General features: G+C 61.5%; 199 protein-coding genes, 2 tRNA genes, 1 pseudogene and 2 riboswitches (2 of these 204 cut by a window edge). Of the genes and pseudogenes, 119 read left to right on the top strand and 83 right to left on the bottom strand.

The window, feature by feature from the left end; genetic code table 11:
- From BWP39_RS03850 to uvrA, 19 genes are all read left to right on the top strand, one after another.
- Positions 1 to 866: the final stretch of a TonB-dependent receptor gene (locus BWP39_RS03850; RefSeq protein WP_096717040.1), read on the top strand. The gene continues 1897 nt to the left of window position 1, outside the view; 866 of the gene's 2763 nt are visible here — the last part of the coding sequence; its start codon lies off the left edge, out of view; it ends in the stop codon at positions 864 to 866.
- Positions 867 to 1246: 380 nt separating this feature from the next.
- Positions 1247 to 3961 carry a TonB-dependent receptor gene (locus BWP39_RS03845; RefSeq protein WP_096717038.1) on the top strand — a complete coding sequence of 905 codons (2715 nt, stop codon included), beginning with the start codon at positions 1247 to 1249 and terminating at the stop codon, positions 3959 to 3961.
- 232 nt (positions 3962 to 4193) lie between these two features.
- Positions 4194 to 6125 (top strand): extracellular solute-binding protein, encoded by a 1932-nt coding sequence (locus BWP39_RS03840; RefSeq protein ID WP_096718527.1) that lies wholly within the window; start codon positions 4194 to 4196, stop codon positions 6123 to 6125.
- A gap of 8 nt (positions 6126 to 6133) precedes the next feature.
- Positions 6134 to 7186: a microcin C ABC transporter permease YejB gene (locus tag BWP39_RS03835; protein ID WP_096717036.1), complete on the top strand. Its 1053-nt coding sequence runs from the start codon at positions 6134 to 6136 to the stop codon at positions 7184 to 7186.
- A complete protein-coding gene (locus tag BWP39_RS03830; RefSeq protein WP_096717034.1) occupies positions 7140 to 8252 on the top strand; it encodes an ABC transporter permease in 1113 nt (370 codons plus the stop codon). Before BWP39_RS03835 ends, BWP39_RS03830 begins: the two co-directional genes overlap by 47 nt.
- A complete protein-coding gene (locus BWP39_RS03825) occupies positions 8252 to 9880 on the top strand; it encodes an ABC transporter ATP-binding protein (protein ID WP_096717032.1) in 1629 nt (542 codons plus the stop codon). The genes BWP39_RS03830 and BWP39_RS03825 overlap by 1 nt, the downstream gene beginning before the upstream one ends.
- Positions 9877 to 11310, top strand: a complete 1434-nt coding sequence (locus BWP39_RS03820) for a TldD/PmbA family protein (RefSeq protein WP_096717030.1) — start codon at positions 9877 to 9879, stop codon at positions 11308 to 11310. Before BWP39_RS03825 ends, BWP39_RS03820 begins: the two co-directional genes overlap by 4 nt.
- Positions 11310 to 12644 (top strand): TldD/PmbA family protein, encoded by a 1335-nt coding sequence (locus BWP39_RS03815; RefSeq protein ID WP_207556582.1) that lies wholly within the window; start codon positions 11310 to 11312, stop codon positions 12642 to 12644. Before BWP39_RS03820 ends, BWP39_RS03815 begins: the two co-directional genes overlap by 1 nt.
- Before the next feature lie 4 nt (positions 12645 to 12648).
- Positions 12649 to 13197: a GNAT family N-acetyltransferase gene (locus BWP39_RS03810; protein ID WP_096717026.1), complete on the top strand. Its 549-nt coding sequence runs from the start codon at positions 12649 to 12651 to the stop codon at positions 13195 to 13197.
- A 4-nt stretch (positions 13198 to 13201) separates the two neighbouring features.
- Positions 13202 to 13753, top strand: a complete 552-nt coding sequence (locus tag BWP39_RS03805; RefSeq protein WP_096717024.1) for a GNAT family N-acetyltransferase — start codon at positions 13202 to 13204, stop codon at positions 13751 to 13753.
- A gap of 155 nt (positions 13754 to 13908) precedes the next feature.
- Positions 13909 to 14391, top strand: a complete 483-nt coding sequence (locus BWP39_RS03800) for a MarR family winged helix-turn-helix transcriptional regulator (RefSeq protein ID WP_096717022.1) — start codon at positions 13909 to 13911, stop codon at positions 14389 to 14391.
- Between the two features lie 350 nt (positions 14392 to 14741).
- Entirely contained in the window at positions 14742 to 15737 is a 996-nt protein-coding gene (locus BWP39_RS03795) for an ABC transporter substrate-binding protein (RefSeq protein WP_096717020.1), read from the top strand.
- Entirely contained in the window at positions 15734 to 16591 is an 858-nt protein-coding gene (locus BWP39_RS03790; protein ID WP_096717018.1) for an ABC transporter ATP-binding protein, read from the top strand. The genes BWP39_RS03795 and BWP39_RS03790 overlap by 4 nt, the downstream gene beginning before the upstream one ends.
- A gap of 19 nt (positions 16592 to 16610) precedes the next feature.
- Positions 16611 to 17360: an ABC transporter permease gene (locus BWP39_RS03785; protein WP_096717016.1), complete on the top strand. Its 750-nt coding sequence runs from the start codon at positions 16611 to 16613 to the stop codon at positions 17358 to 17360.
- Positions 17361 to 17389: 29 nt separating this feature from the next.
- Positions 17390 to 18121 (top strand): ABC transporter permease, encoded by a 732-nt coding sequence (locus BWP39_RS03780; RefSeq protein WP_096718525.1) that lies wholly within the window; start codon positions 17390 to 17392, stop codon positions 18119 to 18121.
- Between the two features lie 49 nt (positions 18122 to 18170).
- Entirely contained in the window at positions 18171 to 19007 is an 837-nt protein-coding gene (gene nadC, locus BWP39_RS03775) for a carboxylating nicotinate-nucleotide diphosphorylase (RefSeq protein WP_096717014.1), read from the top strand.
- A 5-nt stretch (positions 19008 to 19012) separates the two neighbouring features.
- The gene (gene phnN / locus BWP39_RS03770) at positions 19013 to 20785 is read left to right on the top strand and encodes a phosphonate metabolism protein/1,5-bisphosphokinase (PRPP-forming) PhnN (protein ID WP_096717012.1); all 1773 of its coding nucleotides are present in this window, start codon (positions 19013 to 19015) and stop codon (positions 20783 to 20785) included.
- Positions 20786 to 20814: 29 nt separating this feature from the next.
- Positions 20815 to 21618 carry an FRG domain-containing protein gene (locus tag BWP39_RS03765; RefSeq protein WP_096717010.1) on the top strand — a complete coding sequence of 268 codons (804 nt, stop codon included), beginning with the start codon at positions 20815 to 20817 and terminating at the stop codon, positions 21616 to 21618.
- Between the two features lie 219 nt (positions 21619 to 21837).
- A complete protein-coding gene (gene uvrA / locus BWP39_RS03760) occupies positions 21838 to 27717 on the top strand; it encodes an excinuclease ABC subunit UvrA (RefSeq protein ID WP_096717009.1) in 5880 nt (1959 codons plus the stop codon).
- A gap of 70 nt (positions 27718 to 27787) precedes the next feature.
- Here uvrA and BWP39_RS03755 read toward each other — a convergent pair whose 3' ends face one another.
- Together BWP39_RS03755 and BWP39_RS03750 are read right to left on the bottom strand one after the other, a co-directional pair.
- Positions 27788 to 28561 (bottom strand): SDR family oxidoreductase, encoded by a 774-nt coding sequence (locus tag BWP39_RS03755; protein ID WP_096717008.1) that lies wholly within the window; start codon positions 28559 to 28561, stop codon positions 27788 to 27790.
- Between the two features lie 245 nt (positions 28562 to 28806).
- Complete coding sequence (locus BWP39_RS03750; RefSeq protein ID WP_096717007.1) at positions 28807 to 29661, bottom strand: SDR family NAD(P)-dependent oxidoreductase; 855 nt, start codon at positions 29659 to 29661, stop codon at positions 28807 to 28809.
- Between the two features lie 89 nt (positions 29662 to 29750).
- Between BWP39_RS03750 and BWP39_RS03745 the strand changes: the two genes are divergently transcribed.
- The 6 genes from BWP39_RS03745 to BWP39_RS03720 all read left to right on the top strand — a co-directional run bounded on the left by BWP39_RS03745 (position 29751) and on the right by BWP39_RS03720 (position 37973).
- Positions 29751 to 30182 (top strand): winged helix-turn-helix transcriptional regulator, encoded by a 432-nt coding sequence (locus tag BWP39_RS03745; RefSeq protein WP_096717006.1) that lies wholly within the window; start codon positions 29751 to 29753, stop codon positions 30180 to 30182.
- A 62-nt stretch (positions 30183 to 30244) separates the two neighbouring features.
- Positions 30245 to 31159, top strand: a complete 915-nt coding sequence (locus BWP39_RS03740) for a LysR family transcriptional regulator (protein WP_096717005.1) — start codon at positions 30245 to 30247, stop codon at positions 31157 to 31159.
- Between the two features lie 68 nt (positions 31160 to 31227).
- Positions 31228 to 31608 (top strand): DUF4180 domain-containing protein, encoded by a 381-nt coding sequence (locus tag BWP39_RS03735; protein WP_096717004.1) that lies wholly within the window; start codon positions 31228 to 31230, stop codon positions 31606 to 31608.
- A 518-nt stretch (positions 31609 to 32126) separates the two neighbouring features.
- Complete coding sequence (locus tag BWP39_RS03730) at positions 32127 to 34958, top strand: TonB-dependent receptor plug domain-containing protein (protein WP_096717003.1); 2832 nt, start codon at positions 32127 to 32129, stop codon at positions 34956 to 34958.
- Between the two features lie 21 nt (positions 34959 to 34979).
- Entirely contained in the window at positions 34980 to 36569 is a 1590-nt protein-coding gene (locus BWP39_RS03725) for a thioredoxin family protein (RefSeq protein ID WP_096717002.1), read from the top strand.
- Positions 36570 to 36776: 207 nt separating this feature from the next.
- On the top strand, positions 36777 to 37973 hold the full coding sequence (locus tag BWP39_RS03720) for a DUF418 domain-containing protein (RefSeq protein WP_207556581.1): 1197 nt from the start codon (positions 36777 to 36779) through the stop codon (positions 37971 to 37973).
- Between the two features lie 51 nt (positions 37974 to 38024).
- On the opposite strand, the gene BWP39_RS03715 is transcribed toward BWP39_RS03720, so the two are convergent.
- From BWP39_RS03715 to BWP39_RS03695, 6 genes are all read right to left on the bottom strand, one after another.
- The gene (locus tag BWP39_RS03715) at positions 38025 to 39092 is read right to left on the bottom strand and encodes an SGNH/GDSL hydrolase family protein (protein WP_096717000.1); all 1068 of its coding nucleotides are present in this window, start codon (positions 39090 to 39092) and stop codon (positions 38025 to 38027) included.
- Between the two features lie 162 nt (positions 39093 to 39254).
- Positions 39255 to 41369 (bottom strand): phosphocholine-specific phospholipase C, encoded by a 2115-nt coding sequence (locus BWP39_RS03710; protein WP_096716999.1) that lies wholly within the window; start codon positions 41367 to 41369, stop codon positions 39255 to 39257.
- Between the two features lie 79 nt (positions 41370 to 41448).
- The gene (locus BWP39_RS31405) at positions 41449 to 41790 is read right to left on the bottom strand and encodes a hypothetical protein (protein ID WP_133116822.1); all 342 of its coding nucleotides are present in this window, start codon (positions 41788 to 41790) and stop codon (positions 41449 to 41451) included.
- Between the two features lie 175 nt (positions 41791 to 41965).
- Positions 41966 to 42820, bottom strand: a complete 855-nt coding sequence (locus tag BWP39_RS03705; protein ID WP_096716998.1) for an alpha/beta fold hydrolase — start codon at positions 42818 to 42820, stop codon at positions 41966 to 41968.
- An 8-nt stretch (positions 42821 to 42828) separates the two neighbouring features.
- Positions 42829 to 44424 (bottom strand): benzoate-CoA ligase family protein, encoded by a 1596-nt coding sequence (locus BWP39_RS03700; RefSeq protein ID WP_096716997.1) that lies wholly within the window; start codon positions 44422 to 44424, stop codon positions 42829 to 42831.
- Between the two features lie 65 nt (positions 44425 to 44489).
- On the bottom strand, positions 44490 to 44957 hold the full coding sequence (locus BWP39_RS03695) for a DUF4863 family protein (protein ID WP_096716996.1): 468 nt from the start codon (positions 44955 to 44957) through the stop codon (positions 44490 to 44492).
- Positions 44958 to 45148: 191 nt separating this feature from the next.
- Here BWP39_RS03695 and BWP39_RS03690 point away from each other — a divergent pair, with 191 nt between their 5' ends.
- The 7 genes from BWP39_RS03690 (at position 45149) to BWP39_RS03660 (ending at position 53073) form a co-directional block, all read left to right on the top strand.
- The gene (locus tag BWP39_RS03690) at positions 45149 to 46099 is read left to right on the top strand and encodes a helix-turn-helix transcriptional regulator (RefSeq protein WP_096716995.1); all 951 of its coding nucleotides are present in this window, start codon (positions 45149 to 45151) and stop codon (positions 46097 to 46099) included.
- Positions 46100 to 46188: 89 nt separating this feature from the next.
- Complete coding sequence (boxC, locus tag BWP39_RS03685) at positions 46189 to 47871, top strand: 2,3-epoxybenzoyl-CoA dihydrolase (RefSeq protein WP_096716994.1); 1683 nt, start codon at positions 46189 to 46191, stop codon at positions 47869 to 47871.
- Between the two features lie 27 nt (positions 47872 to 47898).
- Positions 47899 to 49326: a benzoyl-CoA 2,3-epoxidase subunit BoxB gene (gene boxB, locus BWP39_RS03680; protein WP_096716993.1), complete on the top strand. Its 1428-nt coding sequence runs from the start codon at positions 47899 to 47901 to the stop codon at positions 49324 to 49326.
- A 32-nt stretch (positions 49327 to 49358) separates the two neighbouring features.
- Positions 49359 to 50591 carry a benzoyl-CoA 2,3-epoxidase subunit BoxA gene (boxA, locus tag BWP39_RS03675; RefSeq protein ID WP_096716992.1) on the top strand — a complete coding sequence of 411 codons (1233 nt, stop codon included), beginning with the start codon at positions 49359 to 49361 and terminating at the stop codon, positions 50589 to 50591.
- Between the two features lie 235 nt (positions 50592 to 50826).
- The gene (locus tag BWP39_RS03670; RefSeq protein WP_096716991.1) at positions 50827 to 51606 is read left to right on the top strand and encodes an amino acid ABC transporter substrate-binding protein; all 780 of its coding nucleotides are present in this window, start codon (positions 50827 to 50829) and stop codon (positions 51604 to 51606) included.
- A 22-nt stretch (positions 51607 to 51628) separates the two neighbouring features.
- On the top strand, positions 51629 to 52306 hold the full coding sequence (locus BWP39_RS03665) for an amino acid ABC transporter permease (protein WP_091020436.1): 678 nt from the start codon (positions 51629 to 51631) through the stop codon (positions 52304 to 52306).
- The gene (locus BWP39_RS03660) at positions 52306 to 53073 is read left to right on the top strand and encodes an amino acid ABC transporter ATP-binding protein (RefSeq protein WP_096716990.1); all 768 of its coding nucleotides are present in this window, start codon (positions 52306 to 52308) and stop codon (positions 53071 to 53073) included. The genes BWP39_RS03665 and BWP39_RS03660 overlap by 1 nt, the downstream gene beginning before the upstream one ends.
- A gap of 2 nt (positions 53074 to 53075) precedes the next feature.
- Here BWP39_RS03660 and BWP39_RS03655 read toward each other — a convergent pair whose 3' ends face one another.
- Both BWP39_RS03655 and BWP39_RS03650 read right to left on the bottom strand, forming a co-directional pair.
- Positions 53076 to 53921 (bottom strand): class I SAM-dependent methyltransferase, encoded by an 846-nt coding sequence (locus BWP39_RS03655; protein WP_207556580.1) that lies wholly within the window; start codon positions 53919 to 53921, stop codon positions 53076 to 53078.
- 98 nt (positions 53922 to 54019) lie between these two features.
- The gene (locus tag BWP39_RS03650) at positions 54020 to 54616 is read right to left on the bottom strand and encodes a cadmium resistance transporter (protein WP_096716989.1); all 597 of its coding nucleotides are present in this window, start codon (positions 54614 to 54616) and stop codon (positions 54020 to 54022) included.
- Between the two features lie 204 nt (positions 54617 to 54820).
- Here BWP39_RS03650 and BWP39_RS31695 point away from each other — a divergent pair, with 204 nt between their 5' ends.
- Together BWP39_RS31695 and bamC are read left to right on the top strand one after the other, a co-directional pair.
- Positions 54821 to 55357, top strand: a complete 537-nt coding sequence (locus BWP39_RS31695) for a hypothetical protein (RefSeq protein WP_096718521.1) — start codon at positions 54821 to 54823, stop codon at positions 55355 to 55357.
- A 125-nt stretch (positions 55358 to 55482) separates the two neighbouring features.
- Positions 55483 to 56712 carry an outer membrane protein assembly factor BamC gene (gene bamC / locus BWP39_RS03640; RefSeq protein ID WP_096716988.1) on the top strand — a complete coding sequence of 410 codons (1230 nt, stop codon included), beginning with the start codon at positions 55483 to 55485 and terminating at the stop codon, positions 56710 to 56712.
- A gap of 531 nt (positions 56713 to 57243) precedes the next feature.
- On the opposite strand, the gene BWP39_RS03635 is transcribed toward bamC, so the two are convergent.
- From BWP39_RS03635 to thiC, 5 genes are all read right to left on the bottom strand, one after another.
- Positions 57244 to 58179 (bottom strand): DMT family transporter, encoded by a 936-nt coding sequence (locus BWP39_RS03635; RefSeq protein WP_096716987.1) that lies wholly within the window; start codon positions 58177 to 58179, stop codon positions 57244 to 57246.
- Positions 58180 to 58448: 269 nt separating this feature from the next.
- Positions 58449 to 60047, bottom strand: a complete 1599-nt coding sequence (locus BWP39_RS03630; RefSeq protein WP_096716986.1) for an L-lactate permease — start codon at positions 60045 to 60047, stop codon at positions 58449 to 58451.
- 275 nt (positions 60048 to 60322) lie between these two features.
- A complete protein-coding gene (locus BWP39_RS03625) occupies positions 60323 to 60886 on the bottom strand; it encodes a dihydrofolate reductase family protein (protein ID WP_096716985.1) in 564 nt (187 codons plus the stop codon).
- Between the two features lie 16 nt (positions 60887 to 60902).
- Positions 60903 to 61388 carry a hypothetical protein gene (locus tag BWP39_RS03620; RefSeq protein ID WP_207556579.1) on the bottom strand — a complete coding sequence of 162 codons (486 nt, stop codon included), beginning with the start codon at positions 61386 to 61388 and terminating at the stop codon, positions 60903 to 60905.
- 179 nt (positions 61389 to 61567) lie between these two features.
- Positions 61568 to 63499: a phosphomethylpyrimidine synthase ThiC gene (gene thiC, locus BWP39_RS03615; protein ID WP_096716984.1), complete on the bottom strand. Its 1932-nt coding sequence runs from the start codon at positions 63497 to 63499 to the stop codon at positions 61568 to 61570.
- An 80-nt stretch (positions 63500 to 63579) separates the two neighbouring features.
- Positions 63580 to 63699, bottom strand: a riboswitch (TPP riboswitch).
- 245 nt (positions 63700 to 63944) lie between these two features.
- On the opposite strand from thiC, the gene BWP39_RS03610 reads away from it, so the two are divergent.
- The 5 genes from BWP39_RS03610 (at position 63945) to BWP39_RS03590 (ending at position 67914) form a co-directional block, all read left to right on the top strand.
- The gene (locus BWP39_RS03610) at positions 63945 to 64793 is read left to right on the top strand and encodes a DUF1223 domain-containing protein (protein WP_096718517.1); all 849 of its coding nucleotides are present in this window, start codon (positions 63945 to 63947) and stop codon (positions 64791 to 64793) included.
- Positions 64794 to 64861: 68 nt separating this feature from the next.
- Positions 64862 to 65479, top strand: a complete 618-nt coding sequence (locus tag BWP39_RS03605; RefSeq protein ID WP_096718515.1) for a cytochrome b/b6 domain-containing protein — start codon at positions 64862 to 64864, stop codon at positions 65477 to 65479.
- Positions 65480 to 65501: 22 nt separating this feature from the next.
- Complete coding sequence (locus BWP39_RS03600; RefSeq protein ID WP_096716983.1) at positions 65502 to 66278, top strand: molybdopterin-dependent oxidoreductase; 777 nt, start codon at positions 65502 to 65504, stop codon at positions 66276 to 66278.
- A 129-nt stretch (positions 66279 to 66407) separates the two neighbouring features.
- Complete coding sequence (locus BWP39_RS03595) at positions 66408 to 66659, top strand: pentapeptide MXKDX repeat protein (protein ID WP_096716982.1); 252 nt, start codon at positions 66408 to 66410, stop codon at positions 66657 to 66659.
- Between the two features lie 340 nt (positions 66660 to 66999).
- Complete coding sequence (locus BWP39_RS03590; protein ID WP_096716981.1) at positions 67000 to 67914, top strand: EamA family transporter; 915 nt, start codon at positions 67000 to 67002, stop codon at positions 67912 to 67914.
- 106 nt (positions 67915 to 68020) lie between these two features.
- On the opposite strand, the gene ppk1 is transcribed toward BWP39_RS03590, so the two are convergent.
- Entirely contained in the window at positions 68021 to 70084 is a 2064-nt protein-coding gene (ppk1, locus tag BWP39_RS03585; RefSeq protein WP_096716980.1) for a polyphosphate kinase 1, read from the bottom strand.
- Between the two features lie 202 nt (positions 70085 to 70286).
- On the opposite strand from ppk1, the gene ppx reads away from it, so the two are divergent.
- Positions 70287 to 71876: an exopolyphosphatase gene (gene ppx, locus BWP39_RS03580; RefSeq protein ID WP_091020404.1), complete on the top strand. Its 1590-nt coding sequence runs from the start codon at positions 70287 to 70289 to the stop codon at positions 71874 to 71876.
- A 139-nt stretch (positions 71877 to 72015) separates the two neighbouring features.
- Here ppx and BWP39_RS03575 read toward each other — a convergent pair whose 3' ends face one another.
- Positions 72016 to 72837 (bottom strand): GNAT family N-acetyltransferase, encoded by an 822-nt coding sequence (locus tag BWP39_RS03575; RefSeq protein WP_096716979.1) that lies wholly within the window; start codon positions 72835 to 72837, stop codon positions 72016 to 72018.
- A 213-nt stretch (positions 72838 to 73050) separates the two neighbouring features.
- Positions 73051 to 73524, bottom strand: a complete 474-nt coding sequence (gene sixA / locus BWP39_RS03570; RefSeq protein ID WP_096716978.1) for a phosphohistidine phosphatase SixA — start codon at positions 73522 to 73524, stop codon at positions 73051 to 73053.
- Between the two features lie 172 nt (positions 73525 to 73696).
- Between sixA and BWP39_RS03565 the strand changes: the two genes are divergently transcribed.
- Positions 73697 to 73773, top strand: a tRNA-Pro gene (locus BWP39_RS03565).
- 334 nt (positions 73774 to 74107) lie between these two features.
- Positions 74108 to 75253 (top strand): protein adenylyltransferase Fic, encoded by a 1146-nt coding sequence (gene fic, locus BWP39_RS03560; RefSeq protein WP_096716977.1) that lies wholly within the window; start codon positions 74108 to 74110, stop codon positions 75251 to 75253.
- A gap of 87 nt (positions 75254 to 75340) precedes the next feature.
- Here fic and BWP39_RS32670 read toward each other — a convergent pair whose 3' ends face one another.
- On the bottom strand, positions 75341 to 79108 hold the full coding sequence (locus BWP39_RS32670; RefSeq protein ID WP_133116820.1) for an ESPR-type extended signal peptide-containing protein: 3768 nt from the start codon (positions 79106 to 79108) through the stop codon (positions 75341 to 75343).
- Between the two features lie 743 nt (positions 79109 to 79851).
- Between BWP39_RS32670 and BWP39_RS03540 the strand changes: the two genes are divergently transcribed.
- A complete protein-coding gene (locus BWP39_RS03540; protein ID WP_096716976.1) occupies positions 79852 to 80253 on the top strand; it encodes a hypothetical protein in 402 nt (133 codons plus the stop codon).
- A 56-nt stretch (positions 80254 to 80309) separates the two neighbouring features.
- On the opposite strand, the gene BWP39_RS03535 is transcribed toward BWP39_RS03540, so the two are convergent.
- Positions 80310 to 80960, bottom strand: coding sequence for a glutathione S-transferase family protein (locus tag BWP39_RS03535; RefSeq protein WP_096716975.1), 651 nt, complete (start codon positions 80958 to 80960; stop codon positions 80310 to 80312).
- 30 nt (positions 80961 to 80990) lie between these two features.
- Positions 80991 to 81392 (bottom strand): nuclear transport factor 2 family protein, encoded by a 402-nt coding sequence (locus BWP39_RS03530; protein WP_096716974.1) that lies wholly within the window; start codon positions 81390 to 81392, stop codon positions 80991 to 80993.
- Between the two features lie 277 nt (positions 81393 to 81669).
- On the opposite strand from BWP39_RS03530, the gene BWP39_RS03525 reads away from it, so the two are divergent.
- Complete coding sequence (locus tag BWP39_RS03525; RefSeq protein WP_096716973.1) at positions 81670 to 82263, top strand: TetR/AcrR family transcriptional regulator; 594 nt, start codon at positions 81670 to 81672, stop codon at positions 82261 to 82263.
- Between the two features lie 23 nt (positions 82264 to 82286).
- Here the strand turns inward: BWP39_RS03525 and BWP39_RS03520 are convergent, their stop codons facing one another.
- Both BWP39_RS03520 and BWP39_RS03515 read right to left on the bottom strand, forming a co-directional pair.
- Positions 82287 to 83390 (bottom strand): S-adenosylmethionine:tRNA ribosyltransferase-isomerase, encoded by a 1104-nt coding sequence (locus BWP39_RS03520; protein WP_096718509.1) that lies wholly within the window; start codon positions 83388 to 83390, stop codon positions 82287 to 82289.
- Between the two features lie 2 nt (positions 83391 to 83392).
- Entirely contained in the window at positions 83393 to 84163 is a 771-nt protein-coding gene (locus BWP39_RS03515) for an SDR family oxidoreductase (RefSeq protein WP_096716972.1), read from the bottom strand.
- 121 nt (positions 84164 to 84284) lie between these two features.
- Here BWP39_RS03515 and BWP39_RS03510 point away from each other — a divergent pair, with 121 nt between their 5' ends.
- Positions 84285 to 84902 (top strand): helix-turn-helix domain-containing protein, encoded by a 618-nt coding sequence (locus tag BWP39_RS03510; protein WP_096716971.1) that lies wholly within the window; start codon positions 84285 to 84287, stop codon positions 84900 to 84902.
- Between the two features lie 158 nt (positions 84903 to 85060).
- Here BWP39_RS03510 and BWP39_RS31910 read toward each other — a convergent pair whose 3' ends face one another.
- A complete protein-coding gene (locus BWP39_RS31910; protein WP_170043828.1) occupies positions 85061 to 85234 on the bottom strand; it encodes a hypothetical protein in 174 nt (57 codons plus the stop codon).
- Positions 85235 to 85396: 162 nt separating this feature from the next.
- On the opposite strand from BWP39_RS31910, the gene BWP39_RS03500 reads away from it, so the two are divergent.
- Complete coding sequence (locus BWP39_RS03500) at positions 85397 to 85582, top strand: YajG family lipoprotein (protein ID WP_096716969.1); 186 nt, start codon at positions 85397 to 85399, stop codon at positions 85580 to 85582.
- A gap of 218 nt (positions 85583 to 85800) precedes the next feature.
- On the opposite strand, the gene BWP39_RS03495 is transcribed toward BWP39_RS03500, so the two are convergent.
- The 4 genes from BWP39_RS03495 to BWP39_RS03480 all read right to left on the bottom strand — a co-directional run bounded on the left by BWP39_RS03495 (position 85801) and on the right by BWP39_RS03480 (position 88971).
- Positions 85801 to 86109, bottom strand: a complete 309-nt coding sequence (locus BWP39_RS03495; RefSeq protein WP_096716968.1) for a DUF2288 domain-containing protein — start codon at positions 86107 to 86109, stop codon at positions 85801 to 85803.
- Positions 86110 to 86743: 634 nt separating this feature from the next.
- Positions 86744 to 87052 (bottom strand): hypothetical protein, encoded by a 309-nt coding sequence (locus BWP39_RS03490; RefSeq protein WP_096716967.1) that lies wholly within the window; start codon positions 87050 to 87052, stop codon positions 86744 to 86746.
- Positions 87053 to 87200: 148 nt separating this feature from the next.
- Positions 87201 to 87929 carry a peptidoglycan DD-metalloendopeptidase family protein gene (locus BWP39_RS03485; protein WP_096716966.1) on the bottom strand — a complete coding sequence of 243 codons (729 nt, stop codon included), beginning with the start codon at positions 87927 to 87929 and terminating at the stop codon, positions 87201 to 87203.
- A gap of 133 nt (positions 87930 to 88062) precedes the next feature.
- A complete protein-coding gene (locus BWP39_RS03480) occupies positions 88063 to 88971 on the bottom strand; it encodes an aldose epimerase family protein (protein ID WP_096716965.1) in 909 nt (302 codons plus the stop codon).
- A gap of 596 nt (positions 88972 to 89567) precedes the next feature.
- On the opposite strand from BWP39_RS03480, the gene BWP39_RS03475 reads away from it, so the two are divergent.
- The 4 genes from BWP39_RS03475 to BWP39_RS03460 all read left to right on the top strand — a co-directional run bounded on the left by BWP39_RS03475 (position 89568) and on the right by BWP39_RS03460 (position 91917).
- Positions 89568 to 90398: an undecaprenyl-diphosphate phosphatase gene (locus BWP39_RS03475; protein WP_096716964.1), complete on the top strand. Its 831-nt coding sequence runs from the start codon at positions 89568 to 89570 to the stop codon at positions 90396 to 90398.
- Positions 90399 to 90477: 79 nt separating this feature from the next.
- Positions 90478 to 90552, top strand: a tRNA-Arg gene (locus BWP39_RS03470).
- Positions 90553 to 90596: 44 nt separating this feature from the next.
- Complete coding sequence (locus BWP39_RS03465) at positions 90597 to 91502, top strand: alpha/beta fold hydrolase (protein ID WP_096716963.1); 906 nt, start codon at positions 90597 to 90599, stop codon at positions 91500 to 91502.
- Between the two features lie 139 nt (positions 91503 to 91641).
- The gene (locus BWP39_RS03460) at positions 91642 to 91917 is read left to right on the top strand and encodes a hypothetical protein (protein ID WP_091014693.1); all 276 of its coding nucleotides are present in this window, start codon (positions 91642 to 91644) and stop codon (positions 91915 to 91917) included.
- Positions 91918 to 92036: 119 nt separating this feature from the next.
- On the opposite strand, the gene BWP39_RS03455 is transcribed toward BWP39_RS03460, so the two are convergent.
- Positions 92037 to 93617, bottom strand: coding sequence for an acid phosphatase (locus BWP39_RS03455; protein WP_096716962.1), 1581 nt, complete (start codon positions 93615 to 93617; stop codon positions 92037 to 92039).
- Positions 93618 to 93907: 290 nt separating this feature from the next.
- On the opposite strand from BWP39_RS03455, the gene BWP39_RS03450 reads away from it, so the two are divergent.
- Positions 93908 to 95242, top strand: coding sequence for a cytochrome-c peroxidase (locus BWP39_RS03450; RefSeq protein ID WP_096716961.1), 1335 nt, complete (start codon positions 93908 to 93910; stop codon positions 95240 to 95242).
- Positions 95243 to 95476: 234 nt separating this feature from the next.
- Positions 95477 to 95926, top strand: coding sequence for an NUDIX hydrolase (locus BWP39_RS03445; protein WP_096718507.1), 450 nt, complete (start codon positions 95477 to 95479; stop codon positions 95924 to 95926).
- Positions 95927 to 96036: 110 nt separating this feature from the next.
- On the opposite strand, the gene BWP39_RS03440 is transcribed toward BWP39_RS03445, so the two are convergent.
- Entirely contained in the window at positions 96037 to 97761 is a 1725-nt protein-coding gene (locus BWP39_RS03440; RefSeq protein WP_096716960.1) for a glutamine--tRNA ligase/YqeY domain fusion protein, read from the bottom strand.
- A 299-nt stretch (positions 97762 to 98060) separates the two neighbouring features.
- Between BWP39_RS03440 and BWP39_RS03435 the strand changes: the two genes are divergently transcribed.
- The gene (locus tag BWP39_RS03435; protein WP_091014689.1) at positions 98061 to 98270 is read left to right on the top strand and encodes an ornithine carbamoyltransferase; all 210 of its coding nucleotides are present in this window, start codon (positions 98061 to 98063) and stop codon (positions 98268 to 98270) included.
- A 143-nt stretch (positions 98271 to 98413) separates the two neighbouring features.
- Here BWP39_RS03435 and BWP39_RS03430 read toward each other — a convergent pair whose 3' ends face one another.
- Complete coding sequence (locus BWP39_RS03430) at positions 98414 to 99634, bottom strand: CaiB/BaiF CoA transferase family protein (protein ID WP_096716959.1); 1221 nt, start codon at positions 99632 to 99634, stop codon at positions 98414 to 98416.
- 400 nt (positions 99635 to 100034) lie between these two features.
- Between BWP39_RS03430 and alaS the strand changes: the two genes are divergently transcribed.
- Positions 100035 to 102659 carry an alanine--tRNA ligase gene (gene alaS / locus BWP39_RS03425; protein WP_096716958.1) on the top strand — a complete coding sequence of 875 codons (2625 nt, stop codon included), beginning with the start codon at positions 100035 to 100037 and terminating at the stop codon, positions 102657 to 102659.
- A 114-nt stretch (positions 102660 to 102773) separates the two neighbouring features.
- On the opposite strand, the gene BWP39_RS03420 is transcribed toward alaS, so the two are convergent.
- Both BWP39_RS03420 and BWP39_RS03415 read right to left on the bottom strand, forming a co-directional pair.
- Positions 102774 to 103874, bottom strand: a complete 1101-nt coding sequence (locus BWP39_RS03420; protein WP_096716957.1) for a porin — start codon at positions 103872 to 103874, stop codon at positions 102774 to 102776.
- A 216-nt stretch (positions 103875 to 104090) separates the two neighbouring features.
- Complete coding sequence (locus tag BWP39_RS03415) at positions 104091 to 105011, bottom strand: LysR substrate-binding domain-containing protein (protein WP_096716956.1); 921 nt, start codon at positions 105009 to 105011, stop codon at positions 104091 to 104093.
- A 151-nt stretch (positions 105012 to 105162) separates the two neighbouring features.
- Here BWP39_RS03415 and BWP39_RS03410 point away from each other — a divergent pair, with 151 nt between their 5' ends.
- The 9 genes from BWP39_RS03410 to BWP39_RS03365 all read left to right on the top strand — a co-directional run bounded on the left by BWP39_RS03410 (position 105163) and on the right by BWP39_RS03365 (position 115678).
- Positions 105163 to 106533, top strand: coding sequence for a YbfB/YjiJ family MFS transporter (locus BWP39_RS03410; protein ID WP_096716955.1), 1371 nt, complete (start codon positions 105163 to 105165; stop codon positions 106531 to 106533).
- A gap of 543 nt (positions 106534 to 107076) precedes the next feature.
- Positions 107077 to 107607, top strand: coding sequence for an NUDIX domain-containing protein (locus BWP39_RS03400; RefSeq protein ID WP_091014676.1), 531 nt, complete (start codon positions 107077 to 107079; stop codon positions 107605 to 107607).
- Positions 107608 to 107664: 57 nt separating this feature from the next.
- Positions 107665 to 108813, top strand: coding sequence for an iron-containing alcohol dehydrogenase (locus BWP39_RS03395; RefSeq protein ID WP_096716953.1), 1149 nt, complete (start codon positions 107665 to 107667; stop codon positions 108811 to 108813).
- A 52-nt stretch (positions 108814 to 108865) separates the two neighbouring features.
- Entirely contained in the window at positions 108866 to 109306 is a 441-nt protein-coding gene (locus tag BWP39_RS03390) for an acyl-CoA thioesterase (RefSeq protein WP_096716952.1), read from the top strand.
- A gap of 7 nt (positions 109307 to 109313) precedes the next feature.
- Complete coding sequence (locus tag BWP39_RS03385) at positions 109314 to 110252, top strand: branched-chain amino acid ABC transporter permease (RefSeq protein WP_096716951.1); 939 nt, start codon at positions 109314 to 109316, stop codon at positions 110250 to 110252.
- Positions 110245 to 111561, top strand: coding sequence for a branched-chain amino acid ABC transporter permease (locus BWP39_RS03380; RefSeq protein WP_096716950.1), 1317 nt, complete (start codon positions 110245 to 110247; stop codon positions 111559 to 111561). The genes BWP39_RS03385 and BWP39_RS03380 overlap by 8 nt, the downstream gene beginning before the upstream one ends.
- Positions 111558 to 112310 carry an ABC transporter ATP-binding protein gene (locus tag BWP39_RS03375; RefSeq protein ID WP_096718505.1) on the top strand — a complete coding sequence of 251 codons (753 nt, stop codon included), beginning with the start codon at positions 111558 to 111560 and terminating at the stop codon, positions 112308 to 112310. The genes BWP39_RS03380 and BWP39_RS03375 overlap by 4 nt, the downstream gene beginning before the upstream one ends.
- Entirely contained in the window at positions 112307 to 113020 is a 714-nt protein-coding gene (locus BWP39_RS03370; protein ID WP_096716949.1) for an ABC transporter ATP-binding protein, read from the top strand. Before BWP39_RS03375 ends, BWP39_RS03370 begins: the two co-directional genes overlap by 4 nt.
- Before the next feature lie 429 nt (positions 113021 to 113449).
- Positions 113450 to 115678 carry a hypothetical protein gene (locus tag BWP39_RS03365; protein WP_096716948.1) on the top strand — a complete coding sequence of 743 codons (2229 nt, stop codon included), beginning with the start codon at positions 113450 to 113452 and terminating at the stop codon, positions 115676 to 115678.
- Positions 115679 to 115755: 77 nt separating this feature from the next.
- Here BWP39_RS03365 and iolB read toward each other — a convergent pair whose 3' ends face one another.
- The 7 genes from iolB to BWP39_RS03330 form a co-directional block, all read right to left on the bottom strand.
- On the bottom strand, positions 115756 to 116562 hold the full coding sequence (gene iolB / locus BWP39_RS03360; RefSeq protein WP_096716947.1) for a 5-deoxy-glucuronate isomerase: 807 nt from the start codon (positions 116560 to 116562) through the stop codon (positions 115756 to 115758).
- On the bottom strand, positions 116559 to 117473 hold the full coding sequence (gene iolE, locus BWP39_RS03355) for a myo-inosose-2 dehydratase (RefSeq protein WP_096716946.1): 915 nt from the start codon (positions 117471 to 117473) through the stop codon (positions 116559 to 116561). Before iolE ends, iolB begins: the two co-directional genes overlap by 4 nt.
- A gap of 10 nt (positions 117474 to 117483) precedes the next feature.
- Complete coding sequence (gene iolD / locus BWP39_RS03350; protein WP_096718503.1) at positions 117484 to 119466, bottom strand: 3D-(3,5/4)-trihydroxycyclohexane-1,2-dione acylhydrolase (decyclizing); 1983 nt, start codon at positions 119464 to 119466, stop codon at positions 117484 to 117486.
- A complete protein-coding gene (locus BWP39_RS03345) occupies positions 119463 to 121481 on the bottom strand; it encodes a bifunctional 5-dehydro-2-deoxygluconokinase/5-dehydro-2-deoxyphosphogluconate aldolase (protein WP_096716945.1) in 2019 nt (672 codons plus the stop codon). Before BWP39_RS03345 ends, iolD begins: the two co-directional genes overlap by 4 nt.
- Before the next feature lie 75 nt (positions 121482 to 121556).
- Positions 121557 to 122393, bottom strand: coding sequence for an ATP-binding cassette domain-containing protein (locus BWP39_RS03340; RefSeq protein WP_207556574.1), 837 nt, complete (start codon positions 122391 to 122393; stop codon positions 121557 to 121559).
- 19 nt (positions 122394 to 122412) lie between these two features.
- Positions 122413 to 123579: an ABC transporter permease gene (locus tag BWP39_RS03335; RefSeq protein WP_096716944.1), complete on the bottom strand. Its 1167-nt coding sequence runs from the start codon at positions 123577 to 123579 to the stop codon at positions 122413 to 122415.
- Positions 123580 to 123783: 204 nt separating this feature from the next.
- Positions 123784 to 124839 (bottom strand): sugar ABC transporter substrate-binding protein, encoded by a 1056-nt coding sequence (locus BWP39_RS03330; RefSeq protein ID WP_096716943.1) that lies wholly within the window; start codon positions 124837 to 124839, stop codon positions 123784 to 123786.
- Between the two features lie 252 nt (positions 124840 to 125091).
- Between BWP39_RS03330 and BWP39_RS03325 the strand changes: the two genes are divergently transcribed.
- The 4 genes from BWP39_RS03325 to BWP39_RS03310 all read left to right on the top strand — a co-directional run bounded on the left by BWP39_RS03325 (position 125092) and on the right by BWP39_RS03310 (position 128371).
- Positions 125092 to 125976, top strand: coding sequence for a MurR/RpiR family transcriptional regulator (locus tag BWP39_RS03325; protein ID WP_096716942.1), 885 nt, complete (start codon positions 125092 to 125094; stop codon positions 125974 to 125976).
- Complete coding sequence (iolG, locus tag BWP39_RS03320; protein WP_096716941.1) at positions 125969 to 126994, top strand: inositol 2-dehydrogenase; 1026 nt, start codon at positions 125969 to 125971, stop codon at positions 126992 to 126994. The genes BWP39_RS03325 and iolG overlap by 8 nt, the downstream gene beginning before the upstream one ends.
- Positions 126991 to 128052, top strand: coding sequence for a Gfo/Idh/MocA family oxidoreductase (locus BWP39_RS03315; protein WP_096716940.1), 1062 nt, complete (start codon positions 126991 to 126993; stop codon positions 128050 to 128052). The genes iolG and BWP39_RS03315 overlap by 4 nt, the downstream gene beginning before the upstream one ends.
- Before the next feature lie 91 nt (positions 128053 to 128143).
- On the top strand, positions 128144 to 128371 hold the full coding sequence (locus BWP39_RS03310) for a sulfurtransferase TusA family protein (protein WP_091014813.1): 228 nt from the start codon (positions 128144 to 128146) through the stop codon (positions 128369 to 128371).
- Positions 128372 to 128399: 28 nt separating this feature from the next.
- On the opposite strand, the gene BWP39_RS03305 is transcribed toward BWP39_RS03310, so the two are convergent.
- From BWP39_RS03305 to BWP39_RS03265, 9 genes are all read right to left on the bottom strand, one after another.
- A complete protein-coding gene (locus BWP39_RS03305; RefSeq protein WP_207556572.1) occupies positions 128400 to 129365 on the bottom strand; it encodes a glycosyltransferase family 9 protein in 966 nt (321 codons plus the stop codon).
- Complete coding sequence (locus BWP39_RS03300) at positions 129362 to 130240, bottom strand: glycosyltransferase family 9 protein (RefSeq protein WP_207556571.1); 879 nt, start codon at positions 130238 to 130240, stop codon at positions 129362 to 129364. The genes BWP39_RS03305 and BWP39_RS03300 overlap by 4 nt, the downstream gene beginning before the upstream one ends.
- Before the next feature lie 277 nt (positions 130241 to 130517).
- Positions 130518 to 131723: an MFS transporter gene (locus BWP39_RS03295; protein WP_096716938.1), complete on the bottom strand. Its 1206-nt coding sequence runs from the start codon at positions 131721 to 131723 to the stop codon at positions 130518 to 130520.
- 134 nt (positions 131724 to 131857) lie between these two features.
- Complete coding sequence (locus BWP39_RS03290) at positions 131858 to 132685, bottom strand: phosphodiesterase (RefSeq protein WP_096716937.1); 828 nt, start codon at positions 132683 to 132685, stop codon at positions 131858 to 131860.
- A 60-nt stretch (positions 132686 to 132745) separates the two neighbouring features.
- Positions 132746 to 133804, bottom strand: coding sequence for an ABC transporter ATP-binding protein (locus tag BWP39_RS32605; RefSeq protein ID WP_096716936.1), 1059 nt, complete (start codon positions 133802 to 133804; stop codon positions 132746 to 132748).
- A complete protein-coding gene (locus BWP39_RS03280) occupies positions 133801 to 134730 on the bottom strand; it encodes an ABC transporter permease (RefSeq protein ID WP_096716935.1) in 930 nt (309 codons plus the stop codon). Before BWP39_RS03280 ends, BWP39_RS32605 begins: the two co-directional genes overlap by 4 nt.
- Before the next feature lie 45 nt (positions 134731 to 134775).
- Positions 134776 to 135600, bottom strand: coding sequence for an ABC transporter permease (locus BWP39_RS03275; protein ID WP_096716934.1), 825 nt, complete (start codon positions 135598 to 135600; stop codon positions 134776 to 134778).
- Positions 135597 to 136685: an ABC transporter substrate-binding protein gene (locus tag BWP39_RS03270; protein ID WP_407944774.1), complete on the bottom strand. Its 1089-nt coding sequence runs from the start codon at positions 136683 to 136685 to the stop codon at positions 135597 to 135599. Before BWP39_RS03270 ends, BWP39_RS03275 begins: the two co-directional genes overlap by 4 nt.
- Positions 136686 to 136758: 73 nt before the next feature.
- Positions 136759 to 137781 carry a LacI family DNA-binding transcriptional regulator gene (locus tag BWP39_RS03265; RefSeq protein ID WP_096718497.1) on the bottom strand — a complete coding sequence of 341 codons (1023 nt, stop codon included), beginning with the start codon at positions 137779 to 137781 and terminating at the stop codon, positions 136759 to 136761.
- 689 nt (positions 137782 to 138470) lie between these two features.
- Here BWP39_RS03265 and BWP39_RS03260 point away from each other — a divergent pair.
- From BWP39_RS03260 to BWP39_RS03230, 4 genes are all read left to right on the top strand, one after another.
- A complete protein-coding gene (locus BWP39_RS03260) occupies positions 138471 to 139469 on the top strand; it encodes a tyrosine-type recombinase/integrase (RefSeq protein ID WP_096716932.1) in 999 nt (332 codons plus the stop codon).
- A 1420-nt stretch (positions 139470 to 140889) separates the two neighbouring features.
- The gene (locus BWP39_RS03245) at positions 140890 to 143697 is read left to right on the top strand and encodes a phage tail length tape measure family protein (protein WP_096716929.1); all 2808 of its coding nucleotides are present in this window, start codon (positions 140890 to 140892) and stop codon (positions 143695 to 143697) included.
- Positions 143698 to 144448: 751 nt separating this feature from the next.
- Positions 144449 to 145405 carry a hypothetical protein gene (locus tag BWP39_RS03235; RefSeq protein ID WP_133116819.1) on the top strand — a complete coding sequence of 319 codons (957 nt, stop codon included), beginning with the start codon at positions 144449 to 144451 and terminating at the stop codon, positions 145403 to 145405.
- 55 nt (positions 145406 to 145460) lie between these two features.
- The gene (locus tag BWP39_RS03230) at positions 145461 to 146036 is read left to right on the top strand and encodes an HK97 family phage prohead protease (protein ID WP_096716926.1); all 576 of its coding nucleotides are present in this window, start codon (positions 145461 to 145463) and stop codon (positions 146034 to 146036) included.
- Positions 146037 to 148342: 2306 nt separating this feature from the next.
- Here the strand turns inward: BWP39_RS03230 and BWP39_RS31385 are convergent.
- Together BWP39_RS31385 and BWP39_RS03220 are read right to left on the bottom strand one after the other, a co-directional pair.
- On the bottom strand, positions 148343 to 149065 hold the full coding sequence (locus tag BWP39_RS31385) for a hypothetical protein (RefSeq protein WP_133116818.1): 723 nt from the start codon (positions 149063 to 149065) through the stop codon (positions 148343 to 148345).
- Between the two features lie 39 nt (positions 149066 to 149104).
- A complete protein-coding gene (locus BWP39_RS03220; protein ID WP_096716924.1) occupies positions 149105 to 150076 on the bottom strand; it encodes a DUF4062 domain-containing protein in 972 nt (323 codons plus the stop codon).
- Between the two features lie 208 nt (positions 150077 to 150284).
- Here BWP39_RS03220 and BWP39_RS03215 point away from each other — a divergent pair, with 208 nt between their 5' ends.
- Positions 150285 to 150764 (top strand): DUF2778 domain-containing protein, encoded by a 480-nt coding sequence (locus tag BWP39_RS03215; RefSeq protein ID WP_096716923.1) that lies wholly within the window; start codon positions 150285 to 150287, stop codon positions 150762 to 150764.
- A gap of 319 nt (positions 150765 to 151083) precedes the next feature.
- Positions 151084 to 151737: a hypothetical protein gene (locus tag BWP39_RS03205; protein ID WP_133116817.1), complete on the top strand. Its 654-nt coding sequence runs from the start codon at positions 151084 to 151086 to the stop codon at positions 151735 to 151737.
- Between the two features lie 266 nt (positions 151738 to 152003).
- On the opposite strand, the gene BWP39_RS03200 is transcribed toward BWP39_RS03205, so the two are convergent.
- The 4 genes and pseudogenes from BWP39_RS03200 to BWP39_RS03190 form a co-directional block, all read right to left on the bottom strand.
- A complete protein-coding gene (locus BWP39_RS03200; protein WP_096716920.1) occupies positions 152004 to 152474 on the bottom strand; it encodes a DUF3828 domain-containing protein in 471 nt (156 codons plus the stop codon).
- A gap of 8 nt (positions 152475 to 152482) precedes the next feature.
- The gene (locus BWP39_RS03195) at positions 152483 to 152851 is read right to left on the bottom strand and encodes a CHAP domain-containing protein (RefSeq protein ID WP_096716919.1); all 369 of its coding nucleotides are present in this window, start codon (positions 152849 to 152851) and stop codon (positions 152483 to 152485) included.
- A 107-nt stretch (positions 152852 to 152958) separates the two neighbouring features.
- Positions 152959 to 153132: pseudogene (locus BWP39_RS32600) on the bottom strand (glycoside hydrolase family protein); the annotation flags it as partial.
- A gap of 36 nt (positions 153133 to 153168) precedes the next feature.
- On the bottom strand, positions 153169 to 154044 hold the full coding sequence (locus BWP39_RS03190) for a hypothetical protein (RefSeq protein WP_096716918.1): 876 nt from the start codon (positions 154042 to 154044) through the stop codon (positions 153169 to 153171).
- A 372-nt stretch (positions 154045 to 154416) separates the two neighbouring features.
- Between BWP39_RS03190 and BWP39_RS03185 the strand changes: the two genes are divergently transcribed.
- The 3 genes from BWP39_RS03185 to BWP39_RS03170 all read left to right on the top strand — a co-directional run bounded on the left by BWP39_RS03185 (position 154417) and on the right by BWP39_RS03170 (position 157625).
- The gene (locus BWP39_RS03185; protein WP_096716917.1) at positions 154417 to 154683 is read left to right on the top strand and encodes a pyocin activator PrtN family protein; all 267 of its coding nucleotides are present in this window, start codon (positions 154417 to 154419) and stop codon (positions 154681 to 154683) included.
- Between the two features lie 26 nt (positions 154684 to 154709).
- Positions 154710 to 155579: a hypothetical protein gene (locus BWP39_RS03180; RefSeq protein ID WP_096716916.1), complete on the top strand. Its 870-nt coding sequence runs from the start codon at positions 154710 to 154712 to the stop codon at positions 155577 to 155579.
- A gap of 1053 nt (positions 155580 to 156632) precedes the next feature.
- Positions 156633 to 157625: a glycosyl hydrolase gene (locus BWP39_RS03170; RefSeq protein ID WP_157915120.1), complete on the top strand. Its 993-nt coding sequence runs from the start codon at positions 156633 to 156635 to the stop codon at positions 157623 to 157625.
- A gap of 22 nt (positions 157626 to 157647) precedes the next feature.
- On the opposite strand, the gene BWP39_RS32665 is transcribed toward BWP39_RS03170, so the two are convergent.
- Both BWP39_RS32665 and BWP39_RS03165 read right to left on the bottom strand, forming a co-directional pair.
- Complete coding sequence (locus tag BWP39_RS32665; protein ID WP_456238521.1) at positions 157648 to 157842, bottom strand: PaaD-like zinc ribbon domain-containing protein; 195 nt, start codon at positions 157840 to 157842, stop codon at positions 157648 to 157650.
- Between the two features lie 53 nt (positions 157843 to 157895).
- On the bottom strand, positions 157896 to 158903 hold the full coding sequence (locus BWP39_RS03165) for a saccharopine dehydrogenase (RefSeq protein WP_096716913.1): 1008 nt from the start codon (positions 158901 to 158903) through the stop codon (positions 157896 to 157898).
- Positions 158904 to 159031: 128 nt separating this feature from the next.
- Between BWP39_RS03165 and BWP39_RS03160 the strand changes: the two genes are divergently transcribed.
- The 5 genes from BWP39_RS03160 to BWP39_RS03140 all read left to right on the top strand — a co-directional run bounded on the left by BWP39_RS03160 (position 159032) and on the right by BWP39_RS03140 (position 163331).
- A complete protein-coding gene (locus tag BWP39_RS03160; RefSeq protein WP_207556569.1) occupies positions 159032 to 159667 on the top strand; it encodes a TetR/AcrR family transcriptional regulator in 636 nt (211 codons plus the stop codon).
- A 224-nt stretch (positions 159668 to 159891) separates the two neighbouring features.
- Positions 159892 to 161280: a phospholipase D-like domain-containing protein gene (locus BWP39_RS03155; protein WP_207556568.1), complete on the top strand. Its 1389-nt coding sequence runs from the start codon at positions 159892 to 159894 to the stop codon at positions 161278 to 161280.
- 93 nt (positions 161281 to 161373) lie between these two features.
- Positions 161374 to 161760, top strand: coding sequence for a VOC family protein (locus BWP39_RS03150; RefSeq protein ID WP_096718493.1), 387 nt, complete (start codon positions 161374 to 161376; stop codon positions 161758 to 161760).
- Between the two features lie 190 nt (positions 161761 to 161950).
- Positions 161951 to 162649: a hypothetical protein gene (locus tag BWP39_RS03145; RefSeq protein ID WP_133116816.1), complete on the top strand. Its 699-nt coding sequence runs from the start codon at positions 161951 to 161953 to the stop codon at positions 162647 to 162649.
- A gap of 256 nt (positions 162650 to 162905) precedes the next feature.
- Positions 162906 to 163331, top strand: coding sequence for a lipocalin-like domain-containing protein (locus tag BWP39_RS03140; protein WP_096716910.1), 426 nt, complete (start codon positions 162906 to 162908; stop codon positions 163329 to 163331).
- A gap of 78 nt (positions 163332 to 163409) precedes the next feature.
- Here BWP39_RS03140 and BWP39_RS03135 read toward each other — a convergent pair whose 3' ends face one another.
- Positions 163410 to 163955 carry a GNAT family N-acetyltransferase gene (locus BWP39_RS03135; protein WP_207556567.1) on the bottom strand — a complete coding sequence of 182 codons (546 nt, stop codon included), beginning with the start codon at positions 163953 to 163955 and terminating at the stop codon, positions 163410 to 163412.
- Positions 163956 to 164022: 67 nt separating this feature from the next.
- On the opposite strand from BWP39_RS03135, the gene BWP39_RS03130 reads away from it, so the two are divergent.
- Positions 164023 to 164499, top strand: a complete 477-nt coding sequence (locus BWP39_RS03130) for a VOC family protein (RefSeq protein WP_096716908.1) — start codon at positions 164023 to 164025, stop codon at positions 164497 to 164499.
- 16 nt (positions 164500 to 164515) lie between these two features.
- On the opposite strand, the gene BWP39_RS03125 is transcribed toward BWP39_RS03130, so the two are convergent.
- Positions 164516 to 166306, bottom strand: a complete 1791-nt coding sequence (locus BWP39_RS03125; protein WP_096716907.1) for a chloride channel protein — start codon at positions 166304 to 166306, stop codon at positions 164516 to 164518.
- A 348-nt stretch (positions 166307 to 166654) separates the two neighbouring features.
- Between BWP39_RS03125 and BWP39_RS03120 the strand changes: the two genes are divergently transcribed.
- The gene (locus BWP39_RS03120) at positions 166655 to 167071 is read left to right on the top strand and encodes a MarR family winged helix-turn-helix transcriptional regulator (RefSeq protein ID WP_091014541.1); all 417 of its coding nucleotides are present in this window, start codon (positions 166655 to 166657) and stop codon (positions 167069 to 167071) included.
- 16 nt (positions 167072 to 167087) lie between these two features.
- Here the strand turns inward: BWP39_RS03120 and BWP39_RS03115 are convergent, their stop codons facing one another.
- On the bottom strand, positions 167088 to 167522 hold the full coding sequence (locus BWP39_RS03115; RefSeq protein ID WP_096716906.1) for a MarR family winged helix-turn-helix transcriptional regulator: 435 nt from the start codon (positions 167520 to 167522) through the stop codon (positions 167088 to 167090).
- Between the two features lie 221 nt (positions 167523 to 167743).
- Here BWP39_RS03115 and BWP39_RS03110 point away from each other — a divergent pair, with 221 nt between their 5' ends.
- The 7 genes from BWP39_RS03110 to BWP39_RS03080 all read left to right on the top strand — a co-directional run bounded on the left by BWP39_RS03110 (position 167744) and on the right by BWP39_RS03080 (position 175279).
- On the top strand, positions 167744 to 168850 hold the full coding sequence (locus BWP39_RS03110) for a substrate-binding domain-containing protein (protein WP_207556566.1): 1107 nt from the start codon (positions 167744 to 167746) through the stop codon (positions 168848 to 168850).
- A 183-nt stretch (positions 168851 to 169033) separates the two neighbouring features.
- Positions 169034 to 170551, top strand: coding sequence for an amidase (locus tag BWP39_RS03105; RefSeq protein ID WP_096716905.1), 1518 nt, complete (start codon positions 169034 to 169036; stop codon positions 170549 to 170551).
- A gap of 54 nt (positions 170552 to 170605) precedes the next feature.
- Complete coding sequence (locus BWP39_RS03100) at positions 170606 to 171832, top strand: urea ABC transporter substrate-binding protein (protein ID WP_096716904.1); 1227 nt, start codon at positions 170606 to 170608, stop codon at positions 171830 to 171832.
- Between the two features lie 48 nt (positions 171833 to 171880).
- Entirely contained in the window at positions 171881 to 172747 is an 867-nt protein-coding gene (locus tag BWP39_RS03095; RefSeq protein ID WP_096716903.1) for an ABC transporter permease subunit, read from the top strand.
- Positions 172748 to 172827: 80 nt separating this feature from the next.
- Positions 172828 to 173844, top strand: coding sequence for a branched-chain amino acid ABC transporter permease (locus BWP39_RS03090; protein WP_235851368.1), 1017 nt, complete (start codon positions 172828 to 172830; stop codon positions 173842 to 173844).
- Complete coding sequence (locus BWP39_RS03085; RefSeq protein ID WP_096716901.1) at positions 173841 to 174560, top strand: ABC transporter ATP-binding protein; 720 nt, start codon at positions 173841 to 173843, stop codon at positions 174558 to 174560. The genes BWP39_RS03090 and BWP39_RS03085 overlap by 4 nt, the downstream gene beginning before the upstream one ends.
- A gap of 14 nt (positions 174561 to 174574) precedes the next feature.
- Entirely contained in the window at positions 174575 to 175279 is a 705-nt protein-coding gene (locus BWP39_RS03080; protein WP_096718489.1) for an ABC transporter ATP-binding protein, read from the top strand.
- A gap of 111 nt (positions 175280 to 175390) precedes the next feature.
- Here BWP39_RS03080 and BWP39_RS03075 read toward each other — a convergent pair whose 3' ends face one another.
- Both BWP39_RS03075 and BWP39_RS03070 read right to left on the bottom strand, forming a co-directional pair.
- Positions 175391 to 176674, bottom strand: a complete 1284-nt coding sequence (locus BWP39_RS03075; protein ID WP_207556565.1) for a carbohydrate-binding protein — start codon at positions 176672 to 176674, stop codon at positions 175391 to 175393.
- Between the two features lie 189 nt (positions 176675 to 176863).
- Entirely contained in the window at positions 176864 to 177577 is a 714-nt protein-coding gene (locus BWP39_RS03070) for an autoinducer binding domain-containing protein (RefSeq protein ID WP_096716900.1), read from the bottom strand.
- A 267-nt stretch (positions 177578 to 177844) separates the two neighbouring features.
- Here BWP39_RS03070 and BWP39_RS03065 point away from each other — a divergent pair, with 267 nt between their 5' ends.
- Positions 177845 to 179236 (top strand): amidase, encoded by a 1392-nt coding sequence (locus tag BWP39_RS03065; protein WP_096716899.1) that lies wholly within the window; start codon positions 177845 to 177847, stop codon positions 179234 to 179236.
- Positions 179237 to 179308: 72 nt separating this feature from the next.
- Positions 179309 to 180625 carry an MFS transporter gene (locus BWP39_RS03060; protein WP_096716898.1) on the top strand — a complete coding sequence of 439 codons (1317 nt, stop codon included), beginning with the start codon at positions 179309 to 179311 and terminating at the stop codon, positions 180623 to 180625.
- A 35-nt stretch (positions 180626 to 180660) separates the two neighbouring features.
- Here BWP39_RS03060 and BWP39_RS03055 read toward each other — a convergent pair whose 3' ends face one another.
- Positions 180661 to 181284, bottom strand: coding sequence for a LysE/ArgO family amino acid transporter (locus BWP39_RS03055; protein WP_096716897.1), 624 nt, complete (start codon positions 181282 to 181284; stop codon positions 180661 to 180663).
- A gap of 231 nt (positions 181285 to 181515) precedes the next feature.
- Between BWP39_RS03055 and BWP39_RS03050 the strand changes: the two genes are divergently transcribed.
- From BWP39_RS03050 to BWP39_RS03040, 3 genes are all read left to right on the top strand, one after another.
- Positions 181516 to 181899, top strand: a complete 384-nt coding sequence (locus BWP39_RS03050; protein WP_096716896.1) for a DUF488 domain-containing protein — start codon at positions 181516 to 181518, stop codon at positions 181897 to 181899.
- Positions 181900 to 181948: 49 nt separating this feature from the next.
- On the top strand, positions 181949 to 182575 hold the full coding sequence (locus tag BWP39_RS03045; protein ID WP_096716895.1) for a TetR/AcrR family transcriptional regulator: 627 nt from the start codon (positions 181949 to 181951) through the stop codon (positions 182573 to 182575).
- A 122-nt stretch (positions 182576 to 182697) separates the two neighbouring features.
- Positions 182698 to 184284, top strand: a complete 1587-nt coding sequence (locus BWP39_RS03040; protein ID WP_096716894.1) for a Na+/H+ antiporter — start codon at positions 182698 to 182700, stop codon at positions 184282 to 184284.
- A 13-nt stretch (positions 184285 to 184297) separates the two neighbouring features.
- Here BWP39_RS03040 and BWP39_RS03035 read toward each other — a convergent pair whose 3' ends face one another.
- On the bottom strand, positions 184298 to 185005 hold the full coding sequence (locus tag BWP39_RS03035) for a TetR/AcrR family transcriptional regulator (protein WP_096716893.1): 708 nt from the start codon (positions 185003 to 185005) through the stop codon (positions 184298 to 184300).
- A gap of 430 nt (positions 185006 to 185435) precedes the next feature.
- Here BWP39_RS03035 and BWP39_RS03030 point away from each other — a divergent pair, with 430 nt between their 5' ends.
- The 5 genes from BWP39_RS03030 (at position 185436) to hydA (ending at position 192800) form a co-directional block, all read left to right on the top strand.
- Positions 185436 to 186704: a Zn-dependent hydrolase gene (locus tag BWP39_RS03030; protein WP_096718485.1), complete on the top strand. Its 1269-nt coding sequence runs from the start codon at positions 185436 to 185438 to the stop codon at positions 186702 to 186704.
- Between the two features lie 146 nt (positions 186705 to 186850).
- A complete protein-coding gene (locus BWP39_RS03025; RefSeq protein ID WP_096716892.1) occupies positions 186851 to 188218 on the top strand; it encodes an NAD(P)-dependent oxidoreductase in 1368 nt (455 codons plus the stop codon).
- A 93-nt stretch (positions 188219 to 188311) separates the two neighbouring features.
- Positions 188312 to 189622 carry an NAD-dependent dihydropyrimidine dehydrogenase subunit PreA gene (preA, locus tag BWP39_RS03020; protein ID WP_096716891.1) on the top strand — a complete coding sequence of 437 codons (1311 nt, stop codon included), beginning with the start codon at positions 188312 to 188314 and terminating at the stop codon, positions 189620 to 189622.
- Positions 189623 to 189794: 172 nt separating this feature from the next.
- Entirely contained in the window at positions 189795 to 191306 is a 1512-nt protein-coding gene (locus BWP39_RS03015; protein WP_096716890.1) for an NCS1 family nucleobase:cation symporter-1, read from the top strand.
- A gap of 27 nt (positions 191307 to 191333) precedes the next feature.
- Complete coding sequence (hydA, locus tag BWP39_RS03010) at positions 191334 to 192800, top strand: dihydropyrimidinase (protein WP_096716889.1); 1467 nt, start codon at positions 191334 to 191336, stop codon at positions 192798 to 192800.
- 28 nt (positions 192801 to 192828) lie between these two features.
- Here hydA and BWP39_RS03005 read toward each other — a convergent pair whose 3' ends face one another.
- Entirely contained in the window at positions 192829 to 193356 is a 528-nt protein-coding gene (locus tag BWP39_RS03005) for a GNAT family N-acetyltransferase (protein WP_096716888.1), read from the bottom strand.
- 257 nt (positions 193357 to 193613) lie between these two features.
- On the opposite strand from BWP39_RS03005, the gene BWP39_RS03000 reads away from it, so the two are divergent.
- Complete coding sequence (locus tag BWP39_RS03000; RefSeq protein ID WP_096716887.1) at positions 193614 to 194846, top strand: Rieske 2Fe-2S domain-containing protein; 1233 nt, start codon at positions 193614 to 193616, stop codon at positions 194844 to 194846.
- 129 nt (positions 194847 to 194975) lie between these two features.
- Here the strand turns inward: BWP39_RS03000 and BWP39_RS02995 are convergent, their stop codons facing one another.
- The 6 genes from BWP39_RS02995 to BWP39_RS02970 form a co-directional block, all read right to left on the bottom strand.
- Positions 194976 to 196079, bottom strand: coding sequence for a porin (locus tag BWP39_RS02995; RefSeq protein WP_096716886.1), 1104 nt, complete (start codon positions 196077 to 196079; stop codon positions 194976 to 194978).
- Positions 196080 to 196211: 132 nt separating this feature from the next.
- Positions 196212 to 197321 carry a hypothetical protein gene (locus tag BWP39_RS02990; RefSeq protein ID WP_096718483.1) on the bottom strand — a complete coding sequence of 370 codons (1110 nt, stop codon included), beginning with the start codon at positions 197319 to 197321 and terminating at the stop codon, positions 196212 to 196214.
- Between the two features lie 4 nt (positions 197322 to 197325).
- Entirely contained in the window at positions 197326 to 198660 is a 1335-nt protein-coding gene (locus BWP39_RS02985; protein ID WP_096716885.1) for an MFS transporter, read from the bottom strand.
- A gap of 91 nt (positions 198661 to 198751) precedes the next feature.
- Positions 198752 to 199930: a DUF5624 domain-containing protein gene (locus BWP39_RS02980; protein WP_096716884.1), complete on the bottom strand. Its 1179-nt coding sequence runs from the start codon at positions 199928 to 199930 to the stop codon at positions 198752 to 198754.
- A 52-nt stretch (positions 199931 to 199982) separates the two neighbouring features.
- Positions 199983 to 200861, bottom strand: coding sequence for an amidohydrolase family protein (locus BWP39_RS02975; protein WP_170043827.1), 879 nt, complete (start codon positions 200859 to 200861; stop codon positions 199983 to 199985).
- A 68-nt stretch (positions 200862 to 200929) separates the two neighbouring features.
- On the bottom strand, positions 200930 to 201712 hold the full coding sequence (locus tag BWP39_RS02970) for an HpcH/HpaI aldolase family protein (protein ID WP_096716883.1): 783 nt from the start codon (positions 201710 to 201712) through the stop codon (positions 200930 to 200932).
- Positions 201713 to 201816: 104 nt separating this feature from the next.
- Between BWP39_RS02970 and BWP39_RS02965 the strand changes: the two genes are divergently transcribed.
- The 4 genes from BWP39_RS02965 to BWP39_RS02950 all read left to right on the top strand — a co-directional run bounded on the left by BWP39_RS02965 (position 201817) and on the right by BWP39_RS02950 (position 205607).
- Complete coding sequence (locus tag BWP39_RS02965; RefSeq protein ID WP_096716882.1) at positions 201817 to 202710, top strand: LysR family transcriptional regulator; 894 nt, start codon at positions 201817 to 201819, stop codon at positions 202708 to 202710.
- A gap of 282 nt (positions 202711 to 202992) precedes the next feature.
- Entirely contained in the window at positions 202993 to 203460 is a 468-nt protein-coding gene (locus BWP39_RS02960; RefSeq protein ID WP_096716881.1) for a FecR family protein, read from the top strand.
- Entirely contained in the window at positions 203457 to 204071 is a 615-nt protein-coding gene (locus tag BWP39_RS02955) for an OmpA family protein (RefSeq protein ID WP_096716880.1), read from the top strand. Before BWP39_RS02960 ends, BWP39_RS02955 begins: the two co-directional genes overlap by 4 nt.
- 54 nt (positions 204072 to 204125) lie before the next feature.
- Positions 204126 to 205607, top strand: a complete 1482-nt coding sequence (locus tag BWP39_RS02950) for a CHASE2 domain-containing protein (RefSeq protein ID WP_096716879.1) — start codon at positions 204126 to 204128, stop codon at positions 205605 to 205607.
- A gap of 47 nt (positions 205608 to 205654) precedes the next feature.
- Here BWP39_RS02950 and BWP39_RS31380 read toward each other — a convergent pair whose 3' ends face one another.
- Complete coding sequence (locus BWP39_RS31380; RefSeq protein ID WP_170043826.1) at positions 205655 to 206689, bottom strand: AraC family transcriptional regulator; 1035 nt, start codon at positions 206687 to 206689, stop codon at positions 205655 to 205657.
- Between the two features lie 112 nt (positions 206690 to 206801).
- On the opposite strand from BWP39_RS31380, the gene BWP39_RS02940 reads away from it, so the two are divergent.
- Together BWP39_RS02940 and BWP39_RS02935 are read left to right on the top strand one after the other, a co-directional pair.
- Complete coding sequence (locus BWP39_RS02940) at positions 206802 to 207740, top strand: oxidoreductase (protein WP_096716878.1); 939 nt, start codon at positions 206802 to 206804, stop codon at positions 207738 to 207740.
- A 48-nt stretch (positions 207741 to 207788) separates the two neighbouring features.
- A complete protein-coding gene (locus tag BWP39_RS02935; protein ID WP_096716877.1) occupies positions 207789 to 208682 on the top strand; it encodes a metal-dependent hydrolase in 894 nt (297 codons plus the stop codon).
- Between the two features lie 42 nt (positions 208683 to 208724).
- On the opposite strand, the gene BWP39_RS02930 is transcribed toward BWP39_RS02935, so the two are convergent.
- Positions 208725 to 209216 carry a MerR family transcriptional regulator gene (locus BWP39_RS02930; RefSeq protein ID WP_096716876.1) on the bottom strand — a complete coding sequence of 164 codons (492 nt, stop codon included), beginning with the start codon at positions 209214 to 209216 and terminating at the stop codon, positions 208725 to 208727.
- Positions 209217 to 209284: 68 nt separating this feature from the next.
- On the opposite strand from BWP39_RS02930, the gene BWP39_RS02925 reads away from it, so the two are divergent.
- Positions 209285 to 210520, top strand: coding sequence for an NADH:flavin oxidoreductase/NADH oxidase family protein (locus BWP39_RS02925; protein ID WP_096716875.1), 1236 nt, complete (start codon positions 209285 to 209287; stop codon positions 210518 to 210520).
- A gap of 34 nt (positions 210521 to 210554) precedes the next feature.
- Here the strand turns inward: BWP39_RS02925 and BWP39_RS02920 are convergent, their stop codons facing one another.
- A complete protein-coding gene (locus BWP39_RS02920) occupies positions 210555 to 211889 on the bottom strand; it encodes an APC family permease (protein ID WP_096716874.1) in 1335 nt (444 codons plus the stop codon).
- 158 nt (positions 211890 to 212047) lie between these two features.
- Positions 212048 to 212890: a carbon-nitrogen hydrolase family protein gene (locus tag BWP39_RS02915; protein WP_096716873.1), complete on the bottom strand. Its 843-nt coding sequence runs from the start codon at positions 212888 to 212890 to the stop codon at positions 212048 to 212050.
- 127 nt (positions 212891 to 213017) lie between these two features.
- Here BWP39_RS02915 and BWP39_RS02910 point away from each other — a divergent pair, with 127 nt between their 5' ends.
- Positions 213018 to 213845 carry a response regulator transcription factor gene (locus tag BWP39_RS02910; RefSeq protein WP_096716872.1) on the top strand — a complete coding sequence of 276 codons (828 nt, stop codon included), beginning with the start codon at positions 213018 to 213020 and terminating at the stop codon, positions 213843 to 213845.
- A gap of 20 nt (positions 213846 to 213865) precedes the next feature.
- Here BWP39_RS02910 and BWP39_RS02905 read toward each other — a convergent pair whose 3' ends face one another.
- Positions 213866 to 215779, bottom strand: a complete 1914-nt coding sequence (locus tag BWP39_RS02905) for an SMP-30/gluconolactonase/LRE family protein (protein WP_096716871.1) — start codon at positions 215777 to 215779, stop codon at positions 213866 to 213868.
- Positions 215780 to 215971: 192 nt separating this feature from the next.
- Positions 215972 to 216541: a histidine phosphatase family protein gene (locus tag BWP39_RS02900; RefSeq protein WP_096716870.1), complete on the bottom strand. Its 570-nt coding sequence runs from the start codon at positions 216539 to 216541 to the stop codon at positions 215972 to 215974.
- A 54-nt stretch (positions 216542 to 216595) separates the two neighbouring features.
- A riboswitch (cobalamin riboswitch) is annotated at positions 216596 to 216733 on the top strand.
- A 39-nt stretch (positions 216734 to 216772) separates the two neighbouring features.
- On the opposite strand from BWP39_RS02900, the gene BWP39_RS02895 reads away from it, so the two are divergent.
- Both BWP39_RS02895 and BWP39_RS02890 read left to right on the top strand, forming a co-directional pair.
- On the top strand, positions 216773 to 216982 hold the full coding sequence (locus tag BWP39_RS02895) for a CbtB domain-containing protein (protein ID WP_096716869.1): 210 nt from the start codon (positions 216773 to 216775) through the stop codon (positions 216980 to 216982).
- A gap of 12 nt (positions 216983 to 216994) precedes the next feature.
- Positions 216995 to 217729 carry a CbtA family protein gene (locus BWP39_RS02890; protein WP_096716868.1) on the top strand — a complete coding sequence of 245 codons (735 nt, stop codon included), beginning with the start codon at positions 216995 to 216997 and terminating at the stop codon, positions 217727 to 217729.
- Positions 217730 to 217780: 51 nt separating this feature from the next.
- Here the strand turns inward: BWP39_RS02890 and BWP39_RS02885 are convergent, their stop codons facing one another.
- Complete coding sequence (locus BWP39_RS02885) at positions 217781 to 218656, bottom strand: LysR family transcriptional regulator (protein WP_096716867.1); 876 nt, start codon at positions 218654 to 218656, stop codon at positions 217781 to 217783.
- Positions 218657 to 218752: 96 nt separating this feature from the next.
- Between BWP39_RS02885 and BWP39_RS02880 the strand changes: the two genes are divergently transcribed.
- The 8 genes from BWP39_RS02880 (at position 218753) to BWP39_RS02845 (ending at position 224256) form a co-directional block, all read left to right on the top strand.
- The gene (locus tag BWP39_RS02880) at positions 218753 to 219364 is read left to right on the top strand and encodes a LysE family translocator (RefSeq protein WP_096716866.1); all 612 of its coding nucleotides are present in this window, start codon (positions 218753 to 218755) and stop codon (positions 219362 to 219364) included.
- Positions 219365 to 219366: 2 nt separating this feature from the next.
- Positions 219367 to 219750, top strand: coding sequence for a cupin domain-containing protein (locus tag BWP39_RS02875; protein WP_096716865.1), 384 nt, complete (start codon positions 219367 to 219369; stop codon positions 219748 to 219750).
- Between the two features lie 103 nt (positions 219751 to 219853).
- Positions 219854 to 220480 carry a LysE family translocator gene (locus BWP39_RS02870; protein WP_096716864.1) on the top strand — a complete coding sequence of 209 codons (627 nt, stop codon included), beginning with the start codon at positions 219854 to 219856 and terminating at the stop codon, positions 220478 to 220480.
- A gap of 47 nt (positions 220481 to 220527) precedes the next feature.
- Positions 220528 to 221142: a glutathione S-transferase family protein gene (locus tag BWP39_RS02865; protein WP_096716863.1), complete on the top strand. Its 615-nt coding sequence runs from the start codon at positions 220528 to 220530 to the stop codon at positions 221140 to 221142.
- A gap of 185 nt (positions 221143 to 221327) precedes the next feature.
- On the top strand, positions 221328 to 221516 hold the full coding sequence (locus BWP39_RS02860; protein ID WP_096718479.1) for a hypothetical protein: 189 nt from the start codon (positions 221328 to 221330) through the stop codon (positions 221514 to 221516).
- A 108-nt stretch (positions 221517 to 221624) separates the two neighbouring features.
- Positions 221625 to 223025, top strand: coding sequence for an FAD-containing oxidoreductase (locus BWP39_RS02855; RefSeq protein WP_096716862.1), 1401 nt, complete (start codon positions 221625 to 221627; stop codon positions 223023 to 223025).
- 144 nt (positions 223026 to 223169) lie between these two features.
- Entirely contained in the window at positions 223170 to 223745 is a 576-nt protein-coding gene (locus tag BWP39_RS02850; protein WP_096716861.1) for a TMEM175 family protein, read from the top strand.
- A 28-nt stretch (positions 223746 to 223773) separates the two neighbouring features.
- A complete protein-coding gene (locus BWP39_RS02845; RefSeq protein WP_096716860.1) occupies positions 223774 to 224256 on the top strand; it encodes a metallophosphoesterase family protein in 483 nt (160 codons plus the stop codon).
- 85 nt (positions 224257 to 224341) lie between these two features.
- On the opposite strand, the gene proP is transcribed toward BWP39_RS02845, so the two are convergent.
- From proP to BWP39_RS02820, 5 genes are all read right to left on the bottom strand, one after another.
- Complete coding sequence (gene proP, locus BWP39_RS02840; protein ID WP_096716859.1) at positions 224342 to 225805, bottom strand: glycine betaine/L-proline transporter ProP; 1464 nt, start codon at positions 225803 to 225805, stop codon at positions 224342 to 224344.
- Between the two features lie 503 nt (positions 225806 to 226308).
- Positions 226309 to 226629: a DUF962 domain-containing protein gene (locus BWP39_RS02835; RefSeq protein WP_096716858.1), complete on the bottom strand. Its 321-nt coding sequence runs from the start codon at positions 226627 to 226629 to the stop codon at positions 226309 to 226311.
- Between the two features lie 51 nt (positions 226630 to 226680).
- Positions 226681 to 228129, bottom strand: a complete 1449-nt coding sequence (locus BWP39_RS02830) for a coniferyl aldehyde dehydrogenase (protein ID WP_235851366.1) — start codon at positions 228127 to 228129, stop codon at positions 226681 to 226683.
- A gap of 30 nt (positions 228130 to 228159) precedes the next feature.
- Positions 228160 to 230085, bottom strand: coding sequence for an acyl-CoA synthetase (locus BWP39_RS02825; protein WP_096716857.1), 1926 nt, complete (start codon positions 230083 to 230085; stop codon positions 228160 to 228162).
- Between the two features lie 66 nt (positions 230086 to 230151).
- Positions 230152 to 230686, bottom strand: partial view of a GMC family oxidoreductase gene (locus BWP39_RS02820; protein ID WP_096716856.1) — the 3' end only. The gene runs 1055 nt beyond the window's last position; the window shows 535 of its 1590 coding nt (coding positions 1056–1590); its start codon lies off the right edge, out of view; its stop codon occupies positions 230152 to 230154.

The raw sequence follows: 230686 nt of genomic DNA, 5'->3' as shown, positions 1-230686 counted from the left end.
CCTTGCGCTATCAGCCGGTTCAGGCGCTGACGATGTTCGCTTCGTATAACCGCGGTTTCCGCGCGCCGACGTTCGTTGAAAACGCGACGTCGCGGTCGCTGGGTATCCAGGAGCTCACGAATGGTCCGGTCACCACGATTACGTCGGGCAATCCGGACCTGCAGCCTGAGCGCACGCGCAACATCAACCTCGGCTTCCAGATTTCGCCGACCCGTACGACCGACCTCGGTCTCGAGTGGTACAAGATCCGCGTCGACCACGTGATCGGCGAAGCACTGACGCCGCAGCAGATCGTCACGAATCCGGCTAACGGCCAGATTCTCTACGAAGTGTTCCCGTATGAGAACCTCGGCTACCTCGACACCAACGGTTTCGACGCCACCTTCCGTCAGGCACTGCCGACGCAGGTCGGTACGTTCACGCTGTCGGGCGACTGGGCCTACGTCAACCAGTTCAAGCTCGGCACACCTTCGGGCCCGGTCAACGGCGCCGGCAACAACTTCACGATCACGCAACCGTTCGGCGGCAGCTTCCCGCGCTGGAGAGGCAACACGACACTGGACTGGGAATATCGCAAGTTCGATACGGCGTTGACCTGGCAATTCACAGGACCGTACGCGCAGAACGCGCAGCCGGACCCGGTGTTGCCGAGCCGGGTCGGCTCGTACAGCCAGTTCAATCTCACGATGTCCTACACCGGCTTCAAGCACTGGACGATCTACGGCGGCATCAACAACATCTTCAATCGCACGCCTCCGTACGATCCGCTGTTTGCCAACTCGACGCTGGATCAGAACGGGTATGACCAGTCGCTGTACACGTACATCGGGCGCTTTGCACAGGTTGGGGCTACGTACAAGTTCTGATGTGGAGTAGCCAGGTTTAGGGTCGATCGTTCCGGTTTCGTAGTCTTTGGCCTGCGGTGCTGGAGCGATCTTTTTTTTGACCCGACGATAACCAGAGTCTGCAGATTCGATGCGACGCATCGAGTGATGCGACCGATAGCGACAGACGTCGTCGCCACGTGCCCTGATGAGAGCAACGATAAGAACGATGAAGTTCCAGTGATCGCGCTGCAGGAACGAGCATCGTCGCACTGATGGCGTTCAGGCATGTGGTGTCTGGCAGGTAAGCAGGATGCTGTAGATGGGTGTAGTGCGAGACCGCAATAATCGATGGGAAAGATCCACGAGACCTTTCCTCACATATATGAGCAGTGGCCCTACTGACAAGCAAGAGGGGAAAAATGAAACAGCGTGCATTGGCGTTAGCCGTTAAGCGAATAATCTGGGCTGAGCTGGCGTTATCGGCTGCAGTCGCCGGACCTGTGTTTGCGCAGAGTCAACCGGCAGCGTCGACGGGGACTGCGGCTGCAGCACCGTCTGTCCCATCCGGGACGGCGACGGCGGCACCGACACCGACCACCGATACCACGACGAGCACTGCGACCGGCACGGGCAAGGTCCAGCAGTTGAAGACATTCGAAGTGACGGGCTCGCTGATTCGACAGGCGGACAAGACGGGGTTCCAGCAGGTCCAGGTCGTCACACCGAAGCAGATCCAGGATTCCGGCGCACAGAGCGTCTCTGACTATCTGCGCACCATCTCGGCCAACTCGGCCAACAGCTGGGGTGAATCCACCGCGGACAGCTTCGCTGCGGGCGGTTCCGGCATCGCACTGCGCGGACTCAGCGAAAAGTACACGCTGGTGCTCGTCGACGGTCAGCGGGTCGCGCCGTTCGCATTCGCCGTTAACGGCTCGGACCAGTTCTTCGATCTGAACACGCTTCCGCTGAACATCGTCGATCGCATCGAAGTCGTGAAGACCGGTGCAGTTTCGCAGTACGGCTCGGACGCTATCGGTGGTGTGGTCAACATCATTACCAAGCACAATTTCCAGGGCTTGCAGCTTGACGGCAGCTACGGTGGTGCAACACAAGGCGGTGCGGGTACAACCAAGTTCGGTATTCTCGGTGGCTTCGGTAACTTGGCGTCGGACGGTTTTAACGTCACGGCAACGGCCAGCTATTACAAATCGAACGGCTATACGCTCGCCGATCGCGACACGACGAAAGACGGCGACTTTACCAACAAGCCGTTTGGCGGCAGCGTCCAGTACCCGACGTATTTCCTGAACCCCGCCAATGGTGTCGCCTCCGTACCGTTTGGTTGCGCCGGCGGCACGGTTACGCCTTTCAGCACCAGCATCATCGCGTCGCAAAGAGGGTCGATCAATTCCGGCAACGTCTGCCTGAGGAATACGTCTGAAGACGCGTCGATCGAGCCGATGACCGAGCGTTTCAACACGAAGATCCACGCCGACTTCAAGATCAACGACCAGACCACCGCGTACGCCGATTTGTGGGAAAGCTACAACACGACGACCACGAACAACGGCAACGCAGCGATCGGCAATGGACTCACGTACAACCCGGCCACGAAGACGGTCAGTCCGTTTTCGTCGATTGTTCCGGCCACCAATCCGTACAACACGACTGGCATCGCTCAGGAGATCTTTGCTGCCCTGCCGACCACGATTCCCGTCAGGACGAATTCGAACTTCTGGCGCGCAGGAACAGGCGTGAAGGGCACCTTCTCGCTGTACCAGGATGACTGGGACTGGAACTTGGGGTACACCCATTCGCAGAGCAGCGTCAGCAATGTGGAAGGAGGCCGGATCAATCCCGCCGGTCTGACCGCGGCGCTGCAGAACGGGACGTACGACTTTGCGAACCCGTCGCTAACGCCGAACGGCCTGAACGGTGTCGTGACTCAGTCGAGCAACCTGGGGATCTCGAAACTCGATGCGTTCGATGCAACCCTGTCGACGCCGGCCCTGTTCCACATCCCGACCGGTGACGTTGGCCTGGGGTTGGGTGCGCAGTTCCTGCACGAGAGCGAACTGATCGAGGAAGACGGCGCCACGATGAACGGCGGGATACTGAACCCGAACCTTCAGACGGTGAACGGCGAACGCAACATCGCCGCCGCCTACTACCAGATCGATATCCCGCTGATCAACAAGATGCTGACGTTCAGCCAGGCGGGCCGCTACGATCATTACAGCGACTTCGGCGGCGCGTTCTCGCCGCGCTTCGCCTTGCGGTTCCAGCCGATCCAGCAGTTCACCACGTACGCGTCGTATAACCGTGGCTTCCGTGCACCGGAGTTCCTCGAGAATACCAATTCGTCCAACATCGGCATCCAGCCGGTTGGTCCGAATGGCCAGAACGAAAACGTCGTGACCCGCGGTAACCCCGCACTGCAGCCGGAAAAGACGAAGAACTACAACATCGGCTTCGAACTGTCGCCGACGCGTACGACCGACGTCGGCTTCGACTGGTACAAGATTCACGTCGACAAGGCGATCGGCACCACGATCGATCCGACCGGTACCGTTCTCAACCCGGATGGTTCGATCGCGTACATGCTCAACACGTACGAAAACCTCGGTTCGTTCGATACGGACGGCTTCGAAACGACGTTCTCGCAGTCGTTGCCGACTCAGGTCGGTACGTTCAAGCTGTCGGCCGACTGGACGTATGTGTGGCACTTCAAGATGAACGGGATTGGCGGTCTGTCCTCGACGGTGGACGGAGCGGGTAACGATCAGACGCTCGCGCAGCCGTTCGGCGGTTCGTTCCCGCGCTGGAAGGGCAATACGGATCTGTCGTGGGCGTACCACCAGTTCACGGCCGATCTGCAATGGCAATATACGGGGCCGTACTCGAACGCACTGGGTCTGAACTACTCCACTGCGTCGTTTAGCCAGTTCAACCTGAACGTGGCCTATACGGGCTTCAAGCACTGGACAATCTACGGCGGTATCAACAATATTTTCGACAGGGCGCCCCCGTATGATCCGCTGTGGCTCAACTCCACCGACCAAACCGGTTACGACCAGTCGCTGTACACGTACATGGGTCGTTACCTGCAGATCGGCGCAACCTACAAGTTCTAGGCCTTTGAGCCTGTAGTGCATTGGTGTAGTGAACAGATCGCTCCGGTCTCGCGCCTTGAGACCTGGAGCGGTCGTCTTGTTTCAACAGCATGGCGCGCAGACTAAGGCGCCGTAGTAAGGTGTCGCACTCAGGCACCTAAGTGACTCAAGCGACAACCCTCGGGTTGCCGTCGCGTCGTTGACGAACCGCACTTCGGCCACAAGCCGCTGTGCGTCTTCAAGCAGGCAGATGATGAAATTCGTGAAGTTCCGGCCGTCACGCACGCGGCCTGCAACCACAGCACGTGGGCGTCGAGCCCCGGCGCTGGTTGCTGCTCTGACGGCGCTGGCCCTACTTGGCGTCGCGCCGGTCCCGGTTCAGGCGAGCGCCGGCATCTCGCAGTACGACCAGCCCAAATACCCCGCCAGCTTCACCCACTTCGACTACGCGGATCCGGATGTGCCGATCCACGGCACCCTGAATTTCCAGAACTACGACGAAGCGCAAAGCTACGACTCGACGAATCCCTACATCGTTCGCGGCTCGCCTGCGCCGTACATCAAGACCCTGATGTTCGATACGCTGATGCAGCGTAGCTGGGATGAACTCGCCTCCGAATACGCGTTGATCGCAGACGACGTCCAGGTCGCTCCCGATCTAACCTCGGCGACATTCCACATCAATCCGGCCGCACGTTTTTCGAACGGCGATCCGATTACCGCGGCCGACGTCAAATACTCCTTCGATACGCTGGAAAGCCCGCAGGCTTCGCCGCTTTTTAGCGCGCAGTTCTCGGTGATCAAGCGCGCAGTAGTAATCGACAGGAACACAATTCGTTTCGACTTCAAGCAGGCCGAGCGTGACGCACCGTTGATTGCCGGTGACCTGCCGGTCTTCTCGCCGAAGTGGGGCATGCGCCCGGACGGCACGCGTCCACCGTTCGACCAGATTGCGACGTCGCCGCCGATCGCAAGCAGCGCCTATCTGATCGAATCGCGCAAGAACGACAAGGCGATCACCTATCGTCGCAACCCGAATTACTGGGCATCGGATCTGCCGACGAGGCGCGGCATGTTCCGCTTCGAGCGGATCAATTTCAGGCTGTATCTCGACCAGTACACGAAACTCGAAGCCTTCAAGGCAGGCAACGACGACGTGGATGTCGAATACAGCGCGACGCAGTGGGCGCGCAAGTACGTCGGCAAGAACTTCAAGAACGGCTTGCTGAAGAAGGGTGAATTCGACGACGGCCCGGCCCAGATGCAGGGCTTCCTGTTCAACCTGCGTAAGCCGATGTTCAAGGACCCACGCGTGCGTCGTGCGCTGGGTCTCGCATTCGACTACGACTGGATGAACCGGATGATGTTCTACGGTCAGTACCGTCGGACCAACAGCTACTGGGAGGCGAGCCCGTTCGGCGCAACCGGTATGCCGGGGCCGAAGGAACTGGCGCTGCTTGAACCGCTGCGCGGCAGCATCCCGCCGGAAGCCTTCGGCCCGATGCTTAAACAGCCCGACACTATTCCACCGCACACGCTGCGCGACAACCTGAAGCAGGCTCGTGATCTGCTCTCGCAGGCCGGCTGGCACTATCGCGACGGCGCACTGCGCGATGCGAACGGCACGCCGATGTCGATCGAGTTCATGGACGACCAACCTGGTATGGACCGCCTGACGCTGCCGTACATGCAGGCGCTCGGCAATCTCGGCATCCAGACGAACTTCCGCGAAATCGACAGTGCGCTTTATCAGAAGCGGCTCGACAATTTCGAGTACGACATGACCACGTTTATCTACCCACCGGTGACGATTCCCGGTATCGAGCTGACGCGTCGCTTCGGCAGCGCGGCGGCTTCCGAGGTGGGATCGGAGAACTATCCTGGCATCCGTTCGAAAGCCGTCGATTCATTGATCAAGTCCGCACTGAGCGCCACCACGCTCGACGATCTGGAAGCGGCGACGCGCGCGCTGGATCGCGTGATGATCTACTCGTATTACCTTGTGCCGCAGTACTACTCGCCAGGTGCGCGGATCGGCTACAAGAATACGTTGGGCCATCCGAAGATCGTGCCCAATTCGTACCAGTATGAAGACTGGGTGATCAACTACTGGTACCTGAAGCCGGCACAGACGCCGGGCGCTGCGGCCACGGCCGTCGGCGCTTCCGGACCTGCAGCTAACTGAGGAACAGCATGCTCACCTACATACTCAGACGTTTGTTGTTAATGGTGCCCACGCTGCTAGGCGTCGTCACGCTGACCTTTGTCGTCACGCAGTTCGTGCCGGGTGGGCCGGTCGAACAGGTGATGATGCAACTCCGCCACGGCACCAGCCGTGGCGGAGAGGCGGGGTCGGGCGGTGGCGGCTATCACGGTAGCCAGGGCGTCGATCCGCAACAGATCGAACAGATCAAGAAAGAGTTCGGCTTCGACAAGCCGCCGCTCACGCGTTATGTGCTGATGCTCAAGAACTACGCGACCTTCAACCTCGGCCAGTCCTACTACCAGCACGACAGCGTCTGGGACGTGATCCGCTCGAAGCTGCCCGTGTCGATCACGCTAGGTTTATGGACGGTGATGCTCACGTACCTGATATCGGTGCCACTGGGGATCGCGAAGGCGGTACGCAACGGCTCGCGCTTCGACACGGTGACGAGCGTACTGGTACTCGCCGGTTACGCGATACCGGGCTTCGTGCTCGGCGTGCTGCTGATCATGCTGTTCGGTGGCGGCACGTTCTGGCAGGTATTCCCGATGCGCGGCATCACCTCCGACAACTTCAGCGACCTGAGCGTCGCGGGCAAGATCCTCGACTATCTGTGGCACATCGCATTGCCGGTTACTGCCTCGGTGGTCGGCAACTTCGCGATCGTCACGATCCTCACCAAGAACACCTTCCTCGAGGAGATCGGCCGGCAATATGTGCTGACCGCGCGTGCCAAGGGGGCCGCCGAGCGTGACGTGCTGTGGAAGCACGTGCTGCGCAACGCGGCCATTCCGCTGCTGACGGGTCTGCCCGCCGCCTTCGTCGGTGCCTTCCTGAACGGCAACCTGCTCATCGAAACGCTCTTCTCGCTCAACGGTATGGGTCAGCTGTCCTACGACTCGGTGATCCGCCGCGACTATCCCGTGGTGCTCGGCTCGCTGTTTCTGTTCACGCTGATCGGCCTCGTAACCAAACTTATTGCTGACGTCTGCTATGTCCTCGTCGACCCCCGCATCCAGTTCAACCGCATGGACCACTGAGTCCGCGGTCGTCACCCAGGCGCCGTCACCTTCTCCGTGGCGGCGCACATGGTGGCGCTTCAGACAGCAGCGGCTCGGTTACTGGAGCCTCATCATCTTCGGTGCGCTGTTTGTCATCAGCCTCTTTGGCGAGCTGCTGGCGAACGACCGTCCGCTCGTCGTGCGCTATGAAGGCCATTACTACTTTCCGATCGTGAAGGACTATTCGGAGCTGGTGTTCGGCGGCGACTTCCCGGCGCGCGCGAATTACCTCGATCCGTACATCCGCTCGCGGCTGGAATCGAAGGGTAACTTCGCGATCTATCCGCCGAACCACTACCACTACGACACCATCGATTACTTCGCCGCGCACCCGTTTCCGGCACCGCCGTCGGCGACTAACTGGCTCGGTACGGACCAGTTCGGGCGGGACGTACTGTCGCGCCTGCTGTACGGGTTCCGGCTGTCGGTGCTGATGGCGCTTGCGCTGACGGTATCGGGTGTCCTGCTCGGGGTGCTGACAGGGGCCGTGCAGGGCTTCTACGGAGGACGCACCGACCTGATCGGCCAGCGCCTGATCGAGATCTGGAGTTCGATGCCAGACCTCTACCTGCTGATCATCTTCGCCTCGATCTTCGAACCGACGCTGTGGCTGCTGTTTATCCTGCTGTCGATGTTCGGCTGGCTGGTCCTCTCCGACTATGTACGTGCCGAATTCCTGCGCAACCGCTCGCTCGACTATGTGAAGGCAGCCCGCACCATGGGCCTGACCAACTGGCAGATCATGTGGCGCCACGTGCTACCTAACAGCCTGACACCGGTCATCACGTTCCTGCCGTTCCGCATGAGCGCGGCCATCCTGTCGCTGACCAGTCTCGACTTCCTGGGTCTCGGCGTGCCACCGCCCACACCCAGCCTCGGTGAGCTGCTGCAGGAGGGCAAGAACAACCTCGATGCGTGGTGGATCTCGATCTCGGCGTTCTCGGCGCTGGTGATCACGCTGCTGCTGCTGACCTTCATGGGCGATGCGCTGCGTAATGCGCTCGACACGCGCATGCGTGGTTCGGCATTCGGCGGAGGCAAGTGATGGCTCAATCTCTACTGGAAATCGACCACTTCTCGGTGCGCTTTGGCGACAAGGTTGCGGTGCAGGAACTAAGCCTCTCCATCGCACGTGGCGAGCGTGTCGCGCTGGTCGGTGAGTCGGGCTCGGGCAAGAGCGTGACTGCGCTGTCCATCCTGCGGCTTGTCGCGCAGGCGGAACTGAGCGGGCGCATCCTGCTCGACGGTGATGACCTGCTGCAGAAGACCGAGCAGCAGATGCGGGGTATCCGCGGTGCCGATGTGGCGATGGTGTTTCAGGAGCCGATGACTGCGCTCAACCCGCTCTATACGATCGGCAAGCAGATTGCGGAGAGCCTGCGGTTGCACGAAGGTTTAAGACCCAATGCGGCCCGCCAGCGCGGCATCGAACTGCTGAAACGCACCGGTATCCCCGAGCCGGAACGGCGGATCGACAGCTTTCCGCACCAGTTGTCGGGCGGCCAGCGCCAGCGCGCGATGATCGCGATGGCGCTCGCGTGCCGGCCACGCCTGCTGCTGGCCGACGAGCCGACCACCGCGCTCGACGTGACCGTGCGCCAGCAGATCGTCGACCTGCTGATCGACCTGCAGGAGCAGGAAGCGGCCGACCGCGGCATGGCCGTGCTGCTGATCACGCATGACCTGAACCTGGTCAAACGCTTCGCCCAGCGCGTAGCGGTAATGGAAAAGGGTGTGCTGGTGGAAACCAACACGACCGAAGAACTGTTCTCGAACCCGCAGCATCCGTACACGAAGCGGCTGCTCGACAGCGAGCCGCAGCGCGCAATCGATGCCATCGAACCTGACGCGCGCACGCTGCTCGATGTGGAAGGACTCGCGATCGATTATCGGATTCCCGCCAAAGGCTGGCGTTCGATGTTCGGCCGCGCGACGTTCCGCGCCGTGCATGAACTCGATCTGAACCTCAAACGTGGAGAAACGCTGGGTATCGTTGGCGAGTCGGGCTCCGGGAAATCGACGCTGGCGGCGACCGTGCTGGGGCTGCAGCGGCCTGCGACCGGTGAGATCCGCATCGACGGCATACCGTTGCCGAAGTCAGGACAGAGCCGCGAGCGCCGGGAACTGTGCGCGCGCATGCAGGTAGTGTTTCAGGACCCGTTCGGCTCGCTTTCACCGCGCATGACCGTCGAACAGATCATCGGCGAGGGGCTGGCCGTACACCATGCGCATATCGATCCGAAGGACCGGCGCGGACGGGTTGCTGCGCTACTCGAGGAAGTCGGCATGCCGGCCGAATCGATGGTGCGCTATCCGCATGAGTTCTCGGGCGGCCAGCGGCAGCGGATCGCGATTGCACGGGCGCTGGCCGTGGAACCGGAACTGCTCGTGCTCGACGAACCGACCAGTGCGCTCGACGTGTCGATCCAGAAGCAGGTGCTGAACCTGCTGACGAAACTGCAGAAGAAGTACCAGCTGAGCTATCTGTTCATCACACACGATCTGGCGGTGATGCGCGCGATGGCGCATCGGGTGATCGTGATGAAGTCAGGGCGCATTGTTGAGGCAGGTGATACGCTCGATGTGCTGCGCACGCCGTCGCATCCCTATACCCAGTCGCTGCTGGCGTCGTCACTGATCAACCAGCCGGCTTCTTCCAGGACCACCGCATGATTGACGAACGTTGGGCGCAGGCCGCCCGCGCGCTACATAGCGAGGCCAACTTCTGGTCGCTGCGGGTCGTCGATGAACAGATCGAAGATCACGAAGTGCGCAACGATGTCGCACAGCCGCTCAGCACGAACCGCGATCGTGGCGCGATGCTGACTGCCTGGGTCGGCGCGGGTGCCGGTTACGCGGCGACAGCGAACCTGTCGGCAGCGGGATTGCAGGCCGCGCTCGATATTGCGACCGCACGGGCACACGCAAGCGCGGCGTTATCGTTGATCGATCATCGCGAGGTGGCGCGGCCCGCGGCGAGCGGCCACTACGCATCGCCGAATCTGCAGCAGGCGTTGCCGTCCCGCGCCGAATGGCTGGACCTCCTTCGTCACGAATGCGCAAGCGCGAATCTCGATGCGCGCATCGTCGAGCGCATCGCGGGTGTGCAGATCACGCATACCGATCAGCTCTATATCACCAGCGAAGGCGTGCGGATCGATCAGCAGTTCCGCTTCCTGCTGCCGGCCATGAGCGCCGCTGCGCACGCGGACGGCGATACGCAGGTGCGTACGCTCGGCAGCTACGGCACGCTTTCCCAAGGCGGCCTCGAGGTACTGGCGCGTTTCGGTTTCGACGGTGCCGGTGCGCGCGTCGCCGACGAAGCATTGCAACTGCTGGCCGCGCCGAACTGTCCTTCCGGTCCGCGCGACCTGTTGCTGATGCCCGACCAGATGATGCTGCAGATCCACGAGTCGATCGGTCATCCGCTCGAGCTGGACCGCATCCTCGGCGACGAGCGCAACTTCGCGGGCTGGAGCTTCGTGAAGCAGGAGATGTTCGGCTCGTATCGCTACGGTTCCGATCTGCTGAACGTGACGTTCGATCCGGAGCTGCGCGAAGAAGCAGCGTCCTATGGTTTCGACGATGACGGCACTGAAGCGCGCAAGCAGTATCTGATCCGCGGCGGCGTGCTCGAGCGGCCGCTGGGCGGGGCGTTGTCGCAACAGCGTGCACAGATGCCAGGTGTCGCGAATTCGCGTGCGTCCAACTGGAACCGTCCGCCCATCGATCGCATGGCGAACCTGAACATCGAACCGGGCACCAGTTCGCTCGACGAGATGATCGGCAACATCGAGCACGGCATCATGATGCGCACGAATACGTCGTGGTCGATCGACGACCATCGCAACAAATTCCAGTTCGGCTGTGAGTTTGGTCAGTTGATCGAAAACGGCAAGCTCACGCAGGTGGTGAAGCAGCCGAACTATCGCGGCATTTCGGCGAACTTCTGGCGCAGTCTGAGCGCAGTGGGCAATGCGCAAACGCGTGGCGTGTACGGCACACCATACTGCGGCAAGGGTGAACCGATGCAGATCATACGTGTGGGTCACGCGTCGCCGGCCTGCGTCTTCAGCAACGTCGACGTATTCGGAGGCGCATGATGAGCGAGCGCGACTGGCAGGCTCATTTCACGCGGCTCGCCGATGAAATCGAAGGTTTGCAGCAAGGAGCGGAAACGACGCTGAGTTCGTTCGTCGCCGAGCAGTCTGACTTTGTTCGTTTCAATGCGGGCAAGGTGCGGCAGATCGGCAGCGTGTCGCAGGGCAAGCTGACGCTGCGGTTGATCGACGGAGCGCGCCAGGCGTATTCGACGTTCACGGTATGCGGCGACGTGCAGCAGGATCTCGAGGCGATTGGCAGCGCGCTGGCCGCGTTGCGCGACAGCCTCCGCGATGCTGCGGACGATCCGCATCTGCTGTTCGATACGACGCAATGGCAGCGCGTGACGCGCCGCTCGGGTCATCTGCCTGATCCGCAGGCGCTCATCCGTACTGTGGCCGAATGTGCGAAGGGGCTCGATTTCGTAGGGTTCTACGCGGGTGGGACGATCGTGCGCGGTTTTGCATCCACAGGTGGTAGCCGTGGATGGTACGAAGTCGATAGCTTCAATTTCAGCTGGTCGCTGTACGACCCGAGCGGTCGCGCGATCAAGACGACTTACACCGGCGACGACTGGAGCGATGCGGTATTCGCACAGAAAGTCGAACAGGCTGCGGCCCGGTTGCCGGTGCTCGCGTTGACGCCGCATGCGTTGTCGCCTGGCGGCTATCGAGCGTGGCTTGCACCGGCGGCGCTCGAAGAGTTGCTGGGCGTGGCCTCGTGGAGCGGTTTCTCCGCGCGTGCGCACGCAACCTCGCGCAGTGTGTTGCGCAAGCTGCATGCGGGCGAAGCGGCACTCGATCCACGCGTCACGCTCAGCGAAGACCTGGACCTTGGCATTACGCCGGCCTTCAACGAAGACGGCTACGTGCGCGAAAGCGTGCCGCTGATCGACGCGGGACGCAGTGCTGGTCGCCTGACCAACGCACGCAGCGCGCGCGAATACAGCCTGCAACCGAACGGCGCACTCGCATCCGAAGCACCGGTTACGCTGTCGATGCTGCCAGGCGACCTGCCCGACGACGATGTGCTGGCGACGCTCGACACGGGCCTGTATGTCGGCAATCTCTGGTACGTCAACGTGTCCGATCCGATGAACTGTCGTCTGACCGGTATGACGCGTTTCGCGACCTTCTGGGTCGAACACGGCAAGATCGTCGCGCCGCTCGATGCAATGCGTTTCGACGACAGCCTGTACCACGTACTCGGCGATCAGCTCGAAGCACTTGGCGCGCAGCCAGAACTGCTGCTGAGCGACTCGACCTACGGCGAACGCGCGACCGGTGGCATGCAGTTGCCTGGCGCGCTGGTGCGTTCGTTCGAACTGACTTTGTGAGCCTATGAATCAACCGGTCGACACGACATCCACACCACTGCCCGAAGGTTTGACGCTGCGCGCACTGCGCCCGGCGGATGCAGAACAGCTTCATGCGTTGCTGCAGTTGCCGGCGTCAATGCGCGGCAATCCGCTCCAACCTTTCGCGACGCTCGCCAGCAGACGTGAACACATCGAGAAGACCGATGCGTCGCAGATCGCAATTGCAGCAACGATCGGTGACACGCTGGTTGGCGAAGCGGGACTGACACCTAACAAGGGGCGTCGCGCGCATTCTGGATCGATCAGCATCGGTGTGCACGATGCCTGGCATCGGCGCGGCATTGGCCGTGTGCTGATGACCGAACTGCTCGATATCGCCGACAACTGGCTGGGTCTGCGCCGCGTTGAATTGCACGTGTTCGCGGACAATCACGCGGCGATCGCGTTGTATCGCGGGTTCGGTTTCGAGATCGAAGCCCGGCACCGCGGTGCGGTGCTGCGCGATGGCGTGCTGATCGATAACTGTTTCATGGCCCGGTTGCGTGAACCGGCGCCGTTTGCCGCGGGTTAGCACGATGAACGAAGACACGGTGCAAAACGAAGCGGCAACAAGCAGCCGCGTGACAGTGCGAGCCTGCGAGCCGGAAGACATGGCAGCGGTCGCCGCGATTCTCAGTCAACCTGGCGTGCGACATGGCACGCTATCAACCGGCTATCGCAGTGCCGAAGTGATGAGTGCCTGGCTGGAGCGCTGGCCGCGCGGGAGCACCTCGATCTGCGCCGTGCTCGACGGTCGGGTGGTCGGGCATGGCGGGTTGCGCGCATATCGACCGACGCGCGCGCATGGGGCGGGGTTGAGTATCGCGGTGGACGACGCGTACTGCGGGCGCGGTGTCGGTACGGCGCTGATGCAGGCGCTGATCGACTGCGCGGACCACTCGCTCGGTTTGCGCCGGCTCGAACTGATGGTGTTCGCCGACAATGCGGCCGCGATTGCGTTGTATCGCAAGTTCGACTTTGTCGAGGAAGGCCGTTCGCGCGGTTATGCGATGCAGGACGGCGTGCTTGCCGATGCATTGCATATGGCGCGTTTCGTCGATGCACCGCCCCTCGTCGCGGTAGTCTGATTGCCCCATTGCCGGGCGAGTCCCCCGCATTCCTGACACGCACCTCTGCAAATGCGGCACAGGCCCCACGCGGAAAGTTTGTAGAATGGCGCGGACGTTGCGGGCATCGATTGCCGCTGCGTCCTTCATCTACTTCCGCGAGATCACGACCGATCATGGCGCCGCCCAAGTCTCTTCCCGACCCGATCGCACCGGCGCAGTTCGACGCTTCCGGCTATGAATTCTCGGAGCAGATCGGGCATCTGCTGCGCCGCGCCTATCAGCGGCACCTCGCCATTTTCAGCCAGACCATCGACGACCCGCAGCTTACCGCGGTGCAATTCGCCGTGCTCAGCGCAAACCGCCGGCTCGGGCCATCGTCGATGAGCGATCTCGGCAAGGCGACTGCGATCGATGGGGCAACCGTGCGCGGCATCATCGAGCGTCTGCAGGCGCGTGGGCTCGTGGAGTTGCAGAGTAGCCCCGACGACCGTCGCAAGAGCATCGTCGAACTGACCACACGTGGGCACGCGCTGCTCGAACAGACCACACCGACGGCCGCGCGCATCAGCGAACTGACGATGAGCGACCTCAATGCCGTCGAGCGCGTCGCGGTGCTGCATCTGCTGCGCAAGCTATGTGGTCCCGACGGCGAGTAGATACCTGGCGCAAGATGCGCTGCACCAACCTCGGGACGATTTGCAATGGTGCGCTTTTATAGTGTGTACATGTTTTTCAGTGGTGCGTCGCGGTACCGATGGAAAGCGCGATGTCAGCCTCGATGCACTTTCTGAATGTTTTTAATATGCTGAATTTAAAAGATTTTTTATCCGAGTTCGACGTTACTTCGGACACGGGTAAACACCTCTAACCATGGCATGCTCATTGCAACTAATCTTGCAATTACCGTGTGTACGCTCATTTCACTACCAGATCGAGCGCGTCGGCGGTGCAGAGCTTCTATAGCCATCGGAGTCCCCATCCGGTTCCCTCGCCTGGAGTGCTATACATGAAGTGTTTCCTCAAACGGGTCTGCGCGACGTTCGGTGCATCGTTGGTGATGGCAGCGGCCGCTCTGCATGGGGCCGTCGCACACGCCGACGAGATCTCGGTGACGCAGTGGGGCAGCAGTCTCTACGGGCTGCCCTATGCGGTGGCGATGGACAAGGGGCTCTTCAAGAAAGCCGGCGTCGATATCACGGGCATTCTCACGTCGGGCGGCGGCGGTACGACGGTGCGCAATATCCTCGCGAGCAAGACGCCGTACGGCGAAGTCGCGGTGGCCGCGGCGCTTGCCGCGCAACGTCAGGGTCTCGATCTGGTGATCGTCAACGTCGGCACGCGCAGCGTCGCGGAAGCATCGATGGTGACGATGCCGAACACGAACGTACGCAGCGTTGCCGATCTCGTTGGCAAGAAAGTCGCGATCACGTCGCCGAAAGGCGTCTCCGAAATGCTGCTGCTGATGGTGCTGAAAGCCAAAGGCGTCGATGCGGACAAGGTGCAGCGCGTCGCGTCCGGCGGTTACGTGAACGGCCTGACGATGCTCGAGCAGGGCGCCGTAGCGGGTGCCGTGCTGATCGAGCCGCTGTCGATCATTCGCAAGGACAAGTACCGTACCGTCTATCGCGCCGGCGACATCCTGCAGCCGATGACCACCTCCGTCGGCATCACCACACGCGAATTCGCGAAGAGCCATCCCGACGAACTGCGCGCGATCATCGCTGGGCGCCGCGCGGGCGTCGATGCCACGTATGCCGATCCGGCCGGCGCCGCGAAACTGCTCGAAACGAGTTTCAAGCTCACGCCTGACGTCGCGCGCGAAGCGGTCGACAATATGGTCAAGTCGCACATGTGGAGCACCGGCGAATTCGATCGCGTCGAGCTCGACCGCATGACGGACGGTCTCAAGTTGATCGGTGAACTGAACGGCGACGTGGACTGGTCGAAACTCGTCGACACGAGCTTCCTGCCCGCCGACCTCAAAGCGAGGAGCAAGCTATGAAAGCGTGGAATGCGACGCCCGCGTTGCAGATTGTCGAGACATCGACAGCGCGGGCGGCCGTGCCGCAAGAAGCGCATGTCGAGCTGACCGGCGTCACACGCTACTTCAACAAGAACGGCTCGAAAGAGCTCTTTCATGCATTGGGGCCGATCGATCTCACGCTGACGAAGGGCGAATTCTTCTCGGTGGTTGGGCCATCGGGCTGCGGCAAGTCGACCTTGCTCGATGCGCTCGCCGGTCTCGCGAAGCCGAGTTCCGGCACCGTCACATTCGAGGGGCAACCGGTAAAGGGTGTGCCCGACGGCGTCGGCGTCGTGTTCCAGGAAGACGCGTCGTTCCCGTGGCTGACGGTGCGCGACAACATTTCGTTTGGTCTGCGCATGGCGGGTGTCGACGGTGCGGAGATCGCGCGACGGGTCGATTACGCGCTCGGTTTCATGGGTCTGAAAGATTTTGCGGGCGCGTATCCGGCGCAACTGTCGGGCGGTATGCGGCAGCGTGTGTGCATTGCGCGCACACTGGTGATCCAGCCGCGTTTGATCCTGCTCGACGAGCCCTTTGGCGCACTCGATCAGCAGACGCGTCTCTTGATGGGCGACGAACTGCTGCGCCTGTGGCGCGAAACGTCGGCGACCGTGCTGCTGATCACCCACGCGCTCGACGAAGCCGCGATGCTGTCCGACCGGGTCGGTGTGATGTCGGCGCGGCCGGGCCTGTTCATCGATATCGTCGAAACCGGTTGGGAGCGCTCGCGCGACAGTCGCGTTGTATCGACACCGCGCTTCGGCGAAGTGAACGCGCGCCTGTGGGAAAAGTTGCGGGTCGAATCGCTGAAGGTCATGGGCATGCACTGACCGGACGAAGGAGTTCGAAGTGAAAACCGAAACTGTCGTACGGTTTGTCGTCGTTGCCGGGTTTGTCGCGCTGGTCGAGTTGCTGTGCCGCACCGGCGTGATCCCCGCTGCGGTGCTGGTGCCACCGTCGGCGATGGTGACGCACGGCATCGAGATGTTGCGCGGCGGCAAGTTCGATCGCGATATCGTGACGAGCCTGCTCGACATCGTGGCCGCATCTGTCGTGTCGGTGCTGCTCGGTTTCGCGCTCGGGCTCGTGCTGCACGCACTGCCATCGGTGCGTCGGCCGCTCGAACCGCTGCTGGCGAGTTACTACGCGGTACCGACGTTTATCTTCTATCCGGTCTTTATCGTGCTGCTCGGCGTCGGCTCGCTGCCGATCATCGCGATTGCCGTGATGCTCGCCGTCGTTACGATGATCACCGCGACGCTCAACGGGCTCGACCGGATTCCACGCGCGCTGCACAAGAGCGCCCAGGTGATGCGATTGTCGCCATGGCGCTCGGCGATCCATATCAAGCTGCCCGCGACGCTGCCGTACCTGTTCACCGGTGTGAAACTGTCGGTTGCGTATGCGTTCATCGGCGTGATCGCATCGGAGTTCATCCTGTCCGGATCGGGTATCGGCTACGCGATCGGTTATGCGTACAACAACTTCCAGAACGACGACATGTACTCGCTGATGCTGTTCGTTCTGGTGCTCGTCACACTGGTCAACGTCGTGCTGAACCGGATCGATCACCGGTTCCAGGCGCGGCGGCAGCAGTGAAGTCACAGATCATCATGGGAGCAACCGTCATGAGGCGCTTCACCGATGCGCTGCTGGTCTTCGTGGCGATCGTCGCGTGCTGGCAATGTCTGCACTGGGCGGTCGGCGACAGTTCGATGGGTTCGCCGTGGAGCACCGTGCAGGCGCTGTTCGGCATGCTCGGTACGGCGACTTTCTGGAGCAATGTCGGTGAAACGGCACGCGCGCTCGCCTATGCGCTCGTCATCGCGCTCGCGGGCGGCGTCGCACTCGGTGTGCTGCTCGGCGTGAACCGTTTATCGGGCCTCGTCGCCGAACCGATCCTGCTGAACCTGTACTCGTTGCCGAAGGTGACGCTGTATCCGCTGGTGCTGCTGGTGTTCGGGCTCGGCCTGTCGGCAAAGGTCGCGTTCGGCGTCATGCACGGCCTGATTCCGATCCTGATGTTCACGATGAACGCGATCCGTCAGATGCGACCGGTGTACCTGCGCGCGTCGAAAACGATGCGACTGTCGGCATGGCGCACGATCGTCCATGTCGTGCTGCCGGCCATCTTCCCCGAAATCGTCTCGGGCCTGCGGCTCGGTTTTTCGTTGACATTGCTGGGCGTGCTGATCGGCGAGATGTTTGCGTCACAGCGCGGCCTCGGCTATCTGCTGACGAGCGCGATGAATCTCGGTGATATCCGCACGATCATGGCCGTCGCGCTGTTTCTGACCGTATTCGCGCTGTCGTGCAACGGTCTGTTGATGATGGCCGACCGGCGCCTGAAACACCGCTGAGTGGCTATGTACGATCGAATCCATTTCCGTCAAGAGAGGTAGGGACACCATGTACGACGTATTCCAGACTGACCGCCTGATCGACCTGTGGTTGACCGAGGACATCGGCTATTGCGACCTCACCGCGCAACTGATGATCGAAGCGCACGAGACCGGTGCGTTCTACATGAATGCACGCGAACCGCTGATCGTCGCCGGCATCGATGTTGCCGCGCGCGTGTTCCGGCGCTACGACTCGACGCTCGACGTCGTCGTGCGCGTGAAGGACGGCGACAAGGTCGATCCGGGGACGGTACTGCTCGACGTGCGCGGCAATGCGCGCAGCGTGCTCACCGCCGAGCGCACGGCATTGAACATCGTGCAGCGGCTCTCCGGCATCGCCAATCTGACGGCGCAGTACGTGGCGGCCATCGCGGGCACCCGGGCGCGTCTGATCGATACGCGCAAGACGACGCCAGGTCTGCGGATGCTCGAAAAGCATGCGGTGACGTGCGGCGGCGGATTGAATCACCGGCTCGGTCTCGACACAGGCGTGATGATCAAGGACAACCATATCGCCGTGTGCGGTGGCATCGCAAAGGCCGTGCAGCGCGCCCGCCGGCAACTGCCGGTGTTGACGAAGCTGGAAGTCGAGTGCGATCGTCTCGAGCAGGTCAGCGAAGCGCTCGAAGCGGGCGTCGACGTGATCATGCTCGACAACATGTCGGTCGCAGAGATGACGCGTGCGGTCGAGATGGTCGGTGGGCGTGTACAGATCGAAGCCTCGGGAGGGATCAACCTCACGACCATCGGTGCCATCGCGAAGACCGGCGTCGATTACATCTCTACGAGCAAGATCAACCAGGCGGCGGTGTGCGTCGACATCGGTCTGGATGATGCGGAGTAGCCGTCGTGACGACGGGCATCTTCTTCTTCGTGGTCGGTCCGAGCGGTGCCGGTAAGGACTCGCTGATCGAAGGCGCGCGGCGTCTGGACAGCCGGTTCTATTTCGCGCGGCGCGCGATTACCCGGCCGGCCGGATCACCCGGCGAAGATCACGAAGCGCTCGATGAAGCCACGTTCGCCGAGTTGGAGCAACGCGGCGAATTTCTGATTACGTGGTCCGCGCATGGTTTGCGTTATGGCTTGCGAAGCGACTTGCTAACGTTGCTCGCAGAAGGTCGTCATGTGATCGCCAATGGCTCGCGCAGCATGATCGCCGAGCTGGCGACACGCGTGCCACGGCTGGTCGTAATCGAAGTGAGCGCGCCGGCCGACGTGCTGGCGGCGCGCATTCTCGCGCGTGGCCGCGAAACGCCCGAGCAGGTGCGGCTCAGGGTGCAGCGCGAAGTCGCGCCGCACGCGGCCGATGTCGAGACCTGGCGCGTCATCAACGACGGCACGCTGGAGCAGGGCATCGAGCGCTTCATTGCAGCGCTCGAACATGCCGCGAATCCTCCGGCCAGTGAACCGCTGCTGCGCGCGAAGCTCGCCTGCGAGGCGCTCGATGAAACGCAATACGAGGCGCTGCTGCACGACATTCTCGAGTTGCGTTATCCCGACCGCGAGATCGACCGGTTTTTGCTGCACGCATGCAGTCATCTCACCGATGCCGAAGTGCTCGGGCTCGCACGCGTACGGGCGCGACTGATGCCGCGCATTGAATGGCACGAGCCGATCGTCGTCGACAAGCATTCGATGGGCGGTATTCCCGGTAGCCGTATCACGCTGATCGTCGTGCCGATCGTCGCAGCATATGGTCTCGCGATGCCTAAGACATCGTCGCGAGCGATCACATCCGCAGCCGGCACCGCCGACGCGATGGAAACCGTCGCGCGTGTCGATCTCACCGCGCAGCAAGTGCGTCGCTGCGTCGAAGAGGCGCGCGCCTGCATCGCGTGGAATGGCCGGCTCAATCATTCGCTGATCGACGATCGTATCAATGCGTTCACGCGACCGCTCGGGCTCGACACGAACCGCTGGTCGGTGGCGTCGATTCTGTCGAAGAAAGTGTCGGCGGGATCGACGCATGTGATCGTCGACCTGCCGTACGGGCCGCGCGCCAAGCTGCATACCGCCGACGAAGCGCGCGCGCTCGGCGATCTATTCGAATACGTCGGCACAGGCGTAGGCTTGCAGGTGAGGGCGCTCGTCACCGATGGCAGCGGACCGATCGGCCGTGGCATCGGCCCGGCGCTGGAAGTGCGCGACGTCGGTCTCGTGCTCGACAACGACGACAATGCGCCCGCCGATCTGCGCGACAAGGCACTGACATTTGCGGCGCATATCCTTGCATGGGCGCCAGGCGTCGGCGACGTGAGCGAGGGCCGGCGCATCGCTGCCGGATTGCTGGCGAGCGGCGCGGCGCGCGCGGCGTTCGAGCGCATCGTCGATGCACAGGGGCGGCATGCGCAGCCTGTCCTGCCCGGCGCGCGCGCGCAGGCGGTGCGGGCTGCGCACGGCGGCACGGTGACATCGATCGACGGCTGGTCGATTGCGGGCATTGCACGCGAGGCCGGCGCGCCCGCCGATGCCGGCGCGGGCATCGACCTGCTGTGCCGCGTCGGCCAGACGGTGGCTGCCGGCGACACGCTGTATCTGATTCACGCGAACGACGCAGCCGCACTCGATCGGGCCGCGACGCTGGCCGCGGCCACGCTGCAGACGGGATATCGAATAGAGTGAAGCATGAATGACCGGATGAGGAAATCGAAGTGAAAACGACCGTGGTGTCGAGCTGGCAGCAGTTCATGAATCTGACAGCCGAACTGGACGGATGGGCGTTTCGCGGCCAGCAGGACGCGAACTGGCTGCTGCAGAGTTCGCTGTCGCGCTACCTCGCGGCCTTCGTGCCGGATCGCTCGACGTGGCGCATCCAGGAGCAGCGCGCCATCCGCATCTTTCGTCGCAAGGCGCACAACTATCTGTCCGACGTGCGTGCGCTGTCCGACGATCTGCGTTGTCTCGGGTTGATGCAGCATCATGGCGCACCGACCCGATTGCTCGATTTCACGAAATCGCCCTACGTCGCCGCGTTCTTCGCGCTAGAACGAGCGGTCTCCGATGCGGCGATTTTCGCGGTCAACACGCCCGCGCTATGGACCAACCGCGCTTACCCGACCACGACTCCGCATCTCACGCGCGACATGATCGATCCGCGCCGCAAAGGCAACTTCGAGAAGTTCTTCCTGACCGACAAGAACCCGGTGATCTGGTTCGGCGAGCCGTCGGAGATGGACCAGCGCCTGATCGCGCAGGCCGGTACGTTCGTGCTGCCGGGGCTGCTGCAAAAACCGCTCGACGAGATCGTCAACAACTACTCGAGCGACGATGAACTGCTGCGCAAGATCGTGCTGCCGTCGTCGGTGCGCGAGGACGCGATGCGGTCGCTGTACCGGATGAACATTACGAACGCTTCACTGTTTCCGGATATGGAAGGGCTCGCGCGGTCGATTGCGCTCGAACTGGAGATGGTCTGGCCGGGCGGCCCGGCGAAGGGTTTGCCGGACGTGGCCTGAGCGACCGGTTTTCAGCCTGGCAGGGCGGTTTCCCCCTGTTTCGAATACCCCCATCTCGCGCAGGGTAGAAAACTGTATAAACATACAGTATAGTGTTCCCGTCAATCCCGCCTTCGCCGGTGCCCGTTGCCGGAGGTTGACGCCGCGCCATACGTCGTATGCGTCTGGGCCGGCGCCGGGCCACGAAGCCGGACCCACCCCTTCAGACGGTCAGCCAAATTGTCCTCTCACGGAACCATCCGCATCCGCGGAGCACGCCAGCACAATCTCAAGAACCTCGATCTCGATCTGCACACCGGCGAAATGACGGTGGTGACCGGACCGTCCGGGTCCGGCAAGTCGAGCCTCGTGTTCGACACGCTGTATGCCGAGGGGCAGCGGCGCTATGTCGAGACGTTCAGCGCCTACGCGCGGCAGTTTCTCGACCGGATGGACCGGCCGCAGGTGGATCGGGTCGACGGTGTACCGCCCGCCATTGCCATCGACCAGACCAACCCGGTGCGCAGTTCGCGCTCCACGGTCGGCACGATGACCGAGCTGAACGATCATCTGAAGCTGTTGTACGCCCGCGCGGCCGAGCTGTTCGACCGGAACAACGCGCAGGCCGTACGGCACGACACGCCCGAAACGATCTATGCCGAGCTGGTGGCACGCACGGCGGCGGACGATTCGCGGCTCGTAGTCACGTTTCCGGTCGAGTTGCCCGAAACGGCGTCCGATGCGGAGATCGAGCAGTGGCTGTCGGCGAGCGGCTACACGCGCGTGCAGGCGCAGCGCGAGGTTGCTTCGCCCACCGGAACGCGCAAGGTGCTCGACGTGGTCGCCGACCGCTTCCGGCTTAGCAACACGGACAAGGTGCGCGCGGTCGAGGCGATCGAAGCATCGCTGAAGCGCGGCGCGGGACGCGTGAGCGTCTACGTGCTACCGGCCGACTCCGCGACAAACGCCACTGCAGACGCCGAGCCGCAAATCTGGCGCTTCTCGACCGGCCTGCACAACCCCGATAGCGACCTGCGTTACGCGGACCCGCAGCCGGCGCTGTTCTCGTTCAATTCGGCGTACGGTGCGTGCGAAACCTGCCGCGGCTTCGGTCGCGTGATCGGCGTCGATCTCGGTCTCGTCATTCCGGACGCGCGCAAGACGCTGCGCGGCGGTGCGGTCAAGCCGATGCAGACACCGGCCTGGAAGGAATGCCAGGACGATCTGATGCGCTACGCGGCGAAAGCTGATATCCGCCGCGACACGCCATGGGCGGAGTTGAGCGATGCGGAGCGTCATTGGGTGATCAATGGTTCGCCGGACTGGAACGGCAAGTGGCAAAGCCATTGGTACGGGGTGAAACGCTTCTTCGAGTATCTGGAATCGAAGGCGTACAAGATGCACATTCGCGTGCTGCTGTCGAAGTACCGCAGCTATACGCCGTGCGAAACCTGCGGCGGTGCGCGACTCAAGACTGAGTCGCTGCTGTGGCGGCTCGGTACGAAGCCGAACGCGGATGCGGTGCTCGAACCTACGCACCGGTTTTTGCCGCGCGGCGTCGAGTGGTCGCGCAAACAACTCGAAGCGCTGCCCGGTCTGACGGTGCACGACGTGATGCTGCTGCCCATTGAGCGGATTCGCCGGTTCTTCGACGACATCGCACTGCCCAGCGCGTTACTCGACGATGCGCTGAAGCTGCTGCTCGCCGAGGTGCGCACACGGCTCAAGTACCTGTGCGACGTCGGGCTCGGTTATCTGACGCTCGACCGGCAAAGCCGCACGCTGTCGGGTGGTGAAGTGCAGCGGATCAACCTGACCACGGCGCTCGGTACGTCGCTGACCAAAACGCTGTTCGTCCTCGACGAGCCGAGCATCGGTCTGCATCCACGCGACCTGAACCGCATCGTCGAAGCGATGCACCGGCTGCGCGACGCGGGCAATACGCTGGTCGTGGTCGAGCACGATCCATCGGTGATGCTGGCTGCCGATCGTCTGATCGACATGGGGCCGGGCCCTGGCGAGCGCGGCGGCACGATCATCTACGACGGCACACCGACCGGTATCCGCAGCGTCACCACATTGACCGGTGACTATCTAAGTGGCCGCCGTCATGTCGCCGATGCCGCGCACTGGTCGCGGCGCGAAGTCACGGCGGACACACCGCGCATCGTGCTCGAAGGCGCGAGCGAACATAATCTGCGCGACGTAACGGTCGAGATTCCGCTGCAACGACTCGTCTGCGTGACCGGCGTATCGGGTTCGGGCAAATCGACGCTGCTACAGGACGTGCTGCATCCGGCGCTTGCGCGCCACTTCGGCAATCCGACGGAATCGCCGGGCGCGTACCGCAACCTGTCGGGCGCCGAATACCTGAGCGATGTTGTGTTCGTCGACCAGTCGCCGATCGGCAAGACTGCGCGTTCGAATCCGGCCAGCTACGTCGGCGCATTCGACGAAATCCGCAAGCTCTTCACGAAGGCGCCGCTCGCGCAGCAGCGCGGCTACGGCGCGGGCATGTTCAGTTTCAATTCCGGCGATGGCCGTTGCCCGACATGCGGCGGCTCGGGCTTTGAACACATCGAGATGCAGTTCCTGAGCGACGTGTACCTGCGTTGCCCCGATTGCGACGGACGGCGTTATCGCGCCGAAGTGCTCGAGGTGAAGATCGAGCGCGGTGCGCCGGCGCGCTCGCTTAGCGTCGCGGATGTGCTGGAGCTGACGGTCAGCGAAGCGATCGCATTTTTTGCCAACGATGTGGAAGTGCTGCGCGTGTTGCAGCCGATCGTCGACGTGGGGCTCGAATATGTGAAGCTCGGGCAGCCGGTGCCGACCTTGTCGGGCGGTGAAGCGCAGCGTCTGAAGCTGGCGGGTTTTCTCGCCGAGACGGCGCAGCCGCGTACTACGCGTGCCGTAAAACCGGCGGTGGCGGGGCGGCTCGTCATGTTCGACGAACCGACTACCGGGCTGCACTTCGACGACATCGCAAAGCTGATGCGCGCGTTCGGCAAGCTGCTTGCGGGCGGTCATTCGCTGATCGTGATCGAGCACAATCTCGACGTGATTCGCGCCGCCGACTGGCTGATCGATCTCGGGCCCGAAGGCGGTGACGGCGGTGGCCTCGTGCTGTGCGCAGGCACACCCGACGACGTCAAGCAATGCGCGGCGTCGCATACCGGCGCGGCGCTGATCCAGTACGACCGCGCGGTGGGCGCTGCAGTCGAGGCTACCGATGGCGTGCCGTTGCAAACCTCGCTCGCCGCGGCACGCGCGCGCCGGGCGATCGAAGGCGATGACGTCGTGCGTATCGTCAATGCGCGCGAGCACAATCTGAAGTCGCTCGACGTCGATATTCCACACGGCAAGTTTAACGTGATCACTGGTGTGTCCGGTTCGGGCAAGTCGACGCTTGCGTTCGACATCCTGTTTCACGAAGGGCAGCGCCGTTACCTTGAGTCACTGAACGCCTATGCACGCTCAATCGTGCAACCGGCCGGGCGACCCGAAGTCGATGCGGTGTACGGCATTCCACCAACGGTTGCGATCGAACAGCGGCTCTCGCGCGGTGGTCGCAAGAGTACCGTCGCGACCACCTCCGAGGTCTGGCACTTCCTGCGGCTGCTGTACGTAAAGCTCGGCATCCAGCACTGCATCCACGACGGCACGCCGGTGACGGCGCAAAGCGTCGAGTCGATCGCGGCGCAACTGTTGCGCGATCATCGCGGCCAGCATGTGGGCCTGCTTGCGCCGCTCGTCGTCAATCGTAAGGGCGTGTACACCGATCTCGCGAAGTGGGCGAAGGCGCGCGGCAATACGCATCTGCGCGTCGATGGCGAATTCGTGCCGGTGGATCCGTGGCCGAAGCTCGATCGTTTCCGCGAACACACAATCGAACTGCCGGTCGCCGATCTCGTCGTATCGGCGGACGATGAAGCGGAATTGCGTCGTCGGCTCGACGAAACACTGGAAATCGGCAAGGGCGTGATGCATCTGCTGGCGCCACTCGATGGTTTGCAGGATGCGTTAAGCAAAGGGCGTGTGACTGCGCGTGTCGGCGACGTGAAGGTGCTGTCCACCAAACGCGCCTGCCCGGTGTGCGGTACCAGTTATCCGGAACTCGATCCACGGATGTTTTCGTACAACAGCAAGCACGGCTGGTGTACGACCTGCGTCGGCACGGGCCTCAAACTCACGCGCGAGCAACGCGCCGCTTACGACGACACCGTACTGATCGAAGACGGTCGCGGTCGCGAGCAGAGCCTGCCGTCGGAGGAACAGGAACCCGAAGGTGTAGTCGACGAGCCGTGTCCGGACTGCCATGGCACGCGGTTGAACCCGGTTGCTGGCGCGGTCACGTTCAGCTCGAAGGCGATCGTCGATGTCGCGCGCTGGACGGTTAGCGATACGCGTCGCTGGATCGACGGTCTCAAGCTGACGGGGCGCGACGCGGGTATTGCACGCGATGTCGTCAGTGAGATCGGTAGCCGGTTGCAGTTTCTCGAAGAGGTCGGGCTCGGCTATCTGAGCCTCGATCGTGCCGCGCCGAGTCTGTCAGGTGGCGAAGCGCAGCGCATCCGGCTCGCCGCGCAGCTCGGCAGCAATCTGCAGGGCGTCTGCTATGTGCTCGATGAACCAACTATCGGTCTGCATCCGCGCGACAACCAGATTCTGCTGAACGCGCTGCGCAAGCTCGGTGACAAGGGCAACACGCTCGTCGTCGTCGAACACGACGAAGACACGATCCGCCGCGCCGATCACATCATCGACATCGGTCCGGGCGCGGGCAAGCGCGGCGGCACGCTGGTCGCGCAGGGCAGTGTGGCCGACCTGGCCAAACAGCCCACGTCGCTGACCGGACAGTTTCTCGCCCGGCCGATTGCGCATCCGTTGCAGCCGCGGCGTACCGTCGAGCTGGCGCGCAAGAACAAGCCCGCGGTGCCGGAGCAGTGGCTGACCGTACACGGCGCGAAGCTGCACAACCTGCGCAATGTCACGGTCGGCATTCCGCTCGCGCGGCTCGTCGCCGTAACGGGCGTGAGCGGTTCAGGCAAATCGACGCTCGCGCGCGACGTGCTGATGACCAACCTGCTCGATGCGGTCGGCCGCTCGGTGTTGTCGTCGCCGGCCACGCGGCGTGCGCGTAACGCGGTTCAGAGCGCGCCCGCGGCGAACCGTCGTTCGAGCGTGCTCGCGCGCAGTGCACCGCGTCCTGCGTACACGGTGAACCACGTATGGCAGGGCTGCGAATCGATCACCGGCTGGGAAGCGATCGACCGGGTGCTCGAAGTCGATCAGACGCCGATCGGCAAGACGCCGCGTTCGTGCCCGGCGACGTATATCGGCGTGTGGGACACGATCCGCAAACTGTTTGCCGATACGCTCGAAGCGCGGGCGCGAGGTTATACCGCGTCGCGCTTCTCGTTCAACACCGGCGACGGCCGCTGTCCCGCGTGCGAAGGCCAGGGCGTCCGTACGATCGGCATGAGCTTCCTGCCTGACGTGAAAGTGCCGTGCGATGTCTGTCACGGGCAGCGCTTCAATCCGGAAACGCTCGCCGTGAGCTGGCGCGGCAAGAACATCGGCGACGTGCTGACGATGGAAATCGACGAAGCCGTCGAGTTCTTCGCACCGATGTCGAACATCGCGCATCCGTTGCAATTGATGAAGGACGTCGGGCTTGGTTATCTGACGCTGGGCCAGCCTTCGCCGACGCTATCAGGCGGCGAGGCGCAGCGTATCAAGCTGGTCACCGAGCTGAGCAAGGTCCGCGACGACATCACGCGACGCGGACAGAAGGCGCCGCACACGCTGTACGTGCTCGACGAACCGACGGTCGGGCTGCACATGGCCGATGTCGCGAAGCTGATCCGCGTGCTGCACCGGCTCGCCGATGCGGGGCACAGCGTCGTGGTGATCGAGCACGATCTCGACGTGATCGCCGAAGCAGACTGGATCATCGATCTCGGCCCCGAAGGCGGTGCGAGCGGCGGCACGATCGTCGCAGCGGCCGCGCCGGAGCAACTGGTGCGTGTGGCGCGCAGTCACACGGGCGAGGCGTTGGCGCCGGTACTGGCGCGCAGTGGCGATCAGCCTGCGGTGGAAGCGCAGGTTAGTGTGGGGTGAGGGTTAGAAGATGCGTTCGCCGTGCCTGCGGAGTAGTGGCACGGCGAACGCCAGCGCGAGTGGCCTGCGCTCATTTGGTCGTGTAGCCACCATTGATCAACAACGTCTGACCAGTGATCCACCAGCCGTCCGTCACGAGATGGCGGATCAGCGGCACGACATCCTGAATGTCGGTTAGCCCCGTCTTGCTGAACCCCGACAGCGATGCAGCGGTCTTGTGATACGCAACAGCATCTGCGCCTTCGGCGGGGTAGAAGAACGGCGTATCCATCGGACCGGGTCCGACAGCGGTCACCGAAATACCGCGTGCACCGAATTCCTTCGACGCCGCGCGCGTGAAATGCTCAACCGGCGCCTTGCTGCCCGCATAGCTCGCGTAGAAAGGCGTGAACGCGCCGAGCAACGACGTGACGAGCGTCACGAGTTTGCCGTTGTCCTCGAGATGCTTGCCCGCCTCCTTGATGAAAAAGAACGCGCTCTTCGAGTTGACCGCGAACATGTCGTCGTACTCCGCTTCGGTGATCTCGACGAACGGCTTTTTCAGGACCTTGCCGACGGTGTTGATCGCGATATCGATCCGGCCGAACGCGCTCTTCGCATCGGTGAACAGTTTCTCGACTGCGGTCGCCGTCGTTAGATCGGCCTGAAATGCACGCGCGTCGGCACCGGTTTGCTTGATGGCCGCGACGGTTTGTTCCGCCGCGTCCGCCGTCGCTGCGCTGTTGTAGTGAACCGCCACCGCTTTTACGCCGTGCGCCGCGAGATCGCGGGCGATCAGGCCGCCCAGATTCTTGGCGCCGCCCGCGATGAGTGCGACCTTGCCGTTGAGCGAATGATCTGCCATGAAAACCTCCTCGTTACGATGGGACGTTCCAGTCTAGACAAAACATTGTTAAAGATAATCTAGTGAATACTGGATTAATTATCCTGATTCCTGAACAATCATCGAGATTCAGTCCACGCGGTGAGTCAGTTTTCGACGGGAATTAGCAATCGTCCGGGGCTTACTTCAACACGATCGACCGGATCTCCAGTTCGGAAGGAAACGCCGGGCCTCTGTACTTGATCATGACGATGTCATTCACCGCTTCATGAATCTGGCAGAAGCGACGGGTGGAGTTCCGGCGGTCCTCCTTTGACGTATCGCTGCGAAAGGGGACGTGACCCATCGATGTCCGTCACATCCAGAAGCGCACCCAGTTCCGCGCCGATCAATGCACGGCCCGACAGTGCCATCCTGTGTCCGGATCGATAGAGGGCTGCGATGACTCTGCCGGTGAATTGCGGCGACTCGCGACGCGTGGCCGGCATCGACTCCGGCGCGAACGACGCCAGGTACGCTCGGGCACGCTCCGTATCGAGGCCGCCCATCCAGATCGAGATCGCCGCGACATTGTGTTCGCGCAGTTCCCTTGCCATGTCGGCGGCCATCTTGTCGGCTCCGGCTTTTTGCGCGCCATACGCCGGACCGTGGTGATAGCAAACGGACCCGTAATGGCCGGTGTTCACGATCAATCCCTCGCCGTTGCGGATCAGCAAAGGTGCCGCGTAGTAACTCGCGACGAAGTGTGACCGCAGACCCACCGTGATCAGGTCTGCCGCATTCAGCGATTTCTGCCAGAAGCCACCAGGCGACGGCAACTCACCGACGTGCGCCGCGTTGTTGACGAGAATATCGAGCCGCCCGTGCTCGTTTCGAATGCGCTCGAAAAACGCTGCGACAGCCTGATCGTCCGCATGATCGACGACAACGGGGATTCCTTCACCGCCTGCTTCATCGATAAGTTTCGCGGTTGTGGCCACGGTTCCGCCGAATGGCGAATCATCTTCGGTCACGCTGCGACCCGTCACATAGACGGTCATGCCGGCCTGCCCCAGCGCAAGCGCGATCCCCTTTCCTGCTCCGCGGCTTGCGCCCGTGACGACTGCAATGGTTTTCTTCATGGATAACCTGTCCGTTCCCGATCTGTGATGTCATATCAATCTTGTGTCGCCTGGACCAGGCGGCTGAATCGCAGTGTAGGAGTTACGTCATGGAAACAGAAACGCACATTTCGGCGTCATGGTCACACCTGGATGACCGTGCTGTCCTTCGGGACTCCCGTCGAGTGGGCAGGGTCCTCGCGCGTGTCGGCGACAAGTGGAGCGTGCTGATCATCGTGTTGCTCCATCGTGGGCCGAACCGTTTCAACGTGATCAAGCGCTGCCTTGAAGGCGTCTCCCAGCAGATGCTGGCTCGCACGTTGCGAGCGCTGGAGCGCGATGGCATCGTCTCGCGGTCGATATTGCCCACCCGACCGCCACAGGTCGAATATGCACTGACGGCGCTTGGGCAGTCGCTGAGCCATCCTGTTCTGGTGCTGGGCAGTTGGGCGTGCGAGCACATAGACGAGATCGACGCCGCACAGCGTCGGTTCGACAGGGAGGAGAGACAGGCGAGTAGAGGGTTTGAAGCGGTTCCTTGAACCGCTCCACACGTCTCCTGCCTTATTGATGTCCACCCAGAATTGACCCGGCCGAAAAGGATATGGACCGACTCGATCAACTGAAGGTGTTCGTGCAGATCGCCGAGATGGGCAGTTTTATCAAGGCCGCGAACCGGCTCGAACTACCGCGCGCGACGGTGTCCGCGGCGATCCAGCAACTGGAAGCTGCGATGGGCACGCGTTTATTGCACCGGACGACGCGCACGGTGCAGCCAACCGCCGATGGCCTACTGTTGATCGAACGCGCGCGTGAACTGCTTGCGCATGCGGACGAACTCGATGGACTGTTTCATGCGCGGCTCGATGTGACCGGTCGCCTGACCGTCGATGTGCCGAGCCGGATCGCGCGTCGGCTGATCGCACCGATGTTGCCCGCATTGCTGCGGCGTCATCCGAAGCTGCAACTGGCGCTGCGTTCCACCGATCGTTCGATCGACCTGATCCAGGAGGGCGTCGACTGCGTGATACGCGTGGGTGAGCTGACGGATAGCAGTCTCGTCGTCAGGCCGCTTGGCCGTATCGCGCTGATCAATTGCGCGAGCCCCGGTTACCTGAACGAACATGGGGTGCCGGTCGATCCGCGGCAACTGGAGAGCGGACACTGGATGGTTGGCTATGCATCGCCGACGACCGGGCGCGAACTGCCATGGGAGTATCTGGCTGAAGGCGAAGGACACGTGTCGCATGTGGCGGTGCCGAGTCGCGTGATCGTTAACAACGCAGAGAACTATATTGCGTGTTGCCTCGCGGGTGTCGGCCTGATCCAGATTCCGCGCTTCGACGTGCAGTATCTGATCGATCAGGGGCGGCTCGTGGAAGTGATGCCGGAGTGGCGCGCGGCGTCGATGGATGTGTCCGCGCTGTATCCGCATCGGCGGCAGCGATCGCGAAGGCTCAATGTGTTTATCGACTGGTTTGAGGAATTGATGCAGCCGTATCTTGAGCGTTCGCGTTAGGCGCGTAACGATTGTCCTGTTTGCCGTTCGATGTACCGCAGGCGTTATTTCAGAGGAGCTTATAGCCTATGCCCGATGTCATCAAAACACTTAACGGTGTGCAGGTACTTGTCTTTTCCGCCGATGCTGCATCGATCACTAGCGAACCGGATGCCAATGCTTTGCTCGAGCAGATATGGGCACACGATGCGAGCTGGATCGCGATACCTGTTGAACGGTTGAGCGACGATTTCTTCGCGCTGCATACACGGCTTGCAGGAACCGTGTTGCAGAAGTTCGTGAATTACCGGGTGCAGGTGGCGATTGTCGGGGATCTGTCGCGGCATCTGGCGCGTAGTACCGCGTTGAACGACTTCGTGCGTGAGTCGAATCGCGGCGCGGCGGTGTGGTTCGTGCCGGACCTCGATGCGCTTGCTCTTCGACTCGCCGGAGCACCGGCTTCGCGTTGATCGAGTATTCGCACTACGGAATACAGTAAAGCGCACCGTTCGACACACGTCGCTTAATCTTCAATTTTTCTCAATGAGAATTAGCGCATCCGCTATCGCTTCAATGCGAATGCGCTAGCGAATCTTGTCCTGCTAAAGCGGCGCGGCCTTTGGCAAGGCGCCTGCCGGGATCGGTACACGATACGACGGCAACATATCGCCATCGCCGCAACCCAAGTCAACACACAAATTCGCACTTCGATAGAAGTAAATATCGGTGGACAGGTTTTATTTCAGCCCATTACATTCTGGTTTCCTTATAAAAAAGAGATACCACGATGCAGCGGACAATCGACAAGAAATGACGATCTGATTTCGTAGTCAGGTTGTTGCGACCAGAGCTTCGTCGCACGGAGAAACCTGCTTCCAGATCGCTCGTAATCCCTCCCTCGTACATTTCCATCGCTGGCTTCTCGCAGTAGAGGCCGGATGGGTCACGTCGTGCCTAAGCATCGGCGAGATCTCTTATATAAACAATAATGGGTACTTCCAAAGGCATTCGGAATTCCGTCGGAATCCAGATCATCTGCGCCGGCCTGGCGAGTCTGTCTGGCGTGATCGCCTGTTCCGCCAACGCGCAGGAAGCCACGCCGGCAGTTGCTGCAAGTGCCGCGAGCGCGGCAAGTGCAGCGACTACCGCAAGCGCTCCCGTAGCCGCCAGTGCACCGCAAGACGCAGTCAAGGGCGATGCAGTGAGTCTCAAACCGGTCGTCGTCACGGGATCGCGGATTCCCCGTTCGCAAAAGGAAGGACCGACGAGCGTCACGGTTATCACCAGCAAGGACCTTGAGACCAAAGGCTACCGGAATGTCTACGATGCGCTGGCCCAGCAAACCCAGAATACGGGATTTACTCAGGGCGCCGACTATGGAAATACCAACACGCCTGCAGCGAATGCAATCAACCTGCGCGGATTAGGTGCGAACCACACGCTGGTCCTGGTCGACGGGCGCCGGGTAGCCGACTATCCGGTCGCCTACGATGGCAGCGTCAACTTCGTGAACATGGCGAATATCCCGTCGGAGATGATCGACCGCATCGAAATCCTGAATGGCGCGGCGTCGGCAGTCTACGGTTCCGATGCGATCGCGGGCGTCGTGAACATCATCATGAAGAAGCATATCGATGGCGTGGAAGTGAACGTGAAAGGCGGCACGACACAGGATGGAGGCGGTACCAACGGACGGGTGCAGATATCCGGTGGCAAGGACTTCGGTGCGCTAAGCACGGTCTTCGGCATCGAGGTGAGCAGGACCAATCCGATCTGGTCGGCGCAGCGCGACTTCATGTCGTCAGCGACGCTTGAGGGAGAAACACCGATGTCGATCTGGTCGCGCCAGAATCTCGATACCGGGCAGTACCTCGGCGGGCCTGCTTCTTGTGGCGCGCTCAGCGGTATCCATGCGTTCGGCGGCAGCGTGTCGACCGTCAATGGAAAGAGCGGTGCGTATTGCGGCAGCGGCAAGGCGCAGCCGGACTTCTGGACAACCCAGACGGGCAACACCAGCGAGAACATCTATGGCGGGTTCGAGTACCGTCTGAACGACAAGACGACGCTGTTCGGTACGGCTTCCGGCGCGTGGGATCAGACCAGCAACAATACGCGGGGACCGCGCTGGACGTCGGCCGCTGCGAGCACCGGTTACTTCTTCAACCAGACAACCGGCGCCGACGAAGTGTGGAGCAAACGCTTTGCGCCGGAGGAGATCGGTGGTGCGTCGGTGTGGGACAAGCACTGGAACGACGCGTCGGGCAATCTTGCACTCGGTGTGCGCGGCGCGATCGGCGACAGCAGCTGGAACTACGAAGCGGCCTACAGTGCGTCTGGTTATCAGAGCCGCGAGACGATACCGATTCTGAAATCATCCATCGATACGTACTATCTGGGTCCGCAGTTAGGAACCACCGCGGGCGGTGTGCCGATCTACGCACCCAATGCCAGCCGCTTTGCGACACCGCTCACGCCGTCACAGTTCGGCTCGCTCTTTAGCGAATCCGCAAGCCAGGACAATTCGTGGACGCAGACCTTCAGCCTGAGTGCCAACGGCAATCTGTTCAAGCTCCCGGCCGGCATGGTCAAGGCGGCCGGGGTGCTCGAATACGGTACGCAGGGGTTCAGCAATACGACCGATCCGCTGATCTACCAGGGCGCGTATTACAACCCCAACGATACGGGGACGTTTAGCGGCAATCGCCAGCGTTATGCGGCCGCCGTCGAGTTCAACATTCCGCTCATCTATCAGCTCGATGCGACCGTCGCGGGCCGCTACGATGACTACTTTTATGGCGGCCACAGCGCCGGAAAACTGACCTATCAACTGGGCCTCGAATATCGACCCATCAACACATTTCTCGCACGAGGCAACTACGGGACGAGCTTCAGGGCGCCCGATATGAATTACCTCTTTCAGGGCAAGCAGAAGGGCTACTACCCGAGTACCACCGACTACTATCTCTGCAACCAGTCGGGCCAACCCCTGAACAACTGCGAATTTGCGAATATGTCGCCGGGCGCCAACAGTGTCCAGTCGGGCAACAGCAACCTCCAGCCGGAAAACGGTACCTCGTGGGGCTATGGATTTGTGTTTTCGCCGACCGCGGATGTCGATTTTTCGGCCGACTACTACAACATCCGCATCGACAATCTCGTGACGGTGATCAACTCGGACAACCTGTTGCGTACCGAGGCCAAATGTCGCGAGGGACAACTCAACATCAACTCGCCGGATTGTCAGGACGCGCTGGCGCGCGTGGTGCGCAATCCGCTGACGGCGGTGCTGAATCCGGGCGCGATCAACGAGATACTCGTGAATCCGATCAATGCGGCCATGGAGCGCACCAGTGGTTTCGATCTGACCGGCAAGTGGCGCTTCAGGACACGCGGGCATGGCAATTTTCTCTGGACCGCCAGTTTCACGAAGGTGCTGTCGCACAAGTTCCAGCAGTACGCGAACGGCCCGGTGCAGGACTTGCTGCATTCGCTGCAGGATCCCACTAACACCCCGGAGTGGCCGGACAAGCTGACGGTCAGCGTGACGTGGTCGTTTGCGAAATGGATTTCGACCTTGCAGGTCGAGCGTTACGGCAAGGTACCGAATGCGGAGCAGACGGGCTATCTGACACCGACGGCACTCGCCAACCTGAGCATCGCGCATGAATTCAGCAAGGACACGTCGGTGACGCTCGTCGTCAACAACCTCATGAACACCATCAAGCACGACGATTCCGGCGGATGGCCGTACTATACCGTTGGCTACTACATGCCTTACGGGCGGACTTTCTGGCTGGAATTCGATCACCGCTTCAACTGAGCACTACTGGAGAACCAGAACATGAACATTCGACTTCATCATCTGGCGGCATCGATCATGCTGATTGCATCGAGTGCGGGCTTTGCCGCTACCGCACCGTCCACCGCGACCACTGCTAACGCTACGCCGGTGCATTTACCGCCTGGCATCGCGTGGCAACAAGGCGATGTGGATGCGGCCTTTGCGCTGGCTAAAACGTCCGGCAAACCGCTGCTGCTCTATTGGGGCGCTGTCTGGTGTCCGCCGTGCAACCAGGTCAAGGCCACCATTTTCAGTCAGCAGGCATTCAAGGACCGCTCGTCGTTTTTCGTTCCGGTCTATCTCGACGGCGATAGTGCGAATGCGCAGAAGGTCGGCGAGCGATATAAAGTGCGCGGCTATCCGACGATGATCCTGTTCAAGCCCGATGGAACGGAGATTACCCGGCTGCCTGGTGAAGCCGATCCCGATCGCTATATGCAGGCGTTATCGGCGGGCTTGAATGCAGCGCATCCGGTCAAGCAGACCTTTGCCATCGCATTGAAAGACGGTGCGAAACTGACCCGCGATGACTGGCGCATGCTGGCCAACTATTCGTGGGACACGGATGGCGACTTGCCGGTGCCGGCGGACCGCATCGGCACGACGTTGCAAACGCTGGCCCGGCATGCAAAGGCCGATCACGCACCGGCCGAGTCGCAGCGGCTCGAATTGACGGCGGTGAACATTGCGGCATCGGGCGATCCGAAGCAAAGCGGCACGCTAGACAAGACCACTGCGCTGGCAGCGTTGCATCAGGTGTTGCAAGACCCGAAACTTAGCCGCGACGACTTCGATGCTCTGATCGAGAGCCCCGCGGACGACACGACCTATCTCGTCGGCAAGGGCACGCCCGCGCAACGCGATCTGGCGAAGCAATGGGACGCGGTACTCATGCGTCTCGCCGCCGATACTTCGTTGTCGACGACTGACCGGTTGTCGGCGCTCGATGGCCGCGTGAACCTCGCGCGACTCGACATGCCGAAACCGGCGCCGCTCGCTAAACCGCTACTCGATGTGGTGCGCGAACAGGTTGCTGCCGCGGACAAGGCAACGACTAGCGCATGGGAACGGCAGTCGGTGATCAGCGAAGGCGCCGAGACGCTGACCGATGCGGGGTTGATCGACGAATCGGATACGTTGCTGAAGTCGTCGATGGGACGTTCGCCCGCGCCGTACTATTTCATGTCGGAACTCGCAGCGAATGCGAAGGCGCGCGGCGACAAGGCCGCTGCGCTCGACTGGTACCAGCGTGCCTACGATGCATCGAGCGGACCGGCAACCCGTCTGCGCTGGGGCGCAAGCTATTTCGCTGGAGCCGTCACACTCGCACCTGACGACGCTGCGCGCATCCAGCGCGTTGCCTCCGATCTGCTCGTTCAGGCGGGCCAGACGCCCGGCGCGTTCTATGGCACCAACCGGCGCGCACTGAGCAAGGTCGTCACGCAACTCGAACAGTGGAACAAGGGCGGGGCACACGATTCGACGGTGAAGGTGATCGTCAAACAGTTCGAAGGCGTGTGCAGCAAGCTGCCCGCCGGCGATGCAGCGCTAGCGACGTGTGAGAGTCTGATCCGGCCGGTTAAGGCTTGAGATTGAGGCAGGGCCAGGAAAGAGACAAGCGAGTGAGAGCGGTCCGCGTTGCGGCGGTAGCGCGGACCTTGCGGCAACGCGGTATAGCGTGTCTTGCGCAGTCAGGCAAACGTGAGTTCGCCTGGTGTGTGCGCGGCTAATATCGCGGCCTGACTGGGGAAGACAATGTCGTCATCGGCTCTCGAACTGGACAGGATAATCGCGCCCGTGAAAGCGAAAGCGCGCATTCAAGCACTCGACGTGATTCGAGGGCTGTCCATCCTGGGGATTCTCGCGGTCAATGCCGATGGGTTTGCGTCGACCATGTTGTCCGCACTCAATCCACCCACCTGGCTGTTTCCCAATCAAGGCTGGACGGCAATCCTGTTCTGGATCATGGATGCGTTCTTCCACGATAAATTCGTCACGCTGTTTTCGATGCTATTTGGCGTGTCGCTGTTCCTTGTCGGCGGCGAACGATCGGACAGGCAGAAAGGTAGATTGCTACGGCGCAGGCTAACCGTGCTGTTCGTGTTCGGGTTGCTGCATGGTTTTGGCATCTGGTGGGGTGACATCCTGTCGCTTTACGCGATGACAGGCGCCATCATGTTCTTCTGCCGGTCGTGGCAACCGAGGACATTGATGATCGTAGGTATCGTCCTGTACGCCTTCATGCAGTGCAAAGAGTTGCCGCCTGGCGCATTGCCGTTCGCTTCTCCCGAGGCGAGGGCTCAGGCGGTGGCGAAGATGGTTCCGGGTCGTGCATCGATCGCCAGACGCAAGGCGCGGGCCGTCGTCGAGCAGACCGAAGCCACGAGTTCCTGGGCCGGCGCCTACCGTGAAAATGCGCGCGAATACCTGCGCCTTCTGTCGGGCAATCCGTCGCTCGTGCCCGCGACGCTCGCTCTGATGATGATCGGTCTGGCGTTGTTCAAGTCCGGCTTCCTCGCGGCAAGATCGAGCACACGACGCTATACAACCGTGATCGCCACCGGTGCGATCGCGTTAGCCGTTGTAGGGTGGCTCACCTGGCAGAAGGACATCGCAGGCGTACCGGTTCTGGGCGGAGACGTCGTCGCGTTGTTGCTCACACCGGTTATCTCTCTGGCTTACGCCAGTACCCTGATCCTGATCTTGAGGGCGGGCGCGGCATTCGCGCTGTCACCACTAGCGGCCGCGGGGCGGATGGCTTTCACCAACTACCTGACCCAATCGCTGATCATGACGTCGATCTTTTACGGCGGTCGCGGGGCGCTGATGGGCGAGATCGACAGACCCGGCCTCTGGGGCATCGTCATTGCCGTGTGGGCACTACAGTTAATCTGGTCGCCGCTCTGGCTGTCGCGCTTCGAGATGGGGCCGTTTGAATGGGTATGGCGCTGCCTGACCTACGGCCGCCGGCTCCCTCTGCTTAAGCAAACGTGACACCGGAAGCCGTCGCGTCGTCTTCCGGAGTACGCCATCAGTCGCGGCTCATCAATTCTGCGACCCCAGCCACGCATCCGTCAGCCCCATCTCATAGGCAGCAATCAACTGCTGTAGATGCGTACTGGGATGGTACGCATCGGCGAACATATAAATCTGATCCGCGTTGGGCGCCACATAGGTGGACGGACTACAAAAAAGCGCGCTGTCGGAATCCGCCGCATAGGGAATCGGCAAGGGAATTGGCCCGCACGCCACCTGCGTAGCGTTGCTGCCGTCGTACTGGAACCCAAGGCTCTGGAAATTAGCGGCGGTCTGATTGAAGAACGTATAAGCGTCGATCTGCAGCACGGCTGTTGAAGCAGGCAATGCAGCCGCCAGCCCCGTGTTCAACGCTTGCGTGATCTGCTGCAACGCCTGCATCGAACCGGGTAGTTGCTGCTCTGCCGCCGCACCGGCTGGTGTCTTGCTGAGATCAGGCACGTTCTGCACCGCAACGTGCTTCGCGCCGTTTGCGAGCAGCGTCTGCACGATGCCAGCCAGCTGGTTCCCGACCTGTGTTGCGGTAGGCAAGACCGCTGTCAATGCCGTGGCCGGATCGGTTCCTGACTGGATCGCATTCACCCACGCGCCATACACGTCCTGAACATCGTTACCGCCGGCCTGGATCAGCACCAGTTGATGGGTGTTGAAGCGTTGGTGCTGAGCGAGGTAAGCGGCGACCTGTGAGGTGACCGGTGTTTGCAACTCGCCGGTGTCGCCGGTGGCATCGCCGGGATTGGGCGGATTCGCCACACGTGCGCCGCCTTGCGCATAGCCGAAGCCGTTGGGTTGATTGACACTCGGTTGGCCGAAGCCGCCTGTCAATGCCGGTGTCAACGTGACGTTATAGTGCGCGGCAATGCGTTGTACCGCGATCAAACCCGGATTGGTGGTGTAGCGACCGCCGCCGAATCCGCTAGCGTAGGCATACGTACCGACGTCGGACAAACTGTCGCCGAACGACACGACCTGCTCGATCCGGTTCGGGTTGTCGGATGCAATACCGCCACCGCAGGCGGACACGGTCAGGCAAACAGCGCAACTCAGGACAAGACGCAACCAGGACCTTGAATCCATAAGCACCTCGGCAGACAGGAGTGAAGGCAAAGCGGCGCCTGCTGCTTTGCCTTGCCAAGGTTCCACGTTGTACCTATCCACCGAACGATCGTCAACTTGCTCGAACGTGTGAAAAGCCGGCTTCGTCGTGGGTGAATCCCAAACGACGAAGCCGTTTCCCGCTTAACTTCCCAGCGCCGGATCGCTCTTGCTGCTGCGGCCCGTTTCGACGTGCCCACCCAGACGACGGACGAAGCTTTGATCCGTATCGACGGTGACGGTCAGGTCGTACCAGCCGTACACTTTCCGCAGATCGAGATACACGTTGCCGTTATCGCCGCCACGGACGCGTTTGATGATGACGTTGCCCGGATCGTAGGCATTGGCGATCGTGAACGTGCACGCCGTGGTACCGGTATTGCGCAGCCGCAGATCCAGATTGCCGTTGATGACATCGTAGCCTTCCAGCACTTCCGGAATGGCCGTTGCGCCGTTGCTGCCGTCGAGCCCTGCCAACGTGCCCGCAAAGCGGCGCAGGAAGCTGTTCGGTCCGTACACCGTGTAGTCGAACGCACCTTCATGCTTGAACGGCAGCAGGTAGTCGACGAGACGCTTGCCGGATTCGACCGTGTAGGTGCGCGGCCCGTAGATGCTGCCCGCCGAATACACGAGCAACGATACGGCGGCACGGCCCGTGTTGATGAAGCGCATCGTGAGACGGCTGCTGCCCGCGTCGTGAGCGATGCGCACAAATGTTTCGTAAGGCAGCGCGCGCAGCGGACGCACACCCGCTTCCTGTTTCGGTACAGCCTGCTGGGCAGGCGGCACCGGCACATAGTCGGGATGGCGCAACTGGTCCGGCGGCACGTAACCGGTCGTGCTCGGCAGCGGCGGGAACGCATCGTTCGGGTTGATGAAGTTGAACGCCGATGTGAGGTCGCCGCTCACTGCACGGCGCCACGGCGTGATGTTCGGCTCGGGGATGTTGTACTGCTTGCCGAAGCGCGCTTCGATAAAGCGGATCACCGACGTATGGTCGAACAGTTCCGAGCACACCCAGCCGCCTTTCGACCACGGCGACACCGCGATCAACGGTACGCGCGGTCCCATCCCGTACGGGCCTGCTGCGTAGTTGCTGTTGCCGGCGAAGTATTCGTTCGAGGTATCGACGGTCGACAGTCCGTTGGTGCTGTTCGGTGCGAACGGCGGCGGCACGTGATCGAAGAAGCCGTCGTTCTCGTCGTAGTTGATCAGCAGGACCGTCTTGCTCCACACCTCCGGGTTCGACGTCAGCACCTGCAACACCTGGTCGATGTACCACGCGCCGTAGTTGACCGGCCAGTTCGGGTGCTCGCTATACGCCTCCGGTGCGGTGATCCACGAGACCTGCGGCAACGTGTTGTTCTGTACGTCCTGACGCAGGATGTCGAAGAAGGTGCCACCCGCGGAAACATTGGTGCCGATGCGTGCCCTGTCGTACAGCGGGTTGCCAGGTTGCGCGTTGCGGTACTGGTTGAAGTACAGCAGCGAGTTGTCGCCGTAGTTGCCGATGTAGGGATCGTTGGTCCACCCCCACGAGCCCTGCGCGTTGAGCCCGGTGCCCTGGTCCTGGTAAATCTTCCACGTGATGCCGGCGTTTTGCAGGACTTCCGGAAACGTCGTCCAGCCGTAGCCAAGTTCCGAGTTGTCGATCACCGGGCCGCCGCCGCTGCCGTCGTTGCCGACCCAGCCGGTCCACATGTAGTAGCGATTCGGATCGGTCGGTCCGAGCAGCGAGCAATGATACGAGTCGCAGATCGTGAACGCGTCGGCGAGCGAGTAGTGGAACGGCATGTCGTCGCGCGTCAGGTAGGCCATCGTCGTGGTGCCTTTCGACGGCACCCACTGGTCGTAGCGGCCGCCATTCCACGCAGCGTGCGTGCTGCTCCAGTCGTGCGGCAGGTCCTGCAGGAACTGCAGGCCGAGGTTCGGTGCAGTGGGATGGAACGGCAGCACTTCGCCGGCTGCGCCGCCGGCGGTGAGCGGTTGATTCCACACGGGCTTGCCGGTCGGCAGGCTAATGGCACGGGTATCCCCAAAGCCGCGCACGCCCCTCAGCGTGCCGAAGTAATGATCGAACGAACGGTTCTCCTGCATCAGGATGACGATGTGCTCGACGTCGCGGATGCTACCGGTCGTGTTGTTGGCTGGAATCGCGAGCGCATTGCGGATGCCGAGCGGCAGCATCGACAGCGCAGTCGCGGAACCGGCAGCCTGGGCGGCTGCGCGTAGAAAATCACGGCGATTTTTTGAGGTCATGTTGAGCCTGGGTCTTCAGTAAGTGGGTAGAGCGACGGTGCAAACAACTCGGCACGGCACCGATCCGGGTGCAGCAACTTCAATCGACGGTGTGAATCACGGGTGGGGCGAGACTTTCAGATGCGGCTGCGCCATCGGCTTGCGACGAAGCCGGGGCGGGTGGGGTGACGATCGTGGCGGGCGAGGCGTTGAAAGCGGAGGCGGATTGCGCGGCGGGCGTGCTGCCCTGCGAGGATTGCGCTGATTGGGATGACGAAGCAGCGGCGCCGGACGCACGGGCGCCGTCGTCGTCGCTGCAGCCCGCGACGAGCGCGCAGCAACAGAACGCCAGCACCACAGTGGGGCGTTGGAGCGGGCGGGTTAAACGTTTGCTACGGTGTACAGCGAAACTGCGGAATTCTGGGGGGAATTCGGGGGACATGACGCTCTCCGGCACTCAAGCAGATTGCCGGGCGACGTGTCGACGCACGTTGGCCCTGCAGTCAACAAGCATAACCAGTAGCGTGTTTAGGAATTGTGAATCCGGCGCGATGACCTTGCTGCTCCGGATGGTGCTGCGTTCAAGCTTTCGGGAACGTTACCGCATATTTAATGATTCAGCTATCACGTGTTGCGCCGACGAACGACACGATCGCGTCGTTCAGTGCGTCGGGCGCATCGCGATGCGGTGAATGTCCGCAGCCGTTCAGCTTCGCCAGTTGCGCTTGCGGTACCTGCGCGGCGATCGTTTCGATCTGCGTCATCGTGCCGTAGTGATCGTCATGGCCTTGCACTGCGAGCAGCGGGCAGCGGATGGTCGACAACTGCTCGACGATGTTCCAGGAGCGGAATGCCGGGTCGAGCCAGATGTCGTTCCAGCCGTAGAACGCGGAATCGACGTCGGCATGATAGCGCGCGAGCCGCTCGCGCAGATCGGTTGATTCGTAGAGGCGTTTTGCTTCGCGGATGCTGTCGATCGACAGGTCCTCGACGAACACGTGCGGCGCGATCGCGACGGCGCCGGCCAGCGCGGCGGGGAAGGCCGCCGCGTACAGCAGCGCGATCGAACCGCCGTCGCTATGGCCGATCACCCACATCCGCGCACGTGTTTTTGCGTCGACACCGAGCGCGTCGAGCAGGGCAGGCAGCACGTCGTGCGCCTGGCGGTGCATGAAATCGACGGGCCAGTGTTCGGTGTGCGGGCGTGGTGTCGACTGCCCATAACCGGGGCGCGAGTAGATGAGTCCGCGCATGCCGAGCCGTGCACAAAGTGTTCGTGGCCAGTCGCGCCATGTGGCGACCGAGCCGGCGCCTTCGTGCAGGAACACCGCGAGCGGCGCGTCGTGTGTGTCATGTGTGCCCGCTTCAAGCCAGCGATATTCGATGCGCAGTGCATCGCGTGTCGCGGTGGCGGGTAACGTAGCGAATTCGCTGGCTGCGGCGGTGGTCGTCGCGTTCGACGGAAGCGGCATGACGTTCCTCAGAGCAGTTCCCGCAGCTTGAAGCGTTGAATCTTGCCGGTCGCGGTTTTCGGCAGATCGTCGACGAAGACGATGTCGCGTGGATACTTGTGCGGTGCGAGCCGCTCTTTCACGAACGCCTTCAGTTCGTCGGCGAGTGTGCCCGAATCGACGGCGCTCTGCTTCAGCACGACGAACGCGCGGGTTTTGACGAGACCGCCGTGATCGACGCCGACAACGGCCGCTTCGAGCACCGCATCGTGCTGGACGAGCACCATCTCGACTTCGACCGGCGATACATACTGGCCGCTCACCTTCAGCATGTCGTCGCTGCGTCCCGCGTAGACGTAGCAGCCGTTCGCCAGCCGGCGATACTTGTCGCCGCTTCTGATCCATTCGCCGAGAAACGTCGCGCGCGATTTCTCGCGATTGCTCCAGTACATCAGCGCCGCGCTCGGCCCCTTGATATACAGGTCGCCGACATCGCCATCGGCGACCGGCTGGCCCGTTTCGTCGCGCAGTTCGACGTCGTAGCCGGGCACGGGACGGCCAGTCGTGCCGTACTGCACATCGCCGGCGCGGTTCGACAGGAAGATGTGCAGCATTTCGGTCGAACCGATGCCGTCGAGAATATCGCAACCGAAGTGCGCAGCGAAGCGTTCGCCGACTTCGCGCGGCAACGCTTCGCCGGCGGATGTGCAGATGCGCAGCGAAACATCGGCGCGCGCCGGCAGGTCCGGACACACGAGCAGGTTTGCGTAGAGCGTCGGCACGCCATAGAAGATCGTCGGACGATGGCGCACGAGCCGCTCGAACACGGCGTCGGCGGTGGGGCGTCCGGCCATCAGGATCGCGGTCGCACCGACGGTCAGCGGAAACGTGAGTCCATTGCCGAGCCCGTACGCAAAGAACAGCTTGGCCGCCGAGAACACTACGTCGTGTTCGCCGATGCCGAGTATCGGTTTCGCGTACAGCTCGGCGGTCCAGTAGAGGTTGGCGTGTGTATGAACCGTGCCCTTCGGCTTGCCAGTCGAGCCCGATGAGTAGAGCCAGAACGCGATGTCGTCGGCGCCGCTCGACGTGGCGCGGACAGCGGGCGGCGCGTGCCCGATCAGATGACTCAATACATACGCGCAGGGCAGGTCGCCCGCTCCAGGTTGCGAGGCGATCAGCGTGCAGCCGTCATGCTCGGCGTCGTTCAAAGCTTGCGCGATGACTGGCAGCAACGCGCCCGATGCGATCACCGCGCGCGCGTGGCTGTGCGTGAGCATGTAGACGTAATCGGCGGAAGTGAGCAGCGTGTTTGCGATCACCGGTACGACGCCTGCATACAGCGCGCCGAGAAAGGAGATAGGCAACTCGACGGTGTCGTGCATCACGAGCAGGATGCGCTCCTCTGCGTGAATGCCGAGCGAGCGCAGTGCGGTTGCGAAACGGCGCGCGTGGTCTTCGAGTTCGGCGTAGCTCGTTGCGCTCGTGTCGTCGATATATGCGGTCTTTGTTGCGCGCTGTTGATTGAGATCAAACAGATGCGCCGCGAAGTTGAAGCGCGCGGGTGGCGGCGTTGCGATTTCCTGTGCGGGCGGGCTCGCCGGTGTGTCCAGCAGGGCTTGCATGGTTCCTCCAACGGTGGGCGGCGTCGACGGGATGGCTATGACGATGGCGAGGCGTGTCGGCCTGATCAGGACGGCGTGAATTCGATCGCGCCTTGCGGCAGCAGATACAGGATCAGCGCTTCGCCACCCGCCACCGTCGGACGATGCGCGCTACCCGGCCCGTAGACGCACCAGCCCGCGGGATGACCGTCGAACGTGGCGCCTTCATCGATCGGCATGATCAGATCGATCTCGCCGTTCGGATGAACGTGGTGTGGGCCGGCAAGATTGTTCATGTCGACGACATCGACCGAGAAGCCGTGGGTTTCCGGCAGCGCCTTGAAGATGCGGCCGTAACGGATGCCGCCGCCCTCGCGATTGCACAGCCAGCCTTCGGCGACACCGGTGCGGCACGCTGCGGCCAGATCGCGGAAGACAGTGCTATCCGCGGGCCACGTTGCATTGAGCCAACCAGCGAGTGCACCGTCGAGCGGACGGTCGGCCAGTTGCGAAGTGACGCCTGCGATGAGGCGCTGAAAATCGTCAGGGGACATGGGGGTCTCCGTGGATCGCCGGCCGCATGTCAGTGCATGCGAGGCCGGCGACCGTCTCCGGGACGCGGCCGCTAAAAGCGGCTGCGTACGTCAGCGTTTGTTATTCCGCCGGGTTTTGGCGAAAATTAACCGCTTGCTTGATGCATGTCAAGCACTATAGTACACATTAAAGCGGATATCGAATCTCTCATATGAAGCAAACTTACTCTGCTGACCCTGCCGCCGATGTGCCCGATGTTGACGCGCCGAAAGGCGAGCGCGATCCGTTTCTCACCGCGATGGGCGAGCGCGTGCGGCTGCTGCGTGCGCGCCGCGGCATGACCCGCAAGGCGCTCGCACAGGAGACCGGTCTTTCCGAGCGGCATCTGGCGAATCTGGAGTCCGGGGTCGGCAACGCCTCGGTGCTGGTGCTGCGGCAGATCGCGACGACGCTCAACTGCCCGCTCGCCGAGGTGATCGGTGACGAGACGACGTCGTCGGCCGAGTGGCTGTTGATCCGCGAACTGCTGCAGGGCCGCGATCAGGCCGCGCTGCAGCGCGCGCGGCTCGCGCTCGCGGAGATGTTCGCGCAGGCACCGCGCGATCCGCATCGCAAGGACCGGATCGCGCTGATCGGGCTGCGCGGCGCGGGTAAATCGACGCTGGGCCGGATGCTCGCGCAGGAACTGAAGGTGCCGTTCGTCGAACTGAACCGGGTCATCGAGCAGCTGGCGGGCTGTCCGCCGTCGGAGATTCATTCGCTGTATGGCGCGAGTGCGTACCGGCGGTACGAGCATCGTGCGCTGGAGGCGGTGATCCAGGAGCACGAACGCGCGGTGATCGCGTCGCCGGGCGGGCTGGTGTCGGAGGCGGGGACGTTCAACGCACTGCTCGCGCACTGCTTTACGGTCTGGCTGCAGGCCACACCCGAAGAACACATGCGGCGCGTGGTCGCCCAGGGCGACCTGCGGCCGATGTCGGGCAATAACGAAGCGATGGACGACCTGAAGCGGATTCTGGCCGGTCGCGGCGAGCTATACGGACGCGCGGACATGACGTTCGATACCAGCGAAAAGACGCTCGCCGACGCCTATCTGCAACTGCGCGACCGGCTGGCGGCGCGGCTCGCGGCCGAAACGGCGGAGGATCGAGGCATCGAATGATGCACTAAAGTGCTTTACATGGGAAAAATAATGCACTATTGTTCGATCAAGCCTGCATCGAACAGCGTGCATTTATTTGGAGACACCCCATGTCCACAGCCGAAACCGTCGCTCCCCCCGCGACCCAACCGGTCGACTATCGCACCGCCCCCGCGCAATACCGGCACTGGAAACTGAGCTTCGAAGGTTCGGTCGCGACACTCGGCATGGACATCGCTGAAGACGGCGGCATTCGCGACGGCTACAAGCTGAAGCTCAATTCGTACGATCTCGGCGTCGACATCGAATTGCACGACGCAATCCAGCGCATCCGCTTCGAGCATCCGGAAGTGCGGACCGTGGTGATGACGAGCCTCAAGGACCGCGTGTTCTGCTCGGGCGCGAACATCTTCATGCTTGGCCTCTCGTCGCACGCGTGGAAGGTCAACTTCTGCAAGTTCACCAACGAAACGCGCAACGGTATTGAAGATTCGTCGCGTCATTCGGGACTCAAGTTCATCGCCGCCGTGAATGGTGCGTGCGCCGGCGGTGGTTACGAACTCGCGATGGCCTGCGATGAAATCTGGCTGGTGGATGACCGGTCGTCGTCGGTTGCGTTGCCGGAAGTGCCGCTGCTTGGTGTACTGCCGGGCACCGGTGGTCTCACGCGGCTCACCGACAAGCGCAAGGTTCGTCACGATCGTGCGGATATTTTCTGCACCGTTGTCGAAGGGATTCGTGGCGAGCGTGCGAAGGAATGGCGGCTCGTCGATGAAGTGGTCAAGCCGAACCAGTTTGATCAGGCTATCCAGGCGCGTGCGCTCGAACTTGCTGCGCAGAGCGATCGCCCGGCTGAGGCACAAGGCGTTGCGCTGATCCGCATCGAACGTACTGAACGTCACGACGGCCTCGGCTACGCGACTGTCGACGTCGCGATTGATCGTGCGAAACGTACCGCTACGTTTACTGCGAAAGCTCCCGCCACGCCGCAGCCCGACGACATCGATGGCATCGTCGCGGCCGGCGCGCAGTGGTGGCCGCTGCGCTTCGCGCGTGAACTCGACGATGCGATTCTCTCCATGCGCACCAACGAACTCGATATCGGCACATGGATTTTCCGTACCGAGGGTGATGCGCGTGCGCTGCTCGCCGCCGACGCATCGTTGATGCTGCACCAGCAGCACTGGTTCGTGCGTGAGACGATCGGCCTGCTGCGCCGCACGCTCGCGCGCATCGACGTGTCGTCGCGCTCGCTGTTCGCGCTGATCGAACCGGGTTCATGCTTTGCGGGCACGTTCGCGGAACTCGCGTTCGCGGCCGACCGTACCTATATGGCCGCGCTGCCCAGCAACGAAGACGAAGAACCGGTCATCACGCTGTCGGAAGTCAACTTCGGTCTGTATCCGATGGTCACGCATCAGTCGCGGCTTGCGCGGCGCTTCTATGACGAAGCGGCGCCGCTCGATGCGGTCCGCGCGAAGATTGGCAGTGCGATCAGGCCAGTCGAAGCCGAGCGTCTTGGACTCGTGACCGCCGCGCCGGACGACATCGACTGGGCCGACGAAATCCGCATCGCGCTCGAAGAGCGCTCGGCGATGTCGCCCGATGCGCTGACCGGTCTCGAAGCGAACCTGCGCTTCAACGGGCCGGAGACGATGGAGACGCGCATCTTTGGTCGTCTCACCGCGTGGCAGAACTGGATTTTCAACCGGCCGAATGCGGTGGGCGAGAAGGGTGCGCTCAAGGTGTACGGCAAGGGCAGCAAGGCGCAGTTCGACGTCGCGCGAGTTTGACGCGCGCATTCCGCACAAGGAACCGACATGTCCACGATTAACTACAGCGACAAGATCCCGAACAACGTGAACCTCGCCGACGACCGCGCCTTGCAGCGCGCGCTCGAACAATGGCAACCGAACTTCCTGTCGTGGTGGGGCGATATGGGCCCGGACGGCTCGCACAACTACGATGTCTATCTGCGTACCGCTGTTAGTGTCGATGCGGGCGGCTGGGCGCATTTCGATCACGTGAAGATGCCCGACTATCGCTGGGGGATTTTTCTCGCACCCGGTGAGCAGGACCGCACGATCCACTTCGGCGAACACAAGGGCGAAGCCGCCTGGCAGGACGTGCCGGGCGAGCATCGTGCGAACCTGCGCCGCATCATCGTCACGCAGGGCGACACGGAACCCGCATCGGTTGAACAGCAGCGTCATCTCGGGCTCACCGCGCCGTCGATGTACGACCTGCGCAACCTGTTCCAGGTGAATGTCGAAGAAGGGCGACACCTGTGGGCGATGGTGTATCTGCTGCATCGTTACTTCGGCCGCGACGGACGCGAGGAAGCCGAAGCGCTGCTCGGCCGCCGCTCCGGCGACGACGACAATCCGCGCATTCTCGGCGCCTTCAACGAGAAGACGCCGGACTGGCTCGCGTTCTACATGTTCACGTACTTCACCGATCGCGATGGCAAGTTCCAGTTGTCGGCACTCGCGGAGTCGGGCTTCGATCCGCTTGCGCGCACGACGAAGTTCATGCTGACTGAAGAAGCACATCACATGTTCGTCGGCGAATCGGGCGTATCGCGCGTCGTGCAGCGTACCGCGCAGGTGATGAACGAACTGCAGACCGACGACGTCGCGCGCATCCGTGCGGCCGGCGTGATCGATTTGCCGACCATCCAGCGCTATCTGAACTTCCACTACTCAGTGACGATCGACCTGTTCGGCGCGGACCATTCGTCGAATGCGGCGACGTTCTATAGCTCAGGCCTGAAGGGGCGCTACGAGGAGACGAAGCGCGACGACGATCATCAACTGGTTGGTCAGAGCTATCGGTTGCTCGATGTGCAGGACGGCAAGCTCGTCGAGCGCGAGGTGCCGATGCTCAACGCGATGAACGAAGTGCTGCGCGACGATTACATCAAGGATTCGGTGGCGGGCGTCGGGCGCTGGAACAAGGTGCTCGAAAAGGCCGGACTCGATTTTCGTCTGACCGTACCGCACAAGGCGTTCAACCGGCAGATCGGCACGTTCGCCGGCGTGCGGGTTGCGCCGGATGGCCGCGTGATCGACGAGAGCGAATGGGCCGCGAACAAGGCGAAGTGGCTGCCGACGCCCGAAGACCGCGCGTATGTCGCGTCGTTGATGGGCTGCGTGAGCGAACCGGGCAAGTTTGCGAACTGGATTGCGCCGCCGGCGATGGGCGTGAATCGCCAGCCGGTCGACTTCGAATATGTGCGGTTCAATTAAGAACAGACCGTAGCACATGGCAGGAGACAACCATGAACGCGCCAGTATCGATCGACGTCCTGAAGCAGCACTTGATCGATCCGGAGATCTGCATTCGCTGCAACACATGCGAAGAGACGTGCCCGATCGATGCGATCACACACGATGAGAACAACTACGTCGTCAAGGCCGATACCTGCAACGGCTGCATGGCATGTGTGCCGCCATGCCCGACCGGTGCGATCGACAACTGGCGCACGTTGTTGCGTGCCGATGCATACAGTGTCGATGAGCAGCTCACATGGGACGTGCTGCCGACGCAGGGCGCGGTACCCGTAGCAATCGTCGCAGCCGAAAACGCAGAAGCAGGCAACGTTATCGAACCCGGCCCGCAAACCGACACGGTGCGAGGCTCGATCGTGCCACCGTGGTCGGCAGCGAAGCCCTACGTCAATCTCTATACGCACAAGGCGCCGACCACCGCGACGGTGGTCGGCAACTACCGCCTCACCGATGCGGCCACCGACAGCGCAATCCATCACATCGTGCTCGACTTCGGCGCGAAGCCGTTCCCGGTGCTTGAAGGCCAGTCGATCGGTATCCTGCCGCCGGGCGCGAGCGCCGACGGCCGCGTGCATCACGCACGGCAATACTCGATCGCGAGTCCGCGCGACGGCGAGCGCCCCGGCTACAACAACGTGTCGCTGACCGTGAAGCGCGTCGTCCAGGATCACGACGGCAACGCGACCGCGGGCGTCTGCTCGAACTATCTGTGTGACCTGAAGAAGGGCGATGTCGTGAACGTGATCGGACCGTTCGGCGGCACGTTCCTGATGCCGAACCATCCAAACTCACATCTACTGATGATCTGCACGGGCACCGGTTCGGCACCGATGCGCGCGATGACCGAGTACCGTCGACGCCGCCGGCTGAAAGGCGCGACCGGCAAGCTGATGTTGTTCTTCGGCGCGCGCACGAAAGAGGAACTGCCGTACTTTGGGCCGCTCACCAACCTGCCGAAAGATTTCATCGATACGAACCTCGCGTTCTCGCGCACGCCGAAACAGCCCAAACGCTATGTGCAGGACGCGATGCGCGAACGCGCCCCCGATGTCGCCCAGTTGTTGAAGGACGACAACACGCACATCTACGTCTGTGGGTTGAAAGGCATGGAGGAGGGTGTGTTGCAGGCGCTGAAAGAGATCGCGGAAGGGCAGGGCCTCGACTGGGACGTGCTGTGGCAGCGGCTCAGGAAAGAAGGCCGGTTGCATATCGAGACTTACTGACCGCAACGCAACCCCGCGTCAACCAGCACGTCAGCACGCGCTACACTCCGTATTGTCGAGCCTTGCCAAGGCGATCTGATCGGTCTAACTTATTCCCCCTTGGACTATTCTTCCAGCGCAAAATGCGTTGTGAAAATAAAGGCCGTTTGCTACAGTCCGCCCCATTCTGCCGGACCGGCGTCCGGGCGGCGGAGGCTGTCAGTCTCGACAAAACCACCCTACGGAGCACATTCTGATGAAGTCGATTCGATCCATCCTGTTGATTGGTTTGCTGCAGGTCGCTACCGCGACCGCGGCGTTCGCGGCGGACGGCCTGGCGCAGATCAAGGCGGCCGGCGTGTTCAAGATCGGCACCGAAGGCACCTATGCGCCGTTCACCTTTCACGATGCGTCGAATCAGCTGACCGGTTTCGACGTGGAGATCGGCCGCGCGATCGCGCAGCGTCTCGGCGTCAAGGCAGAGTTCGTCGAAGGCAAGTGGGATGGCCTGATTGCGGGCCTCGATGCGGGCCGCTACGACGCGGTGATCAACGAAGTCGCGATGACCGATGCGCGCAAGGTCAAGTACGATTTCTCCACGCCGTACATCGTGTCGCACGCGGCGCTGATCGTGCGCTCGGACAACACGACGATCAAGACTTTCGCCGACCTGAAGGGCAAGAAGTCGGCTAATACGCTGACCAGCAACTTCGGCAAGATCGCTGTCGCAAACGGTGCGGACGTGGTCGGCGTGCAGGGCTTCAACGAATCGGTCGATCTGCTCACGTCGGGCCGCGTCGATGCGACGATCAACGACTCGTTGTCCTACCTCGACTTCAAGAAGCACCGCCCCGATGCGAAGGTGAAGATCGCCGCACTCGACGATTCCGGCGACGCCGACAAGTCGGCTGTGCTGATCCGCAAAGGCAATCCCGAACTGCTGGCGGCAATCGACAAGGCACTCGCCGACATCAAGGCCGACGGCACGTACCTGAAAATCTCCGAAAAGTATTTCGGCAAGGATGTCTCCAAGTAATCGCTCACGGAGCGCCTGAATCATGCCGGCATGGCTGCAATTGATGGGGCAGTCGCTGTGGCCCCTGCTGTACGCGGGGCTGGTGTTTACCGTGCCCCTCACGCTCGTTTCGTTCGCGATCGGGCTCGCGCTTGCGTTCGCAGTCGCGCTGGTGCGTCTGTTCGGACCGTCGTGGGCGGTCGCGATCGTGCGCTTCTATGTCTGGCTGATCCGCGGGTCTCCGCTGCTCGTGCAACTCTTCGTGATCTTCTACGGTTTGCCGAACGTCGGCATCGTGCTCGATCCGTTGACGGCGGCGATCATCGGTTTTTCGCTAAATGTCGGTGCGTATAACTCCGAAGTGATTCGCGGGGTGATCGAGTCGATTCCGAAAGGGCAGTGGGAAGCGGCGTATTCGATGGGAATGACGCGCGGCCAGGCACTGCGTCGCGCGATCCTGCCGCAGGCGGCGCGCGTGGCGTTGCCGCCGCTCTCGAACTCGTTTATTGCGCTCGTCAAGGACACGTCGCTCGCGGCGGTGCTCACCGTGCCGGAAATTTTCCAGGCCGCGCAGCGGATCGCATCGGTGACCTACGAGCCGCTTATTCTTTACGTTGAAGCCGCGTTGATCTACCTGGTGTTCAGTTCGGTACTGTCCTCGGCGCAGGTCCGGCTCGAACGCAAGTTCGGGCGGCATGCACTTTTCCAGTCGGGCAACTGATGATCCGCCTCTCCGGTATCGACAAATTTTTCGGCGACCATCAGGTGCTGCGCACTGTGGATCTCGCGCTCGAGCCGGGCAACGTGACCGCGTTGATCGGTCCGTCCGGCAGCGGCAAGAGTACGCTGCTGCGCTGCGTGAACCTGCTCGAGATCCCCGAAGCGGGCACGCTCGAACTCGGCGGCGAGCGGCTCGCATTCAGCCGCACCGAAAAACCCTCGCGCGATGCAGTACTCGCGATCCGTCGCCGCACCGGCATGGTGTTCCAGAACTTCCAGCTGTTTCCGCATCGCACGGTGCTCGAGAACGTGATGGAAGGGCTGCTGACCGTGCAGAAGTGGGACAAGGCGCGTGCCCGCGAACGTGCGCAGGAACTGCTCGCTAAAGTCGGCATTGCGCACAAGGCGGATGCGTGGCCGGTCACGCTGTCGGGCGGTCAGCAACAGCGCGTGGCGATTGCGCGCGCGCTTGCACCTTCGCCCGATGTGCTGCTGTGCGACGAGCCGACTTCCGCACTCGATCCGGGCCTTGCCGCTGAAGTGGTCGAAGTGCTGAAGCAGCTCGCGAAGGAAGGAATGACGATGCTGATGGCGACGCATGATCTGCGGCTCGCTGCATCGATTGCGCGCGATGTCGTGTTCCTGAGCAACGGCGCAATCGTCGAGTCCGGCAGTTCACGCGATGTCTTCACGCGGCCACGTCAACCCGAAACCGCGAGCTTTGTGTCGACACTCACGCAAACGCTGCCGGAAAGCTGGACCGACTGAGCTTACGGAGTGACCGGCTTGACGAAGGTCAACGTCATCCGGTCCGATTCGCCGATGGCCGTATAACGCGCGCGGTCGGTGGTGCCGCCCTGGTAGGTGGGCGGCAGCGACCACACGCCGTGCGGATAATCTTTCGTGTCTTGCGGATTCGCGTTGATCTCGCTGCGTGCGAGCAAGGTGAAGCCCGCCGCGCGTGCGTGAGTGATCACGTAGTCTTCGGTCACGTAGCCGCTGTCGATCATCTGTTGCAATGTGGTGCCCGGCGCCGCGCGATGTTCCTCCACACCCAGTTCGCCGCCCGGCTTCAGCGCGGCATAGAACGCCTGCAGATTCGCATCGATCTGACCGTCCTTGATCCAGTTATGGATGTTGCGGAACGTGAAGACACGATCGATCGTGCCGTTCACGGGGAAGCTGAACTGTCCTGTATGCAGCGTTCCGACGATCACGTTGCCGTATAGCGCGGGCGCGCTCGCGAGCTTGCGTTCGAACGTGGCACCCGTCGTGCGTTCTTCCTGTGCGGCATCGGCGGCGGGGCTGACGTATTGCGCTTCGTACAACGTGCCGCGATCGTGCAGATAGGGCGCGAGGATCTCGGTGTACCAGCCGCCGCCCGGGGCGATTTCGAGTACGCGTTGCGTCGGTGCGATCGTGAAGAACTGCAGCGTCTGCTGCGGATGACGATAGACGTCGCGTGCTTTAGCGGAGTCGCTGCGCTGCGATCCCGCGATGGCCGCGTTGAGCGCGACATCGGGTGCCGGCGGATTCGCGGACGATGTTGCGCAGGCGACGAGCAGCAGTGCCGTGAATAGCGCGGCGCAGTGCGCCGCAAGCGTGGGGCGGAGCATACGCATGGCGGTCAGAAAGGGGAGAGTGAAGTGACGGCCATTATGCGGCGCGGCGCCGGAAAGCGAAATGCGCGAATCGGTATATCGATATGCGCGCGTCAATGCATCAGCACCCGCCACGCATCGTGCTGCACGATCACCGAGATCCCGATGACGAGCAGCACCAGCGGCAGGATCGCTGCGCCATAGCGCCGCAGCGGTGCGCCGAGCAGCGGATGATTCACGAGCCACACGGCACTCGTGCACCACAGGGCAGTCATCGCAGCGAAGACCAGCGTGATCGTCACGGCATCGGCGGCAGCGTGCGCGGCGTAGAGCGGCACGTACACCGCGAGATTGTCCGAACCGTTGGAGATCGCGACGCCGGCAACGGTCCACGAAGACGAACCGCGCGCCGTGCTTGTCACTTCATCCTGCTGCGCGTTCGAACGCGAGCGTAACCACGTCCATCCCTTCACGATGCCGACGGTCACCGGCAGAAAACCGAGCAGGCCGATATACGGCTCCGGCAGCTTCGTCAGCAGCGCGGCGACGGCCAGCGCCACGACGACCAGCGCTGCCGATCCGAGAAACTGCCCGGCGATCACGCGATACCTGTCGTCGCGCGCATCGGCGAGAAAGGCGAGCAGCACGCACAGGTTATCGATGTTGGTGGCCGCGTAAGCGGCAACGGCGAGAATGACGAGACTGGTCATGCAGAGGGACACCTGTGGTCGGAAGCGCGGCGCATCGCGTGCCCGTGGGCCCGCTAGCGTGTGCCGGCACGAGCCGGCGGCTGGCCGCTATTCTGCCAGTGGCGCCGGGTTGTCAGGTAGGTGCCAGGCACATGCCAGCTGTCGCATCTCGTCGCAGGCGGGCGCTACGTTACAATTGGCGTCGCACTGAACCACGGAAGCTCGATGAAGACCCGGATTCTCCTACTCGCCAGCATCGCCGCCGCAGTCACGCTGTCGGCGGCATGCACGGCCGCGTACCGCAACGCGGACGCGTGCGAACAATCGATGCGTATCGCGCTGGGCGCCGAATCGGCCGACAAGCTCAAGGTTTCGCACACGGGTGTCGGCATCGACGGGACGCGCGTGGTCGTCGAGGGTGAGATCCAGAAGGCCGCGTCGGAAGTTGCGGTGGCGTCTGCGGCATCGGCTGCTTCTGCCGCTTCCGTTGCTTCAGCAGCGTCCGCGGCAGCTGAGGCCTCTGAGGCTGCGTCTGCTGTGTCCGCCGCATCTGCGACCACGCGGCACGCCGGCGAAGGATTCAGCTCCCCGTTCGACGGGCTGCACCCGCCGACCGCACCGGTGAAGCAGGCCAGCGCAAAACCAGGCAAAGTTCCGGCCGCGGTTCAATGTACTTACAACCGGAGCGGCCTCCTTTCGTTCCGCTGGCTAGCGCCGCCCGACATGGTCAAAACCAACCCGCCGTCCGACGACACTGATTGAAGTGCGGGCACCTTACTTTCACCCCCTGACTCTACTTTTTGCGCATCCTCTCGCCGGATCGGTAAAATGCTGGGTTGATCCACGGAAACTTGCCGTGGCGTTGCGTTGCGAAGGATTCCCCGAACATGACTGATCTTCGTCTTACCAAGCGGTTTGCAGCATTGCTGATGGCAGGCGGGCTGGTCGCCGGCTGCGGCACGTCGTCGCCGAACAAAATCGACTACAAAAGCGATTCGAAATCGAAGCAGGTGTCGCTGGCCATTCCGCCGAACCTGATCGACGAGACGCCGGATCAGCGTTCGGCGCCACCGCAAGGTGGCGAGGCATCGCTTTCTTCGCTCAAGCAGGTCCAGCAGGCTGCGCCGGCCAACACCGAGGCAGTCGTGCCGGTCGTCACCAACATGCACATCCAGCGTGACGGCAGCGAAAGCTGGCTCGTCATCGACAACAAATCACCCGATCAGGCGTGGCCGCAAATCCGCCGGTTCTGGCAGGAGCAGGGCTTCCTGCTCGTCGTCGACCAGCGCGCGAAGGGCGTGATGGAAACCGACTGGAACGAAACCCATCCGAAGGTGAACGACGGGCTGATCCGCAACACGCTGACGCTGGCGATGGGCAATTCGTACGTGACCGCCGAGCGCAACAAGTACCGCACGCGTCTCGAGCCGACGTCGAACGGCGGCACCTACGTGTTCATCAGCCAGAAAGGCATGCGCGAAGCGCTGACCGGCACGAACAACGAGAACAGCAAGTGGGAACCGAAGCCGAACGATCCGGGGCTCGAAACCGAATACCTGAAACGGCTGATGGCGACGCTCGCAGTGAACGATTCGCGTGCCGGAACGGGTAGTGCGGCGGCGCTGTCGCCGGCGGGCTCGCAGGATGCACCGGGCGCAGCGACGGCCGGTGCGAAATCGGCGGCGGCTGCGAACGCGGCGCAGAACGTCGCGCTTGCTGCGCAAACGCCTGCGCGTTCGGAAGCGGCGGATAGCTCGGGTAGCGGGGCGCAGTTCACCTCCACCGAACTTACGCTCGGCGAGCCGTACGACCGCGCATGGGTGCGTGTGGGCATCGCGCTCGACCGCAGCAACTTCACCGTCGACGACCGCGATCGCGCAAACGGCCTGTACTACATCCGCTACGTCGATCCGACCGATCTGAGCGAAGCGGAGCAGGGCTTCTGGAGCCAGGTGTTCCACGGCAAGAAGGAAAAGGTCGCGAAGCAGTATCGCGTCAACGTCCGGGCCGTGACGCCGGAGCAGACCCGCGTGGCTGTCGTCGATGCGGCGGGCCAGACCGATTCGTCGAAGCAGGCGAAGCAGATCATGTCGCTGGTGGTCGACCAGCTGCGCTGAAATCCCGGCGTAGTACCTGGAAGCCCCGAAAACCCGCCCGGTGTCAGGCCGCGGCGGGTTTTTTCACGTCTGAAGAAATCCCGTCGACGTAACGTGACGTTACGCCGTAACGCCCGTCCAGCCAGCCCCTAATTTCCCTTACGGTTCTGCTGACACCCATAACAATCAATGGGTTGCACACCTGTTTCTGTAACATTGGCGGCTGGCACGTAAGCTGCTTTTACTCCCCCAACGCGGGATATGAGCCTTATGCAGCAAGGCTTTCGCCGTTTCCCGTGGTGCAGCAGAATTTTCGCGCCGGCCGACACGAGCCTGCGCGATGCCCGACGATGACTCGCGTGCCCAGCACGCGGGTCTCTGTGGCCCCGTCGCCTATCCTCGTAGGGCGACGGTTTCGCCCGCGCTCCTGTGGAGTGCGGGCTATTTTTTTTGTGGCGGCGGAAAACAGCGCGCCCCGACGTGAGCGGGGCGAGCGGTAACGCGGTTCGCGTTAGGTGGGCGAGGCGGGTGGCCCTGAACAGGCCGGATGGATCACTGTCGCGCGTTCTCCGCACGCGGCGGCCCGATACCCGGAATCCGCTTGATCACACCCGTCGCGAGCGCCGTGCCGGCGAGAATCACCGCGCAGCCTTCGATCATCCCGATCGACACGCTCTCGTGCAGGAACAGCATGCCCCACAGGATGCCGAAGATCGGCACCACGAAGGTCACGGTGATCGCGCGGGCCGGACCGGTCACGGCGATGAGGTGGAAGTACAGCATGTAGGCGATGCCGGTACATGCAATGCCGAGTGCGAGCACCGAGCCCCACGCCGTGTGCGAGATCGGCGTGGCCGGCCACCAGAGAATCGCGAGCGGCAGCAACACGATGGTCGCGCCGGTCATCGTGCCGGCGGCGATGGTCAGCGGATCGATACCGGTCAGATAGCGCTTCGTGTAGTTCGCGGCGATGCCATACAGCAGCGTGGCGCCGAGCCCGGCCGCCGCGGCAAGCGCGGTAGTCATGGGTGTGGCCGCTGCGCCGTGCGGCGTCGCGATCTGATCCCACACGAGCATCAGTACGCCAGCAAAGCCGACGACGAGCCCGAGCACGCGCAGCATGCTCAGCTTGTCCTTGACCCACAGATAGGCCACGACTGCACCCCACAGCGGCGCGGTCGCGTTGATCACCGACGTCACCCCCGCCGACAGCGTCAGCTCCGCATACGCAAACAGACAGAACGGCGCCGCCGAATTGAGGACGCCAACCACGAGCAGCGGCCATGCGCGTGCGCGCAGCGTATGCAGCGATTCGCGCACCGGACGCCGCATGAGCATCACGGCCAGCAGGAACACGGCGCCGATGCCGACGCGCAGCGCCATCAGCGGCGCTACACCGAAGTCGGCCACACCGATGCGGATGAAAAGAAACGACGCGCCCCACAAGGCGGCGAGTACGAGTAACTGGATGAGATTGGCGGGATTCATGGGGCTCTGACGTCATGCACGGTTGAGTCGTGACGTGCAGGCATCGTACCAGCGCGATTCCCCTAAAAGGTTCAGGCCGCAATGAAACGGCAAGAAACCGGAGACCGGCCAGGTACGTGACGCCGGTGACGCCGCGCGTTCGAAGACAGACATCGTAGGCGCGGCGAACAGGCGGGTAAAACGATCGATTCTCACGGCTATGTGAGAAAAATTACGGCTGCCCCGGCTCGAACCGCGCACTGCGAGCCATGAACCGGGGCCAGCGCGCATCAATGCGGAATCATCCCCTGCAGCACGTTCTGCTGCAGCCAGACGAGGATACCGAGCAGCACGGTGAGCAGGATCGAGTGCTTGAAGGTCTTCGCGAACACGACGCCTTCCTTGCCTTTCAGTTCGGTGGTGGCGACGCCGGTCGCGATGTTCTGCGGCGAGATCATCTTGCCCATCACGCCACCCGACGAATTCGTCGCGGCCATCAGTATTGGGTTCAGGTTCAACTGGTTCGCGGCGACCACCTGCAGGTTGCCGAACAGCGCGTTGCCCGACGTGTCGCTGCCGGACAGAAACACGGCTACCCAGCCGAGGAACGCGGACACGAGCGGGAACAGCGCGCCCACCGATGCCGCGCCGAGACCGAGCGTGTAGTTGAGCCCCGAGTAGTTCATCAGGTAGGCGAGCCCGACGATCGTCGCGACGGTCAGGATCGCGATGCGTGTTTGCACCCATGTGTCGGCGATCGCGCCACCAAACTCGCGCACGCCGACGCCCGACACCGCCGCTGTGATGATCGCTGCGACGAGAATCGCAGTGCCGGTCGCAAGCGGCTGGAAGTCCCAGACCGCGCCATACGGCGCGTTATAGAGCGTGATAAAGACTGCCTTGTCGAGACCCGGCCACGGAATCTTCACGTCGCCGATCAGGAAGATCTTCGAGATGGTCCAGACGATCACCACGGCCGAAACGATCAGCCACGGGTACCAGCCCTGCGCGCCGCTGACTTTGCCGCGCACCTCGTTGACGCGATCGACGTTGATGGCGAAGGCCGGGTCGGCGGCGGGCTTCCAGATGCGCAGGAAGGTGATCGTGACCAGTAGCGACACCAGCGAAGACAGCACGTCGGTCAGACTGTAGTTGACGAAGTTCGACGTAATGAACTGCGTGAGCGCGAAGCTCGCGCCCGACACGAGCAGCACCGGCCACACGCGCAACATGTTGCGAAAGCCCGCATATACGCCGATCACGTAGAACGGCAGCAGCAGCGCGAAGAACGGCAACTGCCGGCCGACCATTTTCGCGAGCGCATCGGTGGGCAGATGGGTCACTGCGCCGAGCACTGTGATCGGCACACCGAGCGCACCGAATGCAACCGGCGCGGTGTTGAAGATCAGCGTGAAGGTGAGTGCTTCGAGGGTCGGGAAGCCAAGCAGGATCAGCAGCGAACTGGTGATCGCGATCGGCGTGCCGAAGCCCGAGATGCCTTCGAGCAGCGCGCCGAACGAGAAACCGATCACGACGAGCACGATGCGCCGGTCGTTCGGCAGGTTGTCGATCATCCACATCCGGAATGCGGCGAAGCGGCCCGAGCGTTGTGCGATGTTGTACAGCAGGATCGCGGCGAACACGATCCACATCACCGGCCAGCAGGCGAACACTGCGCCCGCGACAACCGAGTTCAGCGCAAGCCCGACCGGAAACTGCCAGCCGAAGATCGCAACCAGCAGCCCGACGACGAGCCCGGCAAGCGATGCCTGCCACGCAGGCCGTCGGGCCCAGCCGAGCAGGACGAGCACGACGACGATCGGCAGGATCGCGACGAGAAAGGACGGCAGCAGTGCATTGCCGATGGGCGTCAACAATTGGTGGAACATCACGTCTCCTTCGTTGTTGTTCGAATCGACGCTTTGTTCTGCGTGTGGTCTAGGTCACGCGGCGCGTCGGTCGGATCAGGACGGATGGCGGCGGCGGCGTGCGAGCGCACGACGTGGGGTCGCGTATCAAGCAGGTAGTGCGTGCGGCAACCGCCAGCATAGAGCGCTTGCTGGCCGCGTCAAGGCGGGAAACTACGCGGGCGGGCGTGTGGAAGAAAGGTGAGGAGGAAAGTGTTGTGCGGGTTGCTGCGATGCTGCGAAGGACCAAGCCGTATTCACCTGCGCACCGCGTAGCGCATGAAGGTGACGCCGTTGCCGAATGCGCGCTGTTCGATGCGCTCCAGCCGGATCGTTGCGTGGATGTGCTGGAACATCGGCGTCCCGCCCCCGACGACGACCGGAATGCAATACACCGACACTTCGTCGATCAGGCCTTGTTTGAGGTAGCACGCGGCGAGCGTCGGTCCGGCCACGCCGATGTCCTTTGGCGACTCTGCCTTGAGCTGGCGGATGTCGTCCGCGCTCAACGCGCGAACAAGGCGCGTGCGCGTCGTCGTGACCTCGGTAAGCGAGCGGGAGACCACGATCTTGTCGGTGTTTTGCCAGGCAACCGCGAAGTCGCGTTCGAACTGGCTGACGGTCTGGTCCGCGGCGAGGGTGTCCCATACGGCCATCGTCTCGAACATCCGGCGACCGTAGATCGTGATGCCTTCGCTGGTCTGCTCGTGTTCGGCGAAGCGGTGTACCTCCTCGCTGACTTGACCCCAGTCGAACTTGCCGTCGACGTTGCTCACATAGCCGTCGAGCGAAGCCATCATGCCGAACCGGAGCTTGCCCATTCTGGTTTGCCGCGCCTTAGTGATGCCAGCCGCGACCGCCACCCCAACCACGGCCCCCCCAGCCACGCCCGCCCCAGCCGCGGCCACCCCAACCCCAGCCAATGCCCAGCGAGATAGACGGTGCACCCCACCAGCCATAACCCGCCGGATAGGCCGGGTAGTACGCGGGGTAATAGGCCGGGTAGTAGTCGGGTGGATACGCGGGCGGATACGCGGGCGCGACGTAGACCGGCGGTTGAGCCTGGGTGTAGTACTGGGCGGGCGGAGGCGTCGTCGTCGCGACACGCGCGGACTGTTGCGTTGACGCTGTGGGCGGCGGTGGCACAGGCACCGCCTGCTGCGTGGTCGTAGCGGGGACCGTCGGATAGTAGGAGTAGTACCCGCCCGGATAGTAGCCGTACGGGTAATAGCAACCGGCCAGCGATCCGGCCAGCACCAGCAGGCAGGCCGCACCGCCGAGACGGGCTGCAGTGGAGAAAGTTGGCACGGTGCGAGGGTTCATGACGGACTCCTTGACTCGGCGCGGTACATGAGGCGCCACATAATCCATTGAGCTTACGCCGGTGGCGTCTGCACGGGGTTCCCAAGCGGTAACCGCATATTTCAAGCCATTGCAAAAACGAACGCGGCGCATCCGTTGCCGGAATGCGCCGCGCTATTGCTTCTGTTACCTGCCGTTACTTACTGCCGCTGATAAATCTCCGCACCCTTGCGGACGAACTCGATGGCCTTCACTTCCATCCCCTTCTTCAGCGCTTCGTCATCCGTGACGCCTTGCTGCGCTGCAAACTCGCGCACGTCCTGCGTGATCTTCATCGAGCAGAAGTGCGGCCCGCACATCGAGCAGAAATGCGCGACCTTCGCGGAGTCTTTCGGCAGCGTTTCGTCGTGGAATTCGCGCGCCTTGTCCGGATCGAGGCCGAGGTTGAACTGGTCTTCCCAACGGAACTCGAAGCGCGCCTTCGACAGCGCGTTGTCGCGCACCTGCGCGCCCGGATGACCCTTCGCCAGATCGGCCGCATGCGCCGCGAGCTTGTACGTGATGATGCCGGTCTTCACGTCGTCCTTGTTCGGCAGCCCGAGGTGTTCCTTCGGCGTGACGTAGCACAGCATCGCCGTACCGAACCAGCCGATCATCGCCGCGCCGATGCCCGACGTGATGTGGTCGTAGCCTGGTGCGATATCGGTGGTGAGCGGTCCGAGCGTGTAGAACGGCGCTTCATCGCACCATTCGAGCTGCAGGTCCATGTTCTCCTTGATCAGCTGCATCGGCACATGGCCCGGGCCTTCGATCATCGTCTGCACGTCGTGCTTCCACGCGATCTGCGTGAGTTCGCCGAGCGTTTTCAGCTCGCCGAGCTGCGCTTCGTCGTTGGCATCGTAGATCGAACCGGGACGCAGACCGTCGCCGAGCGAGAAGGCGACGTCGTACGCCTTCATGATTTCGCAGATGTCTTCGAAGTGCTCGTACAGGAAGCTTTCCTTGTGATGCGCGAGGCACCACTTCGCCATGATCGAGCCGCCGCGCGACACGATGCCGGTCATCCGCTTGGCCGTCATCGGCACATACTGAAGGCGCACGCCTGCATGGATCGTGAAGTAATCGACGCCTTGTTCTGCCTGCTCGATCAGCGTGTCGCGGAAGATTTCCCAGGTCAGGTCTTCGGCTTTACCGTTGACCTTCTCGAGCGCCTGATAGATCGGCACCGTGCCGATCGGCACCGGGCTGTTGCGGATAATCCACTCGCGCGTTTCGTGAATGTGCTTGCCGGTGGACAGATCCATCACCGTGTCGCCGCCCCAGCGGATCGCCCACGTCATCTTGTCGACTTCCTCGCCGATCGACGACGTCACCGCCGAGTTTCCGATGTTCGCGTTGACCTTCACGAGGAAGTTGCGACCGATGATCATCGGTTCGCTTTCCGGGTGATTGATGTTGTTCGGAATGATCGCGCGGCCACGAGCGACTTCTTCGCGGACGAATTCTGCAGTGATCGCCGTGAGGCCATTCGGACCGAATGCGCTCGCGCCGAATGCCTGGCCTGGATGCTGGCGGCCCATCATCGCCGCGAGTTTTTCACCGTTCGGGCCGCTGGTCTTGAGGCTCTCGAGATACTCGGCGCGGCGCTGGTTTTCGCGGATCGCGATGTATTCCATTTCCGGCGTGACGATGCCCTTTCTCGCGTAGTGCATCTGCGACACGTTCTTGCCGGCGATCGCGCGGCGCGGCGTGCGGTGCAAGCCCTGGAAGCGCAGATCGGCGGTGGCGGTATCGGCGGCGCGTTCGCGGCTGAAGTCGCTCGACAGACCGGTCAGCGCTTCGGTGTCGCCGCGCTCTTCGATCCACGCCTGACGTAGTGCAGGCAGGCCCGCGCGAATGTCGATCTTCGCATCCGGGTCGGAGTAGGGGCCTGACGTATCGTAGACATAGACCGGCGGATTTTTTTCGCCGCCGAAGCTGTCAGGCGTATCGGCCTGCGAGATTTCGCGCATCGGCACACGGATATCCGGGCGCGAGCCGGTCACGTAGACCTTGCGCGAATTGGGCAGCGGGGCGACAGCGGCTTCGTCGACGTGAGCGTCGGCGGAAATGAATTTTGGGTTGGCGTTCATGCATATCTCCTTAGTGGGGCGGCTAGGCAGGAGATGAGATGAAGTGAGTCGGGGTTCGCGAGAGATGAGGCAGTGGTAAGCGGCGAAGCCCGGACGCTTCCCTGCGCTGGCATTATCCAGATCAGGTTCAAAGGGTATTTCTCACCCACGCAGCTCACCGCCCGATGGCGATGCGCGACGCAGGACCCCCGCGTTAGCAGCGCACACGATACACCGGGCGGGGCGGGCTTGGCAACTTGGTGCCGTCTCGGGCCGGTGCGCTTCCTGACAATTTCCTGACGCCGGCGGCGGATCCGCTCCCGGCCAAGGCTGGCTGTGGCGAGGCGCGCTCGTTGGACTCACCGTGCCGACGCCGCTTGCCGCCCTGTGCAAAAAATTTGCGTTTTCGCTGTCATAACAGCCGCCGCCGCCCGACCAACACGCAGATTTCCCGATGGAGCGTGTCATGGTTTTCTTTTCAAGCGGTCGGTGGTCCGGTTTTGCGCTGGGGCGTTTTGCGCGCTGGTGCGCGCTCGCGGTGGCGTGCGGGGCGGCTCTCGCGAGCGGTGTGGCGAACGCCGCTGCCGGCCAGTGCATTGCGCATAGTCCCGCGCATCGGGTCGCACTCGTCGAGCTGTATAGCAGCGAAGGCTGCAATAGCTGCCCGCCCGCCGACAACTGGCTCGGTCAATGGAAGCAGGGCGGTGCCGCACAAGGCGTCGTGCCGCTCGCGCTGCACGTCGATTACTGGAACAGCCTCGGCTGGACCGACCGCTTCTCGCAGCATCGCTTCACCGAGCGGCAGCAGACGCTGACCGACGTTGCCGGTGCGCACACGATCTACACGCCGGAAGTATTCGTTGCCGGGCGCGAGATGCGCCACTGGTCGAGTGCGGACAGCTTTGCGGATCGGGTTCGCCAGATCGTCGCGCAACCCGCATCCGCCGATGTGGCCGTGGAGCTTAAGCCGCGCGCAGGCAGCCCGTCAGGCGCCTTCGACATCGATGCGCAATTCACCTCGCACGCCGCCACCGCGGACCCGCTGAATGCGTACGTCGCAGTCTATGAAAACGCGCTGACATCGCAGGTGCGTGCGGGCGAGAACAGTGGCGCGACGTTGCATCACGAGCGGGTCGTGCGGCAATGGATCGGTCCGGTATCGCTAGCTGCAGGCCACGCGCAGATTCACCACGACGTCACGCTCGACGCAGTCGATGCCGGCGCACCGGCCGACCGGTTCGGTGTCGTCGCGTTTGTGGAGAACGCTGCTACCAGCGACGTGCTGCAGGCCGCCGATCTCGCGGCGTGTCACTAGGCCGCCTATTCGCTTCGCCTTCGGAAAACATCATGAACCCCACACGCCTGCCGGCCAATCTCGCATCGATGCCCGCGCCTGTGCCGCCGGTGCAGCAGCCTCGCACGATCCACCCGGCGTGGGTGCGCATCACGCACTGGCTCAACGCTCTCGCGGCAATCACGATGATGGTCTCGGGCTGGCGCATCTACAACGCGTCACCGATCTTCCCCGGCTTCTCGTTTCCGAACGGCATCACGCTGGGCGGCTGGCTCGGCGGTGCGCTGCAGTGGCACTTCGCGGCGATGTGGCTGCTGGTGTTCAACGGCATCGTCTATCTGCTGCTGAATCTGGCGAGCGGGCGCCTCGTGCGCAAGTTCTTGCCGCTGTCACCGCGCGCACTGCTGCGCGATTTCGTCAGCGCGTTGCGCGGCAAGCTCTCGCACGACGATCTCAGTCACTACAACGCGGTGCAGAAGCTGGCCTATCTGTTCGTGATCGTCGACCTGATCGTGCTCGTGCTGTCGGGTCTCGCGATCTGGAAGTCGGTGCAGTTTCCGCTGCTGCGCGAACTGATGGGCGGCTACGACACCGCACGGATCGTGCACTTCAGTGCGATGTCGCTGATGGCCGGATTCCTCGTCGTGCATCTCGCGCTGGTTGCTCTCGTGCCGCGCTCGCTGCTCGCGATGTTGCGCGGCCGCTGAACGGATCTCTCAGGACATAGTCATGCCTTCCTCGAACAAAACCCCCGCGAAACTCGATCGTCAGTCGATCCTGATCGATGCGCGCCGTGAACTGGCGATGCCGTCGCGACGGCTGTTCGGCAAGCGGTTGCTGACGCTCGGCGGACTGTCGATGCTGACCGGCTGCTCGCTTACCGACGACGACTCGGTGAACAAATTCCTCACGGCCGTGTCGCGTCTGAACGACCGCGCACAGGCCTTCCTCTTCGACCCGAAGCAGCTCGCGCCGACCTATACCGAAGCGCAGATCACGCGGCCATTCCCGTTCAATGCGTTCTACGGCATCGACGATGTGCCCGATGTGAACGGCGCCGCATACCGGTTGCAATTGAGCGGCCTCGTCACGGGCAAGCGCACGTGGACACTGCCCGAGCTGTACGCGCTGCCGCATGAAGAGCAGATCACACGGCATATCTGCGTGGAAGGCTGGAGCGCGATCGGCCGCTGGGGCGGGACGTCGTTCGGCGACTTCCTGCGGCGCGTCGGCGCGGATACGAGCGCGAAGTACGTCGGTTTCAAATGTGCCGACGACTACTACGAAAGCATCGACATGCCGACCGCGCTGCATCCGCAGACGCTGCTCGCCTTCGACTACGACGGCGAGCGCCTGCCCGCGAAATACGGCTTCCCGATGAAGCTGCGGATGCCGACCAAGCTCGGCTACAAGAATCCGAAGCACATCGTGGAGATCTTTGTCACTAACACCTATCCCGGCGGCTATTGGGTCGACCAGGGATACAACTGGTTCGGAGGCTCCTGACGCGCGGGCTCGCCTTTGATGCAAGCGATTGCAGGCGGCCACGAGCGGCAGATGCTTCGAAAACTCCCGGCATGGCCGGTTTTGATTCACCGATTCACCAACTCACCTACAAAAAACTGGAGTGATCCCATGAAGACGTTCGCAATTGCAGTTACCGCTCTCGCATTCACGCTGGGTAGCGGCGCCGTGTTCGCGCAGGCAAGTGGCGCGATGTCCAGCGACGCGATGTCGAAAGACAGCATGTCGAAGGACTCGATGTCGAAGGACTCGATGTCCAAGGACAGCATGTCGAAAGACAAGATGGCGAAGCACGACAAGATGAAGAAGAGCGGCGACGCGATGGGCATGAAGCACGAGGCATCGGGTGCGATGAGCAACTGATTGTCTGCGTTTCGCCATCGGCACAGGAGCCGGTTCGCCGGCTCCTGTTTTGTCGCAACAAAAGTTACGTCTGTTTTACAACCCGGTTTTACAACTGGCTTCTGACTCTCCTGCATAATGCTGCCGGTGTGCGCCGCAACCGTTCGCACAGTGTCCCGGCTGTCCCGCACCCCCAGGTTTAGCGCGGCCGGGCTTACCGTCAGTCTGCCGTCTGTCCCGCTCGATCATCATGCCGTCCTGCTTCGCCCGCCCGGCTGCGCTATGCGCGCAGCGCGCACGCCCTGGTCTGCCGATTCTTTCTCCGGGCGCAGTTGCCCTTACGGCGCGAGCGACCTGACCCATGGCTTCATCATTCTTCGCCCGCCTGCCGGTGCGCCTGCCGCGAACGCAGGGCGGCCGGATCGCGCTGTCGCTGGCTTTCGTTTATATCGTCTGGGGCTCGACGTACCTGGGCGTGCACGTCTCGCTGGAGTCGTTTCCGCCGCTTCTGCTGTCCGGGTTGCGCAACCTGTTGGCCGGTATCGGGCTGTTCGTCTTCGCGATGCAGCGCCGCCCGCAGCGGCCGACCTTGCTCGAGATCCGTAACGCCGGACTGGTCGGCACGATGCTGGTTGCCCTGTCGAGCGGGATGCTGGCGGTCGGGATGCGCACGGTCGGCACCGGCATGGCCGCCGTGATGGTGGCGACCGTGCCGCTCTTCGCGACCGTGATCGCGGCCGTGGCGGGCCGGTCGATTTCGAAAGGCGAGTGGGGCGCCGTGGCGCTCGGGCTGGTCGGCATTGCGGTGCTTAATCACGGCGATACATCGGCGGGATCGGCGGGCGGCAGTCTCGCGATTCTGGCCGGCGCGCTGTTCTGGGCCGGCGGTGCGCACCTGGCGGGGCGCCTGAAAATGCCGTCCGATCTGTTTCTCTCGACCTCGCTGCAGGTCGGGCTGGGTGGCGCGGTATCGACGGTGATTGCATGGGTGCTCGGCGAACGGATGGCAGACCTGTCGTTCGCGCCCGCGCTGGCCTTTCTGTATCTCGTACTGGTCGGCACGATGGGCGCCTACGTCGCGTACGGCTATCTGATCCGCCACACGAGCCCGATCATCGCGAGTAGCTGCATGTACGTGAATCCGGTCGTGGCGGTGGCGCTGGGCGCGCTGACGCTCGGCGAGCCCGTGACGCGATGGACGGTGATCGCGACGCTGATCATTCTCGCGAGCGTCGGGCTGTCGTTCTGGTTCGACCGGCAGCGCGTAACGAGCTAGCGTATGTACCGCCATGCGCGGCGGTTATGAGCGCCCGCAAAAGCTGGCGCGTCTCGCGAGGCTCCCCGAGCAGATGAGAAAAACGCCGGGCGATCCGGCGTTTTTCTTATGAACAGAACTTCGTCAACAGACTCATCTGCGTATTGCGCGACGACTTGCCGGGCCGCCGCCGCCGATAATGCCCGTCGCTCTGCATCAGCCAGGCCGACTGGTTGTCGCCGAGGAACATCGACAGTCCTTCGGCGATCACGCGCCGCTTGAGCCGCCGGTTGTTGATCGGGAAGGCCACTTCGACGCGGCGGAACAGGTTGCGGTCCATCCAGTCGGCGCTCGACAGATAGACCTGCTCCTTGCCGCCATCGTAGAAGTAGTAGATGCGGTGATGCTCGAGAAAGCGCCCGACGATCGAGCGCACCGTGATGTTCTCCGACAGACCAGCCACACCGGGCTGCAGCGAGCACACACCGCGCACGATCAGATCGATCTTCACGCCCGCCTGCGACGCCTCGTACAGTTCCGCGATCACCGTCGGTTCGAGCAGCGCGTTCATCTTCGCGACGATGCGCGCCTTCTTGCCGGCGCGCGCATTGGCGGCCTCGGCGCGAATGGCATCGATAAGCTTCGGATGCAGCGTGAACGGCGACTGCCACAACTCGTGCAACGCCAGTTCGCCGCCAATACCCGTCAGTTGCTGGAACACGTGATGCACGTCTTCGCAGATTTTCTGGTCCGACGTCATCAGGCCGAAGTCGGTGTAGAGACGGGCCGTGCGCGGATGGTAGTTGCCGGTGCCGAGGTGCGCATAACGCTTGAGCGTCGACTTGCCGCCCGCGGACACACGCCGCACGATCAGCATCATCTTTGCGTGGCACTTGTGACCGACCACGCCATACACGACGTGCGCGCCGACCGCTTCAAGCTGCGACGCCCAGTTGATGTTGGTTTCCTCGTCGAAGCGCGCGAGCAGTTCCACCACCACCGTGACTTCCTTGCCGTTGCGCGCGGCCTGCATCAGCGCGTCCATCAGCGGGGAGTCGGTGCCGGTACGGTAGATGGTCTGCTTGATGGCGACGACGTTCGGATCTTTCGCGGCCTGCAACAGCAGTTCGAGCACCGGCTGGAAGCTTTCGTACGGATGATGCAGCAGCAGGTCGCCCTGATCGATCACGTCGAAGAGACTGACGCCGTTGGTGACCTGCGCCGGAATGGCCGGAATATGCGGAACGAATTTCAGATCGGGCCGATCGACCATCTCCGGCAGCTGCATCAGCCGCACCAGATTGACCGGGCCGTCGACGTAATAGCAGTCCTTTTCCTGCAATCCGCTCTCATCGAGCAGCCGCCGCGCGAGATTCGCCGGTGTTTCCGCCGATACTTCGAGTCGCACCGCGTTGCCCAGATGGCGCGCGGGCAGTTCGCCCTGCAGCGCGACGCGCAGGTTGGTGATTTCGTCTTCATCGACGAACAGTTCGCTGTTACGCGTGATGCGAAACTGGTTGCAGCTGCGCACCATCAAGTTGGGAAACAGCTCGCCGACATAGCGCTGCAGCAACGAGCTGAGCAGCACGAAGCCGTGCGGATAGCCCGACAGTTCCTGCGGCATCCGCACGAGCCGCGGCAGCGCGCGCGGCGCCTGCACGATCCCCATCAGCGCCTGGCGACCGAAGGCGTCCTTGCCCTCGAGTTCAACGACGAAGTTCAGGCTCTTGTTCAGCACGCGCGGGAACGGATGCGCCGGGTCGAGGCCGATCGGCGTCAGCACGGGCAGCAGCTCGTCGATGAAATACTGGCGCGCCCACAGCGTCTGCGCCTCGTTCCACGCTTCGGTGCCATGAAAGTGGATGCCTTCGTGTTCGAGCGCGGGCAGCACCGTGTCGTGCAACATCGTGTACTGACGATGCACGAGCTTTTGCGCCCGCTCGACGACGAGATCGTAGACATGTTGCAGCGACATCCCGTCCGGCGACAGCGCGCCCGGATTGTCGCGCATCTGTTCGTGCAACCCGGCCATGCGGACTTCGAAGAATTCGTCGAGATTGCTGCTGGTAATGCAGATGAAACGCAGGCGTTCGAGCAGTGGTACGGACGGGTCGGCCGCCTGCGCCAGGACACGTTCGTTGAAACCTAGAATGCCCAGCTCGCGATTGAGAAGAGGGTAGCGGATGGACATCGGCAGCGAGAATGGAAGATCAGGGAGGGGTTTGATAGGACGCTCGGAAACTCTCACAGAACGATGAAACTATCATGACATCGGGAATGTCACGAATTTTACGCTGTATTCGTGCTCTGTCGTAAATACGACGCAGTGCGTATGGGACCATGAAGGACGCACAATACGGAACGATGACATGGCGAGGTCCAGTACGCTTAGAATGGCGTCTTTAAACAGCGCCACAGCCGGTCAGATGGCGGCGCTCGCGCGCATGGAGTCCGCACAATCGATGGTCAACCCCACCCCGAAGCTCCTCGCCGCTGTCGATCTCGGTTCGAACAGTTTCCGGCTGATTGTCGGCCGGGTCGAGGAAACCGAGGCCGGTAGCCAGATCTATCAGGTCGATGCGCTGCGCGAGTCGGTGCGCCTTGCCGCCGGGCTCGCCCGCGACAAACTGCTCGATCGCGCGTCGCAGGTGCGGGGCTGGGACGCGCTGAAACGCTTCGGCGAACGGCTGCGCGACTTCCATCCCGACCACGTGCGCGCCGTCGCCACCAATACGCTGCGCGTCGCCAAGAACGCCGGCGAATTCCTTGTCGAGGCCCAGGCGGCGCTCGGTTTTCCGATTGAAGTGATCGCCGGACGCGAAGAAGCGCGGCTGATCTACGCCGGCGCCGCTCATTCCGTGCCGGCCAGTGCGGGCAAACGGCTCGTGGTGGATATCGGCGGGGGCTCGACGGAATTCATCATTGGCTCGCATTACACGCCGATCAAGATGGAGAGCCTGTATATCGGTTGCGTGAGCCATAGCCGGGCGTTTTTCCCCGCGGGCAACGTAGACGAATACACGATGCGCCAGGCCGAACTCGCGGCCACTCGCGAAATCCAGATTATTTCCAGTGAATATCGCAAGACCGGCTGGGAACAGGCGATTGGCTCGTCCGGTACCGCGCGGGCGCTCGCCGAACTGGTCGAAGCGAACGGTTTCAACGATCCGGGCATCACGCACGGCATTTCGCGCGGCGGCCTGGAGCGGCTCAAACGCGCGCTGATCAAGGCGGAGAACGTCAACCGCCTGAAACTCGTTGCGCTCAAGTCGGACCGCGTGCCGGTACTCGCGGGCGGCCTGTCGATCATGCTCGCGGTGTTCGACGAACTCGGCATCGATTACGTCGATACGACGGACGGCGCCTTGCGACTCGGCGTGCTGTACGACCTGCTCGGACGGTCGCAGCACGAAGACATGCGCACGCTGACGGTGGAAGGCTTCATGCGGCGCTACGGGATCGACCGGGCGCAGGCGGCCCGCATCGGCGAACTGGCGGTGCGCTTCTACGATCAGCTCGAAGAGCCCGATGAGGAACGGCGTGCGGAGAACCGCATGTTTCTCGGCTGGGCAGCCGCGTTGCATGAGATCGGTCTGTCGATCTCGCACAGCGCGTATCACAAGCATTCCGCGTATATCGCGAGCAATGCCGATATGCCGGGTTTCTCGCGTACCGACCAGGCGCGGCTCGCCGCACTCGTGCTCGGGCATGCGGGCAAGCTCGGCAAGCTGTCGCAGACACGCGATGTCGAATGGCCGTTGCTGTTCTGCCTGCGCCTTGCGTCGCTGCTGTGCCGTCGCCGTGCCGATGTCGGATTGCCCGGTATTCTCGTGGCCCAGGTGGGTGGCGGCTACGAAGTGCGTTTACCGAACGAATGGGTCGAGAACAATCCGTTGACCGATTACAGCCTGATCCAGGAAGCCGCCGAGTGGGAGAAGGTCGGGATACCGTATCGCGTCGTGTATACCGACAAGGACGAATAGGCTGCGTTGCGCTTTACCGGATGCGGTGAAGCTGGCGATTGGATTTCGAATCAAACAAGAAGCCCGACGAGTTTTTCTCGTCGGGCTTCTTGTTTTAGCGGCATGCATAGCGCATGCCGTAGACGTTTGAGCTGAGCGATCAGCGCGTCAGTTCGTCGCCGAGGAAATGGCGTGCGTAGCGGGCGTTGATGTCAGACAGACGGAACAGCGTGAGGAAGTCGGCGGTATTGAAGTCGGGGTCCCAGGCGGGCGCACCGCAGATCTTCGCGCCGAGCCGCAGATAACCCTTGATCAGCAGCGGTGCCGCGACCTCGGTGCCGGTCTGCAGTTCATCGATGGGCAGCGGCGTATGCGGGAACGCGCGGTATTCGGGCGCGGTCAGCGAGTTGTCGCGCAGCGAACAGTAGAGGTTCGCCGCGAAGTGACCGCCATCGGCCATCGCCACGCTCGCGCAGCCGAGCATCGTTTCGTAGCCGTTCTGCTGCATGTACGCGCCGAGGCCCGCCCACAGCGACATGATCACCGAGCCGCTGCGGTAGTCGGGGTGGACGCATGAACGACCGACCTCGACCATCTTCGAGCGCAGATGCGTGAGACGCGATACGTCGAATTCGCTTTCTGCATACAGCCGCCCGATGCGCGCAGCCTGATGCGGCGGCAACACACGATACGTACCGACCACCTTCAGCGTATCGAGATCGCGCACGAGCAGATGATCGCAGTACGCATCGAACGAATCGACATCGAGACCGGCGGGGCCGGTCAGCTGTGCGCCCATTTCTTCGGCGAAGACGCGATACCGCAGACGCTGCGCTTCACGAAGCTCCTCGTCGCTGCGCGCCCAGGCGACTTGCAGACGATGCTGCGCGGTGACGGTTTCTGATGCGCGCGGCAGACGACGGCGGCGCTTGAGCGAGAGGATCGAAGCGAGGGGCAGGGTAGGCGTCGGCAGTTCTCGCATGTGGCGTTCCTGGTCGAAAAAGGGTTTGTGTTTATGTACTTTTTCGCCAATGTAGTAATCGGTAATGACGCTCGCATGGCAAAGCGATGACGATTCAATGACGTGCCGTAAGGTTGACGTGTGGGTTGTGTTACGGGCGGTTGTGCCGGGTGTGTCCGTTGTTCGGCGACGACACCTTCGGGGTGTGGCTACGGCGCTTGGATCTTTAGACCTTTAGATCAGCTCGGGCGATATCGCTGCACGCAGCACAGCCTGTTCGTCGCCGGCGCGCTCGCGGCTTTCGAACCACCATACGCCGGCTTTCTTCACCGGCCAGCTTGCGCCGCTGTGGGCGAGCAACCGGGCGGCGACGTGACCGAGCGTTGGTTGATGGCCGACTATCACCACCGTTTGCGCGATGCCGTTCGGCCAGCCGGCTGCGGCGAGGACGGCATCGGCGAGGACGGCATCGGCGCTTGCGTCGGGAGCGATCTCGCGCACGACGCGATACTGGTCCGACAGTGACTCGGCGGTCTGCACGGTTCGTACGGCGGGACTGACGAGTATCAATGCGTCAGCGTCGATGCGTGCGCGTAGCCACTTGCCGACGGTTTGTGCCTGCTTGCGGCCGCGTGCGGTCAGTTGACGGGCGAGGTCGCTGGCTGCGATGTCTTCGGCTTCGGCGTGGCGCCAGAGGATCAGGTTCATGGGTTGTCTCGCTGTTTGGGGTGTTGTGTTTGGGGTGTGCCCGGCGAGGTGATTGTGGACCGGGAGTCGGCACCTATGTCCGTCGATAGCTCTTTCCGCTAGCGGCAGAAGACGGTATCGCAGCATAAAGTTGACCGCGTGACGGAAAGCCAGCTAGAATCGCTGTCTTCGTCGGAGCGTAGCGCAGCCTGGTAGCGCATCTGATTTGGGATCAGAGGGTCGTAGGTTCGAATCCTATCGCTCCGACCACGAAAAAAGCAGCAAGGATAAGGACTTACTGGTTAGCGCCGTAAGTCCTTTTTTCTTTTTCCGATTTCGTTAGCCGTGGCGTAACCGGATCCGATCGTACCGGGCGACATTCCCCTCGATTGAAATCCCGCGCTGCTCGGCATACCTCGGTTAGACGTGTTCATTGGATGCACCTGTCATCATAACGTGTTCACGATTTGGTCTTTTGTGAACATGTTTGGCCAATATGGTCATTGCGTGCACATGTCCATGAAACGTGTGCATCGAAACCAGAAAAATGACCATATCGTGCCAATGCGTGTAGGATGTGTCCAAATTTACCGAGAATTTGAACATGTCAGAAGCTCAATCCACGTCCCGGGCTACCGCTTTCGATCCCCAAACCCCTTACAACGACCTCCCGGCATTGCCCCCGCGTGCTGAGATCGACAGCAAGGCAATCCTGAAGGCCTGTATAGGTGCCCGCGCACAGCTAGCCACGCTGAAGGAGTCGGCCAAGCTGATCCCCCAGCAAAGCGTGCTCATCAATACGATTCCGTTGCTCGAAGCACAAGCTAGCTCCGAGATCGAAAATATCGTTACGACCACAGACCGACTCTTTCAGTACGCACAGGAGGCTGGCCAGGCATCTGCCGATCCGGCTACCAAGGAAGCGCTTCGTTATCGAACTGCCTTGTACCAGGGATATAAATCCTTGCGCGATCGGCCGATTACAACCAGCACGGCCGTCGATGTATGCAGGACGATCAAGGGCGTGGAGATGGACATCCGACGCGTTCCTGGCGTCGCACTCATGAACGACGCCACGCGGCAAGTCGTATACACGCCCCCGCAAGGCGAAAACGCTGTCCGTGATCTGCTATCGAATTGGGAGCGGTTTCTGCATGATCATGACGAGATCGACCCTCTGATCCGTCTGGCAATCATGCACTACCAGTTCGAGGCAATTCATCCGTTCACCGATGGGAACGGCCGTACTGGCCGCGTTCTCAATCTGCTGTTTCTGGTGGAAAAAGGCCTGCTCGATCAGCCGATTCTCTACCTGAGCCGATACATCATTTCGAACAAAACGGATTACTACCGCCTGCTATTAAAAGTAACGACGGACGGTGCCTGGGAAGAGTGGATTCTGTACATGTTGGCCGCAGTCGAAAGTACCGCACAGTGGACAACTGAACGCATTCATGAAATCAAAACCCTGATGCAGACGACCGCGGACATGCTGCGAAAAGCAATGCCGGGCGGGTACAGTCGTGAGCTTGTCGAAATAATCTTTGCTCAGCCTTATTGTCGAATCTCCAACGTCGTCGATGCCGGGATCGCTCAACGCGCAACCGCTTCTAAACTGCTCAAGGAACTTGCCAGACTGGACATCCTGGTCGAGCTACAGGTAGGTCGGGAAAAGTTGTTCATCAATCCGAGGTTGATGCAGGTGCTTAAAGGTGAAACGCCGCGCCCTGTGTCGACAGCAACTGTGTAGTGCGGGTTCGCTGCCTGCGCCAATTCTCGCAACCGGCGAGCATCGCAACCCATCAGCCGATGCCCACCGGTACGCCCTACACAAACCTCACCACTTCCATCCCAGCCCGGCATTGAAGCCCACCTGATTTCCCGTGGTGGCAACGCCAGCGCCCCATGACCAGCGACCGTTATCGGAAAGACGCTTGAGGTTGATCGCGAGTGCCCCGTAGCCCTGGTACCCGCCCACGCCGGCCCCGAGTTCGAATTCACCAGGCTCGAGCGTCGGCATATAGTTGCCTGCCAGTGCCATGCTCATGGCGATCCCTGCGTAAGCCACGCGCGCCACGTTGTTGACGTTGCTCTGCACGCCTTGCAACTGGGAGACGTTGACTGCATCGGTTGGGTTGATCCCCGGCGCCACGTTGGTAATGCGACGCTCGTTGCCTGGCGAACCGACAGATACGGTGTTGGCCTGGTCCGCAACGGAATTGGCACCCAGCGCGACCGCGCCCTGAGCCGTGGCTTGCGCACCTGCACCTAGCGCCACTGAGTTGTTGCCGGAGGCCAGCGAATTGGCGCCAACAGCGGTTGCCGGATCGGCGATGGCCTGGGCCTGGTAGCCGATTGCAACCGAACCCGCGTACTGCGAGGTCGCCCGGAACCCGATTGCGGTCGTATTCGCGTCCTGAGCAAGCGATTGCGAACCGTACGCGGTCGCCCCATTGGCCACGGTCGTGGTGGTCGCGCCATTGACCCCGGCGATCGTGCCCGCGCCCGCGCACAACCCGGTTGCCGTCGTATCCGTCCCGTTAGCGACACCGCAACCAGAAGCCTGCACAACCTGCGTGCTCGTGTTGTTGGTTGTGCGTCCCTGCGAGACGACTGCGCCGGCCGAATTGACACCACCGGTGAGCGTGGCGCCAATGGTGGCGCCGCGGGAGGTCGCGGTCGTGGATGCGGCGTTGATCGGCGCCAGCGATGTAGACAGGCTGGACAGGACCACACCGTTTCCACCGGCACCACTCGCGATGGCGCTACTGATCGTGCTGAGTCCGGTGCTTACGGTGGTGGACAGCGAATTCACACCGGTGGACAAAGAGCCGATGCTGGTCGAAGTCGACGACGACAGGCTACCGATCGCGTTGCTTACTCCGGTCGACAGCGACGTGATGCTGGTCGACAGCGAGCTGATGCCTGTCGAACTCGACGTGGACAACGAATTGATACCGGTCGATGTCGATGTCGACAAACTACCCACATTGCTGTTGGTCGTACTCAGACCCGTCGACAATGAGTTGATGGCAAAGGCCACGGATGTCGACAGCGAGGACACCTGGCTGACGTTGACTGCGTCGGTTGGGTTCACGCCTGGAGCGACATTGGTCAGTCTGACCGGTGTGGTTGCGCCGACTCCGCCGAGCGTCACACTGCTGTGCGACGGATCGTCGTACTGGACCGAATTGGCGACGCCGGTGGACAGCGAGATGATGCCGGTGGACAGCGAGCCGATGCTGGTCGAGGTCAGTGTCGACAGGCTTGTTACGGTGCTACTTGTCGTGCTCAGGCCCGTCGACAGGGAGGTGACGTTGTTGGTCAGGGTGCTGATGCCGGTCGAGGTCGAGGTCGACAGGCTGCCGATGCTGCTGGTGGTGGTGCTCAGACCGGTCGACAGGCTCGACACGTTGCTGTTCGTCGTGCTCAGGCCGGTGGACAGGCTGGTGATGCCCGTTGAAGTGGAAGTAGACAGCGAGCTGATGCCCGTCGATGTTGAACTCGACAGGCTCGCGATGCCCGTTGAGGTCGAGGTGGACAATGAGTTCACCCCTGTAGACAGAGAGCTGATGCCGGTTGACGTCGAGCTCGAGAGGCTCGTGACGTTGCTGTTCGTTGTACTCAAACCGGTCGAGAGACTGGTGATGCCGGTCGAAGTCGAAGTGGACAGCGAACTTACGCCGGTTGACAGGGAGTTGATGCCCGTTGACGTTGAAGTCGACAGACTTGTTACATGGCTGTTAGTCGTGCTCAGGCCGGTGGACAGGCTGGTGATGCCCGTCGAGGTCGAGGTGGATAGTGAGCTCACGCCGGTGGACAACGAACCGATGCCGCTTGAAGTCGACGTCGACAGGCTTGTGACGTTGCTATTGGTTGTGCTTAAGCCCGTCGACAGGCTGGTGATGCCAGTCGATGTTGACGTGGACAGTGAATTCACACCGGTGGACAAGGAGCCGATGCCGCTTGAAGTCGAAGTGGAGAGGCTCGTGACGTTGCTGTTGGTCGTGCTCAGTCCAGTAGACAAACTGTTGATGCCTGTCGAAGTCGACGTGGACAGCGAACTCACACCCGTCGACAGCGAACTGATGCCACTTGAAGTCGAAGTCGAGAGGCTCGTGACGTTGCTATTGGTCGTGCTCAGGCCAGTAGACAAGCTGGTGATACCAGTCGAAGTCGACGTGGACAGCGAACTCACACCCGTCGACAGCGAACTGATGCCACTTGAAGTCGAAGTCGAGAGGCTCGTCACATTGCTGTTAGTCGTGCTCAGGCCAGTAGACAAACTGGTGATACCGGTCGAAGTCGAAGTCGACAGCGAACTCACACCGGTCGACAGCGAGCTGATGCCGCTCGACGTCGAAGTCGACAGGCTCGTGACATTGCTATTGGTCGTGCTCAGTCCAGTAGACAGGCTGGTGATACCAGTCGACGCCGACGTGGACAACGAACTCACACCAGTCGACAGCGAGCTGATGCCGCTCGACGTCGAAGTCGAGAGGCTCGTGACATTGCTATTGGTCGTGCTCAGCCCAGTAGACAAGCTGGTGATACCAGTCGACGCCGACGTGGACAGCGAGCTGATGCCACTCGATGTCGAAGTCGACAGACTTGTTACCTTGCTATTCGTCGTACTCAGGCCAGTAGACAGGCTGGTAATTCCCGTCGAAGTCGACGTCGACAGCGAGGCGATGCCGGTCGAGGTGGAGGTGGACAGTGAACTCACACCGGTCGACAACGAACTGATCCCCGTCGAAGCCGAAGTCGACAAGCTCGAAATACTGCTGGTCGTCGTACTCATGCCAGTACTCAGTTGCGACACGGTCACAGCGTCCTGCGGCGCGGCACCGTCGGCCACGTTGGTAATCCGGCGCAACGCGGTCGAGCTGCCCACCGACACTTCCGACAGCGGCGCCGCCTGTCCGGTCAGATAGCCCGTCCCCGTCGGCGCAGCCGCACCTGTCACGCTGCCGGCGCCAATCGCGACACTGTTCGCATAAGTCGCGCGACTGCCGCTGCCCAGTGCCGTTGCGGTGGCCCCGGTGGCACTCGCGCCTGGCCCAATGGCTGTCGAAGATGACTGGGACGAAAGGGCCGCCGAACCAATCGCAATAGACGACGTACCCGACGCCGTTGCGTTAAACCCGAAAGCGTTGCTTTGCGATCCGGAAGCGGTTGCCTGAAATCCGATCGACGTTGCAAAACCGCCAGCAAGCGCTCCCATGCCGAACGCCACTGCAGCGGCTCCGCTCGCGGTCGTGTAGGAGCCGTATAAAGTCACGCCGCTCAGATTTGCGCCGTTTGCGTTACACCCGGCAACGGATGAAAACCCACCGCTTCCGTCGGCAGGAACGGCGCCTGCTCCATACGTGCGGCTGCCATCAGGTCCAGTACCCCCGGCGAAGCCGCAGTTTCCCCCGCCATTGCCTCCGGAAAACGTGAAGACCCCGGCATAGCTCGCCTGCGCCGCGCCGAGTAAAAGCAGGTTGACGAGCAGTTTGACCGACGCGGAACGCTTGCCTTTTCCTCGCGCCGAATCCAGCTCGGACGCAGCGACCCACGCACCCAGGGCTTCATTCCAGATAGTCCGATACGTCTTGTTCATTTTGAATCACCTTTCCGGTAGGGCTTGTCGGCGCAGCAAAATCTTTAAGTAATTGCCGGGGAAATCATTCCTCATGACAAAAACAGACACTGCGCGTCCAGATTTAAATGTGCGAACTGCATATCCCCGGGGTTACGGATTCTTAAAACAGTGAAATATATTTGTATGCAAAACGAAAGAAAATGGAAAATTGATGCGCGATCAATCTTAAGGCGCTATTTTTCGGCTCTCTGGCCGCGTCTCCAGGTTATGTTGCATTTGCTTGCATAACGGTTTTTCTTTTGGCAATTGGCACTTTAAAACAAATATTTATTCTCGAAATGACCGGTATTGTTCATAGTTGTTAAAATAATAAAGCGCTAAAAACATTGAAATTGCCGGTTATAATTTTCTATTTTTCCGAAGGTGGATCAGGTGGAAATCCGGCTAATAGAATGGATTTGTCTCCAGTCGGATGAGGCCGGCCACGATCTGACGCGCAAGGGGCGGTGTGTGCAGTGCGCGCTGGCGGCGCCGTGCAAAGAGTGTTCGCGAATCGAATGTGCGGGAGTGGAAGCGTTTGATCTGTGAGGTCGATTGTCCGACGGGCGGACTGGGCTCATTCGGCAGTGCTAGTATCGTCCGGCCCTCTGCGCAAATGGGAAGAGCCAGGACAGCCGCCGTTCTTCGCCTGAGAAACGTCGAAATACACGACCCTCGAAGGTCGTAAATCGCATTACCAAACATTGCCACTGGGTAGCTCGATGATCGAGACACGCAATCAAAACACCGACCCCGCACAGAAGATCCCAGAAGGATCTTCAATCGCAAAGAGAACCATTCTGATATTTGTGGCCGCTGTGGCTTTGGGGATTGTGGGTTTTCTCGGTTTTTCGACTGCGTTTTGCAAACAGCTGGACGGGATTCTTCCATGGACGCTGCTATTCGCCATACTCGTTCCAGTCTATTTGCTCAAGCAGATGTCTGCGTATGCTGTCGCTGCACTGGTCCTGGTTGTTGCCAGCGCGTTCCTTATCGCACGGATTCCATTCAAGATGACATGGGTGTGGTTTATCGGCGGTCTGTTTGCCGCCTACTTGCTCGTCGCAGTTTGCACGTTACTGGCGCATGCACACGGTAGCTGTTATTTGTTCGAGGGAATGTGACCACATAGCGGTGGGCACGATGTCGCATCCGAACCCGGCGACACCGACCCACATCCTTACGCAACAGTACCTGGCCGCGCAGACACCTCGTCATACCATCGCTGCAATCCGGTGTGCGAAGCCGGAATGGCCATCTTCAGAGCGTTGCTAGCGAAGTCGACCGTCACGAGCGTCGTAATATCCGCGGCTGAGAACTCGTCGCCGGCGGCGAACGGGATCGCCTTAAGCCGCTCGTCGAAATCGGCGAAGAAATCGGCGACACGCTGTTTGCTTCGTTCAACCAGTTCGGGAATCTGGTCGTACGCATGCGGACCCGACAGCGCACGACCTTTCAACCCAGCGACCGCGTTACGCACGCCCTCCATGACCGATGCGAAGCCGTTCAATTCTGCGCGGCGCTCCCACATCGTGACGACAGCCTTCGATTTCGCCGTGCTGCCCAACAACGGGGTTTGTGGATACGCCTCTTCCAGATAGCGCCATATTGCAGGTACTTCCGCGATAACGGCACCGTCGGCGAGCACCAGAGCTGGCACCTCGCTACGTGGATTGATTGCGCGATAGGCATCGGAAAATTGCTCTTTCGTGCCAAGGTCGACTGGCTTCACCGGAATGTCGAGTCCCTTCTCCGCGATGAATATGCGCACGCGGCGTGAGTTTGGCGAACCCTTGGATTCGTACAGCGTGGGGTGTCCAGCGATTGTCATTTGAGTCGTCCTTTATAGGGGGCGTCGAGATCAACCAGGAAAGCGATTTCCAAACATTGGTAGTCCACTTTTCGATTCCGCCTGTGTCGCTTCGTCCTGAAGCACATCCCAGTGTTCGGCGAGGCGTCCGTCTTTGATCCTGACGACGTCGGCGGCGATCCATGCAGCCGGCCGGCCCATACCCGAAAAACGGCCATGGATGATGACGTAGTCGCCTTCCGCGACGATCAGTGCGTGCTCATAGCGCAGGCTGTCGGGAACGCTACGAACCAGTTGAAAGAGACCATCGCGCCCCGGTTCGATATGCGCGCTGTGCTGGATGTAGTTATCCGACCAGAAGCGGGCGGCTGCTTCGTAATTCCGCTGATTGAAGAGGGTATCGAACGCCTGGAGTACAAGCGCTTTGTTTTGTTCGGGGGTGGTGTGTGACATGGACCGTACCTCGCTGGCACTTCGTGCAGCAGCGCGCTCGAGTGCCGAACTGTGAACGTTAACCTTCTGGACCGACGCCTAAGCCCACGCACGGTTCGCCTCTATCGAAGGACCGCGCCAGTAACACTCGCCGTCGGGTGAATTTCAACAAACTTATGACGATGGTGACCACAATCGTGTGGTTATCATGGCAACACCGTCTACCAATGTCAATGGTAATCACCATTGATCTATGGAAAAATGGCGGAAATTGACGCACAGGCGAGGAGAACAGTTCATGGGTGTCTCAAGACAGCAAGCCAGCGAAAACCGGCAATTGATCATCGACGCCGCAGAAAAACTCTTTCGGGAGCGCGGGGTGGATGCTGTGGGATTGACGGAACTGACGAAAGCGGCAGGCTTTACGCAGGGCGGCTTCTACAACCACTTCGAGTCGAAGGATGCGTTGGTCGTAGCCGTGATGAACCAGGCCATGGAGAACGGCGCCAATCAACTGGTCGCCGCGATCGAGCAGTCGAGAGCGATGGAGGCCGATCCGGTCAAACGCCAGATCGAGTGGTATCTGTCGCCTGGTCATCGCGACGACATCGAGTGCGGCTGCCCGGTCTCGGCCTTCGCGGGCGACATCCGGCGACTGGGCGACGAAGCACGCAAGTCCTACGCGGAGGGTGTCGCGTCGAATCTCGAGTACCTTGCCGATGCGCTTGACGGCACAAATAAAAGAGAACGCAGAAAGAAAGCGGGTGCCATCCTGAGTCGACTGGTCGGGACTTTGGTGCTGTCGCGTGCAGTTGTCGACGCCGATCCCGATCTGGCCGATGAAATATTGAAGGACGGGCGTCGCCAGTTGTTGCTTGATCTGGCTGGCTAAAGCGTTCTATTCAGAGCCCAGCGTCAGGCGCAATACACCGCCGTACATGAACGCAACCGTTCGCTGGACGCATGCTCTTCCCGCACAGCATCCGCACGCCGTTCTATCCACATCGAATCCCCGAACTCATGCGTGCGATAGCGATGCGCTTCCAGCGTCGCCGTGACGCGCGCAAGCGTCGGTGCATCGGCGAACGCGCGCAGCAGCGCGTAGTGACTCGAATCCGGCTCGTGGGTACCCGACACGATCACGTCGACGACGCGCAGCCGTGTCTGTGGTCCAATTCGCTGCGTCGCGACGCCATCGCCAGGATGCACGACACCGTCGATCGCCGCCGCATGTTCGAGTGCGCGCACAACGGTCGTGCCGATCGCTACAACCCGTCCACCGCGCGCTCGGGTTGTCTCGACGAGCACGGCTGTTGCAACCGGAATGCGATACGGCTCATCGAGTGGCAGACGCTGGTCGAGCATCGCATCGCCGGTCGATGACAATCCCGCTGCATGTGTGAGCGTCGCGAACGGCACACCGCGTGCGTGCAGCGCATCGAGCGTGCTCCAGTCGAGGACGAAACCTGCTGAAGGCGGTTCGAATGCGACCGGCTGTGCGGCGATCGGCGTCCATACATCCCATAGCGCAAGCGGGTCCGCCAGATGTGCGTACTGCACGGGCTTGCCGTGCGATGCGAGCATGCGCCACACCTGCGCGGCATCGCCATCGAAACGCAGTTCGACGAAGCGCGGATGATCGAGCAATCGCATGATCGTCGCACCGCTGGCACCGAATATCAGTCGGTCGCCCTGACACAAATCGGGCGGCGCGGCTCGCTCTTCGGTCCGCGTATGAAAATCGCCAGCACCGAATACGATCGCGCTGAAACGATTCATCGCATCGCTAGCCAGCGAAGTGCGCCCCGCAAGCCGCACTTCGATTCCAGTGCCAGTGCGTTCGTGGATGCCGTGCAGGCTGGCAGGCAAGGTCGCTGCATCGTTGGCGATCACGCAATCGCCAGGTTGCAGCAGATCGGCGAACGCAGTGCGCGGGCGCTCGTCGATGTGGCCGTAACGGTCGACGGTGAGGAGGCGCGCATCGCGAGGGCGTTGCATGGGGACAGTGGCGGCGCGCATCATCAAACCTTCGCCGATACGTCGACATGATGAGCGCCACTCGAAGGCGATTCACCCGACGCCCTCAACTCACGTAACTCACGTAGCGCAGCCTCGATTGCATCGGCCATCTCACGTGCTGCAACAGCGGGCGCTTTAAGTCCAGCAAGATCGCTATCCGGCACAGCGAGCGCATGCAGCGGCGTGTCCATATCGCCAGGATCGAGCGACAGCAACCGCACGCGCTGCGCAGCGAGTTCGAGATTCCAGATTCGCGTCATATGCCGCAGCGCCGCCTTGCTCGCGCCATAGGCTCCCCACGCCGGATAAGGCTCGATGGCTGCATCGCTCGACACGTTCAGCACGACCGCGCCACCACGCTCGCGTGCCGCGGCAGCCAGCGAACCGAGCAGCGCCTTCGTCAAGCGAAACGGACCGAGCAGGTTCGCGGCCAGCGCGGCTTCGAGATCCTCGCACGCCGTATCGGCAAGCGGTGCGAGCGGCACCGGTCCCAGCGACGACGCATTGTTCACCAGCACATCGACGCCGCCCAGCACGCCGCTGATCTGCAGCGCAAGCGGGTAGATGTCGTCCTTCTTCGCGATATCGCCGACCAGTCCGACTACTTTCTGCCGCGCTGCCGTCACCGCCGCGACCCGGTCCGCGTGCCGCGCGACGAAGGCGACATGTGCGCCGCGCGCGAGCAGTTCGTCCATCAATGCGAGGCCGAGCCCCGAAGTGCCGCCCGTGAGGGCGACGCGAATGCCTGCGAGGGTATCGATCGATGAGGTCATGCCATGCTCCGTGGTGGATGAGAGCCGCGCGCAAGCCGCGCTAGCTCGATGGCCTGATAATAGGAACGCGTCAGCGTTCAACCGAGCGCGATGTCCAACCCCTTGTCGGAAAGTCGATACGATGGACGAAACCGTTCCCCCCGCCGCAGAAGAACCCGCCGACGATCAAGCTCACGACGTCACGCGCGCCGCGCAGCATCTCGCGCGCAATCTCGTCGCGCTGCGGCACGCACGTGCGTTGACGCAAGAGGGGCTGGCGAAGGCGTCGGGCGTGCCGCGCTCGACGGTGGCGAACCTGGAGTCGGGCGAGGGTAACCCGTCGCTGGCGGTGTTGATGAAGGTGGGGGGCGCGCTCGCCGCGCCACTCGATGAACTGCTTGCGTCGCCGCGTGCGAAGGTGCGCCGCTGGTCGGCGGCCGAAGTGTCGGTGCAGAACCGCGGCAACGGGCTGACGATCCGGCCGCTCGTGCCGGAACCGATGCCGGACGGCATCCTCGAAACGATGTCCTTCATTCCCGGCGGTTATATGCGTGGCACGCCGCATCTACCGGGTACGCGTGAGTATTTCAGCTGTATCGACGGGCGCGTTGCCGTGTTCGTCGCGGGCGAGCGGCACGGGCTCGAAGCAGGCGATGTGCTGGCGTTTCCCGGTCACGTGCCGCATTCGTATCGCAACGAGGATACGCAACACAGTGCGTTGGGCGTGTCGATCGTGATTCTGGCGAAGGCGGGGGTCTAGTCAGTCGTCGCGCGGCGAATCTGCGGCGTCGCATGCTGCGCTGCGAATGACAACAAAAGAAAAACGCGGCCCGCGTGATCGGGGCCGACGGGAACATACCGGCAGTACGGATCGCGCGGGCGGTACAGGCTTAGCGGCGCGATCGCAGTGCACGCAAGTTAGTGCTTGCGCCGCATCCAGTCGAGCATGTGATGCTCGGCCAGCCAGTGGTGCGTCATGCTTTCGCCGCCGTGCTCGCGCCGGTAATTGCGCGATTCGAACACCGACAGTGCGATCAGCACCAGTACGCCGACGCCAAGACCGATCAATCCGGCGATTGTTTCTGCTTCCATGGCAGCCTCCTTTCGCAACGCGGCCATGCGTACATGGTAGGTCAGTTGCGGCAAAGGGAAAGGGGTGTGCCGGCTTGTCGTCGCGCATGCTGCGTTGCGGGTAGACTGCAGGGCCGCAGTCGTTTGTACCTGCGGCTTTCACATTCCTTGCTTCGAGAATTTATGAATCGCGCCGCATGGCTGGTCCCGCTGTTTTCGTCCCTGATTCTGTTCGTCGCGGGTTGCGCCGACAGTTCATCCACCGCTCATCGCGCGCCGCCGAAGGACCCGCCCGACTATCACGGCGTACCCACCGACGACCGGCCGCCAGCGATGAGCGCGCCATCTGCAGCGGACGCGCCGCAGTAATCGAGGACACTGCGCGAGGACACCGCGCGAGGACATAGTGAAAGGCGAAGCCCCGGCGCGGGCACGCCGGAGCTTCTGACCCGCGAGCACTGTTCGCGCGGAGCGCGCGGGCTGCGGCTATTCGAGCACGAATCGGCTATGCGATTTGTATGCGCTTGTTTCAAGCGGTAACTGGAATCTGCGGCGCCCCGTGGTGCCCCGTGGTACTCCGATATTGCTCAGGCGCGTTCCTGGACGCAGATCCACGGCGAGACCACGACGGCCCACAGGTTAGGATCGCGGGCCGCGAAATCGGCGGCTGTGTCGGCCTGGACGCGTTCGACGAGCCCCGCCGATAGCCACTGCGTGACCTGCTCGGTGGCGTCGCTGGCGATGGCTTCGGCCACGCTCACAAGATCGAGGTCGCCGGCGACGCGCAGCAGCATGCCGCGCGCAAAGAAACGTTCGAGTTCGGACCAGCCGATCTTCGCGGTTTCCGCGAGCAGTTTGGCGTACATCGGACTGTGGGAGGAGGCGGGCAAGGTCATAAGCATCAGTGGGGTTCGGACAGCGGTCGCTACTATAAACCATCGGCGCGCGTCGAAAACCGGTGGGTTGTGTCACGTGCATCGCATTCCGCGGATATTTACAATCTATTAAGCTGATTATTTAGATCGCTTTCAGAGGTATTTATTTCGGACGGGAAGACCTGAGGCGACGACTGCGGTCGTCTCGTGGATTCAACGAAGGTTCTCATATTGGTGTGCTTGCGCACGAATACGGGGTGATAGTAATCGCACGCCTGGATACTTGAATCGATTTAACGATTGTCGCTCCGGGTTGGTATTTGTCGCACCGTGCGATATTCAGCAAATGCCCACCACATAGGCCTCAGCGCCAGGCGGCATTAATAACAAGATGAAAATATCCTTGGCGATGACACGTGTGATATCGTGTGATTTACTGCGTTAATTTAACGATTTATATTCACATAATGCGTATTCCGTGCGCCGCAACACATTTTCCACACAATTAATCGATTGCGTGTGCATAGATGCGTTGTTAGATTTCCAATCGGCGCATGGTGAACCGGTCCTTTGCCGATATGCGCCGAACCCCCGTTAGCCCGGCCTCGTGCCGGGCTTTTTTTGCGCGGTGCTCGAGGGTCGCCCGCGGTTGAGGCTACTGCTTGCAGCGAATCACCATCGACCGGTTCTTGACGTTCGCCCCGAGCAGTCCGCCGAGCGAGCCGCCAGCGGTTGCCCCATTGTCGACATCCTTCGAAATGACGTCGTAGCCATAGGCACCGCAGGCTTCGCCCGCGCGCTTGTAGCATTCGCCCCAGTTGGAGCTGGCATCGCTGCCACTGCAGTTGATGGCGAAACCTGCCTGGCCGTCAGGCAGATAGGTGAGCGTCGTCGTGCTGGAGCAGCCGGCGAGGCTCGCCAGTGCCAGCGCGGCGATGCCGGCCGCGCAGAGTGCGGTTTTCATCGCGGAAGTCCTGATGTGGGACGCGGCCCGATGCCGCGTCCTGCCATCAATGGAGCACCGCACGACGCGTGCGGTTCCATTGCGGCATGACGACCGCTGGCAGCACGGCGCGTGCCCGGGTTCGTCCCGGGGTTCGTCCCACCTCGCGCTAGCGGGCCGGCAGCGCCCGCGACGGGTCGATCGAGCGTCCCTGATAGCGCAGCTCGAAGTGCAGCACGACGCGGTCGCTGTCGGTGTCGCCCATTTCGGCAATCTTCTGTCCTTGCGTCACCGCCTGGCCTTCCTTCACGAAGAGGGCCCGGTTGTGCGCATAGGCGGTCAGATATTCCGAGTTGTGCTTGATGATCAGCAGATTGCCGTAGCCGCGCAAACCGTTCCCCGCATAGACCACCGACCCTGCCGCCGCAGCGACGACCGGCGTGCCGGCGGTATTGGTGATGTCGATGCCCTTCGAGTTCTTGCCGTCGAAGGTTCGCGTGACCGTGCCGTTGGCCGGCCAGATCAGCGATATCGATGTGGTGGGCGCACTGACCGGCGCGTCCGCGGTTTCGGCCGGTGCGCTGCTCGAAGCCGGCGTGCGCGTGCTACCGGTACTGCCGCTGCTACGTGCGCTGCCCGCGGTGCTCACCGATCCGGCGGGCGGCGCGATGCGCAACACCTGACCGACCTCGAGGGCATCCGGATTCGACAGATTGTTCCAGCGCGCGATGCTCGACATCGACTGCCGGTTACTGCGCGCGATCTTCGAGAGCGTGTCGCCGCGTTCGACGCGGTAGTAACCGGGCCCGACCGGTGCGGAACCGCATGCGGCGAGCATCGTGACGAGTACAGCGGTAACCGGCACGCAGGCGAGCCGTCTGATTGTTGTTCCCAGCATTGGACCTCGCAAAGCGCTGCCGCGCGCCGATCCCGATCACGCGGCAGAAGCAAAACGTCCGATTCTAACGGTTTTGCACCCGGACACGCGAAAACGGCACGGGTGCGGCGGCGGAAGGTCAGTTGAGGGCAGGTCAGCGCAGCGCCTCGACCTTGATGCGCAAGGCGGCCGTTTCGCTGTGGCCCGGTTCGAGCCAGCGCAGACCGAGGCCGTTGTGAATCGCATCGGGTAGCCCGAGCCACGGCTCGACGCAATAGAAGTCGGAGTCCGGCGCTTCGGTCCACGTGGTGACCGCGTACCAGTCGAGCGAACCGGGGCGCCGCAGATCGATCGTTATCACGCGGTTCAGGCCGGGCGCGGTGAGCCGTACCGGCTGGTCCGACACACCCTCGAGGCAGTGGAAGCGATCGATGATGCGTGTCTCGTCGAGCGTATAGCGCGGCTCGCCGGGTTCCGCTGCGCTGATCGAGCCGTCCGGCAACTGGTAGCGGCGCTGCGAGGGCGGCAGCTCGAGCACGGTTTCGCCACGTTGCTCGTGCGGCAGCTCGAAGTAGAAGTGATGGCCCGCGTAGTAGGGCAGCGCGGTATCGCCGGTGTTGGTGGTGGTCAGCTCGACGTCGAGCGTGTGGTCGTCGACGAGCCGGTACACGGCTTCGAAGCGAAAGCCGAACGGATAGCCGGTGCGCGTCGCGGCGCTATCGGCGAGCGTCATGTGCAGGCTTTGGCCGTCGGCGGCGACGGTGGTATCGAACGGCAGATCGCGGGCGAACCCGTGCATCGGCACTTCGCGTACCGTGCCCTGCGCGTCGCGCCAGAAGCCGATCTTCCCGTCGACGCGATGTCGCGCGAGAAACGGAAACAGCAGCGGGTTGCCGCCACGGATTTTCGAGGGCTGGCTCCAGTCCGCGTGATCGGGCCAGTGAATGACAGGCTTGCCGTCGATCTGCCATGACAGCAGACGGCCGCCCGCTTGCGGGGCGAAACGGAGCAGGGACGCGCCGTGCGCGAGATCGACGGTGGGCGGGGGCTGGATTTCAGGCATGGCGGGCTGATGAGAAGGGGGTTAGAGGGCGTTAGAGGTGCGGCGTGCGCTGCCGATTGTGCGCTGCTTTGCCCTACGGGGAAACCCTCTCTGGGGAAACTGCGGGCGTGACGTGAAGCATCGGCTTACCGATAATCTGTCCAGTTGCCCGGTCACTCCTGCTGCCGGGCTGGCAAGTTTCCGGAGGCATCATGGATCTCGCAATGGCAATGGGTGTGGCACTGTTCGGTATGTTCACCGCCAGCACGATCTACTTCTTCTACCAGATCGCGCGTTAAGGCGAGGTCGAACCGGCCGCATTTTTGCTGGCCATGGTTCGCCGCGGCGACTGTCCCGGTCGCTGTCTGTCTTCGCGCTGCTCCGTTTTTCTGGCGCATTGGTCGCCACTCTTCAGGCCCGCCACTCAGGCGGGCTTTGTGTTTTCTGCGGCGTAACAATCGTATCGAGTTGTGCCGCAGTGCCGCAAATTTCCGTAAATCTCTGCTCAAACGCTTGGCGCTGTCTTGTGCGCCAGTCATAATCGGTGCGCTTCCGGGCGTCGGATCGCAAGATCCGGCGCGCTGTTCGTTCACACTTTCACCAAAGAGGGCCGTCGCGTGAGCTTGTGGTTTCTGATTTTTCTGAGCGTGTTGCAGGGCGTCACCGAACTCTTTCCGGTCAGCAGTCTTGGTCACACGCTGCTCGTCCCCGCGCTGTTCGGTATGCATATCGACGCGCATGCGCCGCAACTGCTGCCGTTCCTCGTCGCGCTGCATCTGGGCACCGCCTTCGCGCTGCTGTGGTATTTCCGTGAACGCTGGGTTGCGCTCGTGCGCGGTTTTTTCGCTTCGCTGGCAGGGCGTCCTAACGACGATGGCCACATGATGTGGGCGCTGATCATCGGCACGATTCCCGCTGGCATCGTCGGTCTGTTGCTGGAGAAGCGGCTGGAACACCTGTTCCACGATCTGCGGATCGTGGCGATCGCGCTGATCGTCAATGGTGTACTGCTGTGGTTCGGCGATCGCTTGCAACGCGCACGCGCACACCTTGCGCCTGAAAAGCTCACGTTCAAGCAGGCGTTTCTCGTCGGGCTTGCGCAGATCGGCGCGCTGATTCCAGGTTTTTCGCGCAGCGGTCTGACGATGATTGCCGGCAACGCGGCGGGCCTGACATCCGAGAAGGCCGCCGAGTTCGCGTTCCTGCTCGGCACACCGATCATCTTCGCGGCAGGTCTGCTCGAAGTGCCGAAGCTGTTTCATGCGCCCGGCCAGCTCGCCGATGCAGTGCTCGGCGGTGTGCTGACTGCGGTCGCGGCGTACCTCAGCGTGCGCTTCCTGATGCGCTATTTCGAAGGGCGCGGGCGGCTCGCTGCGTTCGGCGTGTATTGCGTGATCGCGGGTGCGTTGTGTCTCGGCTGGTTCGTGCTGCATCCGGCACCGGTGTGAGGGTTTTTGCCGGCGTGCGATCCCGATCGAAGAGCAACCTCGTCAGCGGACGCACAGTCGGTTAAAATCGCGGTCTTGCCTCCCCATAGTTCAACGGATAGAACACGGGTCTTCTAAACCTGAAATCGAGGTTCGATTCCTCGTGGGGGGGCCAAAGTCTCGCTGCATCCCGGAGACGCTCTGGTATGTCATGCCACCATGACCAACATCCACCACATCCGCACCGCGATGCTCGATCTCGCATACGAGGAGCGCGGCTCGCCCACCGGTGACCCGGTCGTACTGATGCACGGCTTCCCCTACGACCCGCGCGGCTATGACGACGTAGCAGAAGGACTCGCAGCAAGCGGGCACCGCGTCATCACACCCTACTTGCGCGGCTACGGCCCAACCCGATTCATTTCCAGCGATGTAATCCGCTCCGGTCAGCAAGCCGCGCTTGCCCGCGACCTGCTCGACCTTCTGGATGCGCTTTCAATTCCCCGCGCGGCGCTGGCAGGCTACGACTGGGGTGGCCGCGCTGCCTGCATCGTCGCGGCGCTCTGGCCGGAGCGGGTGCGTTGCCTCGTCACCGGCGATGGCTACAACATCCAGAACATCCCAGCCTCCGTCGTTCCAGCCGATCCAGAGACCGAGCACAGATTCTGGTATCAATACTATTTTCACGGTCAACGCGGTGTCGCTGGACTGACGGCAAACCGCGGAGCGCTTTGCCGCTTGTTATGGCGCTTGTGGTCGCCTTCATGGTCGTTCGATGACAACACATACGCGTGCACCTCCGCCTCGTTCGACAATCCCGATTTCGTCGATGTCGTCATCCACTCGTATCGGCATCGTTACGGCTACGCGCCAGGCGATCCTGCGCTCGAGGACATCGAATACCAGCTAAGCCAGCAACCCGTCATCGATGTCCCCACGATTTCACTGTGCGGCGCCGACGACGGAGTCGATCCGCCGTCCAAAACGGATAGCGATCACGCACATTTCCGGGGCCACTACGAGCGCCGGATATTGCCCGGTATCGGCCACAACATTCCGCAGGAAGCGCCCGCAGCAACGTTGCAAGCGCTGCAGGACCTGATGCAGCTGAGCCACTCGGCCTGAATGTAACCAATTGAATCTCCAGGTAAAAGTCGTAAACGCAATGTCAATTCTGGCTAAATGACATCGCCTTATCGCACTGGGCTACCTACTATGGTCCCGTCAGGGTGCCATCCGGTACCCATCGAGAACGGAGGTCGTCATGGCAAAGTGGCTCAGCCGGTTGATGCAACAACGCGCGCCCACGCCCGAGAAAGCGGCAACGTCGATGCTGGTCAATGCGCGCATGCAGCTGTTCACCGCGGAGCAGCGCGTGATCGATGCCAACATTCAGCTCGAATACTGGCGCGCACGCGTCCTGTTCCTTGAGGACGTGCAGACGCGCGGAATCCAGCCGTCGGCCAGCGTGGTGCCGAAAGTGATTGCGGACTTTGGGTCAGGCCGGACGATCGGTCCGCGGTTGGCTACAGGAAAGTGACCGACACGCTGACATAAAAAAAGGCAGCCGAAGCTGCCTTGCGAAAGTCCCGCCTTGAGCGGACTGCTGCTTATCGTGTGTCAACGCAATGCATCAAAGCAATGCATCAACGCGCCGTATTAATGTGCGATATCCAGCGCGTTCGTCAGATCGCCCATCGCCTTGCCGCCGTTCGCGACCAGCGCATTGTCGCGTGCGGTGAGTCCCGGCAATGCCGGCAGCGCGAAGCGATGCGTGATGAAGCGCACGATGGACGTCGTGTCGTACTGCGTGTGATCGATGTAGCCCTTCTTCGCGAGCGGCGAAACGATCAGCGCCGGAATGCGCGTACCCGGACCCCAGCGGTCGCCCTTCGGCGGCGCGACGTGATCCCAGAAGCCGCCGTTCTCGTCATACGTGATGACGACGACCATGTTGTTCCACTGCGGGCTCTTCTGCAGATGCGCGACCAGGTCGGCGATATGCTGGTCACCTGACGTCACGTCGGTGTAACCCGCGTGTTCGTTCAGGTTGCCCTGCGGTTTGTAGAAAGACACTTGCGGCAACGTGCCCGCATCGATGGCTTTGATGAACTCCGAACCGGCCAGTCCGCCATCGAGCAGATGCTTCGCGCGATTCGCCGAACCCGGCGCGAGATTGGCGAAGTAGTTGAACGGCTGGTGATGCGGCTGGAAGTTCGGCGCCGACAGATTCGCACCATAGATCACGCCCGACGTACCGGTTTGCGCGGCTTGCTGCGCTGCGCCCCATGCACCGCCGTACCATGCCCACGACACACCGGCCGTATTCAACAGGTCACCGATGTTCTGCTGGGTCTGCGGCGGCAAGGTCGTCGCAGCGCCCGGGTCCGCGAGGTTCGCGTCGCCGCCCGAAGCGGCTTTATTGCCGCTCGGTTGATACGGCGGCTGCATCGTGTTGATCGCGTAGAAATCGGGCGTCAGGTTGCCCGAGTTGACGTACTTCGGCGGGCCGCTCAACGCCGACGCCGGCGAATTCGTCGCGAGCTTCAGCGACACACCATCCGTATTCACCGACGAAATCGATCCGGCGGCGGGGCTCTTGTCCGCATTCGGATAGGTCGGCGTGCACGCGCAGACGAGCCACTGGTGGTTCAGGAACGAGCCGCCGAATGAACCCATGAAGAAGTTGTCGGCGAGCGTGTATTGCTGCGCGATCTTCCACAGCGGCAGCTTGTCCGCGTTCATCGTGTAGTGACCCATCACGAGGCCACCCGAGTCAGCCCACGCGGCGAACTTGTCGTTCTTGCCGCCGTCGATCTGCATCTGGTTCTCGTAGAACCGGTGATACAGGTCGCGTGTCGTCGCACTGGCCGGTGCGTTGAAGCCGTTCGGATCGTCGATGGCGAAGGCGGCGTTCGGCAGATTGGCCGTCATGGCCTGGGTGATCACGGGCGTGACGCCGGTCTGGGTGAGACCGTTCCAGATCTGCGGCAGCGTGGCGAGCACCGAGCCGTCGCGGTCGAGCTGCTGCGCGCTTGTCGCGCTCACGTTTTGCAAGCCGTTGGCGCCAGGGAAGTTGCCGTACAGGTTGTCGAAGCTGCGGTTCTCCGCATAGATGACGACGACGGTCTTCACCGCGGTGATGTCGGGCTTGCCGCTGATGTCGTTGCCGCCACAGGCGTACAGCCCGATTGCTGCTGCGATCGCGGTAAGCGTCGCGCAGATCAGTTTCTTGTTCATCGGTTTTATCTCTCTCGCGTTGGGGACAGGTCGATGCCGCCCGGCTCCAGGCACGGACGGCTGACCTGCGACGGAAGTGTCGCAGCGGTTTTTGACAGAGAGGTGTCAATAATTACTAGTAGCTTAAAGTTTGTGAACGTTTTGCTTGGGGTTTACACGCTAAACGCCTGGCGATCGGAGAATGTCGTAGGGGATATGTCATGTGAGCGACACATGAGTGACATACGCTCGCGCAGTTGCTCAACATATAAAACTATCTACTTATGCGGCGTGGTCTGGCGGGGATTCAAATGGAGCGGCTGGCTGGAGCGACGTTGCGCGCCGGCTGGCGAGGTGCGGCATGTCTGCCGCTGGTGCTTGCGCTCGTGGCTTGCGATGCGCACGGCCCGGACGGTAGCGCGACCGCCACGGCATCGGCATCGGGCGCCACCGCAAGCGGTCTGTTGCTGCCGGTGGCCGGCTCGGCGGCGTCTGGCGGCCAGACGCGTGCCGAGGTGTATGCGTCGGTTCGCAAGATGACCTCGGTTGGCAAGCAGCTGTTCTTCGACCCGTTGCTGTCGGGCTCGGGCAAGCTCTCGTGCGCGTCGTGCCACAGCCCGGACCATGCGTTTACGCCGCCAAATTCACTGGCCGTGCAGCTGGGCGGCGGCGATCTGCGGCAGCCTGGTTTTCGTGCGGTGCCGACGCTCAAGTATCTGCAGTCGGTGCCTGCGTTCAGCGAGCACTTTCACGACTCGGAAGACGAGGGCGACGAAAGCGTCGATGCCGGACCGACGGGCGGGCTTACGTGGGACGGCCGCGTCGATCGCGGCTCGGACCAGGCTCGCATCCCGTTGCTGTCTACTTTCGAAATGAGCAGTTCACCGCAGAAGGTGGCCGCTGCCGTCAAGGCATCGCCGTATGCCGCAGCGTTTCGCGACGCGTTCGGCGCGCAGATTTTCGATAACGACGATGCGACCTTCAAGGCTGTTCTTCAGGCGCTCGAAACTTTCGAGCAGACGCCGGAAACCTTCTATCCCTACACGAGCAAATACGACGCGTATCTCGCGGGCAAGACGCAGTTGACTGCCGCCGAGTCGCGCGGTCTGCAGCTCTTCAACGATGAGAAGAAAGGTAACTGTGCGAGCTGCCACCTGAGCGAGCGGGCGAGAGACGGCTCGCCGCCACAGTTCAGCGATTTCGGTTTGATCGCGATCGGTGTGCCGCGCAACCGTGCGCTCGCGGTGAATCACGATCCGCGCTTTTACGATCTCGGCGCGTGTGGACCGGAGCGCAAGGACTTGCAGGGACGCGACGAGTTTTGCGGCATCTTCCGTACGCCGACACTGCGCAACGTCGCGTTGAAGAAGCGCTTCTTCCACAACGGTCTCTATAGTTCGCTCGACGAGGTCGTGCGCTTCTATGTGGAGCGCGATACGAATCCGGAGAAGTTTTATCCGGTATCGAAGAACGGCGTCGTGCAGAAGTTCGATGATTTGCCCAAACGCTACTGGAGCAATCTGAACACCGACCCGCCATTCGATCGCAAACGCGGCGACGCGCCTGCGCTCGACGCAGCGGAAATCAAGGACGTGGTCGCCTTCCTGAACACGCTGACCGACGGTTACCGGCCACCGGTGCGATGAGCTTGATGTATCGCTAGCAGGGCGGGGCGTGGCAGGCACCGTGCTATCCTTTTTCGCACCTGGTCCGACGGGTTATACCTGTGCAGTACGGACCAGCGGCTCTCCCGCTACTCAGGAAAAGGACATGACGGTATCGAACGCCGAATGCGCGGCTTGCGCGCAACTGCCCTCGTTAATCTCAGCTCGCGCACGCTGCGCATCCGCTACGCCTGCATCCTGCGGCCCGTGCCGCCGATGAGCGCGCGTATCGTGTCGTGCGGCGTCGTGCTGCTCGACCCTGACGGCCGCGTCCTGCTCGCGCACGCCACCGATACGTCTCACTGGGATATTCCGAAAGGACATGGCGAAGAAGGCGAGGTGCCGCATGTCACCGCATTGCGTGAGCTGGTCGAGGAAACCGGCATCGTTCTGGGCGTCGAGCGACTGAAAGACCTGGGCCGTTTCGTCTATCGGCGCGACAAGGACCTGCATCTATTTGCCGCGCGCGCACGCGATCACGAACTCGATCTGAGCGTGTGCGTATGTACGTCGATGTTTCCGCGCCGCTCGGATGGCACGATGATTCCCGAGATGGACGCGTATCGGTGGGCTGCGCACGACGAGGTGGAACGGTACGCGAGCCGCAGTCTGACGCGGCTGTTTCAGACGCTGCTGCTGTTGCCCGAACTGCACCACACGTTGTGAACGCGCGATGAGTGCGCGCTGAATCGCGTCACGTCACCACGCTACGCGATTCAACGAGGCACGGCCGGGCAATGCCGCGACCGTGCCTCGACTGCTACGACACAGCCCGTTCAGGCCGGCTTGCCCCAGCTATCGCGCAGACTCACGATGCGATTGAACACCGGCTTGCCCGGCTTCGAATCGACGCGGTCCGCGACGAAGTAGCCGTGACGCTCGAACTGATAGCGCTGTTCGGGCTCGGCATCGCGCACACCCGGTTCGACCCACGCGTTGACGATGCGCTTCGAGTCCGGATTCAGCGCCTCGAGAAAATCGCGGCCGCCGGCATCGGGCTGCGCTTCCTTGAACAGGCGGTCGTACAGACGTACTTCGGCGGGGAATGCATCGGTGGCGCTAAGCCAGTGGATGTTGCCCTTTACCTTGTAGTTGTTCGCGCCTTCAGTGCCCGATTTGCTGTCCGGGAAATAGTTGCAGTGCACGGCGATCACCTTGCCGTCCGCATCCTTGTCCACGCCCGTGCATTCGACGACATAGCCGTAGCGCAACCGCACCTTGTTGCCAGGAAACAGACGGAAGAAACCCTTCGGCGGCGTTTCGTTGAAATCGTCGCGCTCGATCCACAGTTCGCGCGAAATCTCGAACGACCGCGTGCCGCGCTCCGGATGATGCGGATGCACCGGTGCGCTGCAGGTTTCGGTCGTGCCTGCGGGGAAGTTGTCGATGATGAGCTTCAGCGGATCGAGCACGGCTGCGGCGCGCGGCGCCTTGTCGTCGAGATCGTCGCGCAGCGCGCCTTCGAACACACTCATGTCGATCCACGAATCGACCTTCGTCACGCCGATGCGCTCGCACAGCAACTGGATGCTCTCCGGCGTGAACCCACGTCGACGCACACCGACGATAGTCGGCATCCGCGGATCGTCCCAGCCATCGACGTGCCCCTCGGTGACGAGTTGCAGCAGCTTGCGCTTGCTCGTGATCGCATACGTGAGGTTCAGGCGCGAGAACTCGATCTGTTGCGGCAGCGGCCGCGTGAAGATACCGGCTTCGGCGAGTTCGTTCAGGATCCAGTCGTACAGCGGCCGGTGATCCTCGAATTCGAGCGTGCACAGCGAATGCGTGATGTTCTCGAGCGCATCCGAAATGCAGTGTGTGTAGTCGTACATCGGGTACACGCACCACGTGTCGCCGGTCCGGTAGTGATGGGCGAAGCGGATGCGGTAGATGACCGGGTCGCGCATGTTGAAGTTCGGCGATGCCATGTCGATCTTCGCGCGCAGCACGTGCTCGCCTTCCTTGAACTCGCCCGCTTTCATGCGGCGGAACAGGTCGAGGTTTTCCTCGGACGTACGGTCGCGGAACGGCGAGGGCACACCGGGTTCGGTGGCCGAGCCGCGATTGGCGCGCATTTCATCCGCCGACTGGCTGTCGACGTACGCCTTGCCGCGCTGGATCAGCAGTTCGGCGAATTCGTACAGCTTCCCGTAGTAATCGCTCGCGAAGTACTGGTAATCGGCATCCGCTTCTTTCCATTCGAAGCCGAGCCAGCGCACCGCGTCGACGATTGAATCGACGTATTCGAAGCTTTCCTTTTCCGGATTCGTGTCGTCGAAGCGCAAGTGGCACACGCCGCCGTAGCTGCGCGCGATGCCGAAGTTCAGGCAGATGCTCTTCGCGTGGCCGATATGCAGGTAGCCGTTCGGCTCCGGTGGAAAGCGCGTTTCCACCCGTTGCCCCCACTTTCCGGAGCGGTTGTCGTCATCGATGATGTTGCGGATGAAATTGGACGCCGCCGGCGCGTCGCCGCGATCGGCGTCTTTGCGTTCGTTGTTCATGCGAGAAGGAGAGAGTCGATTTGAAGCGCGTTATGCGCCTGCTGATTTGTCAATTCTACCTGACGTGTCAACAGGCGGCAGCCTTTGCAGCACCTTTACGTAGCGCGGAGCGCGGCTTCCATCGTGGTTCGCGGCCCGGTCGACGAATTTCAGGCTGCGCTGTTGCACGCTGTAACAGGAGGTAAAACGCTTTGTGCGCGTGTGCGGCAGCCACTTAGGATGCGTCGGTCGCGGCGGAGAGATGTCGCTGCGGGCCGCTCTACAGGGCGGCTGCAATCTGCCTGTTCACAAGGATCATCATGAATCGACGTATCGCTGGCGTACTGAAAATCGCGGTTTCTGTCGCGCTGGTTGCAAGCCTGTCCGCTTGTTATTCGATGTCGCGCTCGCAGGCGCACGCGGCCATCGGCGCGGGGGCGGGCGGTGCGCTTGGCTATGTGCTGACGGGCGGACCGGTCGGCACGATCGTTGGCGCGGCAGCAGGTGGCTTGATTGGTGCGGGCCACTGAGGTTGGTCACTGAACGGCAGCGGTGCAGCCGTCTCGCACGGGTTACCTCGTGAGGTGACCCGCTCGGGCGCCGCTGCGTAAATGCCAACGATACGAACCGGCGCGCGGCGTCTGCTACCGCGCGCGGCTTCAGTTGAGCCGCTTTAGATCACCGATTGCCCGCGCAACGCGGCAATCTGCCCGTTGTCGTAGCCCAGCACATCGCGCAGGATTTCGTCGGTATGTTCACCGAGCGTTGGCGGATGCGTGCGTGCCAGCGGCGGCGTCGCGCTCATTTTCACGGGATTGCGCACGAGCTTCACCGTCCCGCCTGACGGGTGCGGCAGATCGACCTGCAGGCCGCGCGCGATCACCTGCTCGTTCTCGAACACTTCCTCAAGATCGTTGATCGGACCGCATGGCACGCCCGCGCCCTCGAGCGCGGCGATCCAGTCGTGCTTGTCGCGCGTGCGGACCATCTCGGCCAGCAGTGGCACGAGCACATCGCGATTGCGCACGCGGTCCGGGTTGGTCGCGAAGCGGTCGTCGTCGGCGAGTTCCGCGCGGCCGCCGGCCTCGACGAATTTGCGGAACTGGCCGTCGTTGCCGACTGCGACGATGATCCAGCTATCGCTGGTCTGGAACGTCTGATACGGCACGATGTTCGGATGCGCGTTGCCCCAGCGCGTGGGCGGCGTACCGCTCGCGAGGAAATTCGAGTTCATGTTCGCGAGCATCGCGACCTGCACGTCGAGCAGCGCCATGTCGATGTACTGGCCTTCGCCCGTGCGATCGCGGTGCGCGAGCGCGGTCAGCACCGCCACCGTCGAATACATCCCGGTCATCAGGTCGGCGATCGCCACGCCGGCCTTCTGCGGACCGCCGCCCGGCAGCGCGTCGCGCTCGCCGGTAATACTCATGAAGCCGCCGATGCCCTGCACGATGAAGTCGTAGCCCGCTCGCTGCGCATACGGCCCGGTCTGGCCGAAGCCCGTCACCGAGCAGTAGATCAGATCGGGTTTCACCGCCTTGAGTGACTCATAGTCGAGGCCGTACTTTTTCAGTTGGCCGACCTTGTAGTTTTCCAGCACCACGTCGCTGCGCGCGGCCAGTTCGCGGACGATCCGCTGGCCTTCGGGTGTGGCGATATCGATGGTGAGCGAGCGCTTGTTGCGGTTCGCCGCGAGGTAGTACGCGGCTTCGTGGGTGTCAGCGCCGGCGGGTGTTTTCAGGTACGGCGGCCCCCAGTGACGTGTATCGTCGCCAACCTCTGGGCGCTCGACCTTGATCACGTCGGCACCGAAGTCGGCGAGCGTTTGCGCGCACCAGGGGCCCGCGAGTACGCGGGTGAGGTCTAGTACGCGGATATGACTGAGTGCACCCATTTCTGATCGTGTCTCCATGTCGACCCGAGTTAGCGCTTCAGCACTTACTTGGGTCCCATGCCCGAAGGGGCGGTCGAGGTTTCGCGCACCAACCGGCGCGCGAAACCGTCTGAATGTGCGGAATCTTAAGCGATTCCCGAGTCCTGGGGCAGTCGGGCGTACACGCCAGGGACACCGATGTCGGCCCGCACGATGCCGCGCGTCCCCGGGGCGACCACCGTCACGCAAGAAGCGGAACCCATGCGGCCCGCCAGCCCGCAGCGTGTCCCGACAAAGCCCAGGCCCCCGCGCAGAAGCGCCGATCCCGTATAATCGGTCGTTTCAAAGCCAATCCAGCGCTAATCGGCTGGCGCATCCCCACGATGTCGCCAGATCACGCAGAAACCGTCCCCAGCACGCCATGAAAGCCGCCGAAATCCGCGAGAAATTCCTCAAGTTCTTCGAATCGAAGGGCCACACGATCGTCCGCTCGTCGAGCCTAGTGCCCGGCAACGACCCGACCCTGCTGTTCACCAATTCGGGCATGGTGCAGTTCAAGGATGTCTTCCTCGGCGCGGAATCGCGCCCGTACTCGCGTGCGACGACCTCGCAGCGCAGCGTGCGCGCGGGCGGCAAGCACAACGACCTGGAAAACGTCGGCTACACCGCGCGGCATCACACGTTCTTCGAGATGCTCGGCAATTTCTCGTTTGGCGACTACTTCAAGCGCGACGCGATCCACTACGCGTGGGAACTGCTCACCGGCGTCTATCAGTTGCCGAAAGACAAACTCTGGGTCACCGTCTATCACGAGGACGACGAGGCGCACGACATCTGGGCGAAGGAAGTCGGCGTGCCGGTCGAGCGGATCATCCGCATCGGCGACAACAAGGGCGCGCGCTACGCATCGGACAATTTCTGGCAGATGGCCGACGTCGGCCCGTGCGGCCCGTGTTCGGAAATCTTCTATGATCACGGCCCGGACGTGTGGGGTGGGCCGCCGGGATCGCCGGAAGAAGACGGCGACCGCTACATCGAGATCTGGAATCTCGTGTTCATGCAGTTCAGCCGCGACGCGCAGGGCAACATGACGCCGCTGCCGAAGCAGTGCGTCGACACGGGTATGGGCCTCGAGCGGATCGCTGCCGTGCTGCAGCACGTGCACAGCAACTATGAAATCGATCTGTTCCAGGCCTTGATCAAGGCAGCCGGCCGCGAAACCGGCGTGGCCGATCTGACGAACAACTCGCTGAAGGTGATCGCGGACCACATCCGCGCATGCTCGTTCCTGATCGTCGATGGTGTGATTCCTGGCAACGAAGGGCGCGGCTATGTGCTGCGCCGGATCGTGCGCCGCGCGATCCGCCACGGCTACAAGCTCGGCCGCAAGGGCGCGTTCTTCCATCGGCTCGTCCCGGACCTGGTCGCGCAGATGGGCGGCGCGTATCCCGAACTGAAGGAAGCCGAACAGCGCGTGACCGACGTGCTGCGCCAGGAAGAAGAGCGCTTCTTCGAAACCATCGAACACGGCATGTCGATTCTCGAAGGCGCGCTGGCTGACCTCGATGCGAAGGGTGGCAAGACGCTCGACGGCGAACTCGCGTTCAAGCTGCACGATACGTATGGCTTCCCGCTCGACCTGACTGCAGACGTGTGTCGCGAACGTGGCATCTCCGTCGACGAGCCCGCATTCGACGACGCGATGGCGCGCCAGCGCGACCAGGCGCGCGCGGCCGGCAAGTTCAAGATGGCACAGGGTCTCCAGTACTCGGGGGCGAAGACCACGTTCCATGGTTATGAAGAAATCGTTTTCGACGACGCGAAGGTGATTGCGTTGTACGTCGACGGCGCGTCGGTGAACGAAGTCGCGAAGGGCCAGCAGGCCGTCGTCGTGCTCGATCACACGCCGTTCTACGCGGAGTCGGGCGGCCAGGTCGGCGACCAGGGCGTGCTCAGCAATGCGAGCGTGCGTTTCGCGGTGGCCGACACGCTGAAGGTGCAGGCCGATGTGGTTGGCCATCACGGCACACTTGAGCAGGGCACGCTGAAGGTTGGCGACGTCGTGAAGGCCGAGATCGATGCGATCCGCCGCGCCCGTACCGAGCGTAACCACTCGGCGACCCACCTGATGCACAAGGCGCTGCGCGAAGTACTCGGCACGCACGTTCAGCAGAAGGGCTCGCTCGTCGACGCGGACAAGACGCGCTTCGACTTTGCGCACAACGCACCGATGACCGACGAGCAGATTCGTCAGGTCGAGTCGATCGTCAATGCGGAAGTACTGGCGAACGCGCCGGGCATCGTGCGCGTCATGCCGTTCGATGAAGCCGTGAAGGGCGGCGCGATGGCGCTGTTCGGCGAGAAGTATGGCGACGAGGTGCGCGTGCTCGATCTCGGTTTCTCGCGTGAATTGTGCGGCGGTACGCACGTCAGCCGCTCGGGCGATATCGGCTTCTTCAAGATCGTGGCGGAAGGCGGTGTGGCAGCAGGGATTCGCCGCGTCGAAGCGATCACCGGCGACAACGCGGTGCGCTACGTGCAGGAACTCGACGCACGTATCGGTGAGGCCGCTGCTGCGCTGAAGGCACAGCCGTCCGAGCTGACGCAGCGGATCGTGCAGGTGCAGGAGCAGGTGAAATCGCTGGAAAAGGAACTCGGCGCGCTGAAGTCGAAGCTTGCATCGAACCAGGGCGACGAACTCGTTGGCCAGGCGGTCGACGTGGCCGGCGTGCATGTGCTGGCGGCGACGCTCGATGGCGCGGACGTGAAGACGCTGCGCGAAACCGTCGACAAGCTGAAGGACAAGCTGAAGAACGCGGCGATCGTGCTGGCGTCGGTTGAAGGCGGCAAGGTCAGCCTGATCGCTGGTGTGACGCCGGAGGCCAGCAAGAAGGTGAAGGCCGGCGAACTGGTGAACTTCGTGGCGCAGCAGGTCGGTGGTAAGGGCGGTGGACGTCCGGATATGGCGCAGGCGGGCGGCACGGACCCGGCTGGGCTGGCGGCGGCGCTGGCGGGTGTGAAGGGGTGGGTTGAAGCGCTGCTGTAAGCGCAGACGTATTCGCCTGGCCTCTGGCTGGAATAAAAAACCGCGCGTTGTGAGACGCGCGGTTTTTTTATGGTCTGGCTATCGAGCGGCTCAAAGCCGTCGCCAACAGCGAGGTCAGAACGAAGTGCGCATACCGACGCGTGCGACGGTCTGATGGTTCGACGAGGAGTCGGTGAGACCACCAATGGAGGCATGCTGATCCTCCGTTGTGTGCTGGTAAAGCGCCTGGATATAGAGCTCGGTGCGCTTCGAGAGCCGGTAGCCCGCTGTTGCGCCGATTTCGTGGTCCTGAGGGTCGTTTTGCCCGCCGTTAATAACGTGGACTGATGAGCTGGTGTACACATACATCATCGCGACATACCACGCAGCGGATACGTCATATTTGGCGTTGAATTCGACGTTGTCGAATTTAATGTCCCGAAGGAACGTTCCCCGTGGCGCATCGATGAGGTCGGTGTGCGTGTACAGCAGGCCGAGCGTCGCAGCACCAATCGCATAGTTGACGCCCGCGGCGGCGACGCGCTGCTTGCCGGCCGCGTAGGGCCCGTCGGTGACAGCCCCTGTCGTACTGTCATCTTCTCCGTCGGCGTTGATGTACGCTGCCGCAGCCGTTAGCGCGCCGATGCGATACCGTGCGCCGACACTCCACGCGCGGTTGTTGGCAAACGCGCCTGCCTGGTTACTGAAGCCGTACAGGCCGCCAAACTGCAGGCCCGAGTAGTCGGCGCTCGTGTACTTGACCGCGTTGTTGACGCGAAACGAATCGTCGAGATTGTCGGCGTCGAACGGATGCTCGAACAGCGTGCCGCCCCAGCTTCCTGCTGCACTCAACGGCGTGACGTAGTCGACGACAGAGTCGTACTGGCGGCCGAGCGTAACGGTGCCGGCCTGCTCCGACGAAAGACCGACATACGCCTGGCGGCCGAACATCTGGCCAGGGGATCGCTCCTGACCGTTGTTGAGGGAGAAACCGTTCTCCAACTGGAAGATCGCATGTACGCCGCCGCCGAGATCCTCGGTGCCCTTCAATCCCCAACGGTCGCCCAGTTGCTGGCTACCGCTCACGAGCGCGTAGTTCGCATGCCCTGCCTGGTTGCTGATGTAATCGAAACCCTCGTCGATCGTGCCATACAGCGTGACGCTGCTTTGCGCGTAGGCCGTGCTGACAGACACGGCCAGCATCGCGGGCACGACGAACACTTTTGATACCTTCATGAATATCCCGTCTGTAGAGCGCAACTGGTTAATGGTGTGATTGTGCGTTGCAACCTCAACTGCGGGCGCGATTCTAGCGGCCTGAACTTTCATCAGGATTACCGATGCATCTGCAGGACAGCGCTGTGCCGATGTCTACGATCGGCAGGGTGGAGAAACGGTCTGGCGTGTTCGCGAAGGCCCGCGAGCATGGCGATGTGCGTGAATGCCTGACGACTACGTCTTCACCAGCGCCGATTCATCCGACGCGGCCGCCTGCCCAACCAGATTACTTCCCTCCAGCAGCGCAGCGCGCAACGCATTGAGCGCCGCCGAAAAATGCCCGCGCCGCCAGGTCAACAACGTATCGATCGCACCGAGTTCACCGAGCGAATGCAACGCGATGTCGTTCGTATCAGGCTGTAGTTCGAGCACCGAGCGCGGCGCCACTGCCACGCCCGCACCCGCCGCCACGCACGCGACGATCGCGTGATACGAACCGAGTTCGAGCACCCGCGCCGGACGGATATCGTTCTCCAGGTACCACCGCTCGACATAGCTGCGATACGCGCAGCCACGCTCGAATGCAATCAGCGTCGACAGCGCGATGTCGCGTGCCTGACGGATCGGCCGATGGCCGCGCGGCGTCAGCATCACGAGTTCTTCGCGAAACACCGGCACCGCTTCGAACAGATCGCCGGGCCAAGTGTTATCGAGCGGTCGCGCGATCAGCGCGGCATCGATTTCGAATTCCCGCACCCGCTCGATCAGACTGCCGGTCGTACCGGTTTCGAGTTCGAGCGCGACCTCGGGCCACGCCTGGTGATAGCGCGCGAGCAGTCCGGGCAGGCGGCTCGCCGCCGCGCTTTCCATCGTGCCGAGCCGCAGGCGGCCGGCCGGACGGTTTTCGCGGAGCGCGTGACGCGCCTCGTCGGCGAGCGCGAGCAGGCGTTCGGCGTAGGGCAGTAGCGTATGGCCGGCCGGCGTCAGCACGAGCCTGCGTCCGTCGCGAATAAACAGCTCGGTGCCGAGTTGTTCTTCGAGTTGCTGGATGCGCGTCGTCACATTCGACTGCACCCGGTTCAGCTTCGCAGCGGCCCGCGTGACACCGTTCTCGCGCACCACGGCGCGGAAGATCGTCAAGGCGGCGAGATCCATAATTCTCTCCAGGTGATGATTTATATCTGGATTATTCATTTTTCGTGATGAATGCGTCAAGTTAGCATGCTGTCAGGCGGGCAGCTGGACGGTCAGTTCGCCATCTCCCTTGCCGATCTCCTCTGTCCGCGCCGTCAAAACCGACCGATTCATGACCGATTTCACCTCCCAACCTCGACCCGCCGCCGATACCGAACCGCACGCCGCCCGCCGCGCGGCGCTCGCCTGCATGATCGCGCTCGCGATCGTGCTGGGCGTGGGCCGCTTTGCGTTCACGCCGTTGCTGCCACTGATGCTGTCGAGCGGCGCGCTCGACATCCGGCACGGCGGCTGGCTCGCGTCGTTCAATTACGCGGGCTACTTCGTCGGCGCGGTGACGTGCGCCGCGCTGCGCGTCCAACCCGCGCGGATGGTGCACGTCGGGCTCGTATTCACCGTGCTGCTGACGCTCGCCATGGGGCTCACGTCGGCGTTCTGGATCTGGGCGCCGGTGCGGTTCGTGGCCGGCGTCGTCAGCGCGTGGACTTTCGTGTTCGCGTCGCAGTGGGGCCTGCGGCAGCTTGCTGAACTCCATGCAAACGAGTGGGGTGGTGTGATTTACACGGGGCCTGGGTTCGGCATCGTCGGGACGGGGTTGCTCGTCAGTGCGGCGGGTGGGTATGGTGCGGCGCTCGGGTGGCTTGGGTTTGGAGCGATATCGGCGGTGCTGGCGGCGTGCGTGTGGCGAGTGTTTGTTGCGCCGGTCGCTCAGGGGCAGCAAGAGCGGACTACGCTGGCCACAGCCGCCACAGCCGCCACAGCCGCCACAGCCGCCACAGCCGCCACAGCCGCCACAGCCGCCACAGCCGCCACAGCCGCCACAGCCGCCACAGCCACCGCGCCATCGCATGGTCGCTCGGCGAACGCATCATCCGCTGCCACGCCGGCAGCAGCCCGAGAAGCGCCGGTGACGACCCACCGCCCTGCACATCGCGCGGACGCTTTCTGGCTCGTCGTGCTGTACGGCATTCCCGGCTTCGGCTACATCATCACCGCCACCTTCCTGCCGGTGATCGCGCGTCATGCATTGCCCGCCGGCTCCACATGGCCCGACCTGTTCTGGCCGATGTTCGGCGCCGCGTTGATCGTCGGAGCACTTGGCGCGGCACGGCTGCCTTCGCACTGGGACAATCGCACGCTGCTCGCGGGCAGCTATGTGCTGCAGGCCATCGGCATCGTGCTCGGCATCGTGTGGCCGACCGCGGGTGGCTTCGCGTTAGGCAGCGTGCTGATCGGCTTGCCGTTCACGGCGATTACGCTCTTTGCGATGCGCGAGGCGCGTCGCCTGCACGGCGACACGGCGGCGGGGCTGATGGGATATGCGACGGCCGCCTATGGGCTTGGGCAGATCGTCGGGCCGCTGGTCGCCGCGCCGGTTGCGGCGCATACGGGCTCGTTCTCACCGGCGTTGTGGCTGGCGGCGGGCGCGTTGCTGCTCGGCGCCGTCGCGCTGGTGGTGGTTGCGCTGATACGCCGCCGCTGATCACGGTCTGCACACCCGGAGCCACATTCGCGGCTCCTTCCGTCGAAACTTCCCTGTTACTCCGTTGTTGTAGCGCGAGCGAAGAGCGTCGCTGCCTGGCGGCTGCGGCTGCGGCTGCGGCTGCGACGATGCGATGCCGCTGACTTGCCGCAGGGAAACCGGACTCGTTGCTGCATCGAGATGAAATCCCGGTTGCTCCGTTGAACGTCGTCAATGGCCCGGGCGCCAGTCACTGCGCTCCGTAGTGCGCCACCCGCCGCGTCTTCCCACACGATCGTCTCCCGCTCCCCAATCGCCTCCATCGCCCCTTCGTTCGATCAATCGAACACGTTTCGGGGCCGCGCACTAAAATGTCCGCTTTCCCGCCACTCTCCTGCGTCCGTCGCCGGGCGTTTTGCCAGTCATGCCGCCGTTCGCATCGAATAACGCATCGGACAACGCACCGGATAACTACGCGAGCATCTTCTGCCTGGAAGCACGGGCCACGGTCACCACTGCGCCGTGTCGTCGACCGACGACACCTTCACCCCACTTCAATAGAACATGAGCGACTACCGATACTGCCCCCGCTGCGCCACCCCGCTGATCGAGCGCGCCGATCCCGCGCACGAAGGCGGCCGCGTGCGTCAGGTCTGTCCCGACGACACCTGCGGCTACGTCCACTGGAATAACCCGCTGCCGGTGGTTGCCGCCATCGTGGAGTACGAAGGCAAGATCCTGCTCGCGCGCAATGCCGCGTGGGCCGAAGGCATGTTTGCGCTGATCACCGGCTTCCTCGAAAACGGCGAGACACCCGAGCAGGGCATCGCGCGCGAGGTGAAAGAAGAGACCTCGCTGGATACGGAGTCGGTCGAGCTGATTGGCGTCTATGAGTTCATCCGCAAGAACGAGCTGATCATCGCGTACCACGTGCGCGCGAATGGCACGATTGCGCTCTCGCCGGAGCTGCTCGAATACCGGCTCGTCGAACCGGCGAAGCTGCGGCCATGGCGCGCGGGCACGGGCCAGGCGCTCGGCGAATGGATGCGCCGACGCGGGCTGCCGTTCGAATTCGTCGAGCGGCCGGGACAATAACGGCGAATAACGGCGAATAACGGCGCGCGCCCCTTCAACCCAGCAACGGACATCGACATGGCCTTCATTTTCTATCTGACTCACATCCATCTGGGTTACGACGCGCTCGCGCAGTTGCCGGCGGAATGCGCGCGGATCGGTATCGCGCGACCGCTGATCGTGACCGACAAGGGTGTCGTTGCAGCCGGCCTCGTGCAGCGCGCGCTCGACGTGTTGAAGCTCGGCGATGTGCCGGTGTTCGACGACACGCCGTCGAATCCGACCGAGGCGATGGTGCTGGCCGCGGCCGCGCGTTATCGCGAGGAGGGCTGCGATGGTTTGATCGCAGTGGGCGGCGGATCGTCGATCGATCTCGCGAAGGGCGTGGCGATCGCCGCGACGCATCCGGGCACGCTGACTGAATACGCGACGATCGAAGGCGGCAGCGGCAAGATCACCGACGCCGCTGCGCCGCTGATCGCCGTGCCCACCACCGCCGGCACCGGCAGCGAAGTAGCGCGCGGCGCGATCGTGATTCTCAACGATGGGCGCAAGCTTGGTTTTCACTCGTGGCACTTGCTGCCGAAGTCGGCACTCTGCGACCCGGGCCTCACGCTCGGCTTGCCCGCACCGCTGACGGCGGCCACCGGGATGGACGCGATCGCGCATTGCATCGAAACTTTCCTCGCGCCGGCATTCAATCCACCCGCCGACGGCATCGCACTCGACGGGCTCGAGCGCGCATGGGCAAACCTCGAGCGCGCGACGCGCGACGGCAGCGACCGCGATGCGCGCCTGAACATGATGAGCGCATCGATGCAGGGTGCGATGGCGTTCCAGAAGGGACTCGGTTGCGTGCATTCGTTGTCGCATCCGCTGGGTGGTGTGCCGGTCAACGGACGCACCTCGCTACATCACGGCACGCTGAACGCAGTGGTGCTGCCTGCTGTGCTGCGTTTCAACGAAAACGCGGAAACCGTGGTCGCGAACAACCGTTATGCACGCATGCGTCGCGTGATGAATCTGCCGGACGGTGCGGACCTTGCGCAGGCGCTGTTCGACATGACCGCGCGCCTCGGGCTGCCGGCCGGGCTGCGGCAGATGGGCGTCGATGAGCAGGTCTTCGACAAGGTGATCGCAGGCGCGCTCGCCGATCATTGCCACAAGACCAATCCGCGCGAAGCGAGTGCTGAAGACTATCGGCGGATGCTGACCGAATCGCTTTGACCTTGCTGCTGCATTCGCCCGCCCACTTGCCCATGGACCCTGCACCCGCACGATGAACAAACCCGCTCCCGCGCAACGCGCCGCTTACCACCACTTCCTGCCGATCACGACACGCTGGATGGACAACGACGTCTACGGTCACGTGAACAACGTCGTCTACTACAGCTACTTCGATACGGTGGTGAACGAGTACCTGATACGCGCCGGTGTGCTCGACGTCGAGCATGGCGAGACGATCGGGCTCGTCGTCGAGACGCAGTGCAACTACTTCTCGCCACTCGTGTTCCCGGAGCCGGTCGAGGCGGGGCTGCGGGTCGCGCGGCTCGGCGGCTCGAGTGTGCGTTACGAAGTCGGGCTGTTTCGCGCGGGTGAAGCGGAGCCCGCTGCGCAGGGCCATTTCGTGCACGTCTATGTGGACCGTGCGACGCGTCGGCCGGTCACGTTGCCCGATGCGTTGCGCGCGGCGCTCCTGCCGCTCGTAGTCACGGAGTAGCCGCGTTATGCAGTCGTTCGCGATCAACCTGCTGAACGGTGTCAGCTATGGGCTGCTGCTGTTCATGTTGTCGGCGGGGCTGACGCTGATCTTCAGCATGCTGGGCGTGCTTAACTTCGCGCATGCGAGTTTCTACATGCTGGGCGCGTATGTCGGTTTTGCGCTCGCAGCGCATCTTGGTTTTTGGGGCGCTTTGATCGGGGCGCCGCTTATAGTCGGCGTGATCGGTGCGGCGTTCGAACGCTGGCTGCTGCGCCGCGTGCGACCGCACGGACATCTCGCCGAACTGCTGCTCACATTCGGTGCCGCGTATCTGATCGGCGAAACGGTAAAACTCGTCTGGGGCCTGCAGGCGATCGCCGCGCCGGTGCCGGCCGCACTCGACGGCGCGCTATTTACCTTCGACGGCGCTGCGTTCCCGCGTTATCGCGCGTTCATGATGGCGGTGTCGCTTGCGATGCTCGTGGTGCTGTACGCAGTGTTGCGCATCTCGAAGACGGGTTTGATCGTGCGTGCGGCGCTCACGCATCCAGGTGCCGTCGAGGCACTCGGCCATAACGTGCCGCGCGTGTTCACCTTCGTTTTCGCAGCGGGCACCGCGCTCGCTGCGCTTGCCGGTGTGATCGGTGCGCCGCTCTTCGTGGTCGAACCGGCGATGGCCGAGTCGGTTGGCTCGATTGTCTTCGTGGTCGTCGTGATCGGTGGACTCGGATCGCTGGGCGGGGCGCTTGCGGCGTCGCTGCTGGTCGGCTGTATCCAGACCTTCGCGGTGGCGAGCGACGTGTCGCTCGGCGGTATCGCGGCGGCGCTCGGGCAGCCGCTGTCCGCTGCGTGGGGCGCGCTCACGCTCGCGCAACTCGCGCCGCTCGTGCCTTACGTGCTGCTCATCGCGATGCTCGCATTGCGGCCAGGCGGACTCTTCGGTCTGCGCGACCACGATGTCTGAGCCGCACGACACCGCTCGCGGCCACACGAAGCCGCAGACGCTTGCCGCCGCGCGCGGACCGCGTACGCCGACATGGCGTGCTGCATTGCCGTGGCTCGTGCTGAGCGCCATGCTCGCCGTGCCACCGCTCGTCTCGTCGCAAAGCTGGTTGTTCGCATGGCTCGCGCAGACCGCGGCGATGATCGTGTTCGCGCTGTCGTACAACCTGCTGCTTGGCGGCACCGGCTTGCTGTCGCTCGGTCATGCCGCACACGCGGGGCTCGGCGCGCTCGTGGCTGCGTATTTGTTCAACGCATGGCACTTGCCGTTGCCGCTCGTTCCGCTGGTGGGGGGTATCGGCGGGGCGCTGTCCGGTCTGCTTGCCGGCTATGTGTCGACGCGGCGCGCAGGCACGGCGTTCGCGATGATCACGCTCGGCATCGGCGAACTCGTGGCCGCTGCGGCATGGACACTGCCCGACTGGTTCGGCGGCGAAGCGGGTGTGCCGATCGATCGCGCGAGCGGCCTCGCACTCGGCACGTGGACCTTCGGCCCCGCGCGCGAAGCGTATCTGTTGATCGCGCTGTGGTGTCTGCTCGCCTGTGCCGCGATGTACGCGTTGTCGCGCACGCCGTTCATGCGCGTCGCGAATGCGGTGCGCGACAACCCGGTGCGGGCCGCGGCGATCGGTTGCGAGCCGCGTCGCATCCGGTATGCGAGCGTGGTGTTCGCGGCGTTCTTTGCGGGCATCGCGGGCACGCTTGGGTTGATCAACGTCGAGCTGGTATCGACGGAAAGCGTCGGCATGCTGCGCTCGGGTGCGGTGCTGATCGCGACGGTGATCGGTGGGACCGGTGCGTTCTTTGGGCCAGTGGCGGGCGCGATCGTGCTGACGTTTTTCAGCGTCGCGGTGGCGAGCGTGACGCGTGCGTGGTTGTTCTATCTCGGGCTGTTGTTCATCGTGATCGTGGCGGGCTCGCCCGATGGCATTGCTGGGTTCGCGCAGCGCCAGGCCGCGCGGCTCGCGCAGCACGGCTGGCGCGCTTGCGCGAAGCCGTGGCTGTGCGGCGTGAGCGCGGCGCTCGCGTGGACCGGTGCGGTCGTGCTCGCGGTGCAATGGGCGTACGCGCGACAGTTCGGTACGGATGACGGCACCGGTTTGCCGTTCAGCGGGTTCTTGCTTGCCGGTGTGACGTCTTCTGGTGAATGGATTGCTGCGGGCATTGCATTGTTCGCCGCTGTGGGCTGGATCGCCTCGCGCGGTGCACGACGCGCATGGCCGCGCGATGTGCAGGCGGCGAACGCACGCGAAGCCGGGAGCATTCGATGACCGCCGCGCTTGCCGTGCAACGCGTGTACAAACGCTTCGGCGCCACCGAGGTGTTGTGCGGCGTCGATCTGTCGATCGAACCCGGCGAGCGTCATGCGTTGATCGGCCCGAACGGCGCGGGCAAATCGACGCTGTTCAATCTGATCGCTGGCGGTGGCCGGCCGAGCGCGGGGCGCATCGAACTGTTCGGTGTCGATATCACGCGACTTGGACCTGCCGCGGTAAACCGCCGCGGTCTTGCGCGCAGCTTCCAGAACACCAGCGTGTTCGCAGGGCTGTCGGTGTTCGACAACCTGCGTTGTGCCGCGCTGTTTGCGGAGCGCGGACGCGGCAGCCGGTGGCGCCGCTGGACTCATGCGCGTGCCGCCTCCGAGCGTGCCGAACAGGTGCTCGATGCCGTGGGCCTCGGCGCACGCGCCCAGGTGCTGGCCGGCACGCTCAGCTATGCGGAGCAACGCGCACTCGATCTCGGTCTCGCGCTCGCGGGCGGTGCGCACACACTGCTGCTCGACGAGCCGACAGCGGGCATGAACCGCGCCGAAGCGGCGCGTGCCATCGAACTGATCCGCAGCGCGACCGCCGGCCGCACACTGCTGATGGTCGAGCACGACATGGACGCGGTCTTCGGTCTCGCGGATCGCATCTCCGTGCTCGTGGAGGGGCGGGTGATCGCGACCGGCACGCCGGCCGCGATCCGCTCACACGCGGCCGTGCGCGCCGCCTATCTCGGCGATGGATTCGAACGATGACCGTGCTGCTCGACATCGCTGGTCTGCATGCGTGGCATGGTGCGAGCAAGGCGCTGCACGGTGTCGATCTGCGCATCGAGGCAGGAGAGATCGTGGCGCTCGCGGGGCGCAACGGTTCGGGGCGCTCGACGCTCGCGCAGGCGATCATGGGACTCGTGCATACCGAGGGCGAGCTGCGTTTTGCGGGCGGCTCGCTGGCGGGCCTGCGGCCGTTCCAGATCGCACGGCTCGGCATCGGTTATGTGCCCGAGCATCGCGATGTGTTTCCGACGCTCAGCGTGCACGAAAACCTGCTGCTCGGCGTGGTGCCCGGCAAACGCACGCGGCCGCCGCGCTTCACCTTCGACGATGCCTACGCGCTCTTTCCGGTGTTGCGCGAACGGCAACGCACGCGTGCTGCTGCATTGTCGGGCGGTGAGCAACAGATGCTGACGCTCGCCCGCACGCTACTCGGCGACCCGGATCTGCTGGTGATCGACGAGCCGGCTGAAGGGCTTGCCGCGCAGCGCGTCGCGCAGGTTGCGGCGTGCCTGCGGACCTTGCACGAACGAGGTGTCGCGATGCTGCTGATCGAGCAACGGCTCGCAATCGCCCACGAACTGGCGAGCCGCGTCGCCGTCATGGGGCATGGCGAGATCGTGTTCGACGGCAGCTTCGAGGCGTTTCGGGCGCGCCACGATGTGATGCAGGAATGGCTCGGCGTCGGCTGATTCAGCGCGTTAGCGCGTGGCGCAGCGGGCGCAAGCTGCCGCTGTCGGCCCGGACTGAGTTGTCTTCTGTTTGACCTGACTGCGCGCAGCGGCGCCGCATGTCCGCCCCGCGCGGGTTCGCGGCTTGTGTTCTGTTTCATTCAAACGTCTGAGCGTTTGGTGCTGACCCTCCAGGAATCTTGTCGGCAGCGCGGCCACAAATAAAGACAATCGAAGACAAAGATGCCCGGCCATCCGTGCCGGCACGAGACAGTCCGGCGTCCCGCCTGCGCGGGCGCACCGGACCAGGGAGGAGACGATATGCACGACACCGACGACAGAGCGCATCTGCCGCGTACCCACGCTGGCAGCGAACGAGGCTGCAATCCCAGGCGTAACAGACGTGCGGGGCGTCACGTTGCACCGGACACCGGGCCGTTGCGTCATGCGATGAGCGTGTCGGCGGTCGTGATCGTTGTCGCGTCGCTGCTGGTGTGTGCGTGTGCCGATGCCAGTGCGGATGCAAGCTTCGCAGCGAGTTCTGCCGCTGGTGCGTCGGGCGCTGCGAATGTGGTTGTTCCTGCTACGACAAGCGCCACGAATGTAGCCGCACCCGCGGGAGCAAACGCGACCGGGACCGGCGCTCAGAACTCCGGCAACGCGGCGGCTGCTCAACCCGCATCCTCCTCGGTCCCAACGCTCGAAGCCGCGAAAGCACACCAACTCGCCGAAGAACAACAGGTCGCCGCCCGCGTACCCGCTGCCAGCGGCATGCACGTCACCCGCACGCGACCGCTGACGTTGCGCGACTCCGGCATCGACGGTTCGATGATGTTCGCGCGCGATGTCGATTTCCGCCTGACTGGCGACATCGGCTTCCTGATCCACCGCATGGCAGCGACGCTGACGCCGACGCGCGCCGGCAATCCGGTCGTGTTCGACGATCCGAACAGCGTGACGATCAACGTCCATCGCGGCGAAGTCACGCTCGATGCCGCGAAGCTCACTGCAATTTTCAACCGCTATCTGTTCCAGTATCAGGGCTCGCCGCTGCGCAATATGCGGGTCGAACCGCAGCAGGGGCAGTTGCGCATTACCGGTGAAATGCAGCGAGACGGCTGGGTACCGATTGCGCTCACGGGCACACTGGCGATGCGCAACGCGACCGAACTCGTATTTCACGCTGACCATACCGAAGTCGCAGGCGTCGCCGCGGATCGTCTGATGAAGGCCGCGCACGTGCGCATGGCGGACCTGCTGAAAGTGAACACACCGATTGCGCAGCTCGACGGCGACAACGTCGTGATGCAGCTCGCGAAACTGACGCCGCCGCCCGCGTTGCGCATGACGATCACACGAGTCGACATGTCGCCGGCCGGCGTGCGCTTCACGCTCGACGACGGTACGCTGCCCGACATCGCGTTTCCTGCGACGATGCCCGCGCGCGGCATGTTGCTCGAAGGCGGCGACGTGAAGTTCATGCGCTCGGTTCCGATGAACATCGACATGGCGATCACGTCGCTCGATACCGGCACGTCCGGAGCGCCGTTCGTGCTCGACCTGTATCACTATCGCGAGCAGATGGCGGCGGGCTACTTCACGTTCGACGAAAACGGTGCGCTCGATGTGCATCTGCCGTCGTACACGACGCTACCCGGCGCCGCTCGCGACGCAGCACAGACAACGCAAGCGGGTAGTGCGGCGGCGCGCTACAACGACAGCTACATCCGAGCGCAACAGGCCGCGCTCGCGGTCGCACGCGAGCAATGGCGGCGCATCCCTGTGAGCTTGCGTACGACGTCGGGCAGCGCGCTCTCCGACGAACGCCATTCACCGGGCGGCATGCCGCTGATCCATGTGCAGAACGTCGACTTCTACGTGTCGGGACGCATCGGCTTCCACGTGCGCACGCTCGATGCGCAGCTCGTGCCGAAGAAGCCAGGCCAGCCCGTCGATCTCGACGATCCGAACCAGTACGACATTCATATCCTCGGTGGTGAAGTCGTCGAACCGTGGCCCGCGATGGCCGCGCTCTTCAACGACTATCTGCTCGACTACACACCGCGTTCGTTGAACGACATGCAACTGACGCCTGCCGATGGCGGCCTCGACGTCACCGGCGGCATCAAGCTATGGAATCACTTCCCCGGCGTCTGGCTACCGACGAAGATGCACGGCACGCTCGCCGTGCGCGACGAACGGCATCTGGTCTACACACCCGAATCCGTGTCGGTGCTCGGTGTGCCGCAGGCCGGCATGCTGCGTGCGCTGAATGTCCCGCTCGCGTCGCTGACGCCGTTTGCGCGCAAGGGCGTCAAGCTGGAAGGCAATGAGCTGGTGTTCGATCAGTACACGGTGTTTCCGCCGCCGGTGTTGCAGGGGCGTCTCGAGGGGGCGACCGTGACAAACGAAGGGCTTGTGCTGAAGTTCAAGCGGCAGATGGGCGCGGCCGTCGCGCATCCGCCGGCGGGCGCGGGCGGTAGCTACGTGTGGATCGAATCGGGCGACATCAAGATGTACAACTCGCTGGTCGTGAACGGCCATACGCTGATACGCGATACGGCAAACAGCGACCCGATGCATTTCGATCTGTACGCATATCGCCGCGATGTGGCGAAGGGTACGGTGCGGATGGCGGAGGATGGTTCGTTGACCGTGGATGTCGCGCCGCGGAAGTAGCGCGCGGTCCCATGCGTGATCACCTGGGCCGCGCGTATCGACGCGGCCCGGCTACGCTCAGTTGCCTTCAGTTACCCTCAGCTACGCGCATCCCGCTCGATGATCCATTCATGCGCGGGATCGTTCTTGAAGTGCCACGTCCGCCGGCTACCCGCCATGACATTCAGATAGTACGAGTCGTAGCCATACGGCACGACCACCGGATGATAGCCGCGCGGCACCATCACGACGTCGTGATCCTCGACGGCCATCGATTCATCGATATCGCGCGCATCGGTATAGACACGCTGAAACGCGAAACCCTGCGGCGGATTCAGCCGGTGATAGTAAGTCTCTTCCAGCGAACTCTCGACCGGCACATTGTCGGTGTCGTGCTTGTGCGGCGGATAGCTCGACGCATGACCGCCCGGCGTGCGCACTTCGACGACGAGCAGCGATTCGGCGGGTTCGGTCTGCGGCAGGATATCGCAGACGTAACGCGTGTTGAGTCCGGTGCCGCGCGTCGAGCGTGTCATCTGCGACGGCTGGATGAGGCGCGCCGGATAGCGTCCGGTGGCGGGCGCACTGGCCACGCCGATCTCGGCATTGTTGCGTGCGCGTATCGTGGCACGCACATTCGGCGGCAGGTACACCGCATGCGGCGCTGCATCGTCGAACACGCTGCTGCGCGTACCGAGACTGAGCCATTTGGCTGCGGGCGTATCGATGTCGATCGTGCCGGACAGCACGACGATGCAGGACTCGCGGCTGGTTTCCAGCACGCGCATGACGCCGTCTGCCGGGAGCCGGTGGGCGGTGAAGCCGACATATTGCCAGCCGGCCGACTCCGGTGTGACGCGCGCGATCGTCTGACCTTCGCGCTGGGCTTTGACTAGCAGACTCATGCAGCCTCCCTGGCAGGATTGAGCGGCGCATCGACGAGGGCACGCAGTGTCTGGTAGCCCTTTTGCGCATACGCGAACGAAGGCGCGACGACCGGGTCCTGTTCCGCCTCGACGACGAGCCAGCCGCGGTAGCCGTGCCGCTTGAGCCGCTCAATGATAGCCGGGAAATCGACGGTGCCGTCACCGGGGACCGTGAATGCGCCGGCGATCACCGCGTCGAGAAAGCTCCAGTTGCGATTGCGTGCCAGCTTCGCGACCGCGGGCCGGACGTCCTTGCAGTGCACGTGGCACACGCGCGCAATGTGCCGATCGAGCACTTCAACCGGATCGCCGCCCGCGAACGTAATGTGGCCCGCATCGAACAGCAGGCCGACGGCTTCGCTGGTCTTTGCCATCAGGCGATCGACATCGGCGGGGGTTTCGACATACGCCCCCATGTGATGGTGATACGCGAGTCGTACGCCGTGACTCAGTGTGTAACGTGCGAACGTCTCGACGCGCGCCGCGTATTCGTCCCACTGCGCTTCGCTAAAAAAACGCGGCCGCTGATACAGCGGACGCGGTGCGCCCTGAATCGTGTCGGCGACTTCGCCATACACCATCACAGTCGCGCCGTTTTTCGCGAGCAACTCGAGATGCGGTCCGACTGCGGCGATTTCCGCTTCGGCGCTGCGTCGCGCCAGTTGGCCTGAATACCAGCCGGAGACGAGCGCGAGATCGTATTGTGCTAGCAACGCTTTTAGCACTTCTGGCTCGCGCGGAAACTTGTTGCCGAGTTCGAACCCCTGGTAGCCGATTGCGCGCCCTTCGGTCAGCGCGAGTTCGAGCGGGGTTTCGCCGCCGAGCGACGGCAGATCGTCGTTCATCCACGACAGCGGGTTGATGCCGATACGTACGTCGAAGGAAGTCATGCGCGGGTCCTTAATTGTTGGCGTCGCTGGCGTCGTCGCTGGCGGGATGATTCACGCCTTCGGTGCGGGCCGCGAGATGGGTTTCGTACTGCGCGCGTGCCGTGCGGACAGCTTCGCGTGCCGACACTTCGGGTACGGCGACTTCCCACCACCAGCCGCCGTCGTCGGTGGTGCGCGACGCGTCGGTGTCGATGCTGATCACGTAGGTGCGGTCGGCAGCGCGGGCGCGTTGCAACGCGGCTTCCAGCGCGGCGACGTTGGCGACGTGTTCGGCATGTGCACCGAGCGAGCGTGCGTGCGCGGCAAAGTCGATTGCGGGAGCGCCGAGCGGACCTTGCGCGCAGTCGTCGAACATATTGTTGAACGGTGCGCTACCGCACGCCTGCTGCAGCCGGTTGATGCAACCGTAGCCGCGATTATCGAGCACCACGATGATCAGCTTCGCACCGAGCATCACCGAGGTTGCGATTTCGCTGTTCATCATCAGATAGCTGCCGTCGCCCACCATCACGATGACTTCGCGCTCGGGTCGGGCGAGTTTTGCGCCGAGACCGCCTGCAATTTCATAACCCATGCACGAGTAGCCGTATTCGACGTGATAGGCGCCCGGACGGCCCGCGCGCCACAGTTTGTGCAACTCGGCGGGCAGGGTGCCGGCTGCGCAGACGACGATGTCGTCGGTGGTGGACTGCGGGCTTGAGCGCTGCACGGCGCCGATCACATCGGCGTCGTAGGGCAGCACGGTGTCGCGCTGCGGCGTGTGCGTTAGTGTGCCGACGGTGTGGCGCCAGTCGGTCGCGGCCTGCTGTGCACGCGCAGTCCACGTGCGGTCCGCGTGCCAGCCGTGCAGGCGTTCCGAGAGGGCGTCGAGCGCAAGACGCGCATCGGCTTCGACGGCCAGCGCACGATGCTTCAAACCATCGAATGCATTTGCATTGATCCCGATTACGTCGGCCTGCGTGAAGAGCGTGTTCGAACCGGTCGTGAAGTCCTGCAACCGCGTGCCGATGGCGAGCACGCAATCGGCATCGTGCGCGAGCGCATTCGCCGCGGGCGAGCCGGTTACGCCGAGCGCACCGGTATTCAACGGATCGTCCCACGCGAGCGCACTCTTGCCCGCCTGCGTTTCAGCGACCGGGATACCGTGCGTCGTTGCGAATGCTTGTAATGCAGAAGCTGCGCCGCCGTACAGCACACCGCCGCCCGCGACGATCATCGGTCGTTTCGCGCGGCGTAGACGCTCGACAGCTGCATCGATTTCATCGGTGCGCGGGGCAGGGGCGTGCGGTTTGACGACGCGCGGTTCGAAGAAACTGAGCGGGAAATCCCACGCAGTCGCTTGTACGTCCTGCGGCAACGCGAGCGTGACCGGGCCGCACAGTGCTGCGTCGGTCAGCACACGGATCGCACGCGGCAACGCATTGAGCAGTTGCGCCGGGTGGACGATGCGGTCGAAGTAACGCGAGACGGGCTTGAGCGCATCGTTGGCGGAGATGCCACCGTCGTGGAAATCCTCGACCTGTTGCAGCACCGGGTCGGGTGCGCGCGAAACGAATATGTCGCCGGGCAGCAGCAGGACCGGCAAACGGTTGACGTGCGCGAGTGCGGCTGCGGTGACGAGATTCGTTGCACCGGGACCGATCGACGTGGTCACCGCCATCATCCGGCGACGGAAGTGCGCTTTTGCGTAGGCGATTGCGCTGTGTGCCATCGCCTGTTCGTTGTGTGCGCGCAGCGTCGGCAGTTCGTGGCGGTGCTGATAGAGCGCTTCACCGATCCCCGCGACGTTGCCGTGCCCGAAGATCGCGAACACGCCGCCGAAGAGAGGCTCACTACCGCCGGCATCGTTACCATCTTCGACGGCGACACGTTGTGCCGCGAGGTAGCGCACGAGCGCCTGCGCGGTGGTGAGGCGGATCGTGCCGTGCGCTTCGCCCGCGGTGGGAACCGCAGGTGAAACAGCTTGATCCTGATGCAACACGCGTTGGTTCATGCCGCCTGCTCCTGATGAACATTGCGCGGCTGCGCCGGCTGCGTTGCCGACGCGCTGCGCGTATCGCGCCACGCGGCGATCAGTGTTTCGAACGTCTGCCGCACGCGTGCAATCAGTTCGTCGTCGCCGATCTGCCCGGCAAGCCACGCATGGCTGGGCTCATGGAAAATCGTCCGGCCGACCGTGAAGCCGCGGCAGGTCGCCGATCCGGCTGCTGCACGAAAGCCTTCGCTCAGTTGTTCGACCGCCGCCGACAGCCCGAGCAGCACCACGCCGCGGCAATACGGATCGCGCTCCGCAAGCAGTGCGTCGATTGCCTGCCACTGCGTGGCGTCCACCGGTTCGAGCTTCCACCATTCCGGGTAGATGCCGATGTTGTACAGGCGCTTCAATGCACGATAGACCGTATCAGGTGCTTGCGGGAAATGTTTGGGCGGAATCACTTCGAGCAGCAGTTCGTGGCCGCTTGCCTGCACCGCGTCATAGAGCGCGCGCAACTGGGCTTCCTGTTCGAGCCGCTGTTCGATCGGCTCGTCGGGATGAAACTGCACAAGGCACTTGACGATATGTTCGCGTGGCCAGCTCGCGAGCGTCGTGCCAACCGAGCGGCCGTGATCGAACACGAGCGGCACCGAACCGGGCAGTTCGACCGGGCGACCGATCCACCAGCCACGCCCGGTCGCCGCGTTTAACGCGTCCTGGCCGTAGCGGTCGTCGATCAGCACGGCGATGCGGCCTTGCAGACCCAGCGCCGCTTCCGTTTGCGCGACTGCTTCGACGAACAATCCCTTCAGCTGCGCGATGCGGCTTTCGTCGGCACCGGTCTGCTGCGCGAGATCGAAGAACTGGTTGCGGTGATCGAATGCGAAGCCGAGCACTTCGTCGCGCTGTGTGCGCGGCGGTGTGACGCGATGCAGTCGAGCGAGCGTGGCGTCGCGGTCCGGCCGGCGCATGCGCTGCGGATCGGCTTGCGCTTCGCGCAGGAAGTAGTCGAGTTCGGCGGGCGTCGGCATCGCGGGGGCGCAGCCGTGGCGCGAAACGACCAGTGCGCCGCTCGCGTTTGCGGCGCGCGCACAGGCGTCGAGTGGTTGATCGCGCAACCAGCCGGACAGGAAGCCCGATGCAAACGCATCGCCTGCACCGAGCACGTTCAGCACTTCGACCTCGACGCCACCGTGCACCGGTACGCTATCGAGCGATGCAGGCACTGCGCCGTCGACAATCTGGCAACCGAGCGGCCCACGCTTCACGACGAGCGTCGCGGGTGTGACGGCACGGACCATCGCCAGCGCTTCGCGCAGATCGGTCTTGCCGCCTGCGATGCAGAACTCCTCTTCGGTGCCGATCACCAGATCGAATAGCGGCAGAATGCGCTGCAGATGCGCGGTGACGCTTTCGTTGGCGATGAAGCGGGTCTCGCCATCGGCCTTGCCGGTGAGTCCCCACAGCACCGGCCGGTAATCGATGTCGAGCACCGTGCGCACGTCGTTGCGGCGCGCGTAGTCGAGTGCTCGGCGGCTTGTGCGATTGACCTGCTCGGTCGAGAAATGCGTGCCCGTGATCAGCAGTGCCTTCGACGATGCGATAAACGCCTCGTCGAAATCTGCTTCGTCGACAGCCATGTCCGCGCAGTTCTCGCGATAGAAAATCAGCGGAAACGTGTCGCGGTCTTTCAGGCCGAGCACGACGAGGGCTGTCAGCCGTTCGTGATCGATGCGCACATGGCTGACATCGCAGCCCTCGCGCGTGAGCGTTTCGGTGAGAAAGCGCCCCATGTGATCGTTGCCGACGCGCGCGAGCATCGCCGCGGCGAGGCCAAGCCGCGTGCAGCCGAACGCGATGTTGGCCGACGAGCCGCCCAGATATTTCGCAAAGCTCGATACGTCTTCGAGCCGCGAGCCGACCTGTTGCGCGTAGAGATCGACCGCGAGACGACCGAGGCAGACGATGTCGCGGCTGCGGCCGGTGGCGAAGCGGCTCGAGGTTGCAGCGCTGGAGTTGCTGGAAAGTGCCATGGAATGTCCTGAATGTCTGGGTTGCGCCAGGGCGCGCGAGCGGTGATAGCGCAGCAGCGTAGGGTGGCGCGTGCGTTAGATAACGGCGCCGTCGAGTTCGCCGATCATCTTCTGCATTTCGGCGCCGCCGGCCATCATGTCGAGCACTTCGTCCTTGCTGATGGTTTCCTTCGTATAGGTGCCAAGCGACTTGCCGCGATTGAGCAGCGTGAACGAATCGCCGATCGGATACGCGTGGTGCACGTTGTGCGTGATGAAGATCACCGAGATGCCTTTGGCACGCGCGGTGTGAATCAGCTTCAGCACATTGAAGCTTTGCTTCACACCGAGTGCGGCAGTCGGTTCATCGAGAATCAGCACGCGTGCGCCGAAGTGGATGGCCCGCGCGATCGCGAGACACTGCCGTTCGCCGCCCGACATCGTGCCGATCGGCTGATGCGGGTCGCGCACATGAATGCCCATTTCCGCGAGTTTTTCGCGTGCGGTGGTGGCGCTGGTCTGCAGATCCATCACGTTCAGAAAACCGAACATTTTCTTCTGCGGCTCGCGGCCCATGAAGAAGTTGCGTGCCACCGACAGCAGCGGTACGAGCGCGAGATCCTGATAGACGGTGGCGATGCCGAGATCGAGTGCGTCTTTGGGCGACTCGAAGTGCACGGGCTTGCCGTCCACGAGATACTGACCTGAAGACGGTTGATGCACACCGGCGAGCGTCTTGATCAGCGTCGATTTACCGGCGCCGTTGTCGCCGAGCAGGCAGTGCACTTCGCCGCGTTTCAGGCGCAGCGTGATGCCGGACAGCGCGATGACCTTGCCGAAGAACTTGCTGACGTTTTCGAGCGCGAGAATCGTGTCACCCGTATCAATCACAGGACTTGCAGGCGCGTTATTGCCGGGGAGGGTATCGGACATGTTGTTCTCCTCGTGACGGTTACGATTGTGCGACGCGGCGGCGCACGTAGTGATTGAACAGCACGGCGATCAGCAGCATCACGCCGAGGAACACACGGAACCAGTCGGAACTCACATTGGTATAGGTGATACCGATCTGCACGACACCGAAGATCAGCGCGCCGAAGCAGGCACCGATCACCGAGCCGTAGCCGCCGGTCAACAGCGTGCCGCCGATCACCGCAGCGATGATTGCCTCGAATTCCTTTTGCAAGCCGCGATCCGCGGCGGCTGAACCGATGTCGCACACCTGCAGCACGGCGAACAGGCACGAGCAGAACGCGGTCAGTACGAACAGCGAGATCTTGACGCGCCGTACCGGCACACCGACGTTCTTCGCCGCATTCGCATCGCCGCCAACCGCGAGAATCCAGTTGCCGTAACGGGTTTTGGCGAGCACGAACGCGCAGATCGCGGCGAGCGCGAACCACCACAAAATCACCTTCGGAATGCCGGGCACGAGCGGCTGGCCGTTGTCGAGCATCTGACCGATGCCCATGTGTGCGAGCGCGGTGAACAGGCCCGTGAACGCGACGCCGTGAAACAGCGTATTGGCGATCCAGTCCTGCTTCGCGAGATCGCCGACACCGGAGATGATCGTGCGATCGGCGACCATGATCGACAGTGCGAGCGTCAGACCGCGCAGGATGAACAGAAACGCGAGCGTGACGATGAACGAGGGAAGCCGCGTGCGCATCACGAGATAGCCGTTCAGCGCGCCGAGCAGCATCGAGCCGGCGAAGGCGAAGAGGATCGACAGCGAGAGCGGCCAGTGGAAGTAGACCGACGGAATCGCGACCATCATACCGGCGAAGCCGATCATCGAACCGATCGACAGATCGAACTCGCCGGCAATCATCAACAGGCACGCACCGACCGCGAGTACGCCGAGGTACGCGGACACCTGCGACCAGTTCATCACACCGTCGAGATTGAACATGCCCGAGCCGCCAGCCGCAAACGCGAACACGGCGAACACGAGCACGGCACCCGAAATAGCAGCGAATTCCGGGCGGTTCAGCAGATGACCGAACCACGATTCCTTGCGAACGCGCTCGTCGGTGCCGGCCGGCGCGGGCTGCCCCGACGATGCCGCGTCGACGTTCTTGGTCGCGTGCGAAGGAAAGTGTTTACCGGCTACGCCCATGATGTCTCCTTGATGCCGGTCCACCGACGACGCGACGTGCGCGCCGGCAGACCGGTGAAATACGGGGAAAACCGCGGCGCCTCGTAGTTCGCGCCCTGTGCGTGGCGGTAAGCGCACCGGAGTGGCTGGTGCCCGATGTACCGCTGTCTACGTGTGGCGCCGCGTGCGACTGACGGCCGGCGTGTCAGGCCGACCGGGTGACCCTCAGCGGTACTGGCCCGCGTACTTGATGACCTTGTCGAGATTGTCCTTCGTGATGAAACCCGGGCCCGAGCGGATGTTCTTCGGTCCGTACGACGGTTGCAGCCCATACGCTTCGAGCCGCGCCTTGAACTTCGGATTGGCCTGCAGGATCTGGCGGATCTTCGCCGGGTCGGTGGTGTGCTGCTGCTTCACGATCGCCAGCACGGCCACCGGGATATAGCCCTGCAGGTATGGCTGCTGGTCGATCGCGAACTGGATCGTGCCGGCCTGGATCGCCTTCGCGATGTCGTCGGAGAAGTCGAACGTGCAGAAGTAGATCTTGCCCGCGAGGCCCATCTGTTGCACGGCCTTCAGCGTCGCCGCGGCGGGTACCGGGCCGAGCGTCAGGATCGCGCCGGTGTTCGGATGATTGCGCAGATACGCGCTGACCTTCGACTGGATTTCGGTCGGGTCCTGGCCCGAATCGATCGTCGAGGTCTTGTAGTCGACGCCGATTGCTTCGGCGAAACCGCGGCAGCGATCGAACGACACCGTGTTGGTGGCCAGGTGATTCACGCACAGGAACGACTTCACACCAGCTGCTTTCGCTTTCTCGCCAGCCGCGTGACCTGCTACGTATTCGGGTTGACCGACGTGCATGATCGCGCCGAGTTGCGCGCTTTGTTCTTCAGTGCCGGAGTTGATCGTGACGAGCGGGATCTTTTTCTCGGTCACTTTCGTGATCGAGCTTTTCAGCACGTCGAAGTCGGCGATGGTGACGATGACGCCGTCGTAGTTGCGCGCGGCGGCCTGTTCGACGAGGCGCGCCATGTCGGCGATGTCGCCGTTAGGCGGGTTGCGGTAGTCGGTCTGGACGTTGAAGTCCTCGTCGGCCTGCTTGATTGCGTTCTTGATCGTGTTCCACCACGAATCGGAGTCCGGTGCGTGGCTGATCAGGACGAAGTGCGCGTCTGCTGCCTGGGCTACCGATGCTGCCGATGGTGCTCCGAACCCCGCCGCGAGCGTAAGCGCGGCCACCAGAATTCTGAGCGAAGCCTTGCCATTGCCAAGTCTCATGTCTCCACCTTTTGTCGGTCTGTCGTTTTTGAAGGAGCGTGACGTCGTGCGTCGCAACGCATGCCGCGTCGCTGCTCAAAACCAAGATTAGGCGATCTTTCGCGAGCGTGCAACGAAAATTTCATTACAAATAAAAATGGAAAATCCGTTCCATTTATGCGGAGCGCTGCCTATAATCGGCAGCGTCGACAGGCTGTTCGGCGGCATGTGAAACAGCGGTTTTGCAGCGCAAAAAATATCTGAGGGAGCACCATGGCGGACGACAGCACCGAAGAGTTGCCGAGCGTCGAAGAATTGATGCAGCGCATCGCGGAAAACTACGAAGACCTGCCGCGGCAGTTGAAGAGCGTGGCGACGTATATCGAGCAGCATCGCGCGAGTGTGATGGTCGATCGCACGAGCGATATCGCCGCGAGTTGCGGTGTGCATCCGTCGGCGGTGGTGCGTTTCGCGCAGCGCTTCGGTTTCTCGGGCTTCTCCGATCTGCAGGCGGTGTTCAGACAGGCCTACACGGGGCAGGGCGCGTCGTCGCCGAGTTACCAGCAGCGCATTCGTAAGTTGATTGACGAGAAGCCAGGCGGGCGGCTGTCAGGCGGTGCGGTGGCACGCGAATTCGTTGCTGCGTGTCGCGGCGGTCTCGATGAGCTGGAAGCGGGTCTCGACGACGCGCAGATCGATGCGGCGGTGAAGATGCTGCAGCACGCGGACAACATCTACGTGATCGGCGTGCGGCGCTCGTTTCCGGTTGCGAGCTACATCGTCTACGCGTTGCAGCACACACCGAAGCGCGTGCATCTCGTGTCGGGTTTTGGCGGTATGTATCGCGAACAGATTCGCAGCGTGAAGAAGGGCGACGTGGTCGTTGCGATCAGTTTCGCGCCGTATGGAAAGGAAACGCAGTATTGCCTGCGCGTCGCGCATCACCACCAGGCGAAGACGCTCGTGATCACCGACAGCCAGCTGTCGCCGCTCGCGCGCTACGCCACGACGCAACTGTATGTGAAGGAGGGGAGCGCATTCGCGTTCCGCTCGCTCACGAGCACGATCTGCCTGTGCCAGGCGCTCTTCATTGCGCTCGCGTACAAGCTCGAACTGAACGTAGAAGAATCGAAAGACACTGGAGGATACGATGACTGACACAGCAGGCCGCAAGCCGATCGATGTCGCGGTGTTCGGCGCCGGCCGGATCGGCCGCATTCACGCGGCGAATCTCGCGCGCCAGCCGGGCGTGCGGCTTAAATATGTCGTGGACGTGAACCGGGAAGCTGCGGCCGCGCTCGCGGCACAGCACGGCGCACAGGTGGCCGACATTGACGGCGCAATGGGCGATGCATCGGTTGGCGCGACGGTGATCTGTTCGAGCACCGACACGCATGCAGAACTGATCCTGCAATCGGCGGCGCAGAAGAAGCACGTGTTCTGCGAGAAACCGGTCGACCTCACGCTCGAACGTGCGCGTGCCTGCGCGGATGCGGTAGCGCGCGCGGGCGTGGTCTGCATGATCGGGTTTCAGCGGCGCTTCGATCCGACCTTTTCGGCACTGAAGGCGCGCATCGATGCGGGCGAGATCGGTACGCCGGAAATGCTCGTCGTGACGAGCCGCGATCCCGGTGCGCCGCCGGTCGATTACATCCGCCACTCGGGCGGTATCTTCAAGGACATGCTGATTCACGACTTCGACATCTTCCGCTGGATTCTCGATGACGAAGCCGACACGTTGCATGCAACCGGTAGCGTGCTGACTGACCCGGCGATCGAGGCGGCCGGCGATATCGATTGCACCGCGGTGACGATTCGCACGAAGCGCGGGCGGCTGTGCCAGATCAATACCACGCGACGCGCGGCGTACGGCTACGATCAGCGCTTCGAAGTGCTCGGAAGTGAAGGGATGCTGCAGGCGGGTAACGTGCGGCCGACCGAAGTGGTCGCGTATTCGAAGACCGAAGTATCGAGCGACGTGCCGGAAGCGTTCTTCCTCGAACGCTATCGTGCGGCGTACGCGCTGGAAATTGCGCATTTCTTTGAAGCCGTCACACAGGGGAAGCCGGTGCGCACGACCGTCGCCGACGGTGTGAAAGCGCTCGAACTCGCCGAGGCGGCGACGCGGTCGTGGCGCGAAGGCCGCGCGGTGAAACTCGATGAGGCGGCGCGATGACTGTAGCGAACGGGGTGGGGCAGGAAGCTGGCGGTAAGAGCAGGCAGAACGTGCGCGTCGGGGTGGTGGGACTCGGGCGCCTGGGGCGACGGCATGCGCAGAATCTCGCGTATCGCGTGCCGGGCGCGGCGCTCGTCGCGGCATGCAGTCCGCTCGACGAAGAACGTGCATGGGCGCGCGATACGTTGCCTGATCTGCGGCTGTACGACGATTACGCGGCGCTGCTGGCCGACTCGACGGTCGACGCGGTGTGGCTCGTCACACCGTCGGCGTTGCACGCGCAACAGATCGTCGACGCGTTACACGCGGGCAAGCACGTGTTCTGCGAGAAACCGCTTTCGCTCGATGTCGCCGAATGCGAACGTGTGCTGGCGGAAGCGGCGCGCTATCCGCATCTGCAGGCGACGATCGGTTTCATGCGGCGCTTCGATCCGAGCTACCGCGATGCGTTCGACAAGGTGCGCGATGGGGCGATCGGCCGGCCGTTTCTGGTGCGCTCGCAGACTTGCGACTGGAACGATCCGGATGGTTTTTTTGTGCGCTTTGCGCCGACGTCGGGCGGTATTTTTCTCGACTGTACGGTGCACGACATCGATGTGGCGCGCTGGCTGCTCGGCAAGCCGCGAGCGAAACGCGTATTTGCAAGCGGCACGGTGGCGCTGCATGAAGGCCTGCGCGAATTCGGCGATGTCGACAATGGCGTCGCGATCTGCGAATTCGAAGACGGGCGGCTCGCGGTGTTCTACGCGTCGCGCACGATGGCCCATGGCAACGACTCGGGCAGCGAAGTGATCGGCACGGCGGGCGCGCTGTCGATCGGTCGCAATCCGCGTTTGAACCGCGTCGAGATTCTGGATGCGCACGGGGTGCGTAACGAATGCACGCCGACGTTCTTCGAGCGCTTCGAAGACGCGTTTCTCGCCGAGGCGCAGGCATTCGTCGCCGCAGTGCGAGGCGGCGCGCAAACCGGCGCGAGCCTCGCGGATGCGCTGGAAGCGACGCGCATCGGCAGTGCGCTGCGGGCGTCGCTGGCAAGTGGAGAAGCGGTGACGCTGTGAGCGCAGGGCGGCTGCGGTAGAATTTGAGCCTCTTTACGGCGCCGTTGCCGCTGCTGTTGCCGCACCACCAGAAAGGTTTCCCTCGATGCAGATTCAGATTCACAAGGAAGTCGATGCACGCGGGCTGAACTGCCCGCTACCCATCCTGCGCGCGAAGAAAGCGCTTGCCGACATGGAAAGCGGTCAGATTCTCAAGGTGCTGGCCACCGACCCCGGTTCGCAGCGCGACTTCGCCGCGTTCGCGAAGCAGACCGGCAATGAGATCGTCGAAGTCTCGACGCAGGACAAGGTGTTTGTTTTTCTGATGAAGCGACGGTAGGTCCTGCCTGCGCTTAACGAGCCTGCTGTCATGCAGGCACCGGGTGGCGCCGCGTCATCCTCACAAACGCCGACAGCACCCTCGAACAGGTTAGCGTCTCTTTCCACAGACGCTCTTTTAATCGCGACGTCGGCACCCATTGCCACGGCAGAATAATCTCCACCGCACCCCATGCCGGTCGCCAGCGCGTCGAAACGCCGCGGCGGCGAAACAGGCTCACGGTCGGAATGTCGAGATTCGATGCCAGGTGCCCAATGCCTGAATCGTTGCCGATGAAGTATCCGGATTCGTACACCCACGCAGCCAGCGTACCGAGATCGGCGAAAACCGGCGCGGGCACGTCGGACATATCGATGTCTTGCCAGCGTGCGCGCTCGTGTTCGGCGATCACGAAGTGGGGCTCATAACCTTTGCGTCGCAACCGCTGCGCCAGTTTCACGAATTGCGCGGCGGGCCAGCGCTTGTCGTCGGTGCTGGCTTCAGGGTGAATGACGACACGGTTGGCGTGCCGCCGGTGCAGCAGATCGGCGGGCGCCACGACACCATTGGCCAGATTCACGTCGGCGAGATCCAGTTCCCCGCGGCAAAAGTCGGCGAAGCGCTCCGCCATGCACCCGGGGTGCTCGCCGAACTCGACGTCGTGCAGCGTCCGCACGCGCGGATGCGCGTCCAGCAGGCGGACGAGCGGCTGGTTCCACTGCATTTGCAGCACGGTGTCGTAAGCGGCGAAGGTGTGTGCGCTGTTCTCTTCGGCGGGCAGGCGATGCACGACGACACCCGGAAACCAGTGTCGAAGCGCGTACGCCGGGTTACCGTAGACCGTGATGTCGATACCGTTCTTCAGCAGATTGCTCACGATGATCATCGAGATCAGCGAATCGCCGATTGCGTTCGACATCGAAAACGCAACCCGGCCGAGATTGCTTTTGTGGAGGCGAGGTTCAGTGCTCGGGTGTTGCCGGTCCTGCATGCGCGCTTCGAGGCGCGCGTTCATACCGTTTCCCGCACAAACGCCGGTGTTGTGACAGCCGGAGCCGCTTGCGTCGAGACCTGAGCGGTAGCGTGCCGCAGCCGCGCGAACGCGCGCTCGACGCGGCCCACTGTCAGCGCGTATTTCCAGAAACGCTCCTTGAGGCGGGCGCCGGGGATAAACGAGCTACCGATCAGTATCTGTCCGCCGCCCCAGCCCGGACGCCAGGTCCGCGCAATACCGCGCCGCATGAAGAGCGAGAGCGTCGGGATATCGAGGTTCGACGCGAGATGCCCGATGCCTGAATCGTTGCCGATGAACCAGCCGCTCTCGTAGACCGAGGCCGCGACGTCTTCGAGCGTGTCGAATGCGGGGACATTCAGTCCTTCGCGCACGACGTCGAGCCATCCGGCGCGCTCTTCAGGCGCAAGCACGAAGTACGGATCGAAGCCATTGCGGCGTAGCCGTCGTGCGAGATTGACATAGCGCGATTTGAGCCAGCATTTGTCCGCAGTGCTCGCAGTGGGATGAATGATCACGCGGCTGGTGTGTTTGCGATGCTGAAGGTCTGCCGGAGCAGTCAGGCCATTGATGTTCTGCGTGACCGGGAGGTTGAGCTCATTGCGGCAGAAATCGAATAACCGGCGCGCCATGGGTTCCTGCGAGCCGCTTCTGCAAAGGTGATCGAGCAAGACGACGCGAGGATGGGTGCCGGTCAGATCGAGCGTGGGGTGCAGGGCGAGGACCAGCGAAAAATCGGCGAGTGCTGTTTGCGCCGTTGCGGGTTCCAGCGGAGGTCGGACTTCGACACCCGGGAACCACTTGCGCAAGGCATGGATGTGACGGCCGAATACCGTGACCGTTGCGCCGTTCAGTTGCAGGTTGTGCGCAACCGTCATGAGCAACAATGAGTCGCCTATTGCTTTCGATGAAATTACAGCAACACGCCCCGTTATCGGCGAGTGATGACCCATGATTGCCCCGTCGGCCCTTTCGAATTGGTGCCTGGTCAATGTAGACGACGACACGCGTTTCGTCGTTTGGCGGCAAGTATAAGATGCCGTAAGGATTTTGTCCTTCTCGCCATAGTTACAGGTATTGCCCCTTAAAGCGTGGGGTTTGCGTTGCAATTCCTCTTGAGATTGATTGAAAAAACGCCGTCTGGCTGGATAAGGATCAGGAGGTGACAACCCGCTGTTGCCGTCCGCGGGCATGACTCCACGCCGCAAGCCCGGCAAACAGCAGCCCGGCGACCGATACGCCAACCCATCCGAAGGCCGGCCAGACCGCGGCTCCCACGCCCGACCCCACGGCGCCGCCGATGAAATAACACACCATGTAAACAGTATTGACGCGGCTTCGCGCTTCCGGCTTCAGTGCGTAGATGCGCGACTGGTTGGAAATCTGCGCGCCCTGCACACCGACGTCGAGCACGATCACACCGATCACGAGACCCACGAGGCTCGCCCCTGACAGCCCAAATATAACGAACGACACGGCAACCAATGCAATCGACAGCGAAATGATTGCGCGCGGCCCGCGCCGGTCGGCAAACTTGCCGGCATATGGCGCAGCCAGCGCACCCGCTGCGCCGACGATGCCGAATAGTCCCGCCGCCTGCGGCCCGAGATGAAACGGCGCGCCAGCCAGCAGCAGCGCCAGCACGCTCCAGAAAATGCTGAACGCCGCGAACAGCGCCGCGCCGGTCAGCGACGATTCGCGCAGGCCGCGTAGTTCAACGGTCAGATGCCAGAGCGACGCTAGAAGCTTTCCGTAAGGTAGCGATGAAGTCGGCTGGCTGCGCGGCAAGCGCAGGATGATCAGTACCGACAGCGCGAGCAGCGCCACCACCGATACCCCGAACACCGCACGCCAGCCGAAATATTCGGCGACGAAACCGGCCGCGGTCCGCGCCAGCAGAATGCCGAGCAGCAGACCGCTCATCACGGTGCCGACCGCGTGACCGCGCTGCGAAGTGGGCGCGAGTTCGGCGGCGAACGGCACGGCCTGCTGGGCGATCGTTGCGAGCACACCGATCGCGAGACTGGCGGCGATCAGCACCTGTAGCGTCGGCGCCGTCGCAGCGACGATCAGCGCGACGCAGATCGCGGCTATCTGCAGCAGAATCAGACGGCGCCGGTCGAAGCGGTCGCCGAGCGGCGCGAGCAGCAGCATGCCGGCCGCGTAACCGAGCTGCGTGACAGCCGGTACCGCACCGACCCACGACGCGCTATGCGGAAACGACTGACGGAAATTGTCGAGTAGCGGCTGGTTGTAATAGATGTTCGCCACCGAGACACCGGCGATCGTTGCAAGCAGAAACAGCAAGCCGGCGAGCGATCGCTCGGGCACGGCTTGAGAAGTGGGGGCAGGCGTAGACATGAGCGGGACGGCTGACAGTAGGCCGGCGCACGGGCCGGCAGAAGGCTTCAAGCGTGCCGATCATACCGGAGCCCCCACGATCGTGCTGGCGGCCCGACAGGCCGCCATACGACGTGCCGCACACGCTCAATCGCTCAATCGATCAGTGCGCCCGCGGGCTCGTAGAACGGGTAGGGGCCCTCTGCTTCTTCGACGTAGGCATGGTGCGTGACGATACCGGTCGCTGCATCGTAGCGGTGCAGCGCGAATGCGGGCGGCTCCATCGTGAACGCTGATGGTGCGTTGTCACGCAGATCGAGCGCGACCTGGTGCGCGGGCGAGGGAATTGCCGACGCGATCGTACCGCCGAAGCGCGCGAACATCGGCCGGTGCACGTGGCCGCACAGCACGCGCTCGACATTCGGATGTTGTGCGATGAGGGCCGCGAGTCGCTGGGACGACGGCGCATCGAGCCGGATGGCATCCATGTGGCCGATGCCCGCGTCGAATGGCGGGTGATGCAACGCGACGACGACGGGTTTGCCACGCGCGTCATCGAGTTGCGACGCGAGCCATGTGAGGCGCGTATCGCACAGCGTGCCGCCGCTCTGGCCGGGCACCAGCGAATCGAGTGCGATGAGCCGTAACGGACCGATGTCGACGGCGTATTGCACGAATTCGCCGCCTGTCGACAGTTCTGGGCGCTCGCTGAAGACTTCGCGCAACGGGCCGCGTGCATCGTGATTGCCGACCAGCAGGTAGTACGGAATGTCGAGCGTGGCGAGCAGGGTTTTCAGATGCACGTACTGATCCACGGTGCCCTGGTCGACCAGATCGCCGGTCATGACAATGGCGTCGGGGCGCGGGTCGAGCGCATTCAGTTTCGCGATGCAACGCACGAGGTGCGCCGCGGTGTCGACGCGCCGGTACGCGAGCGCGCCGGGGCGTTTGATGTGCAGATCGCTGATCTGGGCTAGCAGCATGAGGATTCCTTGAGCATGAATGCGTGAGTGCGCGTGTCTGCGATGAGCGCGCCGTGCCTGTCACGATAGCGCAATCAGCCCGTCCTGCGCGATCGAGATGCCGACCGGCGTGCCGCGCGCCAGTTCGACGCGACCGGCGACATCGATGACGAGTGCGTCGGGGGCAGCGCCCGCGATCGTCAGGCGGGTGCGTTCGCCGAGAAACGCGGCGGTCTCTATGGTGCCGCGCAGATGGGCTTGTGCGGGGTCGGCGAGGTAGGCGTCTTCGGGGCGGAAGAAGAGTTCGCGTGGTGCTGATGTGTCTGCGTGTGTCTGTGCATGTGCGGCGGGTAGTGGCACAGCGCCGCCGGTAGTGGTCAGTTGTCCGCCGCGCGTTTCGCCCGCGAGGCGATTGATCGTGCCAATGAACTGCGCAACCGTACGGTTCGCGGGCCGGTAGTAGATGTCGCGCGGTGTGCCGATCTGTTCGATACGGCCAGCGCTCATCACGACGATGCGGTCGCCGAGTTCCATTGCTTCGGCTTGATCGTGTGTGACGTATACCGTCGTGATGCCGAGGCCACGCAGCAGTGTGTTCATTTCGCTGCGTAACGTGTCGCGCAGACGCGCATCGAGGGCTGTTAGCGGTTCGTCGAGCAGCAGTACGCGGGGTTGCAATGCAAGCGCACGAGCCAGGGCCACACGCTGGCGCTGGCCGCCGGAAAGTTGATCGATCGGTTTATCGGCGTGCGCGGTGAGCCGCATCATCGCGAGCAATTCATCTACGCGGCTACGTGCTGCAGTCTTCTCCACGCGCTTGATTCGCAGACCGTAGCCGATATTTCCGCGCACCGTCAGATTCGGAAACAGCGCGTAGCTCTGAAACACCATGCCGACTTCGCGACGTTCGATCGGCAGGGCGGTCACGTCTTCGTCGCCGAAGGCAACACGGCCACCAGCGTCAGGCGTTTCGAGCCCGGCGATCATCCGCAGTGTCGTGGTCTTGCCGCAACCGGATGGTCCGAGCAGCACCAGCGTTTCGCCGGCGGCGATATGCAGGTCGAGCGGCTCGAGCACGCGGGTACCGCGGAACGTTTTCGCGCATTGCGTGAGCGTGACCGGAACGGAGGCGAGTTTCATGGCGATTCGTCGGAAAGCGAAGAGGGATTCGGCAGATTGGCAACGCGGGCGCGGCGCGACTTTGTCGTGTTGCGCTGGCCGGTGGCGTCGACACCGAACCATTGCATGGCGACGAGCAGCGGCATCGTCATGATGAAGAACAGGATCGTGTACGCGCTGCCGATCTCGATGCGCAGCGAGGCGTACGTATCGGCCAGCCCGACCGGCAGCGTTTTCGTGTCGGGTGTGTGCAGCATCCACGTGAGGTTGAATTCGCCGATCGACAGCGTAAGGACCGCAAGCGCACCCGCGACGATGCCAGGCCGCGCATTGGGCAGCACGATGGTGATGAAACGCTGCACGAAGGTTGCGCCGAGGCTCGCGGCGCCTTCTTCGAGCGTACGCAGATCGGCGCTTGCACAGATTGCGGCGACTGCGCGCACCATGAACGGCAGCGTGAACACGACGTGCCCAACGACGATGAACAGCACGCTCATCCGGAACGCGGTGAAGCCGCCATACACGACGAGCAGCGCGAGAGCGGAGGCGAGGCCGGGCAGTGCGATCGGCAGCACGAGAAGTTCCTCGATGAAACGCGCCGCGCGCGTTTTGCTGCGCGCGAGCGCGTATCCCGCCGGCACGCCGGTGATCAACGTGACCGCGAGTGTCAGCGCCGCGACTTCCAGCGACAGCAACACCGAGCCGTTGTACTGCGCCCATACCTCGGCGAGCCAGCGCAGCGTCAGGCCACTCGATACGCCCTTGAAGTAGTTGACGGTGAGCCCAGCGACGATCGACATCACGACCGGCACGATCAGGAACGCGCACAGCAGCAGCGTAATGAACCATTGTCCGGTGGCGAGCAGTGCACGCGACGACAGGCGCGGAAGCGGTCGCGGTTGCCGTTGGGCGGTGTTGGGCGGGGCGGTGTCGGTGAGCGGGTTCATGCGAATTCATGCGGATAAGCGGATCAGAATCGAGAGGGGCGTGGTTCAGGCAGTAGCGGCAACTGCGGAACCAGTCGCGTTGCGCGCGAGCGCCAGTACGAGCCAGGTCACGATGCCGAGCACGATCGACAGACCGGCGGCCGTCACCATGTTCGCGTTCAGCGTGAACTCGGTGTAGATGGTCATCGGCAGGACGGAGATATCGGTGGCGAGTGTGAATGCCGTGCCGAATGCACCCATCGACGTTGCGAAGCACACGGCGCCCGCCGCGATCAACCCAGGCGACAACGCAGGCAGCACGATGTCGCGCATGATCTGCCACGGCGACGCACCGAGCGACCGCGCGGCTTCTTCAAGCGACGCATCGAGTTTCGTCGCCGAGGCCATCACCGTGACGATCACACGTGGAATCGAAAAGTACAGATACCCGACGAAGAGCCCCGCCATCGAATACGCGAACACCCAGCGGTCACCGGTCAGCTTCAGCGACAACGCACCGATCAACCCCTGGCGGCCGGCGAGCATGATCACCATGAACCCGACGACGACACCCGGAAACGCGAGCGGAAAAGTCAGCAGCGCAAGCAACATGCGCTTGCCGGGAAACTCGCGCCGCGCGAGGAGCAACCCGGAAATGACCGACAGCACGAGCGTGGCCGCGGTAACTGCCGCTGACAGCAACATCGTCGCACCCAGACTTTCCATGTAGCGCGAGTTGGTCAGCAACGCGCGATACGTCGCGAACGCGTGACCGTCGGCGCTGACCTGAACGAGCGTGCCCATCGGTAGCAGCCAGAACGCGCAGAACACGGCGAGCGCTGGCGCGAGCAACGCGATGCGCCAGCGCAGCGGGAACGTGACGTCGTTCAATGCATCAACTGCAGATACTGCTCGCCGAAGCTTTGCTGCTTGCCAGCCATCTTTGCGAAATCGACGGTGTGCGCGCGTGCATAGTCGCTGGCCGGGAGAAATTTCGACGCAGCATCGGCGCTCATCGCACTTGCGCGAACCGGACGCAGCCAGGCGTTAGCCCACAGCGTCTGGCCTTCGTCGGACAGTACAAAATCGAGCACCTTCTTGCCGTTCGCTTCATGCGGCGCGCCCTTGACGAGGCTCATCACGTACGGCACCGAGATCGTGCCTTCCTTCGGGATCACGAACTCGACGTTCGCCTGGTCCTTGTATTTCGCGCGATACGCATCGAAGTCATAGTCGAGCAGGATTGGAATCTCACCGGACAGCACGCGTGCGTAAGCGGTCTGCTTCGGCACGATCGGTGCGTTGGCCTTGAGCTTGCTGAACCAGTCGAGTGCCGGTTTGAAATTGTCGAAGCTACCACCGAGCGCTTCGTTGACCGCGACCGCCCCTGCATAACCGACAAACGCACTCGACGGATCGAGGTAACCGATCATGCCTTTGTATTCGGGCTTCAGCAGATCGGCCCACGAACGCGGCACCGGCTTGCCTTCGAGTGCATCCTTGTTGACGAAGAAACCGAGCGTGCCCGAGTGGATCGCAAACCAGTAGCCTTGCGGGTCCTTCAGGTTGGCGGGAATGTCGTTCCAGTGCGCGGGCTTGTACGGCTGGATCACGCCTTTATCTTTTGCCTGGAATGCCGACGACACACCCAGATAGACGACATCGGCTACGGGGCTTTTCTGCTCCGCCATCAGTTGCGCAATCGACTGCCCCGAGTTCTTGTTGTCAAACGGCACGCGGATACCGGTCTTTTGCTGGATCGCCTTGATCTGGCTCGCCCAGTCGGCCCATTCCGGCGGACAGTTGTAGCAGATCGCGGTTTCGTCGGCATAGGCGAACTGCGGGGCCGCGACGCTGGCGAGCAGGGTGGTGCTGAGCACGGCAAGCGAGGTCGCGACGGGTGCGACACGGACCGCAGCGGCGAGCCGCGCGATGCCTGCCGCAGATGCGGATAACACCGTGCGTGCGAGACGCAGCAGTGGGGCGGAGTTGAAATGGGAACGGCGGGTCACAGGAGGTCTCCTTATGGTCAGAGCGGAACGTAGGGAGTCAGGCGGTGGTGCTGGTATTCGAAATTGCGGCGATCGTTGCGCCTGTGCGCAGTGTGTGTGGCAGCGTGAGCGCGAGTGAAGTATCGGGTGCGCTGCGATCGATGCGCGCGATCAACCGACGCCACGCCGCGCTGCCAATCTCGCGGTTCGGCGCGCTGATGCTCGCGAGCGGCGGCGACAACAGCTCGCCCATCGCGAGACCGTCGAAGCCGAGTATCGACATGTCGTTGGGGACTTGCAGGCGTGCGCGGTGCAGACCGCGCATCACGACCATAGCGAGCAGATCGTTGCTACAGAACAGCGCGGTGGGGCGGTTCGGGCCAGTGGTCAGGTGCGCGAGCACGGCGGGTGCGAGTTCATTGGCATTGAAGTCGATTTCGAGCGCGGGCGCGGCGGCGAGACCGGCTTGCTGCATCGCCTCTGCGTAACCGAGATGACGTAACCGCGCGCGATCCGAGGCCGCAAGCGTGCCGGCGAGCATCAGGATCCGTCGATGACCGTGCGCGATCAACATGCGGACACCGTCGAATGCAGCGAGCCGGTTATCGACCGATACCGCCGGACGGCGCACTGTATCGTTGTGCATCAGCACGTAGAGCAGGCCATCGCGGTCGAGTTCGTCGAGCAGCGGATGCGTGTCGGCATCGGCAACGGTCAGGATCAGCCCTTCGACGCGTTGCGCGCGCAGCGTTTCGATCGCGTGGCGCTCGCGGTCCGCGTCGTACTGCGTGGTCATCAGCATCAACCGATAGCCATGTGCGGCGGCGAGATCGTCGATGCCCTGCAGACATTCGGCGAACACGGGGTTGGCGAGCGTCGGCAGCACGACACCGATCAACCGTGTGCGCTCCCCGCGCAGTTGCCGGCCGAGCGGGCTCGGACGGAAGTTCAGCGTGTCGATCGACCGGCGGATTTTCTCGAGCGTGAGCGGGTTCACCGTGTGCGGTGCGTTGATCACGCGCGAGACCGTCGCGATCGAAAACCCCGCGTGGGCGGCTACGTCCTTGATGGTCGGAATCATCGAAATCGGCCTGTTGTAAACGTTTTCGTCGAGCGGATTATCGATATGCTTTATGACTACGCGATGACGTGCGCCGGGCGATCGGGGGGAGGGAGGCGGAGATTTTGGAGTGCCTGCGGCGCGATGGTAGAATCGCGTCCGCCCTTGCCGGGGTGATGAAATTGGTAAACATAGCGGACTTAAAGCATTGAGTGCCCGGCCGGAAACGGCCGGTGTAGAACCCCTCAAATTCGGTGAAACCCCTGGAGCGCGATGAGCGCTGCCGAGGCAACGCCGAGCCAAGCCTGCCTGCGTTTGTGACTTTGATCGCGACGTGTGGTGTGGAAGGTGTAGAGACTAGACGGGGGGCGCCTAAGGTTGCGTGACGGGCTCGGCCCGATGCGCGCGATGGCGAAGGCATAGTCCAGCGCACGAACGGTCTTGTTTTTTGTTGTGCAAGGCTGGCGTCGAAAGACGTGGTGTGACGAAAATCCGCCGCTTAACGGCTTGCCGGTTCGAGTCCGGTCCCCGGCACCATCGAATCCGCTGCTCCTCCTTTATAAATTTGTCAATAGTTTTCAATGAATTGAAATTATTGAATAAAATCAATAGGCTGTATTCAGATTGACTTTGCTTGGAATCCGATTTTTACCGCCCCGTGCGTAACGCTGGTAGACTGGTTTGCACATTAGCTGCACACGGGTCTGCACATGGCATCGATTATCAAGTACAAAAACGGCTATCGTGTGTTCGTCACTGTGGCGGGCAAACGCAAGACAAAGACTTTCGCTACCAAACGTGACGCTACCGAATGGCGCGCTCACATGGAGGCGGAAATGCTCCGTGATAAAGACAAGCCGGAGGCGGAACGGCACACAGTAGCCGACTTGTTCAAGCGCTACGTGCGCGACGTGTCGAGTACGAAGCAGGGAGAGCAACAGGAGGCGCTGCGATTTGCGGCGTTTATCCGCGACTTCCCGAACCTTGCTTCCATGTCTCTGTCGGAATTCAAAACCCCACAGTTGGTCGAGTGGCGAGACGCTAGGTTAAAGAAGGTTGCACCGGCCTCAGTTGTTCGCGATATAAATCTGATTCGGAACGCCTTTATAACTGCTCGGAAAGAATGGCACTGGATCAATCATCACCCGTTCGACGGTCTAAAAATCCCCTTGGAGGGGCCGCCGCGTGATCGCCGCGTGGACCCGTGGAAAGAGGTACGCCCGATTGTGCGTGTCCTTGGATACGTCACCGGACAAGCTCCGGTTACCAAGAGTCAGGAGGTTGCCTTAGCGTTCCTCGTGGCGCTGCGTACGGCAATGCGCGCGGGGGAGATACTACAGCTAGGTAAGGGCACCTTAGACATACAAACACGAGTCGCCCGCGTCGCACATAAGACGCAGTACCTCACGATGAAACCTAGGCCTATTCCGCTTACCCGGCACGCAGTGCGGCTGCTAGCTCCGGTAGCGAACGCGGATAAGTGCTTCACCGTAGATTCAGACTCCCTAGCCGCGCTTTTCATAAAGGCCAAGAAACGGTTGAGGATAAAGGGATTGCAGTTCCGAGACTCACGCGCGGAGGCTCTTACCCGGCTTGCTCGCAAGGTCGACGTGCTGACCCTATCCAAGATTAGCGGGCATAAGGATTTAGAAATGCTTTCGCGTGTCTATTACCGTGAGACGGCGGAAGATATCGCGGCGCGATTGTAATCAGGTGTCGCGCTCGTGACGCGTGGTTATGGGTGTCGAGTTTGCCTGTTCTGGCCTAGTTATCTTTCGTGGTTATTTCCGCATCCCAGTACTGCCCGGTTGCGAGTTTCTCACCGGCATCCCTAAGCTTGCCTTCATTGCTCTTTATATAGGTCTTGAGCGCATTCCTGACTATCTCAGCTGTAGGCATACCCGTGATCGTCTGAAGTAGTGCGAGCTTGTCTAGGTCTACTACCTCCACGCGCACGTTAAGCGAGCGAGCGGGAGCTTTCTGTGGTCTTCCTCTTGGCATTTTCGTCACCATCTGTACGTTTAGATGTCACGATTGTATCAACGAATGCTCCTTTTCTGTCATTTCTCATAGTTATCTATACGAATAAGATTATGACTTATGTGTCTGATTTGGTGTATTAAGCATAGTCATCTGTACGTTTATACTGGGGGCTCACCAGTGATCGAATGAGGTAGACCAAATGCTAGCGCCCGCCCTTGCATCAGCACCTGTCACGCTCCAACTTATGCAGCCCGACGGCAGGGAAGTACGCCCGCTCTGGCTCGTGCTGGCGACGCTCCGAAAGCACGGGTTTCGTACGGTTGCTCCTATGGTGCGCAGCGGACTAGCTGGCTCGTGGTTCCTCGCCACAGCGGTTTATCAAGGGGCACAGCATGAGGCCGCTAGTGCAATGCGTGCGGCATGTGCGGAGCTTGAATACGCCGATGCTCTAATGGCCTAGGTAGGCGCAGACGACCCGAGCGCCCGGGAGTGTTGCCGTAAATCTATGCAGCCCTCGGATGAGGGTTTTTCTTTGGTTTGTGGAAGCACTATCAAAGCTATACCCAGCTTGCCTTAGCACTCCATCGTTTCACCATACGGAACGCCCCTCAGACTTGATGAGAGGAAGATTAGCCTTTTATTATGTCCGGGTAATATATCGTGTGTCGCCCGTATCGTAGGCACGGAAAGCGACGTGTAGACCGTATCCAGTGGTTATGCCTTCAAAGCTATATCCAGCTTACCTCAAAGCACCTACATTTCACATTGTAAAACTGTCCCCGTGACCGGGTAGAGACGAAGGCGCTCGCCGTTGTAGGCAGGTTCGCCAGTAACCGCAGGTTGGTACGCAGCCCAGCCCAAATGAGCCGCTAGTCTTTCACCGCATCACCCAATTCAGCACGCGCCTCGCACTGACCCATAACGGGCTGGGTGCGTTTCTTTGTTGTCTACAATTAGGAGTACACACACACAGATGAATAAATCACACCACGTACCGGATGCGCCCTATACGGACAGCCGGGTTATCAGTACCCGCATTCCGCCAGAATTTCACAAACAGCTACGACAGTTCGCAACTGAACACGATTGCGCGGTAGCCGCTGTAGTTAAAACTGCGTTGGAGCGTTACATTAGGTCTAACGTCTAATGGGTAATCAGTACACCACTAAAGTAACGGCGGACGCATCCGGGTATAAGGCTGAACTAGATAGCGCGGGACAACGAGCTACCGCGTTTGCAGCCACTCAGGAAGCCGCCGCGAAGCGTGTACAGGTGGCACAGAAAGCAATTGCGGAAGCGGCTCAGACTGGCTCCAAAGCGTCCGCAAGCGCTATCAATAACTTCGTGTCTCAGCTTTCCCGCACAGCGGACCAGGCAGGCAAGACACGCGCGCAGCTTCTGGAGATGAAGGCCGCGCAGCTTGGTATCTCTGATTCCGTATCGGGCTATATCGGTACGATTGAGAAAGCAGCCGAAAGCACGCACGGTTTCAACCTTGCGACCGGTGCGGCGCGTCGTGAATTGTTGGTGCTCGCGCACGAAGCATCACAAGGTAACTGGACGAAGTTCGGCGGTTCCCTTGGGGTGCTCGCGGAGCGCACAGACGCGCTTGGTGCAATTCTATCTCCCACAGGTGTAGGTGTCGGCTTGTTTGCCGCTGCTGTCGCATACGCAGGTATCGAGATTTACAAGACTGCTGCTGCAATGGACACGCTGCAAAAGTCGTCCACATCCACGAATGGATACATTGGCCTGACTAGCGATCAACTTACGTCGATGGCTACGGGCCTTGTCACTACACAGCATGGTTTGGTGAGTGTTACTGACACGATGGCTGCACTTGTTGGGTCGGGTCAGGCATCGCAAGACACAATCGCGAAGCTTACGCAAGTGGTGTTGCAGTTCGGTACTGACTCAGGAATGACCGCAGACAAGGCGGCTGAGGCGTTCGTAAAACTTATCGAAGACCCGAAGAAAGGGATTGACGAGCTACAGGCGAAGTATCACACATTCAGCGCTGCACAGATTGAAGTTATCGAAGGCTACATTAAGACAGGCAACACGGCGCAAGCTACGAAGGCGTTCATTGACGCTGTAGCAGACTCACAGAGCCGTATGGCTGCACAGGGTACACAGGAAGTAGGCGTACTCGCGCGTGTATGGCAGAGCTTCGCGGACGCGGCCCGACAGGCTGGCGCAAACTTTGACATGATGGGCGTTGCAGCTACCAACACGCAGAAACTCGCGGACGCTACAGCGAGACAGGCAGCAGCAGCGCGAAACCTCGCGAACGCAAAGGCTACGCCATTCGGTAATGTAGGCTCTGCACAAGCCGATCTAGATGCGGCTAATGCACAGGTCACAGCGTTGCAGAAGGTACAAGTAGCGCAGCAGAAGATTGCCGCAGAGAACGCACAGCGTGCCAAGGATGCCGCAGCGGCTTTGGCTGTGGGTAGCTATCTGGATTCTGGCAAGTACGCCAGTCCTACGGTACAGCACAACCAGGCATTAGCCACAGAGAACGCAGACTTTACAAAAGCTACTGCGGACCTGAACAAGAATTCTACGAAGTATCAAGAGGCGCTGAAGCGTCACTATGAAAACGTCCAGACGATCAATGACCAGTACGCCAAAAAGACACGAGTACACACGAACGAGGGCGGAATTAATGCGGAGCTTACCCGCATTGCTGGTCAGAATCAGCTTATCGAGCAAGAGGAAAAACGTACAGAGACCGTTCTAAAGAGCCAGCGAGACTCTGGACTTATCGATACGGTTACATATTTTCAGAAGCTCCACGACGCACAGGCTAACGCACTCAATCAAGAGATTGCGAACGCACAGCAGCGCGTAGACATCGCATCGCAGAAGAAAGAAAAGTCAGCGATGGAAACCGCGCTGAAAGACTATCAAAGTCTAGTAGCACAGCGTGTAGCCGTCGAGCAGAACTATACTGATTCGGTGGCACAGTATCAGGCGCTACGTGCTTCTCATGTACAGAAGTACTCTGACCAACAAGCGGAGATTCTAAGTAAGCAGATTGACGGTTATACGAAATCGTACACGCAGCGCAATATGTCCTCACAGGACAAAGCGGACAACGATGCACGTCTTAGGATTCTTGAAAATTATGAAACCCAGCGACAAGCCTTGCTGCTTCAGTACGATAGTCCTACAGCCGATCAGGAGGAATACCGGAAAAGGATGGTTATCGCGACTCAGGCTTACGAGGATCAATCCGCCGAACTCGAAAAGAACCTTGCTCTACAGCAACAGATGCAGGACAGCTACAGTGAGCAGATTCGTAAATCGTTGGTAGGGCTTGGAGGGGACTCGCAGACGAACGCGCAACTCGTGGGGTCGGGCTTTACCTCCGTCTTTAACACGATGGAATCCGCACTTGAATCGTTCGTAACTACTGGTAAGTTCAACTTCAGTAGCTTCGCGGCAAGCGTTCTTGACGATATGGCTAAGATCGCGTTGAGGGCAGCAGAGACACAGATTTTCAATACGCTCCTCGGTTCTTTCGGTGGTGGCAGTGGCGGGATTATGGACGCAGTAGGTGGTGGCCCGCAAAATTTTGCGACGGGTGGCGGCGTGTTCGGTCCAGGTACGAGCACGAGTGACAGTATTCCGGCCATGCTGTCGAATGGCGAATATGTCGTACACGCAGCAGCAGCCCGAAAATACGGCGGCCTACTAGAAGCTATCAATAGTGGAAAGATGGCGCACTTTGCTAGTGGCGGCGCGGTTGGGTCGGTATCCCCATCTCAATCAGTAGGTAGCGGTTCGCCTGTCAGCGTCACAGTAAATAACAACGGCGGTACGGGTCTTAACGACAAAGACGCCACGGATATGCACGCGATGATTACCGCATTCGTGGATAAGCGTATGGCTCAGAAAATAAGAGGACAGGGCGGATACGCCTACCAGATGAAATACGGCATGATCTAAGGAGTAACTATGCTTACGCAACGGCGCAAAGCACTAGCGTATGACTAAAACGATAAAAGGCAACAAGGCCGCCACAGCTACCCTACCAACACGGCACATCTATTGGACCTCGCTGCCGGGTACGACATGTACTTTTGGGCGCGACTGGTGGACACGACCGGCAACGTCGGAGCGTTCTTTCCGCCGCAAACGGGTGCAGGCGTACATGGTCAATCGTCGTCGGACGCTACGGCAGTTCTCGCGTACCTCACTGGACAGATTACCGCGACGCAGCTTGCTAGCTCTCTGGCTACTCCGATTGCAGCTATCCCGACGATTCAGGCTAACGTAGCTGCGAATACAACGTCTATCGCTAACAACACATCTGCTATTTCGCAGGAGGTTAGCGACCGGGTTGCAGCAATCGCAAACGAAGCCGCTGCGCGTGGTGCGGCTGTCACGTCAGAACAGACGGCGCGGCAAGCTGCGGACACATCGCTGAGTAACCAGATTACGACGCTCACAGCGTCTGTGAATTCCAACGCGTCCGCTATCACGGCGGAACAGACAGCGCGAGCTACGATTATTCAACGTTTGCAGAGGGCGTGCATTCGTTGCGTATCGATTGCTGGTCCCTACAGGATTTCATTCGATTTGTAGCAGTGTAGGTGCCTCGTGTAGTCGCGACCTCTTTCTTGTCACTCGTTTTCCTCTTGGTAAATGGGTGATTTTCTAACCGTAGTAAATTACATAAAAGTAGGAATTCTATAAATTGAAAAATAATCATCAAACATTCATTCGATCACTCATTGCAAAAGCTATCTTCGACGGTAACACTGCGGAGGCGGTGGCACAGTACGCTAAAAAACGATGGGGCGAGGATACCGACGTAGTAAAGGTATTTAAATCTCTGGAGAATCCACTTACGACGGACGGCGCTGCGGGACTCGTTGCGGAAACGCTTAGTCGAGCAGCGTTCGTACATGCCGTCTTCACGGGTTCTATTCTTGGACAACTACAGGGTTTGATACGGGTTCCGGCGCTGACGCGCGTCAATGTAGAAACTGCGCCTATTACTGCCCCGTTCGTAGCGGAATTTGCACCAGCGCCCGCCTATCAAGGCGCGTTTGGTGTGTCACTCAGCAATAAACGCAAGGTGGCTCTAGTCGCGATTCTAAGTGCGGAGCTTTTGCGTGCGACGGGCGATGCGGCGGAGAACGTCATTACCGCCCAGTTGCAACGCGCCCTAAGTCGTGGCCTAGACGCGGCATTTGTAGGAAACCAGGCGCGCTCCCCGGTTACTCCTACTGGCCTCGCGGCTGTCGCAACCGCAGCCGCGTCGTTTGAGGCTGGTGTGGAAGCTTTTACGGGTGACCTGACAACGGCGAGCGTACTGGTTAATCCACTTACCGCCGTGAACCTTCGTAGCGCAAGTGAAACCGGTATCACGGCGAAGGGTGGTTTCTACGGTGGTATGCCTGCTATCGCGTCTTACAGCGTCCCGGCTGGGAAGGTGTTTATTGTGGACGGTAGCCGGGTAGTCGCGTTCCTGGGCGATGCCGAGTTGGACGTAGCGAGCGCGGGTACATTCCCCGTGGACGACGGTACTGGTACAGCTACGGCGGTTCAAACTGGAATGTTTCAGAGCGGGCAGCAAGCCATTAAGGCGGCGCAGTACGCGGATTGGGATTTCGTTACTGGAGCCGCCGTAGAAGTCAGCTTGGCGTAAGTCGTGCAGTGGCATATCGCGCGGTGTGTCACACTCAATTATATAAGGATAGCGAATGAATAACCAACGAGGCTTCTCCGCCATCGTAATTAAATCGGTTGACGAGGATAAACGGGAGATTGTTGGCATTGCATCAACCCCGCAGCTTGATCGTGTCAATGACATTGTGGAACCACTCGGATTGACGTTCGAAAAGAACACGCCTTTGCTACTTGGACACGATCATTCGAAGCCTGTCGGCACCGTGCAGTTCGGTACGCCGACAGTTTCGGGTTTGCCCTTCAAAGCTACGATTGCCAAGGTTACGGAACCGGGAGTAGTGAAGGATAGAACAGATGAATCCTGGCACAGCGTCAAGGCCGGTCTAATTCGCGGCGTGTCGATAGGCTTTATCCCAAAGACATCGGAACCGCTCGGCAATGGAAAAGGTACACGCTTCACGAGGGCTGCGGTGCATGAACTGTCCCTTGTGGCGATTCCAGCGAATCCCGGCGCGATCATTACAGCGTTTAAGAGCCTCTCTGACGCTAGAGAACGATACGCGCCAAACCTCACTTATTACTTTACTCCAGACCCACGCACAGGCAAGACCTGGGATAGGCCGTTAACAGGGTCACCGTTCCACCGGTAACTAGATCGGATGTGGTTTGTCTTCAAATTAAAAATAAGGACGCGACGTGAGGGTCAACAAAGACAAAGAATACAAGATATCGCAATACGCCGCGACGCGTATTTCCGGAGAGGCGGGTGTAAAGGACATGCCAGTGCTGACATGGTTTAGGAACAAGGCGTATTTTCTGGCTAACGATCCCACGCCTACCTTTGAAGTTAGCGGGTTTGGTCTACGACGAACAATTTCTGTAGGGCTAAATGAGCGCGTAATAGGTGATGTTACGGCGCTGGCTAACGATTTGTCCGTTCCGGAGTCGTGCGTAGGCGAGCTTATCGCTTGCTACAACATGCCTGATTGATATGAAAATTAAGGATAGGATAGTTAGATATGAAAAAAACAAGTAGAGAGGCTCAGTGAGCCGTGCCGATTTGTTGAAGGCCGCGCGCTCGCTTGGAGTGCCTACTGAGGTAGTCCAAGGAGGAAGGCGAGGAGCTAAAAATAATGAATGGATTCGCGTCGATATCCTCGAAAGGTGCTACGGGAGAAACCTTGGTGTGCAGAAGTACGCGAATGCGAAAGTAGCCGACGCCGCTATCCTTACCGCAGTCGATTGCGCGTTGGGGAAGCTTGGCTACCTTCTGGGCGTGGCACAGGGCGCTATCCGCCACTGTAATGAGGAACGCACGGAATACGGGCGACTCTGTAGCCTTAAGAGACGTAGACCGGCAGACGAGGCAAGGGTGTTACGCAGTGCACGGCATTGGCTTGAGATTGCGGATATTGCGCAGCGACTGCACGAGGTTGAATCTAGTTTGACCCGACGAGGATTAGCCGGTGGCGACTAAATCCCAACACCTTGCCGCGATTGTCGCTATGCGCCTCGACTGGTCCAGTCAAGACAGGATTATGGCCGAGCAGCTAGCCGGAGTTAGATACAAACTGGAACGGGAGCGTACTAGGGCTAATAAAGCGCCCCCAACGGTTCCGACTGCTGCTGGAGGAGAAAAAGCAAATCCGATATTCGCGGTCATCGATCGTATGGCACGACAGGAGAGTCAGCTTACACGGCGGCTTAATCTTGGCTCCAAGCGGAACGCAGCAGGCCGATATGAGGCATCTAATAGCTCAGTGGAGACTAGACGCAAGCTGTGGGAGACGAACGCCGCTATGTGTGTGGAAAACCTCATACCCGGTCTATGGCTGGGTAGAGTCCAGGACGCTGGTGTGGAGATTCCAGAGGATGCGACGGGCTGGCCTAACAACCCCCGAAAGTTGCCGGAAGCCGGTAAGACGCATGGGGTGGGCGACTACTACCCGGTAGGTGATGATTACGCGGTTACGGAGCACCTGAAAACAACCAAATTGTAGAACCTGGAGTAATCCCGGAAATCCACGCGAGATAAGCCTAACGCTTACGTTTTGCTCCCGAAAAAGGTGCCATTTTGCGTTTCTCGTTGTTTTAACTGGACCAGTCGGTGTCCCCCGGACGACCTTTTGTGGTTTGACACTCCCCCCCCCCCCCCGGCCGTATAAACTCCCAGTCGCAATAATTGCTGTGACTAATGTTAATTTTAAAATGATGAGTAAATGATTGCAATGGATTTAATCATTGTTGTATGAAGTGGAGTGCGTTGAACATGCCGATAAGGATATGTATCAACCAACACCTCGATTTATCGAATGGGAACCTGAGGCAACATTAATAACCGTACCGAAGCTAACACTTAAGCAGGCCGGATGGAAGTCCGTCAAATATCCCGTATTGAGGGTGTCCGCTAAATCGTACGTTGACACAAGCACTGGTGAGATTATAAAGAAGCGAGATATGTTTAAGGCTCGTTATCCTGTTCCTCATAATCCGGGATTGAAGTTGATAGAGCAGCTTTGTATCATTAATGGATTATCCAAGAAAGATAGAGGATTGTGTGTTTTTCTGCTTAAAATGCGGAATGCTAGAGGTTCGTTCGTGATGAAGCTAACCGATATAGTAGACGGCTATATTAATCGAAACGGAAAGGTAACAAGAATTGCGAGAGCTAGGAGACAACACGCGGAGCTAGTGGGTCGTATCGCTGCTGCCGGTGTTATTGCGAACGAACAGGCGTTAGGTAGCTTGTTCCAGAAACACGGCGTAACCACTACGAAAACTGTACTTGAAGAGGAGTCTATATGGTACGCATGGCCCGATATCTTCTCTGGTAAAGCTCTGTGGTCCTGAGTCTCCGACTCGTTGCAATGTATATTACTACAAGCAATCAGCCGAAAACCCCTGTCAGGCCTAGAAAGTAAGCCCAAAAAGCTGGCCCTTTGAGCCGACTTCTTGCCTATTTTTGTGCTGGATTTGGCAACAAATTCATCGCGAGGTTGTCACTCTGCTTCAAAAGAAGCAGCCCCTTCGAAACTGGGTCATACAGGAAAAAGGTATTCCCAATAAGTCCAACGTATTCGAGTTTTCCGGAAATTCCACTTATTTTAAGAGAACTTAACGAGGTTGGGTTAATTATATATTTTGCTTGATTTTCTATTATTTTATGAGCATCCAGACTCCCCGTCAAAAGAGCAAGAAATGGAAATGGAGTTAAAATAAAGCACAGTATTCTTCTGAATTTGATGTGAGGTATCATGGATACAAATAACTCGGCATCCGATACCAATCCCGCAAATGGCAGTGACGCTATTGCCAGCACGAAATATTTTATCGGCTCAGGAGTTGTTTGGTAAATAATGGCAGATGAGCCAAACCAAATTATAAAAATCAATTCCTTCCATTTAATGAGCCAGTCCAATATTTTACCGACCCTGAGGCCTATTGTGGGTGGTTGGTCCGAGGGAACGACAATTCGAGGGCCTTCCATAAATATAAATGTCAGAAATACACTCAGCAAGGCTATAGATAATGGAAGAATTGCGCTTTTGAGGACATCGGTCAAATCTGCATACTGAAAGACATTTATATTGAATGTTCGCCAAAAGCCAATTAAATAGAAAACGCTAACAGCGATTCCAAATAGTATCGCTACGGTCGTGAGTTTGGTTTGTTCTTTCATAGTGCCTGCGCTGTTGGTTGGTGTGCTACACCGCGCCGCTCAAAATGGAATATCGTCTTCGTCCTCTGTGGATGATGATTTACTTATCGCCGTTATTTGTATCCAGTCATCATTCCATTCGGTTTGAGGGATATTTACAAGCTGGCCATTTGGTGTAAAGAAATTCTTTTTAAATTCCAGCCAGCCTATACTATCGTTATACCATTCTTCTACGCTATTTTTAGAATAACTATCTTTATCAGCGGCAGTCCAACTTCTTGCCTTCAGCCAAGCACGCAATTCATTTTTATTAGTAAAATAGACGCGATACGATGTACCTGTAAGTTTGGCTAGCTTTGCGAATATTGGGTGACTGGTCGACATGATAGAGCGAAGCGCCTCGTCCTTGTCCTGGTTAGAGCGCTGGAGAAAATCGACCATTTCTTTTAGAGTCGTTGCGACCCCTTTCATATCCTCTACGAGCGTTACTTCAGCACTCCTTTGCTGTTGACTCAGGTAACGCTGGAACAATCCGGCCCATTGCTCTTGCAGATACGATGTCACATCAGAGATGGTTTTAAATCCGGTTATTGGATTATTCTGAGGTAGGGCGTATAGGCGGTCGATGAACTGATAAATTCTGACATCGTCTGCGTATCGAAATTTCATGGAGTTGTTTTCTTTATTTATTTTCCATGTTTGATACTCTGTCAATGTGTTTTGCTCTACAAAAATGTAAACTTGGATGCTCTTTTCTAGTGCCCTGGATATTTCATTTTGGGTTATTGAGCTACCTTCTGTCTCTTTCGACTCTGAGCCAAATTTGCCGCCGATTATCGTAATGAAAAGATCGCATTGCTCGACCTCGCGATAAGCGGATGATTCTAGGCGACTATCACGGGCATATGGTATCGCGCCGGTTTCATGGCGCACGCAATCGAACCCGAGCGAGCGGACGAACAACTCTATGTCCTCACGGGATTGGTACAAATCGTAGTATGTGGAACTCAGAAATACGCGTGGTTTAGCCATCTTAGTTTGGTCGCCCCCGGCGCGTTTGCGCCTCGTTCATGTTTGAGCCACATCTTATACGATTCTCCCACTCGTGGCTTGCGCGGAAGCCGGGATGCGATGACGTGTTCGAGGCTTTCAATCCACAGGCGACGGACAGCAAAACCCGTGATAGATTCGAAATATTGTCAATCTTTGCTTTTCGAGCTTGCAACATGTAAGGGGGGCTGTGCCAGTCGAATGTACATTTATGTTGAATGGTCAAACCACATCTACATTGCAGTGCCCCGGTGTAGGGTCGCTTGCTGCTTATTCTGGAACGGGTATCGGTCGAGACAACCCGGCGACGGTATCCAAAGCGGATACCGGTCCGCTCCCTCCTGGCAGGTACTACATTGTTGATCGCCAGTCCGGCGGACATATGGGTTGGCTCTATGATTTTGCACGTACGTACGGGTACGGAACTAATCGTAGCCAGTGGTTCACGCTGTGGCGAGAAAAGACCGGCGATACGACGATCATTGATGGAGTCAAACGTGGAGCGTTTCGTCTGCATCCAGATGGGCCACGCCATCTGAGTGAAGGGTGCATAACCGTGCTCCACGGTAGCGACTTTACGAGACTGGCGGGATACCTGCGTGGACAGGGTGCGACCACGGCTGTGCCGGGGACAACCATGAAAGCATACGGAGTCGTGAACGTAAGATGAAACGTGCTATTCGATATACCTTGAACGTGGTTGTTACCGTTGTCTTAGGGGATTTGCTCGCCCGCCAGATTGTCAATTTGATTGACGGCCCAGGCCTCCTTAACGCAATCACGAACATCTTGGTACGAATCGGGGCAAGGCAACCAGATAGTACTTACGATCTGGACGGCGTTGTTCTTCTGGTTATCTTGTTGCTGTCCATCGTATTAGTTGGGGTTGTCGTGTGGGCAATCAATAGTTACTTGAGGCGGCGCGTGCAAGTGAGCTAACGCGAACCGTGAACCTACTTGCCCTGACGGGGACGCTGTACGGGGATAACATGAAACGAATCGAGCAGCCCATATCTAAGAAATTCAAGCACTGCTGGATGTACAGGGACGATCTGGAACGGGTAATAGAGATACTTACCGTGAACGGCGTTCCTCCTGTGATGCAATGTGACGAATTCGAATTTGAAAGTGCCGCTGAGCTTTATAATCACCTTGGTAAGAAAGGTAAGCGGGCGTTGGTCCTCCGATCCATAAAACCGCATGTAAGGATTAGCACTGCGATTTTCAGCGGCGCGGTTGATATAACGACATACGATCAAACTAACGATGCACGTGCACTGTTCTCTCGTGTCGTGGAGGCGGTGGAAGCCGGGGAGCGAAAGCCACATTGGCGCGAGCGACTTTTCATCTACGTCATTGGTATAGTCTTGATGAGCTACGGAGGGGCGTACGCGTTATTACTACACGACAGCAGGCGATACATTGCCGCATCTGCGTTTGTCGCGGGGATTCCATTATTTGTCGCCCACGTTACTTACCGGAGAGTAGAAGGGACGCGATTCTTCGGTATCGCCCGCGCCGAGCGTCAGTCATTCTTCCAGCGAAAGGGGGATGATTTGGCAGTAGGGCTTATCAGTGGTATCACTGGTGCAGTGATCGGTGGTGTATTAGGCGTGTTGGGCACACTGCTGTTGCAAAAGTAGAGTACCCCCCCCTCCCCCGCCATGCCTAATGATATCCAGTTGCGTATTCAGCGTGCCGTAAAAACTGGACCTCGGTGCCTAGGTGGTTATGAGCCGCTTGCCGAGAGCGTTGCCTGGGCGCGATTCTCTTCGAGATGGGGCAGCATGAATGCAGCGTTGCGCGTGTATTTCAAAGAGCATCCGCTTAAGTGAGCCAGTGGCGATACGCACGGATACTACTCAGCCTAGACACACCTTCTGTTCCGCTTCCGTCTCTCAATCTAGACTTACTGCGGGCTGTTCTCGTAGTCCTGCGTGTCACCTACCTTAATGATTTTCCACGTACCGTCTAGCTTTCGAAGAAACGCAAGCACATTCATCTTATCGTCTCCCGAACCAAGCGTAACGGGCACGATAGCCACACCGTCAACCATGAATGCCGGACGCACTACGATATGGGCTAGCCAGTCTTTCGAATCGAAGTCTTGCGCGTTCGTGAAATAGTCTGCCCGATCTGCAAACTTGTTTTGCTTGTATTCAGTTCTCAGCAGGTCGACCGTAGATTTTGATACGAACTCGTACATCTGCTTATCTATCAACGGGTAGACGTGTGGCTTAGATTCCTGCGTGACGTACCAGGTGTAGAACGCTTTGGTAGCCGCTTCCGGCGACGTGCTTTGTGCAATTGCGGAAGCTTGGAACAAGCTACAGACGACTACGACTAAGGATGCCGTGAACAGGACAATGTATCTTTTCATGGCTTGGCTCAGTCGTGACGGTAGATTTGGTAGGGCGGCTGCAAATCCCTGTAAGACTGGCTAGGATAGAAGCCGTGATACTGCCTGAAGTCAGATATCCAAATTTGCCCGTCATACATCGCCATGTGTCCCGCAGGGTGGTGCGGGATAGCCTGAATAACAACCACGTCGCCTTTCTGCGGGTAGTTACCATCGACCCGGTAAAAACCTGCGGCTAGCAGAGGACCGCCATAGTTACGCGCCAAAGGTGTATGTGCGGGATACACACCGCCCGCGTTAATAGCTTCACGAACGTACTGCGCACAATGGCCTGTGCTCGACGGCTCTGCATTACTACGTAGATGGTTGACGGCGGCGGCTTGGTTGAAACTAGGCATCTACTTCCCCTGAATCGAAATTCGCGGTCGTCGGTGTTCTGAAGGTGTTGCGAAGATATTCTACAGGATACGGGGACCGTGATTTATCTTGAAATTACCATGATGGGCTATGCGGATTGGATTTTCCAGCCTAGACACACCTTCATTTCTGCGGCCCGCCGTTTCGCCAGACCGGGCAATACGACTAGCTCACCGTTCACTCTACCCTTGTCCCACTTCAGCAGTTCTTTGCATGCGCAGCTACGGTCCCCCGCGTTGAGTTTGCGGAGCATCGTACCTCGGGCGAACGCTCCGGAATCTGCACGCTAGTTGACAGCTTAGAACTGTGGCCTTGCCGCCGCGCACATTCCTTGAAAGGCAACGTACGTTCCGCCGTCGCTTAGTGTGTAGAGTCCGATTGAATCGCCGGACAATCGATCTATCGTGATGAGAATTTGCCGAATGTTCTTTCCGTTGACCACTTTGTCCAGGGCCGCCTTGGCAGTGTAGGCTTGCGCTGTGGTCTCTATCCGCATGTGGAGGTCAGAAGCCATGTAGTACGGAGCGGAAGTGGTCAAGAGGTCGTGGAGCATATCCAATTCCATTCGCGCGCTGCGATGTTTTGTGACGGGTGGTGATCCGAACCCTGCGTTATATTCAGAAACGTTAACGTCACAGGCAAGCATTGTGTGCGCCATAGTTTCCGAGCGCGCGTCGTTACCTGAGACTGCCGCAACAGGCGGAAAGCCGCGCGCACCAATCAGAAGCGCAAGGCCCAGCACGAACGACCATTTGTGTACGCTGTACTTTCGGAGTATCGAGCGCTCAAGCTGCTTGACGCGAACATCCACTTTCTGAATCGCGTTTGCTCTGTCAGCTATTAGCTCGTGGATGTCGAGGGGCGTTGCTTGATCGCTAGCGGGAAGCGCTTGATACCCTTGCTCCGCAGCCTCCATAAACTGCCCATGTTCGGACTTGAGGTCTGATAATTGTGAGGCTGTCTTGTAAGTCACAGGCAACCATTCTAGTCTTGAAAGGCCGGTCAGTCCTGATGCGAGAAGCGCGAACCATCCACACACTTCTAGTAAATCACTCAGGTGGGTTGTGCCGAATTTTGCTGTCTGTATGGCGAGACCTAGGATTGTGAAGGTTAGGGCTAAAAGGTAAAGTTCAAATTTTTCCTGAAGTTGCCGAGAGTACTCAATATCGCTCATGTCTTCACCCCTATGTCTGCGGCCGTTTTAACAGGCATATTGACCGATTTCGCCAGTTAGATCGTCCACGTCAAGATACGGATACGTGTCAACTATATATCGCGAAAGTCTTCCACTTTTACTTTACTTTCGTCAATAGGTTGAGAGTGGCAGGGAGCATGTAGACGATCTTTGAGAGGTCATAGTACAGTGCGATCGATTCGTGAGGCTACGATTCTTTGCTCCCGCGTGCTACCTGAAAGTTGGTGAATGGGTTGATGTGTTCAGGACATTTTAGTGTATTTGACACATAGTATGGAATCCGAAGTAAATCGTTGTAAATGCCAGCTATACGTGATTACACTTCGACTATCAAGTGATCGAGGAGTGTGAATGAATACGGTATTTTTGCTGATGGCTCAATTCGGAGCGCGCGCCGTGATCCCAATTGAGGAAGTGCAAAAAGCTTACTTCTCCCATTTGGAAGTAGATAAGTTGCTAGCCAAAGTTTCGCGGGGCGATATTCCGTTACCAGTGGTTAGCGCGGAGCGTAGTAGAAAGTCCGCAAGGGGCGTCCATCTACAAGACCTTGCGGAATACATAGACGCTCAACGTGCAGCGGCAGTCAGAGAGCGCAATCAGTTTTGTGGTCTTAAGTGATCTAGCTGAAGCTACGGAAGTGGGTGATGCCTGGAGACATCAAAATAAAGATTCAGCGGGCCGCAGAAGCTGGGCCGGATATGCGTAAGCCGCAGTACCCCGGTGGTTACGAGCCTCCCGCTGAGGGTGTCGCCTGGGCGCGATTCATTGGATACATCGAACTAGGTCAGCATGAGTGCATGCGCGACGGCGCGTTAGTGTATCGAGACCGTGCGCGCATGGTATTTGAGCTTGGCGGACAGAGCCACCCGGGCCGCTTAGTTGATGGTGTCAGAACTCCGCATGTGATATCTGTGGAAACTGACATCGACCTATCACCAAGCGCACGATTTTTAGACACATTCTCCCGCATGAATTTTGAGAACAGGGCAACTCACATGACGGAGTTACTGGGAGACCAGTTCGTCGTCTATGTGAAACACGTACCGTTAAAGAGCGCATCCGGTGTCTATGCGACATTAGAAGCCAGCAAAGGCTATTTGATTTATCCGGCCAAAGGTAGGCACGAGGACTCCGGCCCGGTTGTGTGCATTCCTGTTGTGCCACGGACGTATCGACTCGTCCTATTCGCGTGGGCGTCCGCTGATATGCAAGACTGGTACGACCTTTACATATCGGGTGAGTGGCCCGCTGTGTTGGACGAAAACACCGGGGATGTCGTACGCCCAGCCAGATCAAAAAACATTCTTCAAGAGCGGATCATGTCAGCGCGGAACTGGCCCGAGCATTCGTTAGCGGCTGTCGCAATGCTGGGACCAGACCCGCACGAGCCGACCGCTGAAGAATTGGAAAGGCAACGAGCGGAGGACATGGAAGAAAATTGTAGACACATCAACGAGGCCATTGACAAAGCGATAGCTGCCGCCCGTACGACGTACCGAAAAGGTAAGACGTAGGCGGCTAAACGGTAACAAGCAGCATTACCAACTTAACAACGGAGTTAATGACAGAACAGGAATCTATCGACATGGCGGTTAGAGCGGTTGCGATCTACGCAGCCCGTCACCCAAGGCCGCTACATGTCACCATTACCCAGGCCGCCGAGATGCTTGGACGCAGCAGACCGACCGTACGCAAGATGCTGCTGGAGAACCGGGTCAGGTCAAATGCTGCCGGTTCGATTCCCATTGAGGCAATCGACAGGCTGCTAGCCTCTCGTGTCTAGTATGTTTGAAACTCGACCTAGGGCTTTGCTGGGCTTCCGTGTGCAAATGCACATCATCTGCACATGATACGGCAGAACCCCTATCAAATAAGGGATGTCGAGTCCGGTCCCCGGCACCACTGCACATTTCTCGACGCATTCTGTCGAATGTCTAATTCTGTAGAAACAGGGCCTTAAGCTCATCGTCGTGTCGCCCCTGCGTGTGTCTTTCGGCAATGAAAGATCGAAAATGCGGACAAAATTCCCCATTTTCTACGCATGGAACTCCCCGCGAATGGCATTGACTACTTTGCACGACGCTGGGCGATCGCGTGTGTGAGTCGTCACGCGGACGTAGGCCAATGCGCGCACACACCCTGCGCCGCCTTCAACTTGATCGTGCCAGGAGAGCGGGGCACAGCGATCAGTGCCCGCCGCCCGCCGGCATCCCTGGGCAATCGATCGGTTACGTCCGAAAACTTCGCATCGCAAGTCGTAAGTTCGTACTGCACGCCCACTCCCCGAAGCGCACGCCGTACATTCAAAAGCGGCCGTCGCGTTCGATGCAGTCGATCTATTCCGCAGCCAGACGGCATCTAGATGCATCGGAAGGAAAGAACCGACGCGCAACGCGGAATGGCGCAAAGCAGAGCGCATCGACCATCTTATAGTGCAGGCGAGGGCGATCATGTCAGGCATTACGCTTCAAGGCGGCTACGGCGTCACGCCGTACGATCCGGGGACCAGTCCCTCAGGCGGCATCAACGCGCAGCAGATCGAGCAGATCATTCAGGAATTGCTCGCCATGCTGCAGAGCATGATGTCCGGCCAGAACAACGACGATCTTTCGTCGTCGCCGGTCGGTGGAGCATCGGGAGCGAGCGCACCGAGTTTTCCGCCGGCCGTCGCCCATGCGGCGGCGGCGCCGACCAATACGATCCCGCAGGTCTCTTCGGTCAATTCGCCGGGCGGCGCATCCGGTGCGGTCGCGCCCTCCGGCGCAACGAGTCCGTCGAACAACGCAGGCGGCAGTGCGCAGGCGCCCGCGAACTATGCCTTTCTGAAGGGCGGCAAAGAGGGCCTGGGTATTTCGCCGACCTCGGCCAACGGAAATGGCTCGAATATGGGAGATTCAAGCTGGTATTCGAACTGGAGCATGCAATCGACGGGCGATGCAAAAGGGCAATTCATTCCAACGGTTTTCAATACCAATGACGCATCGAACGAAGGTCAGCTGGAAAGCGCGTTCAAGTCTTCCGGCTCTCCGCTCGCGTTCACCTTCAATGAGCCCGACAATGCCGGCCAGGCTAATACTTCGGTAGGCGACGCGGTCAAGAGCTGGTCGAATATTGCAACGGCTGCGAACAATACGGGAACACAGCTGGCATCGCCGTCCGTTACCAACAGCACTAATCCTGGAGAGGGCCTGGACTGGCTGAAGCAGTTCATGAACTCGGACACCACGGTTAATGGGCAAACCAGGAAGGTGGGCGACACGGTCAGCGCGATCAATCTGCATTGGTATGGGAGTGCCGCGAATCCCAATGATCCGAGCCAGGTCGGTCAGGCCGTGAACAATTTAAAGAGCTATCTTGAGCAAGCGCATAACGAGTTCCCTGACAAGCCCATTGTCCTGTCGGAATTCGGCCTGAACCCGAATGGCAACAGTGCTGCATCCAGTCCTGAATTTCTGAAACAGGCGGAGCAAATGCTGAATTCGCTGCCGTATGTGGAAATGTATGCGCCTTATGGGCTCGGCACCCCGGGTGGCAACGCCAACGCGTCCAGCGCGAAATAAAAGCTCGGGCGTCCGGGTTGTTTTAGCAACGAGGTATAGGGCCGGTTTGCGGCCCTATACCGGACGGTGGAGTATTTGCGACGAAGGGAAGCCAGCTACTCGTACTGCCGAACCGATGAAAATACTGCGTATCGTGCGCTCCGCAACGTGGGCACGACATGCCTTGGTCGTCGGGGGAAAAACCCAGGCGATATCGTGGGCGGGAAACGAGTGACAAGCCCGATTCGCGATACTGCTCGGTCAATTCGGCAAGGAGCGGTGCGATACTCGTTACAGAACATCCAGTGTCATAACCGTTCCGCCGATTTCCTTCAGACGGGCAAGATAGGTTGCGGGATCAAGCAACTGATAGGGGAAGTAGAGGCCAGGAGGGACTACCGGTTTGTCACCGAGCCCAACGAGCCTTTCCAGAAGCATGGCAACGCCCAGAGCGGTTAGCGGCATCTGTCCTTGCGGATGGAGAACGGCATGGCGGGTGCGAAGTGGATGGCCCGCCCGATCTTTCCCGCTGAGTTCGATGACGATCTCGGTCGACATGGATTTTCCACTGCGTCGCGTCGAACTCACGCCAGTGGCGAGGTTGAACTGCACGTTCGGGGCGTCCGTTGCGACAGCCAAACCCATGATGTCATACGGCGAGAAGGCGACAGCCTCCATCCTGGTTCCGTCGATGGCGCGAAACTGAGCTTTGGCCTCTTCACCGAGGCGCCAGAAGAAGGCGCCGTCGCGCCGGGTGAGTGCGGCGGGCATGATTTCACCGAGGCGATGCAGGTCGATGGCCGACGCGGGACCACCCGTATCCTGTTCGTCTAACAACGCACCGATGGTGATGTCGTCCACGTGGCTGAATTCCTTGACGAACTCTAGCGTGGGCACCGTCACGGCACCAACAAGCCATTCGGCGCCGAGAACCACCGGCGAAGCATTCGGCTTTTGAATATAGGCGGCTACTTCAGGGCCGATTTCGGACGCGCCCGATGAAATGCTGATATGCGGCACACCGCGCGTCTGGGCGAACCGGAGGCACGCGATGGCGTCGTCTTTCACGAAGACCGCGATGGCGCTCACCGCACGTCCACCGAGACCTAGATCATCGGCCGCCAGATCGAGCGCGACGCCTTCGGCGTTTCCAATTTCGGCGGCGACCTCTTTGGCCTTACCCAGGTTGCGACCGCCGATCAGCAGAGGAAGATCTGGATAGGCAGCACGAAGATATTGAGCTGTGCAGCGGCCAACAATTCCGGAACCGCCGGCAAGGAGAATCGGAGCTAGTGTCATTGCGAGACCTCATAAGGTTAGTGATAGCAACCTACGTTTGGTAAGTTACCAATGGTAGTTTATAGTGACGCTTGTTACAAGGGGGATCGAATTCGTGAAATGCAGATCGGCACTGGGAGGAACATAAGATGGCTACTCGTCGGCTTTCGAAGGCGGATCGACGGCGCCAGTTGCTCGATATGGCACTGGTTGTCATTCGCGAGGAAGGGGCTGATCGGCTGACTCTGGGATACCTCGCCACTCGTGCCGGAGTCTCCAAGCCCATCCCGTACGAACATTTCGGCACGCGATCAGGGCTGTTGATTGAGCTTTACAAGTTTCTCGACAAGGAACAGGTAGATGCTCTGCGCGAGGCCTTGGGAAGCGTCCAGCAAAGCTTGAAGGAAACCGCTGATGTTCTGGCGAGTGCCTATATCCACTGTTCTGCGGACACAAGTGGCGAATGGCACGCGGTGGGGGCGGCGTTGACTGGCAGCGGAGAAATGGGTGCGGTGTACCAGGAGTTGATAGACGGGTATGTCCAGCTGTTCGTATCCGCGTTACGGCCGCATAGCGGGCTGACGCACGATGCGCTTCAACAGCGCTGTGTTGGTCTTGTTGGAGCAGGAGAAGCGCTCTCGGTTATGATGATCGGCGGTCATTGCAGCGAGAAGGACGCTGCTGAAGCGCTTTCGTCGCTGATCCAGGGTGGGCTTCTGGACATATCCAGACATCAGGTGAGTGAGTTGACTGCCTCAAGGTGTTCAGGGAACAGCCAGTCATAGCTGTCGTCTGGTTGTCCGGGTTGGGTCGACTGCGGACGACTGGATACCGCTACGTCTATTGGTTCGAGTTTGGTCCCGGCACCACTGAATCCTTCGACTGTCGATCGCCGTTCTGCTCACCTTCCCGAAGTAACCGCGAGCGACTTGACCACACCAACGCGACAAAGCCTTCCAGACCTTCAATGACGCAGGGCCCGAGACACATCGAACCCGTTCGCCACCTCATGACCACAACAAGAAGCCTGGCACTCATTCTGGCATGCGTGTTTGCCTTTACTCAGCCCGGCCACGCGCAATGTGTCGACATGGTCGCCACTCTTGACGACGGCCAGTTGATGCAGTCGCGGATTGCGCTGATCGACCGTGCCACGCCTGCCGAGCAGATCCGCATCCTTGCCTACATCTTCGAAATCGATCAGACCGGTGGCCTGCTGTTGCGTCATCTGGTCGAGGCCGCGCGCCGAGGCGTGCCGGTCAAGCTGCTGATCGACGGCATCGGCCCCGAGCCGCACTTCGCATTCGAGGACGAGTTCATCGTCGCCTTGCACGAGGTGGCTCCCGGCATCGAACTCCGGATCTTCCATCCACGATCAGATGTCGTCGAGCTTTCGCATCGCATGCACGACAAGCTGTTCCTGGTTGGCGACACGGCCGTGATCGGCAGTACCTCGATCTGGGATGCGAGCTTCCGCAACTGGCTCAGCGAGCGCGATCTGATGGTGTCGGGCGACGCCGGCAAGGATGCTTCCTCGCTGCACGCCATGTACGAGCATTTCGCCTTGTTCTGGAATAGCCCGCAAGTGGTTCGCCCCGAGCCGGAAAAATTTCTCCAGGTCGCAAGTCCTTATCGCGTCTCGCAGGGTCATGCGACGCTGGACCCGGTGCGCATCCATTATTGGCGCGAATGGCTGCTGGCTCCGCTCGATAGTGCAGCCCGGGCGACGGACCTGGCCGCGACCGATACACCCACTGCCTCCGATACACCCGATGATCCCGCCTGGATACCGATCGCCTGCGAGCGCCTGCGCTATGTCCACGACTGGCCCGACAAGCGCTCGCCAGGCACGTTGCAGGACATGCTACAAGCGTTCGATTCGGCGCAGCACGAGATCCTGATCATCAACCCCTACCTGATCCTCGTGCCGGAACTGCGCGAGGCGCTTGAGCGCAAGCAGCGCGAAGGTGTCCACGTGATCCTGGTGAGCGCCTCGCTGTCGAGCCTCACGCAGGAATTCCCCGCAGTCGGGCGCGCCTATGCCAACGATCTGCCCGGCCTGGTGAATGCCGGGATCGAGGTGCGCGAATATGCCGACCGGGAGAACCGCATGATGCACGCCAAGCTGGTCGTGATCGACGGCCATCGATACTATCTCGGCAGTTTCAATTTCGACTCGCTGTCGGCCCGCTTGAATACCGAAAACGGCCTGTGGATAGATATCCCCGAGGACGGGCTCGATCCCTTGCAGGACAGCGTGGCGTACTTCCTGCGCAACTCAAGTTCGGTGAGCGACGCCAATGGCCGCCTTCTGGCGGATCCCGATGTGCGCTGCCGGGCCGCCGGCTGCGGTGGGGCGTGGCGGTGGGTGACGATGCTGATCAGGGGCTTCCTCTGAGCGCGGTGTGCCGTTTCGCTAAAAAAATGCATTTCAACGACAATCACCGCGATCCTTCCGTCAATGCAATTGATACGTTACCCAACGATTGATATGAACGCGTTGCTCAACCGAATCATGCTGTATGTGAGAAATGTCGAGGCTACCTGTGCCTTCTATGAGCGTCATTTCGGATTCGAGCGTTCGCTAGACCCGAATGATCGAGTCACAGAATTGAAGAATCCGAATGGCGGGGCGATTCTGATGGTGCACCAGGCCGCTAAAAGCGTTAAGACCGGACAGGTAACAATCAAGCTTGTCTTCGATATCGAAGATGTAGAGGGCTTCAAGAAGCAGTGTTCGATGCAGGGGCTTGATTTTGGGTCCACACACAAAGCCGACGGATACTGTTTCGCGAATGCAAAAGATCCCGACGGGAACTCGGTCTCAATCTCGAGCAGGGCGTTCGCTCAAGGCAAGGCGTCGGGGCATCTCGGTTAAGCGCGGTATCAGACCTGATCGTTCGCAGCATATCAAGGGTTTAACCTAATACTACCTGGCGGCATAATAGTTACAGTTCTCAATGTAATGATTGTGTCGAAAAGCCATCACTACTGATCCAGATCAGCGCTGGAACTCCGACATCTCTCGCCGAGCGACTAGTCAGGATGATTCAAGGATAAAACGAATCGTGAGCTCTTCTTATGCTGGGAAGCGGATGTTCTATGTGCCCAAGGCTTTCTTTTACATTCAGGGCGCAGTCGCCTCGGTTTTATTGAACGTCGTTCTTTACTTTTATCTGGCGAACTTCCACGACGGGACATCGATTCCCGCGATGCTGTCCGCTTATACGGCTCACACTTTTCAGTTCAAAGCTACGACCATCCTGCTCGCGTTCTTGCTGGGGCCCATGATAGTCATATCGGGGATGCTGGCAGGCCGCCTGTGGCACGCCGATACGAGCCAGTATCATCAGTTGAGCTGGATTGCATTGATCAGCGATATTGCGTTTCTCGGCGCATGGGGCGCTGCCATTGGTCTTGGCCTGGCGGCCATGGGCGTTCAAGAGTATTCGCCGCAGACTGTGTCTTATACGTTGATCGCCGGTTTTGCGTCCATCGCATCGGTGCTTGGGGTGCTTTGGGCACCATTTGGATTTTCATGTTTCTGCATCTCGGTTAAATCCGGGCTACTACCCGGCTGGCTGAATATCCTCACGTTGATTGCCGTCTTGATGAACTGTTGCGCCGTGTTCGGAATGTTCACCATGACAGGTCCGTTTAACCCAATCAATGGCCAGATCGCCGCTGGATTCCCGTTTTATGGTCCGGTGACGTGGTTCAACATGGTCCTTGCCTGGTTGCTGTCGCAGATGTTCAGCAGGAGATAAGTTTTGCGAACTTGACCGGTGCGGCTGTCTGCGCGGGATAGTGCAGGGGGCGCACATCACGGGTCGCTGAACACGCGGGTATGGTTGTGCGCACCTCGCGCAATAGACCTGGTTTCAGCGAATTTTTTCGCCTCCACGCTCCCCGTAAACTCCCCCATGGCTGCACAAAATCCTGCCATAGCTAGCGGATCGAGTCCGGTCCCCGACGCCACCGATTCTTTCGGGTACATTTAGGCAAACTACTGCAGGAGCGGATATGTCTGAGCGCGACACCAAACTCCACGGTAGCTGGCGGCTGGTTTCTTTCGAAACTGAACTTCAGGATTCAAAGGAACGCAGTCAACCGTGGGGCGCCGACCCCAATGGCTACCTTATGTTTGGCGCCGACGGGCGAATGATGGTGCTCGTGACCGCAATGGCGCGCGAGCCAGGGAACACGGATGAGAAACTGCTAGCGCTTTTCCGTACCTTGATGGCCTATACCGGACGGTACCGGATAGATGGGGATAGGTTCATCACGAAGATTGACACATCTTCGAATGAGGCCTGGAACGGCAGCGAGCAGGAACGCTTCTACAAGCTCGATGGAGACACGCTTGAGGTCTTTACGGCCTGGATGCCGAATCCGTTGGTGTCGGGAAATCCAACAGGAAGGGCTACTCTCCGTTTTAGACGTGAGTAATTTCTCCTGGGCTGATCGAGCGCTTCCTGAAACGCAACACCGTTTGACCCACGAGCGCCGGTCCCTGGAAAAACCCACTTACTTCACACGCTCCAGTACCACGTGAGGCGAGCCTTTGTAGCTGCGCTCAGCAAAGGGCTTATATCCCAGATGACTCGCGATCCGAAAGGATGGCAGATTCTCTTTTCCAATCAGACACACGGTACGCTTCGGCGACAGCGTTTCGTCGATCCACCGATGCGCCGCGGCTGCCGCTTCAAGCGCAACACCCTGTCCTTGCATGGATCGAGAAACGATCCACCCCGCTTCCGGATACCCATCGAAGTCTTCACCAAGACCACGATGAAAATCCGCCAGTCCGGTCTCACCAATGAACTGTCCATCGGACTTTCGAAAGACAGCAAAGAGGCCGAACCCGAGCAGCGACCAGTGCCCGGCATATCGCAGCAGCCGGTTCCAGCCATCCTCGCGCGACAGCGTAGGCGCGGCGATAAACCGAAACAGCTCACGATCGGTAAACATGGCGTACCACGCCTCAAAATCGGCAAGGCGGTGGGGGCGTAAGATAAGGCGTTCGGTTTCGATCATTGGGTCAATATAACCCAGGTGCAGAATCGAACGCACGACTCCCTCAGTGCCATGGGGGCCGTTAGCAATCGCCCTATACCATGCTGGACGCCAGGGAGACATCATGACAGTCAAGCGCATGGACAACGTCGGCATCGTGGTCGAAGACATGGACGCCACCATCGAATTCTTCACCGAGCTTGGCCTCGATCTCGAAGGGCGCGCCCCAATCGAAGGAGACTGGGCCGATGGCGTCACCGGATTGCCCGGCATGCGCGTCGAGATTGCGATGATGCGAACACCGGACGGTCACAGCCGCATCGAGTTGTCCCGCTTCCTCGCGCCGCCCGTGGCCGCCGATCACCGCATGGCCCCGGTGAACGCTCTCGGTTATCTACGCGTCATGTTCGCCGTGGATGACATCGACGATACGCTCGCGCGGCTTGGCAAACTCGGTGCGAAGCTCGTCGGTGAAGTGGTTCAGTATGAAAACGTGTATCGGCTCTGCTACATCCGGGGTCCAGAAGGAATTCTCATCGGGCTCGCCGAACAGCTCGGGCAGCAGAGTTCCCGCGAGAATCCCATCGAACACAACCGTTGAGACGCGACGCTTCGCCTTAACGTCGCGATGCGCGTCCCTCAACATCTATCGCCCGCTTCCCACGCGTCTGCGAAACACTCCGGAATTGCTCGCGCTCGCGTTCTTCGTTAAAGATCGATAGCGACGGTTTAACCAGATCATGTCGCGACACGATACCGACCAGCAAGCGAGTCGTTTCATCCGCTACCACCGGTACGCGATCGAGCGAGCGCGAGGCAAGACGTGCGGCAACAAGCCGGCATGTTTCGTCGGGCAATGCGATATCGGGATGCTGACCGCTGCACAGATCACCGACGCTAGTTGTTCTGGCATCGTCTTGTGCTACCGCAATCAACATCTGCCGATCCACCATACCCACCAGCACGCCGTCACGCACAACGGGATACGCCCGGTGCATTTGCTGCGAATCGAAGTACCGTTCAAGCGCATCGGAAACGATAGTATCCGCGTCGATAGTTTTCACTGCACACGTCATCACTTCGTCGACGTGGTGCCGCTCGAGCGGATCGATCCCATACTCCCGGTAGATATGGTAACCACGCCGCGCAATCTTCTCGGTCAATATCGAGCGACGCATGAACAGCACCGTGAATCCGTACGACACCGCGGCCGCGGTCAAGAGCGGGAGCAACGCATTCGCGTCGTGCGTCAGTTCAAATGCGAACACCACCGCCATGATCGGCGCGCGCATCATCCCACCAAGCGCCGCTGCCATGAAAACCAGCGGCCAGACGGCGGGGTCGCCACCCGGCATCATCGGACCGAACACCGCACCTACGCCCGCACCCATCATCAGCAGCGGGGCGAGTACGCCGCCCGATGTTCCGGACCCTAGCGCGATGACCCAGATCACCGCCTTGACGAGCACGATTGCCAGCACCACGCTCACTGTCAGGTGATTCAGCAGCAAGTCGCCGATCACGTCATAGCCGACCCCAAGCGCGCGAGGCTGAAAATAACCGCCGATGCCCACGGCAATACCGCCTAGCGCAGGCCACCACATCCAGTGGATCGGCAGGCGTGCGAACAGGTCCTCTACCTTGTAAAGCCAGCTCGACAGCGCCCACGAAAGCGCACCGGTCATGAGTCCCGCGACTGCACACGAAGCGAGGCCGATCGGTCCGAGCGGCAGTGTTTGCAGAGGGAATAGTGGACCCGCGCCCATCAGCAGAGGTCTTGTAAACCCGGCCACCGCACAGGCCACCGCAACCGGCAACAAACTGCGTGGGCGCAGTTCGAACAGCAGCAACTCGACGGCGAGCAATACCGCGGCGACCGGTGTGCCGAACACCGCCGTCATACCGGCCACGGCGCCCGCAACCAGCAGCGTCTTGCGCTCGCCGCTCGTCAGATGAAAGTACTGCGCAATCAGCGAGCCGATTGCGCCACCGGTCATGATGATCGGCCCTTCAGCGCCGAACGGACCGCCGCTGCCGATCGCAATAGCAGACGCAAGCGGCTTGAGCACGGTGACCTTCGGCGACATCTTGCTCTTGCCGAACAGAATGGCTTCGATGGCTTCTGGAATGCCGTGTCCGCGAATCTGTTCGGAGCCGAATCGCGCGATCAATCCGACAACCAGACCGCCGATCACCGGTACGACGAGCACCCACCAGCCTAGCGTGTTGGTAGAGGGCGAGTGGTTCTCGATCGATACCGTCTGAAAGAAAAACAGATTGGTAAAGAAGCGAATCAGGTGCAGCAGGAAGCCGGCTGCGAGGGTGCTCAGTATGCCCAGAACTGCCGCGATGGCTGCGATTCTCAGCAGCCGGGTATCGGTGGCGAAATCGCCTTTGGAAGTGTTCACGTGTACGTCGAATCCAGGAGGTCGGGTGATAGAGCGGAGCCTGAGATCACTTTGCTAGTGCTTATATCGATGCGAAATTGCATCATGTTGAGATGTAATAGTCGATCGGGGTGTGATGAAAAATTCGAAAAATATCCGTGATAACACCAATCTCAGTCATGTATCGAACGATATCACATATCACAACGTGATGTATTGTGGACTCAACGCGTCCAACCTTTGGCGTGTGTAAACCTCTGCTGAACGTGAGAGAAGCAATCGTGAGATCGACTACGCCCACGTCTCGATTGACGCTAACGCATATCGTTCTGCGATATAGTTTCCGCTCACTGCATAGACGGATTTCCGATGAAAGAACAGATTCGCGCGCTAACCAAGGCCAACTTCGAGCAGTTGTCGGAATTCCGCTATCAGATGCGACGCTTCGAGCGCTTCTCCGAGCAGGCTGCGCAAGATGAAGGCATTACGCCCTTGCAGTACCTGTTGCTACTTCACATCAAAGGCTATCCGGAGCGCGACTGGGCGACGATCGGCGAACTGGCCGAGCGGCTTCAGGCGCAGCACCATGGGGTGGTTGCGCTGGTGTCGCGTTGCGAGGCGCTTAGCCTGGTGCGACGCCAGGTGAGTGAGGTCGATCGCCGTCAGGTGGAGGTGCACCTTGAAAAAGCAGGCGAGCGTGTGCTGGTGAAGCTTGCCGAGTTGCACCGTGCAGAACTGAAATCGCTTAAAGGTGCGTTTCAGATTCCGCAGATTGACTTCGAATAGCCGCTTTTGATCAGCTTCAGTCCGCTTGCGATTCGCGGATCAGTTTTCCAAGCAGACGCTTCAACTCTTTCGTGTTGCGCAGGCCGAGTGCTTCTTCGATCACATCATGATGAGCGTCGACACTACGCCTCAGACGCGCGACCAGTTCCAGACCCCGATCGCTGATATACACGAGCACCTTGCGGCTGTCGTTTTCATCCTGCGCTCGCTGTACGAGACCGCGGCTTACGAGCTTGTCGACATTCTTCGTCAGTGCGGGATGATTGAGCAGCACCGTCTCGGCCAGTTCGCCCATTGCATGACCTTGTTCGTCGGACACAGCCTGAAGAATGCGCCAGTGTTCTTCGGTCACCTGTTCGTCGGCGATCGACTGGGTCACACCGAGCTTCATCTGACGATTCGCTGACGCCAGCAAATAGGCGAGATAGTCTGAGAGTTCTTGTTCCGGCATGGTAGATGCATGTTGTGAGGTGAATACCGCTGATCTTACGCAAGTAAACTTTCCCAGGAAAGTATCGGTGCGAAAATTCGCCGCGACGGTGCGAAGCGGATTCCTGCACGCCCGTTGATGGTGCGCGCACGCCCGTCGAGTATGGAGTACCGTGCTTCTTGCCAGAACCAGGAGACTGCCTTGCCTGCCTGTTCGACCGCCAACGTGGTACCCAAACGACGATGAAGCGACGTTCCGTTCCGCGCCGCCACTCGAGAGACTCGGGGGATTCGAAAGACCTGACAATCGCCCTGTGCGTGCCGCTGGGCGGCGCGGCGGGCCTGTGGGGACCGGCCGCGCTTGCGTCGGCGCGCCTTGCCGTGGCGGAGCTCAATGCGTCGTCGGGCATGGCAGGCCGGCAGTGCCGGTTGATCACGATCAACGCTGGCGACGACGCGCACGAGATCGAGGCAAGCCTGATCGAACTGGTCGAAGCCGAAGAGGTCGATGCACTCGTCGGCATGCATACGAGCGCTGTGCGCCATGATCTGCTCAACGCCATCGGCGGAAGCATTCCGTTCGTTTATACGCCACTCTACGAAGGCGGCGAGCGCACGCCCGGCGTGTTCGCGATCGGGGAAACCACCGTCAATCAATTGCGCCTCGCGATCCACTGGCTCGGCGAGCATCGTCATCCGCGTCGCTGGATGTTTGTCGGTAACGACTACGTATGGCCGCATGCCACGCATCGGCTTGCGCATCGCTTCGTAGCCGAATCGGGCGCGAACGTCGTTCGCGAGATGTATCTGCCTTTCGGCGGCGGCGACTACGACTACGTACTCGACCAGGTCCGGGCGCAAAAGGCCGACGCCATATTGCTATCGCTGATCGGTCAGGACGCGATCGACTTCAATCGCGCATTCGGTGCCGCGGGTCTTGCGGGGCGCGTGGTGCGCCTGTCGTGTGCACTCGGCGAGAACGAACTGCTTGGCATCGGCGCACAACATACCGACGATCTCTACGTCGCATCGGGATATTTCGCTAGCCTGAATACCGATGCCAATCTGTCGTTCAAGGAGCGGTACCACAACCACTTCGGTGCGCGTGCGCCGACGCTCGACACCTTCGGTCAATCCACGTACGAGGGCGTTCACTTTCTGGCCGCGTTGCTCGACGATGCCCGCCAACGCAATCGCTGCAATGAAGGCGGACTCGCCCAGCTGGGTACCGCTCCGCTCACCTATCGAAGTGCGCGGGGCGCCGCCTATGCCGGTGGCCGGGTCAATCGCGTGCCAATCTACCTCGCGCGTGCAGAGGGTCACCAGTTCAAGGTCATCACACCGATTTGATACTCATGCTGCGTAGCAACGATTTATTTTCCGTGGAAAATAAATCGTTGACTTGGAAAATAGTCCTTCCTACCATTGCTCGCAGGTCGGGTGTGCCGTGTCGATGGCACGACTGACCGTCAAGGCGCATTGGCATGTAGAAAACGCCGATGTGTCCCGGTTCCCATCGAGTGAGGAGTCGTCATGGCAGTCAAACGTCCTACGCCTGGTCAGCTTGACGAGGTTGCATTGAGTCTCGGTATTCATCTGTCGGAAACCCAGCTTGCCAGCTACAACCAGCTGTTGCAGGCCAATTTCGACGCCTACGATGTCATCGACGCATTGCCCGACTATGTGCCTCGCGTGACGTATCCGAGAACACCGGGCTACCGGCCGTCTGCCGAAGAAAATCGCTATGGCGCGTGGTACGTAAAGACCGAGGTGAAGGGCGCGCCAACCGGCAAGCTGGCAGGCAAGACAGTGGCACTCAAGGACAACGTTTGTCTCGCCGGCGTGCCGATGATGAACGGTGCATCGACACTCGAAGGCTATGTGCCCGACGTGGACGCAACGATCGTGACGCGATTGCTCGACGCGGGCGCGACCATCGTGGGCAAGGCCACCTGCGAATACTTCTGCTTTTCGGGCGGCTCGCATACGAGCTCGCCTGCACCAGTCCATAACCCACGACGCGCCGGCTATTCCGCGGGCGGTTCGTCGTCCGGCAGCGCGGCACTCGTTGCAGCAGGGGAGGTCGATCTCGCGATTGGGGGCGATCAGGGCGGATCGATCCGTATGCCGGCGTCGTATTGCGGCGTGTACGGCATGAAGGCTACGCACGGACTCGTTCCCTATACGGGCGTCATGCCGATCGAACTGACCATCGATCACACCGGGCCGATGTCTGCGACGGTCGCTGACAACGCGCTAATGCTGGAAGTTCTCGCCGGCCCGGACGGTCTCGATCCTCGCCAGTACGCGGGGCAGACGTCGAAGCCCTACGCCGATCTGATGAAACAAGGTGTACGCGGATTGAAAATCGGTGTCGTGCGCGAAGGCTTTGGCTGGCCGCAATCGCAGGCCGCATCCGATGACAAGGTGCGCGAGGCCGCCAGACACCTGAGTGAACTCGGCGCGCAAGTCAGCGAGGTGTCGGTTCCCATGCATAAGCTTGGGCCTGCCATCTGGCTGCCGATTGCGGCAGAAGGCGCGACTCAGCAGATGATGAAAGACAACGGTCACGGCTTCAACTGGAAAGGTCTGTATGTCACTGGCATGATCGACTTTCATGCCGGCTGGCGAGAGCGTGCCGACGAACTCTCGGAGACGCTTAAGATCACGATGGTGTTAGGCGAGTATTTCATCAAGCACTATCGCGGGCATTTCTATGCGAAGGCGCAGAACCTGTCGCGGCAACTGAAACTTGCTTACGATACGGCTTTGGCCGACTTTGATCTGCTGCTGATGCCCACCTTGCCGCTAACCGCAACGCCGCTTCCGGAAGCAGGCGCGCCGCTCGAAGAAGTGATCACACGCGCTTTCGAAATGCTGCCGAATACGTGCCCGTTCGACGTAACCGGACATCCTGCGATGAACGTACCGTGCGGCATGATTGAAGGATTGCCGGTGGGCATGATGCTGATCGGCAAGCATTGGGACGAAGCGACGATCTATCGGGCGGCCTGGGCATTCGAACAGTCTGCCGACTGGACCACGCTTTAAGCTGACAGACGCATACGCCTTTTAACCCCGCCACATCTTATTCTGGACCCCTCCATGGATCGCCGTTCATTCATCAAGTCGTCCGCTCTTTCCTTGGCCACCGGTGTGGCCGGTGTAGTGCCATTTGCAGCATTGGCTGCCGATGAGATTCTGGTCGGCGGCATTACGGATCTGTCCGGCGGTCTCGACATTTACGGCAAACCGATGGCCGATTGCCTGACCATCGCGGTCGAGGAATGGAACGCACAAGGCGGTTTACTTGGCAAAAAGCTCAAGCTGTTGAGCTACGATCCGCAGTCCAGCATGCAGCTCTATACGCAGTTTGCGCAGCAGGCAGCGCTCAAGGACAAGGTCGCGGTAGTGCAGGGCGGTATCACGTCGGCCTCGCGCGAAGTGATGCGGCCGGTGCTCGATCGCTACCGCACGCTCTATTTCTACAACACGCAATACGAAGGTGGCGTGTGCGATCGCAATACATTTTGCACCGGTGTGACGCCGGGGCAGACTGTGGCGAAGCTCGTGCCGTACGCGATGAAGAAGTGGGGCAAGAAAGTCTACGTCGTCGCGGCCGATTACAACTACGGCCAGATCACGTCGCAATGGGTCAAGAAGTTTGTGCAGGACAACGGCGGGTCGGTTGCGTCGATCGATTTCTTTCCGCTCGACGTGACAAATTTCGGTTCGACTATTTCGAAAATCGAAGCGGCTAAGCCCGATATGGTGGTGTCCGCACTGGTAGGCGGCGCGCATATGTCGTTCTACCGGCAGTGGGCGGCAGCCGGTTTGCACAAGAAGATCCCGCTTGCGTCGACGACCTTCGCGGGCGGCAATGAGCAGATCGTGCTGTCTCCCGAAGAATGCGATGGGTTTCTCGTGTCGTACAACTACTTCGAAAATCTCGACAATCCGGTCAACAAGGCATTCAAGGACCGCTTCCACAAACGTTTCGGCAGCAACTATCCCAACATCACCGAACTCGCGATGGGCACCTATCAGGGCTTTAACCTATGGGCGCAGGGTGTGAAGAAAGCCGGCACGCTAGAGCGGACCAAAGTGATCGAGGCGCTCGAGTCCGGGATCAGCATCGATGCACCGAGCGGCAAGGTATCGATCGATCCGGCCACGCACCACTGTGTTCTCAACGTCAGCATTGCGGAGGTGCGCAATCACAAGCTCGATATCGTCGAGACATTCCAGGCACAGCCGCCGAGCGACACAAGCGCCGTGTGCAACCTGATCAAGAATCCGCGCGACAACCAGCAATACGTAATCAAGCTATAACGCTCGCCTCGTCAGGTAACCGGTCATACGCGATGTGAAGGAGGGGCGATGGATCTTGCCGCCATTGTGGTCATTCAGGTGCTGTACGCAATAGCCAGTCTTGTGGTTGTCTCCGCGGGGCTGGCGGTCATCTTCGGCATGATGAAGGTCATCAACCTCGCGCACGGCGAGTTCATGATGCTCGGTGCCTATGCGGCAATCGAATCGATACGGTTCGGTGTGAATCTGTGGATCGCGATTCTGGTCGTGGCGCCCGTCGTGGTGGGCGTGATCGGCATCGTGCTCGAACGCCTCTTCATTCGTCGACTGTATGGGCGCATGGTCGACACGATGCTCGCCACCTGGGGACTGTCGTTGCTGCTAATCGGCATCGTCACCTCGATTGCGGGCAATACGACCGCGGGGATCTCCGCTCCGCTTGGCAATTTTTCGATCGGCGCCTATTCGGTCAGTACCTATACGCTGGTCATCATCGCGGTTGCAATCGTGCTTGCCTGCGCCTTGCGATGGGTGCTGCTGCACACGTCGCTCGGGCTGATTGCGCGCGGCACGATGCAGAACCCGCAGATGGCCGATGCACTCGGTATCAATCCGGGCGTGGTCTATTCGACGACCTTTGCGATCGGCGCGGCGCTCTCTGGGCTGGCCGGCGCCTTGCTCGCGCCGATGACCGGTGTGGTGCCGACGATGGGTGGCGCGTTCGTCGCCAAAGCGTTCATTACCGTGATCGGTGGCGGACCGGCCATCGTGATCGGGCTTGTCAGTGCATCGACGCTGTTTGGCGCGATCAACCAGATCGCCACGTTCGCCATGACACCTGTCATGGGCGAAGTCGCGCTACTGATCGGCGCGATCGTCATGCTAAGACTGCTTCCGCAAGGCATCACGGGTCGCTTCTTCAAGGGGACGCTGTGAGCACGTCGACGCCAGATGCCCGGGTCATCCCGGGACCGAATGCGCTAGAACGCTTCTCCCGTTCGTGGAAAAGTGCGGCATTGACGCTTGCAGTCGGCGTTGCGTTGCTCATTGTGCTGCCACACACACTCGATGACTTCGCCCTGATACAGGCGACGATCTACGCGGTGATGTCGATCCTCGCCGTGAGCCTCGGTTTTATCTGGGGCTTTGGTGGAATTTTGTGCTTCGGGCAATCGGCGTTCTTTGGGCTTGGTGCCTACACATATGCGATTGCCGTTACGAACCTCGGCGACAGCACGGTGCCGTTTCTGCTCGCGATTGTTTTGCCCGCCGCGTTTGCGGCCGTGCTCGGTTATCTGATGTTTTACGGCCGTCTCTCCGATGTCTACATGGGTGTCATCACGCTGACCGTCACGCTGATCCTCTTCAACCTGATCAATTCGACGGCAGGGCCGGAGTGGAAAATCGGCAATGCGCCGCTGGGTGGCTTCAATGGCATTCCAGGTATCGCGCCGCTCAACATGCCCGGTAATGTCGATGACGTGATCGGGCCGCACGGGTTGTTCGAGTTGTCTCTCGGCGCATTGCTTCTGGTGTATGTGCTGCTGCGTGCGTTGCTGGCGCTCAAGGTCGGCCGTGTCATCGTGGCGGGCAAGGAGAATGAGCAGCGTCTGTTACTGCTCGGTTATGACACGCGTGCGTACAAGCTCTTTACGTTCGTACTGGGTGCTGCGATTGCCGGGCTGGCCGGGTGTCTGTTTGCCAACTGGGGCGCCTTTACCAGCCCGACGATCTTTGGCCTTGCGCAATCGGCGCAGATCATCATCTGGGTGATCGTCGGTGGGCTGGGCACGCTGATTGGGCCGATAGTGGGTTGCGTGGCGATTCAATGGCTGACGACGCAGATCGGCACGCAGCAAACCGTCAACTCGAATCTCGTGCTCGGGGCGATTCTCGTCGGTTTCGTGCTGATGCTGCCGCGCGGGATCGTACCGGCGATCGGGGCGTTGGGCGCGATGCTGGTTCGAAAGATGCGCCGCAGTCCCGCAGCCGAAGCCGCACCTGCCGATCCGCATCAAGAGGCCGCGCGATGACGACACCGTTACTCGAAACGCGAGATCTGAACGTGCGCTTCGGCGGCGTACATGCGACGCGCGACGTCAACTTCACACTAGCCGAAGCCGAACTGCGCTGCGTGATCGGGCCAAACGGTGCCGGCAAGAGCACCTTTTTCAAGCTGCTGACCGGTCAGGTCAAGCCGACCTCAGGACAGATCCTGTTTCGCGGCAAGGATGTCTCCGACATGCGACCGCATGAGCCCGGTCGCCTTGGCATCGGGATCAAGACGCAGGTGCCGAGTCTTTTCAACGGACTCTCGGTATGGGACAACGTATGGCTCGCGGCCCGGCGCGTACACACGCCGACACAAACGGAGCGCGTGACGCGCGAGGTCCTCGAGCGCGTCGGTATGCAGGCCTATCGCGAGGCGACAGTCGGTCTACTCGCACACGGTCAGAGGCAATGGGTCGAACTGGCGGTCGTGATCGCTGCCGATCCACCGCTGATCCTGCTCGATGAGCCCGCTGCAGGGATGAGCGATGCAGAAGTCGCGCGCACGGCGGAACTGATTCTCGACATCAACCGTCGGCATGCCCTCGTGGTGGTCGAGCACGATATGAGCTTCATTCGCCGGATCGCGAAGACAGTGACGGTGCTGCATCAAGGCGCGATCATTCGCGAAGACACGCCGGATCGCATCATGAGCGATCCGTTGATCCAGCAGATCTATCTGGGCAAGAAACCGCAATGAGTGCAGATAGCGCAATGCTCGACATCACGGGTTTGTGTTCGGGCTATGGTTCGATTCCGGTGCTCTACGACGTGTCGCTGTCGATCGCGCGAGGCGAATCGATCGGTATCCTGGGGCACAACGGCATGGGCAAAACAACGCTGCTGCGTACGTTGATCGGCGCATTGCCTGTGACGTCGGGCACGATCTGTTTCGACGGCGCCGATGTGACGCGGCTCGCGCCTCACGCGAGGTCGCGTCGCGGAATGGCTTACGTGCCGCAGGGACGCGAGATTTTTGCGGCGTTGAGTACCTACGACAATCTGCGCCTCGGTCTCATCAAGACCGGACGAAAACCCGATGCGGTTATCGATAGCCTGCTCGAAGATTTTCCGCGTCTGAAGCCGTTGCTCGATCGAGCCGGCGGTTCGCTCTCAGGGGGCGAGCAGCAGTTGCTGGCACTCGCGCGTGCGTTGGCAGGCGATCCAGACTTGCTGTTGCTCGACGAACCTACAGAAGGCATTCAGCCATCGATCATCGATGAGATCGCGGAGACACTCGTCAAGTTGCGCGAGCGGAGCGGCCTGACCATTGTGCTTGTCGAACAGAACCTCGATTTTATTGCAGCGGTATCGCAACGCGTGCTCGTCATTCGACGTGGGCAGATAGGCGGGGAGATTCCGCGCGAGCATCTGTCGGATGTGGAGATCGTGAGCCAGTACGCGGGCGTGCATGCGTGATTGCATGCTTTGCGCCAGTAGCGGGCTGGAAGGACCCAGGTCACTCCCAGCCCGCAGGACTCACTACCTTGAAGATGGCGAGCCGTAGCCAGCCACCTTCGGTTTCACGCGTTACTGGCCCAGGTCGCTGGCAAAGTGGTTGGTGTAGCCAAGCGCACCCACACCGCCGATCGTATTGCACGTCGGCGATGCGGCACCAGGCGCACAGTCGGCATCGCGATCGAACGACCAGAAGTGCAGACCGGCCAGCCCGTTCTGCTTCACGAAGTTCGACACGGTATCCACATCGGACGGCGTGAACGTTTCACCGGCAGAGTCGTTACCGCCGATCATCGGTGTCACTTCGATCTGGCTGTATGGCACGCCCCAGTGATCATGCAGGTTCAACGCGGCCTGCACAGTCGATTGCCCCATCTGACAGGCACCCCCTGAAAGCACGCAATTGCCCGGCAGCGCGGAGCCGTAGTCCATCGTCATCAGGTTGATGGTGTAGTTCTTCAGCCCATAGGTCTGGATGGCCTGCATCACCCAGTCGCCGTAGGTGTTGAAGCTGTCCGGAGCACTAGCGCCCCATGAGGTGGCTTGACTCGCCCCCGACGGAGCAGGAGCAACAGTTGCGAGCGTGAAGCTGAAGCGCAGGTTCGGATACGTTTTCTGCGCCGCCACGACACGCTGCACGAGGTTGTTGATGATCGCCTGGGTCTGTCCGCCTTCAATGTCGAAATCGATCCCGACCAGGTTATTAGACGCATACCGATTGATAAACGTCGTCATGCCTGCATCGGTGCCGCACGTAAATACCCCCGATGCACCGCCTGTCGAAATCACATAGTTGACGTTTTTGGCCGTGAAGAGCGACACGTTCGACGAGGCGAGCGTGCTGCCACCAAGGCCTGCCCAACTCTCGCTGCCGCACTCACCGGTCGCGAAGGCGAGCGTGAGTGCCCGTACGCCGGTCGGCAAGATGGACAGCACAGGACTCAACTGGCCGGTTACGTTCGTCGAGATCGTGTTGGTGTTCCAGTTCATCGAGATCGACGTGTCCTTGTACGGGCTGTAGATGAATCCCGCTGCTGTTCCGGTAGTCGTACCCCCGGTGCCCCCCGTTCCGCCTGTAGAACCCGTGCCGCCACCCGAGCCGGAATCCGGACCGACGAGTGTCCACAGCGAAGCCGTCGTCGGATTCCATCCGGTGCTGGAGTAGTCCGTCTGATTGACGAGCGCCTGGTAATCGTTGCCGTTGTAACTCACGATGGTTCCAGCCGTGTAATACGTATCGGGCGCCCACGCACTGACTGCCCATGCCTCGCCCGACGACATGCCGAATAACAGCGATGCTGCTGCGGCGCCGAATGCTGCACGCAACACGGTTGCAGATAGTCTCTTCGTCATCATGTACTCATCCTTTTCTCGTCTTGAGGGGAGTGACTGCAGCGCTACGATCTTTACGATCGATAGTCATCCTGCATACGGCCCGTATGCGGGATGACGAGCCATGATCGGGATTTCCCATTGACAGGTGAACTGGCAGGGTTGTCAGGTGCACGACGAAATCGATTGACCTATCCAGGCACCAGGTGTCGATCAGAGAATGCCCAACACCGTGGCGCGAATCACGGCCTGGACCTTATTCGTCACATCGAGTTTCGCGAGGATATTGCCGATGTGAAAGTTGACCGTCCGGGTACCCACGCCGATGATCAACGCGACCTCGGCGGCGGTCTTACCGAGCGCGGTCCACTTGAGGACTTCCAGTTCCCGCGACGACAACCTGGTGTCACTGGGAGGATGCCAGCGTCCCGGTCTGTTTAGCCTCGCACGAATGAGGCTGCTGACCCACGCCAGATAAGGCGAAATCGAGGCGAATTCTGCGGCGCTAACGGGATCGGATTCGCGTGCCACGGTTAGCAAACCAAACATGGCCAACCGGTCCCACGAAGGATGGGCGAGTCCATGTTTCAGGCCGAAATCTGCAGCGTCATTCCATAGCCGGTCACCACCTGCCGGTCGGGCTTCGACCCATGAGATCGTGGTCGATCGTTTCATCGCGAGAGCAACGGATGAATCGATTTCTATGTATTCCTCAGCCAGGTAATGCGACATCCAGCCGGACGGATAACTATCGAGCACTTCGATACTGCGGCTACCAGGCAAATTTCTTGTTTTGACGCCGTAGGCCCAATATCGGAAGCCAAGTTTGGCGGCAATCTCGTCAAGCATCCTGATGATCTGATCTTTGTTGTTCGCAGCATCCAGCCTCGCGAACAGATCGATCCATGTCGGTGGTTGCAGGTTCATGCCTGAGATTCCCGATCTATGCTTGCCAGATAATCGAAAGACGCATGGATAGATACACGGGTAGACGCAACCGTGCCGTCGACTCTACCAGTTGCTATCTCCAGATGCAGCGGGAATTCAGAGCGAACGATTACAGGTGTAATTGACGCGCTATACCGCACTAAAAACTGAAGCTCGTATTGAATAACGGCGAGCAAAAAAGAGAGCCTTGCTAGGAAAACAGAGATCGCGCAGACTGCCGGAGAATGCTGATCGGAGTCCGAGAACATGCCCGAGTTATACGATCTAACGGCCGTTACGCTTGCCCAGCGCTTTAGCGATCGCAGCCTTACCCCCGTCGATTACGCCGAGGCGCTGCTCAGTCATATCGCGCGCTGGGAGCCGCATATCAACGCGCTGTACCGCTTCGATCCGCAGCGTGTGCGCACTCAGGCGGCCGCTGCTACGCGTCGCTGGGCGGCCGGCACACCGCTTAGCCCAATAGATGGGATTCCGGTAACGATCAAGGAGCTAATCGCCACCGAAGGCGATCCGGTGCCGCAAGGCTCGGCCGCAACGGAGTTACAGCCTGCCACAGTCGACGCACCGATCGCGATGCGTTTGCGGGAAGCCGGCGCGGTCCTGATCGGCAAAACCACCACACCGGATTACGGCATGCTGACGTCGGGGATGTCGAGCATGCACGGACTGACCCGGAACCCGTGGAACCTCGCGATGAACCCGGGCGGCTCGAGCAGCGGTGCCGCCGCGGCCGCCGCCGCGAGCTATGGACCCTTCCACGTCGGCACCGACATCGGCGGCTCGATCAGGTTGCCGGCCGGGTTGTGCGGTCTCGTCGGATTGAAGCCATCGCATGGCCGCGTCCCGGTCGATCCGTATTACGTCGGGCGCTGCGCAGGTCCGATGACCCGGACCATCGACGACTGTGCGTTACTGATGCAATTCCTGTCCCTCCCGGACCCGCGCGATGCGACCAGCCTGTCGTACCAAGCGATCGACTGGACAATCGATGCGGCGGACGTGCGCGGCATGCGCATCGGGCTGATGCTGGAGGCAGGTTGCGGGCTCGAGCCCGAAGCCGAAGTCGTAGCCGCAGTGCAGGCCGCCGCCGATCTGTTCGCCGCGCACGGCGCCGTGATCGTGCCGGTTGCGCCGGTGCTCAACCGGGACATGCTCGACGGAATTGACCGCTTTTTTCAGGCCCGCTTGCTCGGTGATCTGGAAAGGCTGCCGCCCGACCGGCGCGCGCGGATTCTGCCGTACATACTCGAATGGGCGGGGCAGGGCGCGGCCCTTTCCGGTGTCGAGGCAATCCGCAGCTTCAACCGGACCTACGAGATTCGCGCCGCGGCGGCCCGGCCGTTCCAGGACGTGGAGGCTGTCTTGTCTCCCGTCAATCCGACTGGCTGTTTCCCTGCGGAATGGGCCAGTCCCGTCAACGATCCGCATCGTCCGTTCGAACACATCGCCTTTACCTTGCCCTGGAACATGGGCGAGCAACCGGGGCTCTCGATCAACTGCGGGTTCACTTCGAATGACATGCCAATTGGCCTTCAGATCGTGGGCCCACGTTTCTCCGACCGGTTAGTGCTTCAGCTCGGCAAGGCGTACGAAAACTGGCGGGCAGACATGCCGCGCTGGCCTTTACCGCCGGCCTGAGCGCACCGGCCATACGTGGCAAGTAACAAAGTAGCAAAGTCCCGCATCGTTGTTTCCCGCTGAAGGAAGCCCATGGAAGACACGCTTCGACCCACGATGGCCGGGACCAGTAGCGCGGCGTCTCGCTCGGATGCACGTCGAAGCGTGGTGGCGGTCGCGCTCGGTAACGCGGTCGAGTTCTTCGACTTCGGCACCTACGCGACGTTCGCCGTGATGATCGGACACGCGTTCTTCCCGACAAAGAGCGCGTTCATGAGCCTGTTGTTGTCGGTCTCGGTGTTCGGGCTCGGCTTTGTCGTGCGACCGCTTGGCGCGGTACTGATCGGCGCCTATGCGGATCGCGCGGGTCGCAAGCCGGCAATGATGCTGACGCTGCTGATGATGACCATCGGCACCGGCGCGATCGCCGTGTTGCCCGGCTACGAATCGATTGGTATCGCGGCGCCGATCCTGCTCGTCTGTACGCGGCTTGTGCAGGGTCTCGCGTGGGGCGGTGAGGCAGGGCCCGCCACCACCTACCTGCTCGAAGCCGCGCCCGTCGAACGGCGTGGCACGTATGCGTGCTGGCAGGTGGCGACTCAAGGGTTCGCGGCGGTCGCGGCCGGGCTCACGGGGTTTGTGCTGACGTTGTGGCTATCGGAGTCGCAACTGTATGCGTGGGGCTGGCGTGTGCCGTTCGTATTCGGGTTGCTGGTCCTACCTATCGGCATCTATATTCGCCGCCGCCTGTCGGACACCATCGACGCACACAGCGCCCCTGCGTCGACACGCGAGATCCTGCACGAACTGAATACGCAGCATCGTCGCCCGATCGTCATCGGTCTGCTGATTCTGCTCGGCAGCACCATTACGCAGTACTTCCTCAACTACATGACGACGTTTGCGCTGACCGAACTGCATTTGCCGGGCAGCATCGCGATGCTCGCGACGCTGACGACGGGCGCTACGCTTGCAGCAGGGTGTCTCGTGGGTGGGCGTCTTTCCGATTCGATCGGACGCAAGCCGGTTCTGATCTGGCCACGCGTCGTCCTGCTTCTGCTGATTTTTCCGGCACTGCACCTGATCGTGTCCCAACCGACACCCGCGGTATTTCTCGGCACGCTTGCCGTGTTGTCCGCGCTGCATGGCATGAGCGGCGCCGCGCTGATCATTCTGATCGCCGAAAGTTTTCCGACGCGGGTTCGTTCGACCGGTTTCTCGATCGTCTATGCGGTTGCGGTATCGCTGTTCGGCGGCACGGCGCAAAGCATTATCACGTGGCTGATCGGGGTGACCGGCAATCCGATGGCGCCGACCGGGTATCTGCTCGTCGCGACGGCGATCTGTATTGGAGCTGGTGTGATCGCAAGCGAAACTGCACCGGCGCGGCGCGATGCTGCGGGCATCTGACGCAACGACGTTCAGCTCGCCGTGCGGCTTGCTTGCTACTGCAAGCGCGCCGTAGCCAGATGCGCGGCCATACCGAACATCATGAGGGCGACGAACGCATCGAGGGCTCGCCATGCCATAGCGCGCGTAAATAACCGACGAAAAGCACGCGAAAAATTCGTCAAACCGGAGAACCACACAAACGACGCAGCGATCGCGCCGAGCATGAAAGGCCAGCGAGCGTCCCCCGACTTGCTCGCCGCAATTGATCCGACCACAAGCACGGTATCGACCCACGCATAGGGATTGAGCAGCGAGACGACGGCAGTGGCAATCAGCGTTTGCAAAAACGTATTGCGTGGCAGCACGTCGCCACCACCGGCATGATGTTGACCGGCGACTGCCGCGCGCAACGCAAGCAGCCCATGACAGACGAGATAGCCGATACCACCCCACAGGGCGACGGATAGCAGGAGCGGATGGCGTGTGAGCAGTGCGGAGAAACCGCCGGCGCCGAGTGCGATCAGCAGTGCGTCACTGCCCGCGCATACCGCAACGATAAGCGGCAGATGCTGCCCGCCCAGCGAGCGTCTGATGACGAACGCGTCTTTAGGACCTACCGAGGTGAACAGGCCGGCGCCGAGCAGCAACCCTTCGATGAAAGCAGAGGTATCGAACATGAATCATGCCGACAACCTCTCAAGCTGGACCGGAACGGTTAAGTTGGTTGCCACTATAGGGGGAGTTTGTGACGATTGCAAAAAGGCTTTTCTGACAGATCCGTGAACACACTCGTCTACCCGCAGCAAGGGCACGGATTGCGATCGCAGATAAAGCCAGCTACTGTCGCACGATAGGCGGGCCCACACCCGGCGTTGACGGCCGCTTCCCGATCACAAGGAAACCAGCATATGAGCATTCGCATTGTCCGGTTAGGTTCGCCGCGAGCCCCCACAGAGGGTGTACGCATCGGCACCGTACGGCGGCCACCACGCGGCGTGCCGAAAAGCGAGTTCGGTTCGCGCGACTACTACGACGTCTGGCTACCGATCCTCTCGCCCAGCTTGCCATTGATGGCTCAGGCGAAGGCAGCCGAGGACGCCGCCGCGTGGAAAGTCTTCACACGCAAATTCCGCGCGGAGATGGACGGCGACGCCAGCAAGGTGCTGGACCTGCTCGCGGTCCTCTCGCTGACTACGCATTTCTCGATCGGTTGCTACTGCGAGCACGAAGACCATTGCCATCGCGGCATTCTTCGCCAGATGCTGGTCGAGCGGGGTGCGTCGATCGTGTGATGCACGATGCGTGCGTGCCTGCCGTCATATTCAAAACCCGCATCCAGTCATGACACCCAAGCCTCCGGAAAACCCGCTCTCGCCCCGCAAGGCACCGCTGCAACGCCGCGCTACGGCCACCGTCGACGCAATCGTCGAAGCGGCCGCGCGCATTCTGGAGACGCTCGGCCCCGATGGCTACACGACCAACGCGGTGGCGGAGCGGGCAGGCGTCAGCATCGGTTCGCTGTATCAGTACTTTCCGAATCGCGATGCGTTGACCGTCGCGCTGATCGAACGCGAGACCAGCACGTTGCTCGAACAGGCACGACAGGCGGCCACCGAGCCAACCTGCGCTGCGGCGCTCAGCGGTCTGATCGATGCGGCGATTGCGCATCAGATGCGTCGTCCAGCGCTCGCTCGTGTGATTGATTTCGAGGAGCGTCGTTTGCCGCTCGGCGAGCGCAACCTGCGTGTGGCGGAGCAGTTGCATCGGGTGATCGTGGAGGCGCTTGGTCGCCCCGATGCGCCGGCCATCAAGGATCGCGAAACCGCGGCGCAGGACGTGCTCGCGCTTGCGCACGGCATCAACGACGTCGCTGGCGAACGGATGGAAACCGATGCGCAGTCGCTGCGCGAACGCGTGTGGATCGCGGTGCGTGGCTATCTGGTGGGCATGGCGGAGATCGGGCGTTGAACGGGCCCGGTGCCGTGCATTGCGTTCATGCGTGCAGCGAGCGGGCATGGCCACACATGCAGCGATAACGGATACTGCGTCACTCCGCGACATACGGTCTTTCTTTTCTAACAGGCGCTTCCATGTCTTCTGTCCTGGCATTCAAGCTGGTGTTGCTGTCGCTGATCGCGATCATCGTTCTCGAACTCGTGGCGAAGCGCCTGCGCTTGCCGCCCGCTGCCGCGCTGCTGGTAGGCGGCGCAGCGATGGCATTTATCCCTGGCCTGCCGCCGGTGAATCTCGATCCCGATCTCGTCCTGATCGTGTTCCTGCCGCCGCTGCTGATGGATGGCGCGTACTTCTCCGTGTGGGACGACTTCAAGCGCAACCTGAACGGCATCCTGTTACTCGCAGTCGGTGCCGTGGCGTTTACGACGTTTGTAGTCGGCGTCGTCGCGCACTGGGTCGCGCCGGGTCTGCCGTGGGCCGCGTGCTTTGCGCTCGGTGCGATCGTTTCGCCGCCCGATGCGGTCGCTGCGAAGGCGGTGCTCGAACGTGTCGCGTTGCCGCGCCAGTTGATGGTGCTGCTCGAAGGCGAGAGTCTGTTGAACGACGCGGCCGGGCTCGTGCTGTTTCGCTTTGCGGTCGCCGCGGCGCTGACCGGCGCGTTCAGCATCGAGCACGCGACGTTGAGCTTCGCCACGCTCGCCGTGGGGGGTGTCGCGGTCGGCTGGATCGTGGGGATGCTTATCGTGCTGCTCGTGCGGGTACTCGACGACGATTACCTCATCATCATGGCCTCGGTAATGGCAGGGTGGTGCAGCTATATCGCGGGCGATCTGGCCGGTGTGTCCGGTGTCATCGCTACCGTGACGTGCGGGATGGTGCTCGGCTGGCATCAGCACGAAGTGTTTTCGGCGGCGGTGCGCACGCGCGGCACGGCGTTCTGGCAGGTTGTGGTGTTCCTGCTCGAAGCGCTGGTGTTCGTGTTGATCGGACTGTCGCTACGCGGCGTGATGGTGCGGCTCGGCGGGATCGGCGACGTGATGGCGGCCTTCGCACCAGCGATCGGCGCGGTACTCTGCGCTGTTGTTCTGTCGCGCTTCGTTTGGGTGTTCGGTGTCGATGCGTTGCGCGCGCTATTGCCGCGCATCGTGCGGCGCGCTCCGCGTGCCTTCGAGTGGCGTGCGGCGACGGTCGTCAGTTGGGCCGGGATGCGCGGGGTCGTCACGCTCGCGATCGCGTTGTCGCTGCCGGAAACGATGCCGGGCCGTGATCTGATTCTGGTGGCCGCATTCGCGGTCATTCTCGTGACCGTGCTGCTGCAGGGCACGACGATCGGTCCGCTGATCCGGCTCGTCGGTCTCACGGGCGGCGATGCGAGAGCCGAGCATCATTTGACGGAAACGGGAGCATGGGCGCGGCTCGAAGCCGCGCAACTCGCGGCGATCCTGCCGCTGGTGCATGCACCCGACGGCACGGTCATTCACCCGCGATTGCTCGAGCAGTACAGCTATCGTGCGCGCATTACCGCCGAGCACCAGGACGAAGAGGCGTACCCGTCCGAGGCGCGCAGTGCGCACTACGATGTGGTGCTGACGGCGGTTGCCGCCGGTCGCGCGGAACTGTTGCGTATGCATCGAGCGGGCATCGTGCACGATGAAATGCTGCACGCGCTCGAACACGATCTCGATCTGCAGGAAGTGGCTGCGCGGCATGCGCGTGGTTAGTCGCGGTTAGTCGTCAGTCAGCGTCAGCGCTCGAATCGGCCACCGCCACCGCACGTGCCCCACACGCACGCAGCACGAGCGCGACGACTTCTTCGGTCGTCGCTTCGAACGCTTTCTTCGACAGCGCGCGCTTGCCCGCCAGTGCCTGGATCTGCGCGTCGAAATCGGCGAAGTGCTGCGTCAGCGCCCAGATCGTGAACAGAAACGTGCGCGCATCGACGCGCGCAAGCAGACCACGTTCGATCCAGTCATCGATCATCGTGATGCGGGTTTCCATCCACGGCTTCACGCGATCCGTCAGGATGTCCTGCATGTGCGTCGCACCATGGATGATCTCGTTCGCCCACACCTTCGAGCCAAGCGGCCGCCGGCGCGACAGCGCCATTTTCGCGCGGACATAGCCGGCAATCGCATCGGCGGGATCGTCGCTGCTCTCGAACGTGTCGGCCGCGCGATGCCATTCCTCGAACACGTCTTCGAGCACGCGCCGGTACAGGTCGAGCTTGGTCGGAAAGTAGTAGTGCAGGTTGGCCTTGGGCAGGCCCGCGCGTTCCGCGATCATCGCAGTGCTCGCGCCTTCGAGACCGCGCTCCGCGAAAACCGCTTCCGCGCACGCGAGCAGATGCGCTTCGTTGCTGTGACGGATGTGTGCCTTGCGTCGCCGTGGCGGCGTGCTGGCTTCGGGTTCGGCCGCCACGGCGGGCGTGTCGTCGCTTTTCATTGTCGGTTCTCGTTCGGCGGGTCGCCTGATCGCGCCTCAGTAGCGCCTCATTGTAGCCACATTGCCGCGGTGCACGTTCGCGCCGCGCGAGGGCTTCGTAGACTACCCAGGGTTTCTGCTATATCGCAATGGCATAGTTTTCGCTCATCAAGAAGTCATTGAAATATAGACGTTAATCGTATAAAACCTGTCCATTCGGACAGGATTAGAGCAGCAACAGCGGAAGAGCGAAAGCAGGGTTTGCATCGTTGCACCGGCTACGGGCGCGCAGCCCCAAAGCCCATCACCAATGCACCGGTTGCGCGCACTTGCGCACAGGTTGAATCACGAAAAAGGAAGACGCTGTAGAAGCGTCCGTCATCCCCACCCGTCGTGCGACGCACGGCGGCCTTCAATACGGATCGCCCGATCCGGATGAGGAGTGCATGCGATGAACGCAGTAACCGAAGCCGCGCTGGACGTGTCGATCAACGTGAACGGCCAGCGCCTGTGGGACAGCCTGATGACGGTGGCGAAGATCGGGGCCACGCCCAAAGGCGGCGTATGCCGTCTGGCGTTGACCGATCTCGATCGCGAAGGGCGTGACCTGATCGTGAGCTGGGCCAAAGAGGCGGGCTGCACGGTCACAGTCGATCAGATGGGCAATGTGTTCATGCGCCGCGCAGGGCGCGACGCGACTGCAACGCCGGTGGTCACCGGTTCGCATGCGGATTCGCAGCCGACGGGCGGGCGCTTCGACGGCATCTACGGCGTGCTTGGCGGGCTTGAAGTGATCCGCAGCCTGAACGATCGAGCTATCGAAACCGAACGTCCTATCGAAGTTGTGATCTGGACCAACGAAGAAGGCTCGCGCTTCGCACCGGCCATGGTTGCGTCGGGCGTATTCGCCGGGGTGTTCACACTCGACTACGGGCTCTCGCGCAAGGACGTCGACGGCAAGACGATCGGCGAGGAACTGCAGCGCATCGGCTATGCGGGCGACGTGCCGTGCGGCGGTCGTCCGATCCATGCTGCGTTCGAGCTGCATATCGAGCAGGGACCGATTCTCGAAGCCGAACACAAGACCATCGGTGTGGTGACCGACGCACAGGGCCAGCGCTGGTACGAGATCGTGCTGACCGGACAGGAAGCGCATGCGGGCCCGACGCCGATGCCGCGTCGTCGCGATGCGCTGCTCGGGGCGGCGCGTGTGGTGGATCTGGTGAACCGGATCGGTCTGAACCATGCGCCGCTCGCGTGCGCGACGGTCGGCATGATGCAGGTCCATCCGAATTCCCGCAACGTGATTCCCGGCCGGGTATTTTTCACCGTCGACTTCCGTCATCCGGAAGACGCCGTGCTCGCGCTGATGGACGCGGAATTGCGCGAGGGCGTCGCGAAGATCGCGGGTGCCATCGGCCTCGAAACACAGCTCGAACAGATTTTCTACTACGCGCCGATCGCCTTCGATGCAGCCTGCGTGAAATCCGTGCGCAACGCAGCGGAGCGCTTCGGCTATCCCAATCGCGACATCGTGTCGGGCGCGGGTCACGACGCGTGCTACCTGTCGAAGGTTGCGCCCACATCGATGGTGTTCGTGCCATGCATCGACGGCATCAGTCACAACGAAATCGAAGACGCGACGCTCGAGTGGATCGAAGCCGGCGCGAACGTGCTGCTGCACGCGATGCTGGAACGCGCGCGCGAACCGGCGTCGTGATGGCGTGGTGAATGCGCTTGCGCTGCGAGTCGCATCGTGTCGCATAAGAAATAAAGGCTCGTGAGCAACCCCTGTCGGACAAGCCGGCCCTCGTGTTGTGAGGCCGGCGAGTTTCATTCGCCTCTCTTTGACGAAACGGAGTGTGCATGGCTATCAAGGAAACCGGCGACATCGCCGCCGGCCGTCTGCCCGCCGACCAGCTGGCCTGCCAGTTCAGCGACGTTGCACCGCTGCTCGATGCGCAAGCGGCAGCCGTGGCGGCCAGCCGCTGTCACTACTGCTATGACGCGCCATGCATCCAGGCCTGTCCGACGCAGATCGACATCCCCAGCTTTATCCGCAAGATCGGCAACGGCAACCTGAAGGGCGCCGCGACCGACATTCTCTCGGCGAATCCACTCGGTGGCATGTGCGCGCGTGTGTGCCCAACCGAAATCCTCTGCGAAGGAGCCTGCGTGCGTAATCATCAAGACGGCGATCCGGTTGCGATCGGTGCATTGCAACGCCACGCCACCGACTGGGCCATGGCGAGCGGCGTATCGCTGTTCCACCGTGCAGCAGAGACCGGTCGCCGCGTTGCGGTGGTGGGCGGCGGTCCGGCCGGGCTTGCCTGCGCGCATCGTCTGGCGTTGGCCGGGCACAGCGTGACGCTGTTCGATGCCCATGAGAAAGCGGGCGGCCTGAACGAATACGGCATCGCCGCCTACAAGACCGTGGACGATTTCGCGCAGCGCGAAGTGGCATGGCTGCTGTCGATCGGTGGGATCGAATGGCGCGCGGGACAGGTGCTCGGTCGCGAACTGCATCTGGCGGAATTGCGTCAGCAATACGACGCAGTGTTCATCGCAATCGGACTTGCCGGGGTGAGGGCGTTGCAGATCGAAGGCGAGAGTTTTGCCGGCGTGTACGACGCGGTCGATTTCATCGCGCGATTGCGCCAGAGCAACGATCTTTCGACGTTGGCCGTGGGTCGCCGCGTCGTCGTGATCGGCGGCGGCAACACAGCCGTCGATGCCGCGGTGCAGAGCCGCAAGCTCGGTGCGCAGAGCGTAACGATGGTGTATCGGCGCGGCCTCGACACGATGAGCGCGACGTGGGCCGAACGCGAATTCGCGCAGACCCAGGGGGTTGCGTTGATTGTCAACGCCCGGCCGGTGCGTGTGCTCGGCAACGGTGCCGGTGTGACAGCAGTCGAGTTCGAGCTGACCGGCGGCGACGCAGGCACGCTCGCACGCACCGGGACGGGCGAACGCTTCATCGTCGCCGCCGACATGGTGCTGAAGGCGATCGGCCAGACCCTCATCGCGTCGGAACTGAGCGCGGACGTTCTGACGCTCGACGGTACGCGTATTTCGGTGGACCAGGAGCGCAGGACCTCGTTGCCGGACGTATGGGCGGGCGGCGACTGCGCGGCCACCGGGCTCGACCTGACGGTGCAGGCGGTGCAGGACGGCAAGCTCGCAGCCGCGTCGATCGACCGGATGTTTGCGCGCACAGCGGCCCGAGCCGCTTAAGGTAGTTCTACCGCAAGACGGTGCGACGAATCGCCGGACATCGCGGCGCGCACCGGCTGCCGATATAAAAAAGCTTTCCCCACGGAGCCGAATATGGCCGATCTTCGCTGCACGATAGCCGGCATTACGTCGCCGAATCCGTTCTGGCTCGCGTCCGCGCCACCCACCGACAAGGCCTACAACGTCAACCGCGCGTTCGAAGCGGGCTGGGGCGGCGTAGTGTGGAAGACACTGGGTCTCGATCCGCACGTCGTCAACGTGAGTTCGCGCTACGGTGCGGTGCAATGGAACGGCCAGCGCATCGCCGGGTTAAACAACATCGAACTGATCACCGACCGCCCGCTCGACGTGAACCTGCGCGAGATCGCTGAGGTGAAACGCGACTGGCCGGACCGCGCGATGATCGTCTCGCTGATGGTGCCGTGCAACGAGCGCGACTGGAAATGGATTCTGCCGCTCGTCGAGGACACCGGCGCCGATGCCGTGGAACTGAACTTCGGTTGTCCGCACGGGATGAGCGAGCGCGGTATGGGCGCGGCAGTGGGCCAGGTGCCCGAGTATGTGGAGATGGTGACGCGCTGGGTGAAGGAGGGCACGCGGTTGCCGTGCCTCGTGAAGCTCACGCCGAATATCAGCGATATCCGGCTGGGTTCGCGGGCGGCGTTCAAGGGCGGCGCGGACGGTGTGTCGTTGATCAACACGATCAATTCGATCGTCGCGGTCGATCTCGACCAGATGGCGCCGATGCCGACCGTCGACGGCAAGGGCACGCACGGTGGTTATTGCGGTCCGGCGGTCAAGCCGATTGCGCTGAACATGGTCGCTGAAATTGCCCGTGATGCGGAAACGCCCGGTCTACCCATTTCCGGCATCGGCGGCATTACGACGTGGCGCGATGCCGCCGAATTCATCGTGCTCGGCGCCGGTAGCGTGCAGGTCTGCACGGCCGCGATGCATTACGGCTTTCGCATCGTGTCGGACCTCGTCGACGGTCTCGCGAACTGGATGGACGAAAAAGGCTACGCGACGCTCGACGACATCCGCGGTCGCGCGGTACCGAACGTCACCGACTGGAAGTACCTGAACCTGCAATACGACATCAAGGCACGCATCGATCAGGACCGCTGCATCCAGTGCGGGCTGTGCCATATCGCCTGCGAAGACACGGCCCACCAGGCGATCCTGGCCGAGAAAGATGGTGTGCGGCATTTCGAAGTCGTCGACGAACACTGCGTCGGGTGCAATTTATGCATGCATGTGTGCCCGGTCGACGGTTGCATCACGATGGAGCGCGTCGATTCGGGCGCGTCGTCGAACTGGACCACGCATCCGAACAACCCGGCGCGCGTCACCGCCGACGGCAGCCCGGATGGCCAGCCGATCGCAGCAGCACACGCAGCCTGACTCCGCACTGCAAGCCTCGATCGTGCTTTAAAGCGAGTGACGAACAAGCTGCACCAGGCCGCAGAGACAACAAAAGAACCGGCACCCAGACCGGCGATGAACGCGCAGCACGTGCACCCTGGATGCATCGCGACGACGACGCGCCAGCCTTTCGACGATTGGAGAACCTTCAATGAATCAGTCCGCGGGAACCGGCGCTTCGCCGCTGCAGGCAGACGTTCACAGCAGTGCGCTCTACAACGACGACCTTGCGCCAACCGGTAGCGCGCAACGCACGTGGCGGTGGTATCACTTCGCGGCGCTGTGGGTCGGCATGGTGATGAACATCGCGTCGTACATGCTGGCCTCGGGTTTGACCGAGCAGGGCATGTCGCCCTGGCAGGCGGTGGCGACCGTGCTGCTCGGCAACCTGATCGTGCTCGTACCGATGCTGCTGATTGGTCACGCAGGCGCGAAACACGGCATTCCCTACGCAGTGCTCGTGCGTTCGTCGTTCGGCACGCAGGGCGCAAAACTGCCGGCGTTGTTGCGCGCGATCGTCGCGTGCGGCTGGTACGGCATTCAGACCTGGCTTGGCGGTAGCGCGATCTATACGTTGCTCAACATTCTGACTGGCAACGCATTGCAGGGCGCGGCACTTCCGTTGATCGACATCTCGATTGGCCAGGCCGCGTGCTTTCTCGCTTTCTGGGCGCTGCAGATCTATTTCATCGTCAACGGTACCGACTCGATCCGCTGGCTCGAAAGCTGGTCCGCGCCGATCAAGGTCGTGATGTGTATCGCACTGGTGTGGTGGGCGACTTCGAAGGCGGGCGGCGTTGGTTCGATGCTGTCCACGCCGTCGCAGTTCGACGCCGGTGGCAAAAAGGCCGGGATGTTCTGGGTCACGTTCTGGCCGAGCCTCACAGCGATGGTTGGGTTCTGGGCGACGCTCGCGCTGAATATTCCCGACTTCACGCGCTTCGCCAAAACGCAGCGCGACCAGATGGTCGGCCAGGCAATTGGCTTGCCGCTGCCGATGGCGCTGCTGTCGGTAATTTCAGTGGTGGTCACGTCGGCGACTGTGGTGATCTACGGCAAGGCGATCTGGGATCCGATCGATCTGACGAGCCGCATGACCGGCATCGGCGTCGGTCTCGCGCTGGTTATCCTGACGCTCGACACGATGTGCTGCAATCTCGCGGCCAACCTGGTTGGCCCGGCATACGACTTTTCGAGCCTGTGGCCCAAGGGCATTTCGTATCGCGCAGGCGGGATGATCACCGCGACGATCGCGATCGTGATGATGCCGTGGAAGATCCTCGCCACCACGCAGGGCTACATCTTCACATGGCTGGTTGGGTACTCGGCGCTGCTCGGACCGGTGGCGGGCATCATGATGGTCGATTACTTCCTGATTCGCGGTACGCGGCTCGATCATCGTGAACTGTTCGACGAGCACGGCGAATATGCGTATGTGGGCGGCTGGAACATTGCGGCGGTGGCTGCGCTCGTAATCGGCGTGTTGCCGAACCTGCCGGGCTTTCTGAACACCGCGTTTCCGGCGGCGTTTCCGAATGTGCCCGATGCGTTCAAAAGCGTCTATACGTATGCATGGTTCGTCGGGCTTGCGCTCGCGGCACTCGTGTACGGCTTCTGGATGAAGTTCGCGGGCAGCGGGAGTACGCGCATTGCGCGCGCTTGATTGAAACAGGAACCAGGAGACAGCAACATGGCAATCCTCATTCGTGGCGGTACCGTAGTGGACGCCAACCGCACGTGGCGCGCAGACGTCCTGTGTCACGGCAGTGCGGCGGGCGGCACGATCGCACAGATCGGTCCCGACCTCGCGGCGCCCGCGGGTGCCACGGTGATCGATGCGGGCGGCCAGTATGTGATGCCCGGCGGCATCGATCCGCACACGCACATGGAGTTGCCGTTCATGGGCACGAAGGCTAGCGACGACTTCTATACCGGCACCGCCGCGGGTCTCTCGGGCGGTACGACGAGCATCATCGATTTCGTGATTCCGTCGCCGCACCAGCCACTGATGGCCGCCTTCAACGAGTGGCGCGGTTGGGCGGAGAAGGCCGCTGCGGACTACGGCTTTCACGTCGCGGTGACGTGGTGGGACGAGTCGGTGCATCGCGACATGGGCACGCTCGTGCATGAACACGGTGTGTCGAGCTTCAAGCACTTCATGGCGTACAAGAACGCGATCATGGCCGACGACGGCATTCTCGTGAACAGCTTCGCGCGTTCGCTGGAACTCGGCGCGCTGCCGACCGTCCACGCTGAAAACGGCGAACTTGTTTTCCGCCTGCAGAACGAACTGCTTGCGCGTGGTTTTACCGGACCGGAGGCGCATCCGTTGTCGCGGCCGCCTGAGGTGGAAGGCGAAGCGGCGAACCGTGCGATCCGCATTGCCCAGGTGCTCGGCGTGCCGGTCTATATCGTGCACGTGTCGGCGAAGGATGCACTCGATGCGATCGTGCGTGCTCGCAGCGAAGGGCATCGCGTGTTCGGCGAAGTGCTCGCCGGGCATCTGGTGATCGACGAAGCGGTGTATCGCGATCCCGACTGGACCCGCGCGGCAGCCCACGTGATGAGCCCGCCGTTTCGCTCGAAGGAGCATCGCGATGCGTTGTGGCACGGCTTGCAGGCCGGTCACCTGCACACCACGGCCACCGATCACTGCGTGTTCTGTGCGTCTCAGAAGGCGATGGGTCGCGACGATTTCACGCGGATTCCAAACGGCTGTGGCGGTGTCGAGGACCGCATGTCGGTGCTCTGGCATCACGGCGTCAATGCAGGCCGCCTGACACCGAACGAGTTCGTCCGCGTAACGTCGACGAACGCCGCGCAGATCTTCAATCTCTATCCGCGCAAAGGCGCAATCGAAGAGGGTTCGGACGCGGACATCGTCGTATGGGACCCGCAGGCGACAAAGACGATCTCGGTCAAGACGCACCACCAGAACGTCGACTTCAACGTGTTCGAAGGGATGCAGGTACAGGGGCTCGCAACGCATACCGTGACGCGCGGCGAACTCGCGTGGGCCGACGGCGATCTGCGTGCGCAGCGCGGTGCGGGTCGTTATCTGAAGCGGCCGCCGAACCCGGCGTATTTCGATGCGGTGCGCGTGGCTAACCGGCGCAAGGAAGTCGAACCGGTGGTGCGCGAGCGGCAAGCGGGGTGAAATCGTCGCGTTGTCGTGGCTGTGTCGTCTAAGGTGACGCAGTCACACGGGCCGCCTTGAACACGAGGCTCGGCGGCTGCCCGCTGATGTCGTTGATGTCGCCGATCTGGCGCATGCCGGCTTTTTCGAGCACACGGATCGATGCGGCGTTGCCCGGCGAGACGACGGCCAGCACATCGGCAGATACCTTGCGATGGGCGAAGTCGATCGCGTCCTGCGCAAATTCGGTGGCGAGGCCGCGGCCCCAGGCGGCCGTGGCGAACCGGTAACCGAGTTGCAGCCGCCCCGTGTAACCGCGCAACGGTCGCCAGAGCAAACCACCAAAGCCGATCACGGTATCGGGCGCGTTGGTTTCATGAATGGCCCAGTAGCCGAATCCATACTCGTCCCAGTGCGCGAGCCATGCGTCGAGACGCGCCCGCGCCGCGCCGATATCGCGCATCGGTCCAGCTGGATTGAAACGGCTGGTTGCCGGATCGCTGAAGATCGCGAGCACGGTGGCGGCGTCGTCGAGCGACGGTTTTCTCAGGCGCAGCCGGGCGGTATGTCTTTCCATGTGCAGGTTCGGATCTATCGAGTACAACGGGGTGCAAGCGGGTATTGACTCCTGTGCTGACAGTACTTGAGGCACCCGCAGGTGGATTATCGGCTGAAGGTCCAGAAATTGCTGGCTGGCCTGCAATGTCCGCCCCGACCCGGTATCGACCCCAGGCCCATGGTGTCGCAAGGTTCGAGTAAACTGTGCGGCGATGTTGACATTCCGTTCATGGGTTCGGCCAACCCAGCTCCCCGTCATGCAAGGAGGCCTTACCCGTGCATGCAGTCCCCCCGCTGGAAAGCAGTGCAGTCGGTTCCGCCCCTGCAGCCCCTGAAACCTCAGACGCCCTCGAGCGCGATCTGCGCCGGGTCGATATTCACCCCGATTTCTGGTACCCGCTGGCCTGGTCGCGTGAAGTCAAGCGCGGCAAGGCGCATGGCGTGCGCTTCGCTGGTGAACCGATCGTGCTCGTGCGCACCGAATCCGGCGCCGTGTTCGCCCTCGAAGACCGCTGCGCGCACCGTCAGGTGCCGCTGCACGGCGGCGTGGTCGACGGCGAATCGATTCGCTGCTGCTATCACGGCTGGACCTACGACTGCACCGGTCGCTGTATCGACGTCCCTTACCTCGGGCGCGAGCGTCTGCCGAACGGCGTGCGCTCATATCCGTGCCGCGAAGTGGAAGGACTGATCTTCGTCTTCCCTGGCAACGCCGCACTGGCCGATACCGTTGCGCTTCCCGTGATGAACGCCGCCAGCGATCCCAAGTACAAGACACGCCGCTTCGGCCGCGAAGTCGCGTGCCATTACTCGTTCATGCACGAGAACCTGATGGACATGAACCATCAGTTCCTGCATCGCAAGCAGATGGGGCAGATGCGCGCGCGCTCGCTCGGGCGGCGGCGCGGCGAAGGCTGGGTCGAAGTCGATTACACGTTCGCGCGGATGGAAGGCCAGCAGCCGGTTGGCGAGGCGATCATCTTCGGTCAGAGCCGGCAGGGTGCGTCGGGTAACGACAAGGACGTGATGACGATCCGCACCGAGTATCCGTACCAGACGTTGCGCATCGTTAACTCGTCGAAGACGGTCGTGATGGATCTGTGGATCGTCTATGTGCCGCTCGATGCCGAACAGCGCACGAATCGCACGTTCGGGTTGCTCTCCATACGCCGGCCGGGCGTCGGTGTGCTGCTCGATATCGCGTGGCCGCTGCTCGTGTGGTTCACCGAACGCATCTTCAAGGAAGACCGCTGGATCGTCGAGCGCGAGCAGGAAGCGCATGATCGCCAGGGCGCCGACTGGAATCACGAAGTGTTTCCGGTGATCAACGAACTGCGCTCGCTGCTGCGGGAAAGCGGCGTTGCGGAACGCGCTGCTGCGCCGACCGGGCCGTACCATCGACGCATTCCGATCGAGGTCGTCACGCAGACCCAGCATGAAGCGGGCGCGAGACCGGTTCTACGTACGGCTGCTACAGCAACCGAAGCGCTGCAAGCCACCGACGAATAGCCGCCATAGGCGAGCAACACGGGCGGGCCCGCAAAGTCCACGAAGCCCGGCACGAAACCCATAGCGCAGCGCACGACGACTCCGTGCGCTGCGCTCATCCCTCCTGCAGAACCTCCCGCTCCATCCCGCTCAGAATCGCGTACGAATCCCAACGCGCACCGCGGTCGACGAATTGCCCGTGCCCACGTAATTACCATTGACGAACACCGGCGCCGCACCCCCGCCGAGAAACACCGGCGCCGCACCGCCCGAGACACGCAGATACGTCGCGCTCGTATAGATATCGGTGCGCTTCGACAGTGCATAGTCGAGCAGCAGCGTCGCGTTCTGCCAGCGCTGATCCTCGAGCTTGCTGTACCAGTAGCCGGCAAGGAGGGTCGTGGCGGGCGTGAGCTGCAACACTTCGTTGATTTCGTAAGTCGGCATCGAGCCGTTGTCGTCGCGAACCCGGAAGTGGGTGTCCGTGAACAGGATGCGCGTGAGCGAGATGCCATAGGTATAACTCGCACCCGCACCGAACGTGCTCATGTTCGTCACGAGGACAGGCGCGGCGGGCAGGTCCGCAAACAGAGTGGTGCCGGCCTGGGTCGGCGCGTTCAGCCCCATGTCGTGGGTATTGGTGTACGCGAGACCGATATGCAGCGGGCCGTTGTCATAGCGCGCGCCAAACGCCATCACGCGCCCCGTGCCCGCCGATACCGACTGCGACGGAAACGCATACAACGCGCCCACCGTGAAGCCGTAAAAGCTCGGCGAGCGATACTTCACCGCGTTGTTGATATGCAGCGTACCGGCGAGGTGATCGAAGTCGCCGGGGTGCCACGAGTACTGGCCGGCATACTGGCCCATCGCGAACTGCGTGAGGTTGTCCCAGAAGAAGTCGTACTGCTTGCCGAACGTCAGCGTGCCGCGCCGGTTATCGGCGAGGCCGAGCCAGGCCTGGCGGCTAAACAGCACGCCCGACTGCACCATCGTGCCGCTGTACAGGTTAAAGCCGTTTTCGAGCGTGAAGATCGCCCGCGTTCCGCCGCCGAGATCTTCGGTACCTGTCAGGCCCCAGCGGTTGGACTGGATCGAGCCGTCGTTCGCAACAAACGCCGAGTGACCATTCAGGTTGCTGAAATACGTGAGCCCCGCGTCGATGATCCCGTACATCGTCACGCTGCTCTGCGCGTGAGCCGTCTGACCTGCGCATGCGGCGAACAACGCACTGCAAACAAGCATCTTCTTCATCGTGTCGTCTCCTTGAGTTTGAATTTTTTCTGGCAAAACGACGCCCCTCCCTTCGGCGAGGGATTTTTTGCAGAGCGTCGAGAAACTGCGTGAAGCGGGCGAAGCGGGCGCACATTGACGCGCGCCTCTGGGTCAACCGTCGAACCGGTACAGCACCGTATCCGCGCGGAAGCGTACTTCCGCGCTCAAGCTGTTGCTAACGAGCAGATAACGCTGACCGTCGGCGACGAACGTCGCGGCGTCGGTGCCGCCGGTGGTCGGAAAGGTGTCGGCGAGATCGAAGCCGTTGCCGTTCCAGCGATAGATCTGCGAAGTCAGTGAGGTATGCGGATCGTATGGTGTGCCGGTGATAAAACACACACGCACGAGGTAGCGGCCGTGCGCGCCGTCGATGAGTTTCAGCTCGCGTCCGCCGGCCTCGCCGAGTGTCTGCACCGGCTCGAACTGCGTACCGTCGAACCGGTACAGGCAGGTCGTGCCGGTCAGGTTCGCGTAGACCATCCACAGCGTGCCTGCGTCCTCGAAGAAGCAGAATGCGCGACCGCCGGTTTGATCGAAGCGTTGCAGCGGCTCGAAGCGCTCGCCCGTCCAGCGGTAGATCAGCGAGCCGTCCACGTGATCCGCATACGCGAGCAGATGCTGTGCACCGAAGCGAGCGAACGCCCAGTTGTAACCCCAGCGTCCATCGAACCTTTGGAATGGCACGAAGCGTTCGCCATCCCATTCGAACAGATACGATTCGCGCGGATGGCGCGGCACGACACCTTCAACGGTCACACCCTGCGCCAACGCGAGAAAGTGCCGCGCACCGAGCGTGAAGAAGCGCCACTGCTTGGCCGCGAAAACGGCAAAGCGCTGAAACGGTTGCCACTGCGTGCCGTCGTGTTCGTACAGCACCGCTTCGGTATCGAGCGAGTACGGACCGCGGCCGGAACGCACGCCACAGGTCGCCAGAAAATGGCGCGTGCCGAGCGTGAAGAATTCGACGTCTTCACCGCCCGGTAGCGGCAGCGTTGCGGCTTCGACAAAGCGGCCGGCTTCCCAGCGATAGATCAGCGCGTCCGTGTCGCTGTCGCCGCCATTCATCGCGGCCGGCTGGCCGGGAATGTCGAGCGCGAGCTGCGGTATCGCGAGGTGCAACGTGCCGTCGATCGTGAAGGTCTCGACGGCGCGCGCGCCACTTGTCGCGAGCGTTTGTACCGGAGCGAGCAGGCGCGACGCCGTTGCTGTCGAGGTTGCCATTGACTCAAGACTTTCCATTGCCCGGCTCTGCGTGGGTGATGGTGAACGGGGCTGCCGGTGCGCGCGTATCAATGTCCTCGCGTGGCCGCCACGCGGCGACGAGTGCGATGCCGAGTGAGGCACAGACGGCAAGCAGCGCGGCGATCACGAAGATCTGTTCGAGCGGCAGTTTCTGTGCGAGCAGGATGCCGCCGACCAGCGGTCCGATGATCGATCCCATCCGCCCGATCGCCATCGTCCAGCCGATGCCGGAGCCGCGAACCGGCGTCGGGTACAACCGGCTCGCGATGGCGGGCATCGTCAGCTGACCGCCGACAAGACATGCGCCGGCGAAAAACAGCACGCCGAACGCCGCATTGCCCGCACCGATCACACGGCCCAGCGCGAACACCACCACGGCGCCGCATGCGAACGAAATGATGACCGGCACGAACGGTCCGATGCGTCCGACGACGGCCGAAATCAGCAACGCACCGACGATCGCGCCCAGGTTCAGGACCACCGCGCCCAATGCGGCGCGATCCGGTGTGATGCCGTTGAGGTTGAGGATGGTCGGCATGAAGTTAACGAGAAAGCCGGTCAGTATCATGCTCGCCAGCAAGCCGAACCAGAGCGCGAGCGTCGGTGCGAGTCGGCCATCCGCGAGCAGATCGCCGACGAACGAACCGAATGCGCGGCCCGCAAGACTGCGCTGCGCGGAGGGCGCGGCAGCATCGGCGCGTGCGGCGGTGGTCGACGGAATCACGAGCAACACCGGCACGATCGCGGCGAGTGCGCAGGTGCCGCCCATCAGAAACACGAAGGGCCAGCCGAAGCGCATCATCAGCGCCGCGGTGATCGCACCACCTACCACTGCACCGAGCGGAAAGCCGATAAACATCAGGATGACCAGCGACGAGCGGCGCTGTGAAGCGCTGCTCTCCGCGGTGATCGCGGCGACCGCCGGAATCGCGCCGCCCATCCCGAGCCCGCCGAGAAAACGCAGCGTCGCAAGCGACGTTGCCGAACCGGCGAACGCACACGCCAGCGTAAAGAAACCCGTGACGGCGAGCGCCAACAGCAGCATCGGGCGGCGCCCGAAGCGGTCGGCGAGCGGACCGGCAATCAGCGAACCGAGCACCGTGCCGACAAAGCCCGCACCAAACACCCGGCCGAGCGCCGCGTGATCGATCTGCAGCGAATGCGCGAGTAGCGGCGCGACGAACGACAGCATCAGCGTGTCGAATCCGTCGATCATCGATACCGCGAAGCAGACCAGCGTGATCCGCACGACCGTTGCGGTCGGCAGGGCCGGTGCTGCACTGCGCGGGTTCAGCGATGCTGCGTCGAAATGGGTCATGGTGATGCGTCTCCGTGGCGGGCTTTCTATGTCGACCGGCTGCGTCGCCCTGCGTGCTGGTATGGTGCGGGGTCGTGTGTGATCACGTGCGTCAGTGCGGTGAGACCTCCGGAATCTCCGGATAGCGAACGTGCGTGAAGCCGGGAATCGTCACGTCGGCGGGCCGGTTACCGTTGTCGTGCAACTGGTCGATGATCAGGTCCGCGACGCAGTTCGACAGCAGTTGCGCCGGGTCCTCCATGATGCGACGCAGACGTGCGCTCATCGCATGGCGATCGTCGGGAGCGGCGAACCGCGGCATGCTCTCGGCGGCGGTTGGTTCGAAACGATAGCCCTCGTGATCGGGGAACAGCTCGCGCGCCACATCGATGCTCGCACGCGTGTTTTGCCATAGCGTGCGATAGGTCTGTTCGAGTGCCGCGAGACCGGCGGCGTCCGGCAGTTCGGCCACCGAGAACGACGGCGCGTGCGGCGCAATGAACAACCGCTCGGGCGGCAGCGCGCGGCCCGATGCACGCCAGATCAGATGACACATGTTGTTCGAGGCCCACGTGGCGCCCGCGGTCGGCCGTCCCGAGCGACCGCTAACGAGCACCATCGTGCGGCTCCAGTCGAGTGATTGCTCGCGCAACCAGTTGCCGATCCGGTAGACGATGTCCAGGAACGCGAGCCCGAAGGTCGCGAACATCACGTCGTTCATCGGCACCGGCAGCGCGTGTTCGTCGAGCGGTGCGAAGTAGCGGTCGCGTAGTGCGTCGAAGGTCATCAGGTCCGGTTCGCGCTGCGCGCGCTCGAGCATCTCGATCGATACGGCGCACGTGTAGTCGACCAGAGCGGTGAGCTTCGTTTCCTGTCCCGCAAGGCTGTGCACGGTGATGTCGTCGCGCCAGAGTTCAACCGAATTCGCTGCGCGTACGTGTGCCGCATGCACGGCGAGTTGCGCGGCGGCCTGGCGCCAACTGCTGTCGGCGGCGTCGCGCGTGGCCGGTGCGGCGAGTTCGCGCATGCGTGCCAGGTAGGCGAGCGCCAGCGGCAGATGCGATACCGCGGTCAGCTCGATAAAGCCGCGCGTCGACTTGCGAAAACTTTCGATCAGCGGGGCGCGGCCCGCGCCTGGAAACAGCACGATGTCCGAACCAGTCGATACGAGCAGCGGCGCATCGGCATCCCGCTCGTTCATCTGCTGCGTGAGCTGGTTGCCGATGCTGGCCGGGTCCGACGTGAATGCACGGAACAGGCCCGCAAATGCCGCATTCGGTTGATAGGTCATTGCTGTTTGCCCGGTCCCTGGAGTAAGTGGATGTGGGTTGCTCAGTGGTTGCTCAGTAATCGAACAGCCGCGCCGGATTGTCGGCGAGGATCATCTTGTGCACGGCAGGATCGGCGGTCCATGCGCCGAGCAGATTCAGCAACTCACCGCTGTCGCGCGTCGAATCGGGAATGTGCGGCCAGTCGGAACCCCAGATCACCTTGTGCGGCGCAGCCTCGATGATGCCGCGCGCCATCGGCGCTACCGCATCGTAACCGCGGTGCTTCGCAATCCGATAGGGCGCGCTTAGTTTCAGCCAGCAACTACCGGTTTTCAGCAACGCGAGCAGGCGTTCGAAGTCGGCGGGCGTGAGGCCGTCTTCCTCGAGCATGTAGCCCATGTGATCGATGACGAAGTCGGTTTCGACGTCGCCGAGAAACGGAATCAGGTTGCGCACGACCCAACCCGGCGCATAGAACTGCAGATGCCAGCCGAGGCCGGCGCAACGCTGCGCCATCCGCGAGATGTAGCGCTGGATTTCCGCGGTGGGTTGATTCGAGCGCGCGAACAGATCGAGACGCACGGCGCGCACACCGGCTGCGTGAAAGCGGGCCAGGGTTGCGTCGTCGGTGTCTTCTTCGATCATCACGACACCGCGTGCGCCCGGGCCGGCGACCTGCAGCGTGTCGAGCAGACAGCGGTTGTCGGTGCCGTAGAAGCTCGGTTGCACGATCACGAAGCGCTCGAGTGCAAGCACGTCCATCAGCTTCAGATAATGCGCGAGCGCGCCGTCGGGCAAGGTGTAATGCGGATGCGCGACGCAGGGGTACTGGTCGAGCGGTCCGAAGACGTGCATATGCGCGTCGCAGGCGTGAGCGGGCATTGCGAAGGCGGGGCGCGACAGCGTAGCGGGGTCGCGCATCGGTGTGGAGATCAGTGGGGTTTCTGCCATGACGAGTGAGTAGATCGCTTGGTTCGATTGAATGATGAGGGAGTAACGATGCAGTCGTACACGCTGCGTCAGGAAAGCGCAGCGCGACTGCTGTCGATACGTTGCCGCAACGCGCCGAGAAACAGGTCCGTGTCGATGCCCGCGAAGATGTAGCGCACCGCGCCCTCACGGCGCAGCGTGGTAAGCGCTTCGCCATCGGGCATGCCGCCGACCAGTGCGACCTTGCCGTGCCGATGCGCAGCAGCCATCACGCGACGGCACGCGTCGACGACCTCGGGATGCGTCGATTCGCCTGCATGGCCGAGATCGGCGCTGAGGTCGTTGCAGCCCAGACCGATCACGTCGACGCCGGGGACCGCGGCGATCGCGTCGGCGGCGTCCACACCAGCGCGGCTTTCGATCAGCACCTGGACCGCGGTGGCCTCGTTCAGGCGCTGGTTCAGTTCGCGTGCGTGTAGCTTTTCGAAATGGACGTAGGGGAGGGTGGCGAGTTGCGAGCGCTGGCCGAACGGCGGGAAGCGTGTCGCGGTGACCGCATCGCGTGCCTGGTCTGCGGTTTCGACGCGCGGCACGATGATGCCGAGCGCACCGCCGTCGAGCACCCGATTGATCGTGCCGTAGTCGCGTTCCGGCACGCGTACCCACGGCGACAGACCGATGTCGAGCGCGCATCCGCACATCTGCGCGACGGTGTCGACGGGCAGCGTGCTGTGTTCCATGTCGATCCAGACCGTGTGATAGCCCGCGACCTTTGCCCAGCGAATCACGTCGGTCGTGCGCGATGCGCGAATGCCGAGTGCATAGACTGGTTCACCCGCGCGCAGCCGTTCGGTGAGTTCGATGCCGTTCATCGTGTCTCCATCGTGTTTCGTGTTATCGGTGCGAACCAGTATCGCCCCGAAAACAGATTTGATTTATTCTCTAAAACCAGTTTATTGATTTGGAGAAAAAATCAATGAATCTCCGGCATCTCGAGTATTTCGCGGTTCTCGCCGAAGAACTGCATTTCAGGCGCAGCGCCGAACGGCTCGGCATCACGCAGGCGCCGCTGAGTCTCGCGATCCAGTCGCTGGAGACCGAACTCGGCGCGCGGTTGTTTCATCGCACGCGCCGCACGGTCGCGCTGACCGAAGCGGGGCTCTCGCTGTTCGACGATGTGCGCGGTGTGCTCGCGCGCCTCGAGATGGCGAAAGAAAATGTCTGGCAGACGGTGAGTGGTCAGGTGGGTCGCTTGCGGGTGGGGTTCACGAATGCGTCGTCGCTGTCGCCGTTTTTTCCACGGCTGATTCACGCGTACCGAACGAGTCGCCCTGGTGTGCAGATCGTGTTGCGCGAGCTGTCGTCGCTACAGCAGATCGAAGCGCTCGATACGCGTGAACTCGATGTCGGGTTGTTGCGGTTGCCACCGGAAGTGCCTGCTCCTGCACAGGACCTGGTGCTCGCGCCGCTGCTCGAGGAGCCGCTGCTGCTTGCGGTGCATGCGGGTCATCGGCTCGCGAAGAAGCGCACGGTGTGTATTGCCGATCTGCGTGGCGAGCCGTTTATTGCGTACCCGCGCCAGGCCGGTGTCGCGCTGTTTTCGCAGACGCTTGCGCTGTGCGAGAAGCGCGGCTTCACGCCCGATATCGTGCAGGAGGCGCAGCAGGCGTCGACGTTGATTGGTTTGACGGCGACAGGGCTTGGGGTGGCGCTGGTGCCGGCGTCGCTACGGGCTATCTCTGTGCCGGGCGTTGTGTTTCGTGAACTGGCGGATAGCGATACGACCGCTACGCTCTATATCGCGCATCGGCGGGGGGATGCGAATTCGCGGGCGGTGCAGTTTGCGGAGCTGGCACAAACGGTGCAGTAGGGCGGTATCGATCTGCGGCCATTCATTGATAGAACGATCGACGGTGAAAAAGCGCCAGGCCTGCCGAAATGCTTGTGCTGGCGTTCTATTCAGTCAAATACTATGCTGTTACAGGTTTCGGGTTGCTGCCGACGCTTATACACCGACTTTCGACAACGTCGTTCAACACAACCTCGCCTTAGGCACTCTGAGAAGAGCCCTCTCGCGACGCACGCTTCAAGGGCCGGGCTGCAACGCGGCACGGTGGAACTGACGAGTAACTCATCACTACGGTGGTCGCCCATGCATAGTCAAGCCATCAAATGTGTCTTGCTTCTCGTATGCGGGTGCCCGCTCGTTGCGACTACCTATGCCGCCGAATCGATCGGCACGGTCAAGACCGTCAAAGGGGCGGTACATATCGAGCGCACCGGGCAGAACATGGATGCTGCGATTGGCAGCGATGTGTTCGGCAGCGACCGCGTCGTGACGGGTCCCGCCTCCTCCGTCGGCATCACACTGCGCGATAACACGCTGCTCTCCGAAGGCTCCAACTCCGTACTCGAACTCAACAAGTTCGCATTCAACACCACCACCTACCAGGGGACGCTCGACGCCACCATCCGGCGCGGCTCGCTCGCCGTCGTGGATGGCGAGCTCGCAAAGGCGAACCCTGAATCGGTGCGCTACAGCACGCCGACCACTACGCTGGGCGTGCGCGGCACTGAATTCATTATCGAAGTCGGCGGCGAAAGCGGGAGCGGGCGTTGAAAGCGCCCATCTGGAGCGACTGGTCGAGACCGGCGGCGTTAATCATCGCAACCTGCCTTTGCGCGTGCAGCTCGACGCCGGACAAGATCACCTTGTTACCGGATCCGGGGGGCAGTGTCGGCGCTGTCGTCGTCAAGAGCATCAACAACACGCAGGTGATCGACACCGCCTATGCGCAGGCCAGTGTTGCGAAGAACGGCGCGATCGAAGTGACCGCGGGGAACCCGTCCGACGTGCAGGAACGCTACGGCGATCTGCTTGCCGCGCGCCCCCCGCGCCCCATGACGTTCACGATCAACTTTCTGTTCGACTCCGCTACCCAGCTGGCCCCGGATTCGGCGGCCACGGTCACGCAGCTGAAGACCGCGCTGGCAACGTGGCCCGCTCCCCACCTCACGGTGGTCGGTCATACCGATTCGCCGGGTTCCGTAGAGTTCAACGACAGGCTCTCGATGCGCCGCGCGCAGACTGTCGCCGCACTCCTCATCCAGGCCGGCATACCCGCGCGGCAAATCGAAACCGCCGGACGCGGCAAGCGCGAGCCGATCGTGCGCACGGCAGACGGCGTGCCGAGCCAGGTGAACCGCCGTGTCGTGATTACCATTCAGTGAGCCGGACCATGGCGCACCGCCCCGCGTGATCGTCGCCTCTTTTCCGCCGTCGACATGAAGCGCTATCTGAACACCGGGCTCATCTTCATCAGACGCATGCTCAGAGCGCACAAAGGGCGGCCCTGGGCGCTCGTCGTGCTGTTCACCCTGGTCCTGCTCGACCTGTGCGGCGAGTGGCCGATCAATGTGCCGCGTCCCGCCTTTCTCAATACGTTCAACGGTGTGCTGCCGGACGCCTTCGGTTCGGCGCGGCAACTGCTGTTCGACCACTACCAGCGCCGTTTCCCGCGCGTACCGACGACGCAGCCGGTGATCGTTGTCGAAATCGACGACAAGACGCTGGAAGCCGTCGGTCAATGGCCGTGGCCGCGCAACCGGCTGGCTACCCTCGTCGACGCGATCGCCGCACAGAAACCGCTTGCGATCGGCCTCGACATCTACATGCCGGAACTCGATCAAACCTCACCGGCGAGGGTGGCCGACAATCTGCCGCCCTCGGCGGCGGACATCGCCACCCAGTTGCGGACATTGCCGAGTCACGAGCGCATTCTTGCCACTTCGTTGCGCGCGGCGCCGTCCATCCTCGGCGCGGCTGCTTTCGATCACGCCACATCCACAACCAGTACTGATCTGCTGAGCACGCCGATCCTCGTGCATGGCCCGGACCCGACCGGCAAGATGCAGCGCTTTCAGTACGTGCTGGCGAGCCTGTCAGAGCTGCAGGGCGCGGCGCACGGCCAGGCGATGCTGAACGTGGCCCAGGACCAGGGCACAGTGCGCCGGATTCCGCTCATCATGGGTCTCGGTGACAAGATGGTTCCCGGCCTGCCGATCGAGATGCTGCGCGTTGCCATCGGCGCTCCCGCGGTGAACGTATATGCGGACGGGTCCGGCGTGCAGGCGGTGGGTGTCGGGGACCTGCGGGTTCCCACGCAGCCCGACGGCGACATCTGGCTATATTTCGCATCGATCCAGGCGACCCAGCAACGCTATGTGTCGGCAAGCGATGTCCTGCAAGGCAAGGTCAATGCGACGCGCTTTCGCAACAAGCTGGTGCTGGTGGGGCTGACAGGCACCGGCCTGACCGACACGCGCACCACAGCGCTGGGCGAGCTGGTGCCCGGCATCGAAATCCAGGCACAGTGTATCGAAACGATCTTCGAAGGCCGGCTCCTGAGCAGGCCAATCTGGCTTCAATGGGCGGAAATCGGCTTCATCGTCGGGTTCGGCCTGCTGCTCGTCTGGTACGTGCCGCACTCCGACTCGCGAATCGCGTTATTCGTCAACACGGTGCCGAAGGCGTCCGCGCTACTCGGCCTGTCGCTGAATCTGCTGACGCTTTCCGTCTGCATGGTGTTGTTCAAGTATTTCAACCTGCTGGCCGATGCGACGTCGGCCTTCATCATTCTTTCCGCGGTTATCGGCAGCTTTTTCTCCATCTCGGTGCTGGCCCAGGAGACGCGAAACCAGCCTGACGACAGCCAGGCCCACACGGCGCAGGATGACGTCCGCACGGGCAGCAACGCGGCTGACTAGCCTCCGGAGGCCGGAGCCGGTGTGCAAGACCAACGTCGTGTAGTCCGTTAACGGGGTATCGCTTCCCGAAACGCGCTAGGCGTTTTGCCTGTCCAGCGCTTGAATGCGCGCGTGAAATTGGCTGGATCGCCATACCCAAGTTCCGCGGCGATGCGCTCAAGCGAAAGGTGGTCCTTATAAAGCAAGGTGATGGCATCAAATCGTCGCGCATCTTCGAGCAATAGCCGGAAGCTCGTACCTAGTTCCGAGAGCCGGCGTTTGAAGGTTCGTCGCGACAGGTGTAATTGCGCGGCAACTTCGTCAGCTGTTGGATAGTGTCCTGACTCTGCGCGCAGCAGGGTACGTACACGAGCGGTGAAATTACCGCCATCCATCCCGAGCAATGTAATCTCGTACTCGCACTGCGCTATCGCTCGTGCGCGGGTGGCTGAGTCTGCTAGTGGGAGCTTGCGCAGAAGTGTCGCTACCGGCGTGCAAAACTGCAAAAACGGCGCGTTGTGTTTAACCACTGGCAGCTGTGTGGCGTATTTCGCGAAGTAGGGTGGCTCTGCATAGTTTAGCCATAGCTCACCTTCGTCGATCTTTTCGCGACCCAGGAGCCAGGCAGCAGAGCGAACCAGTCCTCCCATCAGTGCTTCGGAAAAAAAGCGGCGCAGAGGCAGCGGTATGGGTAGCGCAGTGATGTTGGGTCGCAAGTAGGCAAACGATTCATCCTGCGAGTAATCAAATGTCGCACGTCCCTGCATGAGCGCCATGTACTTCAATGCGAGCGCCAATGCATCGCCGCAGGTCTCGGAACTCATCATCGCCAGCCCTAATGGTCCGTGTGCTGTGGGAGGCGTTCGCATCGCCAGCTCGTAACCCAGGCCTTCGTCTTCGCAGCACTGCATCGCCGCGTGGGCGATAGCTGCATATTGTGTGACGGACACGCGCGCGTCTTCGTATTCGAGCTGTGCCATTTTCAGGCCCACACCCTCCAGCAAACCGTCGACGTCGCAGCCTCGTTCCCGAACGATCTGCATCAAAAGGCGGGGATAGGCCGCCGTCGTCGTACTTGCTCCGGGTGCAATCTGGATTGTCATGCCTGTCTCGCGTTGGCACAAAATGACAAGTATTTTGGCACGAACGCTGCTCACGCACCACCGACGGAATTCCTCATCATTGGCGCATCGATGCACCATGCGGAGACGCGCAATGAATGAGGTTCGGTGGGACGCAAACCAGATACCGGAACTACGGGGAAAAGTCGCATTGGTGACCGGGGCGAATAGCGGCCTCGGTTGGCACATTGCGTTGCAGCTCGCGACACATGGCGCACATGTGATCATGGCTTGTCGGGACAACACGAAAGCGATTCAAGCTGCGAACGCCATTCGATCGAGCGTACCGGACGCGCGTATCTCGCAGGTGCCACTCGATCTATCGAGTCTGGCCAGCGTTCGGGCTTGTGCGAAGCGCGTAATAAATGATCAATCGCGGCTGGACCTGCTGATCAACAACGCCGGGGTGATGTTTCTACCGTACGAGCGCACGGATGATGGCTTCGATATTCATATGGCAAGCAATCACCTCGGACATTTTCTTTTGACGGGGCTGTTGCTGGAACGCCTCGAGCGCACGGATGGAGCGCGCGTCGTCACGACGAGTAGTGGGTTCGCACGATTCGGAAGGTTGCCGACGGATAACCTGCATGGCAACGAGCGAACGTCCAGTTTTCACGCCTATTCCAATTCGAAACTGGCGAATCTGGCATTTTCCTGTGAGTTGGCAAGGCGGCTTGAGAAGGGCGGCTCCCGCGTAATAAGCCTGGCTGCGCATCCGGGATATGCGGCGACGAATCTGCAGTTCGGCGCGGCGAACAAGATGCGTTCGCCGATCAAAGCGGGTGTGCGCCGCCTGGCGATGCGAGTGTCCAACGCAGTGCTCGCACAGCACGCTCGCATGGGTGCGCTGTCGGCGTTATATGCCGCGACCGCGTCACGTGCAGCGAACGGCGAGTACATCGGTCCTGATGGGTGGATGGAACAGCGCGGCTATCCAACCCGGGCGCGAATTCCCGAGAAGGCATCGGATGGCCGACGAGCCGCTGAGTTCTGGGCGTTGTCGGAGCGCAGTGCCGATGTCAGGTACTGAGCCATGGATACCAACGTACGCCAGTTCCGGGCGCCGCGGGAGACGTGAATGAACGCTGCCATCACTCAACCGGCCACGGTGTCCGTGATACCCGTGCGTCGCGACATGCACTTCAATCTTCCGGTCGAACGCGCGAAAAACTGGCACGGACAAGGTACGCAGGTCTCGCACTTCTTCAATGCGCTGTCGCTGATGTTCCCGGCGGGCGAGCGGTACTTCATGGATGCCGTGCGCCACTACCGCGACCGGATCGATGACCCGGTGCTCAAGAAGCAGGTGCTCGGTTTCATCGGCCAGGAAGCGATGCATAGCCGCGAACACGTCGAATACAACGAGCTGCTGCAGGAGCACGGTCTGCCCACGCGAAAGCTCGACAGACAGATGTGGGCGGTGACGGGCTGGATGAAGCGGGTGCTGCCGCACTGGATGCAGCTTGCCCATACCGTTGCAGTCGAGCATTACACGGCGATGCTTGCGGGCCTGATGCTTGACGATCCGGTTTGCCTGGAAGGATCAGAGGAGGGCTACAGGCAGGTGTGGCTCTGGCATTCGCTCGAGGAGACCGAGCACAAGGCCGTATCGTTCGACGTGTGGGAAGCCGTGATCAAACCGGGACCCGCGCGCTATCTGATGCGCGTCGGTGTGTTTCTGCTGACGACACTGACGTTCTGGCCCGTCGTGTTCCTGCTTCATACCCAGTTGATCCGCTCCGACCGGTATGCCGACCATCGCGTGCGTGGCATGTGGCGGGTGATCAAGTTTCTCTACGGCCCGCGCCATGGCGTATTTCCGCGCATTGCGGGACAGTGGCTGGGTTTCTTCCGGCCGGGTTTTCATCCGTGGGACCATGACAATCGCCATCACCTGTCGCGCATCGAGGGGATTGTTGCTGCCAATAGCGAACGCCGGACGCTTTCGATCGCGCATACCGACGCGGGATAAATGTGCAACGGCGATTTCAGTGACGCAGCCACCCGGACGGCTCTAGGCAGGTACGTGCCCGTTGCGCCCCAGCGGGTGCAGCGGCCGCTGCGCTGGCTGTTTACGCTGCTTCGATTGCTTGCGCGGAAGACTAGCCGGAACTCCAGCCACATCATCCGCAAGCTGCCCCGTATCGACGCATTTACCCGCTTCCCAGGTGTCAGTCAGCGTTTTGCGCAGCTTGCGCAATTCATCACGCTGCGCGCGCAGCGTAGCCATCAACTCCCCGATCTCCCCGAGCCGCATATCGACCCCGTGCAGCAGATCCTCTTTAGACAGATCCTGCTGATTGGCAAACGCACAACGCAGCCGCTCAAGCGAAAAACCGAGGCTCTGCGCGATCTGGATCAGACGCAGGCGCTCGAGCGCCGTATCCGCGTAGTCGCGATACCCATTGGCGCCGCGCACCGGTTCCGGCAGCAGCCCGCTTTGCTCGTAGTAACGGATCGCAGATGCGGCCAGCCCCGTTTTTGCTGCCAGTTCACCGATTTTCATGGCGCTTGACCTTCAAGTTGACTTGAATCTTAGTATAGCGTCATCTCATCTTTTGTATGTGTGCTGACATGACGACATCTTTATTCACGCCGCTCCGTTTACCGAACGGGGCTACCTTGCCCAACCGCATCGCCAAGGCGGCGATGGAAGAAAACATGGCCGCTGCCGGACAGCTTCCCGGCTCGGCACTGTATCGACTGTACGGCGCATGGGCCGACGGCGGTTCCGGGCTGATCATCACGGGCAATGTGATGATCGATGGACGCGCGCTGACCGGACCCGGCGGCATCGTGCTCGAAGCGGACACGCCGCTCGCGCCGTTCGAGGAATGGGCGCGTGTCGCGCGCCGCAAAGGCGGCCATGTGTGGATGCAGATCAATCATCCGGGCCGTCAGGTGAATGCCGATATGGGCGGAACCGCATGGGCGCCGTCGGCGGTGGCGCTCGAACTGGGCAAGTACAGCAAGCGCTTCGCGCAACCGCAGGCGATGAACGAAGCGCAGATCCAGGAGATCATCGAACGCTTTGCAGCGACCGCCGCGGCGGCCGAACGGGCAGGCTTCACCGGCGTTGAAATTCACGCGGCTCATGGCTATCTGATCTCGCAGTTTCTGTCGCCGCTCACCAACCGGCGCACCGATGCGTGGGGCGGGAGTCTCGCCAATCGCGCGCGTCTGCTGCTGGAGGTCGTGCGGGCGGTGCGCCAGCGCGTGGCGCCGACGTTCTGTGTCAGCGTGAAGCTGAATTCCGCGGATTTCCAGCGCGGCGGATTCTCCGAGGACGACGCGAAGCAGGTGATCCTGTGGCTGAACGAAATGCAGGTCGATCTCGTCGAGTTGTCGGGCGGCAGCTATGAAAGTCCCGCCATGCAGGGACGTACTGCGGATGGCCGCACGCTTGCGCGTGAAGCGTACTTCCTCACGTTCGCAAAGGAACTGGCGGCAGTGGCGACGATGCCAGTGATGACGACCGGCGGCATCCGCCGGCGCGCAGTTGCCGAAGACGTGATTGCAAACGGTGTCGCCGTCGCGGGCATGGCGACCGCGCTGGCGCTGGCGCCCGATCTGCCTGCCCGCTGGCAGGCGGGTGGCGATCACACCACGGTGAACCAGCAGGTCGGCTGGAAAGATAAGGTGCTGGCGGCGCTGGCCAGCATGGCGCTCGTCAAGCGCCGGCTGCGGGCGCTCGGGGCGGGGCGGTTGTCGCCGCAATCGTATTCGGCGGCGTTTACGCTGGTGATCGACCAGTTGCGCACGCGCCAGCTCACGCGTCGCTATCGACGCTGGAGCCAGGCGCGCGCGTAAGTCCGGGCCTCACACGATTCTCAGACGAAGTCCGTCAGATCACCACTTCCGGTGGCGGCTGACGGAACAGACGCGTGATCCAGCACAGGTACACGAGGCCAAGTGCAAACCAGATCGCGCCAAGCACGAGCGCGGTCTTCTCCAGGCTAACGAGCAGCCACAGATCGGCAATCGCGCCGATCAGCGGAAACAGCAGCCCGCCAATCACACCCATGCGCCGATCGCCGTGATTGCCCGACAGGTAAATGCGGATCACGCACACGTTGACGGCGGTGAACGCGAGGAACGCGCCGAAGTTGATGAACGACGTCGACGTTGCAACGTCGAGCTTCAACGCAATCAGACCGACGATCCCCGCAATCGCGATGTTGATCGCCGGTGTCTTGAAGCGCGGATGGATGAACCCGAAGATGCGCTTCGGCAGGATCTCGTCGCGGCCCATCGCATACAGCAGACGCCCGACACTTGCCTGCGCGGAGATACCGGAGGCGAACTGCGCGAGAATCAGTCCAGCAAGAAACACACTGACGAATATGTCACCGCCGATCGTCTTCGCGACTTCGAACGCGGCCGAGTCGGTGTCCTTGAAGTCGACGCCCGGATGCGCGAGTTGCATCGTGTACGACGCGACCACGAAAATCGCGCCGCCAATCAACGCGATAAGCAGAATCGCACGCGGCATGTTCTTCTTCGGATCGATGGTTTCTTCGGTCAAGGTCGAGACCGCGTCGAAGCCGAGGTACGAATACGCGGCAATGGCCGCACCTGCCATCGTCGACGAGAGCGGGACGTGTGCCTTGAAGAACGGTTCGGCCATCGCGATGCCACCGGGTCCCGCCGCTGCGGCGGCGTAGTGCCAGCACAGCGCGACGAACAGCGCGACGATCGCGAGCTGTACGACCATCAGCACGATGTTGAAACGCGCCGCCAGTTCGATGCCGACGATATTCAGCGCACTGGTCAGCACGATGAACGAGACGATCCAGATCCACGTCGGCACAGTCGGAAACGCGGCGTTCAGGTACGCGGCACCGATCAGCCAGATCACCATCGGCAGGAAGAAATAATCAAGCAGCGTCGCCCAGCCGATCATGAAGCCCAGATGCGCATTGAAGGTTTTGCGCGTGTACGTGTACGCGGAACCGGCCACCGGATAGAGCCGCGCGAGCTTGCCGTAGCTGAGCGCGGTGAACGCGATCGCGATCAGTGCGAGCAGATAGGCGAGGGCGGCGGTGTCGTCGCTGGCCTTGGCCAGCACGCCGTAGGTGCCGTACACGATCAGCGGCGCCATGTAGGCGAGGCCGAACAGCAGCACGGACGGCAGACCGAGCGTGCGTTTCAGATGCGGTTGAGCTTCCGTGTCTTGCATGATGTCTCCGAGGCCCTGTGCAGGCTTGAGCGACCGCGTCTGGAGCGTGAGCTGTGCGCGGGCATGGTACGGCGTTGGCCGAAATGGCCCGCCTGAAACAGCACGGTCCGTGAAACGCGGTAGGGGAACGACTAAAAAGCGCTTGAAGAAACCGCCACTCAGTCGTGACGACGACGCGCTTCGATCACCAGCGAGCGCGAGCCATCTTCATGATCGACGCGCGTGAGACCGAGCGGCACACGTGCATCGTGCAGATAGCGGTAATGCTCGCGGCTCGTTTCGAGTCGCGTGAGATCGATGCGCGCGCGCAGCACGGTTTCTTCGGCGCCCGCCTCGATGGCCACGTCGCCCGACGGTTCGAACAGCGCGGATTCGCCGGGGAAGGTCAGGTTGTCGTCGCCCGCGCCGCAGCGGTTCACCATCACGGCGAACATCTGGTTCTCCATCGCGCGGGCAGTCATCGCACGGCGATGCACCGGGCCGAACGGGTCCATGTTCCCGTTGGTGACGATCAGTAGATCGGCGTCGAGCGTGGCGAGTGCGCGCACGCCTTCCGGAAATTCGATGTCGTAGCAGATCTGCAGGCCGACCGTGAGGCCGTTCCACTGACAGGTTTCGAAGCGGTCGCCGGGTGTGAAGACGCCGACATCGGACGCCCACAGATGCACCTTGCGGTAGCGCAGCAGGATCGCGCCGGTTTTGTCGATCAGCACGGTCGTGTTGTAGAAGCGGCTGCCGTCGCGTTCGGCGAAGCCCACAGCGGCGGCGACACCGGCTTCGCGGGCCGCATTGCGTACGGCGCTGAGCGCGGGGCCGTCGACCGGCTGGGCGACGTCGGCGACGTTCTCGCGGGTCGGAAAACCCGACAGCGTGGTTTCGGGGAAGACGATCAGTTGCGTGCCGCCTGCCACATCGGCGCGGCCGATGGTTTCGATCACCTTACGGGTGTTGTGTTCGACGTTGCTGTCGACGAGCGCGAGTTGCGCGAGTTCCACCTGCATCGTATGTCTCCTTCCAGATACCTTGCAGTCGCCCGGGCAGCGCTGCCGCATGATTCCGTCCGGCGCATTATCAGTGTGTTATTTTTGTCCGGAAATTACCCACGTGGGTTACCTCACCGGAGAAGATATGGAGTTCGAATGGCGCGATCTCGCGTTTCATCGGGAGATTGGCTCAGCCATCGACGCTCTCGACAGCCCGCATTTCTGGGCCCGTCTCACGCGCGTGCTGGAGCGGCACATCAAGTTCGACAGCTGGGTGGCGCTGCGCTTCACGCGGGCCGCGCCGCCGTTTGTCTGCGCCGAGCAGGCGTTGCCGGACGGCAAGCCCGACCTGATGTTCCAGGACTACCTCGCGGCGCTCTATCAACTCGATCCGTTCTATCTGGCCGCGGTCGAAACGCGCGCATCGGGTTTCTTCACGCTCGCCGACGTCGCGCCCGATAATTTCCGCATGACCGAGTACTACCAGCGGTACTTTTGCAAGAACGTCGTCGGCGATGAAGTGCATTTCAATGTGGTGATCGACGCCGATCACACGATGGCGTTTTCGCTCGGCAGCCGGCGCCGCTATCACGAGCGTGAGATCGCGTTGCTTACGCTGTTCGCGCCGTGGGTGCTGGCGTTGATGCAGCAGCGGCTGCGCTATGAGAATTTCGCGCCACCCGGCGAGACGGCGCCGCCGATCGAAACCAATGCCGCTGATCTACCCGCGCGCATCGGCGCATTGTCCGGCCGGAACGGCCGCGGTGTGCTGACCGCGCGCGAGATCGAGGTCGCGATGTTATCGCTGAGCGGTTTTTCAACCCGCGCGATTGCCGAGAAACTCGCGATCTCGTTCGAGACCGTGCGTGCGCACAAGAAACACATCTACGCGAAGCTCGGCATCGGCTCGCAGTCGGAGCTGTTTGCGATGTTCTACGAGCCGGGACATCGCGAGAGCGACGTCCCGGCGTAGTGGTCTTGCCACTTACGGCGTTACGGCGTCCAGCGATGCACGATGATGCTGGAGTCGTTGTAGTTATCCTTGGTGATCACATACTGTCCGCTCGACTGTAGGTACGCTCTGAGCCCATACATCGAATCGACGTCGTTACCGACACTCACGGTGCTCGGGCTGGCGTTGATCAGCGTGGTGTCGAGATTGCCGGTGGTCAGATTGAACACGTCGATGTTGGGCACGGTGTGCACATATCCGGCGAACAGATAGTTGCCGGCTGCCGTGATCGACTTCGGATTTGCCACGGTGAACACCGGGTTAGGCTTGGTCATGTTGCCAGCCGCCCAGCCGTGATACACCTCGATCCGCGTTCCAATCGACGTCCAGTCGATGCTGCCGATGATGCCTTGCGCGAGGATCATCGTGTCGCTCTCCGCGAGGTAGATGATGCGTGTCAACGGCCGGACGCTGAGCGGAATATAGAGCGCGATGCCCGGTCCCCACGATGGCTTGCCGCTGGCGTCGAACCCGGTCAACGGATAGTGGTAGATGTGGTTCGTTCGATCGAGGCCGGCCCAGATGTCGCCCTTGCTATCGATAGAAAATCCGCCGGTGATCGGTCGCGTCGTATTGAACGCCGTACCCGGAATCGACGCATCCGGTATCGCGACGTAGCCGCTCGCCGCGTTGAAGTGGAACAGATAGAAGATCGCCGGGCTCTGGCCGGACGCGACCAGAATGCGGTTGCCGCCTACCGAGACGAGCTGGCCGAAGTGTTCGTCGCGTTGCGTGTCGTTGAGGTTGAGGCGCGGATCAGACGGATAGGTGAACGGATCGACCGTGTTCGCCACGAAGGTGCCACCCGCGGTGCCGGTATAGATGTTGGTGCCGCTATAGAAGTAGGCCCCGTCCGTTCCCGGATCGGGCGCGCCGACGCCCTCGAAGTTCAGTGACTGCAGTTTCCATTGCAGGACGCCGTTGTTGTAGGCGTGAATGTCAGTGCCGCCGTCGCGGCCGAGATCCCAGCCGCCGCCCCATGGGTTGTTCAGCACATAGAAGTTGCCGGCGGTGTCCTTGCCGATACCGGTGACGCGCGTGAAGCGCTTGTCGCCGACCTGGCCTTTGATACCCGTCGTGTTGTCGAGATATCCCCCTTTGATCCCAAACGTGCCGACCTGAAATGGAATGAGCCACGTGTTGTAGATCTTGATGTTCATGTCGGGCCCTTCGTCACCGACAACCAGCAGTTGTTTCGCCGTGTCGAAATACAGCGCCGATGGTTGCGAAGCAGTGGGCATCTGGATGGTGTTCAGTGGCGTGCCGGTCGAACTGAATTCGGCGATCGTGCCCGCGCTTTTCTGGGCGACCCAGAGATTGCCGGAGCCATCGATCGCGAGGGCACCTGGCGCCGTCACGTTGATGTCCTGCTGCCAGACGCCGTCCGTCGTGTAGACGCGGACCCGATTGCCAGGAAGGTCGCTCGCATACAGCAGCGAGCCCGAGGTGGCGAGCCCGGTCACGACATCGGCATGGGCTTCGGTTGTGTCCGCACTGACGTTGATGAGCACGTCGCGCGTTTGCGTGGTGCGGTTGTAGCGACCCACCGAGCCGCTGCCGTACACGTTGTTGAATTGCAAGGCCGCGAAGATCGACGTCGCATTGCCGGTAATGGCGCTGCCCTGGAACTCGTTGTGCAAACCAAACGAACCGATGCTCTTGCCGCCCTGGTAGAGCGCGACGCCGCCCTCGTTTTCATCCCAGAACGAAGCCGTATAAATGACCCCTTCGGGTGCGACCCACATCGAGCGCGCAGTGCTGCCCACGTGGGTGGCGTCGGTGCCGAAGGTGTTGGCGATCCAGTCAGTGGTGTACTGCTGCGCCTCGCATACCGGCGCGATCGTAGTGATCAGCACGGCGGACAGCAATGCGGAATAGATGCGATGCTTGATCATCGGTGAGTCCTCTCAGCTATGTAGTTTTTCCTTCAGATCACACTATAGTTCGCGGATTGTGAACATGAGTGATGCAGAGATGACAATTGCACGAGAATATCGACGCACGTTGCATACATCGATGTTCGCAAGCCTTACATGTTCTTTCGATCGCATGAAAAGGATGCTCGACACGCAGGCCGATCCCACTATCTACGCAGCGGGCCACCAGACCCAGCCACGCGTCGAACGCTGCAATTCGATCCGCGATAGCGGGGCGATTTCGATGCGCGTGTAAGTGGCAAGCGGTGCGCGTAGCGCGTGCAGTAGCGCGGCGCGTATCACGACGGCGTGGGTGATCGCGATGACTGCGGGGACGTCGGCAAGCTGATCGAGCCACTGCGCGACCCGCGTCGATACCGCGGCGAACGATTCGCCACCGGGCGGCGCGGCGGTGGGATCGGTGCTCCAGGCGGATAGCATCGGCAGTTCGTCAGTCGCGATGTCCGCGACGCGCTGGCCATGCCAGCGGCCGTAGTGCATGTCGGCGAGCGCGGGTGCGATGTCGGCGGTGAGGTTGAGCGCCGTCGCTGTTTCGCGAGCGCATCGCGCAGGGCTGCTGAACACGAGCGCGTCGCCAGGCACCTCGAGCTGCGCGCGATACGCGTGCGCGTCGGTGTGACCGCGCGCATCGAGTGGATCGTCGGCGGGAAAGCGGCCGCTGCGCATCGCGGCGGTCGCTGCATGGCTCACCAGCCATAACCGTGTCTGCCGTGTCTGCATCGCGTTCGTCTCCCATGAAGCGTGTGCTGCTTTGTTCGCTCGCCGCGTCCGCTAGCCGGCGCGCCGGATTTTAGCGCGTAGAATAACGCCGCTGAAGCAAGGAAGCCGGTGCAAGCCCGGCGCGGTCGCGCCACTGTAATCGGTTCAATGCAGAACCGAAAGCCAGACCCTCGCTTCACGTCATCTCTTTCCAACGACTGTCGGGGCGCGTAACCCCAGGAGAAGTCCGTCATGACCGATGCTGTTCTCAAGCCGGCTGTCCAGCCGGTACCGATCCCTCTGCGTGAATTGCTGCCGTGGATTATCTTCGGTGGCCTGCTGCTGTTGCTGGCGATCTATTTTGTCGGCGCCGAAGAAGGCGCGACGTCGTTGATCCCCGGCATGTATGTGCACGAGTTCGTGCACGACGGCCGCCATCTGCTCGGCTTTCCTTGCCACTAACCGGGAGTCGACATGGTCGGTAGATTATTGATGCGCGGGATGCTCACAGGCATCGTCGCGGGATTGCTCACGTTCACCTTTGCGAAGATCGCCGGCGAACCGCAGGTCGATCAGGCGATCTCATTCGAAGAGAAAGCCGATGCGGCGAAGGGCGAAGCGCCCGAACCGGAAATCGTCAGCCGTCACACGCAGGCGGGGTTCGGTTTGTTGACTGGCGTAGTGGTGTATGGCGCGGCGGTGGGCGGGTTGTTCTCGCTGGTGTTCGCGTATGCCTACGGCCGCTCGGGCCGGCTCGGTGCGCGTGCGTTGTCGGCATTGCTCGCACTGGCGGCATTCGTCGCGATCGTGATCGTGCCGAATCTCAAGTACCCGGCCAATCCACCATCGATCGGCGACCCCGAAACGATCGGCTATCGCACGGGCCTGTTCTTCCTGATGATCGCGATCTCGCTGGCCGCGACGGTGTTCTCGTTGAAGCTGCGGCGTCATGCGGCTGCGCGCTTTGGTGCGTGGAACGGAGCGATCGTCGCTGGTGCGGTGTTCATCGTCATCATCGCGGCTGTGCAACTCGGCCTGCCGTCGATCAACGAAGTGCCGGCCGCGTTCCCTGCTGCACTGCTGTGGAAATTCCGCCTCGCCGCACTCGGCATGCAGGCGATCATGTGGACGACGATCGGGTTGCTGTTCGGTGTGCTCGTCGAGCGTGCGCAGCAGAGCTCGCGCAATGTGTTGCCGGCCGGACTGTGAGCGCTTAACAGCATTCAGCGTGAAGCAGGCGAAATCCTGCTTCGCGTTACTTCACATCGGCGCGGGCCGGTGTTGCCGCAGCAGTCCATCGCGAATGAACTGCGCGAGTTCGCGTCCTGCGGGCGTGGCACCCTGCGAAGGAAACCGCAGGCTGATCGCAAACGGCGGTAGCTCGGGCAGGTCAGCATCCGCGCTGAGAATGTCGAGATCGGCGGGTACGGTCGACGTCAGCCACGTGGTCACGGCGAGTCCGCTGCGCACCGTCGCGGTGGTCGCCTCGATGTTGCCGCTCTCGAAGACCGTGCGCCACTCGATGCCGCTGCTACCCAGCGCGCCGAGCACGGTCTGCCGGAACGCGCAGGTGTCGCTCACCATCGAGACCGGCAGCGGTCGCTTCAGATGCGCACTACCACCGCGCGCGCCGACCCACACCAGACGCTCGACGCGCAGACATTCGCCGCTCGCTTCGGTCGCGGGCTCTTCGATCACCGCGACATCGAGCGAACCGCGCGCCAGCGCGTCCGCAAGTTCCGGCGACGAACCGCAGACAATCGCCATTTCCACGTTCGGCCACGCTTCGGTAAACGCCTTGAAGATCGGTGCGAAGCACGCGCCGACCAGGTCGTAGGGGACACCGAGGCGCACCTGGCCGAGTATCGGACGGGCCACCATATCCGCCCAGATTTCATCGTTCATGCCGAGCAGGCGCTTCGCCTTGCCGAGAAAGCGCTCGCCCACCTGGGTCAGTTCGAGCTGGCGTCCGACACGCGCGAACAGCTCGCAACCCAGCGCCTCCTCGAGACGCTTGATCTGCTGGCTCACCGCGCCCTGGGTCAGATGCAGCCGGTTGGCGGCAGCGGTCATGCTGCCGTGGTCGGCGACTACAACGAAAGTGCGCACCAGCGCGAGGTCGAGATTCCGGTTCATCGTCACATTATATTGTCTAATGTGAATCATCAGAAACTTTCGATTTTCTAATGTGAGTGCGATGGCTACAGTGGCGTTTTGCTCCGGAACGCTGCCATGTCCTTCGTCGCCACCTCGACCGGCTCGATCGCACCGTTGATCCTGTTTGCCGCCGTTGCCACCGTGACGCCCGGCGGTGCGACGGCGCTCGCCACGGCGTCGGGCTCGCAGTTCGGCTTTCGTCGCTCGATTCCATTGATGGCGGGCATCGCGCTGGGGCTTGCGTCGCTGGCCGCCGCTGCCGCCGCCGGTCTCGCTGGCGTGCTGCTGGCCGCGCCCGTGCTGCAGACCGGCATGAAGGCGATCGGCAGCGCGTATCTGCTGTGGCTGGCGTGGCGGGTCGCGCGCAGCGGGGCGCCCGATCTCGACCGCTCGACGGCAGCGCCCACCACATTGCTCGGCGGGGCGTGTCTGCTCTGGCTCAATCCGAAGGGTTGGGCGATGGCGCTCGGCGCCGCGGCGTCGTTCGCGATGCTCGCGGACGGCCCGCTGCATCTCGCGTTGCTGCTGGGTGGCGCGTTCGGTGTGTCGGCGGTGGTGTCGCTATCGCTGTGGTGCGTGGCCGGCGTGCTGCTCGCGCGGCTGGTGCGCACGCCGCGGCAATGGCGCATCATCAACGCGCTGCTTGGCGTGCTGCTTGCGGTATCGATTGTTCCAATGTGGAGATAGAAATGGCTGTAACAGGATTTGCGGAATCGTTCGACCTGATGTCCGCGTTCGACGCGGTGACCGAATACTGGTCACCGAAAGTCGTGGCGCAGGTCAACGATCAGTACATGAAGATCGCGAAGGTGAAGGGCGAACTTGCGTGGCACAGCCACCGCGACGAGGACGAACTGTTCTACGTGGTGCGCGGCCGGCTGCGGATGGAGTACGAGGGTGGCCGCGCCGTCGAGCTTGGCGAAGGTGTCGTGCACGTCGTGCCGAAGGGCGTGCTGCACAATCCGGTCGCACAGGACGAGTGCTGGATCGTGCTGATCGAGGCGGTGACGACGCGTCACACCGGCGATGTCGACACACCGCTCACACGAACGATCGAGCAGCAGCTCGGATAATTGTGTGGCCCCGTCAGTTGTGTCTTGAATCGAAGCCGCCGGAAATGCGACACTCGCGGTTCGCACCGTTCGCACCGTTCGCATCGCACAAGGGGGCATTGCAATGTTTTCGCTTTCGACGCTGGGCACTTTCGTCGCTGTCGTGCTGGGGCTGATGCTGATCCCCGGGCCGGCTGTACTACTGGTGCTGACCCGCACCGTACAGGGCGGCCGCAAGACCGGCATCCTGACCGGGCTTGGCATCGCCACCGGCGATTTCATCCACACGCTGTGCGCCGCGGCCGGCCTGTCGGCGCTGCTGATGACGTCATCGCTTGCATTCAACGCCGTCAAGCTGATCGGTGCCGCGTATCTGGTTTATCTCGGCGTGCGCGCACTGCTCGAGAAACCGTCCGATCCGACGCTGCCGAAAATCCCCGCAGTGACACCGGCCCAAGCGTTCTGGCAGGCGATTCCTGCCGAAGTGCTGAATCCCAAGACCGCGCTGTTCTTCCTCGCCTTCCTGCCGCAGTTCGTGCATCCGGGGCAGGGTTCGTCGTTTGCGCAGTTCGCCGTGCTCGGCGGCGTGTTCGTCGCGTTGAGCGTGCTTTACACCACCTTGCTCGCGCTCACGATCCGTCCGCTCGGCCGGCTGGTCAAAAAGCTGACGTGGCTCGTCCGCTGGCAGGGCAAGATCATCGGCACGATCTTTCTTTCGCTGGGCTTGCGGGTAGCGCTGCAACAGCGTTGAAGTTTCAGGAAGCCGCAGGTCCTTTTCCACGAACCTGGAGTGACAAGATGCAGTTGATCGGGATGCTGGATTCTCCTTATGTGCGTCGCGTGGCGATTTCGCTGGCTGTGCTCGGCCTGCCGTTCGAGCATCGCAGCCTGTCGGTGTTTCGTCATTACGATGAGTTTGCGAAGATCAATCCGGTCGTGAAGGCGCCGACGCTGGTCGAGGACGATGGCACGGTGCTGATCGACTCGTCGCTGATCCTCGATCATCTCGACCGCAAGGTGGCGCCCGAGCGTCGCTTGATGCCTGAAGATCCGGCTGCGCGCCAGCGCGCGCTGCAGGTGACGGGTTTTGCGCTCGCAGCCGCTGAAAAGACCGTGCAGCACGTCTACGAACGCAACCTGCGACCGGCGGAACGCCAGCACGAGCCGTGGGTGGCGCGCGTGCAGGGGCAGATGGAGCAGGCGTTTGCGCAACTCGAAACACTGGTGGCCGGCCATGACGGCTGGCTGGTCGGCGACCGCTTGATGCAGCCCGATATCACCACGGCAGTTGCATGGCGGTTCACGCAGTTCATCCTGCCTGGCACGGTTGATCCGGCGCAGTATCCGGCGCTGGCGGCGTTCTCGGCACGTGCCGAAGCGCTACCCGAGTTCATCGCGGCGCCGCTCGAATAGGCGACTGAACGCCGCGCAGGCCCCGCCGGTAGGGCTTGCGCGGCCCGCTGCCGATTGTTCGCATCCGGCGACAAGTGACTTCGCATTCCGCCCATTTATCCGCAGGGCGCGCCTTCCTACAATACATCCATCGAATCGTCAATTGCGGTGCTGCGCCGAAACGGCAACGCCCGATGGGAGCAGTCATGAGAGACCTGATCGCACGTCAGCTTTATCACCCGGCACTGGTGCTGCCGATGGTCGCGCTCATGCAATTGATGGTGTCGCAGGATTTCAATCTCACACAGGTCGGCGTGATGGCGGTGACGCGTGGCGCGCAGGCAGCGTTGCACAGCGCGCGATCGCTGTTCTGCCACGGCCCTTGCACGGCCTGACGGCTCGCTGCAGCAGATCCCTCGACCAGCAACGACGGAGTCGTCAACCCGCTCATCACTGAAGCGTAAGATGGCACGCATCCCCACACCGGCTTCGGGAGATGTGCCATGCCTCAACACTTCGACGCAATCGTGATCGGTACCGGGCAGGGCGGTCCGCCGCTTGCGGTACGCCTTGGGAAAAGCGGTCGAAAAACCGCGGTGATCGAGCGTGCCGCCTTTGGCGGTACGTGCGTCAATGTCGGTTGCACACCCACCAAGAGTTATGTCGCGAGTGCGCGGGCTGCGCACGTTGCCCGCCATGCGGCCGAACTCGGCGTGCAGGTGGGCGGCGCCGTTTCGGTGGATCTCGCGCGAGTGAAGGTGCGTAAGGACCAGGTGGTCGCACAGTCGCGCGATGGCCTCGAGCAGTGGCTGCGCAATGCGGAGAACGTGACGGTGTTCAACGGGCACGCGCGTTTCACTGGACCGCATACGGTTCAGATCGCAGATCGTGACGGCCAGATCGTCGAAGAGCTTACTGCAGAGCAGATCTTCATCAACACCGGTACGCGCGCAGTCGTGCCGCCGCTCGACGGTATCGAGCGCATCCGCTATTACACCAATTCCACGCTGCTTGAGTTGATCGACGTGCCGGAACATCTGGCGATCGTCGGTGGCAGCTATATCGCGCTCGAATTTGCTCAGGTGTTTCGCCGCTTCGGTAGCCGTGTCACGGTGCTCGTGCGCGAGGAGCGCATCCTGACCCGCGAGGACGAAGACTTTGCGCTGGCTGTGCAGACCGTACTTGCGAGCGAGGGTATCGAATTCCGCTACGGTGCCGATCTTGCTAGCGTTGAGCCATTGCAGGCGGACGGCAGCGGTGTGCGCGTGAAGTTCGGGAAAGGCGCTGCGTCGCTCGATGCCTCACATGTGCTGTTCGCCACAGGGCGCCGGCCGAATACCGACGATCTCGGTCTCGATGTTGCAGGCGTCACCACCGACCGGCACGGCAGGATCCCTGTCGACGGACAACTGCGCACGAACGTGCCGGGCGTATGGGCGATTGGCGATATCAACGGACGCGGCGCATTCACGCATACGTCGTACGACGATTTTCAGATCGTCGCGGCGAATCTGCTCGACGGCGGCTCGCGCAGCGTCGACGACCGCATCATGGCTTACGCGTTGTATGTCGACCCGCCGCTTGCGCGGGTCGGAATGTCGGAGAGCGAAGTGCGCGCGAGCGGTCGGCCCGCGTTGATCGCGACGATGCCGATGTCGCGTGTCGGCCGCGCACGCGAGCGCGGCGAAACGGATGGCTTCATGAAAGCGCTGGTCGATGCGCAGACGAAGCGCATTCTTGGTGCGACGATTTTCGGCATCGAGGGCGATGAGGCGATTCATACCTTCATCGACATCATGACCGCCGGTGCGCCGTACACGACGTTGCAGTACGCGATGCATATCCATCCGACGATCTGCGAACTGATACCGACGTTACTCGATGGGTTGAAGCCGCTGGTTTGAGAACCTGACACGATCCAGCATGCGTGGCTGCTGCTGTAGCAGCAGCCATCGACAAGGCATCTGCGCATCGCCGATAATCGGCTGCGCGTTCGTGCAGCGTATGTGACGCGCACCTCGACATATCAACCGACAGGGAACCCGCAGATGGGCAAAGGACGACTCGAAGCCTTCAGCGATGGCGTGATCGCCATCATCATCACGATCATGGTGCTGGAACTGAAGGTGCCCCACGGCATCGATCTCGCGGCGCTGCAGCCGTTGATTCCCGTGTTCCTGGCCTATGTGCTGAGCTTCATCTACGTCGGCATCTACTGGAACAATCATCACCATACGTTCCACGCGGTGCAGAAGGTGAGCGGCGGTGTGCTGTGGGCGAACCTGCATCTGCTGTTCTGGCTGTCGCTGTTTCCGGTGATCACGGACTGGATCGGCGAGAGTCACCTGGCTGCCTGGCCCACCGCGTTGTACGGATTCGTGCTGTTTATGGCAGCGGTCGCGTATTTCATCCTGATTCAGGCGTTGATACGCAGCGAGGGTCGCGACTCGACCCTCGCGAAGGCGATAGGGCACGATATCAAGGGTAAGGTATCGGCGGTGATCTATCTGGCGGGGGTGGTGCTCGCGTTCGTCGCGCCGTGGATTTCTGCGGTGCTGTATACGGCGGCCGCCGCGCTGTGGCTGATTCCGGACCGGCGCATTGCGCGTGTGCTCGAGTCTTGACGCACCGCTCGCGCTCACTCACACCATCATGCCCGCCCATCCGTTACCGTCCCGCATCGGTCTGATTTCCGACACGCACAACCTCGTGCGTCCCGAAGCGTTGCAGTGCCTGGCAGGATGCGAGGCCATCGTGCATGCCGGTGATATCTGCGAAGCGGCCGTGCTCGAAGCGCTGGCCGCGCTTGCGCCGCTCACTGTCGTGCGCGGTAACAACGATACGGGCGCCTGGGCCCGTACGTTGCCGACACACGCAACGCTGACTGTCCAGCAAACGAAGATCCTCGTCGTTCACGATATCGCCGACGTGCCTGACGATCTGCACAGCGACGGTATCGGTGTGGTCGTCACCGGGCATTCGCACAAACCGCTGGTCGATTTGCGTGACGACGGCGTGCTGTTCGTCAATCCAGGTAGCGCGGGGCCGCGGCGTTTTCGTTTGCCGGTGTCGGTGGCGATACTGGAGATCGACGGCGCGAGAGTGAAGGCGACGCTGCATACGCTCGCGGTTTGAGGTTGGCAGCACGTGTCGGCGCCCGCAGCCAACGCATACCACTCGTCGACGCACACCGATCCACGTTCAAACCGCGCGCCGCGCATCACGCCCGCGCAGTCGCCGCCGTCGCGTACGCCTCGTCCATTTCCTCCGCCTCGCGATGACCGCGCAACACTGCATGCGCTTCGGCGTTCGTTGCAACGCACGGGCCGGAGCCGGGCAACGGTTTGCGCGCGGTCTCGCGCAGCGCGAGCACCGACGCGATGCCGATCAGCGATGCGCCCATCAGGTAGTACGCGGGCATCATCAGGTCACCGGTGGAGTCGACGAGCCACGCGGCAACGAGCGGTGTCGTACCGCCGAATAGCGACACCGAGAGATTGAAACCGATGGCGAGCGCGCCGTAACGGATTCTCGTCGGAAACAGCGCCGGCAGCGCGGACGGCATCACGCCGGTGAAGCACGATAGCAGCGTGCCGAGCATCAGCAGACCGCCGAATACGGACAACGTATCGCCGGTGCGGATCAGCAGCAGCGCGGGGATCGACAGCATGAAGAGGCCCACGCAACCGCACAGCAGAACAGGTTTGCGGCCGACGCGGTCGGACAGGTGCCCGGCGTACAGCGTCATCGGCATCATCAGCAGCATGACGAGCAGTACGAGAAAGAGGCCGTGCGTTTCGTCGAAATGCAAGGTCGCCGACAGATAGCTCGGCAGATACGACAACGCCATGTAATCGGTCACGTTGAAGATCAACACGAGGCCCACGCACAGCAGCAGCGGCTTCCATTGTTGCGCGAGCAACTGACGTAGTGTTTGTTGCGGCCGTGTGTGCGCCTGGTTTTCCTCTGCCTGCTTCTTGAATGCAGGCGTTTCTTCAAGCTTCAGGCGGATGTACAAACCGACCAGACCGAGCGGACCCGCAATCATGAACGGCACCCGCCAGCCCCACGACAGCAAGGCCTCGTGCGAGAGCGTCGCGGTGAGCAGCGCGACCGTGCCTGCGCCGAGCACATAGCCGATCAACGTGCCGAACTCGAGGAAGCTGCCCATGAAGCCACGCCGCTTGTCGGTCGAGAACTCGGCGATGAACGTGGCGGCGCCGCCATACTCGCCGCCGGTCGAGAACCCTTGCACGAGCCGCGCGACGAGCAGCAGTACCGGCGCGAGAATCCCGATCGATGCATACGACGGAATGAGACCGATCGCGAACGTGCCGCAGGCCATCATGATCATCGTCATGGCGAGCACGCGCTGCCGGCCGATGCGGTCGCCGAGCGGACCGAACACCATACCGCCGAGCGGTCGCACGAGGAAGGCGGCGGCGAACGTGCCGAAGGTCGCGATCAGCTGTGCGGATGGGCTGCTCGACGGGAAGAAGACCTGGCCGAGCGTCACGGCGATGTAGCTGTACACGCCGAAGTCGAACCACTCCATCGCATTGCCGAGCGCCATTGCGCCGACTGCGCGCTTGAGCAGAGATTGATCGACGACGGTGATGTCATCGAGCGTGAGGCGCTCGTCTTGCTTGTGATGTCGCCAGAAGCCGTTGCTGGATGCGGTCAAGATTGAAACTCCCTTTCCAATGGCAGTGGACCGACGCGTGCGCCGGGCCACGGTTGCTGGGGGAGTGCAGTTTCGCGAGCAGACGATGGCGGGAAGCTACGTACGCTACGTGAAGTCGACAGACAATGCCGACGCCTTCGCATCGCACAGGTCGTCGCGAAAGTGCACTCGTCTGAGGTGCTGACAGGGTTGCATCTGCGTGGCCGTGGAAGGGGGGCAGATGCATGAAGACGCGGGCAGAAGCTGCTTGCGTCGCCGTAAGGCTGGAAACGAAAAAGGCCGTAAGCCTTCTTGTATGAAAACAGCTCAACTCGTTGCGGACTGCGCTACCCGAGGACTAACCTGCGAATGAACGCGTGCGGTGAATTGAGCGCGAATGAAGGTGAATTGCTGTTGGAACGGTGCACATGTTAACACGATGCAAGACGATCGTGCAAACGCGGGAAGCGGCGGGACGGCTGCGATGAGACCGCAAACCCTTGTCCCGCGGGGGATTCAGCGAATCAACGCCCGGTTGCGGAACGCGTAAGCGGTCGGCCGAGCAGGATGTCCCTGTACATCACCCAGTCGCCAAGCAGACTGTAGAAAGGATGATTGAACGTGGCGGGCCGGTTCTTTTCGAAGAAGAAATGGCCGACCCACGCGAACCCATAGCCGACCACGGGAATCAGCCAGAGCCAGCGCAATTGTCCGGTGATGATCGCGAACGCGGCGATACACAACACAAGCGTGCTGCCGACGAAATGAAGGCGTCGGCAGGTCAGGTTTTGATGCTCGCTCAGATAGAACGGATAGAACTCGCGGAAGCTATTGAATTTCGCCATGCGTTTCTCCAGAAAAAGTGAGCGGCTTCGCACCGCTGCCACACATCCTGCTTATCCCTTCAGCTTGACCAGCAGATTCATCAGCTTCATCGTGCGCGACGTATAAGGCGGCTGGAACATCATCTGTATCGACGAGAATCGCGCCTGGTAAAACACGGGCCGCAACTTCGAGAACGTGATGAACCCTTCGTGGCCGTGGTAATGCCCCATCCCGCTTGCGCCCACCCCACCGAACGGCATGTCGTGCTGGGCCACATGCAGAATGCCTTCATTGACCGACACGCCGCCGGACATCACCCGATCGATGTACAGATCCTGAACCTGCTTGTCGTGCGAGAACGGATAAATCGCCAGCGGCCGGTCGCGTCCTGTGATGTAGCGGATCACTTCTTCATGATCGCGATACGTCTTGATCGGCAGGATCGGGCCAAAGATCTCGCGCTGCATCAGCACCATGTCGTCGGTGACGTTGAGCACGATGTGCGGAGGGAACTTGCGCAGTTTGCTATTAGGCGTCTGGCCCGCAGCGAGATTGATGAGCGTTGCACCCTTCGCTTTGGCATCGTCGAGCGTGTCATTGAGGCGCTGGAATGAACGCTCGTCGATGATCGATGTGTAGTCGCCGCCATTGATGTCGGGATAGCGCTCGCTCAGCAACTGCTTTGCTGCGCTGACGAAGGCATCGACCTGCGTCTCCGGCAGAAACAGATAATCGATGTTGGTACAGATCTGGCCGGCATTGAGCAGCTTGAGCCACATCACGCGTTTCGCCGCGGTTTCGATCGGGTAGTCAGCGGCGACGATTGCCGGCGATTTCCCGCCGAGTTCGAGCGTGACCGGTGTCAGATTGCGTGCCGCGTTCGCCATCACGGAGCGGCCGGTCTGTCCGGAGCCGGTGAACAGCAGGTGATCGAACGGCAACGAACTGAACGCCGGTCCGCGTCCGCCGGCATCTTCGAAGAACGTCAGCTTGTCGGGCGAAAAGTATTTCGGACTGGTGGTGGCGAGCAAATGCGCAAGATGCGCGGAGTTTTCCGACATCTTCACCATCGCGCGATTGCCGGCGGCGAAGATCGACGTGAGCGGCGCAAACGACAGATTGAGCGGGAAATTCCACGGCACGATGACACCGATCACGCCCAGCGGCTGCGGAATCACGCGGTTTTTCGCCAGCGGATACAGCGTCGCGTCTAACCGGCGCTTCGACGGTTTCATCCAGCGCTTCAGGTGTTTGATCGCATCGCGGATGCCTTCGAGCACGACGAAGAATTCGCTGAACAGGGTCTCGAATTCGGAGCGGTTGCCGTAGTCGAGATTGATCGCTTCGATAAACGCCGCGCGGTTTTCCTTCAGCATGCGCGCAAGCGACTTCAGATCGGCCACGCGTTGCGCATACGGCGGATTGGGCTCGGCCAGATAGGCGGCACGTTGTCGCGCGAAGCATTGTTCGAATTCGACCGGAATCGCTATGCCAGGCATATCGCGTTCATTCATGTTCATTGTTTTCTCCCTTCAGAAACGCTGTCGCGTTCAATCGCCTCTAGCGAGGGTTGGTGTAACTGCAATTTCGAACGGCACGGTGAACTGTCCGAGGATGTCGCGTGCAGCGGCTTCATCGGACGCGTTGAACAACATTGCCCGGAGCACGTCGCCACGGGTTCTGTTTTCGAGCATGGTGAGTTCGAATGGGATGCCGGCTTGACGCAGGGCCGCCGCCAGCGTTTCCGCGATTTCGAGCCGCTTGAGCGCCGGTTTGAAGATCTTGCCGACCGCGGTCAACGGCATGATGTCGATGATGCGAACCTGCTTCGGCAGTGCCGCGCGCTCGCCGATCTGGCCGGCGGCGAATTCGGCGAGTTCGGCTTCTGTTACCGTCGCGCCCGGTTTGAGTTGCACGTAGACCACCGGCAGCTCGCCGGCATAAGCGTCCGGACGTGCTACCGCGGCGGCGAATTGCACATCGGGATGGCGTAGTAGTGGACCTTCGATCACAGCCGGATCGATGTTATGGCCACCGCGGATAATCAGTTCTTTCTTGCGTCCGGCGAGCCAGAAATAACCGTCGGCATCTTGTCGACCCAGATCGCCGGTATTGAGCCAGCGACGCCCGTCGCCGAGATCGAGCCAGATGTCGCGATTGTGTTCTTCGGCGAGATAGCCGGCAAATACGTTTGGGCCGGAGACCGCGAGTACACCGTTTTCGTCGACGGCGCAATCGCGCAGATAATGACCGTCGGCATCGAGTACGACGGCCTTCATCGACTGCGCCGGCAGGCACAGGCCGATCGAGCCAATGCGGCGTTCGCCATCTGCCGGATTCAGGCTGCTCACAGCCGAGGTTTCGGTCAGTCCGTAGCCTTCGAGAATCTTGATGCCCGACGCGGTTTCGAACCGGCGAAACACTTCAGTCGGCATTGAAGCCGCACCGCAGATGCCGTATTCAAGCGAACCCAGATCGTGCTTGCCGGTGGGCACCTGCAGGAGCGCCGCGTAAACGGTCGGCACGGCCATGAAGAAATTCACGCGATGTCGCTCGACGATCTCCCAGAAGCGGGGGATCACGCCTTCGCCGCGATAGCCTTGCGGCGTGCCGAGGATCACCTGCGCGCCAACCGAGAACGGGAACAGGCCGGTACAACTCCCTGCGTTCACATGAAACAGCGGCAAGCCGCAGAAGATGCTTTTGCCAGGTTTAAGTCCGGGCAGCGTCTGCATGAGCATCCACGTATTCGCGATCTCGTTGCCGTGCCGACGCTTCGCGATTTTAGGCAGACCGGTGGTGCCGCCGGTACAGAACAGCGACGCGACATCGCTGGCTTCGATGATGCGTTCGCCAAGCAGACGATCGGCCGGTTGCTGGTCGAGCGTTGCGTTGAAATCATGTACGTCCACGTGCGGGGCCAGGCCTTTGCGCAGTTCGGCGTAATCGAATGGCTGCTTTGCAGCGGGCACGCGATCGGCGAGATCGACCAGCATCACATGGCGCAGCGAATCGATCCCGGCCAGCGCAGGCTTCAGTTTTGGCCACAGATCGCTGCCGAGCGTCGGCGCGAGCGTGACCAGTACCGTCGCCTGCATGGCCGTCAGCAGCGAGACGATCGAAGCCGGTTCCAGTAACGGATTGATAGCAGCCGCGATTCCGGCTGTTTCAGCACCCCATATCGTGAAGTGTGTTTCCGGGAGATTGGGCAGCAGGAAACAGACGACATCGTCCTTGCGCACACCGAGCGCATGGAAGCTGTTGGCCGCCTGCGTGATCCGGCGCAGCAGGGCAGCGTAGTCCCACGTTTCCGGATCTTCGTGCATGTCGGCGCGCAGGAAAAACGACAGCGCAGGGGCAGCCGGATCGATTGCCGCGCCGCGCTGGATCATCTCGTACGTACTGACAGGCAGATTCGCGGGTGGCCATTGCGTCTCGCCGGTATGGCTGTGCTGCGAGGGTGCGACGTCCTTCATGTTCGGTTTCCTTGCTTCATGAGCCTGTCGCCGGACCACGCAGGTGGGCGATGAGGCACACACGTCCTAGCGATATTCTTCGGCGAGCCATTCCGCTGCACGCTCGCCAATCATGATGGTCGGCGCATTGGTGTTGCCACTGACAATCTGCGGCATGATCGAAGCATCGGCAATGCGCAGCGCTTCGAGACCACGCACGCGCAACTGCGGATCGACGACGCTGGCCGCGTCACTCCCCATGCGGCAACTACCGACGGGGTGATAAACGGTATCCGCGCGCTCGCGAATCTGTGCGCGCAATTCTTCGTCGCTGCGTGCTGCCGGGTAGAGGTCTTTCGGCTTAAAGGCGGCGAGTGTCGGGGCTTGCATGATCCGGCTCATCAGGCGCGCGCCTCTCACCATCGTCTCGAGATCGTCCGGATTCGACAGAAAGCCTGGATCGATCAATGGAGCGGCATGAATATCGGCGCTCGCAAGCTTGACGCTGCCGCGGCTTTTCGGACGCAACTGACAGACGTGCCCCGTGATGCCGGTACCCAGATGCAACTTGCGCGCATGATCGTCGACGATGGCGATGAGAAAGTGCATCTGAACGTCCGGG

Source organism: Paraburkholderia acidicola (genome assembly GCF_002362315.1).
Classification (GTDB): Bacteria; Pseudomonadota; Gammaproteobacteria; order Burkholderiales; family Burkholderiaceae; genus Paraburkholderia; species Paraburkholderia acidicola.
This window is presented reverse-complemented; position numbering and strand designations above follow the sequence as displayed.

Bases quoted from the DNA above. Each gene is read 5' to 3' on its own strand.
- BWP39_RS03845 (WP_096717038.1), top strand. From the start codon at position 1,247: ATGAAACAGCGTGCATTGGCGTTAGCCGTTAAGCGAATAATCTGGGCT.
- BWP39_RS03840 (WP_096718527.1), top strand. From the start codon at position 4,194: ATGAAATTCGTGAAGTTCCGGCCGTCACGCACGCGGCCTGCAACCACA.
- BWP39_RS03835 (WP_096717036.1), top strand. From the start codon at position 6,134: ATGCTCACCTACATACTCAGACGTTTGTTGTTAATGGTGCCCACGCTG.
- BWP39_RS03830 (WP_096717034.1), top strand. From the start codon at position 7,140: ATGTCCTCGTCGACCCCCGCATCCAGTTCAACCGCATGGACCACTGAG.
- BWP39_RS03825 (WP_096717032.1), top strand. From the start codon at position 8,252: ATGGCTCAATCTCTACTGGAAATCGACCACTTCTCGGTGCGCTTTGGC.
- BWP39_RS03820 (WP_096717030.1), top strand. From the start codon at position 9,877: ATGATTGACGAACGTTGGGCGCAGGCCGCCCGCGCGCTACATAGCGAG.
- BWP39_RS03815 (WP_207556582.1), top strand. From the start codon at position 11,310: ATGAGCGAGCGCGACTGGCAGGCTCATTTCACGCGGCTCGCCGATGAA.
- BWP39_RS03810 (WP_096717026.1), top strand. From the start codon at position 12,649: ATGAATCAACCGGTCGACACGACATCCACACCACTGCCCGAAGGTTTG.
- BWP39_RS03805 (WP_096717024.1), top strand. From the start codon at position 13,202: ATGAACGAAGACACGGTGCAAAACGAAGCGGCAACAAGCAGCCGCGTG.
- BWP39_RS03800 (WP_096717022.1), top strand. From the start codon at position 13,909: ATGGCGCCGCCCAAGTCTCTTCCCGACCCGATCGCACCGGCGCAGTTC.
- BWP39_RS03795 (WP_096717020.1), top strand. From the start codon at position 14,742: ATGAAGTGTTTCCTCAAACGGGTCTGCGCGACGTTCGGTGCATCGTTG.
- BWP39_RS03790 (WP_096717018.1), top strand. From the start codon at position 15,734: ATGAAAGCGTGGAATGCGACGCCCGCGTTGCAGATTGTCGAGACATCG.
- BWP39_RS03780 (WP_096718525.1), top strand. From the start codon at position 17,390: ATGAGGCGCTTCACCGATGCGCTGCTGGTCTTCGTGGCGATCGTCGCG.
- nadC (WP_096717014.1), top strand. From the start codon at position 18,171: ATGTACGACGTATTCCAGACTGACCGCCTGATCGACCTGTGGTTGACC.
- BWP39_RS03755 (WP_096717008.1), bottom strand. From the start codon at position 28,561: ATGGCAGATCATTCGCTCAACGGCAAGGTCGCACTCATCGCGGGCGGC.
- BWP39_RS03750 (WP_096717007.1), bottom strand. From the start codon at position 29,661: ATGAAGAAAACCATTGCAGTCGTCACGGGCGCAAGCCGCGGAGCAGGA.
- BWP39_RS03745 (WP_096717006.1), top strand. From the start codon at position 29,751: ATGGAAACAGAAACGCACATTTCGGCGTCATGGTCACACCTGGATGAC.
- BWP39_RS03740 (WP_096717005.1), top strand. From the start codon at position 30,245: ATGGACCGACTCGATCAACTGAAGGTGTTCGTGCAGATCGCCGAGATG.
- BWP39_RS03735 (WP_096717004.1), top strand. From the start codon at position 31,228: ATGCCCGATGTCATCAAAACACTTAACGGTGTGCAGGTACTTGTCTTT.
- BWP39_RS03730 (WP_096717003.1), top strand. From the start codon at position 32,127: ATGGGTACTTCCAAAGGCATTCGGAATTCCGTCGGAATCCAGATCATC.
- BWP39_RS03725 (WP_096717002.1), top strand. From the start codon at position 34,980: ATGAACATTCGACTTCATCATCTGGCGGCATCGATCATGCTGATTGCA.
- BWP39_RS03715 (WP_096717000.1), bottom strand. From the start codon at position 39,092: ATGGATTCAAGGTCCTGGTTGCGTCTTGTCCTGAGTTGCGCTGTTTGC.
- BWP39_RS03710 (WP_096716999.1), bottom strand. From the start codon at position 41,369: ATGACCTCAAAAAATCGCCGTGATTTTCTACGCGCAGCCGCCCAGGCT.
- BWP39_RS31405 (WP_133116822.1), bottom strand. From the start codon at position 41,790: ATGTCCCCCGAATTCCCCCCAGAATTCCGCAGTTTCGCTGTACACCGT.
- BWP39_RS03705 (WP_096716998.1), bottom strand. From the start codon at position 42,820: ATGCCGCTTCCGTCGAACGCGACGACCACCGCCGCAGCCAGCGAATTC.
- BWP39_RS03700 (WP_096716997.1), bottom strand. From the start codon at position 44,424: ATGCAAGCCCTGCTGGACACACCGGCGAGCCCGCCCGCACAGGAAATC.
- BWP39_RS03695 (WP_096716996.1), bottom strand. From the start codon at position 44,957: ATGTCCCCTGACGATTTTCAGCGCCTCATCGCAGGCGTCACTTCGCAA.
- BWP39_RS03690 (WP_096716995.1), top strand. From the start codon at position 45,149: ATGAAGCAAACTTACTCTGCTGACCCTGCCGCCGATGTGCCCGATGTT.
- boxC (WP_096716994.1), top strand. From the start codon at position 46,189: ATGTCCACAGCCGAAACCGTCGCTCCCCCCGCGACCCAACCGGTCGAC.
- boxB (WP_096716993.1), top strand. From the start codon at position 47,899: ATGTCCACGATTAACTACAGCGACAAGATCCCGAACAACGTGAACCTC.
- boxA (WP_096716992.1), top strand. From the start codon at position 49,359: ATGAACGCGCCAGTATCGATCGACGTCCTGAAGCAGCACTTGATCGAT.
- BWP39_RS03670 (WP_096716991.1), top strand. From the start codon at position 50,827: ATGAAGTCGATTCGATCCATCCTGTTGATTGGTTTGCTGCAGGTCGCT.
- BWP39_RS03665 (WP_091020436.1), top strand. From the start codon at position 51,629: ATGCCGGCATGGCTGCAATTGATGGGGCAGTCGCTGTGGCCCCTGCTG.
- BWP39_RS03660 (WP_096716990.1), top strand. From the start codon at position 52,306: ATGATCCGCCTCTCCGGTATCGACAAATTTTTCGGCGACCATCAGGTG.
- BWP39_RS03655 (WP_207556580.1), bottom strand. From the start codon at position 53,921: ATGCTCCGCCCCACGCTTGCGGCGCACTGCGCCGCGCTATTCACGGCA.
- BWP39_RS03650 (WP_096716989.1), bottom strand. From the start codon at position 54,616: ATGACCAGTCTCGTCATTCTCGCCGTTGCCGCTTACGCGGCCACCAAC.
- BWP39_RS31695 (WP_096718521.1), top strand. From the start codon at position 54,821: ATGAAGACCCGGATTCTCCTACTCGCCAGCATCGCCGCCGCAGTCACG.
- bamC (WP_096716988.1), top strand. From the start codon at position 55,483: ATGACTGATCTTCGTCTTACCAAGCGGTTTGCAGCATTGCTGATGGCA.
- BWP39_RS03635 (WP_096716987.1), bottom strand. From the start codon at position 58,179: ATGAATCCCGCCAATCTCATCCAGTTACTCGTACTCGCCGCCTTGTGG.
- BWP39_RS03630 (WP_096716986.1), bottom strand. From the start codon at position 60,047: ATGTTCCACCAATTGTTGACGCCCATCGGCAATGCACTGCTGCCGTCC.
- BWP39_RS03625 (WP_096716985.1), bottom strand. From the start codon at position 60,886: ATGGGCAAGCTCCGGTTCGGCATGATGGCTTCGCTCGACGGCTATGTG.
- BWP39_RS03620 (WP_207556579.1), bottom strand. From the start codon at position 61,388: ATGAACCCTCGCACCGTGCCAACTTTCTCCACTGCAGCCCGTCTCGGC.
- thiC (WP_096716984.1), bottom strand. From the start codon at position 63,499: ATGAACGCCAACCCAAAATTCATTTCCGCCGACGCTCACGTCGACGAA.
- BWP39_RS03610 (WP_096718517.1), top strand. From the start codon at position 63,945: ATGGTTTTCTTTTCAAGCGGTCGGTGGTCCGGTTTTGCGCTGGGGCGT.
- BWP39_RS03605 (WP_096718515.1), top strand. From the start codon at position 64,862: ATGCCCGCGCCTGTGCCGCCGGTGCAGCAGCCTCGCACGATCCACCCG.
- BWP39_RS03600 (WP_096716983.1), top strand. From the start codon at position 65,502: ATGCCTTCCTCGAACAAAACCCCCGCGAAACTCGATCGTCAGTCGATC.
- BWP39_RS03595 (WP_096716982.1), top strand. From the start codon at position 66,408: ATGAAGACGTTCGCAATTGCAGTTACCGCTCTCGCATTCACGCTGGGT.
- BWP39_RS03590 (WP_096716981.1), top strand. From the start codon at position 67,000: ATGGCTTCATCATTCTTCGCCCGCCTGCCGGTGCGCCTGCCGCGAACG.
- ppk1 (WP_096716980.1), bottom strand. From the start codon at position 70,084: ATGTCCATCCGCTACCCTCTTCTCAATCGCGAGCTGGGCATTCTAGGT.
- ppx (WP_091020404.1), top strand. From the start codon at position 70,287: ATGGCGTCTTTAAACAGCGCCACAGCCGGTCAGATGGCGGCGCTCGCG.
- BWP39_RS03575 (WP_096716979.1), bottom strand. From the start codon at position 72,837: ATGCGAGAACTGCCGACGCCTACCCTGCCCCTCGCTTCGATCCTCTCG.
- sixA (WP_096716978.1), bottom strand. From the start codon at position 73,524: ATGAACCTGATCCTCTGGCGCCACGCCGAAGCCGAAGACATCGCAGCC.
- fic (WP_096716977.1), top strand. From the start codon at position 74,108: ATGTCAGAAGCTCAATCCACGTCCCGGGCTACCGCTTTCGATCCCCAA.
- BWP39_RS32670 (WP_133116820.1), bottom strand. From the start codon at position 79,108: ATGAACAAGACGTATCGGACTATCTGGAATGAAGCCCTGGGTGCGTGG.
- BWP39_RS03540 (WP_096716976.1), top strand. From the start codon at position 79,852: ATGATCGAGACACGCAATCAAAACACCGACCCCGCACAGAAGATCCCA.
- BWP39_RS03535 (WP_096716975.1), bottom strand. From the start codon at position 80,960: ATGACAATCGCTGGACACCCCACGCTGTACGAATCCAAGGGTTCGCCA.
- BWP39_RS03530 (WP_096716974.1), bottom strand. From the start codon at position 81,392: ATGTCACACACCACCCCCGAACAAAACAAAGCGCTTGTACTCCAGGCG.
- BWP39_RS03525 (WP_096716973.1), top strand. From the start codon at position 81,670: ATGGGTGTCTCAAGACAGCAAGCCAGCGAAAACCGGCAATTGATCATC.
- BWP39_RS03520 (WP_096718509.1), bottom strand. From the start codon at position 83,390: ATGCGCGCCGCCACTGTCCCCATGCAACGCCCTCGCGATGCGCGCCTC.
- BWP39_RS03515 (WP_096716972.1), bottom strand. From the start codon at position 84,163: ATGACCTCATCGATCGATACCCTCGCAGGCATTCGCGTCGCCCTCACG.
- BWP39_RS03510 (WP_096716971.1), top strand. From the start codon at position 84,285: ATGGACGAAACCGTTCCCCCCGCCGCAGAAGAACCCGCCGACGATCAA.
- BWP39_RS31910 (WP_170043828.1), bottom strand. From the start codon at position 85,234: ATGGAAGCAGAAACAATCGCCGGATTGATCGGTCTTGGCGTCGGCGTA.
- BWP39_RS03500 (WP_096716969.1), top strand. From the start codon at position 85,397: ATGAATCGCGCCGCATGGCTGGTCCCGCTGTTTTCGTCCCTGATTCTG.
- BWP39_RS03495 (WP_096716968.1), bottom strand. From the start codon at position 86,109: ATGACCTTGCCCGCCTCCTCCCACAGTCCGATGTACGCCAAACTGCTC.
- BWP39_RS03490 (WP_096716967.1), bottom strand. From the start codon at position 87,052: ATGAAAACCGCACTCTGCGCGGCCGGCATCGCCGCGCTGGCACTGGCG.
- BWP39_RS03485 (WP_096716966.1), bottom strand. From the start codon at position 87,929: ATGCTGGGAACAACAATCAGACGGCTCGCCTGCGTGCCGGTTACCGCT.
- BWP39_RS03480 (WP_096716965.1), bottom strand. From the start codon at position 88,971: ATGCCTGAAATCCAGCCCCCGCCCACCGTCGATCTCGCGCACGGCGCG.
- BWP39_RS03465 (WP_096716963.1), top strand. From the start codon at position 90,597: ATGACCAACATCCACCACATCCGCACCGCGATGCTCGATCTCGCATAC.
- BWP39_RS03460 (WP_091014693.1), top strand. From the start codon at position 91,642: ATGGCAAAGTGGCTCAGCCGGTTGATGCAACAACGCGCGCCCACGCCC.
- BWP39_RS03455 (WP_096716962.1), bottom strand. From the start codon at position 93,617: ATGAACAAGAAACTGATCTGCGCGACGCTTACCGCGATCGCAGCAGCA.
- BWP39_RS03450 (WP_096716961.1), top strand. From the start codon at position 93,908: ATGGAGCGGCTGGCTGGAGCGACGTTGCGCGCCGGCTGGCGAGGTGCG.
- BWP39_RS03445 (WP_096718507.1), top strand. From the start codon at position 95,477: ATGAGCGCGCGTATCGTGTCGTGCGGCGTCGTGCTGCTCGACCCTGAC.
- BWP39_RS03440 (WP_096716960.1), bottom strand. From the start codon at position 97,761: ATGAACAACGAACGCAAAGACGCCGATCGCGGCGACGCGCCGGCGGCG.
- BWP39_RS03435 (WP_091014689.1), top strand. From the start codon at position 98,061: ATGAATCGACGTATCGCTGGCGTACTGAAAATCGCGGTTTCTGTCGCG.
- BWP39_RS03430 (WP_096716959.1), bottom strand. From the start codon at position 99,634: ATGGGTGCACTCAGTCATATCCGCGTACTAGACCTCACCCGCGTACTC.
- alaS (WP_096716958.1), top strand. From the start codon at position 100,035: ATGAAAGCCGCCGAAATCCGCGAGAAATTCCTCAAGTTCTTCGAATCG.
- BWP39_RS03420 (WP_096716957.1), bottom strand. From the start codon at position 103,874: ATGAAGGTATCAAAAGTGTTCGTCGTGCCCGCGATGCTGGCCGTGTCT.
- BWP39_RS03415 (WP_096716956.1), bottom strand. From the start codon at position 105,011: ATGGATCTCGCCGCCTTGACGATCTTCCGCGCCGTGGTGCGCGAGAAC.
- BWP39_RS03410 (WP_096716955.1), top strand. From the start codon at position 105,163: ATGACCGATTTCACCTCCCAACCTCGACCCGCCGCCGATACCGAACCG.
- BWP39_RS03400 (WP_091014676.1), top strand. From the start codon at position 107,077: ATGAGCGACTACCGATACTGCCCCCGCTGCGCCACCCCGCTGATCGAG.
- BWP39_RS03395 (WP_096716953.1), top strand. From the start codon at position 107,665: ATGGCCTTCATTTTCTATCTGACTCACATCCATCTGGGTTACGACGCG.
- BWP39_RS03390 (WP_096716952.1), top strand. From the start codon at position 108,866: ATGAACAAACCCGCTCCCGCGCAACGCGCCGCTTACCACCACTTCCTG.
- BWP39_RS03385 (WP_096716951.1), top strand. From the start codon at position 109,314: ATGCAGTCGTTCGCGATCAACCTGCTGAACGGTGTCAGCTATGGGCTG.
- BWP39_RS03380 (WP_096716950.1), top strand. From the start codon at position 110,245: ATGTCTGAGCCGCACGACACCGCTCGCGGCCACACGAAGCCGCAGACG.
- BWP39_RS03375 (WP_096718505.1), top strand. From the start codon at position 111,558: ATGACCGCCGCGCTTGCCGTGCAACGCGTGTACAAACGCTTCGGCGCC.
- BWP39_RS03370 (WP_096716949.1), top strand. From the start codon at position 112,307: ATGACCGTGCTGCTCGACATCGCTGGTCTGCATGCGTGGCATGGTGCG.
- BWP39_RS03365 (WP_096716948.1), top strand. From the start codon at position 113,450: ATGAGCGTGTCGGCGGTCGTGATCGTTGTCGCGTCGCTGCTGGTGTGT.
- iolB (WP_096716947.1), bottom strand. From the start codon at position 116,562: ATGAGTCTGCTAGTCAAAGCCCAGCGCGAAGGTCAGACGATCGCGCGC.
- iolE (WP_096716946.1), bottom strand. From the start codon at position 117,473: ATGACTTCCTTCGACGTACGTATCGGCATCAACCCGCTGTCGTGGATG.
- iolD (WP_096718503.1), bottom strand. From the start codon at position 119,466: ATGAACCAACGCGTGTTGCATCAGGATCAAGCTGTTTCACCTGCGGTT.
- BWP39_RS03345 (WP_096716945.1), bottom strand. From the start codon at position 121,481: ATGGCACTTTCCAGCAACTCCAGCGCTGCAACCTCGAGCCGCTTCGCC.
- BWP39_RS03340 (WP_207556574.1), bottom strand. From the start codon at position 122,393: ATGTCCGATACCCTCCCCGGCAATAACGCGCCTGCAAGTCCTGTGATT.
- BWP39_RS03335 (WP_096716944.1), bottom strand. From the start codon at position 123,579: ATGGGCGTAGCCGGTAAACACTTTCCTTCGCACGCGACCAAGAACGTC.
- BWP39_RS03330 (WP_096716943.1), bottom strand. From the start codon at position 124,839: ATGAGACTTGGCAATGGCAAGGCTTCGCTCAGAATTCTGGTGGCCGCG.
- BWP39_RS03325 (WP_096716942.1), top strand. From the start codon at position 125,092: ATGGCGGACGACAGCACCGAAGAGTTGCCGAGCGTCGAAGAATTGATG.
- iolG (WP_096716941.1), top strand. From the start codon at position 125,969: ATGACTGACACAGCAGGCCGCAAGCCGATCGATGTCGCGGTGTTCGGC.
- BWP39_RS03315 (WP_096716940.1), top strand. From the start codon at position 126,991: ATGACTGTAGCGAACGGGGTGGGGCAGGAAGCTGGCGGTAAGAGCAGG.
- BWP39_RS03305 (WP_207556572.1), bottom strand. From the start codon at position 129,365: ATGAACGCGCGCCTCGAAGCGCGCATGCAGGACCGGCAACACCCGAGC.
- BWP39_RS03300 (WP_207556571.1), bottom strand. From the start codon at position 130,240: ATGACGGTTGCGCACAACCTGCAACTGAACGGCGCAACGGTCACGGTA.
- BWP39_RS03295 (WP_096716938.1), bottom strand. From the start codon at position 131,723: ATGTCTACGCCTGCCCCCACTTCTCAAGCCGTGCCCGAGCGATCGCTC.
- BWP39_RS03290 (WP_096716937.1), bottom strand. From the start codon at position 132,685: ATGCTGCTAGCCCAGATCAGCGATCTGCACATCAAACGCCCCGGCGCG.
- BWP39_RS32605 (WP_096716936.1), bottom strand. From the start codon at position 133,804: ATGAAACTCGCCTCCGTTCCGGTCACGCTCACGCAATGCGCGAAAACG.
- BWP39_RS03280 (WP_096716935.1), bottom strand. From the start codon at position 134,730: ATGAACCCGCTCACCGACACCGCCCCGCCCAACACCGCCCAACGGCAA.
- BWP39_RS03265 (WP_096718497.1), bottom strand. From the start codon at position 137,781: ATGATTCCGACCATCAAGGACGTAGCCGCCCACGCGGGGTTTTCGATC.
- BWP39_RS03260 (WP_096716932.1), top strand. From the start codon at position 138,471: ATGGCATCGATTATCAAGTACAAAAACGGCTATCGTGTGTTCGTCACT.
- BWP39_RS03245 (WP_096716929.1), top strand. From the start codon at position 140,890: ATGGGTAATCAGTACACCACTAAAGTAACGGCGGACGCATCCGGGTAT.
- BWP39_RS03230 (WP_096716926.1), top strand. From the start codon at position 145,461: ATGAATAACCAACGAGGCTTCTCCGCCATCGTAATTAAATCGGTTGAC.
- BWP39_RS31385 (WP_133116818.1), bottom strand. From the start codon at position 149,065: ATGAAAGAACAAACCAAACTCACGACCGTAGCGATACTATTTGGAATC.
- BWP39_RS03220 (WP_096716924.1), bottom strand. From the start codon at position 150,076: ATGGCTAAACCACGCGTATTTCTGAGTTCCACATACTACGATTTGTAC.
- BWP39_RS03205 (WP_133116817.1), top strand. From the start codon at position 151,084: ATGAAACGAATCGAGCAGCCCATATCTAAGAAATTCAAGCACTGCTGG.
- BWP39_RS03200 (WP_096716920.1), bottom strand. From the start codon at position 152,474: ATGAAAAGATACATTGTCCTGTTCACGGCATCCTTAGTCGTAGTCGTC.
- BWP39_RS03195 (WP_096716919.1), bottom strand. From the start codon at position 152,851: ATGCCTAGTTTCAACCAAGCCGCCGCCGTCAACCATCTACGTAGTAAT.
- BWP39_RS03190 (WP_096716918.1), bottom strand. From the start codon at position 154,044: ATGAGCGATATTGAGTACTCTCGGCAACTTCAGGAAAAATTTGAACTT.
- BWP39_RS03185 (WP_096716917.1), top strand. From the start codon at position 154,417: ATGAATACGGTATTTTTGCTGATGGCTCAATTCGGAGCGCGCGCCGTG.
- BWP39_RS03180 (WP_096716916.1), top strand. From the start codon at position 154,710: ATGCCTGGAGACATCAAAATAAAGATTCAGCGGGCCGCAGAAGCTGGG.
- BWP39_RS03170 (WP_157915120.1), top strand. From the start codon at position 156,633: ATGCTGCAGAGCATGATGTCCGGCCAGAACAACGACGATCTTTCGTCG.
- BWP39_RS03165 (WP_096716913.1), bottom strand. From the start codon at position 158,903: ATGACACTAGCTCCGATTCTCCTTGCCGGCGGTTCCGGAATTGTTGGC.
- BWP39_RS03160 (WP_207556569.1), top strand. From the start codon at position 159,032: ATGGCTACTCGTCGGCTTTCGAAGGCGGATCGACGGCGCCAGTTGCTC.
- BWP39_RS03155 (WP_207556568.1), top strand. From the start codon at position 159,892: ATGACCACAACAAGAAGCCTGGCACTCATTCTGGCATGCGTGTTTGCC.
- BWP39_RS03150 (WP_096718493.1), top strand. From the start codon at position 161,374: ATGAACGCGTTGCTCAACCGAATCATGCTGTATGTGAGAAATGTCGAG.
- BWP39_RS03140 (WP_096716910.1), top strand. From the start codon at position 162,906: ATGTCTGAGCGCGACACCAAACTCCACGGTAGCTGGCGGCTGGTTTCT.
- BWP39_RS03130 (WP_096716908.1), top strand. From the start codon at position 164,023: ATGACAGTCAAGCGCATGGACAACGTCGGCATCGTGGTCGAAGACATG.
- BWP39_RS03120 (WP_091014541.1), top strand. From the start codon at position 166,655: ATGAAAGAACAGATTCGCGCGCTAACCAAGGCCAACTTCGAGCAGTTG.
- BWP39_RS03115 (WP_096716906.1), bottom strand. From the start codon at position 167,522: ATGCCGGAACAAGAACTCTCAGACTATCTCGCCTATTTGCTGGCGTCA.
- BWP39_RS03110 (WP_207556566.1), top strand. From the start codon at position 167,744: ATGAAGCGACGTTCCGTTCCGCGCCGCCACTCGAGAGACTCGGGGGAT.
- BWP39_RS03105 (WP_096716905.1), top strand. From the start codon at position 169,034: ATGGCAGTCAAACGTCCTACGCCTGGTCAGCTTGACGAGGTTGCATTG.
- BWP39_RS03100 (WP_096716904.1), top strand. From the start codon at position 170,606: ATGGATCGCCGTTCATTCATCAAGTCGTCCGCTCTTTCCTTGGCCACC.
- BWP39_RS03095 (WP_096716903.1), top strand. From the start codon at position 171,881: ATGGATCTTGCCGCCATTGTGGTCATTCAGGTGCTGTACGCAATAGCC.
- BWP39_RS03085 (WP_096716901.1), top strand. From the start codon at position 173,841: ATGACGACACCGTTACTCGAAACGCGAGATCTGAACGTGCGCTTCGGC.
- BWP39_RS03080 (WP_096718489.1), top strand. From the start codon at position 174,575: ATGCTCGACATCACGGGTTTGTGTTCGGGCTATGGTTCGATTCCGGTG.
- BWP39_RS03075 (WP_207556565.1), bottom strand. From the start codon at position 176,674: ATGATGACGAAGAGACTATCTGCAACCGTGTTGCGTGCAGCATTCGGC.
- BWP39_RS03070 (WP_096716900.1), bottom strand. From the start codon at position 177,577: ATGAACCTGCAACCACCGACATGGATCGATCTGTTCGCGAGGCTGGAT.
- BWP39_RS03065 (WP_096716899.1), top strand. From the start codon at position 177,845: ATGCCCGAGTTATACGATCTAACGGCCGTTACGCTTGCCCAGCGCTTT.
- BWP39_RS03060 (WP_096716898.1), top strand. From the start codon at position 179,309: ATGGAAGACACGCTTCGACCCACGATGGCCGGGACCAGTAGCGCGGCG.
- BWP39_RS03055 (WP_096716897.1), bottom strand. From the start codon at position 181,284: ATGTTCGATACCTCTGCTTTCATCGAAGGGTTGCTGCTCGGCGCCGGC.
- BWP39_RS03050 (WP_096716896.1), top strand. From the start codon at position 181,516: ATGAGCATTCGCATTGTCCGGTTAGGTTCGCCGCGAGCCCCCACAGAG.
- BWP39_RS03045 (WP_096716895.1), top strand. From the start codon at position 181,949: ATGACACCCAAGCCTCCGGAAAACCCGCTCTCGCCCCGCAAGGCACCG.
- BWP39_RS03040 (WP_096716894.1), top strand. From the start codon at position 182,698: ATGTCTTCTGTCCTGGCATTCAAGCTGGTGTTGCTGTCGCTGATCGCG.
- BWP39_RS03035 (WP_096716893.1), bottom strand. From the start codon at position 185,005: ATGAAAAGCGACGACACGCCCGCCGTGGCGGCCGAACCCGAAGCCAGC.
- BWP39_RS03030 (WP_096718485.1), top strand. From the start codon at position 185,436: ATGAACGCAGTAACCGAAGCCGCGCTGGACGTGTCGATCAACGTGAAC.
- BWP39_RS03025 (WP_096716892.1), top strand. From the start codon at position 186,851: ATGGCTATCAAGGAAACCGGCGACATCGCCGCCGGCCGTCTGCCCGCC.
- preA (WP_096716891.1), top strand. From the start codon at position 188,312: ATGGCCGATCTTCGCTGCACGATAGCCGGCATTACGTCGCCGAATCCG.
- BWP39_RS03015 (WP_096716890.1), top strand. From the start codon at position 189,795: ATGAATCAGTCCGCGGGAACCGGCGCTTCGCCGCTGCAGGCAGACGTT.
- hydA (WP_096716889.1), top strand. From the start codon at position 191,334: ATGGCAATCCTCATTCGTGGCGGTACCGTAGTGGACGCCAACCGCACG.
- BWP39_RS03005 (WP_096716888.1), bottom strand. From the start codon at position 193,356: ATGGAAAGACATACCGCCCGGCTGCGCCTGAGAAAACCGTCGCTCGAC.
- BWP39_RS02995 (WP_096716886.1), bottom strand. From the start codon at position 196,079: ATGAAGAAGATGCTTGTTTGCAGTGCGTTGTTCGCCGCATGCGCAGGT.
- BWP39_RS02990 (WP_096718483.1), bottom strand. From the start codon at position 197,321: ATGGCAACCTCGACAGCAACGGCGTCGCGCCTGCTCGCTCCGGTACAA.
- BWP39_RS02985 (WP_096716885.1), bottom strand. From the start codon at position 198,660: ATGACCCATTTCGACGCAGCATCGCTGAACCCGCGCAGTGCAGCACCG.
- BWP39_RS02980 (WP_096716884.1), bottom strand. From the start codon at position 199,930: ATGACCTATCAACCGAATGCGGCATTTGCGGGCCTGTTCCGTGCATTC.
- BWP39_RS02975 (WP_170043827.1), bottom strand. From the start codon at position 200,861: ATGGCAGAAACCCCACTGATCTCCACACCGATGCGCGACCCCGCTACG.
- BWP39_RS02970 (WP_096716883.1), bottom strand. From the start codon at position 201,712: ATGAACGGCATCGAACTCACCGAACGGCTGCGCGCGGGTGAACCAGTC.
- BWP39_RS02965 (WP_096716882.1), top strand. From the start codon at position 201,817: ATGAATCTCCGGCATCTCGAGTATTTCGCGGTTCTCGCCGAAGAACTG.
- BWP39_RS02960 (WP_096716881.1), top strand. From the start codon at position 202,993: ATGCATAGTCAAGCCATCAAATGTGTCTTGCTTCTCGTATGCGGGTGC.
- BWP39_RS02950 (WP_096716879.1), top strand. From the start codon at position 204,126: ATGAAGCGCTATCTGAACACCGGGCTCATCTTCATCAGACGCATGCTC.
- BWP39_RS31380 (WP_170043826.1), bottom strand. From the start codon at position 206,689: ATGACAATCCAGATTGCACCCGGAGCAAGTACGACGACGGCGGCCTAT.
- BWP39_RS02940 (WP_096716878.1), top strand. From the start codon at position 206,802: ATGAATGAGGTTCGGTGGGACGCAAACCAGATACCGGAACTACGGGGA.
- BWP39_RS02935 (WP_096716877.1), top strand. From the start codon at position 207,789: ATGAACGCTGCCATCACTCAACCGGCCACGGTGTCCGTGATACCCGTG.
- BWP39_RS02930 (WP_096716876.1), bottom strand. From the start codon at position 209,216: ATGAAAATCGGTGAACTGGCAGCAAAAACGGGGCTGGCCGCATCTGCG.
- BWP39_RS02925 (WP_096716875.1), top strand. From the start codon at position 209,285: ATGACGACATCTTTATTCACGCCGCTCCGTTTACCGAACGGGGCTACC.
- BWP39_RS02920 (WP_096716874.1), bottom strand. From the start codon at position 211,889: ATGCAAGACACGGAAGCTCAACCGCATCTGAAACGCACGCTCGGTCTG.
- BWP39_RS02915 (WP_096716873.1), bottom strand. From the start codon at position 212,890: ATGCAGGTGGAACTCGCGCAACTCGCGCTCGTCGACAGCAACGTCGAA.
- BWP39_RS02910 (WP_096716872.1), top strand. From the start codon at position 213,018: ATGGAGTTCGAATGGCGCGATCTCGCGTTTCATCGGGAGATTGGCTCA.
- BWP39_RS02905 (WP_096716871.1), bottom strand. From the start codon at position 215,779: ATGATCAAGCATCGCATCTATTCCGCATTGCTGTCCGCCGTGCTGATC.
- BWP39_RS02900 (WP_096716870.1), bottom strand. From the start codon at position 216,541: ATGCAGACACGGCAGACACGGTTATGGCTGGTGAGCCATGCAGCGACC.
- BWP39_RS02895 (WP_096716869.1), top strand. From the start codon at position 216,773: ATGACCGATGCTGTTCTCAAGCCGGCTGTCCAGCCGGTACCGATCCCT.
- BWP39_RS02890 (WP_096716868.1), top strand. From the start codon at position 216,995: ATGGTCGGTAGATTATTGATGCGCGGGATGCTCACAGGCATCGTCGCG.
- BWP39_RS02885 (WP_096716867.1), bottom strand. From the start codon at position 218,656: ATGAACCGGAATCTCGACCTCGCGCTGGTGCGCACTTTCGTTGTAGTC.
- BWP39_RS02880 (WP_096716866.1), top strand. From the start codon at position 218,753: ATGTCCTTCGTCGCCACCTCGACCGGCTCGATCGCACCGTTGATCCTG.
- BWP39_RS02875 (WP_096716865.1), top strand. From the start codon at position 219,367: ATGGCTGTAACAGGATTTGCGGAATCGTTCGACCTGATGTCCGCGTTC.
- BWP39_RS02870 (WP_096716864.1), top strand. From the start codon at position 219,854: ATGTTTTCGCTTTCGACGCTGGGCACTTTCGTCGCTGTCGTGCTGGGG.
- BWP39_RS02865 (WP_096716863.1), top strand. From the start codon at position 220,528: ATGCAGTTGATCGGGATGCTGGATTCTCCTTATGTGCGTCGCGTGGCG.
- BWP39_RS02860 (WP_096718479.1), top strand. From the start codon at position 221,328: ATGAGAGACCTGATCGCACGTCAGCTTTATCACCCGGCACTGGTGCTG.
- BWP39_RS02855 (WP_096716862.1), top strand. From the start codon at position 221,625: ATGCCTCAACACTTCGACGCAATCGTGATCGGTACCGGGCAGGGCGGT.
- BWP39_RS02850 (WP_096716861.1), top strand. From the start codon at position 223,170: ATGGGCAAAGGACGACTCGAAGCCTTCAGCGATGGCGTGATCGCCATC.
- BWP39_RS02845 (WP_096716860.1), top strand. From the start codon at position 223,774: ATGCCCGCCCATCCGTTACCGTCCCGCATCGGTCTGATTTCCGACACG.
- BWP39_RS02835 (WP_096716858.1), bottom strand. From the start codon at position 226,629: ATGGCGAAATTCAATAGCTTCCGCGAGTTCTATCCGTTCTATCTGAGC.
- BWP39_RS02830 (WP_235851366.1), bottom strand. From the start codon at position 228,129: ATGAACATGAATGAACGCGATATGCCTGGCATAGCGATTCCGGTCGAA.
- BWP39_RS02825 (WP_096716857.1), bottom strand. From the start codon at position 230,085: ATGAAGGACGTCGCACCCTCGCAGCACAGCCATACCGGCGAGACGCAA.